General features: G+C 67.7%; 202 protein-coding genes and 3 pseudogenes. 115 read left to right on the top strand and 90 right to left on the bottom strand.

Annotated features, from left to right (window positions below):
• Positions 1-98 precede the first annotated feature (98 nt).
• The 5 genes from AC50X9_RS07915 to AC50X9_RS07895 form a co-directional block, all read right to left on the bottom strand.
• Positions 99-752 carry a dTMP kinase gene (locus AC50X9_RS07915; RefSeq protein WP_494892122.1) on the bottom strand — a complete coding sequence of 218 codons (654 nt, stop codon included), beginning with the start codon at positions 750-752 and terminating at the stop codon, positions 99-101.
• A 113-nt stretch (positions 753-865) separates the two neighbouring features.
• Positions 866-1,195, bottom strand: coding sequence for a GYD domain-containing protein (locus AC50X9_RS07910; protein WP_494892120.1), 330 nt, complete (start codon positions 1,193-1,195; stop codon positions 866-868).
• Between the two features lie 99 nt (positions 1,196-1,294).
• Complete coding sequence (locus tag AC50X9_RS07905) at positions 1,295-1,771, bottom strand: NUDIX hydrolase (protein WP_494892118.1); 477 nt, start codon at positions 1,769-1,771, stop codon at positions 1,295-1,297.
• Between the two features lie 44 nt (positions 1,772-1,815).
• Positions 1,816-2,403, bottom strand: a complete 588-nt coding sequence (locus AC50X9_RS07900; protein WP_494892116.1) for a hypothetical protein — start codon at positions 2,401-2,403, stop codon at positions 1,816-1,818.
• Between the two features lie 81 nt (positions 2,404-2,484).
• Entirely contained in the window at positions 2,485-2,874 is a 390-nt protein-coding gene (locus tag AC50X9_RS07895; protein ID WP_494892114.1) for a winged helix-turn-helix transcriptional regulator, read from the bottom strand.
• 99 nt (positions 2,875-2,973) lie between these two features.
• Between AC50X9_RS07895 and AC50X9_RS07890 the strand changes: the two genes are divergently transcribed.
• Positions 2,974-3,843: an SDR family oxidoreductase gene (locus AC50X9_RS07890; protein WP_494892112.1), complete on the top strand. Its 870-nt coding sequence runs from the start codon at positions 2,974-2,976 to the stop codon at positions 3,841-3,843.
• 98 nt (positions 3,844-3,941) lie between these two features.
• Here AC50X9_RS07890 and AC50X9_RS07885 read toward each other — a convergent pair whose 3' ends face one another.
• The 8 genes from AC50X9_RS07885 to AC50X9_RS07850 all read right to left on the bottom strand — a co-directional run bounded on the left by AC50X9_RS07885 (position 3,942) and on the right by AC50X9_RS07850 (position 13,222).
• On the bottom strand, positions 3,942-5,303 hold the full coding sequence (locus AC50X9_RS07885) for an MFS transporter (protein WP_494892110.1): 1,362 nt from the start codon (positions 5,301-5,303) through the stop codon (positions 3,942-3,944).
• 12 nt (positions 5,304-5,315) lie between these two features.
• Positions 5,316-6,029, bottom strand: a complete 714-nt coding sequence (locus AC50X9_RS07880; protein WP_494892108.1) for a FadR/GntR family transcriptional regulator — start codon at positions 6,027-6,029, stop codon at positions 5,316-5,318.
• A 9-nt stretch (positions 6,030-6,038) separates the two neighbouring features.
• On the bottom strand, positions 6,039-7,166 hold the full coding sequence (locus tag AC50X9_RS07875; RefSeq protein WP_494892106.1) for an L-talarate/galactarate dehydratase: 1,128 nt from the start codon (positions 7,164-7,166) through the stop codon (positions 6,039-6,041).
• Positions 7,167-7,263: 97 nt separating this feature from the next.
• Positions 7,264-8,184 (bottom strand): AEC family transporter, encoded by a 921-nt coding sequence (locus AC50X9_RS07870; protein WP_494892104.1) that lies wholly within the window; start codon positions 8,182-8,184, stop codon positions 7,264-7,266.
• A 137-nt stretch (positions 8,185-8,321) separates the two neighbouring features.
• Complete coding sequence (locus tag AC50X9_RS07865) at positions 8,322-9,650, bottom strand: enolase C-terminal domain-like protein (RefSeq protein ID WP_494892102.1); 1,329 nt, start codon at positions 9,648-9,650, stop codon at positions 8,322-8,324.
• Positions 9,647-11,281, bottom strand: a complete 1,635-nt coding sequence (locus tag AC50X9_RS07860; protein ID WP_494892100.1) for an aldehyde dehydrogenase (NADP(+)) — start codon at positions 11,279-11,281, stop codon at positions 9,647-9,649. The genes AC50X9_RS07865 and AC50X9_RS07860 overlap by 4 nt, the downstream gene beginning before the upstream one ends.
• Positions 11,282-11,291: 10 nt before the next feature.
• Positions 11,292-12,206 carry a 5-dehydro-4-deoxyglucarate dehydratase gene (kdgD, locus tag AC50X9_RS07855; protein ID WP_494892098.1) on the bottom strand — a complete coding sequence of 305 codons (915 nt, stop codon included), beginning with the start codon at positions 12,204-12,206 and terminating at the stop codon, positions 11,292-11,294.
• Positions 12,207-12,337: 131 nt separating this feature from the next.
• Complete coding sequence (locus AC50X9_RS07850) at positions 12,338-13,222, bottom strand: LysR family transcriptional regulator (protein ID WP_494892096.1); 885 nt, start codon at positions 13,220-13,222, stop codon at positions 12,338-12,340.
• Positions 13,223-13,363: 141 nt separating this feature from the next.
• Here AC50X9_RS07850 and AC50X9_RS07845 point away from each other — a divergent pair, with 141 nt between their 5' ends.
• The 4 genes from AC50X9_RS07845 to AC50X9_RS07830 are packed head-to-tail and all read left to right on the top strand — an operon-like array spanning position 13,364 to position 16,901.
• On the top strand, positions 13,364-14,365 hold the full coding sequence (locus AC50X9_RS07845) for a Bug family tripartite tricarboxylate transporter substrate binding protein (protein WP_494892094.1): 1,002 nt from the start codon (positions 13,364-13,366) through the stop codon (positions 14,363-14,365).
• 5 nt (positions 14,366-14,370) lie between these two features.
• The gene (locus AC50X9_RS07840; RefSeq protein WP_494892092.1) at positions 14,371-14,958 is read left to right on the top strand and encodes a tripartite tricarboxylate transporter TctB family protein; all 588 of its coding nucleotides are present in this window, start codon (positions 14,371-14,373) and stop codon (positions 14,956-14,958) included.
• A 9-nt stretch (positions 14,959-14,967) separates the two neighbouring features.
• The gene (locus AC50X9_RS07835; RefSeq protein ID WP_494892090.1) at positions 14,968-16,500 is read left to right on the top strand and encodes a tripartite tricarboxylate transporter permease; all 1,533 of its coding nucleotides are present in this window, start codon (positions 14,968-14,970) and stop codon (positions 16,498-16,500) included.
• On the top strand, positions 16,497-16,901 hold the full coding sequence (locus AC50X9_RS07830; RefSeq protein ID WP_494892088.1) for a universal stress protein: 405 nt from the start codon (positions 16,497-16,499) through the stop codon (positions 16,899-16,901). Before AC50X9_RS07835 ends, AC50X9_RS07830 begins: the two co-directional genes overlap by 4 nt.
• Positions 16,902-17,277: 376 nt before the next feature.
• Here the strand turns inward: AC50X9_RS07830 and AC50X9_RS07825 are convergent, their stop codons facing one another.
• Positions 17,278-17,769, bottom strand: a complete 492-nt coding sequence (locus tag AC50X9_RS07825; RefSeq protein ID WP_494892086.1) for a MarR family winged helix-turn-helix transcriptional regulator — start codon at positions 17,767-17,769, stop codon at positions 17,278-17,280.
• Between the two features lie 143 nt (positions 17,770-17,912).
• On the opposite strand from AC50X9_RS07825, the gene ribA reads away from it, so the two are divergent.
• Positions 17,913-19,826, top strand: a complete 1,914-nt coding sequence (ribA, locus tag AC50X9_RS07820; RefSeq protein WP_494892084.1) for a GTP cyclohydrolase II RibA — start codon at positions 17,913-17,915, stop codon at positions 19,824-19,826.
• A gap of 3 nt (positions 19,827-19,829) precedes the next feature.
• Here ribA and AC50X9_RS07815 read toward each other — a convergent pair whose 3' ends face one another.
• Positions 19,830-20,168: a YnfA family protein gene (locus tag AC50X9_RS07815; RefSeq protein WP_494892082.1), complete on the bottom strand. Its 339-nt coding sequence runs from the start codon at positions 20,166-20,168 to the stop codon at positions 19,830-19,832.
• A gap of 214 nt (positions 20,169-20,382) precedes the next feature.
• Here AC50X9_RS07815 and AC50X9_RS07810 point away from each other — a divergent pair, with 214 nt between their 5' ends.
• Positions 20,383-20,685 carry a DUF4193 domain-containing protein gene (locus tag AC50X9_RS07810; protein ID WP_494892080.1) on the top strand — a complete coding sequence of 101 codons (303 nt, stop codon included), beginning with the start codon at positions 20,383-20,385 and terminating at the stop codon, positions 20,683-20,685.
• An 87-nt stretch (positions 20,686-20,772) separates the two neighbouring features.
• Positions 20,773-21,774 (top strand): hypothetical protein, encoded by a 1,002-nt coding sequence (locus tag AC50X9_RS07805; RefSeq protein ID WP_494892078.1) that lies wholly within the window; start codon positions 20,773-20,775, stop codon positions 21,772-21,774.
• Positions 21,775-21,832: 58 nt separating this feature from the next.
• Here AC50X9_RS07805 and AC50X9_RS07800 read toward each other — a convergent pair whose 3' ends face one another.
• The 3 genes from AC50X9_RS07800 to AC50X9_RS07790 all read right to left on the bottom strand — a co-directional run bounded on the left by AC50X9_RS07800 (position 21,833) and on the right by AC50X9_RS07790 (position 24,210).
• Positions 21,833-22,168 (bottom strand): YegP family protein, encoded by a 336-nt coding sequence (locus AC50X9_RS07800; RefSeq protein WP_494892076.1) that lies wholly within the window; start codon positions 22,166-22,168, stop codon positions 21,833-21,835.
• A gap of 226 nt (positions 22,169-22,394) precedes the next feature.
• The gene (locus tag AC50X9_RS07795; RefSeq protein WP_494892074.1) at positions 22,395-23,375 is read right to left on the bottom strand and encodes a dienelactone hydrolase family protein; all 981 of its coding nucleotides are present in this window, start codon (positions 23,373-23,375) and stop codon (positions 22,395-22,397) included.
• A gap of 91 nt (positions 23,376-23,466) precedes the next feature.
• Positions 23,467-24,210, bottom strand: coding sequence for a TetR/AcrR family transcriptional regulator (locus AC50X9_RS07790; protein ID WP_494892072.1), 744 nt, complete (start codon positions 24,208-24,210; stop codon positions 23,467-23,469).
• 107 nt (positions 24,211-24,317) lie between these two features.
• Here AC50X9_RS07790 and AC50X9_RS07785 point away from each other — a divergent pair, with 107 nt between their 5' ends.
• The 5 genes from AC50X9_RS07785 to AC50X9_RS07765 all read left to right on the top strand — a co-directional run bounded on the left by AC50X9_RS07785 (position 24,318) and on the right by AC50X9_RS07765 (position 29,706).
• Positions 24,318-25,025 carry a DUF2306 domain-containing protein gene (locus AC50X9_RS07785; RefSeq protein ID WP_494892070.1) on the top strand — a complete coding sequence of 236 codons (708 nt, stop codon included), beginning with the start codon at positions 24,318-24,320 and terminating at the stop codon, positions 25,023-25,025.
• Between the two features lie 129 nt (positions 25,026-25,154).
• Entirely contained in the window at positions 25,155-26,168 is a 1,014-nt protein-coding gene (locus AC50X9_RS07780; RefSeq protein ID WP_494892068.1) for an isopenicillin N synthase family dioxygenase, read from the top strand.
• Between the two features lie 170 nt (positions 26,169-26,338).
• The gene (gene hrpB / locus AC50X9_RS07775) at positions 26,339-29,032 is read left to right on the top strand and encodes an ATP-dependent helicase HrpB (protein ID WP_494892066.1); all 2,694 of its coding nucleotides are present in this window, start codon (positions 26,339-26,341) and stop codon (positions 29,030-29,032) included.
• A 105-nt stretch (positions 29,033-29,137) separates the two neighbouring features.
• Positions 29,138-29,410 (top strand): hypothetical protein, encoded by a 273-nt coding sequence (locus AC50X9_RS07770; protein ID WP_494892064.1) that lies wholly within the window; start codon positions 29,138-29,140, stop codon positions 29,408-29,410.
• Complete coding sequence (locus tag AC50X9_RS07765) at positions 29,407-29,706, top strand: hypothetical protein (protein ID WP_494892062.1); 300 nt, start codon at positions 29,407-29,409, stop codon at positions 29,704-29,706. Before AC50X9_RS07770 ends, AC50X9_RS07765 begins: the two co-directional genes overlap by 4 nt.
• Before the next feature lie 46 nt (positions 29,707-29,752).
• Here AC50X9_RS07765 and AC50X9_RS07760 read toward each other — a convergent pair whose 3' ends face one another.
• Positions 29,753-31,075 carry a nicotinate phosphoribosyltransferase gene (locus AC50X9_RS07760; RefSeq protein ID WP_494892060.1) on the bottom strand — a complete coding sequence of 441 codons (1,323 nt, stop codon included), beginning with the start codon at positions 31,073-31,075 and terminating at the stop codon, positions 29,753-29,755.
• Between the two features lie 71 nt (positions 31,076-31,146).
• On the opposite strand from AC50X9_RS07760, the gene ligD reads away from it, so the two are divergent.
• The gene (gene ligD / locus AC50X9_RS07755) at positions 31,147-32,169 is read left to right on the top strand and encodes a non-homologous end-joining DNA ligase (protein WP_494892058.1); all 1,023 of its coding nucleotides are present in this window, start codon (positions 31,147-31,149) and stop codon (positions 32,167-32,169) included.
• A 7-nt stretch (positions 32,170-32,176) separates the two neighbouring features.
• Here ligD and AC50X9_RS07750 read toward each other — a convergent pair whose 3' ends face one another.
• Positions 32,177-33,097 (bottom strand): amidohydrolase family protein, encoded by a 921-nt coding sequence (locus tag AC50X9_RS07750; protein ID WP_494892056.1) that lies wholly within the window; start codon positions 33,095-33,097, stop codon positions 32,177-32,179.
• A gap of 70 nt (positions 33,098-33,167) precedes the next feature.
• Positions 33,168-33,440 carry a hypothetical protein gene (locus AC50X9_RS07745; RefSeq protein WP_494892054.1) on the bottom strand — a complete coding sequence of 91 codons (273 nt, stop codon included), beginning with the start codon at positions 33,438-33,440 and terminating at the stop codon, positions 33,168-33,170.
• Between the two features lie 186 nt (positions 33,441-33,626).
• On the opposite strand from AC50X9_RS07745, the gene AC50X9_RS07740 reads away from it, so the two are divergent.
• Positions 33,627-34,346 (top strand): TetR/AcrR family transcriptional regulator C-terminal domain-containing protein, encoded by a 720-nt coding sequence (locus AC50X9_RS07740; protein WP_494892049.1) that lies wholly within the window; start codon positions 33,627-33,629, stop codon positions 34,344-34,346.
• Between the two features lie 4 nt (positions 34,347-34,350).
• Positions 34,351-34,581 (top strand): zinc-ribbon domain-containing protein, encoded by a 231-nt coding sequence (locus tag AC50X9_RS07735; RefSeq protein WP_494892046.1) that lies wholly within the window; start codon positions 34,351-34,353, stop codon positions 34,579-34,581.
• 76 nt (positions 34,582-34,657) lie between these two features.
• Here the strand turns inward: AC50X9_RS07735 and AC50X9_RS07730 are convergent, their stop codons facing one another.
• The gene (locus AC50X9_RS07730) at positions 34,658-35,059 is read right to left on the bottom strand and encodes a hypothetical protein (RefSeq protein WP_494892044.1); all 402 of its coding nucleotides are present in this window, start codon (positions 35,057-35,059) and stop codon (positions 34,658-34,660) included.
• 149 nt (positions 35,060-35,208) lie between these two features.
• Between AC50X9_RS07730 and AC50X9_RS07725 the strand changes: the two genes are divergently transcribed.
• On the top strand, positions 35,209-36,492 hold the full coding sequence (locus tag AC50X9_RS07725; RefSeq protein ID WP_494892042.1) for a class I SAM-dependent methyltransferase: 1,284 nt from the start codon (positions 35,209-35,211) through the stop codon (positions 36,490-36,492).
• A 13-nt stretch (positions 36,493-36,505) separates the two neighbouring features.
• Here AC50X9_RS07725 and AC50X9_RS07720 read toward each other — a convergent pair whose 3' ends face one another.
• Complete coding sequence (locus AC50X9_RS07720; RefSeq protein ID WP_494892040.1) at positions 36,506-37,177, bottom strand: alpha/beta hydrolase family protein; 672 nt, start codon at positions 37,175-37,177, stop codon at positions 36,506-36,508.
• Positions 37,178-37,255: 78 nt separating this feature from the next.
• Between AC50X9_RS07720 and AC50X9_RS07715 the strand changes: the two genes are divergently transcribed.
• The 3 genes from AC50X9_RS07715 (at position 37,256) to AC50X9_RS07705 (ending at position 39,462) form a co-directional block, all read left to right on the top strand.
• On the top strand, positions 37,256-38,278 hold the full coding sequence (locus AC50X9_RS07715; RefSeq protein WP_494892038.1) for a pirin family protein: 1,023 nt from the start codon (positions 37,256-37,258) through the stop codon (positions 38,276-38,278).
• Positions 38,279-38,354: 76 nt separating this feature from the next.
• Complete coding sequence (locus AC50X9_RS07710; protein ID WP_494892036.1) at positions 38,355-38,699, top strand: GNAT family N-acetyltransferase; 345 nt, start codon at positions 38,355-38,357, stop codon at positions 38,697-38,699.
• A 97-nt stretch (positions 38,700-38,796) separates the two neighbouring features.
• Positions 38,797-39,462, top strand: a complete 666-nt coding sequence (locus AC50X9_RS07705) for a glycoside hydrolase family 15 protein (protein ID WP_494892034.1) — start codon at positions 38,797-38,799, stop codon at positions 39,460-39,462.
• Positions 39,463-39,544: 82 nt separating this feature from the next.
• Here the strand turns inward: AC50X9_RS07705 and AC50X9_RS07700 are convergent, their stop codons facing one another.
• Complete coding sequence (locus AC50X9_RS07700) at positions 39,545-39,847, bottom strand: DUF4193 domain-containing protein (protein WP_494892032.1); 303 nt, start codon at positions 39,845-39,847, stop codon at positions 39,545-39,547.
• A 248-nt stretch (positions 39,848-40,095) separates the two neighbouring features.
• Here AC50X9_RS07700 and AC50X9_RS07695 point away from each other — a divergent pair, with 248 nt between their 5' ends.
• Positions 40,096-40,374 (top strand): hypothetical protein, encoded by a 279-nt coding sequence (locus AC50X9_RS07695; RefSeq protein WP_494892030.1) that lies wholly within the window; start codon positions 40,096-40,098, stop codon positions 40,372-40,374.
• Positions 40,375-40,437: 63 nt separating this feature from the next.
• Here the strand turns inward: AC50X9_RS07695 and AC50X9_RS07690 are convergent, their stop codons facing one another.
• Positions 40,438-40,947: an HtaA domain-containing protein gene (locus tag AC50X9_RS07690; RefSeq protein ID WP_494892028.1), complete on the bottom strand. Its 510-nt coding sequence runs from the start codon at positions 40,945-40,947 to the stop codon at positions 40,438-40,440.
• Positions 40,948-41,129: 182 nt separating this feature from the next.
• Between AC50X9_RS07690 and AC50X9_RS07685 the strand changes: the two genes are divergently transcribed.
• Both AC50X9_RS07685 and AC50X9_RS07680 read left to right on the top strand, forming a co-directional pair.
• Positions 41,130-42,110, top strand: coding sequence for a S1C family serine protease (locus tag AC50X9_RS07685; protein ID WP_494892026.1), 981 nt, complete (start codon positions 41,130-41,132; stop codon positions 42,108-42,110).
• Positions 42,111-42,577: 467 nt separating this feature from the next.
• A complete protein-coding gene (locus tag AC50X9_RS07680) occupies positions 42,578-43,420 on the top strand; it encodes an AfsR/SARP family transcriptional regulator (protein WP_494892142.1) in 843 nt (280 codons plus the stop codon).
• Positions 43,421-43,468: 48 nt separating this feature from the next.
• Here AC50X9_RS07680 and AC50X9_RS07675 read toward each other — a convergent pair whose 3' ends face one another.
• From AC50X9_RS07675 to AC50X9_RS07665, 3 genes are all read right to left on the bottom strand, one after another.
• On the bottom strand, positions 43,469-44,767 hold the full coding sequence (locus AC50X9_RS07675) for a Y-family DNA polymerase (protein ID WP_494892024.1): 1,299 nt from the start codon (positions 44,765-44,767) through the stop codon (positions 43,469-43,471).
• A complete protein-coding gene (locus tag AC50X9_RS07670; protein ID WP_494892022.1) occupies positions 44,760-45,191 on the bottom strand; it encodes a LexA family protein in 432 nt (143 codons plus the stop codon). The genes AC50X9_RS07675 and AC50X9_RS07670 overlap by 8 nt, the downstream gene beginning before the upstream one ends.
• A 119-nt stretch (positions 45,192-45,310) precedes the next feature.
• Positions 45,311-45,607: a hypothetical protein gene (locus AC50X9_RS07665; RefSeq protein ID WP_494892020.1), complete on the bottom strand. Its 297-nt coding sequence runs from the start codon at positions 45,605-45,607 to the stop codon at positions 45,311-45,313.
• 437 nt (positions 45,608-46,044) lie between these two features.
• Here AC50X9_RS07665 and AC50X9_RS07660 point away from each other — a divergent pair, with 437 nt between their 5' ends.
• On the top strand, positions 46,045-46,455 hold the full coding sequence (locus tag AC50X9_RS07660) for a DUF2703 domain-containing protein (protein WP_494892018.1): 411 nt from the start codon (positions 46,045-46,047) through the stop codon (positions 46,453-46,455).
• A gap of 486 nt (positions 46,456-46,941) precedes the next feature.
• On the top strand, positions 46,942-47,142 hold the full coding sequence (locus AC50X9_RS07655) for a hypothetical protein (protein WP_494892016.1): 201 nt from the start codon (positions 46,942-46,944) through the stop codon (positions 47,140-47,142).
• A 293-nt stretch (positions 47,143-47,435) separates the two neighbouring features.
• Here AC50X9_RS07655 and AC50X9_RS07650 read toward each other — a convergent pair whose 3' ends face one another.
• Positions 47,436-47,630, bottom strand: a complete 195-nt coding sequence (locus AC50X9_RS07650) for a dihydrofolate reductase family protein (protein WP_494892140.1) — start codon at positions 47,628-47,630, stop codon at positions 47,436-47,438.
• Positions 47,582-47,944, bottom strand: coding sequence for a hypothetical protein (locus AC50X9_RS07645; protein ID WP_494892014.1), 363 nt, complete (start codon positions 47,942-47,944; stop codon positions 47,582-47,584). The genes AC50X9_RS07650 and AC50X9_RS07645 overlap by 49 nt, the downstream gene beginning before the upstream one ends.
• A gap of 188 nt (positions 47,945-48,132) precedes the next feature.
• Here AC50X9_RS07645 and AC50X9_RS07640 point away from each other — a divergent pair, with 188 nt between their 5' ends.
• A complete protein-coding gene (locus AC50X9_RS07640) occupies positions 48,133-48,414 on the top strand; it encodes a hypothetical protein (protein ID WP_494892010.1) in 282 nt (93 codons plus the stop codon).
• 14 nt (positions 48,415-48,428) lie between these two features.
• Here AC50X9_RS07640 and AC50X9_RS07635 read toward each other — a convergent pair whose 3' ends face one another.
• A complete protein-coding gene (locus AC50X9_RS07635; RefSeq protein ID WP_494892004.1) occupies positions 48,429-49,049 on the bottom strand; it encodes an L-threonylcarbamoyladenylate synthase in 621 nt (206 codons plus the stop codon).
• Positions 49,050-49,404: 355 nt separating this feature from the next.
• Here AC50X9_RS07635 and AC50X9_RS07630 point away from each other — a divergent pair, with 355 nt between their 5' ends.
• The 4 genes from AC50X9_RS07630 to AC50X9_RS07615 are packed head-to-tail and all read left to right on the top strand — an operon-like array spanning position 49,405 to position 53,292.
• Positions 49,405-50,064 (top strand): ABC transporter permease, encoded by a 660-nt coding sequence (locus AC50X9_RS07630; protein ID WP_494892002.1) that lies wholly within the window; start codon positions 49,405-49,407, stop codon positions 50,062-50,064.
• Positions 50,057-51,355, top strand: a complete 1,299-nt coding sequence (locus tag AC50X9_RS07625; RefSeq protein ID WP_494892000.1) for an ATP-binding cassette domain-containing protein — start codon at positions 50,057-50,059, stop codon at positions 51,353-51,355. The genes AC50X9_RS07630 and AC50X9_RS07625 overlap by 8 nt, the downstream gene beginning before the upstream one ends.
• Complete coding sequence (locus tag AC50X9_RS07620; RefSeq protein WP_494891997.1) at positions 51,352-52,242, top strand: ABC transporter permease; 891 nt, start codon at positions 51,352-51,354, stop codon at positions 52,240-52,242. Before AC50X9_RS07625 ends, AC50X9_RS07620 begins: the two co-directional genes overlap by 4 nt.
• On the top strand, positions 52,243-53,292 hold the full coding sequence (locus tag AC50X9_RS07615) for a glycine betaine ABC transporter substrate-binding protein (RefSeq protein ID WP_494891995.1): 1,050 nt from the start codon (positions 52,243-52,245) through the stop codon (positions 53,290-53,292).
• 6 nt (positions 53,293-53,298) lie between these two features.
• Here AC50X9_RS07615 and AC50X9_RS07610 read toward each other — a convergent pair whose 3' ends face one another.
• The 3 genes from AC50X9_RS07610 to AC50X9_RS07600 form a co-directional block, all read right to left on the bottom strand.
• Positions 53,299-53,997: a substrate-binding domain-containing protein gene (locus AC50X9_RS07610; protein WP_494891993.1), complete on the bottom strand. Its 699-nt coding sequence runs from the start codon at positions 53,995-53,997 to the stop codon at positions 53,299-53,301.
• 1,012 nt (positions 53,998-55,009) lie between these two features.
• The gene (locus AC50X9_RS07605) at positions 55,010-55,327 is read right to left on the bottom strand and encodes a PAAR domain-containing protein (RefSeq protein ID WP_494891991.1); all 318 of its coding nucleotides are present in this window, start codon (positions 55,325-55,327) and stop codon (positions 55,010-55,012) included.
• Positions 55,327-56,154, bottom strand: a complete 828-nt coding sequence (locus AC50X9_RS07600; protein WP_494891989.1) for a COG1470 family protein — start codon at positions 56,152-56,154, stop codon at positions 55,327-55,329. Before AC50X9_RS07600 ends, AC50X9_RS07605 begins: the two co-directional genes overlap by 1 nt.
• Before the next feature lie 250 nt (positions 56,155-56,404).
• On the opposite strand from AC50X9_RS07600, the gene AC50X9_RS07595 reads away from it, so the two are divergent.
• The 18 genes and pseudogenes from AC50X9_RS07595 (at position 56,405) to AC50X9_RS07510 (ending at position 77,649) form a co-directional block, all read left to right on the top strand.
• Positions 56,405-57,028 carry a LuxR C-terminal-related transcriptional regulator gene (locus tag AC50X9_RS07595; RefSeq protein ID WP_494891987.1) on the top strand — a complete coding sequence of 208 codons (624 nt, stop codon included), beginning with the start codon at positions 56,405-56,407 and terminating at the stop codon, positions 57,026-57,028.
• Positions 57,029-57,031: 3 nt separating this feature from the next.
• The gene (locus AC50X9_RS07590; RefSeq protein ID WP_494891985.1) at positions 57,032-57,688 is read left to right on the top strand and encodes a Pvc16 family protein; all 657 of its coding nucleotides are present in this window, start codon (positions 57,032-57,034) and stop codon (positions 57,686-57,688) included.
• 29 nt (positions 57,689-57,717) lie between these two features.
• The gene (locus AC50X9_RS07585) at positions 57,718-59,805 is read left to right on the top strand and encodes an ATP-binding protein (protein WP_494891983.1); all 2,088 of its coding nucleotides are present in this window, start codon (positions 57,718-57,720) and stop codon (positions 59,803-59,805) included.
• A 151-nt stretch (positions 59,806-59,956) separates the two neighbouring features.
• Positions 59,957-60,733 carry an eCIS core domain-containing protein gene (locus tag AC50X9_RS07580; RefSeq protein WP_494891982.1) on the top strand — a complete coding sequence of 259 codons (777 nt, stop codon included), beginning with the start codon at positions 59,957-59,959 and terminating at the stop codon, positions 60,731-60,733.
• A gap of 829 nt (positions 60,734-61,562) precedes the next feature.
• Positions 61,563-64,610 (top strand): phage tail protein, encoded by a 3,048-nt coding sequence (locus AC50X9_RS07575; protein ID WP_494891981.1) that lies wholly within the window; start codon positions 61,563-61,565, stop codon positions 64,608-64,610.
• 241 nt (positions 64,611-64,851) lie between these two features.
• Positions 64,852-66,408: a phage tail sheath family protein gene (locus AC50X9_RS07570; protein WP_494891980.1), complete on the top strand. Its 1,557-nt coding sequence runs from the start codon at positions 64,852-64,854 to the stop codon at positions 66,406-66,408.
• Between the two features lie 24 nt (positions 66,409-66,432).
• Positions 66,433-66,876, top strand: a complete 444-nt coding sequence (locus AC50X9_RS07565) for a phage tail protein (protein WP_494891979.1) — start codon at positions 66,433-66,435, stop codon at positions 66,874-66,876.
• Entirely contained in the window at positions 66,876-67,340 is a 465-nt protein-coding gene (locus AC50X9_RS07560) for a hypothetical protein (protein ID WP_494891977.1), read from the top strand. The genes AC50X9_RS07565 and AC50X9_RS07560 overlap by 1 nt, the downstream gene beginning before the upstream one ends.
• The gene (locus AC50X9_RS07555) at positions 67,337-67,495 is read left to right on the top strand and encodes a DUF6760 family protein (RefSeq protein WP_223986865.1); all 159 of its coding nucleotides are present in this window, start codon (positions 67,337-67,339) and stop codon (positions 67,493-67,495) included. Before AC50X9_RS07560 ends, AC50X9_RS07555 begins: the two co-directional genes overlap by 4 nt.
• A 1,920-nt stretch (positions 67,496-69,415) precedes the next feature.
• Positions 69,416-70,432, top strand: a complete 1,017-nt coding sequence (locus AC50X9_RS07550) for a hypothetical protein (RefSeq protein ID WP_494891972.1) — start codon at positions 69,416-69,418, stop codon at positions 70,430-70,432.
• A gap of 8 nt (positions 70,433-70,440) precedes the next feature.
• Positions 70,441-70,875, top strand: a complete 435-nt coding sequence (locus tag AC50X9_RS07545) for a phage tail protein (protein WP_494891970.1) — start codon at positions 70,441-70,443, stop codon at positions 70,873-70,875.
• 15 nt (positions 70,876-70,890) lie between these two features.
• Positions 70,891-71,754, top strand: coding sequence for a CIS tube protein (locus AC50X9_RS07540; RefSeq protein WP_494891968.1), 864 nt, complete (start codon positions 70,891-70,893; stop codon positions 71,752-71,754).
• Positions 71,741-73,561 (top strand): VgrG-related protein, encoded by a 1,821-nt coding sequence (locus AC50X9_RS07535; protein WP_494891966.1) that lies wholly within the window; start codon positions 71,741-71,743, stop codon positions 73,559-73,561. The genes AC50X9_RS07540 and AC50X9_RS07535 overlap by 14 nt, the downstream gene beginning before the upstream one ends.
• A gap of 45 nt (positions 73,562-73,606) precedes the next feature.
• Positions 73,607-74,020: a GPW/gp25 family protein gene (locus AC50X9_RS07530; RefSeq protein ID WP_494891964.1), complete on the top strand. Its 414-nt coding sequence runs from the start codon at positions 73,607-73,609 to the stop codon at positions 74,018-74,020.
• A complete protein-coding gene (locus AC50X9_RS07525; RefSeq protein WP_494891962.1) occupies positions 74,021-75,970 on the top strand; it encodes a putative baseplate assembly protein in 1,950 nt (649 codons plus the stop codon). It begins immediately after the preceding gene.
• A gap of 10 nt (positions 75,971-75,980) precedes the next feature.
• Complete coding sequence (locus AC50X9_RS07520) at positions 75,981-76,541, top strand: phage tail protein I (RefSeq protein WP_494891957.1); 561 nt, start codon at positions 75,981-75,983, stop codon at positions 76,539-76,541.
• A pseudogene (locus tag AC50X9_RS07515) lies at positions 76,483-76,980 on the top strand (hypothetical protein); the annotation flags it as partial. The gene AC50X9_RS07520 and the pseudogene AC50X9_RS07515, both read left to right, overlap by 59 nt.
• Before the next feature lie 153 nt (positions 76,981-77,133).
• The gene (locus AC50X9_RS07510; RefSeq protein WP_494892147.1) at positions 77,134-77,649 is read left to right on the top strand and encodes a hypothetical protein; all 516 of its coding nucleotides are present in this window, start codon (positions 77,134-77,136) and stop codon (positions 77,647-77,649) included.
• Here AC50X9_RS07510 and AC50X9_RS07505 read toward each other — a convergent pair.
• The 11 genes from AC50X9_RS07505 to AC50X9_RS07455 form a co-directional block, all read right to left on the bottom strand.
• On the bottom strand, positions 77,573-80,629 hold the full coding sequence (locus tag AC50X9_RS07505; protein ID WP_494891952.1) for an AfsR/SARP family transcriptional regulator: 3,057 nt from the start codon (positions 80,627-80,629) through the stop codon (positions 77,573-77,575). The genes AC50X9_RS07510 and AC50X9_RS07505 overlap by 77 nt on opposite strands.
• Before the next feature lie 488 nt (positions 80,630-81,117).
• Positions 81,118-81,420, bottom strand: coding sequence for a hypothetical protein (locus tag AC50X9_RS07500; protein ID WP_494891950.1), 303 nt, complete (start codon positions 81,418-81,420; stop codon positions 81,118-81,120).
• Positions 81,421-81,444: 24 nt separating this feature from the next.
• Positions 81,445-82,572 carry an XdhC family protein gene (locus AC50X9_RS07495; protein WP_494891948.1) on the bottom strand — a complete coding sequence of 376 codons (1,128 nt, stop codon included), beginning with the start codon at positions 82,570-82,572 and terminating at the stop codon, positions 81,445-81,447.
• Complete coding sequence (locus AC50X9_RS07490) at positions 82,565-83,434, bottom strand: SRPBCC family protein (RefSeq protein WP_494891946.1); 870 nt, start codon at positions 83,432-83,434, stop codon at positions 82,565-82,567. Before AC50X9_RS07490 ends, AC50X9_RS07495 begins: the two co-directional genes overlap by 8 nt.
• Positions 83,434-84,708: a vWA domain-containing protein gene (locus AC50X9_RS07485; RefSeq protein WP_494891944.1), complete on the bottom strand. Its 1,275-nt coding sequence runs from the start codon at positions 84,706-84,708 to the stop codon at positions 83,434-83,436. Before AC50X9_RS07485 ends, AC50X9_RS07490 begins: the two co-directional genes overlap by 1 nt.
• A gap of 5 nt (positions 84,709-84,713) precedes the next feature.
• Positions 84,714-85,637 carry an AAA family ATPase gene (locus AC50X9_RS07480; protein WP_494891942.1) on the bottom strand — a complete coding sequence of 308 codons (924 nt, stop codon included), beginning with the start codon at positions 85,635-85,637 and terminating at the stop codon, positions 84,714-84,716.
• Positions 85,634-86,377, bottom strand: coding sequence for a nucleotidyltransferase family protein (locus tag AC50X9_RS07475; RefSeq protein WP_494891940.1), 744 nt, complete (start codon positions 86,375-86,377; stop codon positions 85,634-85,636). Before AC50X9_RS07475 ends, AC50X9_RS07480 begins: the two co-directional genes overlap by 4 nt.
• Complete coding sequence (locus AC50X9_RS07470; protein ID WP_494891938.1) at positions 86,361-87,323, bottom strand: XdhC family protein; 963 nt, start codon at positions 87,321-87,323, stop codon at positions 86,361-86,363. The genes AC50X9_RS07475 and AC50X9_RS07470 overlap by 17 nt, the downstream gene beginning before the upstream one ends.
• Position 87,324: 1 nt before the next feature.
• Entirely contained in the window at positions 87,325-89,718 is a 2,394-nt protein-coding gene (locus tag AC50X9_RS07465; protein ID WP_494891936.1) for an aerobic carbon-monoxide dehydrogenase large subunit, read from the bottom strand.
• Positions 89,715-90,275 carry a (2Fe-2S)-binding protein gene (locus AC50X9_RS07460; RefSeq protein WP_024365569.1) on the bottom strand — a complete coding sequence of 187 codons (561 nt, stop codon included), beginning with the start codon at positions 90,273-90,275 and terminating at the stop codon, positions 89,715-89,717. Before AC50X9_RS07460 ends, AC50X9_RS07465 begins: the two co-directional genes overlap by 4 nt.
• Positions 90,276-90,280: 5 nt before the next feature.
• Positions 90,281-91,159: an FAD binding domain-containing protein gene (locus tag AC50X9_RS07455; RefSeq protein WP_494891934.1), complete on the bottom strand. Its 879-nt coding sequence runs from the start codon at positions 91,157-91,159 to the stop codon at positions 90,281-90,283.
• Positions 91,160-91,279: 120 nt separating this feature from the next.
• On the opposite strand from AC50X9_RS07455, the gene AC50X9_RS07450 reads away from it, so the two are divergent.
• Together AC50X9_RS07450 and AC50X9_RS07445 are read left to right on the top strand one after the other, a co-directional pair.
• Positions 91,280-92,269: a LysR family transcriptional regulator gene (locus AC50X9_RS07450; protein WP_494892138.1), complete on the top strand. Its 990-nt coding sequence runs from the start codon at positions 91,280-91,282 to the stop codon at positions 92,267-92,269.
• A gap of 107 nt (positions 92,270-92,376) precedes the next feature.
• Positions 92,377-92,694 (top strand): DUF6457 domain-containing protein, encoded by a 318-nt coding sequence (locus AC50X9_RS07445; protein WP_494891932.1) that lies wholly within the window; start codon positions 92,377-92,379, stop codon positions 92,692-92,694.
• Between the two features lie 243 nt (positions 92,695-92,937).
• On the opposite strand, the gene AC50X9_RS07440 is transcribed toward AC50X9_RS07445, so the two are convergent.
• Positions 92,938-95,289 (bottom strand): FdhF/YdeP family oxidoreductase, encoded by a 2,352-nt coding sequence (locus AC50X9_RS07440; RefSeq protein WP_494891930.1) that lies wholly within the window; start codon positions 95,287-95,289, stop codon positions 92,938-92,940.
• Positions 95,290-95,503: 214 nt separating this feature from the next.
• Here AC50X9_RS07440 and AC50X9_RS07435 point away from each other — a divergent pair, with 214 nt between their 5' ends.
• On the top strand, positions 95,504-96,328 hold the full coding sequence (locus AC50X9_RS07435) for a dienelactone hydrolase family protein (RefSeq protein WP_494891928.1): 825 nt from the start codon (positions 95,504-95,506) through the stop codon (positions 96,326-96,328).
• A complete protein-coding gene (locus AC50X9_RS07430) occupies positions 96,328-96,843 on the top strand; it encodes a TspO/MBR family protein (RefSeq protein ID WP_494891926.1) in 516 nt (171 codons plus the stop codon). Before AC50X9_RS07435 ends, AC50X9_RS07430 begins: the two co-directional genes overlap by 1 nt.
• A 9-nt stretch (positions 96,844-96,852) precedes the next feature.
• Here the strand turns inward: AC50X9_RS07430 and AC50X9_RS07425 are convergent, their stop codons facing one another.
• On the bottom strand, positions 96,853-98,658 hold the full coding sequence (locus AC50X9_RS07425; protein ID WP_494891924.1) for a long-chain-fatty-acid--CoA ligase: 1,806 nt from the start codon (positions 98,656-98,658) through the stop codon (positions 96,853-96,855).
• Positions 98,659-98,983: 325 nt separating this feature from the next.
• On the opposite strand from AC50X9_RS07425, the gene AC50X9_RS07420 reads away from it, so the two are divergent.
• Positions 98,984-100,366 carry an MBL fold metallo-hydrolase RNA specificity domain-containing protein gene (locus tag AC50X9_RS07420; protein WP_494891922.1) on the top strand — a complete coding sequence of 461 codons (1,383 nt, stop codon included), beginning with the start codon at positions 98,984-98,986 and terminating at the stop codon, positions 100,364-100,366.
• Positions 100,363-101,676 carry an erythromycin esterase family protein gene (locus AC50X9_RS07415; protein WP_494891920.1) on the top strand — a complete coding sequence of 438 codons (1,314 nt, stop codon included), beginning with the start codon at positions 100,363-100,365 and terminating at the stop codon, positions 101,674-101,676. Before AC50X9_RS07420 ends, AC50X9_RS07415 begins: the two co-directional genes overlap by 4 nt.
• 157 nt (positions 101,677-101,833) lie before the next feature.
• On the opposite strand, the gene AC50X9_RS07410 is transcribed toward AC50X9_RS07415, so the two are convergent.
• A complete protein-coding gene (locus tag AC50X9_RS07410; protein ID WP_494891918.1) occupies positions 101,834-102,730 on the bottom strand; it encodes a hypothetical protein in 897 nt (298 codons plus the stop codon).
• Between the two features lie 277 nt (positions 102,731-103,007).
• Between AC50X9_RS07410 and AC50X9_RS07405 the strand changes: the two genes are divergently transcribed.
• The gene (locus AC50X9_RS07405) at positions 103,008-103,877 is read left to right on the top strand and encodes a universal stress protein (RefSeq protein ID WP_494891916.1); all 870 of its coding nucleotides are present in this window, start codon (positions 103,008-103,010) and stop codon (positions 103,875-103,877) included.
• Positions 103,878-104,100: 223 nt separating this feature from the next.
• Positions 104,101-104,664 carry a hypothetical protein gene (locus AC50X9_RS07400; RefSeq protein ID WP_494891914.1) on the top strand — a complete coding sequence of 188 codons (564 nt, stop codon included), beginning with the start codon at positions 104,101-104,103 and terminating at the stop codon, positions 104,662-104,664.
• Positions 104,665-104,813: 149 nt separating this feature from the next.
• On the opposite strand, the gene AC50X9_RS07395 is transcribed toward AC50X9_RS07400, so the two are convergent.
• From AC50X9_RS07395 to AC50X9_RS07380, 4 genes are all read right to left on the bottom strand, one after another.
• Positions 104,814-105,566 carry a maleylpyruvate isomerase family mycothiol-dependent enzyme gene (locus AC50X9_RS07395; RefSeq protein ID WP_494891912.1) on the bottom strand — a complete coding sequence of 251 codons (753 nt, stop codon included), beginning with the start codon at positions 105,564-105,566 and terminating at the stop codon, positions 104,814-104,816.
• Positions 105,566-106,387: a fumarylacetoacetate hydrolase family protein gene (locus tag AC50X9_RS07390; RefSeq protein WP_494891909.1), complete on the bottom strand. Its 822-nt coding sequence runs from the start codon at positions 106,385-106,387 to the stop codon at positions 105,566-105,568. The genes AC50X9_RS07395 and AC50X9_RS07390 overlap by 1 nt, the downstream gene beginning before the upstream one ends.
• On the bottom strand, positions 106,384-107,517 hold the full coding sequence (locus AC50X9_RS07385) for a cupin domain-containing protein (protein ID WP_494891906.1): 1,134 nt from the start codon (positions 107,515-107,517) through the stop codon (positions 106,384-106,386). The genes AC50X9_RS07390 and AC50X9_RS07385 overlap by 4 nt, the downstream gene beginning before the upstream one ends.
• 117 nt (positions 107,518-107,634) lie before the next feature.
• The gene (locus AC50X9_RS07380; RefSeq protein WP_494891903.1) at positions 107,635-108,498 is read right to left on the bottom strand and encodes an IclR family transcriptional regulator; all 864 of its coding nucleotides are present in this window, start codon (positions 108,496-108,498) and stop codon (positions 107,635-107,637) included.
• 18 nt (positions 108,499-108,516) lie between these two features.
• Here AC50X9_RS07380 and AC50X9_RS07375 point away from each other — a divergent pair, with 18 nt between their 5' ends.
• The 5 genes from AC50X9_RS07375 to AC50X9_RS07355 all read left to right on the top strand — a co-directional run bounded on the left by AC50X9_RS07375 (position 108,517) and on the right by AC50X9_RS07355 (position 113,397).
• Positions 108,517-109,881, top strand: coding sequence for an MFS transporter (locus tag AC50X9_RS07375; RefSeq protein WP_494891901.1), 1,365 nt, complete (start codon positions 108,517-108,519; stop codon positions 109,879-109,881).
• Positions 109,874-111,124, top strand: a complete 1,251-nt coding sequence (locus AC50X9_RS07370) for an FAD-dependent oxidoreductase (RefSeq protein WP_494891899.1) — start codon at positions 109,874-109,876, stop codon at positions 111,122-111,124. Before AC50X9_RS07375 ends, AC50X9_RS07370 begins: the two co-directional genes overlap by 8 nt.
• Before the next feature lie 212 nt (positions 111,125-111,336).
• Positions 111,337-112,554, top strand: coding sequence for an inorganic phosphate transporter (locus AC50X9_RS07365; protein WP_494891897.1), 1,218 nt, complete (start codon positions 111,337-111,339; stop codon positions 112,552-112,554).
• Entirely contained in the window at positions 112,551-112,772 is a 222-nt protein-coding gene (locus AC50X9_RS07360) for a hypothetical protein (protein ID WP_494891895.1), read from the top strand. The genes AC50X9_RS07365 and AC50X9_RS07360 overlap by 4 nt, the downstream gene beginning before the upstream one ends.
• A gap of 67 nt (positions 112,773-112,839) precedes the next feature.
• Positions 112,840-113,397 carry a dihydrofolate reductase family protein gene (locus tag AC50X9_RS07355; protein ID WP_494891893.1) on the top strand — a complete coding sequence of 186 codons (558 nt, stop codon included), beginning with the start codon at positions 112,840-112,842 and terminating at the stop codon, positions 113,395-113,397.
• A gap of 13 nt (positions 113,398-113,410) precedes the next feature.
• On the opposite strand, the gene AC50X9_RS07350 is transcribed toward AC50X9_RS07355, so the two are convergent.
• Complete coding sequence (locus AC50X9_RS07350; RefSeq protein ID WP_494891891.1) at positions 113,411-113,875, bottom strand: hotdog fold thioesterase; 465 nt, start codon at positions 113,873-113,875, stop codon at positions 113,411-113,413.
• Positions 113,876-114,086: 211 nt separating this feature from the next.
• Here AC50X9_RS07350 and polA point away from each other — a divergent pair, with 211 nt between their 5' ends.
• The 4 genes from polA to AC50X9_RS07330 all read left to right on the top strand — a co-directional run bounded on the left by polA (position 114,087) and on the right by AC50X9_RS07330 (position 120,758).
• Positions 114,087-116,726, top strand: a complete 2,640-nt coding sequence (gene polA, locus AC50X9_RS07345; RefSeq protein WP_494892136.1) for a DNA polymerase I — start codon at positions 114,087-114,089, stop codon at positions 116,724-116,726.
• 48 nt (positions 116,727-116,774) lie between these two features.
• Positions 116,775-118,064 (top strand): GNAT family N-acetyltransferase, encoded by a 1,290-nt coding sequence (locus tag AC50X9_RS07340; RefSeq protein WP_494891889.1) that lies wholly within the window; start codon positions 116,775-116,777, stop codon positions 118,062-118,064.
• 199 nt (positions 118,065-118,263) lie between these two features.
• A complete protein-coding gene (gene rpsA, locus AC50X9_RS07335; RefSeq protein WP_494891887.1) occupies positions 118,264-119,745 on the top strand; it encodes a 30S ribosomal protein S1 in 1,482 nt (493 codons plus the stop codon).
• Positions 119,746-120,362: 617 nt separating this feature from the next.
• On the top strand, positions 120,363-120,758 hold the full coding sequence (locus AC50X9_RS07330) for a RidA family protein (RefSeq protein WP_494891885.1): 396 nt from the start codon (positions 120,363-120,365) through the stop codon (positions 120,756-120,758).
• 219 nt (positions 120,759-120,977) lie between these two features.
• Here AC50X9_RS07330 and AC50X9_RS07325 read toward each other — a convergent pair whose 3' ends face one another.
• Together AC50X9_RS07325 and AC50X9_RS07320 are read right to left on the bottom strand one after the other, a co-directional pair.
• A complete protein-coding gene (locus AC50X9_RS07325; protein ID WP_494891883.1) occupies positions 120,978-121,502 on the bottom strand; it encodes a GNAT family N-acetyltransferase in 525 nt (174 codons plus the stop codon).
• On the bottom strand, positions 121,486-122,187 hold the full coding sequence (locus tag AC50X9_RS07320; RefSeq protein WP_494891881.1) for an IMPACT family protein: 702 nt from the start codon (positions 122,185-122,187) through the stop codon (positions 121,486-121,488). The genes AC50X9_RS07325 and AC50X9_RS07320 overlap by 17 nt, the downstream gene beginning before the upstream one ends.
• A 22-nt stretch (positions 122,188-122,209) precedes the next feature.
• Between AC50X9_RS07320 and coaE the strand changes: the two genes are divergently transcribed.
• The 4 genes from coaE to AC50X9_RS07300 all read left to right on the top strand — a co-directional run bounded on the left by coaE (position 122,210) and on the right by AC50X9_RS07300 (position 127,923).
• Positions 122,210-123,556 carry a dephospho-CoA kinase gene (gene coaE / locus AC50X9_RS07315; RefSeq protein ID WP_494891879.1) on the top strand — a complete coding sequence of 449 codons (1,347 nt, stop codon included), beginning with the start codon at positions 122,210-122,212 and terminating at the stop codon, positions 123,554-123,556.
• A 40-nt stretch (positions 123,557-123,596) separates the two neighbouring features.
• Positions 123,597-125,678, top strand: coding sequence for an excinuclease ABC subunit UvrB (gene uvrB, locus AC50X9_RS07310; RefSeq protein WP_494891877.1), 2,082 nt, complete (start codon positions 123,597-123,599; stop codon positions 125,676-125,678).
• Positions 125,679-125,844: 166 nt separating this feature from the next.
• Positions 125,845-126,453: a TerC family protein gene (locus AC50X9_RS07305; protein WP_494891875.1), complete on the top strand. Its 609-nt coding sequence runs from the start codon at positions 125,845-125,847 to the stop codon at positions 126,451-126,453.
• A gap of 75 nt (positions 126,454-126,528) precedes the next feature.
• Complete coding sequence (locus AC50X9_RS07300) at positions 126,529-127,923, top strand: MFS transporter (RefSeq protein WP_494891873.1); 1,395 nt, start codon at positions 126,529-126,531, stop codon at positions 127,921-127,923.
• Between the two features lie 22 nt (positions 127,924-127,945).
• Here AC50X9_RS07300 and AC50X9_RS07295 read toward each other — a convergent pair whose 3' ends face one another.
• From AC50X9_RS07295 to AC50X9_RS07285, 3 genes are all read right to left on the bottom strand, one after another.
• Positions 127,946-129,307 carry an alpha/beta fold hydrolase gene (locus tag AC50X9_RS07295; RefSeq protein WP_494892134.1) on the bottom strand — a complete coding sequence of 454 codons (1,362 nt, stop codon included), beginning with the start codon at positions 129,305-129,307 and terminating at the stop codon, positions 127,946-127,948.
• 52 nt (positions 129,308-129,359) lie between these two features.
• Complete coding sequence (locus AC50X9_RS07290) at positions 129,360-129,860, bottom strand: GNAT family N-acetyltransferase (protein WP_494891871.1); 501 nt, start codon at positions 129,858-129,860, stop codon at positions 129,360-129,362.
• A 122-nt stretch (positions 129,861-129,982) separates the two neighbouring features.
• On the bottom strand, positions 129,983-132,529 hold the full coding sequence (locus AC50X9_RS07285; protein WP_494891869.1) for a DEAD/DEAH box helicase: 2,547 nt from the start codon (positions 132,527-132,529) through the stop codon (positions 129,983-129,985).
• 126 nt (positions 132,530-132,655) lie between these two features.
• On the opposite strand from AC50X9_RS07285, the gene AC50X9_RS07280 reads away from it, so the two are divergent.
• From AC50X9_RS07280 to AC50X9_RS07250, 7 genes are all read left to right on the top strand, one after another.
• Entirely contained in the window at positions 132,656-133,435 is a 780-nt protein-coding gene (locus tag AC50X9_RS07280; protein ID WP_494891867.1) for a trans-aconitate 2-methyltransferase, read from the top strand.
• A gap of 176 nt (positions 133,436-133,611) precedes the next feature.
• Positions 133,612-135,324 (top strand): ABC transporter ATP-binding protein, encoded by a 1,713-nt coding sequence (locus AC50X9_RS07275; RefSeq protein ID WP_494892132.1) that lies wholly within the window; start codon positions 133,612-133,614, stop codon positions 135,322-135,324.
• 257 nt (positions 135,325-135,581) lie between these two features.
• On the top strand, positions 135,582-137,339 hold the full coding sequence (locus tag AC50X9_RS07270) for an ABC transporter ATP-binding protein (RefSeq protein ID WP_494892130.1): 1,758 nt from the start codon (positions 135,582-135,584) through the stop codon (positions 137,337-137,339).
• Positions 137,336-137,728 (top strand): GntR family transcriptional regulator, encoded by a 393-nt coding sequence (locus AC50X9_RS07265; RefSeq protein ID WP_494891865.1) that lies wholly within the window; start codon positions 137,336-137,338, stop codon positions 137,726-137,728. The genes AC50X9_RS07270 and AC50X9_RS07265 overlap by 4 nt, the downstream gene beginning before the upstream one ends.
• A gap of 146 nt (positions 137,729-137,874) precedes the next feature.
• Positions 137,875-140,775: an excinuclease ABC subunit UvrA gene (uvrA, locus tag AC50X9_RS07260; RefSeq protein ID WP_494892128.1), complete on the top strand. Its 2,901-nt coding sequence runs from the start codon at positions 137,875-137,877 to the stop codon at positions 140,773-140,775.
• A gap of 120 nt (positions 140,776-140,895) precedes the next feature.
• Positions 140,896-141,684, top strand: coding sequence for an HAD hydrolase-like protein (locus AC50X9_RS07255; RefSeq protein WP_494891863.1), 789 nt, complete (start codon positions 140,896-140,898; stop codon positions 141,682-141,684).
• Entirely contained in the window at positions 141,671-142,339 is a 669-nt protein-coding gene (locus AC50X9_RS07250; RefSeq protein ID WP_494891861.1) for a lysophospholipid acyltransferase family protein, read from the top strand. Before AC50X9_RS07255 ends, AC50X9_RS07250 begins: the two co-directional genes overlap by 14 nt.
• Positions 142,340-142,484: 145 nt before the next feature.
• On the opposite strand, the pseudogene AC50X9_RS07245 reads toward AC50X9_RS07250, so the two are convergent.
• Positions 142,485-144,244: pseudogene (locus tag AC50X9_RS07245) on the bottom strand (HNH endonuclease signature motif containing protein).
• 201 nt (positions 144,245-144,445) lie between these two features.
• Here AC50X9_RS07245 and AC50X9_RS07240 point away from each other — a divergent pair.
• The 12 genes from AC50X9_RS07240 to AC50X9_RS07185 all read left to right on the top strand — a co-directional run bounded on the left by AC50X9_RS07240 (position 144,446) and on the right by AC50X9_RS07185 (position 155,108).
• Positions 144,446-144,637 carry a dihydrofolate reductase family protein gene (locus AC50X9_RS07240; RefSeq protein WP_494891859.1) on the top strand — a complete coding sequence of 64 codons (192 nt, stop codon included), beginning with the start codon at positions 144,446-144,448 and terminating at the stop codon, positions 144,635-144,637.
• The gene (locus AC50X9_RS07235) at positions 144,630-144,881 is read left to right on the top strand and encodes a dihydrofolate reductase family protein (RefSeq protein ID WP_494891857.1); all 252 of its coding nucleotides are present in this window, start codon (positions 144,630-144,632) and stop codon (positions 144,879-144,881) included. The genes AC50X9_RS07240 and AC50X9_RS07235 overlap by 8 nt, the downstream gene beginning before the upstream one ends.
• An 82-nt stretch (positions 144,882-144,963) precedes the next feature.
• Positions 144,964-146,997 (top strand): excinuclease ABC subunit UvrC, encoded by a 2,034-nt coding sequence (gene uvrC, locus AC50X9_RS07230; RefSeq protein WP_494891855.1) that lies wholly within the window; start codon positions 144,964-144,966, stop codon positions 146,995-146,997.
• Positions 146,998-147,122: 125 nt separating this feature from the next.
• The gene (gene rapZ, locus AC50X9_RS07225; protein WP_494891853.1) at positions 147,123-148,046 is read left to right on the top strand and encodes an RNase adapter RapZ; all 924 of its coding nucleotides are present in this window, start codon (positions 147,123-147,125) and stop codon (positions 148,044-148,046) included.
• Positions 148,046-149,065 carry a gluconeogenesis factor YvcK family protein gene (locus AC50X9_RS07220; RefSeq protein WP_494891851.1) on the top strand — a complete coding sequence of 340 codons (1,020 nt, stop codon included), beginning with the start codon at positions 148,046-148,048 and terminating at the stop codon, positions 149,063-149,065. Before rapZ ends, AC50X9_RS07220 begins: the two co-directional genes overlap by 1 nt.
• 10 nt (positions 149,066-149,075) lie before the next feature.
• A complete protein-coding gene (gene whiA, locus AC50X9_RS07215) occupies positions 149,076-150,056 on the top strand; it encodes a DNA-binding protein WhiA (protein WP_494891849.1) in 981 nt (326 codons plus the stop codon).
• A gap of 173 nt (positions 150,057-150,229) precedes the next feature.
• On the top strand, positions 150,230-150,853 hold the full coding sequence (locus tag AC50X9_RS07210; RefSeq protein ID WP_310056637.1) for a superoxide dismutase: 624 nt from the start codon (positions 150,230-150,232) through the stop codon (positions 150,851-150,853).
• Between the two features lie 290 nt (positions 150,854-151,143).
• A complete protein-coding gene (gene gap / locus AC50X9_RS07205; protein WP_494891846.1) occupies positions 151,144-152,154 on the top strand; it encodes a type I glyceraldehyde-3-phosphate dehydrogenase in 1,011 nt (336 codons plus the stop codon).
• A gap of 10 nt (positions 152,155-152,164) precedes the next feature.
• Positions 152,165-153,391, top strand: coding sequence for a phosphoglycerate kinase (locus AC50X9_RS07200; protein ID WP_494891844.1), 1,227 nt, complete (start codon positions 152,165-152,167; stop codon positions 153,389-153,391).
• Positions 153,392-153,473: 82 nt separating this feature from the next.
• Complete coding sequence (gene tpiA, locus AC50X9_RS07195; RefSeq protein ID WP_494891842.1) at positions 153,474-154,289, top strand: triose-phosphate isomerase; 816 nt, start codon at positions 153,474-153,476, stop codon at positions 154,287-154,289.
• 49 nt (positions 154,290-154,338) lie between these two features.
• Entirely contained in the window at positions 154,339-154,596 is a 258-nt protein-coding gene (gene secG / locus AC50X9_RS07190) for a preprotein translocase subunit SecG (RefSeq protein WP_494891840.1), read from the top strand.
• Between the two features lie 122 nt (positions 154,597-154,718).
• Entirely contained in the window at positions 154,719-155,108 is a 390-nt protein-coding gene (locus tag AC50X9_RS07185) for an RNA polymerase-binding protein RbpA (RefSeq protein WP_494891838.1), read from the top strand.
• 10 nt (positions 155,109-155,118) lie between these two features.
• Here AC50X9_RS07185 and pgl read toward each other — a convergent pair whose 3' ends face one another.
• The 6 genes from pgl to tkt all read right to left on the bottom strand — a co-directional run bounded on the left by pgl (position 155,119) and on the right by tkt (position 163,370).
• Positions 155,119-155,925 carry a 6-phosphogluconolactonase gene (pgl, locus tag AC50X9_RS07180; RefSeq protein WP_494891836.1) on the bottom strand — a complete coding sequence of 269 codons (807 nt, stop codon included), beginning with the start codon at positions 155,923-155,925 and terminating at the stop codon, positions 155,119-155,121.
• A complete protein-coding gene (locus AC50X9_RS07175; RefSeq protein ID WP_494891834.1) occupies positions 155,915-156,856 on the bottom strand; it encodes a glucose-6-phosphate dehydrogenase assembly protein OpcA in 942 nt (313 codons plus the stop codon). Before AC50X9_RS07175 ends, pgl begins: the two co-directional genes overlap by 11 nt.
• Positions 156,853-158,415 (bottom strand): glucose-6-phosphate dehydrogenase, encoded by a 1,563-nt coding sequence (zwf, locus tag AC50X9_RS07170; RefSeq protein WP_494891831.1) that lies wholly within the window; start codon positions 158,413-158,415, stop codon positions 156,853-156,855. Before zwf ends, AC50X9_RS07175 begins: the two co-directional genes overlap by 4 nt.
• A gap of 14 nt (positions 158,416-158,429) precedes the next feature.
• Positions 158,430-160,064 (bottom strand): phosphoglucose isomerase-related protein, encoded by a 1,635-nt coding sequence (locus AC50X9_RS07165; RefSeq protein WP_494891827.1) that lies wholly within the window; start codon positions 160,062-160,064, stop codon positions 158,430-158,432.
• Between the two features lie 5 nt (positions 160,065-160,069).
• Positions 160,070-161,188, bottom strand: coding sequence for a transaldolase (gene tal, locus AC50X9_RS07160; RefSeq protein ID WP_494891824.1), 1,119 nt, complete (start codon positions 161,186-161,188; stop codon positions 160,070-160,072).
• A gap of 64 nt (positions 161,189-161,252) precedes the next feature.
• Positions 161,253-163,370 (bottom strand): transketolase, encoded by a 2,118-nt coding sequence (gene tkt, locus AC50X9_RS07155; protein WP_494891822.1) that lies wholly within the window; start codon positions 163,368-163,370, stop codon positions 161,253-161,255.
• A gap of 542 nt (positions 163,371-163,912) precedes the next feature.
• Between tkt and AC50X9_RS07150 the strand changes: the two genes are divergently transcribed.
• Complete coding sequence (locus tag AC50X9_RS07150; RefSeq protein WP_494891820.1) at positions 163,913-164,863, top strand: heme o synthase; 951 nt, start codon at positions 163,913-163,915, stop codon at positions 164,861-164,863.
• Between the two features lie 147 nt (positions 164,864-165,010).
• Here AC50X9_RS07150 and AC50X9_RS07145 read toward each other — a convergent pair whose 3' ends face one another.
• The 3 genes from AC50X9_RS07145 to AC50X9_RS07135 are packed head-to-tail and all read right to left on the bottom strand — an operon-like array spanning position 165,011 to position 167,737.
• Complete coding sequence (locus AC50X9_RS07145) at positions 165,011-165,955, bottom strand: COX15/CtaA family protein (RefSeq protein WP_494891818.1); 945 nt, start codon at positions 165,953-165,955, stop codon at positions 165,011-165,013.
• Between the two features lie 7 nt (positions 165,956-165,962).
• A complete protein-coding gene (locus tag AC50X9_RS07140) occupies positions 165,963-166,772 on the bottom strand; it encodes an ABC transporter permease (RefSeq protein WP_494891816.1) in 810 nt (269 codons plus the stop codon).
• On the bottom strand, positions 166,769-167,737 hold the full coding sequence (locus tag AC50X9_RS07135) for an ABC transporter ATP-binding protein (protein ID WP_494891814.1): 969 nt from the start codon (positions 167,735-167,737) through the stop codon (positions 166,769-166,771). The genes AC50X9_RS07140 and AC50X9_RS07135 overlap by 4 nt, the downstream gene beginning before the upstream one ends.
• 105 nt (positions 167,738-167,842) lie before the next feature.
• Here AC50X9_RS07135 and AC50X9_RS07130 point away from each other — a divergent pair, with 105 nt between their 5' ends.
• The 6 genes from AC50X9_RS07130 to AC50X9_RS07105 all read left to right on the top strand — a co-directional run bounded on the left by AC50X9_RS07130 (position 167,843) and on the right by AC50X9_RS07105 (position 173,096).
• Positions 167,843-168,706: a helix-turn-helix transcriptional regulator gene (locus tag AC50X9_RS07130; protein ID WP_494891812.1), complete on the top strand. Its 864-nt coding sequence runs from the start codon at positions 167,843-167,845 to the stop codon at positions 168,704-168,706.
• Positions 168,706-170,169 carry a Fe-S cluster assembly protein SufB gene (gene sufB / locus AC50X9_RS07125; RefSeq protein WP_024365474.1) on the top strand — a complete coding sequence of 488 codons (1,464 nt, stop codon included), beginning with the start codon at positions 168,706-168,708 and terminating at the stop codon, positions 170,167-170,169. The genes AC50X9_RS07130 and sufB overlap by 1 nt, the downstream gene beginning before the upstream one ends.
• Positions 170,169-171,455: a Fe-S cluster assembly protein SufD gene (gene sufD / locus AC50X9_RS07120; RefSeq protein WP_494891809.1), complete on the top strand. Its 1,287-nt coding sequence runs from the start codon at positions 170,169-170,171 to the stop codon at positions 171,453-171,455. Before sufB ends, sufD begins: the two co-directional genes overlap by 1 nt.
• 45 nt (positions 171,456-171,500) lie before the next feature.
• Positions 171,501-171,860, top strand: a complete 360-nt coding sequence (locus tag AC50X9_RS07115; RefSeq protein WP_223917407.1) for a non-heme iron oxygenase ferredoxin subunit — start codon at positions 171,501-171,503, stop codon at positions 171,858-171,860.
• 92 nt (positions 171,861-171,952) lie between these two features.
• Complete coding sequence (gene sufC / locus AC50X9_RS07110) at positions 171,953-172,750, top strand: Fe-S cluster assembly ATPase SufC (RefSeq protein ID WP_160665959.1); 798 nt, start codon at positions 171,953-171,955, stop codon at positions 172,748-172,750.
• Positions 172,751-172,763: 13 nt separating this feature from the next.
• The gene (locus AC50X9_RS07105) at positions 172,764-173,096 is read left to right on the top strand and encodes a metal-sulfur cluster assembly factor (protein WP_056434018.1); all 333 of its coding nucleotides are present in this window, start codon (positions 172,764-172,766) and stop codon (positions 173,094-173,096) included.
• 192 nt (positions 173,097-173,288) lie between these two features.
• Here the strand turns inward: AC50X9_RS07105 and ypfJ are convergent, their stop codons facing one another.
• Positions 173,289-174,176 carry a KPN_02809 family neutral zinc metallopeptidase gene (ypfJ, locus tag AC50X9_RS07100; protein WP_494891803.1) on the bottom strand — a complete coding sequence of 296 codons (888 nt, stop codon included), beginning with the start codon at positions 174,174-174,176 and terminating at the stop codon, positions 173,289-173,291.
• A gap of 58 nt (positions 174,177-174,234) precedes the next feature.
• On the opposite strand from ypfJ, the gene AC50X9_RS07095 reads away from it, so the two are divergent.
• Both AC50X9_RS07095 and AC50X9_RS07090 read left to right on the top strand, forming a co-directional pair.
• Positions 174,235-175,674 (top strand): AMP-binding protein, encoded by a 1,440-nt coding sequence (locus tag AC50X9_RS07095; protein ID WP_494891801.1) that lies wholly within the window; start codon positions 174,235-174,237, stop codon positions 175,672-175,674.
• Positions 175,667-176,914, top strand: a complete 1,248-nt coding sequence (locus AC50X9_RS07090; protein WP_494891799.1) for a thiolase family protein — start codon at positions 175,667-175,669, stop codon at positions 176,912-176,914. Before AC50X9_RS07095 ends, AC50X9_RS07090 begins: the two co-directional genes overlap by 8 nt.
• 87 nt (positions 176,915-177,001) lie before the next feature.
• Here AC50X9_RS07090 and AC50X9_RS07085 read toward each other — a convergent pair whose 3' ends face one another.
• The 4 genes and pseudogenes from AC50X9_RS07085 to AC50X9_RS07070 all read right to left on the bottom strand — a co-directional run bounded on the left by AC50X9_RS07085 (position 177,002) and on the right by AC50X9_RS07070 (position 179,177).
• A complete protein-coding gene (locus tag AC50X9_RS07085) occupies positions 177,002-177,688 on the bottom strand; it encodes an energy-coupling factor transporter transmembrane component T family protein (protein ID WP_494891797.1) in 687 nt (228 codons plus the stop codon).
• Complete coding sequence (locus tag AC50X9_RS07080) at positions 177,685-178,041, bottom strand: AAA family ATPase (RefSeq protein ID WP_494892126.1); 357 nt, start codon at positions 178,039-178,041, stop codon at positions 177,685-177,687. Before AC50X9_RS07080 ends, AC50X9_RS07085 begins: the two co-directional genes overlap by 4 nt.
• Positions 178,042-178,383 (bottom strand): annotated as a pseudogene (locus AC50X9_RS07075) (ATP-binding cassette domain-containing protein); the annotation flags it as partial.
• A 98-nt stretch (positions 178,384-178,481) separates the two neighbouring features.
• Positions 178,482-179,177 (bottom strand): biotin transporter BioY, encoded by a 696-nt coding sequence (locus tag AC50X9_RS07070; protein ID WP_494891795.1) that lies wholly within the window; start codon positions 179,175-179,177, stop codon positions 178,482-178,484.
• 322 nt (positions 179,178-179,499) lie between these two features.
• Here AC50X9_RS07070 and AC50X9_RS07065 point away from each other — a divergent pair, with 322 nt between their 5' ends.
• The gene (locus AC50X9_RS07065; RefSeq protein ID WP_494891793.1) at positions 179,500-181,098 is read left to right on the top strand and encodes an ABC-F family ATP-binding cassette domain-containing protein; all 1,599 of its coding nucleotides are present in this window, start codon (positions 179,500-179,502) and stop codon (positions 181,096-181,098) included.
• Between the two features lie 195 nt (positions 181,099-181,293).
• Here the strand turns inward: AC50X9_RS07065 and AC50X9_RS07060 are convergent, their stop codons facing one another.
• From AC50X9_RS07060 to AC50X9_RS07040, 5 genes are all read right to left on the bottom strand, one after another.
• Entirely contained in the window at positions 181,294-181,839 is a 546-nt protein-coding gene (locus AC50X9_RS07060; RefSeq protein ID WP_494891791.1) for a DUF6448 family protein, read from the bottom strand.
• A 256-nt stretch (positions 181,840-182,095) separates the two neighbouring features.
• Positions 182,096-182,572, bottom strand: a complete 477-nt coding sequence (locus AC50X9_RS07055) for a YbaK/EbsC family protein (protein WP_494891789.1) — start codon at positions 182,570-182,572, stop codon at positions 182,096-182,098.
• 3 nt (positions 182,573-182,575) lie between these two features.
• Positions 182,576-183,460, bottom strand: a complete 885-nt coding sequence (locus tag AC50X9_RS07050; protein WP_494891787.1) for an SURF1 family cytochrome oxidase biogenesis protein — start codon at positions 183,458-183,460, stop codon at positions 182,576-182,578.
• Positions 183,461-183,709, bottom strand: a complete 249-nt coding sequence (locus AC50X9_RS07045) for a hypothetical protein (protein ID WP_494891785.1) — start codon at positions 183,707-183,709, stop codon at positions 183,461-183,463.
• Positions 183,706-184,200, bottom strand: a complete 495-nt coding sequence (locus AC50X9_RS07040; protein WP_494891783.1) for a DUF3099 domain-containing protein — start codon at positions 184,198-184,200, stop codon at positions 183,706-183,708. The genes AC50X9_RS07045 and AC50X9_RS07040 overlap by 4 nt, the downstream gene beginning before the upstream one ends.
• Positions 184,201-184,348: 148 nt before the next feature.
• Between AC50X9_RS07040 and fabG the strand changes: the two genes are divergently transcribed.
• A complete protein-coding gene (fabG, locus tag AC50X9_RS07035) occupies positions 184,349-185,074 on the top strand; it encodes a 3-oxoacyl-ACP reductase FabG (RefSeq protein WP_494891781.1) in 726 nt (241 codons plus the stop codon).
• A gap of 135 nt (positions 185,075-185,209) precedes the next feature.
• On the opposite strand, the gene AC50X9_RS07030 is transcribed toward fabG, so the two are convergent.
• Positions 185,210-185,473, bottom strand: coding sequence for a hypothetical protein (locus AC50X9_RS07030; protein ID WP_494891779.1), 264 nt, complete (start codon positions 185,471-185,473; stop codon positions 185,210-185,212).
• Between the two features lie 182 nt (positions 185,474-185,655).
• On the opposite strand from AC50X9_RS07030, the gene AC50X9_RS07025 reads away from it, so the two are divergent.
• Positions 185,656-186,075 (top strand): Hsp20/alpha crystallin family protein, encoded by a 420-nt coding sequence (locus tag AC50X9_RS07025; RefSeq protein ID WP_494891777.1) that lies wholly within the window; start codon positions 185,656-185,658, stop codon positions 186,073-186,075.
• Positions 186,076-186,177: 102 nt separating this feature from the next.
• Here AC50X9_RS07025 and AC50X9_RS07020 read toward each other — a convergent pair whose 3' ends face one another.
• Positions 186,178-186,543: a DUF5655 domain-containing protein gene (locus AC50X9_RS07020; protein ID WP_494891775.1), complete on the bottom strand. Its 366-nt coding sequence runs from the start codon at positions 186,541-186,543 to the stop codon at positions 186,178-186,180.
• 207 nt (positions 186,544-186,750) lie between these two features.
• Here AC50X9_RS07020 and AC50X9_RS07015 point away from each other — a divergent pair, with 207 nt between their 5' ends.
• The gene (locus AC50X9_RS07015) at positions 186,751-187,503 is read left to right on the top strand and encodes an SDR family oxidoreductase (protein WP_494891773.1); all 753 of its coding nucleotides are present in this window, start codon (positions 186,751-186,753) and stop codon (positions 187,501-187,503) included.
• Positions 187,504-187,624: 121 nt separating this feature from the next.
• Here AC50X9_RS07015 and serB read toward each other — a convergent pair whose 3' ends face one another.
• Positions 187,625-188,533 carry a phosphoserine phosphatase SerB gene (serB, locus tag AC50X9_RS07010; RefSeq protein ID WP_494891771.1) on the bottom strand — a complete coding sequence of 303 codons (909 nt, stop codon included), beginning with the start codon at positions 188,531-188,533 and terminating at the stop codon, positions 187,625-187,627.
• A gap of 144 nt (positions 188,534-188,677) precedes the next feature.
• Between serB and AC50X9_RS07005 the strand changes: the two genes are divergently transcribed.
• From AC50X9_RS07005 to lplAB, 5 genes are all read left to right on the top strand, one after another.
• Positions 188,678-189,463 carry an ABC transporter ATP-binding protein gene (locus tag AC50X9_RS07005; protein ID WP_494891769.1) on the top strand — a complete coding sequence of 262 codons (786 nt, stop codon included), beginning with the start codon at positions 188,678-188,680 and terminating at the stop codon, positions 189,461-189,463.
• A 15-nt stretch (positions 189,464-189,478) separates the two neighbouring features.
• Positions 189,479-190,264, top strand: coding sequence for a sulfite exporter TauE/SafE family protein (locus AC50X9_RS07000; protein ID WP_494891767.1), 786 nt, complete (start codon positions 189,479-189,481; stop codon positions 190,262-190,264).
• Between the two features lie 59 nt (positions 190,265-190,323).
• Positions 190,324-191,133, top strand: a complete 810-nt coding sequence (locus AC50X9_RS06995; RefSeq protein WP_494891765.1) for a TrmH family RNA methyltransferase — start codon at positions 190,324-190,326, stop codon at positions 191,131-191,133.
• Between the two features lie 149 nt (positions 191,134-191,282).
• Positions 191,283-191,540 (top strand): type B 50S ribosomal protein L31, encoded by a 258-nt coding sequence (locus AC50X9_RS06990; RefSeq protein WP_024365679.1) that lies wholly within the window; start codon positions 191,283-191,285, stop codon positions 191,538-191,540.
• Positions 191,541-191,663: 123 nt separating this feature from the next.
• Complete coding sequence (gene lplAB / locus AC50X9_RS06985) at positions 191,664-192,770, top strand: lipoate-protein ligase LplAB (protein WP_494891762.1); 1,107 nt, start codon at positions 191,664-191,666, stop codon at positions 192,768-192,770.
• Between the two features lie 57 nt (positions 192,771-192,827).
• Here the strand turns inward: lplAB and pepN are convergent, their stop codons facing one another.
• Positions 192,828-195,455 carry an aminopeptidase N gene (gene pepN, locus AC50X9_RS06980; protein WP_494891760.1) on the bottom strand — a complete coding sequence of 876 codons (2,628 nt, stop codon included), beginning with the start codon at positions 195,453-195,455 and terminating at the stop codon, positions 192,828-192,830.
• A gap of 4 nt (positions 195,456-195,459) precedes the next feature.
• Positions 195,460-196,491, bottom strand: a complete 1,032-nt coding sequence (locus tag AC50X9_RS06975) for a YeiH family protein (RefSeq protein ID WP_494891758.1) — start codon at positions 196,489-196,491, stop codon at positions 195,460-195,462.
• Between the two features lie 230 nt (positions 196,492-196,721).
• Here AC50X9_RS06975 and AC50X9_RS06970 point away from each other — a divergent pair, with 230 nt between their 5' ends.
• From AC50X9_RS06970 to AC50X9_RS06960, 3 genes are all read left to right on the top strand, one after another.
• Positions 196,722-198,278, top strand: coding sequence for a circularly permuted type 2 ATP-grasp protein (locus AC50X9_RS06970; protein ID WP_494891756.1), 1,557 nt, complete (start codon positions 196,722-196,724; stop codon positions 198,276-198,278).
• A 75-nt stretch (positions 198,279-198,353) separates the two neighbouring features.
• Positions 198,354-199,280 (top strand): alpha-E domain-containing protein, encoded by a 927-nt coding sequence (locus tag AC50X9_RS06965; protein WP_494891754.1) that lies wholly within the window; start codon positions 198,354-198,356, stop codon positions 199,278-199,280.
• Positions 199,277-200,128, top strand: a complete 852-nt coding sequence (locus AC50X9_RS06960) for a transglutaminase family protein (protein ID WP_494891752.1) — start codon at positions 199,277-199,279, stop codon at positions 200,126-200,128. Before AC50X9_RS06965 ends, AC50X9_RS06960 begins: the two co-directional genes overlap by 4 nt.
• Positions 200,129-200,288: 160 nt before the next feature.
• On the opposite strand, the gene AC50X9_RS06955 is transcribed toward AC50X9_RS06960, so the two are convergent.
• On the bottom strand, positions 200,289-200,789 hold the full coding sequence (locus AC50X9_RS06955) for a pyridoxamine 5'-phosphate oxidase family protein (protein ID WP_494891750.1): 501 nt from the start codon (positions 200,787-200,789) through the stop codon (positions 200,289-200,291).
• Positions 200,790-200,969: 180 nt separating this feature from the next.
• Here AC50X9_RS06955 and AC50X9_RS06950 point away from each other — a divergent pair, with 180 nt between their 5' ends.
• Positions 200,970-202,661: a GAF domain-containing sensor histidine kinase gene (locus tag AC50X9_RS06950; RefSeq protein ID WP_494891745.1), complete on the top strand. Its 1,692-nt coding sequence runs from the start codon at positions 200,970-200,972 to the stop codon at positions 202,659-202,661.
• Between the two features lie 138 nt (positions 202,662-202,799).
• Here AC50X9_RS06950 and AC50X9_RS06945 read toward each other — a convergent pair whose 3' ends face one another.
• Entirely contained in the window at positions 202,800-203,528 is a 729-nt protein-coding gene (locus tag AC50X9_RS06945; protein ID WP_494891741.1) for a response regulator, read from the bottom strand.
• A 393-nt stretch (positions 203,529-203,921) separates the two neighbouring features.
• Here AC50X9_RS06945 and AC50X9_RS06940 point away from each other — a divergent pair, with 393 nt between their 5' ends.
• Positions 203,922-204,377, top strand: a complete 456-nt coding sequence (locus AC50X9_RS06940; protein WP_494891739.1) for a universal stress protein — start codon at positions 203,922-203,924, stop codon at positions 204,375-204,377.
• A gap of 1 nt (position 204,378) precedes the next feature.
• On the opposite strand, the gene AC50X9_RS06935 is transcribed toward AC50X9_RS06940, so the two are convergent.
• From AC50X9_RS06935 to glgC, 3 genes are all read right to left on the bottom strand, one after another.
• Positions 204,379-204,849, bottom strand: a complete 471-nt coding sequence (locus tag AC50X9_RS06935; RefSeq protein ID WP_494891737.1) for a pyridoxamine 5'-phosphate oxidase family protein — start codon at positions 204,847-204,849, stop codon at positions 204,379-204,381.
• Between the two features lie 90 nt (positions 204,850-204,939).
• Positions 204,940-206,403 carry an SDR family NAD(P)-dependent oxidoreductase gene (locus tag AC50X9_RS06930; protein WP_494891735.1) on the bottom strand — a complete coding sequence of 488 codons (1,464 nt, stop codon included), beginning with the start codon at positions 206,401-206,403 and terminating at the stop codon, positions 204,940-204,942.
• Positions 206,404-206,475: 72 nt separating this feature from the next.
• Positions 206,476-207,891, bottom strand: coding sequence for a glucose-1-phosphate adenylyltransferase (gene glgC, locus AC50X9_RS06925; protein ID WP_494892124.1), 1,416 nt, complete (start codon positions 207,889-207,891; stop codon positions 206,476-206,478).
• Positions 207,892-207,987: 96 nt separating this feature from the next.
• Here glgC and glgA point away from each other — a divergent pair, with 96 nt between their 5' ends.
• A complete protein-coding gene (gene glgA / locus AC50X9_RS06920) occupies positions 207,988-209,193 on the top strand; it encodes a glycogen synthase (RefSeq protein ID WP_494891733.1) in 1,206 nt (401 codons plus the stop codon).
• A 96-nt stretch (positions 209,194-209,289) separates the two neighbouring features.
• Here the strand turns inward: glgA and AC50X9_RS06915 are convergent, their stop codons facing one another.
• Together AC50X9_RS06915 and AC50X9_RS06910 are read right to left on the bottom strand one after the other, a co-directional pair.
• Positions 209,290-211,458 (bottom strand): acyl-CoA dehydrogenase family protein, encoded by a 2,169-nt coding sequence (locus AC50X9_RS06915; RefSeq protein ID WP_494891731.1) that lies wholly within the window; start codon positions 211,456-211,458, stop codon positions 209,290-209,292.
• A complete protein-coding gene (locus tag AC50X9_RS06910; protein ID WP_494891729.1) occupies positions 211,455-212,282 on the bottom strand; it encodes a TetR/AcrR family transcriptional regulator in 828 nt (275 codons plus the stop codon). Before AC50X9_RS06910 ends, AC50X9_RS06915 begins: the two co-directional genes overlap by 4 nt.
• Before the next feature lie 61 nt (positions 212,283-212,343).
• On the opposite strand from AC50X9_RS06910, the gene AC50X9_RS06905 reads away from it, so the two are divergent.
• Genes AC50X9_RS06905 through AC50X9_RS06895 form a run of 3 tightly spaced genes read left to right on the top strand, consistent with a single transcriptional unit; the run spans position 212,344 to position 215,999 of the window.
• The gene (locus AC50X9_RS06905) at positions 212,344-213,738 is read left to right on the top strand and encodes an acetyl-CoA C-acetyltransferase (RefSeq protein ID WP_494891727.1); all 1,395 of its coding nucleotides are present in this window, start codon (positions 212,344-212,346) and stop codon (positions 213,736-213,738) included.
• A gap of 9 nt (positions 213,739-213,747) precedes the next feature.
• The gene (locus tag AC50X9_RS06900; RefSeq protein WP_494891725.1) at positions 213,748-215,088 is read left to right on the top strand and encodes a 3-oxoacyl-ACP reductase; all 1,341 of its coding nucleotides are present in this window, start codon (positions 213,748-213,750) and stop codon (positions 215,086-215,088) included.
• Positions 215,085-215,999 (top strand): MaoC/PaaZ C-terminal domain-containing protein, encoded by a 915-nt coding sequence (locus tag AC50X9_RS06895; protein ID WP_494891721.1) that lies wholly within the window; start codon positions 215,085-215,087, stop codon positions 215,997-215,999. The genes AC50X9_RS06900 and AC50X9_RS06895 overlap by 4 nt, the downstream gene beginning before the upstream one ends.
• The last annotated feature ends 99 nt before the right edge of the window (positions 216,000-216,098 follow it).

The raw sequence follows: 216,098 nt of genomic DNA, 5'->3' as shown, positions 1-216,098 counted from the left end.
CACGGACTACACCAAAGCCGGCGCTGCCGGGCCGACCCGGCGATAATGGCCCGGTCCCGGACGGGGCTGGGGGCCCCGCACCCCTCACTTCATATCGTCTAGGTATCCGATCCGGGGGCTGCCGGACCCGCCTCTCTCCGGACGGGTGCGCGGCTGGCGGGGGAGGACCCGCCGGCCGGCCTTCCGCCGGCAATCGAGATGGCGGCCTGCAGCCGGGAGAGTACCTCCGCGGCCGGCCCCCCGGCAGGGATGCTGGTGAACCGGCGGAATTCCGGAAGTGACTGATAGGCCTCGCGCAGGGATTCGAGGTCCTCGAGCCGCTCTCGGTCCGTGCCTCGAGCGACCACCCTCGCCTGGGCCTCCCGCGGGTCAATGTCCAGGTGGAGGACGAGGTCGGGCTGGGGGAGCGTGCGGATGAGCCAAGGAAGCCAACGTCCCCGGGGAAGTCCCTGCGCCTGGCGCAGCGCGAGCTGGCAATGGAGGTGCCGGTCCATAACGACCAGGCCGGGGAATCGCCGGGCGCGGCGGTGCGAATTCACCACGTTGAAAGTGCGGACCGCCGTTTCAATGAGGTCCGCCAGCCGCCGTGGCAGGTGCACGCCGAGTTTCGCCCCGATCAGGGACATCCTTCGGCGGCCTGCGTAGTTGCGGAGGAGCAGGGCGCTGTCCCCCGCGTGACGGGCGGCATCAACGATGGCCTCGGCCGCCGTCGTTTTTCCGGAGCCGTCAATGCCGGTCAGTACGATGAGCAAGCAGTCTCCTTCCGTGAGGTGGGTTGTGGTGGCAGGGCGCTACCTGCCCAACGAGTGAACGCGCCGGATGATCCCGGCCCGACTGATCCCTGCCCAACGGCGGGGTCGCGGGATCATCCAGCGCCGGGCGCCTGGTACCTGACCTGCCCGGCCATCCGGAGGGCTTCCATTGTCTCGTCGACAGTCAATAGCACGGTCGTTTCCAGCGAGCTCAGGGCACCGCCTCCGGTGATGGCCAGCGCCACAGCGGCCATGGATACGTTGTCGGGGGCCTCCCACAGGTTGTAGCCGTCATGGGTGCCGAAGGCGTACCAGAAGCCGTGGAGTTTTCCTCCGACCGATTCGATGTACGCCGTGGCTGCTTTCCTGCGGTCTTCGGGGTTGCTGATCATCCTGGCCCACGTCTCAGGGGTGTAGCTGAATTTCGAGAGATAGAGCGGCATCGTCCTTGCCTTTCATCCGCTGAGGGGAGTGCGATTCCCCCAGAGTGGCAGTCTGCGGCCGGGCCAGCAAGCGTAAGGCTGTAAGGGGGATAGTCCACATCATGGGACGTCGCTGCCCACGAGCCGGAGGAACGCGTCCAGGATCGGCAACTGGCCGCCGACCAGTCGGGAGCGCGCTGCCGGCACGGCTGTCCACTCGGCGTCGTCGATCTCCGGGTAGTGCCGGACGATACCCGACCCCTTCGGCCATTCCAGTGCAAAAGTGTTGCTCACAATGTGTTCGGGCGCAAAGTCCGACTCCGCGGCGAAGACCGTGATGATCTTGCCCGAGGGCTGCCGGAAGGCGCCAAGCGGGACGTAGTCCGCGGCCGGGGCCGGACTCCCCATTTCCTCCGCGAACTCCCGTTGCGCGGCGGCCAGCGGGTCCTCGTCCGCGAGGTATTCGCCCTTGGGAATCGACCAGGCGCGGGACTCTTTGCCCGCCCAGAACGGGCCCCCCATATGGGCTATCCACACCTCCACCTCCGGGCCGGGGCCGCGGCGGTAGAGCAGTATCCCAGCGCTTCGAATGGTCATGGGCCCCTCCACCTGCTTGTCCGGAAAACTGGGTTCCGTCGAATCTATTCCGCGCCGCCGGACGGAAAGAACTGGCGGTTCCTGATCCGCGATTCGCCGAATTCGACGTCCAGCGGTTCAATTGCCCACGGTCCGCGGTCCCTCGTCTTGGGGCGGCCGACGGCAATGTGGGGTGTCCATCGTGGATACCTGAAGCCGAGGGCGCGTGAGCTGAGGATGAAGTCATCAACGTTGTCAACCAGCAACTCGTCCAGCAGTTCATGCAGCCTTGTAACCAGGGACACCTGATAGTCCCGCACGTGCGGGGGTACGTCCACCTCCAGGCCGCTCACGCGCCCGCCGCCCAGCAGGACCAGACTCTCGGTCCTGGCGGAGAAGCCTCCCAGGACGGGCAGCCCCTCCAGCCAGGCAACCGTGGTGCGTGTGGCTGCTGCCGGGGTCGTGATGCCCTTGGTCCAGGCGGCGATGTCCTGGCTGAAGTCCTCCAGCACGCCGATGTGCAGCAGTGTCAGGTGAAGGCCCTGCTGACGGCGCAGCGCATCGACCTTCTTGCCCAAATTCTCGTAGTCAGAGGGTCCGGAACCAACAGCCAGTACCGGCACCTCAACCGTGATGCGCGCCGACGGTTGCATTCGGACCCCTCTCGCGGGTGCTGGCTGCTGACTCCCGCTGCCATTATCCTCCCCGCCGCGAGCGCGGGGCAGTGAGCCGGTCTACTCCGGGAACGGGCCCACGGGATTGACGATTTCGTCGGCATGTTCGGCGACCCAGGTCACGAGCGGAAGCAACACGGCGACAAGCTCGCAGCCACGTTCCGTGAGGCTGTAGTCGACCCTGGGCGGGATGACCGGCTGGGCGTCGCGGCGGAGGAAGCCGTCCTTTTCGAGTGTCTTGAGCGTCTGGGCGAGCATCTTCTCGCTGATGCCGTCAGCGCGGCGTCGCAGTTCGCTCCAGCGCTGCGGGCCGTTCGCCAGCGCCACCAGGATCAGCACGCCCCATTTGCTGGAGACGTGATCGAGAACGGTTCGGCTGGGACATCCGGCCGTGAAGATCTTTTCCTGCAGCAGAGTTGGGGAGCCGACGAGCGGTGCACTTACCTTCATGGTTGTACCTTACTTTAAAGTGCGTACTCTCTCCCGGGAAGTAATCCTGGCGTGGCGCAGTTGGCATGGATGTCAGCCTCCCCCAGAGACAGGAACACCATGACCATCGTCGTCACCGGCTCCACCGGACAGCTCGGCCGCCTCGTTGTTGAAGCGCTCCTCGAACACAATGTACCCGCCGCCCGGATTGTTGCCGCCGGCCGTGATCTGGCCAAGATCAGCGATCTCGGGGACCGGGGCGTCCAGCTCCGGCCGGTCGACTACAACGACCCGGAATCCCTGCGCCAGGCATTCGCCGGCGCCGAAAAAGTGCTGCTGATCTCCGGCAGCGAGGTCGGACAGCGACTTGAGCAGCATCGGAACGCCATCAAGGCCGCCAAAGACGCCAACGTCGGTCTGATCGCCTACACCAGCATCGCCAACGCGGGCAGCACGGATATGAAGTTGGCAGCCGAGCATGAGGCCACGGAAGCAGCCCTGAAAGACTCCGGCCTGCCCTTCGCGCTGCTGCGCAACGGCTGGTACCTCGAGAACTACACGGACCAGCTCAGCAGCTACGTCCAGCACGGCGCCGTGCTCGGGAGTGCCGGGGAAGGCCGCGTGAGCGCGGCCACCCGCGCCGACTACGCCCAGGCCGCGGCAGCTGTGCTGCTCCGGGATGACCAGGCCGGGAAGGTCTATGAGCTCGGCGGCGACGCGGCCTTCACCCTCAGCGAGCTGGCAGAGGAAGTCAGCGCCGCGGCCGAACAGCCGGTGACGTACCAGGACCTTCCGGTGGAAAGCTACACCGGCGTGCTGGTCGAAGTGGGGCTGCCGGAGCCCTACGCGGCCATCCTGGCGGACAGCGATCTTGGCATCGCGCGGGGTGAGCTGCTCGTGACCAGCGGCGACCTCAGCAAGCTGATCGGCCGGCCTGCCACGACCATGCGCGACGCTGTGCGGGCGGCCGCCGGCGTGAGCCGGCACTAGGCATCCAGCCTGGGAACGGGTACCCGAGACGCCGGCCGGCAGTGGCTGGCGTCCGGGGGTCAGCCCGAACCGCTCGGGCCAGCCCGGGGACTTGGGAGCTAGCGGGCACCCACTGCTCTGCGCGCAATTTCCCCGCCAGGGATTTCCCCGCCCCCGGTCGGGGTGCAGCCCTCGGCCCGGCGCTCTTTGAGGAAAAACACCAGCCCGGCAGCGGCCGTCGAGGCTGCAGCCAGGGCGAACAGCCCCGGCGTCACGCTTCCCGTCTGTTCCTTGATGAGCCCGAAGCCCAAGGGAGCCACAAAGCCGCCCAGATTTCCCAACGAGTTGATAATGGCGATGGCCGGCGCGAGGACCAGCGGGTGCAGACCCGACTGGGGGATGGTCCAGAACAAGGGTGAGGCGCTCTTGAAGCCCATGGCGGCGACGGAGAGGAAGACCAAGGCCAGGGCCGGGGACGCGACGGCGGCCGCAAGGGTCCCGCAGGCGGCGACCAGCAGGGCGAGCACGAGCAGCGGTCGCCTGGACCTCGCCCTGTCCTGCCATCGCGCCGCAAAATACATGGCAACGACCGCGCAGACCCATGGAATCGCGGAGAGGAATCCGACGCTGAGGTCCGTGGTTCCCGGGATCCGCCTGATGATGCTGGGGAGCCAGAAGGTGTTGGCGTAGACGGAAAGTTGAATGGCGAAGTAGATGCCGCACAGCAGCAGGATCTGCGGATCCAGCAGCATCCTCCAGCGGCTGAGTGGTCCATTCTCGACGGCGGCGTGAACGGCGTCCTCTGCCGCGATCGCAGCGCTCAGGGCGGACTTTTCGCCGGGGCTCAGCCACTTTGCATCCTCGACTTTGGCGTCCAGCAGGAAGAACACGACGGCCCCGACCACCACGGAAAGCAGGCCCTCGAAGCCGAACAGCCACTGCCAGCCCCGCAGGCCCAGCGAGTCGTGAAGGCTGAGCAGCAGTCCGGCGATGGGCCCTGAGACGGCGGCAGCGACGGAGGACCCGGCGATGAAGATCGCGGTGGCCTTGCCGCGCTGGGCCGCCGGAACCCAACGGGCGAAGTAGAAAATGACAGCGGGAAAGAACCCGGCCTCGGCTGCGCCCAGCAGGAACCGCAGGATGAAGAACCACGTCTCGTTCTGCACGAACGCCATCAGGAAGGAGACGACACCCCAGCTGACCATGATCCGGGACAGCCAGATCTTGGCACCGTGCTTCTCCATCAGAACGTTGCTGGGAAGCTCAAAGATCGCATAGGCGAGAAAGAACAGTCCGGCGCCAAGACCGTAGGCCGCGGCACCGATGCCCACGTCGGCTTCCAGCTGTGCCTGGGCGTAGCCGATGTTGGACCGGTTGAGCTGGTTGCACACGAGCATGACCAGCATGATGGGCAGGACCCGCCTGAAGAACTTCTTCGTGGCGGTTCCGACGTCCGTGACAGCGGTGTCTGTGACCTGCATCCGTCTGGGTCTTCAGCTGCCGGTCCGGCGACCCGCGGCGGGGGTGCGGAGCCGGCGTCGGGAGTTTGCCAGATGGCTGCGCATGGCCGCCGCCGACGACGATCCGTCGCCTTCCGAAATGGCGGCGTAGATGGACTCGTGCTCCAGCACCACCTGTTCGAAATGCTCCCGGACGTAATGTTCCCCGCCCGTCATCAGACGGGTCCGGGGCATTGCGATCATGGTCTGACCCAGCCGGGCCAGGCAGTCGGAATAGAACGGGTTGCCGGTAGCGGCCGCAATGGCCCGGTGGAACTCGTAGTCCGATTTCATGGCGTGCGCCGGGTGGGCCGCGCTGGCCGTGAATTCCTCCAGCGCCTTCCGGACCGCCTGCAGTTGACGTTCCGAGCGGTTCCGGGCGGCCAGCGCGGCCGCTTCGGATTCGACGCCGATGCGGAACTCCAGCAGCTTCACCTGGTCGGCCAGGCTGGCCACCGGCCGGTTGCCGGGGACCGGCGGTGCGTCCGCCGGGGGAGGGGTCAGCGCGAAACTGCCCCGCCCCCGTTCGGTTTCCACCAGTCCTTCGGCCTGCAACCGGGTAAGCGCGGACCGCACCACGGTCCGGCTCACGCCGAACTCGCCGATCAGGGTGTTTTCGCTGGGAAGCTTGCCGCCCGGCTGGATCACGCCGTCGACGATGCGCATGCGAAGATCGGCGGCGAGGTCCGCGGTCAGGTTCCGGCTCATGGGTCAAGGTTACTTGCCGAATTCCACCGACTCTGTCGTCCAGGCCCGCGCCCGGTCGCTGAGGGTGATACCCAGGCCGGGGCGGTCCGGAACGAGCATGCGGCCGTCCTTGGTTTCGAGGCGTTCGTTGAAGAGCGGATCCAGCCAGTCGAAGTGCTCCACCCAGGGCTCGCGCGGGTAGGCAGCAGCGAGGTGGAGATGGATTTCCATGGCAAAGTGCGGGGCGAGGCCCAGTCCGCGTTCGTCCGCGAGGGCGGCGAGGCGGAGGAACTGGGTGATGCCGCCGACGCGCGGGGCGTCGGGCTGGATGATGTCGCAGCCCCCGGCGTTGATGAGGCCCTTGTGTTCGGCGACCGAGGCCAGCATTTCGCCGGTGGCGATGGGGGTGTCCAGGATCCGCGCCAGGTGCGCGTGGCCTTCGAAGTCGTAGGCGTCGAGGGGCTCTTCGATCCAGATGAGGTTGAATTCCTCCAGTTGGCGGCCCATCCGCAAGGCCGTGGCGCGGTCCCACTGCTGGTTGGCGTCAACCATCAGCGGGACGTCCCAGCCGATGTGTTCGCGGATCCCGGCGACACGGCGGAGGTCCTCGGCCGTATCCGGCAGTCCCACCTTGATCTTGATGCCGCCGATTCCCTCGTCCAGGAGGACGGTGGCGCGGGCCTTGACCTCGTCGAGCGAGGCGTTCAGGAAGCCGCCAGAGGTGTTGTAGGTCTGAACGGAGTCCCGGTAGGAACCCAGGAACTTGGCCAGCGGCAGGCCGGCCCGCTTGGCTTTGAGGTCGTAGAGCGCGATGTCGATGGCCGCCAGCGCCTGGGTGGCAACACCCGAGCGGCCGACGGAGGCGCCCGCCCATAGAAGCTTGGTGTAGAGCTTGCCGATGTCGTTCGGGTCCTCCCCGATGATGCCCTCGGCAACTTCCCGGGCGTGGGCATACTGGGCCGGGCCTCCGGCGCGCTTTGAGTAGCTGAAGCCAATGCCGCTGTGGCCCTGCTCGGTGGTGATTTCGGCGAAGAGGAAGACGACTTCGGTCATCGGCTTCTGGCGCCCGGTGAACACTTTGGCGTCGCTGATGGGGACGGCGAGCGGCAGCCTGGCCGTGGAAAGTTTTACGTGGCGGATCAGATCGACGCTGGTCATGGATTCTCCCTGGAAGTGAGTGCCGGGCCGCAGCGCCCCGCACTTACTTAGGTTACAAGCTAACCACTTGTATAACAAGTAGTTTTCCCGGAGGAATTTAGCCCAGCAGCCACGCGACCGCGAGGAGCGCGCCGGAGCTGAGGATGGTGGTGCAGAGAATCACGTCGCGGGCCATCGTCACGCCCCGTCCGTAGGGGGACGCGAAGAGGAACACATTCTGGGCGGTGGGCAGCGCCGCCATGATGACGCTGGCGAGCAGATGCTGGCCCTCCAGGCCAAAGACGAAGCGGCCCAGCGCCCAGACGACGAGAGGCATCGCGGCCAGTTTCAGGGCGGTGGCGACGAGGGTTTCGGTGCGGCCGTCACCCTTCTGCAGCGGCGCCTTGCCGGCCAGGGAGAGTCCAAAAGCGATCAGGACCATGGGGACGGCCCCGCCGGCGAGCATGTCGATGGGTTTCTGCAGGAGCTCGGGAGCGTGCCAGCCGGTCAGGGCGACGGCGGCGCCCAGCCCGGAAGCGATGATCATGGGGTTCGCGAACGGCTGGAGCAGCAGTTTTTTCCAGGAGATCCTCGCGCCCCCGGCCAGTCCCAGGACGGTCAGGTAGAACGGGGCCATGACCAGGATCTGGACCAAGAGCACGGGGGCAACATGTTGTGCCGTGCCCACGGCGTAGAGCGACACCGGAATGCCGATGTTGTTGGCGTTGGCGTAGCTGCTGGCCATGGCTCCGACAGCGGTTTCGGCCACCGGCCGCCGGAAGAACAGGAAGCTGAGGAGGCAGTAGAGGAGCCCCACAGCCGCCGCGGAGAGCAGCGCCAGCGGGGCGTCGGTGCCGAGCGCGGCGCGGATGTCGCTGCCGGCCACAACGGTGAACAGCAAGGCCGGGTTGGTGACGTAGAACGCCGTGCGGGTGAGGGCCCCCTGGACCTCGGGCCCCAGGATCCGCAGCCGGGCGGCGCAATAGCCGACAGCGATGACAGCGGAGACGATCAGAATTCCGGAGACAACGCCGCCCAAGATTGGTCCTTCGAAAGTAGCTGTGGGCCGGTATCCGGCCCGGGTTCATGCAGGTGGTTGGGATCCGCACGGCCGGCGCCCGGTTGCGATGGGCTCCGGCCGTGCGGGTCCGGGGGTGGGGCTGATGGCCGGGCCGCCTAGCGGACCAGGCAGGGCCGCTTGGGGTCGAACGCCCAGCCGTCGATGTAGTACTGCATGCCGATGCTATCGTCGCGGGCGTCGAGCCCGTGTTCCAGGTACAGCTGGTGGGCCTTTTCCAGGGCATCCCGGTCCAGCTCGACCCCCAGACCCGGGGCGTCCGGGACCTGGATGGCGCCGTCCCGGATCTGCAGCGGTTCACGGGTCAGGCCCTGGCCGTCCTGCCAGATCCAGTGCGTGTCCAGGGCGGTGATTTCCCCCGGAGCAGCAGCTCCGGTGTGGGTGAACATGGCCAGGGAGATGTCGAAGTGGTTGTTCGAGTGCGAGCCCCAGGTCAGGCCGAAATCGTTGCACAGCTGGGCCACCCGGACGGAGCCGTGCATGGTCCAGAAGTGCGGATCCGCAAGCGGGATATCGACGGCGTTGCTGCGGATGGCGTGTGCCATTTCCCGCCAGTCCGTGGCGATCATGTTCGTGGCGGTCCTCAGCCCGGTGGCGCGGCGGAACTCCGCCATCACCTCCCGGCCCGAGAACCGGCCCTCGGCGCCACACGGATCCTCGGCGTAGGCCACCACGCCCTGCATCCGCTTGCCAAGCCGGATGGCTTCGTCGAGCAGCCAGCCGCCGTTGGGATCAAGGGTGACCCGCGCTTCCGGGAAGCGCTTCGCCAGGGCGGTCACGACGTCCACCTCGGCGTCGCCGGAGAGCACGCCGCCCTTGAGCTTGAAGTCGCTGAAACCGTAGCGCTCGTGGGCGGCCTCTGCCAGGGCCACGACGGCGTCCGGGGTCATGGCCTCCTGCCGGCGGAGCTCTTCCCACCGGTCCGCGGGCGCCGCCTCCACGAGGTACGGCAGATCCGTCCTGCTGCGGTCGCCGATGAAAAAGAGGTAGCCGAGCATGGGCACCGAGCTGCGCTGTTGACCGTCGCCCAGGAGTTCGGCGACCGGGACACCGAGGAACTGTCCGTGGAGGTCCAGCAGTGCCGATTCGACGGCGGTGACGGCGTGGACGGTGGTGCGCAGGTCGAAGGTCTGGAGACCCCGGCCGCCCGCGTCCCGGTCCGCGAACGTTGTCGAAATGTCACGGAGCAGCGAGCGGTAGCGTGCCACCGGAAGGCCCGTGAGCAGCTTGCCGGCCTCCTCGATGGTGGTGCGGATCTTTTCCCCGCCGGGCACTTCACCGAGGCCGGTCCGGCCGTCCGAATCGGTGATGATGACGACGTTGCGCGTGAAGAACGGGCCGTGCGCGCCGCTGAGGTTCATCAGCATGCTGTCGTGGCCCGCGACGGGGACGACTTCGACCCGGGCGATGGTGGGCTGAGTTGTCACGCGCTGACCTCTGCCTTCTCTGTTGCTGCGGGCTCTGCTGAGTGTACTGCTTCGGCGTTGACCACGACGCCGTTGATCCGGCGGTTCAGCCGCCACGGGTTGGCGTCCTGGAGCGGCGCGGGGAGAAGTTCCGGCGGGAGGTTCTGGTGCGCGACGGGGCGCAGGAAGCGGTCGATGGCCAGGCTGCCGACGGAGGTGGTCCGGGTGTCCGAAGTGGCCGGGAAGGGGCCGCCGTGGACCATGGCGTGCCCGACTTCAACGCCGGTGGGCCAGCCGTTGACAATGATCCGGCCGACCTTCCGCTCCAGTGCCGGCACCAGGGGGGCCGCCGCGGCGTAGTCCGCCTCGGTGAGCTGCAGCGAGGCGGTCAGCTGACCTTCGAGCCGGCTGGCGGCGTCGACGAGTTCCTTGGTGGTTGAATAGCGGATCACCAGGCTGGCGGCGCCGAAGATTTCCGCGTGCAGCACGTGGTTGGCCAGGAACTCTGCAACGCTGGTGCCGAAGATGGCAGGAGCCGGGGAGTTCTTTGACTCCCCTTCGACGCCTTGTCCGAGGACGCTGACGTTGTCCGCTGATCCCAGGGCCTCCGCCCCGGCCTGCCAGGATCCGGCGATTCCGGCGGTGAGCATGGTCTGCCCGACGCAGCCGGAGACGGCCCGGCCGACGGCGGCAGCTAATTTGTCGCCCGCCTCACCGGCCGGCGCGAACAAGAGCCCGGGGGACGTGCACAGCTGGCCGGAGCTGCCCGTAACAGCCGCAACGTACTGCGCAGCCAGCGCGTCGACGTCGCCGGTGAGTGCTCCGGGGAAGACGAACACCGGGTTGAGCGAGGACATCTCCGCATAGACGGGAATCGGCTCGGGGCGCCCGGCGGCGGTGCGCATCAGGGCGATGCCGGCGGACTGCGAGCCGGTGAATCCGACAGCCTTGATCGCGGGATCGGCGACGAGGGCCTGCCCGATGCTGCTGCCCGGGCCGTAGACCAGCGAGAAGACGCCGGGGTGCAGCCCGAAGTCCGTGACCGCCTTGGCGATGGCTTGCCCGACGAGTTCGCCGGTGCCGGGGTGGGCGTTATGGGCCTTGAAGACCACGGGGCAGCCGGCCGCGAGGGCGGAGGCGGTGTCTCCGCCTGCCGTCGAGAAGGCCAGCGGGAAGTTGCTGGCGCCGAAGACGGCAACCGGTCCAAGCGGGATCTGGCGCTGGCGGATATCGGCGCGCGGCTGCGGAGCGCGGTCCGGCAGCGCTGGGTCAATCCGGACGCCGCGGAAATCTCCCTGGCGGACGACGCCGGCAAAGAGGCGCAGCTGGCCGGAGGTGCGGGCACGCTCGCCCTGGAGGCGCGCGGCGGGCAGACCGGTCTCCTGGCCGGCCCGGGTGATGAGCTCGTCGCCGATGGCTTCGATGTTGTTGGCGATGGCCTCCAGGAAGCCGGCGTGGGTTTCCGGGTCAAGTGTGCTGAACGAGGCGAAGGCCTCGGCGGCCGCCGCGGTCGCCTCCGTGAGCTGCTGCGCGGTGAGCAGCGTGTAAGCCGGTTCGAGCATTTCGTTTGTGGCGGGATTGACGCCGTGGGTGGTCTGGCCGTTGCCGGCGAGCGGACGGCCGGCGATCAGGGAGTGTCCGGTGAGGGGCAAGGGGTTCCTCCTAGGAAACGGTTGCGATGAGCGCTTTGAGGTCGGCGAAGTCCTGCGGCGCGAGGTTCTGCAGCGGCGGGCGGACTCCACCGGCGGAACGCCCGATGGCGTCCAGGCCGCCCTTCACAATGGAGACGGAGTAACCCTTGACCCGGTCGCGGATGTCCAGGTAGGGGATCACGAAGTCGTTGAGCTTCTTGTTGACTGCAACGCGGTCTTCGTTGCGGACATCCTGGTAGAAATCCAGGGCGAACTGCGGGACGAAGTTGTACATCGCGCTGGAATAGGTGCTCATGCCCAGCTGGAGCAGCGGCAGCGCGAACGTTTCCGCGGTGGGCAGCCCGCCCAGGTAGAAGAGCCGTTCGCCGAGCTTGGCGTAGACACGGGCATCGTGTTCGAGGTCCCCGACCCCGTCTTTGAAGCCAATCAGGTTCTCGTGCCGGTCCGCCAGGGTGGCGACGGTGGTGTCTTTGTAGATGGCGTTGGCGCGGTTGTAGATGATGACGCCGAGTGAGGTCGACCTGCAGATGGCACTGACGTGTTCGGTCAGGCCGTCCTGGTCCGCCTCGGTCAGGTAGGGCGGGAGGAGGAGGATGCCTTCCGCCCCGGCGGTTTCGGCTGCCTGGGCATTTTCGATGGCCTGGGCGGTGGATCCACCGGCGGAGGCCAGGACGGGTACGCGCGCGCCCACCTCGTCAACGGCGGCGCGGACCACCCGCTCCGATTCTGCCGGTGTCAGGGAGAAGCCTTCGCCGGTGCCGCCGGCGGCGAACAGGCCCGCGACCGGGAAGCTCGCCTGCCAGGCAAGGTGCTTGCGGTAGTTCTCCTCGTCGAACTGCAGCTCCGCGTTGAACGACGTGACGGGGAAGGAGAGCAGGCCCTCCTTGAGGGCGTTGGCCAGTTCCTGGGGTGTGTATTTTGCCACGATATGGTCCTCCGGGTAGGCGCCGTGCTTGGCGCAAGTGGTGTGGTTCCCCTTCAGACTAGGCTCGGCTCTCATGCCTGTCTAAGTTCATTTTTGTATGTATTGATACCCTGCGTGCATCATGAAAGTGGTCACTCCATTTGGTACTCGAGCTCGGTCAGCAGGCGGCCCAGTGCAGGATTTTCCATTTTGCGGTTCCAGATGGCGTGGAGCTCCACAGGTTCCCCTTTGCTGCCCGTCAGGGGCAGGAATTCCACCCCGGCGATTCCCAGTGCCGTTGCGGAGTGAGGAACGAAAGCGACGCCGCGCTTGGCCGCCACCAGCGAAACCATTGTCAGGATCTGGCTGACGGTGTGGACCACATTGCCGTGCTGGATGGGGAACGTGCGAATGACGAGGTCGTAGAAGTACCGCGCCTGCAGGGGCGAGTGCATGATGATCGGCTCATCCTTGACTTCATCGTTGTCGATGTCCCGGCCCAGGAGCGCCAGCGGGTGGCCGGTCGGGACGGCGAGGACCAGGGACTCGCGGTAGAGCAGGTGGGAATCAAACACCTCGCTGTTAAATGGCGGCCGTGCCAGACCAAGGTCCAGTTCCCCGGTCTGCAGCGCCTGGATCTGTTCGCCGGAGACCAACTCCTGGAGGTCGATGTCGACGTCGGGCAGCCTGGTGGCAATCTCCTCCAGCAGGGGGCCCAGGATGCTGAGTCCGCTGGCCGCGGTGAAACCGATGCGCAGCAGGCCCGAGCGGCCCGAGGCGATGCGCCGTGCGGTCAGGGGGGCGCGCTCGGCGAGCGCCAGCAGGCGCCTGGCCTCGTCGAGGAAGGCCACGCCGGCATGGGTCAGCTGAACCTTGCGGTTGTCCCGTTCGAGGAGCTCGGCACCGACGCTGCGCTCCAGCTTCTGGATCTGGCGGCTCAGCGGAGGCTGGGTCATGTTGAGGCGTTCCGCCGCGCGGCCGAAGTGAAGTTCCTCCGCCACCGCGATGAATCCGGCCAGCTGGTCAAAAGTAAACATAATGCCTTCCGGGTATCACTTGATGCATATTTGGGCTTAGACAGGCATCATAGCCTCTCCCTACACTCGATTCAGCGAACCGGAGTGATGCGGTTCACATGCTTCCGGGGCCAGGGCCCCGACCACCAACGAGGAGTTCCAATGATGCACTTCCCTTCGCGCCGCACCGTACTCGGCGCGGCCTCCGCCGTCACGCTCCTGGCGCTGACCGCGTGTGGCAACGTCGCAGGCGGCACCACCGATTCCGCAACATATCCGAATGGACCCGTCAACTTCACCGTTGGCCAGGCTCCCGGCGGCAGCACCGACCTCATCGCCCGGGCGATCTCGGAAGGCGCCGCCAAGACCCTCGGCGCCCCGATGCCGGTGGTGAACAAGCCAGGCGCCAACGGCGCCCTGGCCAGCAAGGAAGTGGCGGGCAAGCCCGCCGACGGGCAGAACCTGGTTCTGCTCAACGCGTCCTTGATCACCATCACGCCGCTGGCCGTCACCGCGGACGAGGCCGTGAACATCGACGACTTCGATGTCATCGCCGGACTCTCCCAGGACGACTACGTGCTGGTTGCCAGCGAGAAGTCCGGGTTCAAGTCCATCAAGGATGTGACCGGGGCGGGGCGGAACATCACCTTCGGCACCACCGGAGTTGGCACCGGCAGCCAGCTGGCCCAGACGGTGCTTTTCAAGCAGGCCAACGTGACGGGCACCGACGTGCCCTTCGACAGCGGCAAACCGGCCTTGACAGCAGTACTGGGCAACCAGGTGGAACTCGCCACCATCCAGCTGGGTGAAGCGATGCCGCAGATCAAGGCCGGCAAAGTAGCCCCGCTCCTGGTCTTCTCCGAGGAGCGGAACTCCTTCCTTCCGGACACGCCCACCGCCAAGGAATCGGGCTATGACGTTCCCGTGGCCCAGTACCGGGCGGTCGCTGCCCCCAAGGGCACCCCGCAGAACGTGAAGGACAAGCTGCTTGCCGCCCTGCAGGAGACGTTCAAGTCTGACGCCTACAAGTCCTTCAATGAGCAGAACCTCCTGACCCCGAAGGAGATCTCCGGCGAGGAAGTCGTCACCCAGTGGAAGGACTACGCCGCGAAGTACAAGTCGCTGGTGGAGAAGTACAGCATCAGCCTCAACGGGACCAAGTGATTCCTGTGACAGCAACACCTCCAGTGTCCGCCGGAGGGGGCAGCCAGGCGGCTGCCCGCTCCGGCGGGGACGCCCCTGACCGTCCCAAGGACCTTCCGGAGGAGGATCTCACGCCCGAGCAACTGGCCGCCCAGTGGGAGGATGAGAAGCCGCCTGCAGCCGGCGCCCTGGCCAACACGGCCGCCTCTTTGGTGGTCCTCGGCGTCGGCGTCGGCGCGCTCCTCCTGTCGCTGGCGATGGGCCTGGGTACCCCGGCAGCACCGCAGCCCGGACTGTGGCCGTTCATGATCAGCTGCATCATGGTGGTCCTGGGACTCTTCCAGCTCGTTATCGGGCGCCACAACCGGGACGCGGAGAAATTCACCCGCATGTCCATGGCGCCCCTGACCGGTCTCGTCACCCTCGCCGCCATGGTGGCGCTGATGCCGGTCATCGGCTTTGAGTTGCCCGCCCTCGTTCTGTGCATCATCTGGATGCGGTTCCTCGGCGGCGAAACCTGGCGCTCCACGCTGCTGATCAGCGCCATCGTCGTGGCAGCGTTCTACGGCATCTTTGTCCTGGCGCTGAACACGTCCATACCCCACCTCTTCTAGGAGAACCCCGTGGATTTTCTAAATCCCGTGATCAACGGATTCGCCGTTGTCCTGGAGCCGACCAACCTCCTGTACTGCCTGATCGGCGTCGTCATCGGCATGTTGATCGGTGTGCTGCCCGGACTGGGGCCCGCGGCAACCATCGCCATCCTGCTCCCGCTTACGTACAACGTGGAACCCGTCACCGCCATCATCATGCTGGCCGGCATTTTCTACGGGGCACAGTACGGCGGCACCATCACCTCCGTGCTGCTGAAGCTGCCCGGCGAGGCATCGTCAGTGGTCACCGTCTTTGACGGCTACCAAATGGCCAAACAGGGCAAGGCCGGCACCGCCCTCGGCCTGGCCTCGATCGGATCCTTCATCGGCGGCACCGCTGCCATCATCGGCCTGACCTTCCTGGCGCCGGTCGTGGCCAGCTTCGCCCTCGACTTCGGCCCGGCCGAATATTCGGCACTGGCGCTGCTCGGGATCCTCCTGGTGGCAACCATCAGCAACGGATCCAAGACCAAGGCGCTCATCGCCGCGGCGCTGGGACTGCTGCTCGCCACAGTGGGCCGTGACATCTTCACCGGCGAAAGCCGCTTCACCTTCGGAAGCCTGGAGCTCGCTGACGGAATCGACTTCGTGCCGATCGCCATGGGTGTGTTCGGGCTCGGTGAGATCCTGTACAACCTCGAGGAACGCCACCGGGCCGCCAAGGCCCCCTCGAAGGTCACCAACGTCTGGCCCTCCCGTGCAGACCTCAAGCAGGCCTCGGGAGCGATCGGACGCGGCTCGGTCCTTGGCTTCTTCCTGGGCATCCTGCCTGGCGGCGGCGCAACGATTGCCTCGATGGCGTCCTATGCCATGGAGAAGAAGCGGGCCAAGCAGCCTGAACGGTTCGGAAAGGGCGCTCCCGAGGGTGTTGCCGGTCCCGAAACGGCCAACAACGCTGCCGCGACCTCCTCGTTCATCCCCTTGCTCACGCTGGGGATCCCCGCGAACGCCACCATGGCACTGATGTTCGGGGCCCTCCTGATCCAGGGCGTGACACCCGGCCCCCAGCTCGTCGAGGAGCACCCGGACCTGTTCTGGGGCGTGGTGAATTCCATGTATATCGGCAACATCCTGCTGCTGATCATGAGCCTGCCGCTGGTAGGCCTGTTCGTGAAGATCCTTCGGGTGCGGGCCGCCATTCTCGCCCCCGTCACTGCCCTCATCACCCTGCTGGGTGCCTACACCATCAACAACAGCATGTTCGACGTCACGCTCGTCGTCGTCTTCGGCATCATCGGCTACCTCATGAAGAAGTTTGGCTTCGAACCGGGACCACTGGTGCTGGCCTTTGTCCTCGGATCCCTGCTGGAAAGCTCCCTGCGGCGTTCGCTGCTTGTCTTTGGCGGGGACCCGATGGGATTCTTCAGCCGCCCGATTTCGGCGACGCTCCTCATCGTCTTCGTGCTGGTCGCCGTCCTCCCGGGCATCCGGACCGTAATGGCCAAGCGCAAGCCCTCCACCCCCGGAGTGCCCGCCCCTGAACAAATCAAGGAGAAGGTATGAGCATTATCGTCGGTTTCGTCCCCACACCCGCGGGGGAGGCCGCACTCACGGCCGGTATCGCGGAGGCCACCCTCCGGAACGAAGACCTCGTCATCGTCAATTCGGCCCGGGAAGGCGCGCTGGTGGACAAGGCCGTGGCCACCGCCGCACTCCTTGAGCAGGCCGCGAAGCGCGCCACGGACGCCGGCGTCACGGCGTCCGTGATGCAGCCCTCGTATCAGCACGACCTGGCGGACGAGTTTCTCGAGCTCGCGCGGGAGGTCAACGCCTCGCTGATTGTCATCGGCCTGCGCCACCGTACCCAGGTGGGGAAGTTCATCATGGGAAGCCATGCCCAGCGGATCCTGATCCAGGCGGACCGTCCGGTTTTGGCCGTCAAGGCAGACGGCGCCGGACGCTGAGACGGCCACAACCCGGACGGTGAAACAGGGCGGGTCCGAACCATTCGGTTCGGACCCGCCCTGTTTGTCGTAACGGCCAAAGGGGGACCGACGACGGCTGGGGAGAGATGCCCCGGTCTCAGAGGGCTCTCGCACGTCGCCGGCCCCGTCTCGCGCCGGACCTCACGGTTCCGGCAAGCAACAGCAGCCAATCGCACATCATGCGGTGTTCTTCTCATGCGGCGTTCTGCTCAGGCAGCGTTTCTTCTCAGGCAGCGTCCTTCGTGCTGCCATTAGTACTATTTAACACCCTGCGGTCAACTACGGGGAGTTAGGCCTGGGGATGGACCTGCAGTGAGTTCACGCGGGGCCACTGCCTCCCGGAAAGGGCCGCGTGCTAGTCCTTGTCGCGCAGGCAGCCGGCATCGGGATCGACGGCGCGCAGGACGCGCTGGCCGATGTCACCCAACTGGCGCGACTGGGTTCTGGTCAGGGGGTCGAAGACAAGCGCGCGGACGGCAGCGACATGACCAGGCGCCGTTTGCTCAACCTTCTCCCACCCGTCCTCCGTGAGGGTGACGAGGGTGGTGCGGCCGTCGGACGGATCGGGGGAGCGGCGCACCCAGCCGCGCTTTTCCAGCCGGCTGACAACCTGGGACAGCCGGGGAAGGCCAGATTCCGTGAAGCCTGCCAGCTCACTCATTCGGCGTGTGCGGCCGGGAGCTTCGGAGAGGCCAGCCAGCACCATGTACTCAAAGTGGCTGAGCCCGGCGTCGCGCTGGAGCTGGGCGTCGAGGGCTGACGGCAGCCGGACCATTACGCCGACAAGAGTTAACCAGGCCTGGCGCTCTTCGCTACTCAGCCACTGGGGTTCCGCCGCAGGTTCCATCGGGCCAGCGTAACACTTCAAGCATGAAGTTATTTCGGCGCCGCAATCACTTGCATCGTGAACTAACTGTCGATACGGTTAACTTCAATCTTCAAGTAAATTTCTGATTGGACCCACATGCTCGTGCCCCGTTTGGACCTCAGATGACCGTACTGTTCGAGTCATCAGCGCCGCCCCTGGCGGTAGCCCCGGCAACAGTCCGAAGCCAGGTCACCGTTCCGCTGCGCTTTCCGGACGGCTTCACCGCCACCACCCAGGTGCTGACGTTCCGGGGCCTGTCCGACGGCAAAGAACACCTGCTGCTCGCATTGGGCGAGTGGGAGCAGGCGCTGCTGCATCAGGGGCCCACGGGCCCGGCGCCTCTCGTCAGGCTGCACAGCGAATGCCTGACCGGTGACGTGTTCGGCAGCCAGCGCTGTGACTGCGGACCGCAGCTGCGCGAGGCGGTCGAGCAAATCGCAGACGCAGGCGGGTTCCTCCTCTACCTCCGACAGGAGGGCCGCGGCATCGGCCTCTACTCGAAGCTCGATGCCTATGCGCTTCAGGACGCCGGTCTGGACACCTACGAAGCGAACCTTGCCCTCGGCCACGGCGAGGACGAGCGTGAATATACCGCCGCCGCGCAGATGCTGGGCGCCCTCGGCGCCACCTCGGTACGCCTGCTCAGCAACAACCCGGACAAGGCGGCGCAGCTGAACGCCCTCGGCATCGATGTCACCGAGCAGCTCCCCACCGGGGTGCACTTGTCGGAGGCCAATCACCGCTACCTGACGGCGAAACGCGACCACACCGGCCACACGCTCGACCTGCCGGCCGACGTCGAACCCGGCCCGGACGCCGATGAAGGCAAGCACTCTGGCGGGACCGCCAGCGCGAGGAACGCTGCAGCCGACGGCGTTCTGCCCACCCATGACGAGCTGCTCAGCCGGATTGACGGGCTCGTTCCCCGGCTGAGGGAGCGGGCCGAGGAAACGGAGAATCTCCGCCGAATCCCCGACTCCACGATGGAGGACCTGAAGGACGCCGGCGTTTTCCAGCTGCTGTCCCCGAAGGCTGTCGGCGGGTTTGGTCTGGGCCTCGAAACGTATGCAGAGTCCGTCCGCCGGCTCGCGCGCGGCTGCGCCTCCACCGCCTGGACCGCCGGTCACCTGACCGAGCACGTCTGGATGCTGGCACGGTGGCCGCAGGACGTTCAGGACGAAGTCTTCGCGCACGGTCCTGCTCCGTTGGCCGCCGCGACCGGGGCACCGGTGGGGACCGCCGAGAAAGTCCCGGGAGGCTTTGTCATTTCCGGCCGGTGGAGCTTCGCCTCCGGCGTGATGCACTCCGGGTGGGTCCTGTTGGCGGCGCAGCACGGGGACACGCGCCTGCAGTGCCTCGTGCCGATTTCCGACGTCGAACTGATGGACGTGTGGCACACGGCAGGGCTGCGGGGCACGGGCAGTAATGACGTCCGAACAGAGCGGCTGTTCGTGCCGGCACACCGGACCCTGGACTGGGCGCTTCTGGGGGCGGCGGACAACCCGGGCAGCCGGATCCATCCGGACCCAATCATCCACACCCCCCTGGCCACGCTGTTGAACCTAGTGGCACCGGCCGCCGCGCTGGGCGCCGCCGAGCACGCCGTCGAACTGTTCCGCGCGGGGATGCTGGTGCGCAAGGTCAAAAACACCGTGGAGAACCGCCAGGCGGATTCGCCGCTCGCACAGGCCCGCTTCTCGCAGGCCTACGGGCTCGTGGTCACCGCACAGTTGCACTGGGACGAGGCGATCAGGGTTGTTTCCGCCGCCTATCAGCGTCAGCCCTCAGCACTGACGGAGGGGGAGCGTGCCCGGCACCGGCTCTCGCTCGCCCTCAGCGGGGAGGCAGCGGCCGAAGCAGTCCGTCTCGTGATGGCGGGATCAGGCGGCAGTGCCCACCGGCTTTCGCACCCGCTGCAGCGGATCCAACGCGACGTCAACGTCCTGCTCAATCACCCAACCCTGACGGTCGATCCGATCCTCGAGCAGGCGGGCCGCGGCCTGCTCGGCCTGGGGTTCACGATCCCCTCGTTCTAAGAACTACCCGGCGCTCCGGGGCGCAAACATGATCACGCACACACCCATCAGGCAGATGATTGACCCGGCGATGTCCCAGCGGTCGGGCCGGAATCCGTCGAAAATCATGCCCCAGGCGAGCGATCCGGCCACGAAGACGCCGCCGTAGGCTGCGAGGATGCGCCCGAAATGCGCATCCGGCTGTAAGGTTGCCACGAAGCCGTAGGCACCCAGGGCGACGACGCCCGCTCCGGCCCACCACCAGTCCTTGCCTTCGCGGACCGACTGCCAGACCAGCCAGGCGCCGCCGATTTCGGCCGCCGCGGCGAGGGCGAACAGCACGATCGATTTTGCGATAGTCACGGCCCCATCATCGCAGGGCTGGTGACCGGGCTGTCGCGGAGCGGCCGGGCCGTTGGATTCGCTGAAGCCAGGGGGAGCCGCCGAGCCCGCATCCCTGGAGGCGGCTCGTGTCCAGGTCTCCGCCCGGGTATCCTCTGGGGATGGGAATACCCCAGCGGTTCTATACGTTGAACACCTAGCCGAACCGCAAACCGAAGAAGAGAGAAACACCTCAGTGGCAACCGATTACGATGAAGTACGTTCCGACGTCAAGGAATCGCAGGACAGGTCCTTGGAAGCGTTGCAGTCCGCCAACGCCCCGGACGCCCGCAGCGTTGTGAGCGAGCTCGATGAAGCCGATTCGCTGGACGGTTCGATTACCCCGGGCGGAGAATTCGTTGCCGAGGAACTGGTCGTCCAGGTCATCCCGCAGGCGGAGGATGAATTCACCTGTTACTCCTGCTTCCTCGTCCGGCACCGCTCCCAGATCGCCCGCGAGAAGAATGGTCACGCTTACTGCGTTGACTGCGAAGGCTAAAACCTTCCCGGGACCGGCGGTGAAATCCGGCGCCGCCGGTCGAACAAAACTGTGTAAACAAAACACCGCGAGCACTACAATCGGCGCATGACTGTCCTGGATTGGCTGCTGGATTCTGACCCTTCGGTCCGCTGGCAGACGCTGCGCGATCTGGCCGGCGCCCCGGCCGACGTCGTGGCCGCCGAGCGCGCACGGGTGACCACCGAGGGGTGGGGTGCCCGGTTGTTGGCGTTGCGCGGGGAGGACGGCCAATGGGCCGGGGGAGCCTATTTCCCCGCCCAGGGCGACCATTCCGACGTCGAACCTCCCCAAGCGGCTGACGCTGCGGACGGCGAGCACGAGGCACCCGACGACGGCAGCCAGCCGTGGACCGCCACGACGTACGGCCTCCTGCAGCTGCGTGACTTCGGTGCCGACCCGGCAAGTGAGCAGCTGCGCGAGACTGTCGCCCTGGTGCGGGAGAACTGCCGTTGGGAAGAGGGCGGCCAGCCCTACTTCAACGGCGAAGTCGAGCCCTGCATTAACGGAATGGCGGTGGGCCTGGGAGCCTACTTCGCCCAGGATGTCGACAGCGTGGTCGCCCGGCTTGTCCGTGGCCAGCTCGACGACGGCGGGTGGAACTGCTGGGCCGACCATGGTGCCGTGGTCTCGTCGGCCGCCACCACGATCAACGTCCTCGAAGGGCTCCTGGCGCACGAGCAGGCAACCGGTGGCTCAGCGGAATCCACCGAGGCGCGCCGGCGCGGCGAGGAGTACCTGCTCGAACGCGGGCTGTTCCGCCGCAAAAGCACCGGCGACGTCATCGACCCGGTCTGGCTGGAGTTCAGCTATCCGCCCCGCTGGTACTACGACGTGCTCCGTGCCCTGGAGTACTTCCGTTCCGCCGGCGGGCCGCCGGACCCGCGCCTGGCCGAGGCTGTCGAGCTGCTTCGATCGAAGAAACAGCCCGACGGTACCTGGCTTTTGGAAAACACCCACCCCGGGCAGACCCATTTCGAACTTGAGGATGGCGACGGCAGGCCGAGCAGATGGAACACGCTGCGGGCGCTGCGTGTGCTGCGGTGGCATGACGGCGGAGTGAGCCCGTAGCCAACCATTCCGGGGTCGACCATTCCGGGGTCGACAGGACAGCCTTTCCCGGCCGGCGCTAGGTTGCGCCCAACCACCTGGGCGCCGTTGCCGCCCGGCGGATGGTCTTGGCGCGGGTGTGGAATCGGTCGGCCCGTTTATGCCAGTCGTGACGGGCCTGCGCGGCGATGCTGGAATGGGTTGATTCCAGCCGGCCGTGGTCCCTCCCGCTGCCGGGGCACACGTCATTAATCAGCCCCATGCCGGCGCACTCCCGCACCGCTTCGATGCCGGCGACGGCTGCGGACTTGTCCGTGAACGCGGCCGACACCGCCATTATGGTGCCGTCCGGTGCCTTCAGCCGGAATCGGAAATTCGACTGCCCGTCAACGAACAATTCAATACTTCCAGCCATTCTGGTAATCCTCCCCGTCTTCGGAGCCTGTCCCCTGACGTCGAAACCGCGGAGCAGGGCCGAACGCATCGCTGCGTTCCTGCCACGCTGCTCCGGTCGAACGATCGCGAAGGGGCTTTTCATCTGTGTTAACCAGTCTGTTGCACGCCCGCGGTGCCTACAAGGCGCGGCAGGTAAACCCTGGGTAAAAGCTGTGCAACAGCGCTCTGAGACGTTTCGGCGGGGATCAGACGTATTTGGCGAACCAGGCGAGCGTGTCATTCCAGGCCGCGGTGGCCTGCGCCTCAACGTACCGCTGTCCGGTGTCGTTGTGGAAGGCGTGGTCGACGCCGGGATAGACGGTGAGCTGGTGGCGGACATCCGTGGCAGCCAGGGCTTCCCGCAGGGCCGGCAATGCGCCCGTGATCCGCTGATCGAGTTCGGCATAGACGCCGAAGACCGCCGGCTTGATCGTGGGGATCTTTTCCAGATCGGGCGAGGGCCCGTAGAACGCTGCGGTTGCTTTCAGCCCCGGAAGCTCCGTAGCGCCCTGCCAGGTAATGCCTCCGCCGAAGCAAAACCCGGTCATGGCGATCCGGGCCTCGTCAACAAAGTCCTTTGACTGCAGGTGATCGAAGGCAGCGGCGAAATCCGATACGTGGCGTGCGGTGCCGGCAGCCGTCAAGGCGCCGGGGACGGCGTCGCGGTCCATGGCGGCCGTGCCCCCTTCCCGGCTGAGCAGGTCCAACGCCAGGGCGGCGTAGCCGGCCTTGGCGAAGCGGCGCGCCACGTCCTCGATGTGTGGGGTCAGCCCGCGGTTTTCGTGGCAGATCAGTACGGCCGGTCCGGGCGCTCCCGACTCGGGCCGGGCCAGGTAGGCGCTGATGTCGGTCCCCTCCGCCGGGAACCACACCGTCTCGGTCTTGAGGCCCGGCGCGCCCTCGGGGACGGAGAGCGGGCTTTTGGCCTCCGGCACCGGGCCGGCGGAAGCGGTGCCGGATGCCGAGCCCGACGGCGACGAGGGGCTGGGCGTCGGCATCGGGTCGGTGCTGCGCGGGACTTCTTCCGGTGTGCACCCGACCAGCAGCATCGCGGCCGACGCTGCGGCCATGCTGCCGGTAATAAACGCCACCCGCCGCGTGAACGTGCGCTGGCTCATGGCACCGGCGCGGTAATCGTCGAAGAATTCCTCGATCAGGTACTTCTCAAACTTGCCAAGCGTGGTCATGAAGGCCTCCTGGAGTGTGCGCACATCCTCCTCCGAAGTCCGCTGACAGGCAAGGGCGATCCTGACGCAGCCTGCCGGTGACGGGTGGCGGCTACCGGCTGTCCTGCCTCTTCTGCGCCGACGACCAGCCCTGTTCGTGCAGCCGCTCGAAACCGTCCAGAAGCAGATCGAGGGCAAACTCGAACTCGAACTGGTCATCGCAGCCGTGCCCGACGACCGACCCTTCATCGTGGGGCGTCGACGTGGCGACTGCCAGGATGTTCGGATAACGCGCCGCCATCTGCTCGACCATGGCGGACTCGGCGTCCGGCGACACCGTCGCGCCGGACCCGGCCGCAGGCGTCGCCGTCGGGCCAGCCGGGTCATCGAACAGCTCCTGGGTGAAACCCCACAGGCGGCCTCCGAGGGCGTGCATGACGTGGTGCGTGAGATCGGCTGTAAAGCCCCCGGCCAGGAACATGCCGATGAACGACTCCATGTAGTCAAGGACAGCGGGCGTCTTATTGGTCCTGGACTCAATAGCGCGCCGGGCCCACGGGTGCCGCTGCAGCGCCCGTCTCGCCGAGAGTACCCGCAACCGTACGGCGCTCTTCCAGTCGGTGTCGGGGGCGGGGGGATCGACCTCGCCGATGAGGCTGGCGACCATTCCGTCGAGCAGCTCCTCCTTGTTGGCGACGTGCTTGTAAAGAGCCATTGGCACCACGCCTAGTTCCTCGGCGAGCCTGCGCATGCTCACCGAGTCCAAGCCCGCGTCATCGGCGAGTGACACGGCGGCCATGAGCAGCCGGTCCCGGTTCAGGGGCGTACGGCGTGCGTTCTCCAGCTGCTGAGTCATCCGGACCACCTTTCCGTGGCTGTTGCCTCTTGACAAGTGTACACCGTACACCTAGCTTGGGAAGCGAACGGTGTACGCCGTACACTACCTGACTCGAGGACCAGGCCATGACAACAACACCCGCCAGCACGAGGCGGTCCACCGGAGGCTCCGCGCCGCAGTGGCCAGTACCCGTCGCCCTCATCCTGCTCAGCCTCATCCCGGTGGTCGCCGGCGCGTCCCGGATGGCGGAGATGACCGGCGGCGCAGCCATTACGCCGCAGAATGCCCGGTTTTTTGCCTCGCCGGTGCCCGTAGTGATCCACATTCTCAGTGTCACCATCTACAGCCTGCTCGGCGCGTTCCAATTCGTGCCCGCGCTGCGGGGCCGGCGGGCCTGGCACCGCGTCGCCGGTGGGATCCTCATTCCGGCAGGCCTGCTCTCCGCTCTCTCCGGCCTCTGGATGTCGGCGTTCTACCCGCTGCCCGACGGCACCACTGATGTCCCAATCCGGCTGTTCTTCGGCTCCGCAATGTTGGTCAGCATCATCCTCGGGCTTCTCGCGATCCGGCGCCGCGATTTCGTCGGCCACAGCGCGTGGATGACGCGCGGCTACGCCATCGGGGTCGCGGCGGGAACCCAGGCGCTGGTGATCCTTCCCTGGATGCTGGTGGTGGGAACGCCTGACGAGCTGACCCGGACACTGCTGATGGCGGCGGCCTGGATCATCAACCTGGCAGTGGCCGAAATCGTGATCCAGCGGCGCGCCCGGCTGTCCGCGCGTGAGCCTCGTTCGGCCGGCGCAGTCCGGATTGCCGCCCGGGTGTCCCGGTGACCTTGCCCGGGCTGAGTCCGTTCAAGGTCTTAAATCGACATCTAAATGCCCCCTCCGGGATCTCCGGTCCGTAACATTGAAGCCACTACAGTTCCCAGCTTGCCAAGTTCATCGAAAAGGACTATTAAGTTGCCACTCGAATCATTGCCCGTCCTGGATTTCTCCCGTTTGAGCGCGGGCCCGGAGGAGGCCGCTCGGTTTCGTGACGATCTACGCGACGCGATGCACGAGGTCGGCTTCCTCTACCTGGCCGGACATGGCATCCCGCAGGAGCTTATGGACTCGATGCTCGACGTGTCCCGCCGCTTCTTCGAACTGCCCGAGGCGCAGAAACTCGCCGTCGAAAACGTCCACAGCCCCCAGTTTCGGGGTTACACCCGGGTCGGCGGCGAGCTTACGGACGGAGCGGTCGACTGGCGCGAGCAGATCGATATCGGCGTCGAGCGCGAAGCCGTGGAACCGGGGCCGGGCGTCGCAGACTACTGGCGTCTGGAAGGTCCCAACCTGTGGCCGGACGCCCTCCCCGAGATGAGGGACATCGTCCTGGAGTGGAACGAGCGGCTGAGCGCGATCTCGCTGAGCCTCCTGCGTGCCCTGGCAGTGTCCCTCGGCGCGCCCGAAGACACCTTCGACGAGGCCTTCGCGGAACGGGCCTTTCCCCTGCTCAAGGTTGTCCGGTACCCGGGGGAGTCCGACCCGGAGCCCAAGCAGGGTGTGGGTTCCCACCGCGACGGCGGGGTCCTGACGCTGCTGCTCGTGGAGCCCGGAAAGGGCGGACTCCAGGTCGAGTACCAGGGGCAATGGATCGACGCCCCCCAGGTGCCGGGAACATTCGTCGTCAATATCGGCGAGATGCTCGAGCTGGCCACCAACGGCTACCTCAAGGCGACCCTGCACCGCGTGATCTCGCCGTTGCGCGGCACTGACCGGGTTTCCCTTCCATTCTTCTTCAATCCTGCGCTCGACGCGACGATGCCGCAGCTCGCTGTGAGCCCGGAATTTCAGTCCAAGGCGCGGGGCCTGTCGGTTGATCCGACCAACAGCCCGATTCTTGAAACTTACGGCGACAACGCTCTGCGCTACCGGCTTCGGGCACACCCGAACGTCGTCGCCGCCCACCACTCCGATCTGCAGAACGGCTGACGGCTGGTCCGCGTCCCGCTGCGCAGGTAGTCCCATGACGCGGCAACGCGGGGTCGCTTCCGGCCCATCCCAGGGGATTTATCGGCGCTAAGTGACCCCGCGTTGGGTGGGTGGGGGAGAGCCGGCGGCACGGTCACCGGGCGGCCGGGCCTTGTGGGCACAATGGAGGTGTGACTTCTCCGGCGTTTTTGCTGACCGCTCTCCCCGCGCCCTTCGACCTGGGGGCCATCGGGTCCGGTCTGGCGTTCGCGCAGTCGCTCGACCAGCTGGCCGATGCGCTGCGGTCCGGAGGGCCCAGTGCCACCGCCGTGGTGCAGGCGCCGCCGGGCACGGGCAAAACAACCCTCGTCCCGCCCCTGCTGGCCAACCTCGCGCTGGCTAACCTGGCGCTGGCTAACTCCGCTGCGGCTGCCGCCGGGCAGCAGACCCGGGCGGTGCCGCCGCGCATCATGGTGACCCAGCCGCGCCGCGTGGCCGCGCGATCGGCGGCCCGCCGCCTTGCCGCCCTGGACGGCAGCCGACTGGGGGACCGCGTGGGCTACACGGTCCGCGGCGAACGCCAGACCGGCCCGGGCACCCTGATCGAATTTGTCACGCCCGGCATCCTTCTGAACCGCTTGCTCGCGGATCCGGGACTGGAAACCGCGAGCGCCGTCATCCTCGACGAAGTGCACGAGCGCGGCCTCGACACGGACCTGTTGCTCGGCATGCTCACCGAAGTCCGCCAGCTGCGCAGCGACCTCTCACTCGTGGCCATGTCCGCCACGCTCGACGCGCCGCGGTTCGCCGCCCTCATTGGGGGCGGTGCCGCGGGGGATACGGACGGCGGCGGGCCGGCTCCCGTCGTCGACTGTCCGTCCGCGCTGTATGCCCTCACTGTGGACTGGGTGCCGGCCGCGGTGCCCCGGCTCGATGAACGGGGAGTGACACGCGCCTTTCTGGACCACGTGGCGGACACCGCGGCCACTTCGCATGCCGAAGCAGCCGCGTCCGGCCAGGACGTTGACGCGCTGGTGTTCGTTCCGGGTGCCCGGGAAGTGGCGTATGTCGCAGGCCGGCTGCGCGGCCGGACCCGCGCCGAAGTCCTGGAGCTGCACGGCCAGATTGGGCCATTGGAGCAAGACCGCGCCGTTTCCGGGCGGGAACCCGGCGGAAGCCCGCGGATCATCGTATCGACGTCGCTCGCCGAGTCCTCCCTAACCGTTCCCGGCGTCCGGCTGGTTATCGACTCTGGGCTCTCCCGCGAGCCCCGGCGTGATGCCAGCCGGGGAATGTCCGGACTGGTGAACGTGTCCTGCTCCCGTGCTTCGGCCGAACAGCGCGCCGGGCGGGCGGCCCGCCAGGGTCCCGGGCGGGTGGTCCGCTGCTTCGACCAGAGGACCTACGGCGCCGCGCCGGCCCACCAGACGCCGGAGATCGCGGTGGCCGACCTCACCGGGGCAGCGCTGGTTCTTGCCTGCTGGGGATCGCCCGGCGGCCGGGGACTGGCGCTGCCTGACGCGCCGCCGGTGGCCGCGATGGACGAGGCTGTTGAGGTGCTCCGCGAGCTGGGCGCGGTGGCGCCGGACGGTCTGGCCACGGATCTCGGCAAGACGCTGGCCAGGGTGCCCGCCGATCCCCGGCTGGCCCGCGCCCTGCTGGACGGGGCCGCCGCCATGGGCAGCCGAACCGCCGCGGAGGCCGTTGCGTTGGTCGCCGGGGACCAGCGTGCTCCCGGCGCTGATCTTCCGCGTCTCCTGGCCGCCCTGCGGGCGGGCAAGGATCCGGCGTCCCGGCGCTGGACGGAGGACGTCCGCCGGATGGATTCCATTGCACGCCAGGAGAGGTCCAGCGGCGCACCACTTCCCAAATCTGCTGCGGTACACGCCGCGGCGGCGCTCGGCTTCGTCGTCGCCCTCGCCTTCCCGGACCGGGTCGCGCGCCGCGTCTCCGGTGACGGGCCGGAGCGCTACCTGCTCAGCTCCGGGACGAGGGCGGGTCTTCCGGCCGGAAGCTCCCTGTCCGGACACGAATGGCTCGCCGTCGCGGAGGTCTCCCGGGCCCAGGGGCGCGACGCAGCCGGCACCGGCGCCGTCATCCGGTCCGCCGCCCCGCTGACGGCGGAAACCGCCGAAGCCGCCGCCCGGCACCTCCTCGGCGAAACCGTGGAGGCCCGGTTCAGCCAGGGCCGGGTCACCGCCCGGAAGGAACGCCGGCTGGGCGCGATCGTGCTGTCCTCCACACCGGTACGTCCCTCCGCCGCGGAGGGCCGGGCGGCGGTGGCCCGCGCGGTGGAGAAGGAAGGGCTCAGCACCCTCGGATGGTCTGCGGCGGCGGACGCTTTGCGCCGCCGCCTCGCCCTGGTGCACCGGGAACTCGGGGCCCCCTGGCCGGACGTGTCCGAGCCGGCCTTGCTGGCCCGACTCGACGAATGGCTGGCTCCGGAGCTAGAGGCGCTGGCCCGCGGCGCCGGCACGGCCGGAATTGACCTGGCCGATCCGCTGCGGCGACTGCTGCCGTGGCCCGACGCCGCCCGGCTCGGGGAGCTGGTCCCGGAACGGCTCCACGTGCCGAGCGGTTCCTGGGTGAAAATCGACTACCCCGCGGTAGGCGACGACGGCGGCCGTCCGGTCGTGGCGGTCAAGCTGCAGGAGTGCTTCGGCTGGGACCAGACACCGCGGCTGGTGGGCGGCCGGGTGCCGGTGCTGTTCCACCTGCTCTCGCCGGCCCGGCGGCCTCTGGCGGTCACGGACGACCTCGCCTCGTTCTGGTCCGGGCCCTACGCGCAGGTCCGAGCCGAGATGCGGGGACGCTACCCCAGGCATCCCTGGCCGGAGGATCCGTGGACGGCGCCTGCGACCGCGCGTACCAAGAACAGGAGCTGATTGGCCGGCGGCTGTTACGTCATTGTGACGCAGCCCACAGCGGGTTGGGTATCCTAGAAGCGGTCAGGCAGTCGGCCGCTCATGCTTCACAGGGGATTTTTTACAATGACCAGCAACCTCGACATCACCGTCGCTGTCGACCTCAGTTCGGAGTCTGCCCTCGTTTCACCGGAAGGCCAACTCACCGTTCGCAACGTTCCAGGCCTGATCTCCGTCGCCCACCGGGCGGGCAACGTCGGGTACGGGCTCAACGTCGTCGTGGACCTGCGGAAGCTGACCGCCGCAGATCCCAAAGCCGTCGCTATGATCCGCGACTCGGGATGGCAAGGGAGCCATCTGATCGGAGCCGGCAAAGCCGGCCGGGGGCTTGCGGCATGAGGCCGGAACTCGCCGGCGGGTACGGTTCGATCGCCCACGCCCACGGCGCAGGATTGATGTTCGATACTTTCCGCCGCTGGCCCCGGGTGCCATCGGCCCAGTTGGTGCGGCTCCGGTCGGCGCTGCTGCAGTGCGTCGAGGTGGCCTCCCCGGACAACGGCAGGGATCTCTCCGAGTCTGCGGGGAAACTGTTGCGGCTTGTCACCGATGAGCTGGAGCGCCGCAACAGCATGGCGGGCCCGGCCATGGTGCCCCCGGCAGGGTTCCGGCGCGCCCGGCGGCGGCCTCACGCATAGGCTAAACCCCACGCCTGGGGCTGGACCTCGCCCGTGGGGCTGGACCTCACGCGTAGATGGTCGGAATGGCGGGTTCGCCGCGCTGGAGCCGGTTGACGACGTCGGGCAGTTCGGCCATGGTCTCGGCGTGCCGGCGCCGGCCGCGGGTCACGGCCTCGGGCCCGGTCCATCCCGGCAGGAGCTCTCCGCCGCTTATAAATTGCTGCAGCAGTGGCCTGCCGTGCGGTTCCCCCGAGGGCGGGTGTCCAACGCCCAGGACTTCGTGGGTGGCTGTGCCCGAGGCGTCCAGCCTGCGCACTGCGTGCTTCCGGCCCCCGATGTTGATCTTGTTCTTGGAGCTCTTGGCCACCGCGGTGAACTCCCCGGCGTCAGTGGTTCGGCTGACCAGTTTGTAGACCATCCCGGCGGTGGGGGCGCCCGAACCGGTGACCAGCGCGGTACCGATGCCATACGCGTCCGCCGGCGCCGCCCGGAGGGCAGCCACGGAGTATTCGTCGAGATCGGAGGTGACGACGATCTTCGTATGGACGTTCCCCAGACTGTCGAGCAGCTCGCGGACCCAATGGGCTTGTGCGACCAGATCACCTGAGTCCAGCCGTACCGCCCCGAGTTTGTCCCCGGCGAGCTCGACGGCGGTACGGACAGCCGCTTCGACGTCGTAGGTGTCCACCAGCAGAGTGGTCCCGGCGCCCAGCGAGTCCAGCTGCGCCCGGAAGGCCTCCCGTTCGGTGTCGTGCAGCAGTGTGAAGGAATGCGCCGCTGTGCCGACCGTCCGGAGCCCGAAGCGCCGGCCCGCGGCCAGGTTCGACGTCGCTGCGAAGCCCGCGATGACGGCGGCGCGGGCCGCGGCGGCGGCGGCTTCCTCGTGGGCCCGGCGCGAACCCATCTCGAGGCACGGCCGTCCTCCTGCCGCGCTGACCATCCGGGAGGCTGCCGAGGCAATGGCGCTGTCATGGTTGAGGACGGACAGCACATAGGTCTCCAGAATGCAGGCCTCGGCAAAGCTGGATTCGACGATGAGGACGGGGGAGTAGGGGAAGTACGCCTCGCCCTCGGGATAACCCCAGATGTCGCCGGTGAACCGGAAGTCCGCGAGGCGGGCCAGGGTGCCGCCGTTGACGACGCCGGTGCGGTCCAGGAACTCCAGCTCCGACGGTCCGAAACGGAAACCGGCGACGCCCTCGAGCAGCCGGCCGGTTCCGGCAACGATCCCGTACCGCCGGCCTTCCGGCAGTCCGCGGGCGAACGCCTCGAAGACGGTCCTCCGTTCAGCAGCACCGGAGTGCAGCGCAGCCTGCAGCATAGTCAGTTCGTAGTGGTCGGTGTAGAGGGACGTGAGGGGGCCGTCCCACGCTGGAGAGGTGTCCATGATTCACCCTATTCCTCACTGCGTTGCGGCGGGCTCTTCAGTTGCCCCGTATCGCGGGGTACGTTGTCCCAATGGCCAAGGAAGAAGCAAACGTCACCGTCAGCGGGCCCAACGGAAACCGGGAAGTGAGGATTTCAAGCCCAAGCCGGGTCCTGTGGCCGGAGCTCGGGCTGACCAAGCTGGACCTGGCCCGCTACATGATCGACGTCGGCGACTGTTTCCTGGCAGCCAACGGAAACCGTCCTGTCACGCTCCAGCGGTTCCCGGACAACATCGAGGGCGAGCACTTCTTTTCGAAGAATCCGCCCAGGGGCGCTCCGGACTTTGTGGGCTCGGTGATGGTGGTCTATCCCAGCGGACGCTCGCATCCCCAGCTTGTCTTCGACGAGATTGCCGCCGCGGTTTGGGCGGTCCAGATGAACGCGGTGGTGTTCCACCCGTGGGCCTCGCGGGCCGGCAATCCGGACAATCCCGATCAGCTGCGGGTCGACCTGGACCCGCAGCCGGGCACCGGAATTGAGGACGCTATTCCCGCCGCGCAGGAACTGCGCGCGGTGCTGTCGGAGGCCGGGCTGGAGGCCTTCATCAAGACGTCAGGCAACCGGGGCCTGCATGTGTTCGCCCCGATTGAACCCAGCCATGAATTCCTCGAAGTACGGCATGCTGTGATCGCCGCTGCCCGCGAACTCGAACGGCGGATGCCACATGCCGTCACTACCGCGTGGTGGAAAGAGGAACGGGGTGCGCGGATCTTTGTCGATTTCAACCAGGCGAACCGGGACCGCACCATCGCGGGGGCCTACAGTCCGCGCGCGTTGCCCGGTGCGACAGTTTCCTGTCCGATCGGCTGGGACGAGCTGGAGCACGTCAGCACGAAGGACTTCACCATCGCCACGGTGCCGGAACGGCTCAAGGCCACCGGGGACCCGTGGGCGGACATGCATACCAAGCCCGGCACCATCGACGTTCTGCTTGGCTGGTGGGGGCGTGACCTGGCAGCAGGGCTGGGTGAGTTGCCGTTCCCGCCGGATTACCCGAAGATGCCGGGCGAGCCCATGCGGGTGCAGCCCAGCCGGGCCAGGAACAAGGACTAGGCGGGGATCAGACGCCCAGCAGGCGCTCGCCGTTGAACCAGCAGACCGCGCGCAACCAGTCGTCGTCGAGGCCGGGCTCCCGGTCGCGGAGGCGTTCCAGTGACTCCAGCTGGTGGGCATAAGCGTACGGAATGTTCGGGAAGTCACTGCCGAGCACGATCCGCTCCGGCATCGCGGCCAGCCGCGGCAGCAACTCCGGCGGGAACGGCGCGGCCGCCTCGAAGAATTCCGTGAAGACCATGGTGGTGTCCAGATGGAGGCGGGGGTATTTCTCGGCCAGGTCGAGGAACTCGCCATACTCGGGCGCCCCCAGATGGGCGACGACGGCGGTCAGCTGGGGATGGCGGCGCATCACACCTTCAAGCTTGTCCGGACCGGTGAAGCCGGGCCGCGGCACCGGGCCGCTGCCGACATGGACCACGACCGGAACTCCGGACTCGGCAAGCAGCCCCCAGACCGGGTCGAGTACCGGCTCGCGCAGGTCGAATCCGCCCACCTGCGCATGGATCTTGAAGACCCGCGCGCCGCGGTCCAAGGCCGACCGCACCTGGTCCAGGACACCGTCCTCGGGATAGAACGTGGCGCTCGGGACGCAGTCAGGTTCTGCCGCGGCCAGCTCAAGCGCGAAATCGGTGAGGTCCGCCGCCATGCCGGGCCGGTGCGCGTAGGTCAGCGCGGTGAAATGCCGCAAACCCAGCTGGCGCAGCCGGGCGAGCCTGCTGGCCTCATCCGTCCGGTAGGTGATGGGCCAGGGACGGCCAATCAGGGGGCCGGCCTCGTCGAAGTGGGCCCACACGCGCCGCAGCATCCGCTCCGGCAGGAAATGCGTGTGGATATCGATCAGCCCCGCGAGTCCGAGGCTTGCCCACCACTGGGGTACGTCAGTGTCCTGCATCGTTTCCACTGGCTCTTCCGTCAGGTTGCTCACGCCCACAGTGTGTCACGCCGGGCAGTCTGCCCCGGGGTGACACACTGCGGGGAGAGGTGGCCCCGCTGCCTCAATTCAGGGCAGGATACGTGGCCAGGATGTAGTCGGTGGCGGCAGGTCCGGCCATTCGGAGCCTGCTGCGGCCGGGGGTTATGCGGTGTTCCTTCAGGGCGGCCCAAAAGCCGGATACCGGGTGCGGTGCGGCGTCGTGGAGCAGGCACCAACTTATGTAAAGACCGTAGAGCTGGTCTTTCTGCAGGACGGATCCGTCGTCGGGTCCTGCGATGGTGGCCTCGGCGAGGAAGCTGTTGATGTGGGCATGGGCAATCGCTGAAGCGGCCATGGTTGGCTCTCTTCCGTGCTGTGCAGTGGATGCTGCCGTGTGGCTACAGCAGCGGGCACTTCAGCACCGTGCACGGGGCACCGAAGGGGTGTCTACATTGTAGATATTAGGCGTAGACTACAAACATGGCAAGTGGTGCCGCGATCGCGGCGCCTGGCCTCCAGGTTTGAGGAAGTGGCAGAAACCATGGCAACCCCGCAGCAACCCGCAGTCGAAGAAGAAGCGGTTAGTGTGACCCGGAAGAACCGCCTCAGCCGCGAGATCGTGTTGGAAGCGGCCTTGAAACTCGTTGATGACGAGGGGCTCGAAGCGCTGACCATGCGCAGGCTGGGGCAGGCACTTCACCGGGATCCGATGGGGCTGTACCGCTACGCGGCCAACCGGGCCGCCCTTCTGGACGGCGTCACGGAGCTCGTCCTTAACGAGCTGGCCATCTTCGGCGACGACCCGGACTGGCAGGGGCAGCTGCGGCGCATCGCCCACGACCTCCGGCTGCTCGCGCTTCGCCATCCCAACGTAGTTCCGTTGCTGGTGACCCGGCCGCTCTCCACCCCGCTGGGTCTCCGCCCGCTGGGCACCCTCCGGCCGCTGGAACAAATCCTCGGCCTGCTGATCGACGCCGGCTTCAGCGCCTCCGATGCCCTGCACGTGTACCGGGCCTACTACGGATTCCTCTACGGCCACATCCTCAACGAACTTCAGGAATTCATCGTGGACCCGGATGAGAATGAGGCGCTGCTTCGTCTTGGCCTGCACCGTCTTCCGCCGAAGGAATTCCCGCGGCTGCGCGCCCTGGCTCCCGCGCTCGTCGACTACGACGGGGCCCAGGAGCTGGATCAGGGGATCACCATCCTGTTGTCCGGGCTCACAGCCCACCTTTCCGCGCCGCTGATCCCGAAAGGCTGAAGACGTGTTCATTCTCTTCGGACTTAAGACCGCGCAACGTCCGTTGCCCGGGCGTCAGGCCACCTGCCAGCGTTGTGGGCAGTTCGCCCACCACGCGCTGGAGGAACGCGCCACCCGGTTGACGCTTTTCTTTGTCCCGGTCTTCACCACCGCTCGGTCATACCGCATCACGTGCTCAAACTGCGGGGCGGTCAACACCCTGACGCGCCGGCAGAAAAACTCCCTCGCCGCCTAGCGTCAATGCAGCGTGACGATAACGCCGCCTGCGCCGGCGCGGGCTTAGGGGCCGGTCCCGGGGATTCGCTGCCGGCTCAGCGACGACGGAGGACGCGGAGCGCCCCACGGACCGAGTATCCGACGGCGCACACGAGCGGAACCAGCCCGGCGAGGACGGCGATGCTGTTGGGCCGGAACGCGACCTGCCCGTTGCGTCCCCGGCAGTACACGCCGAGCGGGAGCACGAAGCCGCCTCCGCCGCCGCCTGCCGCGCTGTCCAGGCGGCCATCCCCGGCGGCGTTTCCGGCGTCCGGGTTACCGCCGCCGCCGTTACCGCCGCCGCTCCCGTCGACCGCATTCCCGCCGCCGCCAAAGCCGAAGGACACCAGGGCCACCGGAATCAGCTCCTCACCGTCCACCGTGACGCCCGGCCCATAGGCCCGGGACACGCCAACGTTCTTGAAAGTCTCCGCGAGAGACGTCAGAGCTTCAGTCATGGCAACGACCCTAAGCGCACTGCGCTGGGAAGCACCAGAGGCGTTGGCCCCGGACCCGCAAAGCCGGCAGGGCCATCTGGCCCCTGTTCGGCTCCGGCGCCCCGGAATAGATTGGGAGGGACTAGTGCACCCGACGAAAGGCCGACAACATGACGGAAAAGACTGGGGCGGCACCCCGGCTGGCTCGAGTACTCGCCATTGTCCTTGGCACGGAGGAAATACCGCTGCGGCTGAAGGCCTGGGACGGTTCGGAGGCAGGACCGGCGGGCGCGCCCGTCATCGAATTCCGGTCGCGGCGGGCCCTGCGCCGGATGCTGTGGTCACCCGGCCAGCTCGGTCTCAGCCGGGCCTACGTTTCCGGGGACATTGATGCGCCGGGAAACGTCTTCGCAAGCTTCTCCGCCCTGAGTTCGGCCGGCAAGTTTGCCGAGCCGGGACCGTTCCGGCCGCCCACTGCCCGGGAACTCGGGACCATCCTCAAGAACGCCGCCCTGCTCGGCGCCCTGGGACCCAACCCGGCACCGCCGCCGGAGGAGGCAAGAATCGTCCGCGCCGGCCGGCGGCACACGCGCAAGCGTGACGCAGCGGCTATCTCCCACCACTACGACGCCGGGAACGACTTCTACGCCCTCGTCCTCGGTCCGTCCATGGTCTACTCCTGCGCCGTCTGGGAGGACGAAGGCACCGGCCTGGACGCCGCGCAGGACGCCAAGATTGACCTGGTCTGCCGGAAGCTGGGGCTGCAACCGGGCATGCGGGTCCTGGATGTCGGATGCGGCTGGGGGAGCTTCGCGCTGCGGGCGGCGCAAAACTACGGGGTCGACGTCGTCGGCGTGACTCTTTCCGGGGAACAGGCGGCCCTGGCGGGGAAACGGGTGGCGGACGCCGGCCTCACGGACCGTGTGACCATCCGCGTCCAGGACTACCGCGACGTAGTCGACGGGCCGTACGACGCTATCAGTTCCATCGGTATGTCAGAGCATGTGGGCCGCGAGCAGATGTCCGCGTATGTCGCTAAGCTGCACGGGCTGCTCCGGCCCGGCGGGCGGCTGCTCAACCATGCCATTTCCTGGAACGCTGGGCCCACCGCGCCGGATCCGGATTCCTTCATCCCACGCTACGTGTTCCCGGACGGTGAGATGCTCGGCCTCGCGGAGACCGTCGGAGCGCTCGAGTCCGGCGGGCTGGAAGTGCTCGACGTGGAGGCCCTGCGCCGGCACTACGCCCTGACCCTGCGGGCCTGGGTGCGAAACCTCGAGGACCGCTGGAACGAGGCCGTTCTCCTGGCCGGCGAAGGGCGTGCCCGGGTCTGGCGGCTCTACATGGCGGCCAGCGCCCTGGGCTTCGAGTCCGGACTAACCGGCGTCAACCAGATCCTGGTGCAGCGGCCCGGCGGCACCGAACCGCCGCTGCGCCGGACCGGCTGGGTCTGAGGCGCCGGACACTTCAGCTGGCCCCGTGGGACGCGATGAAGGCGGCCGCCAGCCCGGCCAGTGAGGCCCCGAGCTCCTCCGGGCTACGTTTGGTCCCCTTGACCTCGAAGGTGTGTCCGCCGCCCTCGCGCCACTCCAGAGTGGCTGACGGACCGATCCGGGCGACGACGGCCTCCAGCAGTTCCGGCGTGGCAAAGGGGTCGCGCGTGCCCTGCAGAAAAAGCATCGGCAGCGTCAGCCCGTACAGGTGCTCATCCCGGACCTTGTCCGGCTTGCCGGGGGGATGGAGCGGGTAGCCCAGATAGACGAGTCCGGCCGCCGGCATGCCCGCGGCAACCGCCATCGAGGCCATCCGTCCGCCGAAGGACTTTCCGCCCGCCCAGACAGGTTCGCCACCGGAGCGGGCAGCGGCCTCAGCCATGGCCGCGCGCCAGGCGGCAATGGCTGCCGGCGGCCTGTCGGGGAACTTCCGGCCGGCCTCCCGATAGGGGAAGTTGAAGCGGAGCGTGGAAATCCCCAACTCATTGAGGGCGCGGCTGAATCCGGCCAGGAACGGGTGGTCCATCCCGGCTCCGGCCCCGTGGGCGACGACAAGCGTGGCGGCCGGATCCTCGGGGCGGGTGTAAAGGCCGGAAACGGACAATTCGCCCACGCTGATCGTGACGGGCAACTCGGGGGCGGTCATGAGTCCATCATGACCCCTTCGTGACCTGAACAGCTTCAGCTGCTGCGGAACCCATGGTTCGATGGCTAGGCTGTCGTTATGAGCAATACCGAGGTGGCCCCGCAGGAGATCCTGTGCGAAACGGACGACGGTTGCGTTGGCGTGGAAATCCTCGTGCCCCGGCAGGTCCCGCTGGGCGGGCCGCGGGCCATGGACGTGAGACGGACCCTGCCGCAGCGCCAGCGGAGCCTTATCGGCGCCTGGTGCTTCCTGGACCACTACGGTCCCGCCCGGGTCGGCGAGTCCGGGGGCATGCACGTCCCGCGGCACCCGCACACGGGTCTGCAGACGGTCAGTTGGCTCTTTACCGGCGAGATTGAGCACCGCGACTCGGCCGGCTTCCACGCCGCGGTGCGGCCCGGCGAGGTCAACCTGATGACCGCCGGGCGGGGCATCAGCCACTCGGAATTTTCCACCCCCGGGACCGACGTCCTGCACGGGGCGCAGTTGTGGGTCGCGCTGCCGGACAGAGCCCGACAGATGGAGCCCACGTTTGAGCACTACCGCCCGGAGCCGCTGTCCGGACCCGGCTGGTTCATGCGGGTCTTCCTCGGATCACTGGCAGGTGCCACCTCGCCAGTCACCACCCACTCGCCGCTGCTCGGCGCCGAGATCCTGCTCGACGCAGGAACCACCTTGAACCTGGACACGGATCCGTCCTTCGAACACGGCGTACTGGTTGACACCGGAACGGTCAGCCTGGATGGGCACCCGGTAGCCAAGGACCACCTCGCCTACCTGCCGGTAGGACATACGTCCCTCACCCTGACGGCCGGTGTGCAGCCCGCGCGCGTGCTGCTCATCGGTGGCGAACCCCTGGGCGAGCAGATCGTGATGTGGTGGAACTTCGTGGGACGCAGCCACGAGGAAATCGTCACCTACCGTGCGCAGTGGCAGGCGGAGATCGGCGTCGAGAACGCCCCCGTTTCGGCCGGGACCAGGGCCGGAACTGCTGCCGCGACGGGAACCGCGGGCCCGCGGTTCGGGACTTTCCCGGCCGGGGAACCTGCACCGCTGCCGGCGCCCGCACTGCCCAACGCCCGGCTCCGGCCCCGGGACTGATTTTGGCCGGAGCCGGCCAACGCGGCCATGCCCACCGCCCGTCCACCGGCATGCCCCGACGAGAGGCGAGAAGCACTTGAGCACGATCACCATCCGAAACAACCCGGACCGGCAGCGCTTCCAGGTGCTCGACGGCGACACCGCCGTCGGCCAGGCGGCCTACGTGGACGATGCGGACGGCCACCGGATTTTCTACCACACGGTCATCGACGAGGAATACGGCGGCCAGGGCCTCGCGGGACGGCTGGCGGCGCAGGCACTCGACGAGACGGTCGCCGCCGGGCTGACGATTGTGCCGGTGTGCCCCTACATCAAGAACTACCTCGGCAAGCACACCCAGCACGAGGCCAGCGTTCAAAAGCCCACGCCCGCGCTCCTGGCATTTCTCAACGATGCGCTGGCGCAGCGGACCCGCCGCTGAGCCGGTGGTACCCCCCGGCGAATCTGTGCTTTCCGCGGCCGGACAGGTGCAGAATGAAGAAAAGAAGCCATAGAGGAGATTGAAGGAGTATGCAGCAGTGTTTCCCGCCGCGCATCTGCGCGCCATAGATCGCCGGGAAGATTACCTGCCAATTGAGGATCATGGCCTGATCGGCGACGGTCAACCTGCGCGCTCGTGGGCCGCGACGGCGGGATCTCCTGGCTCTGCATCCCGGACTTCGACACCCGCCCTTCCTCGCCGGAATCCTCGACGCGGAAAACGGGGGAGTCTTTGCAATCGCTCCGGTCTCCGTCCACGCATCCGCCCAGCGGTACATGGAGGATTCCTGTGTTCTGGTCACCACCCCTGCCTCGGACCGCGGCATCCTCCAGATCACGGACTGCCTGACCCTGCGCTCCGGGGCGGACCGATTTCAGAAGGCCTCGACGCCGGAAACGGGCTGCTCTTCCGGTACCGCCCGGAGGTGTCCCCGGACGGGTTGCCTGGCACCGAGGGCGCTTTCCTGCTGTGTAGCTTCTGGCTGGTGGACAACCTGGCCGGACAGGGAAGGAACGATGAGGCCTATGCGCTGTACGAGGCCCTCTGCGGCCGCGCGAACCCCCTTGGGCTGCTGCCGGAACAAATCCATCCGGCCACGGGCGAGTTCCTGGGGAATTTTCCGCAGGCCTTCAGCCACGTCGGTGTCCTCGCCAGCGGACTGCGCTTGCTCAAAGCCGGACGCCGGGCCGCCAGTCGAAGCTGAAGGGCGGTTCAAGCCTGAAGGCCCGGCTCCAGCGTTGGCGGGAGCCGGGCCTTCGACGGCCGAACGTGAAGCGGTGCGGCTGTTAGTTCATGCAGTCAGCGCAGTACGAGTGGCCGGCCTTCTCGCGGGCGAGCTGCGAGCGGTGCCGGACAAGGAAGCACGAGTAGCAGGTGAACTCGTCTTCCTTCTGCGGAATGACGGTGACCGTCAGTTCTTCGCCGGAGAGGTCGGCGCCCGGCAGTTCGACGCCTTCTGAGGTGTCCGCCTCGTCGAGCTCACGGGTTACGCTGCGGGCGTCCGGCGCGTTCGCGGAGCGCAGGGCCTCCAGCGAGGCGTTGCGTGATTCCGCAACGTCGGATCGGACTTCGTCATAGTCGGTTGCCACCTGGTTAATTCTCGATTCCGTTGTTCTGGGTTTCCCGGAATTGAACCGTACAGCATCCGTCCGTTAATTTACTGGGTGTAGGGCACGCGAGCGGAGTGACAATCACGACACCGACACGGAAGGCGCCAGTTCCCGGCGCCGTCCCCGGACCTGTATCTGTTCGATGATCTTCGTCCGGATTTCACGTGCCGTTCATGACGCGGTCCTAGGCTGGTGCTTCAGGCACCGTCCGCCCGAAGGGATCCAAGATGGCCGATATCGCTGTAGTACTCGGAAGGCTCACGCCGGACGAATTTGATGGCCTCCGGGCGCTCGGCCCGGCAGGACATCTGCCCAGGCAGCTGACCGACGCCCTCGACCGCGCTGCGGGCGGTCCGGGTGCCGGACGCGGCTACTACGTTCCCACCGGCAGTGTCAGCGCCACCGGTGGACCCCACTTTGTGTTGCGCAGTGACGTCTCCGGCTGGCTTTTTGGGTCTGCTTCCCAGGTGCCGCAGGCACACGGGGACGTACACGGGGACGTCTAGGCATCCGGATCGGAATCCGTCGGCGTTTCGAAGCCGGCGGGCCGCCGGAGCAGGCCCTGATTGTTACGCCGGGAAGGCGACCCGGATCGCGATCGGATCCATCGGCTGCCCGGCGGCATACTGGCCATCGAAGAGTTCGGACCCTTCCGGGGAAATGACCACGTCGACGTGGTCCCAGACCAGGGACCCGTCGGCGTTGCGGGGCTTCGTCGGGCTGAGGAACCCGACGGCGGTACGGTCCTGCCTGCCGCCGTCGCCCGTGCTGATCGAGAGCACTCCGCTTCCGCTCGTGAACGTGATCCAGGGGTCCAGCAGCCGGACCAACAGCATGCCGTGGTGGCCGGCGAGCCGGACGTCCCCTCGGAATCGCAGAACTCCGGTGCCGCGCGCGACGTCGTAGTTGGACGCGTCGGGGCGGAAACAGAACAAGGATGGTTCGGCCACTGTAGCGCCGCCGGTCGCTGACACTGAACCGTCCGGCAGGCTGGTGATGTAGTCGATAAAGCTGCGCTTGATGCCCCAGCTCAGGCCCAGCGGAGGCAGCGGATCGGGTGAAGCGGACGCTGGGTTCACGTAGGTTCTCCTGTGGCTGAAAGGCGGGTCTCCTCCGAGCCTAGCGGCGGATTGCCTGCCGGTTGAACTCACACCCTAAAGACGTGACATCCGGCGTAGTTCTCTGAGGGCGTAGGGCGCCCCGGGCTACGCCTAAGGGGCCGGTGGTTGACTTAGATAAGTACCAGTTCAGGAGGTGCGCTGTGGCCACTGCAATCAGCCGGGTCCCGGACCCCGAGGCTTCCGAGGGCCCCCTCGATTCCTATTCCGCAACGGTGATCCGCGTTGCCGCGGCCGTGACACCGCACGTGGCCGCGCTCGAGGTGACCGGCACCGGCCGGAACGGCCGATTCCGCACGGGCGCCGGTTCCGCCGTCCTGTTCACTTCGGACGGGTACCTGCTCACCAACGCCCATGTGGTCGGCGCAGCCCGGAGCGGCAGTGCAGTGTATGCCGACGGGACCCGGACGGCCGTGGAAGTTATCGGCTCGGACCCGCTTTCGGATCTGGCGGTTGTACGCGGCAAGGCCCCGACGGCGACGCCGGCGGAACTTGGTGATGCGGAGTCGCTCAGGGTTGGTCAGTTGGTGATTGCGGTCGGGAACCCCCTGGGGCTCTCAGGCTCCGTGACCGCCGGCGTGGTCAGCGGACTGGGCCGTTCCATTCCCGTCTGGTCCGGAAGAAACCGCCGCATCATCGAGGACGTTATCCAGACAGACGCGGCGCTGAACCCGGGCAGCTCCGGTGGCGCACTTGCGGACGCACGGGGCAGGATCGTTGGCATCAACACCGCGGTTGCGGGCGCAGGACTCGGCCTGGCGGTTCCCGTCAACGCCACGTCCCGGCGGATCATCGCCGCACTGCTCAAGGACGGCCGCGTCCGGCGGGCCTATCTGGGGCTGGTCAACACCCCCATCCAGCTGCAGCCCAGCTCCGTGGTCCGGACCGGACACCGCGAAGGGCTCCTGGTGGTGGAGGTACTCGGCGACTCGCCCGCCGAGCGGTCCGGACTTCGGGCCGGCGACGTGCTTCTGCGGGTGGGCGAAAAGGCCGTGTCCAATGCCGAGAGTCTCCAAAAGCTGCTGTTTGCCGAGGCAATTGGCGTTCCGTTGGAGTTGGCGGTGCTGCGTGACGGAACCGAGATCCGGGTGCTCACTGTTCCTGAAGAGATGAATGAACGGTGACGGCGGCGCTGCCGTCAAAATCGTGGCGGGGACGCTGCAGTGACCTGTGCATTCGTCCGCACGGTGTGACGCGGAATTCCAGCCTAGAGGAAAGGCATTACTCGATGCCGTGCGTCCGCCTTGGGTAGGTGCTACCTGAGCCGCGGGGCAGGTACGCACTTTACTTCCGGGCAATACTTGTTGGCGCTTCCGGACGTACCCGACTTTCCGCTCGGTAAAGGAGCGGGTAGCTCCATTGCTTGTTGCCTCCTGTTTTGCGTGTCACGGTTTCCTTAGAAAGTCGGTTGGAAGTGGGTCTCAGTACGTTTCCCTATTCTTTCCGGCTCTCCGAAAAGCAGTTTAGGTATTCGGTGGGGAAATCGGAGATCAACGTGGAAAATTTGGGTGGCCCTGCGTCGGGAATTTCGGTCCGGCTGTTCGGAACGTTCGAGGTCCGACGGAATGGCGAAGTGCTTACGGCGGCGGACATGGGCGGCCGCAAGCCTCGGCACATTCTGGAAATTCTCTTGCTGAACCTGGGAACCCCCGTGTCCAAAACGCGCCTCGTGGAGATCCTTTGGGGACCCCATGCCAGCGACGGCGCCATCGCCACGCTGGAGAGCTACGTCAGCGGCATTCGAAGGGCGATCCAGCCCGGCAACACCAAACAGGGTCCGCTGCGCACCGCGAACAGCGGCTACGTCATGGACCCGCAACTCGTGGACCTGGACCTCTCAGCCTTCCGCCGGCTGGTCCGTACCGCCCGGCAGTCCCCGCCGGCCGAGGCGCATCGCCTTTCCCTGCAGGCTTTGGAGCTGGCGGCTGAGCCTCTGCTGGGCTTTGAGCTCGTGGCCGATTGGGCAGAGGAAGTGCGGGCTCAGCATGCTGCCGAGAAAGTCGCCGCCCAAATTCTGGCGGCCGAAACCGCGGCCTTTCTCGACAAGCCCGAGTTGGCGATATCGCTGGCGCGGACCGCCGTCCAGACCGAGCCGCTGAACGAACGAGCGTGGACGATTCTGGTCGCCGGCTACGAGCAGGCCAGCCTTCCGGTCGAGGGGCTGGCCGCGTATGAGCGATGCCGCCGTTTGTTCGACCGCGATCTGGGCTGCGCCCCGGGTCCGGCCCTGCAGGCCGCCCACCTCAGGCTGCTCCGGCAGCGCGCCGAGGGCAATACCGAGCTCTCGGAGGTCCTGGCGGCGCTGCTTTACCTTGGCGAACGGCTGCATGGCCCCAAATGCACGGAGCTGGCCGCGGAGGAGTCCCGGCGCCTGCAGGAGAACGCCGGCCGGGTCCTCGACTCGTTCCTGCAGCAGGCGCTGGCCGCTGTCTGACGCCGGGAAGGACCACCACCTGCTCTGCGCGGGCCTGCCCCTCGGCAGTCATGCCGCTTTTACGACCGGGAGCTCGGCCCAGTGCGTTGTGTAGCGGGGGGAGAGCATGTCGCGCTTCATGCTCCAGTCCGGCCCGCCCCGGATCCCAGCATGGCCCAGACCGATCGAACCCCGGCCGTACCTCCGGCTGACATCCTCCAGCAGCGAGCCGATGCCCCGTTCCTCGTGCGGATTCTCGAAGATCGCCAATGGTGCCTGGTTGCCGGTCGGGCGCAGGTCGGTGACCATGATCCCGGCGCGGACGTACTTGACGCCGTCGTCGATCCGGGGGAGCAGGGCGTACGCCGCCCTCGCCAGCAGGACCGGGTCAGCGGTAGGCATCGGCAACGTAACGCACACCGACGGATATGAGCTGGCCTGCGGGTTGAAGTACGACGTGGCAGCGAACGCCGTCAGCACCTTCGCCTGCAGCCCGTGCCTGGCCAGGCGGGCACTGGCCTGCTGGGCGTAGACGCCGAGCACCTGGCGAAGCCCTGCGCCGCTGGTGATCGGGGTGGCGAAGGAGCGGCTGAAGATCAGCTGGTCGCGGCCTATCCGTTCCTCTTCGAGGGGTATGCACGGGGTTCCCTGGAGTTCCAGGACGGTCCGCATCAGCACCACCGAGAAGCGGTCCCTGATCCTGACCGGGTCGGCCCGCGCGAGGTCCAGGATGGAATGAATTCCCTGCCCGTTCAGCCGCTTGGTCAGCCGCGCCGCGACACCCCAGAGTTCAACCACGGACAGTCCGGCCATGAGCTTCTCCCGCTGGCTGGCCGGAACGGCATCCCAGTGGCAGACGCCGTCGAACGAGGGATTGTGTTTCGCCCACTTGTTGGCCAGTTTCGCCAGCGTCTTGGTCTCTGCGATGCCAACGCAGACGGGGACGCCGACGTTCCGCTTCACGGCCGTCTTCATGGTGTGGCCCAGTTGCCGCAGCTCCGCCGGGGTGCCGCTGACCCCGAGGAAGGCTTCGTCGATGCTGTAGACCTCCAGCCACGCCGAGTAGCGGCCGAGGAGTTCCATCACCCGGGCGCTGATGTCCCCATACAGCTCGTAGTTGCTGGAGCGGGCGACGAGCCCCCATTCCTTCGCCCGGGGTGCGAGCTTGAACCAGGGCTCGCCGAGAGCGATTCCGAGTGCCCTTGCCTCGGGGGAGCGGGTGACCGCGCAGCCGTCGTTGTTGGAGAGCACCACCAGCGGACGGCCTTCCAGGGAGGGGTCGAAGGCGCGTTCGGCGTTGGCGTAGAAGCAGTTCACGTCAACGAGGGCGACGGTGCCCCGGTGAGACAGGGCCTTGGACCTAGACATGGTGCAGGCAGCGGGTCGCGACGCCCCAGATGACCAGATCCGACAGGGCGGGGACCCTGATGTCCGGGTAGCGGGGATTGTCAGCCTGCAGCACAACGCCCGATGCCGTCAGGCGCAGCCGCTTGACCGTGAGTTCGCCGTCCAGGACTGCCACCACCACGGAGCCGTCGCGGGGCTCGAGGGCCCGGTTGACGATCAGCTCGTCGCCGTCGCTGATCCCGGCGCCCTCCATGGAGTCGCCGGACACCCTGACGACATAGGTGCTCGTGATGTCCTTGATGAGGTGTTCGTTGAGGTCGATGCGCCCGTCAAAGTAGTCCTGGGCCGGGGAGGGGTAGCCTGCGGCGACCGGCACCGGCGAGATCAGAACCGACAGCAGAGAAGTGCCCGCGTCTATCACGCGGGGCCCGATGATTACGCCCACCACACACCTTTATTCGAATATATGTTCGACAGATTCAGTGTAGCTCCGGGCACTGACAACCGGTACTCTCCAGCAGGTTGCACCCAGGACGCGCGCGGTGTCTCAGTTTCAACAGACGCCTAGAGCACGGCACCGTTTCCGTGGAGGACTGGCTTCTGCAGGTACCAATTTGACTGCGGGAACCACATCAATACCGCCCCGGCCATGATGGGAATGTACGCCCCGAGGGGCGACAGTGCCGGAGATGAGATGACGGAAACTGTGAAGCAGGCGGCCACTACTGTTAGGGCAGCCCGGGCTATCCGCGAGCGGTACAGCATCAGGATCGGCACGCCCATGACGATTACCGTGTAGGTGGCCAGGACGGCCAGTGTGCCGGTCCCGAACCAGCCGGAGTCTCTGATCTCAGCCGACATGAAGAGGGATGGGATCAGAGAGCCCAGCCCCGTCCACGCGCCGGGAGGAGCCAGCACAGCACACTGATAGTGATCGCGAGGGGCACGTCCCGGCCACCCAGCCGCAACTGCTTCATCGCCCGGCACCGCCACTCCAACACGTCCCCATGCCGTCCATCCAACCACGATCTGGGGTCCGTCGACCTCGACGGCTGGGATAAGGCGTTTGGGGCTTTGACCGACCGAGAAGTGCCGTTCCAAGCGCGCAGCCAGAAGGGCGGCCCCACGACCCTGTCACTTTCGGAGAGAGCTGTTTGTTCAAAAGCTACTCCGCAAGTTACCGATACCCGAAAATCCGAGGAGCCGGCAACCGACGGGCTCTTCGTGGGCACCCGAGGCCGCCATGAGACACCCTCTGGGCATTTGTCCGGGTGTCGGTCAACTGTGACAATTGGGTCATGAAATCGCTTCCCATCCACTGGCAGCGGCTCGTGGACTCGGAGGGTCAGAGGTGCGCGCGCTGCGCGGCCACCCAGCGCGAGGTCGAGCATGCGGTAGCGAAGCTCAAGGAAGTGCTCGTTCCGCTGAACACATCACCGCAGCTCGAGGTCGCGGAGGTTGAAAAGGCGACGTTTCAAGCGAGCCCGCCGGAGTCCAACCGCATCTGGATCGCCGGCAGGCCAATGGAGGACTGGCTCGGCGCGACGGTGGGAAGCAGCCCCTGTTGTGCCGTGTGCGGTGATGCCGACTGCCGTACCGTCGAGGTCCGCGGTACGACGTTCGAGGCGATTCCCGAGGAGCTGATCCTTCAGGCGGCACTTGTTGCGGCATCGGAGCTGCTCGGTGCGACGGCGGATCCGTCGGCCTGACCAGTTGCGAACGGTCCAAGCGTCAAAGGCCCTGACGCCTTCGCTGTCACCGGCGGTCCCCTCTGCCTGTTCTCAAACGGGTCTGGAACGCGGCCCCCGGCCTGCTGCTTGGCCACGGAAGTGCTGATGGGCGCAGAAACGGGACTGCATCATCAGGCGGCCTCATAAGGGGTGCGGAAGAGGGTGACTCCCCACCCCGGGTTGTGCAACACGATTCCACTCTCCCGCCGCGCGATCTGAAGCGGAGCCTGAAGGTACCGTTCCATCCGCGCCTGTTCCTGGTCCCACGGGAAGTTGCACGTGCCCAGAACCCTTTCCAGCGTCCCCGGATCCGGCGTGATCGTTTCGCCGACAATGCTGACCCTGACAGCGTATGACGCACACGGGATCCGCACTGTCATCAAGGGGCGGCCGCCAACGATGCCGAATCTAATGGCGTAGTCGCCGGAGCTCAATCCCGGACCACGGGGCACAGAGGCCGGCAGCATGGACCCTGATGTGAAGTACTGGCACTCCAGCATCCCGTTGGCCGCAGCGTCCTTTGCGCGCTGCGTCAAGCACTCATCTGAACCCTGGCCGACGGGGGCTGGCGGAACCGGGGGCACCGGCGCGAGCGTCATGCCAGGCGACAGCCCGGCACTCGTCGACGGTGCGGCCGAGGCGGCGGGCGGCATGGTCACCGCTTGATTGGTGGCAGACGTACTAAGTGGCGGAGCCGTCCCGCAGGCCGCGGTTACTGCGACGACGAGGCAGGATAAGGACAGCAATTTCGGCGTCGTGCGTCTTCGATAACGAGCGGGTCCCCCGGGCGCGGACATGATCCGAACACTAGGCGTGCCGGGCGCGTCATTGCAACAAATCGCCGCAGCTAAGAGAGCGAGGCCTATCCGTCCAATTCCCCGGACGTCAATTTCCCCAGCCACTGGGGCAACGCCTCAGGCTCGGTGAGACCCCACCAAACTTGGCCCGCAGGCCCTCTTTCAGCGGATCACCTGGTAGCGCACGTGGGTGACGAGGCGGGTACCACTTACTTCCGTCGGTTCAAGTTTGAGGTCCGCGACGCTGTCCAGCAGCCGCTCGCCCGCTCCCAGGAGGATAGGCGCAGTGTGGAGCCGCAGCTCGTCGATCAGCCCCGCCGAGAGATACTGGCGGACCGTCTGCGCTCCGCCGGCAATGGCGACGTCCTTGCTGCCCGCGGCCTTCCGTGCCTGGGCGCGCTGATTCGATCCCGTCGGTCACGAAATTGAACGTGGTGCCGCCATTCCTCATCCCACGGGCCGGGCCCGGGGCCGGCGAACATGTTCCGTCCCATGATGTAGGCGCCGGCCGCGAGGATGCCTTCGAGCGCGGCCGCGTTGGACTCGGGTTCTTCGAACATCCATCGGCCCGGGAGCTCTCCGCCCTTGCCCAGGGGGTCCGCTTGGGTTTGGTTCGGACCGGCGGCGAATCCGTCGAGGGAGATGGTCAGGTCGCACGTGACTCGGCTCATGCGCCCATCGTGCCACCACTCGCCGGTCCGCGTCCGGCTTAACAAGTGTCTCCCAGACGGCCGACACTCGCGGCAGTGAAGTTAGCTTCATCACGTAGTGCGTTTTCGTCAAATACCCGGCCGCGTCGGGCCGCATAATTGACATGACTCCGGCGGACTTTCCCCACCGCCAGGCATGAGGAGGGTCCATGAAAACCTGGAATTTTGTGAAAAGCACTATCAAGAACGAGTACTTTCCGGCTGCGGCGGTGTTGGCCGGCGTGATCCTGTTCTGGGGCCTCGGATTCTTCGGCGGGCTGTCCCTCTTGAGCAACCACCAGTCGCTGCTCACTACTCTGACCTGGTTGCTTTTCGTCTACGCCGCCGCCGTGCTCACGCCGCTGGCGGGACTGCTTGCCGTGGTGGATCTCTCGCGCCGCTGGTTGCGGAACCGGGCGTCGAACGACCTCCGGCCAGCCGAGACCGCCTAGCGTCCCGGACGGGCCTATTCGAACCGGGAAGGGTCGCCCATGCCGCGGCGGACAACTTCCGCCACGCCGCTGGAGTAGTCGATCACTGTGGTCGGCTCCGCGCCGCAGTCGCCGGAGTCGATCACAGCGTCCACCACGTGCTCGAGCCGTTCCTTGATTTCCCAGCCCTGGGTCAGCGGTTCCTCCTCATCCGGCAGCAACAGAGTGCTGGAGAGCAGCGGCTCGCCCAGTTCGGCCAGCAACGCCTGGACCACCGCGTTGTCCGGAATGCGCACACCCACGGTCTTCTTCTTCGGGTGCAGCAGCCGCTTCGGGACTTCCTTGGTCGCCGGCAGGATAAACGTGTAACTGCCCGGCGTGACTGCCTTGATGCTGCGGAACACATCGTTATCAATCTGCACAAACTGGCCCAACTGGGCGAAGTCCTTGCAGACCAGGGTGAAGTGGTGCTTGGAATCCAGCTGGCGGATGGTCCGGATCCGGTCCAGCGCCTCCTTGTTCCCCAGTTGCGCACCCAGTGCGTAGCAGGAATCCGTGGGGTAGGCGATCAACCCGCCGGAACGGAGGATTTCCACCGCCTGGCTGATCGAGCGCGCCTGGGGGTTTTCGGGGTGAACATCGAAATATCTCGCCATGGCAAGAGCTTACGCCCGACGGCGGTGCGGGCCCCCAAGGGCCCGACGATGCCACCCGAATGGCGCCAATTCGGCAGGCTTTGTGGTTCCCCGGAAGGCTGAGGAGCTAAAATGGCTATGGCCCTCGTCCGCGGCAGCCCGGCGACGGGTTCCATTGATTTTCCTCCGGGGCCCCTTGGCGGCAGCGACGCCACGATATTTGAAACGGTATCCGTCATTACGGCCGGCGCCAGTACGGCACGGGAAATAGTGGATTCCCGAGCGCACATTAGAGCGTCCACGAGGCATTTCGCCGATAAACGGCCGGCGCATATTGCAGGTCTGTTACCGTCCACCCGGAATTGACCTGCAAACAATGAAAGAGAGCTTATTTGTGGTGGATTTCATTTCCGGCCGGCTCAACCAGATCCTGTTCGCCGGCTGGCAGCACTTCAGTCTCGTTGCTCAGTGTTTGGTACTAGCTACCGTCCTTGCTGTGGCCCTCGCTGTTCTGGTGTACCGGAATAAGAAGATGGTTTCGGTCGCGAACTCGGTCTCCGCGGTTGGACTGACCATCCCGTCCTTCGCGCTGATCGGGTTGCTGGTCGCTCCCTTCGGATTCGGTGTCATTCCGGCTGTCATTGTGGTGGCCTTTTATGCCACGCTCCCTATCCTCCGCAACGCCGTCGTCGCCCTGTCCGGCATCAGCCCGGCCGTCGTCGAGGCCGCCCGGGGGATCGGCATGAGCCGCCTCCGCACGCTGCTGCGTGTGGAACTCCCGATGGCCTGGCCGATCATCCTCGCCGGTGTGCGCGTGTCCGCCCAGATGGTGATGGGAGTGGCAGCCATCACCGCCTATGCCCTGGGCCCAGGCCTGGGCGGCTTCATCTTCTCCGGACTCTCCCGGCTGGGTGGCGCCAATTCGTTCGAATCGGTGGTGACCGGCGTCGTCGGCGTCGTCATTCTTGCCGTCATCCTTGATCTCCTTCTCGTCGGCCTCGGCCGGCTGACAACCCCGCGAGGTATCCGTGTCTGAATCTGCCCCCACATCCACTCCCGAACAGCTGCGGCACGCCGAAGGAATCACCGGGGCCAGCATCCTGCTCGACAAGGTCACCAAGCGCTACCCCGGCCAGGCCAAGCCCGCTGTGGACGGCCTGACCCTGGAAATTCCGGCGGGAAAAATGGTGATGTTCGTTGGCCCGTCGGGCTGCGGCAAAACCACGACGCTGAAAATGATCAACCGGCTCATCGAGCCCACCGAGGGAAGGATCGTTCTCAACGGTGAGGACGTCACAAAGAAGGACGGCGACCAGCTCCGCCGGAAAATCGGCTACGTCATCCAGGCCGGCGGCCTTTTCCCGCACATGAGCGTGGCGGCAAACATCGGCATCGTCCCGAAGATGCTGGGGTGGGACAAGGAACGCATCGCCGCCCGCGTCGATGAGTTGCTCGAGCTCGTTTCGCTGGACCCGGGTGTCTACCGGAACCGGTTCCCGAAAGAGCTGTCCGGCGGTCAGCAGCAACGCGTCGGAGTGGCCCGCGCGCTCGCGGCCGACCCGCCCGTGCTCCTCATGGACGAACCGTTTGGCGCGGTGGATCCGATCACCCGGCAGCGGCTGCAGGACGAATTGCTGCAGATCCAGGCCGACCTGCAGAAAACGATTGTCTGCGTGACGCACGACTTCGACGAGGCGGTCAAACTGGGTGACTGGATTGCAATCTTTGACGAGGGCGCCCGGCTGGTCCAGTACGACACACCGGAGCGGATCCTCGGGGACCCGGCCAACGAATTCGTCGAGAACTTCATCGGCTCGGGCGCGGGGCTCAAACAGCTGACGTTGACCCGGGTCGGCGATGCACCGCTCGCCGAGGCGATCACGGCCCGGCCCGGTGAGGCCGCGGCCGACGTCCTGGAGCGCATCCAAACCGCCGGCCACGGACACGCCGTCGTCGTGGATGCCCGCCAGCGGCCGCTTCAGTGGCTGTCGCGCCGCCAGCTGAGCCGCCTGCAAACGATTAGCCCGGCACTCGATCCGAAGCTGCCCGTGGTGGGCAGCCGGGCGACGCTCAACGACGCGCTGGACACCATGTTGGTTTCCAGCGCCGGTGCCGCCCTCGTGACCGGCCGGCGGGACGCCTTCGAGGGCGTGATCGACGTCCAGACCGTGATGGCGGCCATCACCAAGGCCCATGAGGCGGCGGCCCTGGATTCGCTGGATGCCCCGGTGGGAACCAACACCGGCACCATCCCCACAGCCGCGGCCCCTATAGCCGCGGAATCCTCCGATGCGTCGGCCGCCAGCGAAGGACGGCCCGGACAATGAGGCACGCCGGGCAGGGCCCCCAGACCGCAGGCGGTCACGGCCACGCACCGGACGCGCAGGTGGTTCCGGACGCTAAGCCGCTGGTCCCTGACGGGCTCGATACTGAGGCGCTCGACGCCGAGTCGGCGGTGGGGGCCGACGCCGTTATCGACGCCGGCACCGGCCAGCGCTCCTGGCGCGCCCTGTTCTATCAGCTGTTGGGCATCATCGCTGTGCTCCTTGGCCTGGTTGCATGGTTGCTCCTGGCGGATCTGTCGCCTGCGGAACTGACGACCCTGGCGCCCGCAGCCCTGTTGGGCCACACGCTGGAACATCTGCAGCTGACGCTGTTGGCGGCCGTGATCGTGCTGGCTGTGGCCGTCCCGCTCGGAATCGCGCTGACCCGAAAGAGCCTGCGCTTCCTGAGCGGTCCGGTGCTGGTCCTCGCGAACGTCGGCCAGGCTGCGCCCTCCATCGGGCTGGTTGTCCTGCTGGCATTCTGGCTGGGGTTCGGCTTCTGGGCCGCCGTCATTGCACTCGTCCTGTACGGGCTCCTGCCGGTGCTGCGGAACACTATGGTGGGTCTCCAGCACGTGGACCAGCGGCTCGTGGAAGCCGGCCGCGGCATGGGCATGACGGCCGCCGCGGTCCTGTTCAGGGTGGAACTGCCGATGGCTGTCCCCATCATGCTCGCAGGGATCCGCACGGCGTTGGTGCTGCTGGTGGGGACCGCGGCGCTCGCAACTTTCATCAACGGTGGCGGCCTGGGGATTCTGATCACCACCGGGGTCCAGCTCAATTTGCCGGCGGTCCTGGTTGTCGGATCCTTGCTGGTTGCCCTGCTGGCGCTGTTTATCGACTGGGTTGGACGGGTCGTTGAACACGTGGCCCGGCCGAAGGGACTGTAGATGCACACTCTTGAATCGAACGAACTAACCGGAGCCACGCGGACAAAAAGGCGGGGAACCCTGCGGCCGCGCGCGCGGTACGGTGCACTTGCCACGGCACTGGCGGCGGTGTCCCTGCTGACCGGCTGCGGGCTGGCGCCGGCCGCGTCGTATGTCCCCGAGGCAGGGCCGGGCACCATCCAGCCCATTGCGGGTGCGGCCGGCGCGGAGGTGACCGTCACCGGACGGAACAACACCGAGGGGCTGATCCTGGGCAAAATGGCGGTACTCGCCGCCAAAGCCGCCGGGTTTACCGTCTCGGACCTGACAAACGTCCCCGGCAGCCAGCCCACCCGCTCGCTCATGCTCGCCGGGAAAGCGGACATCATCTGGGAATACACGGGCACCGCATGGCTGTCGTTCATGGGGCATCCGTCCGGCATCCCGGAGCAGGACGCACAGTGGCAGGCGGTGCATGACGAGGACCTGGCCAACGGCCTGACCTGGGGCGCCAAGGCTCCGCTGAACAACACCTACGCGCTCGCCGTGACGAATGAAACCGCCGCGCAATACGGGCTCAGCACCCTGTCAGACATCGCCAAACTGCCGGTTGACCAGCGGACGTTCTGCGTCGAGCCGGAGTTCAACTCCCGGCCCGACGGCTTCGGACCGATGCTTGCGCACTACGGCCTGGACCGGGGCTCCGATTCCGGCGTGCCGGAGCGCAACATCGGCCTGTACGATGTCGGCGCCGTCTACAGTGCCACGGACAACGGTGTGTGTACCCTCGGCGAGGTTTTCGCCACGGACGGCCGGATTGACGCGCTGGGCCTGACAGTGCTCACCGACGACAAGAAGTTCTTCCCCGCCTATAACGTCGCGCCGGTGTTCTATTCCAAGACCTTGGCTGCGCACCCGGAGCTGGAAGGGATCTTCGCGCAGATTTCGCCGCTGCTGGACGACACCACCATGCGGGGCCTCAACCTGAAGGTCGACGTCGACGGCCAGGAGCCGGCGGATGTCGCCTTCGACTGGATGAAGGAGCAGGGGTTCCTCACCGGAGCGCCCTAGTCAGGATCAGATAGTCTCCAGCCCGGCAGCGGTGTAGGCCTCCTGGGCTGCGGGGGCGCGAAGGAAGGCAAGCAGCGCCGCGGCGTCGGAACTGTTCCCGGCGGAGACGGCGATCGCGGCGGAGAATTCCGTGTAGTGCTGGACAGCAGCCGGGAACGGCCCGGCGATGGTCGCCTCCGGCACGTACTTGAGTTCGCTCAGCTGCTGGACTGCGAGGTCCGCGCGCCCGTCGAGCAGGGCCAGCGCGGTGAAGCCGGTGTCCACGACCGTGGCCCGTTCGTTGACCTGCTCGGCGATGCCCAGCTCCGGCAATATCGCGGCAAGGTACACGCCGCTGGGTCCGTTCCGGGAGTACGCCACGGAGCGGGCCCCGGTCAGGGCACTGACCAATGCCTCAACCGTTGAAAGATCCGGCACCGGAACTCCGGGGGCCACCGCCACGCCAATGCCGGCCTTCGCGACGGGTACCAGCAACGCGGCGTCGAGGATGTCCGCGGCGGCGAGCTGCTGCAGCGCGGCGGTGATGCCGATGACGACGCCGGGGCGGGCGCCGGCCTCGACCTCCTGGACGAGGGCACTGGTCGTGGCATAGTGCGCGTCGACGGCGATCCCGGTGGCCCGGGTGAACGCGGGGAGGAGAGTCTCCTGGACGGCGCCCCGCAAAGCGACGGCGCAGAACACGGACAGGGCGGGGCGGTCGGTCATGGTTTCGGTTCAGCTTTCTGCGGGTGCGGGTGACGTCGGGGCGCGTGCTGGCACCGGGGTCTGCCGGCCCCAGTACGGCTCCATCTTCCGCCATGCGGCGCAATTTCGCCCAGTCGAAGTCCCGCTCCGTAACGTCCGGTCCCTGCGGGATGACGACGGCGATTTGGGGTCAAAATTTTGCGGCCGATAAGTCTGCCCGAAAGTGTGCCCCAGGGAGCCCTGCATCAGGCGGGGGCGGCGCTCAGGCTGGAGGCGTAGTGGGCCAGCGCCCTTCGGGCAGGGATCTCAGCTGGCGAGCCGTTTATGAGCGGAGCGGGACGCAACATGGGTACTCGTCATCGATACGCTGCCTACATCGGGGTCCTCCTCCTGCTTCTTCTTGGCATTGTGGGCTGTGGACCACCGACAGGGCCGCTTTCTGCCGGTGCGCCGTCGCTCCCGACATCAACCCCCACCGGCACCGAGACCAGCGGCTCGCCCAGCCCGTCGCCGACGGATTCGAGTGGGTCGCCCAGTCCGTCGCCGACGGATTCGAGTGGGTCGCCCACTCCGTCACCGACCGGTTCGAGTGGGTCGGCCAGTCCGTCACCGACTGACTCCACTGGGTCGCCCACACCGACTCCCACTGATACTGAGCCGACTCCGCCGTCGTGCACCCCGCCAAGCGCTGTAGCCGGCACGACGCCTCCGGCGTGTGTGACGTGCCAGCCGGGGACGAATGGGACGCAGGGATCGTGTGTGACGTGCCCGCCGGCGACGAATGGGACGCAGGGATCGTGTGTGACGTGCCCGCCGGCGACGAATGGGACGCAGGGACCGTGTGTGACGTGCCAGCCGGTGGGACCTGGCGGGACCCCGGCCACGTGCGTGACGGGCACTGAACTCGAGCCGATGGCATGCCCCGCCCCCACCATCACGCCGACACTGGGAGCGAGGCCGGCACAGACTCCAGAATCGACCCAGTCTCCGACAGCGTCGAAATGTCCGTCCTAGTCCGGGCGCTCCGCCGTGGTCATCCGCCGATGATGACGGTGGGGCACCCTGGACCCGGAGCGATGGGGGTCCCGTGCAGGCTCAGGTCGCCCACCCGGGCTGCGGGAAAGCCGCCAATCATCACGGTCAGGCTTCCGCTGGCGATTCCATTGGGCGCAGGGGAGACACAGACGATGCCACCGGGAATTGCATTGGCGACGGCGGCAGGCATCCCTCCGATGAGAACTGTCACCACGGCCGCAGCCGGCGTCACAGGTCCGCCGCCGTGGGGTTTGGGACCGTCGAACAAAGGGCACAGGGCCGTGTCGCCTGCGCGGAGAGCAGGGCCGGTAGGCATCAGGATGCCGACAACCGCAAGGGTGCCGCGAACGTCTCGCCGGCCGATGCGCCGCCAGGATTGTGCACGCCGGTGGACCTGGTTTCCCCTGGCGGATGGAGGAGCACAAACCAAAGGGAAACCAGGACTAAAACGAACAGCACAAGGCCCAGTACGGCTTTGACGATCCATCGCGGCAGGGCGGGCTCCTGTACGTGGGTCCCATCCAGTACCACCGGCGGTCCGTCCGCCGGCCGGGCGGCCACAGAGAATGAGTGCATGGCAGGCATCCCGCGCCAGATCGTACTGCGCGGACGCACCCGAACACTCGCAAACTCGACGGTTCCGGCCGCAATCGTCAGCGTCGGGTCACGCATGGCGAACTGCAGCAGATCGCCTGGATCGGAGCCGGTGAGGGAGACGGTAAGGGGTACATTTCCGAAATTGTCCACGGCGACCCGGTGCCGGGCGCCGAAGCACCCCCGGGTTTGCCGGGGCAGCAGCTCAGCTGTCGTTTCGTGGAACGGCAGAAGCTGGAATACGCCCTCCGGCGCGACCGCGTCTTCCGGATGCTCGGTCGGCAGCACCTGCACCGCGAAGGGGAAGTCGCCGGCCGGGACGGCGGAGGACCGCGGCGGCCTGAACTCCACGGCCGCAGTGGTGGTCTGGCCAGGATAGAGCGACACACGTCCTGGCACCACTTCAGTCCAGGCGCCGCCCGGGCCCACTACCTGGAGCCTGTACTCCTCGACGATCTCGCCGTCGTTGCGAAGGTGGAGCGGCACCGTGGTCTCGGCGCCGGCCTCAAGGCTGACCAGGGGCGTATCCAACGTGGCGGTGGTGCTCATGGTCCTCCTCGCGAAGCTGGGCGGCGTCGGCACATGCGGCCCTGCCGGTTCTCTGAGACTATGGCGGGCGCCCGTGGCCACAGCCCTCCTGCCGGGTGGACTTGCGGGCATTGTTGCTGCCCGTTGAGCCTGTGTTGACTGCACGAAGAGCACTCTCCGCTATGTTCGACGCATCGGGACAACACGGCCAGGCAGGCAGACCCGTGCAGCCGCCCAGAGCAGCCCGTCCCGGAACCAAGATGGGAGAGTCATGGAACCAATAACTGTCAGGGTTCACGCACGCGACCCGATCTCCGAGGCCGGAGTCGCCAGCGAGTTGCGGGCGCGCCCTGAAGTGCGTGTGGTCAGGGTAAACGATGCCGAGCCGGCACGGGTCGTCGTCGTCGTGACGGACTCGGTGGACGACGACGCACTGACGCTGCTCCGGGTGGTGCAGCGGCGCGGTGTGTCCCGCTCCGTTCTCGTATCGGGCCACCTCGACGACGGCGACCTGGTCAAGGCAGTCGAAACGGGGGTGGTTGGACTGGTCCGTCGCAGCGAAGCGACACCTGATCGACTGATAACCGTCATTATGGCCGCCGCGACCGGGGAAGGCAGCGTGCCGCCGGACCTGCTCGGCCGTCTCCTGGACCAGGTCGGCAAACTCCAGCGCCACGTCCTGGGTCCCCGGGGCATCATGTTCACCGGCCTGGCCCCCCGGGAAGTGGAAGTCCTGCGGCTCCTGGCTGACGGATTGGATACTTCCGAGATTGCCCACAAGCTCGCCTACTCGGAGCGCACCGTGAAAAACGTCGTCCACGATGTCACGACACGCCTGCAGCTTCGCAACCGCTCCCACGCCGTCGCCTATGCGCTGCGCGAGGGGCTGATCTAAGCCGTGATCGCCCAGATTGACGATGCCTTGCGCACCTTGGTCAGGAGCGAAGCCCTGGGCGACTCTGAAGTGGACGTGGTGTTTGACGCGCCCACCAAGGACTGGGCCGCCCGGCGCAATGCCCCGACGGTCAACCTGTACCTCTACGACATCCGTGAGGACCTCCGTCGTCGGGAACGCGGCTTCTCCGAACAGCGCGGGGATGACGGGTACGTCCGGTCCAGGCGGCCCGCACCACGCCATTTCAAGCTGTCCTACCTGGTGACGGCCTGGACACAGCGCCCGGAAGACGAGCACCGGCTGCTGGATCAGCTGCTGCGCTGCTTCCTCAAACATGACGCACTTCCGGATGAACTGGTGGTCGGCCAGCTCGCCGAGACCGGCCTGGTGGTGCCTGTGACGGTGGGGCTTCCCCCGCCCGAGGACCGCGCCTTCGCCGACGTGTGGTCCGCCCTGGGCGGCGAGCTCAAGCCGTCGCTGGACATCGTGGTCATCGCCCCGGTGGAAACCGGGATTGTCTTCGCGGCCGGGCCGCCGGCATTGCAGGGCACGCATCTTGACATGGCGGACCTCACGGGCGGCGCCGCCGATGTGGACCGCCACCAGCACGCCGCTCCATCGTCCCCGGTCCGCGGACCGCACCGCCGCCCGGCACGGTAACAGTTCGATGGCAGGGAGATGACCGGTACATGACACCGAATCCCAGCCTCGCCCACGTCCTCGCCCGCGTCGGAGTGGTGGAGGAGCGTATCCGCCTGCTCGTTGCGGCCCGCCGCGCCGAAGACCCGCAGCCCGACGACCCTTTCCGGGGGCTGTACCTCAGCGACGAGGCCGTCGACCGGCTGCTCGCGGAGGCTCGACCGCCCTTCGATCCCGGCGGGGGCGAAATGCAACCGGGCGGCGCCTCACCCCGGCAGCTGCACTGCGAACAGCTTGCGGACGAAGCCGAACGGGCAGGGCACCGGCTGCGGCTCCGGGAGCTCGGCGCCACCTTCGGACTCTCGTCCCTGGACATTGACCTGCTGCTGGTCGCGCTCGCCGCCGACCTGGATCCGCGCTTCGAACAGCTCTTCGGCTACCTGAATGACGACGTCACCAGACGCCGGCCATCGGCCACCGTCGCCTTGGCGCTGTGCGGAACGCCGCTGTCAGCGGCGGAGGGCAGGGCGCGGCTGCTGACCGGGCCGCTCGTCACGGGCGGCCTGCTGGTGCTCGAGGACCCGGACCGGCCGCTGCCTGGACGGGCACTTCGCCTGCCGGACCGCGTCGTCGGGCATCTGCTGGGCGATGACACACCGGAACCTGGTCTCGCGGCGGTCCTGGCTGGCCCGCCGGCAGTGCGGTGGGGTGATCCGGGACCGCTTGCGGGCGCGCTGGAAGCGGGGATCCGGCTGGCCTATCTGCGGGAGCCCGCAACAGGGTCCGGCCGGGTGCTGGCTGCCGAGTCCCTGCGCTCTGCTGGCTATGGAGTGGTGCTCCTTGACCTGGGCCGGTTGGCCGCTGAGCGTGAGCCGTTCCCGCTGGCGGAGGCCGCGGTGCGGGAAGCGAGGCTCCGGGGCGCCGGGCTCGTGGCCGGCCCGATTGCCGCGGTAGCCGACCAGCCCGCCGTGATGGAGAGGCTACATGCCGAACCGCAGCCGCTGCTGCTTATCGGGGATGCGGCGTGGGACCCGGGGTGGACCACCCGGCCACCGCTGCTGGTGGAGGTTCCCGCCAGCACAACGGCCGAACGATCAGAACTCTGGCGGACGGCCCTTGGTCCGCTCACCGGCCTCGACGTGGAGGCGGCCACGTCGGCGTTCCGGCTGCGCCCGGAGCAGGTGGCCCGCGCCGCAGGCTCTGCGCAGATTCAGGCCACCTTGACCGCGGACGGCCGGCTCACCGCCGCGCATCTTAGTGCGGGTGCGCGCGCCGAGAACGGGTCGGCCCTTGACCGCCTGGCCCGCCGCGTGGAGCCCGCGGTGGGCTGGGATGACCTCGTCCTGCCCGATGCGGTGCTGATGGCGCTTCAGGAGGTGGCGCTGCGGGCCAAACACCGGGAGCGGGTCCTCGGCGACTGGGCGATGCGGCCGGGGGCCGGCCGCGGGCACGGTGTCGCGGCGCTCTTCGCGGGGGATTCGGGCACGGGCAAGACGATGTCCGCGGAAGTGGTGGCACGGGCCCTGGGACTGGATCTGTATGTCGTTGACCTGGCCACCGTCGTCGACAAATACGTGGGGGAGACCGAGAAGAACCTGGAACGGATCTTCACCGCGGCGGCGGGCGTCAACGGGGTCCTGCTCTTCGACGAGGCCGACGCCGTGTTCGGGCGCCGGTCCGAGGTCAAGGACGCCCACGACCGCTACGCCAACATCGAGAGCGCCTACCTGCTGCAGCGGATGGAGACCTTCGACGGCCTGGCCATCCTGGCAACGAACCTGCGGGCCAACATCGACGAGGCGTTCACCCGGCGGCTGGACGTCGTCGTGGATTTCCCGCTGCCTGATGCCACGCACCGGGCGGTGCTCTGGGACCGGTGCCTCGGACAGACGCTGGAACGCACGCCGGACATCGACCTCGCCTTCCTGGGCCGGGCCTTCGAGCTGGCCGGCGGAGCCATCCGTTCCGCCGCGGTCACCGCCGCGTATCTGGCAGCGGACGACGGCGGGACGGTCACCATGAAGCACCTCGTCACGGCCGTGCAGCGCGAGTACCGCAAGCTGGGCCGGCTGACGCTGGAGAGCGAGTTCGGCCCGTACTGGGGAATGCTTGCAGCGTCGCGCCGTCCAAGCGGGTGAGTTGCGCCCGAGCCCCGTCTGACCCGCGGCCTGACCCACGGACCTTGCCCCTGTGGGCGGGAGCAGTTGCCCGTTCGTACGCCGTGGCGGCGCTTGCGAGCCGTCATCGCCGGGCGCATCGTCGGTGTAGGTCTGATGAAAGGGGTGCGCCATGCACGGCCACGAGCACGACCAGTCCGACGTCGACGGCCTGAGGACCAGACCGGCGCGGGCGGAAACCGCAGACCCTGCGGTGCTCTACCGGGCGGCGGCCGCCGGCCGGACCGACGTCGTCGGATCCCACGGAATGCTCGCGCTGCAGCGCGCCGTCGGCAACAGCGGTGTGCGCGGTCTCGCGGACGAGGAACGCTCACCCGTGCTCGACGTCGTTTCCTCCGGAGGCGGGCAGCCCCTGGAGGAGCCGGTGCGCGCCGACATGGAGGGACGCCTGGGCCACAGCTTCTCCGATGTCCGCGTGCATACCGGGGACGCGGCGCACAGTTCCGCGGCTTCAGTGAACGCCCACGCCTATACCGTCGGCTCGAACATCGTGTTCCAGCGGGACAAATACGACCCCGGATCGGACGGCGGCCGGACCATGCTCGCCCACGAACTCACCCATGTGGTCCAGCAGCGGAGCGGCCCGGTGGACGGGACCGCCACGGGAACAGGTGTGCGGGTCAGTGATCCTTCCGACCGTTTCGAGCGTGAGGCGGCCGCAACTGCAGAACGGGCCATGTCCGCGCCCGCCGCGCCGGCAACGGCACAGCGGTTCCAGACGGGGACCGCCGTCGTCCAACGCGATGCTGACGAGGAGACAGCCCAAGGAACTTTCGCGGCGGGCGGGTCCGTCCAGCGCGAAGAGGAAGAAGAGGAAACCGCGCAAGGGACGTTCGTTGAGGGCCCGGCCGTGCAGCGTGACGAGGCGGAAGAGGAAGAGCCGGGCTGAACCCCGGCGGGAGCGGTCCATGGCGACGACTTTCCAGGGCGGACCGGGGAAGGTTCCGGCGGAACGCGCCGGTCCGGTTGTGGCGCGCCACGCGGGTCCTGCCAGGCGTGAGGTAACCGACGTCCTCGTCGAGGGCAGGCGACGGGGCTCACCGCGGGCGGGTGTAGATCCCCGTGCCATGCTGGCCTTGCAGCGGCAGGCCGGTAACGCCGCCGTGGGCGCGCTGATGGCGGCGAAGCTGAAATCCCCGGGGGACCGGGCGGGCGCCGACATCGACGCGGCCCTGAAGGAGATCCGCAAGAACGAACCCGCAATTGGCACTGTGGAGAAAGGTCTCAAGGCGGCCCAAACGGCTGGCGTCACGGTCGAACTCGAGGGACCGAAACCGCCGGCAGCAGCGCTCGCGGTGACGAGGACGGGCTTCGGCCCCGGTTCCGTGGCCGCTAAGAAACCGGTGCCGCCTCCCAAGCCCGTCCCTGCCGTCAGCCCGCTCGGGAAAGCTGGGGCCGTCAAAGCGGGCGGACCAGGCAAGGGGGCCGCAGGTGCAAAGGCGCCCGTCCCGGCTAGCGCCGGGGGAGCGGCCGCCGCGGCCGTCATGGCCCCTGCGGTGCTGCCCGCCGACAAGCTTCTGCAGCCCCCGGTGGCTCCCGTTCCGGTGCGGCCCGAGGAGGATCCGGCCTTTGCCCAGGTTACTGGCACCATCAAAGGCGTCGCCCGGTCCCGCAAGGCCCACCCGCCGGCCGCGGCTAAGGCCGGGGAAGCCCAGGGTGCAGCGCTCCCGCCCACGGACGACGTCGCAGGTCAGGCCAAGGCCGCCAAGGTCGACGCGATGGACGCGCAGCAGCCCGGCACCTTCGACAAGCAGGCCTTCATCGCTGCAGTCAAGGCAGCGATGGAGGCGAAGTCGCCAAAGACCCTTGAAGAAGCGGACGAATACAAGAAGTCCGGGAAAGCCGGCGAGGCGAAGGGGGAGGTCAAGGGGCTGGTCACCCAGGGAAAGGCCGGCCAGGCCAAGGACATCGAGGCGGCTACCGCGGCTCCGCCGGACCCGGCCAAGGCGGTTCCGAAGCCTGTCACGCCGATGGCCCAGGAGCAGCCGGGGCAGGTCCCGCCCGTCCCCGCAGCCGGGGCGGCGCCGAAGCCGGCGCCGGCCGAACAGGTCAACCTTGCCGCCGGCCCGCACCAGGCCAACCAGGAAATGGCCGACGCCGAGGTCAGTGACCAGCAGTTGGCCCAGTCGAACGAGCCCGAGTTCCAGCAGGGTCTCGCGGACAAGAAGGCCGTTACGGAACATGCCCAGACCGCACCTGCGGAGTACCGACAGCAGGAACAGCAGGTCCTCCAGCAGGGCAAGACGGAGGCTGGCGCCCAGACAGCCGCCGGTGTTTCGGGGATGCAGAGCGCCAAGGCGACGGCGCTGGCCAACCTGGTCGCGGACAAGGGCAAAACCAAGTCCAAGGACGAGACCAGACGGGCCGAGGTCACGGCCAAAGTCCAGGCCATCTTCGCCGCGACCGAGACTGACGTGAAAAAGACCCTTGACGGGATTGACCCCAAGGTCGACGCCGCCTTCGAGAAGGGCGAGGCCAGGGCCCGTTCCGCTTTTGAGGCCTTCGTTGAGGCCAGAATGTCCGCGTTCAAGAAGGACCGGTACGGCGGTTGGCTCGGAGGCTACCGGTGGCTCCGGGACAAGATCCGCGGAATGCCCTCGAAGGTCAACGAATTCTACGAGGCCGGCCGCGAGCTGTACCTCAAAGAGATGAACGTCGTCATCTCCAACGTGGCGGACATCGTCGGGACAGATCTGACTGCGGCCAAACAGCGGATTGCGAAAGGCCGCTCCGAGATCTCTACCTACGTCGCGGGTCTCCCGGCCTCTTTGCAGAAGGTCGGGTCCGAGGCGACGAAGGAGATCGGCGACAAGTTCGAGGCGCTCGAGAGCGACGTCAACGCCAAGCAGGAGTCGGTGGTCGACGCCCTCGCGACCAAGTATGTCGAGGCGCGCAAGGGGCTCGACGAGCGGATCGAAGCCCTTCAGGCGGAGAACAAGGGATTTGTTGACAAAGCGATCGGTGCGATTAGGGCGATTGTCAACACCATCCGGGAACTAGCTGCGATGCTGAAGAATGTCCTCTCCCGCGCGGCGGGCGTCGTCGGGGACATCATCAAGAACCCCGTCGCCTTCCTGGGCAATCTGATAGAGGGACTGAAGGGCGGCATCCTCAAGTTCAAGAGCGAGATTCTGGTGCATCTCCGCAAGGGCCTGATGGGCTGGCTGTTCGGCGCCCTGGCCGAGGGCGGCGTCGAATTGCCTGCCAGCTTCGACCCCAAGGGCATCATCCAATTGCTGGCGTCGCTTTTCGGGCTTACGCGGGCCAACATCATGAACCGGGTCGCAAAGCACGTTGGCCCGAAGGCGATGGACGCCGTGTTGAAGGGCGTCGAGGTTTTCCAGGTCCTGGCCAACCAAGGACTGCCAGGTGTGTGGGAGATGCTGATGACGCACCTCGGCAGCATCAAGCAGAAGATCTTCGACCAGGTGCAGGACTTCGTGGTCAACAACGTCATTACCGCCGGCATCACCTGGCTGATCGGATTGCTCAACCCGGCGGCGGCATTCGTCAAAGCGTGCAAGCTCATCTACGACATCGTGATGTTCTTAGTGAACAACGCGGCACGGATAGCGAAGTTTGTGGACACCATCATCGATTCCGTCGCCGACATCGTGCGCGGCAACGTCAGCAGCGTGGTGAACAAGATCAACGACGTCCTGGGCCAGATGGTGCCGATCCTCATCGGCTTCCTCGCCAGCGTGGCCGGTCTGGGCAACATCGGCAAGCAGATCCGGAATATCGTCGAGACGTTGCAGAAGCCCTTCACTCGGGCCGTCGACTTCGTGATCAAGACCGGCCTCAAGTTGGCGGGCCCGATCATCCGGGGGATCAAGGGTTTTGCGGGGAAGGTGAAGGGAAAGATAGCTGAGGGGAAGGCATATGTGAAGGGCAAGGCTGAGGCCGGGAAGCAATGGCTCAGGAGTAACTGGCAAGGTTTGCGGAGTCCATTTTCCTTTGGTGAGGAGCGGCACACGTTTATCGCAACGCCAGGGGACAACCCTCGTCTTCTCATCGCGTCCGAGGAGAAGGCAGCCGTTGCCGCAATGACAGTGGAAGTGCAGCGCGCATCCAAGGCCAACAACCCCGAACGATTGACTGCGGCGAAGTTCCTCCTCGATGGATGTGTGGATATTGAGCAGAAGCTCAAGTTGGCAGCGCGAACGAATGACGCGAATGCTGTGGCGATGGCCCAATCGAACTTCGGTCGCGTGCTGGCTGCACTGCAGGCCTATGGCGCGAAGTATCATCGCGGCGGACTGGTGCCGACGGCTGATCTAAAGGAAGGCTCGATCCGTCCTTACGACCTTCAGCCTCGGGGTGGGATTGGAAAATTCGTGCATGAACATGTAATCCCCAGGGCGCTTTTTGCCGCATGGTTGGGAATTAATCGCCTATCTCCGGCGGTGTCGCTCCTGTACGAGAAAATGATGACGGTGACATGGAGGTACTCGGCCGCAAAGAAGAAGGATGTCGACGACTATCAGAAGAGCCGGGCGATGAGGGCGAAGCGAGACGAGTTCCTCGCCAGGCCGGAAGTTGCAGCGGAGCTGAAGAAGTCGGCTAGATGGAAGCCGGGGGATCCGCTGCCCCATCCCGCTGGCGTTTTCGGGCCGCTTGAGGACCTCAAATCGGATCGCGTGTCGCTGTGTGTCGCCATCGCGCAATCCGAAGGTTCAACTGTAGACCGACCGTTGTTCGAAGCCGCCGCCTCAGCTCAGCTGCGCAACCTCGAGGATATTGCCCGATCCGTGAAGCATGATTAATCGGAAAGAGTGATCAGGGTCTTTCTTTGTATTAGTCATGCCGACGTGTCCTCCAGGAACGATGGTTTCATCGACTTAGTGCAGTCCGCCCTACGGCGGAGTCAAGCGCACACCCTCAGGAGCCATCCGCCCTGCCCCTTCGTGCACCCCATCCTTCCCGTCGGCGCATCCAGATAGCCGTGACGCCCGCTCCTCCCCGCGGGACCCTTGAACCACGTTTTGGGTTCAACGAGGAGACGAAATGCCAAGCTATCTTTCCCCAGGTGTGTACGTAAACGAGGTCGAAGCGGGCACTCGTCCAATCGAGGGAGTCGGCACAGCAGTTGCTGCGTTCGTCGGGCTGGCCTCGAAGGGCCCGGACAACGAGCCAACCCTGGTGTCCAACTGGACCCAGTTCGCCGAAACCTTCGGAGACTTCGTCCCAGGCTCGTATCTTGCCCACGCCGTCTACGGCTATTTCCTCAACGGCGGAGGGAACTGCTACGTGGTGCGCATCGGCGCCGACGGAGCCCGGGAGGACAAGCCCAAGCAGCAGCCGAAAGCAGTGACGGCGTCCCCGATGGCCGAACTCGGCGGATACCGTGTGACCGCCAAATCCAGCGCGGCCAACCCGAAGCCCGTCACCGTGGAAATTGCCGACCCGGGTGGTGAGAATCCGTCTGAGGACCAGTTCAAGATCGTCATCACGGTGGAGGGCAAACCGCCGGAGGTCTGGGACAACGTCACCACCAAGCGCGGCACCAACAATGTAGCCACCAAGGTCAGCGCCGAATCGAAGATCGTCACCATTGAGGAAGTCGCCACCGGCGGAGCGCTCGTGAGGCCTGACAAAGGCACCATTCAGCTCGTCGCCCCGGAGCCGGAGCCCGAACCGCCAACAACTGACAAGCTCAACGTGGACGACTACGTCGGCGATGCCGCCGACCGCACGGGTTTCAGCGGCCTGGAAGCAGTCGATGAGGTGACCATGGTGGCCGTGCCGGATCTCATGGCCGCCTACGAACAAGGCGCCATCGATCTGGAAACCGTCAAGGCCGTCCAGCTCGCCGTCATCGCTCATTGCGAGCTGATGGGGGACCGGATCGCGATCATCGATCCGCCGCCCGACCTTAACGCCCAGCAGGTCAAGAACTGGCGCATGGACGGCGGCGGTTACGACTCGAAATTTGCGGCACTCTACTGGCCGTGGGTGAAGGCCTTCGACCCCAGCACAGGAACGAACCGGTTCATCCCGCCGTCGGGCCACATGGCCGGTGTCTGGGCCCGGAACGATGACACCCGGGGCGTCCACAAGGCGCCCGCCAACGAGGTGATCCGCGGCGTCACCAGCTTGCAAACCCAGATCACCAAGACGGAACAGGAACTGCTGAACCCCATCGGCATTAACTGCATCCGCACCTTCCCGGGCCGCGGCATCCGTGTCTGGGGTGCCCGAACCATGTCCAGCGACGCCGAATGGCGGTACCTGAACGTCCGGCGCCTCTTCAACTACCTGGAGGAGTCCATTCTCCAGGGCACCCAGTGGGCGGTCTTCGAGCCGAACGACCCCGCATTGTGGGCCCGAATCCGCCGCACCATCAGTGCCTTTCTGACCAACGAATGGCGGAAGGGTGCCCTCTTCGGGCTCACGCCCGAGCAGGCCTTCTTCGTCCAGTGCGACGAGGAGACCAACCCGGCCGAGGGCATCGACGCTGGCCAGGTGGTCTGCAAAGTGGGAGTGGCCCCGGTCAAGCCGGCCGAGTTCGTCATTTTCCAGCTGTCCCAGTTCTCCGGCGGCACCAGCCTCGTGAGCGAGTAATCCCAGTTCAAAAGGAGCAAGACCATGGCCCTCGGCGATTTTGACAACTCACCGGCGAACGCATTCACGGTCACGATTGACGGCATTGAAGTGCCGAGGGTGATCGAAGTGAGCGGCCTCAAGACCGAGGTCGACAAGATCGAACTGAAGCAGCAGACGAAGGACGGCAAATACGTCGTCCGGCAGCTCATCGGGCGGCCGAAGGCGGGGGAGCTGACGGTCACCAGGGGGCTGACCGAAAGCAAAACCGTGACGGACTGGCTCAAGAAAGTCATGGAGGGCGACGTCGCCGGGGCACGCAAGACTGCCGCCGTCTCACTCCTCGATTACAAAGGGGACACGCTGAAGACCTACAACTTCGTCAACTGCTGGGTGAAAAGCGTCGAACTGAACTCCCTGAAGGCTGGCGCCACTGAGCAGGCCACGGAGAAGTTCGTCATCTGCTACGACGAATCCACTATCTCGTGATGCAGCGGACCCATGGCGGGGTGGTGACGCCGGACCCGGAGGTGGATGCCCCCGGGGCCCCGGTCAGCCGGGGGCAGGCGAACGGGCGACAGCCCCTCCGTACTGAGTTCAGCTTCGAGCTTCCCCGCGGCTACGTGGACCAGGACGGGACCGTCCACAAATCCGGCGTCATGCGGCTGGCAACGGCGCGGGACGAACTGCTGCCGCTCTATGACGCCCGCGTCCAGGAAAATGCGGCCTACACGACCGTGGTCCTGCTCGGCCGGGTGATCACCTCGCTCGGCACGCTGGGGGCGGTCACCTCTGCCGTGGTGGAAAACATGTTCGCCTCCGACGTCGCTTTCCTTCAGGACTTCTATCGCCGGATCAATGCCGAGGGCCACACCCGGATCGCGGTTACGTGCCCGGAGTGCTCCCACCGCTTCACCGCCGACCTCGCCGGTGGCCGCCTGGGGGAATCATGACGTACGCGCCGGACCGGATCTATGAGGAGGTGTCGTACGTGGCCTATCACTTCCATTGGCCGCTTGATGACATCCTTGACCTGGAACACGGGCAACGGCTTCGCTATGTCCGGGAGATCGCGGCAATCAACACGCGCCTATCCCAGGAGCGGTGAACCATGCGGTGGCCTTGGCAGCGGGGGACGGACGAGCACCCGCCCGGGCCTATCACGGTGGCTGACGGGCCTCCAGTTGCGCCAGCCGGCTGGGCGTTCCTGCCACCGCTGCAGCGCAGCGTCGGCAGTATGCAGCTGACGTCGGACCCGGACAATTTTACCGGTTCCCTCGCCTCATGGGGCGACCCGTCCTTCACCGGCCCCATGGCCCACCTGGTCAGTACAGAGGCGCCAGCGGGTGTCGTCGACATCGACGGCGGCGGCCCCGTTCCGGTTGACGGCGGCTATGCTGCGCCATCCGTGGAGATGACGCTGCTGCCACCTCCTGCGCCACGCATTCGTCCGTCACCGGGCAGGGTCGGCGGCGCGCCCGCAACGGCGCAACGTGTCCAGTCCGACGGCGGCGCCCTCGGCGGGGTGACCCCTGATGAAGGCTCGCTGCTCGCAGCGGCGCCGGACGCCTTGCCGGTGCTGCATGTCGATACCGCGCCGTTGCAGTCACCCGGTTCAGCCCCGGGGCCTTCGGTTGCCGAGCCGGTCTCTTCCGTGGAATCTCCAGGGTCGGCCCAGCCCAGGTCCACCGACGGCAGTACCTCCGACGGACGAGCCACGTATGTTCCGCTGCCGTCGACACCAGCGGTGCAGCGGACGTCGGCCGCGGCGGCGCCATCGCCGTCCTTCCGGCAAGCTCCTCACCCGCCAAAGCTGGGTCTCGGAATGCCGCTGTCCTTTTCGGAACCGCCCGAAACAGCGGTGCCCAACCCCGGGACGGCTTTGGAAACGTTGTCCTGGACGACGCCCGCTACTCTTCCTGCAACGCCTCCCGGCGCGTTCCCGCTGCCGGTCCAGCGGACACCGGTTTCACAATTTTCCGTGCCGGCTGCGGATCCACCGGCGGCCGATGCAAGCGTTCGTGACACCGCCGATCGTGACGCTGTCGATGGTGACGCCGTCGGGCGCGATGCCGCCGCCCCGATCCTGCCGGGCGATGGAGCAGGAACGGTCGACGGACCTGCGACCACGTCCGGCGGGCCTCCGGATCCGCCGAGCCGCGGTTCCGCGCTGGCGCCGGACCCCGGGATTGACGAGCCACTTCCTGGCTCAGACGCCATGACCACGGAAGCGGCTCCATCCCCGCTGTCGGAGGATGCCCCGCATTCGGGTGAGGCAGCTGCGCCGTTGCTTTCGGCTGTCCTGTCGACCGGAACACTCGACGCACGGGACGGTCACGCCGGTGGGGATCTTCCTGTGTCTCGCGCGTTTGAAAGTCCGGACAGCAGGCCGGTCGTCTCGCGGTCCGGGCCAGCGGTCGAGCCACAGTCCGCAGGCGCGGATGTTGGTGTTGGTGACGATTTGGGCCGCTACACCGGTCACGCCCACAGCCCCGTGGCCGATGTCGCGCAGACGTATGCCGTGGACGCTTCCGCCGCCGAGCCTGAGGCGGCGATGTCCGGAAGGGAGCTTCCCCAGCGCGCCGCAGCCAGCCGGCTTCCCCTCGTACCTGGCGCTGCCGCCGGACGTCAGGCCGTGACAGTAGGCACTCACGCAGTTCAGCGCACTCCCGCAGTCGATGTCCCGGCGGAAAGCGCACCGCGCGCCGAGGAAATGCTCCCCTCGGCCATGGCGATTGCCCCGGCTCACGGTCCAGGCGCCCGGATGGCCTCCGACGGCCCGCGAGTCAGCGGCCAACCCGGGACCGGGAAACCGACAAGTGATTCGTCATCCGCTCGGCCTGAGGCCCTCGGGATTCAGCGGACCGCCGTGGCGGCAGCTGAGTTGCGGTCCCGGGCAATCCCCACGCCAACCGGACCGGTCGTCCTGCGGATTGCCCGCTCTGCCGCAGGCGCGGCTCCGGATAGCTTGCAGCGGCTGACTGAAATACCAGTGGCGGCCCCCGCGCCGCGCGCCCAGACTCCGGCTGTGGCGACGCGCACGGCCGCGATGCCACGACAATCACCGGCGGACACTTCAGGGCTCGATGAGCGCCGACTGGACCTCCCCGCCGAGCCAACAGCCTTCGCACCGCCCACGGGAGTCGCACCGACCGTCCTCAGGCTCCCCGAAACCGGAACCACTGTAACCACTGGAGCCGACGGTGGCTTTGGCTTCGACACTGACGTAGGCGCCCCGACTGCGTCCGGCCCCGCGGCCGAAGCTGCCTCCAGCGCGGAGCCGGACGCCTCGCCCGGGCTGAGCACCGCCGTCGGGCAGGTCATACAGCGGACAATTTCGGTGGAAAGACATCCGGCAGGGCACAGCGGCCCCGCGGCCGCGGCGGAAACCGGGTTTGCGATCGAGACAACGGCTCCGGCCCAGACCCTCAACGGCCCGCCCACACCGGTGTCACGCACTGCAGGTCCGCGACCGGCTTTCGTGCAGCGCTTGGTCACCTCCACGGACCCGGCTCCGGGGTCCTCGGGTTTGAGCCCGGAGCGTGCGACGGCAGGTAACTTTGCGGACAGATCGTTCACGGCAGTCCAGCCGCACCCAGGAGCCCAAGCGGCCTCCGGCGACGGATACGGATCCGGCTCGTCCCGAACCATCCTCCTGAGCCTCGCCTCGCCGCCTCAGCAGTGGGCCGAGGGCGATGGTGCCGTCCAGCGGGAGACCGGTTCCCCGGGGATTGATGCTCCCGCGGTTGCGCCGGCGCCGGCACCGGCACCGGCGACCAGCGGGCCGGAGGAGTCCGACGGTGCGGTCGCGGTCCAAGGCAGCACAGCCGTGGCTTCTCCCGCCCCGGCGGGAGCGGTGGCGCACGGAACGTCGGCTTCGGGAGGCGCGAGCTCTGGGACAGCGGCATCTGGCGTCCCGGCCGGGGCGACCCCGGAACAACTCGAGGAACTCGCCAAGCGGCTTGCCGGGCCGCTGATCCGCCGGATCAAGGCCGAGATGCTGCTCGACCGCGAGCGACGCGGTCTGCGGACAGACACGAACTGAGGAAGATCATGCTTGAAGACGTGGATACGGCAGTCAGCGTCCGCTACACCGTGGCCCTGGACAATCTGGATCTCGGAACGTTCACCACCTGCGAAGGACTGGGCTGTGAAGTGGTGATCGAGTCCCGCGAGGAAGGCGGCAACAACGCCTTCATCTGGCAACTGCCCACGCGGCTCAAATATCCCAACATCACCCTGAGCCGGCCGCTCGGACGGGACACCGAGAAGATCGCCAAGTGGTTCGCGGACATGGCCTCCGGCTACACCCGCTGTACCGGCATCATCGAGGCGATGACCGGCAGCGGCCGGAAAATCGCCGGCTGGGAACTGTACGACGTCGTCCCGGTGCGGTGGAAGGGTCCGTCCCTGAACCCGGACCAGCCCAAGGTCATTATGGAAACGCTGGAGATCGCGCACCACGGCTTCGTTTCAAAGACCCGCTGACCGGAGGAGCCCGACATGACCACAAGTGCAGTGGCGGCCAAACCGTCGAGTACCACCGGGACTGCAGCCCCCGCGGCGGCTGCCGCCAGCGCCGCCAGTGCCGCCGGACCTGCGGGCGCCGGTGGCGAGGCGGCGCTGAAGCTCTCCCACGCCTACCTGGAGCTGTTCGAACCGTCCAAGGACGGCTCGCTGGACAAGGCCGGACCCTCGCTGGGCAGGATTGAATTTCAGTTCAACCCCAAGGAGCTGACGCTGGGTAAGGCGGCGTCCTGGAGCCGACAGACCGCCAAGGGCAACAAGAAGGCGGGACCGCCGCAGTACAACGGGCCGATGCCGTCCAAACTCTCGCTGGAGATGTTCTTTGACGCCTCCGCGAAGCAGGATGACGCCGTGGTCAAGCGGGTGGAGAAGCTGTTTTCCTGCTGTACTCCCACCCCGGCATCCCTGAAGCAGAACAAGGGGTCGCCGCCGTGGGTGCTGTTCCGGTGGGGGAAGCTGACCGGGTCGCTCTCCTACATAGCCAGCGTGCAGGTCAAATACACCCTCTTCACTGCTGCGGGGGTTCCGGTGCGCGCCACGTGCACCGTGGCGCTTGAGGAAATCGCGGGCGATCCGCCGAAGCAGAACCCGACGTCGGGTGGCCTGGTGCCGCGGCGCGTGCATGTCCTGATCGAGGGTGAGACCCTTGCCGGGATTGCCTACAGCGAGTATGGAAACGCTTCCCTGTGGCGGGCGGTTGCGGCCGCCAACCGCATTGATGACCCGATGCGGCTGCGGCCCGGAACTTCCGTGCTGCTGCCCGCGGTGAACGAGCTGCCGTCAGATTCCCTGCAGGGTGCCCCGGCCGAGCAGCGGGAGGTGTTCCGTGGCGCATGGTGAAGAATTCAGCAACATGCTGCTGGTGGAGGTCGCCGGGCAGCCGCTACCGCCGGACATAGCCGCGCGGCTGGTGTCAGGCTACGTCGACGACAGCAGCAATGTTCCGGACCTGTTCCTGCTCCGCTTCAGCGATGAGTACTCCACCGTGTTGGACAAGGCGGGGATCAGCATCGGGGTGCCAGTCAAGCTGCTCGTCCAACAGAGCGGCCCGGGCGGTCCCGCCCCGCTGTTGTCCGGCGAAGTCACTGCCCTGGAAACGGAAATGGACCACGACGGTCTCTTCACCATCGTCCGGGGCCTGGACCATTCCCACCGGCTCTTCCGGGGCCGCCGTGTTGAAGCCTATTTGCAGTGCACCGCCGCGGACATCGTACGGCAGGTCGCCCGGCGCGCCGGAATCCAGGCAGGCACGATCGACGCCAAGGGCCCGGTACTGCAGCACGTGGCGCAGGACGGCATCAGCGACTGGGACTTCCTGCGCAGACTGGCCATCGAGGCCGGGGTGGTGCTTTCCGTGTCCGGCGGCGCGCTGCACTTCACCGCGTCGACGGACGCAGCGACGGCTCCGCCGGAGGCCGGCGGGGCGAGGAACGAGCCGCTTGTGCTCCAGCGGGGAGTGAACCTCGTGACCCTGCGGGGAACCGTCACCTCCACGGACCAGGTCCCCGACGTCGAGGTCAGAGGATGGGACGTCGCGGCGAAGCGGGCGATTGTCGCCGTCGCCCCGGCCACGACCCGCAGCGCCAAGCTGCCGGACGTGACCCCGGTCGCCCTCGCCAGGAAGTTCGACAGCCCCCGGTACATCGCACCGGCCACGGCCTTCGACCAGGCGGCGCAATGCGACGCCACCGCAGCGGCTCTCGCCTCCCGCCTGAGCGGGGCGTTCGCTGAACTGGAAGGTGTCGCCCGTGGAAACCCCAAGTTGCGGGCCGGTGCTGCCGTCACCCTGAAGGGTGCCGGTAAGCCCTTCGACGGAAGCTACACGCTGAGTTCCTCCAGGCACGACTTCAGCCCAGACACCGGCTACCTCACCACGTTCGCCGTCAGCCACGAGTCCGAGCGTTCGCTCTACGGCGTCGCGGCCGGGGCGAACAGCAAGACCGCCGTGCCCGGCGTAGTCAACGCTGTGGTGACCGCCGCGAAGGATCCGGAGAACCAGGGCAGGGTCAAAGTGAAGTTCCCAGTCCTCTCCGACACCTACGAAAGCTGGTGGGCGCGCACGGTCCAGGCCGGCGCCGGCGCCTCGCGCGGCGCCGTCGTGCTCCCCGAGGTCGGCGACGAGGTCCTGGTCGCCTTCGGCCACGGCAGCTTCCAGCAGCCGTTCGTCCTGGGCGGGCTGTTCAACGGCAAGGACAAGCCTGACAAACCCTGGTCGGATCACGTCGGTTCCACAGACGGTGCCGTGCAACGGCGCGCATTTGTCTCCCGCACCGGGATGCTCGTGGAGTTCCTGGAGTCACCCGACGGCGAACAACTCACCGTGAGCACCAGCGGCGGCAAACAGAAGGTCTCCCTCGTACAGAAACCGGACGCGGGGATCGAAATCCTGTCCGAGGGGCCGGTGAACATCACGGCCAGGAAGGATGTTTCGGTGACGACGTCCACGGGAAAAGTCGTCATCAAGGGCAAAAACGTGACGGTGGAGGCGACCTCTGGCCTTGACCTGAAGGGAGCCACGGTGAAGATCACAGGCAGCGGCGCGGCCGAACTCAAGGCGCCGAGCGTCAAGGTGGCTGGCGACGCGACCGCCGAGCTGTCCGGCGGCGCCACAACCACGGTCAAGGGCGGCCTGGTCCGCATCAACTGAGCCCCAGCGCAGCGGAACGTCCGCTGGGGGAGAGGAGGCAGCAAGGTGGGACAGGAATTCATTGGTGCTGGTTGGGCCTTTCCGCTGCGCACTGACCGGACTGGCAGCATTGCCCTCGTCCATGACCAGCGCGAGATCGAGGAGAGCATCCACCTCATCCTGGCGACTTCTCCGGGCGAGCGGCCAATGCGCCCGGAATTCGGCTGCGCGGTCCATGACTATGTTTTCGCACCTGCGGACGCGGCAACGGCAGGCGACATCGCCTACGCGGTCCGGGTGGCCCTGGACCGCTGGGAACCCAGGATCGACGTCGAAAACGTGTTGGTTCACTTTGACGGGGCCGACGACGGCGTGCTGCTGATCGATGTGCAGTACACAGTCCGGGGAACCAACGACCCCCGAAACCTTGTCTTTCCCTTCTACGTCATTCCGCGCGCCGGCGAGGAGGCTGCTTACTAAATGCTCCCATCACCCAACCTCGATGACCGCCGGTTCCAGGACCTCGTCGACGACGCCAAACGCATGGTCGCACAGTATTGCCCGGAGTGGACCGACCACAATGTCTCCGATCCCGGGGTCACCCTGATCGAATCCTTCGCGTTCATGGTTGACCAGCTCTTCTACCGGCTCAACCGCGTACCCGACCGTCTATACATCGCGTTCCTCGAACTGCTCGGCGTCACGCTGCATCCGCCGACGGCCGCTTCCGCGGAGCTACTGATGTGGTTGTCAGCCCCACAGCCTGACGCGGTCGTCATTCCGCAGGGAACCGAGGTGTCGACCCGACGCACCGAAGACGATGAAGCGGTGGTCTTCACCACAACGAGGGAGCTGACAGTGCCGGCCCGGCGGCTGGGCCACGTGATGACACAGGGACGCGGGGGAGCTCCGGAGCCGCATTCCGAAGCGCTGCACGGAGACGGGGACTTCGCCTGCTTCGGGACGCCACCGCTGCCGGGGGACGTGCTGCTGCTCGGCCTGAACGATCAGGCGCCCTCCTGTGCGGTTGCCCTGCGGTTCGAGTGCGAGGTCCGGGGCGTAGGCGTCAACCCCCGCAACCCGCCGCTGGTTTGGGAGGCCTGGGATGGCGCCGGCTGGGCCTCCTGCGACCTGGACGACGACGGGACCGGGGGGCTCAACAGGCCCGGCGACGCGATCATCCACGTCCCCAACACGCATACGGCCTCACTGGTGGGGGGAGTCCGGGCGGGCTGGCTGCGGTGCCGCGTGGTGGACCCGAGGGACGGCTACCCGGCCTACAGCGCTTCCCCGACCGTGCGGTCCATCCACGCTTTCACGATCGGCGGTTCTGTTCCCGGCGTCCATGCCGAGACGATTGCCGATGAGGTCATCGGGATGTCCGAAGGTGTCCCGGGTCAGTCCTTCGAATTGGGCCGACACCCGGTAGTCCCCGGCGGCGAACCGTTCGTGGTGGAGATCGCCGCCGGCTCCGGCTGGGATGCCTGGACCGAAGTGGACTCCTTCGCAGGATGCGGTCCTGAGGACCGGGTCGTCGCAATCGACCGCGCGGCCGGGGTCGTCCACTTCCCACCTGCTGTGCGCGAGCCCGACGGCTCCTTGCGCCATTACGGCGCCGTCCCGCCTGCCGGCAGCCCCATCAGGGTTCCGCAATACCGCACGGGCGGGGGACCCGCGGGTAACGTTGCCGCCCGGGCATTGTCGGTGCTGCGCTCCAGCATTCCCTTTGTGAACAGCGTCGAGAACCGCCGTGCCGCCCACGGCGGGGTCGCTCCGGAAACCATCGAACAGGCCAAGCTCCGGGGGCCACTGGCTCTGCGGACGCGTGACCGGGCCATCACCGCCGAGGACTACGAACAACTGGCCAGGCGCGCCGCCCCGGACATTGCCAGGGTCCGGTGCATCCCGGCGAACGGTCCAGAGGAGGCTGGCGGCGTCAGGGTGCTGGTGGTTCCGGCGGCCGTACCGGACAAAGACCAGCGGCTGACCTTCGAGGATTTGGTGCCGGACGAGGAAACGCTCTCGGTGGTCGCATCGTATCTCGACGCACGCCGTCCGGTGGGCACCAGGGTGGTCGTAGAACCGCCCTTCTACCGGGGCGTGACCGTCGTCGCCCAACTTACGCCGCGGCCCAGGGTGTCGCGCGAGACGCTGAAGCGCAACGCGCTCCGGGCGCTCTATGAGTATTTCGATCCCATCCGGGGCGGTCCGGACGGCGACGGATGGCCGTTCGGCCGTCCCGTTCAGGCGGGCGAAGTCCATGCTGTGCTCCAACGGCTGGTGGGAACCGAAATTGTCGACGAAGTGCTGGTGTTCGCTGCCGACCCCGTCACAGGGCGGCGTGGTGAGCCGCAGCAACGCGTTGAACTGGAACGCAATGCGTTGGTGTTCTCTTTTGACCACCGTGTTCGGGTGACCGAGGGGGTTTGAGATGCGTGGCATGGTGGAGGGTCTCCCCAGCGCGGTGCCGCTGGCCGCCGGGCTGCCGGCCGTTTTGCAGGAAGACAGCTTCCTCCAGCGGTTCCTGCTCGCCTTCGACGATGCCCTCGCCCCGGTCTTCACGACCTTGGACGGTCTCGACTCCTATCTCAATCCCCGGCTGGCCCCCGAAGATTTCCTGGACTGGCTGGCCGACTGGGTGGGCGTGCGCCTGGACGAGTCGTGGTCCACGGCACGGCGCCGTGAGGTAGTGGCGCACGCGGTAGCGATCCACCGGCGCCGCGGCACCGTCCCTGGCGTTGCCGACGCGGTCCGGCTCGCTGTCGGAGGTGTGTTGGACGTCGAGGTTGAGGACAGCGGCGGGGCCGTATGGTCTTCGACGCCGGGCGCTGATTTGCCGGGCCGGCCCACCGCAATGCTGCACATCAGAGTGTTCGCTGCCGCCCGGGAGGATGTAAACGTCCGGCGGCTGGAAGGCATTGTCAATGCGGTGAAACCGGCGCATGTTCCCCATACTCTGGAGATTGTGCCCGGAGTCGCCCCTTACGCTGACGACTCCTGAGGAGCCCGCGGTGCTGATCTGTGGAGACTGCAGCGCCCGCAACAATGACGGCGAGCGATTCTGCAACAATTGCGGAGCCTACCTTGTCTGGCAGCGGGTGCCCGACGCGGCGGACGACAAACGCCCGCTGCTGACAGACCCGGGCCCGAACCGAAGTCCAGACGTGACAACAGCGCAGCTTCCGATAGTTTCCGGCCCCCCGGATCCGCGGCCCGCTGTGAATATCCCGGAGAACATCGGCATGACTGCAACGAGGGACGCGACAGACCGTGGCGCCGGATTGGAGGAGCGCCAGCCCGAAAAGGCGGGAGTCCGCGTTCCCTCCAAGACCACACCACTGGCACTGGACGACGAACCTACGGAGTATCCGGGCGGCGTCATCTGCCGTCGATGCGGGGCAGGCAACAAACGGGAAGTGACCTTCTGCCGGCAGTGCGGAGCCAGTCTGAGGGAAGCTGTGGCTGCACCGCCCGTGCCGCCGTGGTGGCGACAGATTCTGAGCCGTACGAAGGCTCCCGCGCTGCCGGCAGGGAGCCGGCCAGGCCGGCGGAAACATCGGCGATTCCCTGCTCGGACCGCGTCGGTCCTGACGGTGTTGGGACTGTTTGGCGGCGCTGCCTTCGTTGGCCGGGACGTGATTGCGGCGGCCGTGCTGCGCGGCATGGACGAAATCTGGGAGAAATCGGTTGCTGTCCAGAAGACTGATGCGTCGGACTTCGAACCGGGACGCGGTCCGGAACGGGCCTTCGACGGCTCGGTGCGGTCGTGGGCGTCGGCGGGCGCGGCCCAGCCAGGCGTCGACTATCTTCAGGCCGGATTCAGTACGCCGTTGCGCCTCACCTACGTGGTCATCACCCCGGTAGCGCGCGATGGGGATCAAAACCCGGACAAGGAACGGAGACCGGTCAAGGTCGAAATCGTGGCCGCTCGGGGCGATGGAGACCCATCCACCCTCACCGTTGAACTGAGCGACAGCGGGTTCGGTGCCCAGAGCTTCTACTTTGGAGCGGACCAGATCTCCACCGTGAAGCTTAGGATCCTGGAATCGGCGGGTCCGGTGGGAGCGCGCGTGTCCGTCGCGGACGTCCAGTTCGCCGGCCGGCGCTGACTTCTGTCTCCAGCAGTAGCGATGCGGTGGGCACGCCCAGTGAGTTCAGAATGAGGTCGTAGCGCCGCTGTGCCCGTTCCGCTGCGGCCGGATCCCCGAGGCGCCGGAACGTCTCTACCAGGGTCCGCCATGATTCGTCCCGCCACGGATCAATTTCTACGCTCCGGGTGGCGGCCGCGGCGGCGTCGGCAGGGTTGCCCAAATGGAGTTCCAGGCCCGCCAACGACGCCGCAGCTTCGGCGGCCCGCAGGCGGTACCGTTCGCGGGCGGCACTTACCCACTCCGCCGGGCCATCCTCCGGGAGCACCTCACCGGTGTACAGCTGGACGGCACGGCGGAGCTCTTCGGCGGCGGCGTCGTTGTTCCCCGCCGACCGGGCCAGAGAGGCATCATGGATGGCCCGGTCAAAATCCGCGAGGTCGAACACCGATCCCTGTCCAAGCACCAAAATATAGGCCTCGCCCTGCCGCACCAGAAGCTGCTTGCCCTCGGCCTGTCCGTCCGGCTGGAGGGCTCTCCGCAAGCTGGAAACGCTCACCTGCAGGGCGTGCAGGGCCGAGGCAGTATCCAAATCTGCCCAGAGGATGCCCGCAAGCCGCTCGCGGTGCACCGGGCGGCCAGCGTTGAGTGAAAGTATCCGGAGCACGGTCCTTGCCTGGGGCCGTACCCGGGACAGGTTAACGCCTGCGCCATCAGCCAGAAGCTCAAATCCGCCGAAACAGCGTATCTGCAGGGCGGGCAGCGCCGTGCAGTCCGCTGCAGCAGCGGCAGGAAGGCCGAGATTGCGTTCCGCGGGTTCCGCAAGTCGGGTCACGGACCCGGGACCGGGGAGGGCGTCCCGGACCACGGGCGGGGGTTCCGGGAACATCCACGTCCACGGGCGGCACACCAAACCGGCAGACGTGCCAGTCTCGTGCGCCACCTGCATCAGTTCGTTGTAGTGCTCGGGACGCTGCATCGCCATGGCCGCGAGGGCAACCGCCAAGGCGCCGGGAACACCAGCCGCCCGGGCGAACGCCTCGGCGGCCCGCGACTCCTCGGGGGCTCCCGGCAGGTCCATTGTGGCACTGACGAGGGCCTGCGCCGACTGTGCCCAGGCCTCCAGCGCACCGGCGTCGAGTCTTCGGAAGCGCGCCGCCAACGCATCGAACGCCCGGGAATCCGGGCGTCCCGCCCGCCACCGTATCAGGGCGGCGGAGGCGGCAATCAATGCCGCACCCCACTCGTCGCCCCGCTGCTCGCAGCTGTCAACGATCGTCCGGACGGTGTCCTGGCAGCTGGCAGAGCCCGGGAGGCCCGCCTGAAGGCCCTGCGCCACGCGGGCCAGCCAGGTGAAACCGCGGCGTTCGGCCTGCCTCTGCACTGCGTCCAGTTCGGCGGCAGGACCGCCAGGGTCCACATCAGCGGTTTCCGGTCCAAAAACGGCCAGCGCGAGCTGGGCCGCGAGGGCGGCCGCCGGTCCGTCGTCGAGCAGCCCGGCACACCGCCGCAGCGGTGGGAGGGAAGAGCACTGATCGCCGGCCAGCAGCCAGGCCAGTCCCTGGGCCAGAAAGTCCTGGGGCCGGCGGGGTTCGCCCATCGATCGGGCGACGCCGCCTGGATTCCCGCGCGTCGCCTCCCGCAAGGCGCGCCACGGACCGGGGCCCGTGGCGGGCGCGCCACCGGCCCACAATGCGGCCGTCTCCTGCAGGTCCCGGGCCAGGGCAAGCCACCCTGGACCGCCGGTCAGCGCGGGAACCTGCGCGGCGGTTCGGTAGGCGGCCGCCACGCAGCCGTCATCGATAAGCTGCCGCGTCCTGACGGCCGCAAGCGCGGCATCATCCTGCACGGCCGGGACCGAAACCAGGGCTGCCCATTCGCAAATGCCAGGCTGCACAGCAGCGCCTCCCGCCCTTTGCAGCAGACTGCGCACTTCGGTCCAGTCCTGGCCCTCTGCCAGCACCCGAAGCGCCGCGCCGAAGGCTCCCTCCTGTTCCAGGATCACTGCCGTGCGCTCACGCGTACCCGGCGGCAAGCCGTGCTCCGGGTCATCGAGCGCCGCAAGGAAGTACTGCCGCAGCACCTCAGGGGTCCGCACGGTAGCTCCGCCGTCGTCGCTCGAAACGACTCCGAGCTGTTCAAGGCGCTGCAGCAGTTGGCGGCTGTCACGACGTTCAAGGAGCGCATCGCAGCGGGACGGCGTCAGCACGTCGAACAGGCAATTCCGGCGCAGCAGCAGCTCCATGTCCTCAGACACCCCGGCCAGGAAATGCTGGGTCAGGTAATCCGTGACATACGGAGAAGCCGCGCCGAGGGACTCAGCCGCGCGCCTCCGCTCCACCTGCGAACGGTTCTTGGTTGCCAGATGGAAGAGGTGCAGGGCCGCGGCCCAGCCATCGGTCCTTCGCGCCAGGTTCAGGGTCCCCGCCGCACTCAGGGGCTGTTTGTAGATGCTCCGAAAAAGTTGGTCGACTTCATTGGCGCGAAAGCGCAAATCGTCACCGGAGACTGTCACGGCAGCGGGGAGCTCGGACCTGGCCAAGTTGAACGGCGGCGGGCGGCGGCTGCCCACGAGGAAATGAACCTGCGGTGAGTTCAGTGCCAGCAGCCGTTCGAGTTCTAACTCCGCGCAAGTATGCGCCAGCGTATGCAGGTCATCCACGACGAAAACCAGTGGTCTTTCAAGCCGCCCGGCCAGGAGCTCCAGTTCAGCGAAGGACCGCGGGGATTCCTCGTCCGCAGCCATGCCCAGTGCGGCGGCGAAGCGGGTGAGCATCCGGCCCGGCTTCGCATCGCGCGGACTCGACCGGTACCACGCCACCGTGGAGGAGCGATGCGCTGCCCACTGCGCCAGGAGGGTCGTTTTGCCCGTTCCGGGCGGAGCAATCACGAGTCCAAGCCGTGCGTTTGAGGTGCCCCCAACGCACGGAATCAGGCGGGGGCGCAGAAGGCCCGTGAATTCCGGGCCCTTCAGGCAATTCCCATGCTGCGTGGCTGCCATACCGTCCTGCTTCCCGCGGAAGGATTGCGTCCCAGCGTGGCTTACAGTGTAGGACCCATGCGTCCAGCGAATCGAGTATCCGGGGGCTTTTACACCGCGAGTGCCGCGAACATGACTGCCATCGTTGCCGCGCCCACGAGTTCCAGAAATGCCTTGCCGGTCCCACTGTCGCCGACGTTGCGGACGCTACCGGCACGGACCTGCCGGAGCAGGAGGACCGCCCACAGGGCCCCAGCCGCCGCGAAAAAATCCGCGAGAACAGCGGCCGGCAGGCTGCTCCACTACGGCACAGAGACGGGCACGGCGACCGGCAGCGAATCCGGGGAGCAGCCCCGCCGCGGCCGCGCCGTGGTGCCCCGCGCTGCCGGGAGTCCCCGCGGCTGCCGGGGATAGCATCGCACCGCGGGTTCCCCGGACGTCCATGGCCGCCAGCATGTAGGCCATCGCGGCCATCGTCAGCGCGCTGTACAGCAGACTGCCGACGGCGGCTACGCCCGGAAGGCGGCCCGCGAAGGCCCAGGCCCCGGACCCGCCAGCGTCGCGGGACGCCAGGAGACGGCGCGGAGGACGAACCACCAACCGGCCAGGATGAAGAAAAGCATCTGGGGGACAGCAGCCCAGCGGAGTCCAGGGATGAGCATCAGCACCATGGCCGTCATCATCGCTGCATGGAGGACAGAACCGACCCGGGTGGCCGGCGTCGATCCGCGGACGGCGTGGATCACCGCGTACAGGGAAGCGGCCAGCAGCAGTGCTGTCAGCCCCCCGCGCAGGACCTCGCTCTCGATCAACGTCGCCCGATCAATGCTGCCCGGTCAATGCTGCTCGTCGTGGTGGATGCGCTCGCCGAGCTGCCGGAGTGGTTCCCCGCTTCCCTTCCACTGCTTGGCGATGAACTCCGCGGCGATGGACACCGCCGTCTCCTCGGGGGTCCGGGCGCCAAGGTCAAGGCCTACCGGGCTGTGCAGCCGTGCCAGGGCCTCCTCGCTGAGGCCCGCCTCGCGCAGCTTGGCGAGCCGGTCCGCGTGGGTCCGGCGCGAACCCATGGCCCCGATGAAGGCGATCGGCGGGGCGCGCAGGGCAACGTCCAGCAACGGAATGTCGAACTTCGGATCGTGTGTGAGGACGCACAGAACGGTGCGTTCATCGACGAGACCCTTTTCCAGCTGTTCGGCGAGGTAGCGGTGCGGCCAGGCGTTGACCACCTCCGCCGCGTCGGGGAAGCGTGCGGGGGTCGCGAAGACAGCCCGGGCGTCGCACACCGTGACGCGGTACCCCAGGAAGGTTCCCAGCCGGGCGAGCGCTGAGGCGAAGTCGATCGCGCCGAAGACCAGCATCCGCGGCGGCGGGGCGTAGCTCGCGAAGAAGACCCGCATGCCCGTATCCAGCCGCTCGCCGTCGGGTCCGTAGCTCAGGATCCCGGAGCGGCCGGCGGCGAGCAGCCCCTGGGTGTCATCGCCCACGGCCTGGTTGGCCCGCCCGGACCCGAGATTCCCCTCAAAGCCGTCCGGCCGCACCACCAGGTGCTTACCGAGCCAGCCGGCGTCCGGGTGTTCGATGACCGTGGCGACTCCGACGCGCCGCTCACCGGCGATGTCCTGCCGGACGGCGTCGAGTTCGGCGAATGTCTGCCGGGAGACGGGCTCAACGAAGATGTCGATGATCCCGCCGCAGGTCAGGCCGACGGCGAACGCGTCGTCGTCGCTGATTCCATAGCGCACCAGGACGGGAGTGCCGTCCTCCATGACCTGCGTGGCCAGCTCGTACACGGCACCCTCGACGCAGCCGCCGGAGACCGAGCCGACGGCTTCCCCCTCGGCGGTGACGAGCATCGACGCGCCCGGAAGCCGCGGGGCCGACTTGAAGGTGCTCACGACAGTGGCCAGGCCGGCGGTGTCGCCTATCTGCCAGCCCGGCACCATCGCTGCCAGGACATCACGCACGGTTGATCTTCAGCCGTCCGATCGCCCGGATCATCCGGAACGCGGAGAGCCGGCCCGCCCAGTACGAGACACAGGCCACGACGGCCACGAGCGCCAGGACCTTCGCGGGGCTGGAGAGTTGCTCGGCCGCGATCCCTTTGGCGAGGCTGAGGGCGTCCAGGCTGCCGGCCGGGGCGGCGACGGACGCAGCGGCAGCCGGCAGGGCAGCGGACTTGCCCGAGGCGGACGCGGGCGTGGCTGCCGCGGGCACGGCGGCCGGCGGCAGGCCGGGAAGTTCCGACGACGGGGCCGGGGCCGTGGCTGCGGCGACCTTCGCCGCGGCGGACGCCGCCTCCGCTTCCGCGTCGAGCACCGCCATCGGCACAGGCCCTGGCTGCGGGGCCCCGCCCGTCGCCGCGGGGCCGGTTGCGCCCGGCGCGGTGATCATGGCCTGCAGGTTGCTGGCGAACAGGGCCATCATCTGTTCGGTGACGCTGCCGATCACGCCCTTGCCCATCGCGGCGGCCTTGCCGGACAGGGAAAGGTCCGCTTGGACGGTGCCGCGGGTGGTGCCGCCGGCCTCTTCGGTCAGCTGCAGGGTCACCGTGGCCTCGGCGGTTCCCTGGCCGCGGGTTTCCTGGGCCTTGCCGCCCAGCACGGCGCGGTGCTCGGCGGCGTTGCGCTCCACAACGTTCAGCAGGCCCTTGTACTGCATGTTCACCGGGCCCAGTTTTACCGTCATGCCGACCTGGTAGGCGTCGTCGGAGAGTTTGTTCAGGATTTTGGCGCCGGGGACGCAGCCAGCCACGCGCTCGAAGTCCATGATGGTCTCCCAAACCGTGTCGATCGGTGCGACGACCGAGAAAGTACTGTTGATCTGCATTAGCTGTTCCCTCTTCCCTTGATCGGTGGCCGGCCCTCGCCGCGGATTGCGGCTGCCACCTCTGCCAAAGCCGTGTAGCTGTGTCCGCTGACGAAATCATCGCAGTACGGCAGGGCCGCCGCCATGCCCCCCACCAGCGGTTGGTAATCCGGGGCGCTCTTGCGCGGGTTCACCCAGATGATCCGGTGCGCCAGGCGGCGCAGCCGCGCCATTTGGGCCGCGACCTGGGCGGGGTCCTCCTGGGCCCAGCCGTCCGAGAAGATCACCACCACTGCTCCCCGGGCCAGGCCCCGGCGGCCGTGCTCGTCGACGAAGTGCCGGATGCTCCCGGCGATCCTGGTGCCGCCGGCCCAGTCCGGGGCGGCCACGGCGGCACGGGCGAGGGCCTCGTCCGGGTCGCGGAGCGCCAGCTGCCGGGTCAGCCGCGTCAGGCGGGTCGAAAAGACGAAGGCTTCGGCGCCGGCGGTCGCCACCGCCCCCTGCAGCAGCGAAACGAAGATCCGGGCATACGGCTCCATCGAACCGGAGACATCGCACAGCATCACGAGCTTGCGGCGCTGCCGGCGGCGGCGCGCGTACAACAGCCGGGTGGTGTCGGTGCCCGAGCGCCGGGCCGCGCGGACCGTGGCCCGGACGTCCAGCCGGGCGCTGCTGTGGGCTGATTTGCGGGTGCGGCGGCTCAGGCGGTGTGGGGTGGCGAGCAGCAGCCGGGACGCCAGCCGCCTGATCTCCAGGACTTCCTCCTCGGAGAGCTTGGCGAAGGACATCTCATGCAGCCGTTCCTCGGCCGAGGCCATGGCGAGCACGGCCTCCCGCTCCGGTGTGGTGCGGTCCCCGCTGTCCCGTCCCGCGGTGGCCACCGCAGGCGCAGGCGCCGTCGGCGGTGCTGGCGGCGTGCGTCCCGGGGCGCGGTCCTCGGCCGGAGATGGCCGGGTGCGCGGCTCCTCGGGGCCCCCGGGCGGGGAAGCCGACGGGGCCGCTGTCCTGCCCTGGCGGGCGGCGGGGTCGAAGCCGCCCCGGAACACCGCGGCGAAAACGGCGTCGAAAACCGGCAGCTGCTCGCGGGTGGAGACCAGCACCACCCGGCACGCCCAGTACAGCGTGTTGACGTCGCTGGGCGGAACCAGACGGAGGGCCTCGGCCAGCCGGACCGCCCGGTCCGGCGAGCAGGACAGCCCGGCCCGGCGCAGTGCGGTGACGAACGCCGCCGCGAGGCTGGCCGCCTCCACCCTGGGCGGTCCGGCGTCCATGACCGGCCGGGTCGTGGCCGTCAACGGGTTCACCCGCCCGTGCCCGCGACGAGCCAGCCGGCCCCGCGTGCCCCGACCAGTTCCAGGTCGTCGCGGTTCTTCACGATCGAGCCCAGCGTCTGTTCCGCCGTGGCGGCGTCGATCCGGTCGATGCCGAGGACGGCAAGCGCGGAGACCCAGTCGATGGCCTCGGAGATCCCTGGCGGTTTGGCGAGGTCCAGGGTGCGCAGCTTCGTGATCACCGCGGCGGCCTGCAGTGCCAGATCGCCGCTGCTGGCCGGCACCCGGCGGCGCACGATCTCCGCGATCCGCTCCGGGCCGGGGTAGTCGATCCAGTGGTAGAGGCAACGCCGGGTCAGGGCGTCGTGCAGGTCCCGGGTCCGGTTGGAGGTCAGGATGACGATCGGCGGGTGGGTGGCACGGATGGTGCCCAGCTCCGGGATGGTGACCGCGGCCTCGGCGAGCAGCTCGAAGGTAAAGGCCTCGAATTCGGCGTCGGCGCGGTCGATCTCGTCCAGCAGGAGGACGGCGGGGCGCGGGCCGGGGTGTTCGATCGCCTGCAGCAGCGGCCGGCGCAGCAGGTAGTCCGGGCCGAAGAAGTCCGTTTCGGTGACGGTGGCGTCCCGGACCTCCGCCAGCCGGATCCCGAGCAGCTGCCGCTGGTGGTTCCATTCATAGAGGGCCTCACCGGCGTCGATTCCCTCGTAGCACTGCAGCCGGTACAGCGGTGTGTCCAGCAGCTCGGCCAGGGCCTTCGCCGCCTCAGTCTTGCCTACCCCCGCTTCGCCCTCCAGCAGGATGGGCTGCGGCAGCCGGACGGCCAGAAACAGGGCCGTGGCCAGCCCGACGTCGGCCAGGTAGTCGTTGCTGTCCAGCGCCGAGACCAGCGAGGCGACATCGGGAATCCGCCGCTGGACATCTTCCTCCGCCCCGGAGCGCGCCGCCTGGCTCACAACGCGGCCTCCAGACCGGCCAGGACCCGGCGGTAGTCCTCTTCGGTGTCGACGTCGGACGGCACAGAGCCCGGAACGCGGAGTTCAACGACGTCGTCCGCGCGCTGCTCCAGCAGCTTCCAGACCGCTTTGTCGCCGTGCAGGGCAGCCAGCTCCGGAAGCAGCCGCCGGGTGAACGCCAGAGGGTGGCCGACGCCGTTGTCGTAGCGGCAGACGGCGATGCCGGGGACGGGCCGGCCGCTGCCGGCCCCGCTTGTCCCGTCGGTCCCGCGTGGCCCGCTTGTCCCGCGTGGCCCACTTGTCCCGGCGGTCCCGGCGGTGAACAGGAGTTCCAGCAGGGCCCGCACAGTGCCGCCCCGGACGCCCGGCTGGTCGCCGAGCAGCAGGACTATCGCGTCCGTGTCCGGGTGGAGCGTGGCGATGCCGGCGGCGATCGAGGAGGAGCAGCCCGCGCCGAAGTCCGGGTTGAGCACGACTTCGCAGCCGCTGGTGTCGACCCCGCGCTGCACTTCCGTGGCGGAACCGCCCAGGGCCAGGACGGTCTGGTCGAAGCCGCAGTCGCGGGCGGCGGCCAGCACGGCGTCGAGGAGGACGCCGCGGCCGTAGGGGAGCAGCTGCTTGGGCCGGCCCAGGCGCCGGGATGCTCCGGCCGCCAGGATCAGCCCCGCGGTGCGGTGCAGCGTGATGCGTTGCCTGACGGTCCCGTGTTTCGCGGCTGGGCGTTCAGAGGGTGAGGGCATAGTGCTCCGGATCTTTGCGGTAGGCCGCGCGGCAGCCGGGCGAACAGAAGTTCACGGTGACCCCGTTGTGCTCGAACTGCAGCGTGGAGGCCGCGGCGGCGACAGTCATGCCGCAGACCGGGTCGATTGCGGTCGCCGGAACTCCCGCCCCTTGTCCCGCCGGCGCTGCCGCCGGCATGGCGCCCGGCATTGTCGCTGGCGTTGTCTTAAAGACCGCGTGCCGGGACGTCGCCCGCTCCTGGATGAGCTGCGCCAGGATCGAGAGCGCGATCTCGCCGGGGGTGCGGGCGCCCAGCCGCAGGCCGGCCGGGGTGAAGACGCGGGCGCGCTGCGCCGGGTCGACGTCGAGGGAGTCCAGCACCGCGGCGCCCCGCGTCCCGCTGGCCACGAGCGCGACGTACGGCACGCCGGCGCGCAGGGCCGCCTCAAGCGCGACCTCCTCCGCTTTGCCGTGCGAAGCCACGATCAGCGCCGCGTCGTCGGCCCGCGGTGCCGCCGATTCCCCGTCGGTAAGTTCCACCGCGAGGCCGACGCCGGCACCGAGGGTCTCCAGCGCCTGGGCCACGGGCGTGGTGCCGACCACCAGGACCCGCGGCGCCGGGATGTGCGGCTGCAGGAAGATCTCGATGGCCCCGCCGCTCAGGCACGGGTTGGAGACCTCGACCGCGCCGTCCCCGGCGCTGCGGGACGGCTCGCCGGGGACCACCCGCAGCAGCAGGGGCTCCTGCGACGCCAGGACCTGCAGGCTGTACTCCCGCACCGAGGACTCGACGCAGTTTCCGCCCACAAAGCCCTGGATCTCACCGCTGGGCAGCACCAGCGCGGTGTCGCCGGCATGGGCACTGGTGGGATGCTGGGCGCGGACCACCGTGGCGTGCACAAAGGGCTCACGGCGGGAGGCGAGGTCGTTCGCCCGGGCCGTGAGGGAGTCTCCGGTCGGCGTCATTCTAGATCGGCGGCCTTGCCCGGCCCTGCATGGCGGCCCAGACCCGGGCCGGGGTGCAGGGCATGTCCATGTGAACCACGCCGTACGGTGCCAGCGCGTCTACCACGGCGTTCACGATCGCCGGGGGCGAGCCGACGGTGGCGGACTCGCCGATGCCTTTCGCGCCGATGGGGTGGTGCGGGGACGGGGTGACGGTGAAGCCGGTTTCCCAGTCCGGCACTTCCATCGCGGTCGGAATCAGGTAGTCCATAAAGGACCCGCCCAGGCAGTTGCCGTCGGCGTCGAACTCGATGATTTCCATCAGGGCCATCCCGACGCCGTCGGTCAGACCGCCGTGGACCTGCCCCTCGATGATCATCGGGTTGATCCGGGTTCCGCAGTCGTCCACCGCGATGAAGCGGCGGACTTTGACGTGCCCGGTGCCCGGGTCGATGTCGACCACGCAGATGTACGCGCCGAAGGGGAAGGTCAGGTTCGGCGGGTCATAGGTGACCTCGGCGTCGAGGTTCCCGTCGACCCCCTCGGGCAGCGTCAGGGTGCCGTGGGCCGCCATGGCGATTTCGGAGATGGTCTTCCCGGCGCTGGGATCGCCCTTGACGAACCAGCGGCCCTTCTCCCACTCAAGGTCCTCGGGCCGCGTCTCCAGCATGGCCGCGGCGATCAGCTTCGCCTTCTCCCGCACCTTGCGGGCGACGAGTGCGACGGCGCCGCCGCTGACCGGCGTCGAGCGGCTCCCGTACGTGCCGAGGCCGAACGGTGTCTGGTCGGTGTCGCCGTGCACGACGTCGATATCCTCCGGCGGGATGCCGAGTTCCTCGGCCACGATCTGCGCGAAGGTGGTCTCGTGGCCCTGGCCCTGGCTTTGCACTGAGAGCCGGACGACGGCCTTGCCGGTGGGGTGGACCCGCAGTTCGGCGCCGTCGGCCATCCCGAGGCCGATGATGTCGAAGTGCTTGCGCGGGCCGGCGCCGACGGTTTCGGTGAAGAAGGAGATGCCGATCCCCATGAGTTCGCCGCGGGCGCGCTTCTCCTGCTGCTCGCGGCGAAGCTCGTCATAGCCGGCCAGCTGCATGGACAGCCGCATCGCGGGCTCGTAGTTGCCGGAGTCGTACACCCAGCCGGTCTTGTTGGCGTACGGGAACTGTTCGGGTTTGATGAAGTTCTTCAGCCGCAGTTCCGCCGGGTCCATCTCCAGCTTGCGGGCCAGTATGTCGACCATCCGCTCCACCAGGTAGACGGCCTCGGTGACGCGGAAGGAGCAGGCGTAGGCGACGCCGCCGGGTGCCTTGTTCGTGTAGACGCCCGTGACGGAGCAGTAGGCGGCCTTGATGTCGTAGCTTCCGGTGAAGATCGAGAAGAAGCCGGCGGGGTACTTGGTGGGCTGGGCGGTGGCGTTGAAGGCGCCGTGGTCCGCGAGGACGCTGGTGCGTACCGCGAGGATTTTGCCGTCCTTGGTGGCCGCGATCTCGCCCTGCATGATGTAGTCGCGGGCGAAGGAGGTGGACATCAGGTTCTCCGAGCGGTCCTCCACCCATTTCACCGGCTTGCCGGTGACGATGGACCCGACCACCGCGAGGATGTAGCCCGGGTAGATGCCCACCTTGTTGCCGAAGCCGCCGCCGATGTCCGGGGACACCACACGGATCTTGTGCTCCGGGATCCCGGCGACGATCGCGAACAGGGTGCGGTGCGCGTGCGGCGCCTGGGTCGTTTCGTAGAGGGTCAGTTTGCCGTCGACGGCGTCGAAGTCGGCGATCGCCCCGCACGTCTCCATTGGCGCGGGGTGCACGCGCGGGTAGACCATCTCCTGGGAGACGACAACGTCGGCGCTCGCGAAGACGGCCTCGGTTTCGGCCTTGTCGCCCATTTCCCAGTCGAAAATGCGGTTGTCCGTCCGGCCCTCGATCTCGTCGCGGATCACGGGGGCGTCGGCGTCGAGGGCCTTCCGGGCGTCAATGACCGGGGGCAGGACGTCGTATTCGACGTCGATCAGCTCCAGCGCGTCGCGGGCGGCGTAGCGGTCCTCGGCCACGACGAAGGCGACCTCCTGGCCCTGGAAGCGGACCTTGTCCGTCACGAGGACCGCCTGGACGTCCGCGGAGAGGGTGGGGGCCCACGCGAGCTTGAGGCCGAGCAGGTCCTTGCCGGTGATGACGGCGAGGACCTTTGGGTGGGCCAGGGCATTGGTGGTGTCGATGGACACCAACCGGGCGTGTGCCACCGGGGCGCGCAGGATGGCACCGTGCAGCATGCCGGGCAGGACGATGTCGTCGAGGTAGTTGCCCTTGCCCCGCACGAAGCGCGGGTCCTCCTTGCGCTGGATCCGGCCGTAGCCGATCGGGCGGTCCGAGTCTCCTGCCGCCGGATTGCCGGGCCGTTCGTGGATAACGGTCATGCCTTCACCTCTGCGTCTTGTGTCTGGGCTGCGATGTCCTCAACCACGGTGTCCGTACCGTCGATGACCTCGTCGACCGTGGCATCACCGTCGCCGCCCGCCGGGTGGGCTGCCGCCCACTGCACCGACCGGACGATCGTGGCGTAGCCGGTGCACCGGCAGATCTGGCCCGAAATGGCCTGCCGGATCTCGGTAGTGTCCGGGTGCGGGTTCTTGTCGAGCAGGGCACGGGCGGTCAGCATCATGCCGGGGGTGCAGAAACCGCACTGCAGCCCGTGCTCCTCCATAAAGCCCTGCTGGACGGGGTCGAGGGTGGCGCCGGTGGCCAGCCCCTCGACCGTGCGGATGTCGTGGCCTGCGGCCATCGCCGCGAGGACCGTGCAGGACTTCACCGGCTGGCCGTCCATCAGGACCACGCAGGTCCCGCAGTTCGTCGTGTCACAGCCCCAGTGGGTGCCCGTCAGGCCAAGGACTTCGCGGATGTAGTGGACCAGGAGCACACGGGGCTCAATGTCGGACGTGACTTCGTTGCCGTTGACGGTCATGCTGATCTGCATCCGCTTCAGCCTTCCTGTGTCTGGGCGGCGCGGGCACACGCTTGCCGGAGCACCCGCCGGGTGAGTTCGTCGGCGAGGTGCCGTTTGTAGTCAATCGGGCCGCGCTGGTCGGCCACCGGGTCGCAGGCTTCCGCGGCGAGCCGGCCGGCCTCCACGAACAGTTCCTCCCGGGGCTGCTGGCCGCGGAGCAGTTCGGTTACCCCGGCGACGGTATGGTCGAGGCCGAGGGCGGTGAGCCCGACGGCGGCGTCGGCGATGGTGCCGTCCGCCGCGAGCGTCACGGACGCGCCGGCGGCGCCGACTGCCCAGTCGCCGACCCGGCGTTCGACCTTCTCGTAGGCGCTGCCTGACCGGGGGCGGATCGGGAAGCGGAGCTCGCACAGCAGTTCGTCCTGGCCGACCGCCGTCTCATAGGGCCCGCGGTGGAAGTCAGCCATGGCCAGGATGCGCTCGCCGGCCGGTCCGCGGATCACGGCTTCGGCACCCAGCACGTCGCAGACCGTGGACAGGTCCTCGGCCGGGTCGGCCTGGCAGAGCGATCCGCCGATAGTTCCCCGGTTGCGCACGACCGGGTCGGCGATCACGGATTCCGCGTCCCGGACGATGGGGAAGAGCGCCGCGATCTCGTCCCACTCCAGGAGCGTTGTGTGGCGCGTCAGGGCGCCGATGCGCAGTTTGTCGCCGTCACGAAGAATGAAGTCGAGTTCGTAGAGGTCGTTGATGTCGATCAGCCATTCGGGCCGGGAAAGCCGGAGCTTCATCATCGGCAGGAGGCTGTGGCCCCCGGCGACGACCCGCGACTCCGGACCGTGGCGGGAAAGGAGTTCCAGGGCGTTGTCCACTGACGTGGCCCGCACATAGTCGAAAGGAGCCGGAATCTGCATAGTCCCTACCTCACTCCAGGGCGCTGGCAACGTCGCGCAGCACCGGTTTGAGGCAAGTCTTGCCCCGCGTGATACGGAGTGTCAATATCGTCATAAGCGAAAGGTTATGACGCCGTGGCGATGACATTGAGCCAGCTCCGCACGTTCGCCCTGGTCGCCCGCCTGGGCTCGCTGCACGCTGCCGCGGAGACCCTCGGCGTCAGCGAACCGGCGGTTTCCGCTGCCCTTGCGGCGCTCCGGCAGGACCTTGGCGACCCGCTCTTCGTGCGCGCTGCCGGCGGCATCGCCCTGACCCCGGGGGGCCGGGCCCTGGCCGAACATGCCCAGGACATCGTCGGCCTGGCGGACCAGGCCCGCTGGGAAGTCGCCAACGCCAAGAACGACGCCGGACGGCTGAAGATTGTGGCCACCGCGCCCTTCGCCGAACACGCGGCCGGCCGGCTGCTGGACCTTTTCACCAGACGGGTCCCCGGCGCTTCAGTGGATGTGGTGGTGGAGTCCGCGGAGGACCTTGCCTCGCTCCTGCAGGAACGCGCGTACGACATCGCCCTGGGTGCCCGGCCGGTGCTGCCGGTCGCCCCCGTGGGGACTGCTGGGACCCATCCGGGACTGGACTGCGTATCGTTCCTGCGCTACCAGCGCGCCCTGGTCGCGGCGTCGGGGCATCCGCTGGCCCGGTTGCCAGGACCCGTGTCCGTGGCCCGGCTGCTGGACCGGCCGTGGTTTGCCGGACCGGCGGGGATCCAGGAAAGCTCGGAGGAGGGCCGCTGGCTGGCATCGACGGGGGTGGTGCCGGAGATCATCCGGCTCAGCAGCGAGACGGAAGCGCTGGCGGCGGTGCGGGCGGGGGAGGGCATCATGCTGGCGCTCGGCCATATCGTCCGGGCCGAACTGCAGAGCGGGGTCCTGGTCCGGCTGCCCGTCGTCGGGACACCGGTCACCGGCCTGTGGTGGGCGAGCACCCTGGACAACCACCGGACCACCACGATGGCGCGGACGCTGCAGCGCTTCGCCGGCACTGCGGATGCGACCGCCGCGATGGTCGCCCCCGGCGGCCCCCGGGGCCTGGAACGCCGCGGGTCGAAGTTCCACGTCGCGCTGTGGAGCTGAAGAATCCCCGGGAGGGTTTGCCTGTGTCGCGTTGCGAAACGTGGGTGTCGGTGCTACCCCTTGTGGGAAGACGATCGACAGACGCACCGCTACGAAGAGGAGTAACAATGACTTTGCCCCGGGACGAAGACAGCTCACTGCGGCACTGGAGTGCCCGCCTGATCCAGGCGCTGCAGATCCTTGACCTGGAAGTGGACCACGAGAAGATCGTCCAGGTCGCGGACGAGTCGCTCAAGGCCGTCGGGCCGCACGCTGATGCCATCAGCGCCTTCATCGTCGGCTACGCCGCGGGAACCGCGTCGACCGACGGGCGAAAGAGCACGCAGGAGGCCGTCCACGCCGCGTCCAACAAAGTCATCGAGCTCTGTGAGCACGGCGAGTCCGGCGGCCCCGACGAAAAAGGCTGGGCCAAGCGGGCCCAATAGCCGCAGCAGCCACCCCGCACCGCGGGTGCGGCGTCCGACCCCCGCGGGACATGCCCTCCCTGTGTGACCGCGGATGGACATGTGGGCATTATGTCCAGTGGCCGCGGCGGGGACTGGGCATGTCCTCCGGAGTGCGAAACACCTCCCCGCGGGACATGCCCTGCCTTTGTGGCCGCGGATGGACATGTGGGCATTATGTCCAGTGGCTGCGGCCGGGGTGGGGCATGTCCCGTGGGGTAGGCCCTACCGCGGCTGGGCCGCGCCGGGCGCCAGGGTCGTCGAGCCGTCCGGGGACTGGTCCTCGCTGGGCTCAAGCCTCACGATGACTGCTTTGGATACCGGCGTGTTGCTGCCTTCGGCCGTGTGATTCAACGGCACCAGCACGTTGGCTTCCGGGTAGTAGGCGGCCGCACAGCCGCGCGCGGTGGGGTAGGAAACCACCCGGAACTTGCGGACCATGCGCTCCACGCCGTCCTTGTACTCGCCCCGGATATCCACGAACATGCCGTCGGCCAGGCCCAGTTCCGTGATGTCCTCCGGGTGCACGAAGACCACATTGCGGCCCTTCTTGATGCCCCGGTACCGGTCGTTGTGGCCGTAGATGGTGGTGTTGAACTGATCATGGGAGCGCATGCTCTGCAGGATCAGCGTGCCCTCCGGCTTCTCCACATGCTCCAGGTCGTTGACGGTCAGCACAGCCTTTCCCGTCGGTGTCGGGAACGTGCGCGAATCCCGCGGCCCGTTCGCCAGGATGAAGCCGCCTTCGTGCCGGATCCGCTCGTTGTAGTCCTCGCAGCCGCCGACGACCCGCGAGATGTGGTCCCTGATCAGGTCGTAGTTCTTTTCGAAACCATCCCAATCGGCTCTGACCTTGTCGCCGACCAGCGCTTTGCCGAGCCTGCTGACAATCGCCGGCTCGGAGAGCAGGTTGTGCGAGACCGGTTCCACACTGCCCCAGGAGGGGTGCACGGCGCAGACTGTGTCCTCCACCGAGACGAACTGCGGTCCCGACTCCTGGATGTCGATTTCCGTCCGCCCCATGGTGGGCAGGATCAGGGCTTCGGCACCTGTCACGGTGTGGGACCGGTTGAGTTTCGTGGAAATCTGCACCGAAAGTTCGGTGTTACCCATCGCCGCTTCGGTGGCGTTGGTGTCCGAAATGGCGCCGACGAAGTTCCCGCCGAGCGCCACGAAAGCCTTGATCCCGCCGTCGCGCATTTTGTTGATGGTTTCGACGGCGTCGACGCCGTGGTCGCGGGGCGGTTCGAAGCCGAACTCCTCGCCGAGGGCATCCATAAAGGACTGCGGCATCTGCTCCCAGATGCCCATCGTGCGGTCGCCCTGGACGTTGCTGTGGCCTCGGATGGGGGAGGCGCCGGCGCCGGGCTTGCCCATGTTGCCGCGCAGCAGGAGCAGGTTGATGATCTCCTTGATCGTGGCCACGCCCTTCTTCTGCTGCGTGATGCCCATGGCCCAGGTGATGATGACCTTGTCGGCCTTCAGGTAACGGGCCGCAAGCTCGTCGATTTCCTGGGTGCGCAGTCCGGTCGCCTCCAGCACCGCCTGCTCGTCCAGCAGGGCCAGGTGCTCCCTGAGCTCTTCGAGCCCTTCACAGTGCTCGGCGAGGAAGGCGTGGTCCAGGACCGTGCCGGGGTTCTTCGCCTCGGCGTCGAGCACGCGCTTGGAGACCGCCTGCAGGAGGGCCATGTCACCGCCGATGCGGATATGCAGGAACTGGTCCGCGATCTCGGTGCCGCGGCCGATGATGCCCTTGACCTTTTGCGGGTTCTTGTACCGGCGCAGACCGGCCTCCGGGAGCGGATTGACGGCGACAATTTCGCCGCCGTTTTCCTTGCAGGCTTCCAGCTCGGTGAGCATGCGCGGGTGGTTGGTGCCCGGATTCTGCCCCATGATGATGATCAGGTCAGCTTTGGCGTAGTCGTCAAAGCTGACGGTGGCCTTGCCGATTCCGATGGTCTGGCCCATCGCCCAGCCCGAGGATTCGTGGCACATGTTGGAGCAGTCCGGCAGGTTGTTGGTGCCGTAGCCACGGACCATCAGCTGGTAGAGGAATGCGGCCTCGTTCGAGGTGCGCCCGCTGGTGTAGAAAGCGGCCTCGTCGGGCGAGTCGAGGCTTTTGAGTTTGTCCGCGATGATCCGGATCGCCTCGGGCCAGCTCACCGGCTTGTAGTGGTCCTCGCCGGCCGGCTTGTGGACGGGGTCCGTGAGCCGGCCCTGCATCCCCAGCCAGTATTCGGAGCGGGTCCGCAGTTCGCTGACGGAATGCTCCGCCCAGAACCCGCGGTCGATGACCACCGGCGTCGCCTCCCAGGTGACGGCCTTTGCACCGTTTTCACAGAATTCGAAAGTCTTGCGGTGGTTCGGGTCCGGCCAGGCACAGCTGGGGCAGTCGAAGCCGTGCTTCTGGTTCATCGCCAGGACGGTCTTGCGTGTACGTTTCACGCCCATGTGTTCGATCGCGGGTGTCATCGAGTGCAGCACGCCGGGGATGCCGGCGGCCCAGTCCTTTGGACCGTCCCCGACCTCGAGGTCCTTTTCGTCGTATTCCTCGACCTTGGGATTCTTGCGGGTCACGTGAACTTCCCTTCTGCAACCACCGCCTGTTCAGGCTGGTGCTTCTCTACTATCAAGCACACTACCTTTTGGCCTGTATCAGGCCTATCAGTTGGTCCGGAGCGCCGCAAGGGATCTGCCGTCGACGGCAGCGCCCCAGGTCCGTAGCATGTGCGGTAGACGGGGCGGCTGCAGCGCATCAGACAGTGCCGTCCCGGAACCGAAGGGGCCCTGCATGCCGGAGCAACAGGAAACGCTGGAGGGCTTCACCGAGTCGACGTTCAGCCACGGGGGCATCCAGCACCAGGTTTTCCGGGCAGGAGCGGGCCCGGCCGTGGTCCTGATCCACGAGATCCCCGGCATCCACCCCGGGGTGCTGGGCCTCGCCCGGCGCCTGATCGCGCGGGGCTACACCGTCTACCTTCCTTCCATGTTCGGGCGGCCCGGCGGAAAAGCAGGCGAGGGAATCGTGAAGTCCATCGCGAAGGTCTGCATCTCCCGTGAATTCGCTGTGCTGGCGAACCGGAGCAGCCCGGCGACGGGTTGGCTGCGCGCCCTTGCTGCCCAGGCACACCAGGAGTGCGGCGGTCCCGGCGTCGGGGCAATCGGGATGTGCATGACGGGCAGCTTCGCCCTCGCCATGGCCCTGGAACCCGCCGTCCTGGCCCCGGTCATGAGCCAGCCAGCGCTCCCGGCGGGCCTAACCGCGCGGCGGCGGGCCGCCGTCGGGCTGAACGACGAAGAGCTGGCACGGATGAAGGACCGGACCAGCCATGGGCTCCGGATCCTGGGGCTGCGGTTCAGCAATGACCGGGGGTGTCCGGCGGAGCGCTTCGCCACCCTGCGGCGCGAATTCGGTGCGGGCTTCGAAGGCATTGAGGTCGATTCTTCGCCCGGCAACCCGTTTGGGATTGCCCAGTCAGCGCACTGCGTCCTGACCGTGGACCTGGTGGACACTCCCGGCCACCCGACGAAGGCCGCGCTGGACCGGACCATCGAGTTCATTGGCGAGCGCCTGCGCCCGGGGCCCGCATCCACGACAAAGACCGAGGAGACGTGATGAAACTGATGACAGTGGTGTGGACGGCGGCTGCGCCCGGCGCGACGGCGGCGGCCGGCGGAGTGGCGACGGATCCGGACAGCGGCTGGTACCGGCGGCTGCGCAAACCGGACTGGCAGCCGCCCGCCATCGCGTTTCCGGTAGTCTGGACAGCGCTTTACGCGGACCTCGCCGTGAGTTCGGCCGTGGCACTGGACAGCAACGATGTACCCGACATCCCCGGCGGCAAAACCGCACAGCGGCAGATCCGCGCCTACCGGGGTGCCCTGGCCGCGAACCTCGTCCTCAATGCCGGGTGGAGTTGGCTCTTCTGGCGTAGCCGCCGGCCATGGCTGGCTGCGGCGGAGTGCGCCGTGCTGACGGCGAGCAGCGCCGACCTGGTGCGGCGGACGTACAAACTCAACCGCGGCGCCGGCATGTCGCTGGCCCCTTACGCGCTGTGGTGCGGTTTCGCCACTGTCCTGTCGACGGCGATCGCGGGGCTCAACCCCACGGCAGCAGGCCGGCAGCGGTAGTCCGCGGGTTCAGCGCCCGGCCACGAGGGTATCCCGGATCTCGCGGCGGAGGACCTTGCCGATGAGCGAGCGGGGAAGGGAATCGAGCACCACCACCCGGCGCGGCACCTTGTAGGCGGTCAGCTGCTTCCGGGCAAAAACCAGGAGCGCGTCAGGATCGATGGTGGTGCCCGGGATCGGCACCACGGCGGCGACGACGTCCTCGCCGCCTCCCGGGCGGGGCAGCCCGACGACCGAGACTTCCGAGACTCCAGGGAAGGTGGCGATGACGTCCTCCACCTCACTGGGCGAGACGTTGAAGCCTCCCGTGATGATCAGTTCCTTGACCCGGTCCCGGACGGTCACGAAGTAGTCGTCGTCCACCGAGACGATGTCGCCGGTGCGGAACCAGCCGCCGTCGAGCAGGGCGTCCTCGGTCTCCTCCGGCCGGTTCCAGTAGCCGGCGAACACCTGCGGGCCGCGGATCAGGAGTTCCCCCTCCTCGCCCGGGGCGCGGTCCAGCGCGACGTTCCGGGGGTCCACCACCCGGATGTCGGTCAGCGGGAACGGGACCCCCACGGTGCCCGGCTTCCGGCTGGGGCCGAAGGGGTTGCCCACCGCGATCGGGGAGGTTTCGGTCAGCCCGTAGCCCTCGATCAGGTAGCCGCCGGTCGCTTTCTCCCAGGTCTCCACGGTCGACGTCGGCAGGTTCATGGCGCCCGAGATCGAGAAGCGGATGCTTTCCAGCCCGACGCCGCGTTCCGCCGCCGCGGCGGCGATCCGGTCATAAATCGGCGGCACGGCCGGCAGGAACGTCGCGGGGGACTTCTTCAGCGCCTTCAGCACGAGGTCGACGTCGAACTTGGGAAACAGGACCAGCTTCGCGCCGATGCTCAAAGCGAACGTCATGCAAAGGGTCAGTCCATAGGCATGGAACATCGGCAGCACCGCGTACACAGTTTCCCGGCCGTCCTTGAGCCCGGGTACCCAGGCCCGGCCCTGCGCGGCATTGGCCTGCAGATTGGCGTGGCTGAGCATGGCCGCCTTGGGCAGCCCGGTGGTGCCGGAGGTGTACTGGAGGACGGCGAGGTCCTGGGCCGCCGGGCGCGGATGTTTCTTCCTGAGCTCGCCGGCGTCGAGGAGTTTCCGCCACGGCAGTACGGGCCGCGCGGCCGGCGCCGGCCGGCCCTTCGGCTGGTCCTTGGCCACGGCAAGCGCGGCGCGGGCTTTGCGGGCCGCCGGAACCGGAAGCCGCAGCGCGAGCCGCTGCAGCAGCGGCATCGCGGGAATGAGCTCCACCGAGACGATGCTGCGGAGCCCGACGTCGGGCGGCAGCTGGCGGACCCGCTCCACCGCCTTGTCCCAGACAATCGCGACGGCGGCGCCGTGGTCCTCGAACTGGTGCCGCAGTTCCCGGTCCGTGTAGAGCGGATTGTGCTCGACCACGACCGCGCCGAGGCGCAGCACGGCGTGGAAGGCAACGATGTGCTGCGGGCAGTTCGGCATCACCAGGGCAACCCGGTCGCCGGCCTTGACGCCCAGTTTTTCCAGGCCGGCGGCGGCCCGGCGGATCAGGGTGCCGAGCTCGCGGTAACTCGTCCGGGCACCGAAGAACTCCAGGGCGGTCTTCGATCCGTAGCGCCGCACGGAGGCGTCCATGAGGTCCACGAGGGAACCCTTGGGAAGCACCAGGTCCGCCGGAACACCAGGCCCGTAGGACTTCGTCCACGGGCGGTCACGCCAGGGCTGCCCTGGCAGCTGATCGGCTGTGCCGTTTGGTGCAGCGCCATTGGACTCGGCGCCATTGGACTCGGCGCGCCTGGATTTCTTCGTCATGTTCAGTCCTTGCCCCTGGGAGCCCGCGCCCCTGGGAGGGACGTGCCGGTTGTTAGCGGGCAAAAGAGCCTGCCCGGAAAAGCCTACCGGTGCGTAGCCTGGTGCTGGTGCGGGCAAGGCGGGGCGCACGACCGGGACTTCCGCCGGATGCCCGATGTCTGCCCCGTTGCCGGCCGCGGGCGGCCGCGCGCCGCCGCTGCGCCTTGGTGACCTTTGGCCCTACGGGCGGGTGGGGCGCGGGCGGAAGCTGGGGGTACATCGCCTGCGCGGGCCCGCCGTGCCCTTCGTGCCGGTGCGGGTCATTCCATGCGGGAACGGGAGCACCATGAAGCACCAGCAGCCCACCCTCCGTTTCCTCGGAGCCACCGACACAGTCACCGGCTCCCGATACCTGCTCGAGTCCGGCGGTACCCGGGTTCTGGTGGACTGCGGCCTCTTCCAGGGCTACAAACGCAGCCGCGAGCGGAACCGGGCGCCTTTCCCGGTCCCGCCGGCCTCGATCGACGCCGTGGTCCTGAGCCACGCGCACCTGGACCATACGGGTTACGTCCCTGCGCTGGTGCGGGACGGATTCACCGGGCCGGTCATCGCCACTGACGGCACCACGGACCTGTGCAAGCTGCTGCTGCCCGACAGCGGTTACCTGCAGGAGGAGGAAGCCCGCTACGCCATGCACCGGGGATCGTCCCGGCACAGTCCGGCGCTGCCGGTCTATACCGCGGCCGACGCGGTCAAATCCCTCAACAGTTTCAAGGTCCACGATTTTGACGATCCGGTGGACCTTGGCGGCGGAATGGAAATGACGTTCCTGCCGGCCGGCCACATCCTGGGTGCCGCCCAGGTCCACGTACGGATCGGCTCGCAGTCGGTGCACTTCACCGGGGACCTGGGCCGGACGGACGACCCGCTGATGAATCCGCCCCGCCCCCTGGGCGAGGCCGGCGTGCTGGTTACGGAGTCGACCTACGGGAACCGGAAGCACCCCACCGAGGATCCCGAAAAGCAGCTGGGGGACATCATCAACCGGGTCGCGAAACGTGGCGGTGTTGTGCTGTTCGCCGCGTTCGCCGTCGGCCGCGCCGAGACGCTGATGCTGTACCTGTCCCGCCTCCGCGCCAAGCACCAGATCCCGGACATCCCGGTGTACCTCAACAGCCCGATGGCGATTGACGCCTCCGGGATGTACCAGCGGCACCCCGAGGAGCACCGGCTCAAGGAGCAGGAATACCTGAACATGTACAAAGTTGCGCAGCTCACCCGCTCGGTCGATGAGTCCAAGCTGCTGAATCTCCGCGGCGGCCCGATGATCATCATCTCCGCCAGCGGAATGCTCACCGGAGGAAGGATCCTGCACCATCTGGCCGCCTACGGGCCCGACCCGAAGAACGCGGTGATTCTCAGCGGCTACCAGGCCGGCGGGACCCGCGGCGCCAGCCTGGCAGCCGGCGAACGCGAGCTCCGCGTCTACGGTGAAGACGTCAAGATCCGTGCCGAGGTGATCCAGATGGAAAGCCTCTCGGCCCATGCAGACTCCGACGGAATCATCTCGTGGATGAAGGCTGCGGCGAGCGAACCCCGGATGACGTACATCACCCACGGCGAACCGGACGCCTCGGATGCGCTGCGACTCAGGATCAAGCGCGAGCTTGGCTGGCGTGCCCGGGTCCCCGAACACCTTGAACAGATCTCCATCGAGGAGCCCCGATGACTTCCGGCCTCGCCAAATCGGCTGTCCTGGCGGAGATCCACTCGCTGGCCCGGCCGCTGAAGACGGACCGGGACCTCAACGGACTGGTCCGGCGTGCGGCGGACTGCCGCTTCGTCGCGATCGGCGAAGCCAGCCACGGCACGCACGAGTTCTACACCTGGCGCGACACCCTCAGCAGGCGTCTGATCGAGGAGGAAGGCTACAACTGGATCGGGGTGGAGGGCGACTGGCCCGACTGCTGGCGGATCAACCGCTGGGTGCGGGGCGAGGCCGGGCAGGACCAGGGCGTCCACGCCCTGCTCGGCGGCTTTGAACGCTGGCCCACCTGGATGTGGGCGAACGAGGAAGTCGCTGCGTTTCTGGACTGGCTCCGCGGTTGGAATCTTGGACGGCCGATGAGCCGGCGGGTCGGCTTCTACGGGCTGGACGTGTACTCGCTGTGGGATTCGCTCCGCGAGATCATCGGCTGGCTCGGGGACAACGTTCCGGACGCCGTCCCCTCGGCCATGCGCGCCTGGCAGTGCTTCCAGCCCCACCAGGAGGACCCGCACAAGTACGGCTGGAGCACGCGGCTGGTGCCGCAGTCCTGCGAAGCGGACGTCGTCGCGCTCCTCACCGAGGTCAGGAACCGGGCATCCAGCCCGGGAGAGCAGGGCGAGGGAGCATTCGACGCCGTGCAGAACGCCGAGGTTGCCGCGAACGCGGAGCATTACTACCGCATCATGGTCCGCGGCGACCGGCAGTCGTGGAACGTCCGGGACCACCATATGGCTGACACGATCGACCGGCTCAGCAAGCACTTGGGACCCGACTCCAAAGGCCTCATCTGGGAGCACAATACGCACGTGGGCGACGCCCGCGCGACTGACATGGCCCAGGACGGACTCGTCAACGTGGGCCAGCTGCTGCGCGAACGTCACGCCGCGGACGGTGTGATGCTGGTCGGCCTGGCCTCCCACCGGGGCGAGGTGATCGCCGCGGACGCCTGGGGCCGCCCGGAGCACATCATGCCGGTGCCGCCGGCCCGCCCGGGAAGCCACGAAGACTTCCTGCACGAGGCCTTGGGCGTGCCGTCGGTGCTGGACTTCGGCGAGGACAGGTCCGGTCCGTGGCTGTCCACCTGGCTGGGCCACCGTGCGATCGGTGTGGTCTACCATCCGGAGCGAGAGCTCGGGAACTACGTTCCTACCCGGATCGGCGAGCGCTACGACGCGCTGATCTGGTTCGAGCGCACCGCAGCCCTGCGTCCCCTGCACCACGAGGGCCCGCCCCGGGAACGGGAGTTCGAGACCGAACCGACCGGCTTCTAATCCGCTGCCGCCGGGCCGCCGAAGCATCACGACGGCGGCAGGGACATACCAGAGCAGCGGCACCAGCCGCAGTGCTGTGGCCCCGTCCGACGGAAGCGCCCGGCGGCGGGCGCCTGCTGCGTGCGGGGTTTCTGCATGACGGCTCCTGGCCGGCGGGTTAGCGGCTGCTGTTCAGCCGCACGGCCCCGGCGGCGCCGGCGGCCTGGGTCGGTGCGGCGACCGGCGGCACCGGACCGCGGGCGAGGATCCGCACGGCGCTGAGGGTCACGAATTCGTTCGGGCCGGTCCGGCCCCAGTCAGTGACATCCGTCTGGCCCTTCGCCCCCGGTGGATTCCACCAGGCGCCCTCGACCGGCCAGCGTCCGTCCGGCAGCATCTTGCCGCGCAGCAGCGCGCTGGCCTCGGCGGCGCGGGCGTCCCCGAGCAGACCCATCCGGGACAGCAACAGCAGGGCCGGAAGGATGCCATAGTGCCAGAACTCCGGGTACCGGAGCTTGACCCAGCGCGGGTCGATGGGGCGCCCGGTGGAGGAGGATTTGAAGAGCCGGTGCGCGAGCAACAGCTCCGCCGCCCGCTCCGCGGCGGCCCGGGCGGCAGGATCGCCGCTGGCCTTCCAGTATGCGTGGAGCCCCTTGGCGGCGGGCAGCGTTTCGTGGAAGGAGGAGCGGCGGCCGCTCGCGTCGGCGTCGCAGTTCCAACCGCCGTCAGGCCATTGCCAGCGGACCAGATCGTGGGCCAGCTGCGCCACCCGGGGATCCGTGGCCATGCCCAGCAGGCTGCAGACGTACAGGGCGTTGCCTTCCTGCGAGGCGCAGCGGCGGGTGAGCCCGCCGATGGTGCGGATCTGGCTGCGGTGCTGATCCCCGTGCAGCCACTCCAGCACTGTGCCGGCGGCGTCCGGCAACGAAGGGGCGTCCGCTGCCGTGACGCCGAGGTCGACGAGGGAGACCAGCCGCCAGTGCGCGCCCGCCCATTTCCGGTAGGGGTGCACGCCGAATCCGCCGTCGGGCTGCTGCCCGGCCAACAGCGAGGACACGATCCTGCCATGGTTCACGGGGCCTTCAGACCAAGGGGCGCCAAGTAATTCCACCCGCGCCGCACGGCGCACGGCAGGTTCTTCCGATGCCGCCAACCACGCAATGGCGGGCAGCAACGCGTCCTGCTCCATGGCTCGACGGTACGCACCGCGGACCTGGGGGAGTGAGGGGCTTAAGGCCCTAACCCGCGGTAGGCCCGGCGCGCACACTGAAGTGCCGGCGCACTTTCAGTACTGCCGCCCGGTTCACGCGATGCAGAAATAGACCGCGCCACGGAAAAGAGCAGGATTCAGAATGAACAAGCCAATCGTCGTCGGTATTAACGGATCGGCCGGAAGCGAGGCCGCCTTGGCTTGGGCGATTGAGCGGGCGGCGCGGGACAAGCTTCCGGTGACCGCCATCCACGCCGTGGACGATCGCTGGATGTCCCCGGATTTCCAGTACCACGAGGTCATCAGGCAGTCGGGCATGGAGCTCCTCCAGAAGGCGCAGGACCGAGCCCGGGAGCTGGCCCCCGACGTGAAGGTGGATGTCCAGCTTCGGCACGGCAGTGCCGGATCGGTGCTGCGCGAAGTGTCTAAGGAAGCCTCCATGGTGATTGTTGGCGGCCATGACAAGCACTGGTTGGACGGCGGTCCCCTGACGGACCGGGCCCTGCAGATCGTGTCCGCTTCGGAAGTCCCCGCGGCGGTCGTGCCCCTGAAAGGCGGCGCCGCGGACCGCGGGGTCGTGGTGGGTGTGGACGGCTCGGAAGAGTCCCTGCAGGCCGTGAATTTTGCCGCGGCGGAGGCAGACCGGGGCGGCGACGAGTTGACCGTAGTCCTCGCGTTCCGCAGGCCGGCCCGCTGGGTCGAAAACAAGTTGCCGAAAAGCGGACTCGCCGAATCGATCCTCGAGGAGGACCGGATTGTCCTGGCGGAATCCGTTGCCGGACTGGCCGATAAGTACCCGGACCTCGTCGTCCATCAGCGGCTGGAGACCGACGCCGAGCCCGCCAAAGCCCTGGTCGACGCCGCCAAGGAGGCCCGGCTCCTCGTGATCGGCAGCCACGGCCGGGGTGGCTTCTCCCGGATGGTGCTGGGTTCCACGGCCCACGCCGTGCTGCTCAATGTGCCGTGCCCGACGGTCGTGACCAGGCTGCACAAGGTCAAGCACGAGGCCTGACGCCGGAGCAGCGAACCGCCAAAGGGAGTGCCCCCGCCTTGAGGGCATTCCCTTTTGGCGGGACCCTTGAGCCCGCCCGGGAACGGATGGGAGGATGATGCCGTGGAGCCGTTCTTCGATTTCGTCGGGCACTTCTGGTGGCTCATCTTTCCGCTGAGCGGGCTGTTTCGGGGGCCGGGCCCGCTCCTGGTCCAGGGCCAGCGAACGCCGGCACCGGCGGCGGGTGGAGCTCTACCAGCTCCGCAACCGGGCAGCGGAGGTGGAGCAGGCCAGCCGGTCCCAAGTCCGGAAGCTGATGGAGGGCCACGACGCCGTCAACCGGCGGTGGCTCGAGTATGAACTTGACGTGGGGAAACTCATCGACTTTCCGGTCATGACCGATGTTCGCGAACCGCTTACTGTGGCGTTCCTGCGGGCGAAGCGGCAGGCCGACGGTTTGCGTCCGGGAGCCCCGGGGGACATCACGACGTCGGCGCGGCTGGCAGAATACCGTGAAGCCGTGAACAGCTTCGAACTGGCGTTCGATGTCGCCGAACGGGAAGCCCGGCGGATCAGGGACAGCAACTTCACCGGGCCGGAACGGGAACGCCTCGCGACGGCCCGGAAGCTGCTGCGGATCGCCTCGGACGCCGCCGCAACACCGGCGGAGCGGCAGACGGCGTACAAGCGCGCCCGGCGCGAACTGGACGGACTGATCGTGCTGCCGGACGCGACGCTTGCCGCGCTGGAGGAGAAGATCGCCGGGAGGCTCGACGCCGGGAGGACAACCGACCGCCGACCCGGCTGACAGTTCCGGCGGACAATGGCGGCAGTGTGAGCGCCCAGACCAAGCGCCAGCGCCCCGACACAAGGAAAGCCCCCTCGGTCGAGGGGGCTTTCCGCGTCAATGCAGGTTCCGCGCAGGTTCCGTATCAAAAAACCGCCAGGAGCTGCGGATCAGATCCACTTCGGGGCGGCCGGAACCGCCGTCGGTGACACTGCGGAGCCGGCGGCGGTTACGCCGCCGTGGCCGCGGCCGGCAGCCCATTCGACGACGGAGGCCAGCGGGCCGGAGACGACTGTTGCTGACCCGGCCGTGGTGTCCCCAAAGGTCAGGTCGCGGTCCGTCACCTTGACCACGAGGTCCGCATCGGTGCCACGGGTCTTCCAGGCGCCGGTGATGTCCTTGAGCAGCCGTTCCAGCACGGGTACCGGGATGTCCTGGAAGCGGGCGCCGTTGTCGAGATCGACGGCGTGCATCCAGACTTCGCGGGTGCGCATCCAGACGGTTTCGCTGGCGGGGACTTCGCGGCCCTGGATGGTCCGTACTTTGTGGTGCCAGGCATCTTCGGGCAGGTCGCGCCATTCCACGTTGAGGTGCACCGCGGAGTGGTCGAACAGATGCCGCAGCGCGATCGGGCTCAGCGTCGCCCCAAAGTTGATCTCGTGGTCCCGGACATCCGTGGACGCGTACATCGGGGTTTCCACCCCGGTGGCCGCCCATTCCACCAGCCGGGCAATCGCCCGGGCGTTGTAGCCGATGTGGGCCGTGATGTGGCGGCGGGTCCAGCCCGGCAGCAGTGTGTCGCCGTCGAGCTCAGCGTCGCTGAGTTCGTTGAGCTTGCGGGCGAAGAACGCCGTGCCCCGGCGTGCCTGCAGCAGTGCCGCAAGCAGCTCCGGGTCGGTCGTCTGGTCGTGGCGGGCGACCATCAGGCTTCCTTGACTACGCGGTTCTTCAGTTCTCCGAGGCCCTCGATGGTGGTGACCAGGATCTGGCCTTCCTGCAGGTAGCGCTTCGGGTCCTGGGCGTGGCCGACGCCGCCGGGGGTGCCGGTGGCGATCACATCACCGGGGTTCAGCGTGATGATGGTGGAGATGTAGGAAACCAGGAATTCCGGTGTGAAGACAACGTCGTTCGTCGGGGTCTGCTGCTGGATCTCGCCGTCGACCGCGGTGGTCATCAGGCCGCCGCTGAACTCGTCCTTGGTGACCAGGGCGGGGCCGAACGGGGTGGACTTCTCCCAGGTCTTGCCCTGCAGCCACTGGATGGTGCGGAACTGGTAGTCGCGCATGGACACGTCGTTCAGGACGGCGTAGCCGGCGATGTGGTCTGCGGCGTCGGCTTCGCTGATCCGGCGGCCCTTCTTGCCGATCACGACGGCGAGTTCGGATTCCCAGTCGACGGTGGACGATTCCTGCGGCAGGGCCAGGTCGTCGTTCGGGCCGATCAGGGATTCCTGGTACTTGGCGAACAGGGTCGGGAACTCGGGGACTTCCCGGCCCATTTCCTTGATGTGGTTGCGGTAGTTGTGGCCCACGCAGATGATCTTGCCGGGGGAGGGGACCACGGCGTCGAGGTCCGCGCCCTCCACCGGGTGCTGGGCGCCGTTGGCGGCCTTTGCGGTGGCCTCCCAGTCCGCGGAGCGCAGCAGCTCTCCGACGTCGGCGAAGCCGTCGATTTCGGTCAGGGTGTCGCCGTCCTGGCGGACAGCCTTGGTGCCGGCCTGGGTGCGGAGGGTGAGGAGTCTCATTTGTTGTTGCGTCCTTCGATGTAGGTGCGGTTGAAGTTCAGCCGTTCGAAAATGGGGGCGTCGCTGAAGTGGAAGAGGTCGAACTCGGTCTCCGCCTGCAGCGACCAGGCTGCCCAGGACGGGACGACGAACAGGTCGCCCTTCTCGAGGTTCCTGGTTTCGCCGTTGAGGACCACGGAGCCGCGGCCTTCGAAGACCTGCCACACGCTGGAGCCCACCTCATGGACGGTCTCGGTGGAGGCGCCGGCGCGGAGCCGGTGGAATTCGGCCCGGATGGTCGGCATGACGTCGCCGCCGGTGGTGGGGTTGGTGTAGCGGACCGCGGCGTGGCCCTGGGACACGGTGGCCGGGTGGCCCTCGTCCTCGAGCAGCAGCTGTTCGCGCAGGGCACGGTCGGTGTACTCCCAGCGGTAGGCGGCGATGGGGGAGCTGGTGGTGTCGTCCAGGCCGGAGAGCGGGCGCAGGCCCGGGTGGGCCCAGAGCCGCTCGGAGCGGGAGATGTCCGGGGTGGCCTCGTCCGTGACGCGCTCGGTGCCGAACTCGAAGAAGCCGGCGTCGGCGTAGTGCACGAACGGGATGTCCAGGCCGTCGATCCAGGCCATCGGCTCATCGGTGTCGTTGTGGTGGCCGTGGAAGTTCCAGCCCGGAGTCAGCAGGAAGTCGCCGCGGGACATCCGGACCGGGTCCCCGTTCACGACCGTCCAGACGCCTTCGCCCTCGACGACGAAGCGGAACGCGTTCTGCGAGTGGCGGTGCTCCGGCGCGGTCTCGCGGGCGCCGAGGTACTGGATGGCTGCCCACAGTGTCGGAGTGGCGTAGGGGGTGTTGCCCAGGCCGGGGTTGGCCAGGGCAATCGCGCGGCGTTCGCCGCCGCGGCCCACGGGGACCAGGTCACCGGCGCGGGCGGCCAGCGGGTACAGGTCGCTCCAGCGCCAGACGTGGGGCACCGCCTTGGGGGTCGGGACCATCGGCATCAGATCCGCGATTTCGGTCCAGAGCGGGATCAGGTTTTCGCGGTCAAAATCGCGGTACAGCTCTTTGAGCTGGGCAGCCTCTTCGGGCGTCGGCTCCGGGGCAGTTTGCCCTGCGGCAACTGACTCATGAGTCGTGTTCTCGGCGCTGATGGACACGTGGGCCTCCTCGGTAGTGCAGAACAGATCTTATGCGTAGGTTGACTCTACGGAGGCGGCCCTGTGATCCCCAACATATTCTGCTGGTCAGAATTGTTTGTCCGGGCCGCGGCGGACTCAGTCCGGCTGGGCCGGATTGGCCGCGATATCGACCTCCAGCTGACGACAGCTTTCCCGCAGCCGGGGGACAAGCCCGGCGTCGAAGACCCTGCGGAAGCGGGTCGCCGGGGCGGCCACGCTGAGCGCACCAACGACCTCCCCGCGCCAGTTATGCAGGGCGATCCCGAGGGCGCTGACACCATCCTCCGTGCCCTCGAAATTGGCAGCGAAGCCGTTGACGCGGATGGACTCCAACTCCCGCACGAACGCCGGGTATTCCGCGGCCGGGATGCTGTCGCCGCCGATCTCGTCGCTGTCGCTGCGGAACAGCTGATCGATCATCGGAGGGTCGAGTTCGGCCAGCATGGCCTTGCCCCCTGAGGTCTTGTTGGCGGGCATCACCGTCCCCTGCCGGTCACCTACCCGCAACACGTTGTTCCCTTCCACGGTGGCCAGGAATCGGACTTTCGTTCCCACCCGGACCATGAGATTGACCGTTTCATTGAGCTGGGCGGAGAGCAGCTCCATGTGCGGCTGGGCAAGGGAGCGGAGCAGCCTGGACCAGCTCAGCCCGGCCGGTCCCACGCCCATTGCCGGGCCAGGCAGGTAACGGCGGGTTTCATCCTGCACCGCGAAACCCCGGTAGACCAGCATGGCCAGCAGGCGGTGGGCGGTGGACGGGGCCACACCCAGCTCCGCGGCGGCGTCCTTGAGCCGCAGCGCGCCAACGTCGCGCAACAGCTGAAGGAGCTGCAGGGCATTGTCGACCGCCTCGACGGAATAGCTCGGCCGTTTCTGGACGGGCTTCCGGGTTGATTTGGAGGCGGGCGTGGCGGCGGACTCGTTCTGCACATCAGAATTATATTGTGGTTCACCTGCCATGGAGGCGACGGTAGTGGGATGAATCACACATCTTCCGCTGCAACGCCGCAACGGTCCTCGCCGGGGGCTCCTGCCCCCACTAGTGCTGGAGGCCCGGTAACCGGGTTCTCCAAAGGGTCGGCCGCCGCTGTTCTGGTCTGCTGGCTCCTGGTTGTATTCGATGGATACGACCTCATTGTCTACGGGACGGTCCAGTCCTCGCTGATCTCCGAAACCGGGTGGGGCCTGACAAAGGCCACCGCCGGAACGATCGGCTCAATGGCCTTCGTCGGCATGATGATCGGGGCCATCTTCGCCGGCCGGATGGCCGACTCGTGGGGGCGCCGCCGCACCATCATCGGCTGCGCCGTCATCTTCTCCATCTTCACCATCCTCTGCGCCTTTGCCCCCAACGCCCCCGTCTTTGGAGCCCTCCGGCTCCTCGCCGGCATCGGCCTCGGCGGCCTGGTGCCTTCGGCCAACGCCCTTGTTGCCGAACTGGTCCCGGCCAAATGGCGGTCCGTCGTCGCCACCCTGATGATGTCCGGTGTCCCGATCGGCGGATCCATCGCCGCCCTGGTCGGCATCCAGCTGATCCCGGCCTTCGGCTGGGAGTCGATGTTCCTCGTCGCCGCGCTGGCCCTGGTGATCGTGGTGCCGCTGGGACTGAAGTACCTGCCGGAGACCCTGACCCCGGTCAGCGTCGCAGCCAAGGCAGCAGACAAGGCGGCCCGCAAGACGGCCGGCAAGGGCAACTCGATCAGGGAGCCGTCCGGCTTCTCCTCACTGCTCCGCGCCCCCTACCTGGGGATCAGTGTGCTGTTCGCCGTGGCCACGATCGCAACGCTGTTCGCCTGGTACGGACTGGGCACGTGGCTGCCGAACCTGATGCAGCTGGCGGGCTACAACCTCGGTTCCGCTTTGACCTTCGCCCTGGCCCTGAACCTGGGCGCGGTCGCCGGCTCGGTCATTACCGCCTGGGCCGGGACGCGGTTCGGTCCGATCCCGACGGCGATCGCCGCCGCCGCCGTCGCGGCCGGAGCGCTTGTGGTCCTGGTGACCGGACCGTCCGTCACCGTCGTCTACCTCATGCTGGTCCTCGCCGGCGTCGGAACCCATGGCACGCAGTGCCTCATCATCGCGGCCGTGGCGAGCCACTATCCCGGACACCTGCGCGGCACCGCGCTGGGCTGGGCGCTCGGGACGGGCCGCATCGGCGCCGTCGCCGCACCCCAGGTGGGTGGCCTCCTGCTGGCCGCCGGGCTGGGCGTCAATTCCAATTTCCTGGCCTTCGCCGGTGCAGCCGCCATTGCAGCGGTCCTGCTGGCCGCCGTCGGCTTCAACCTCAAATCCAAATCGTCACTCTCACCCTCAACCTCACCTACAGGAGCAAGCAATGTCTGAGCACGCCACGTCCACCGATGTCCTCGTCATCGGAGGGGGAATGGCCGGACTGGCCGGAGCACTCGCGCTGCGTGAAAACGGCGCCAACGTCACCCTCGTGGAGCGCGCTCCCGAGTTCGGTGAGGTCGGCGCAGGACTGCAGATGGCCCCCAACGCCTCCCGCGTCCTGCAGCGCTGGGGCCTGCTGGAAAAGGCACTGGAGATCGGTGTCCAGCCCAAGCACCTGGTCTTCCGCGACGCCCTCACCGGCGAGGAGCTCACCCGCCAGACACTCGGCGGGGAGTTCGAGGAGCGCTACGGCGCGCCGTACGTCGTGATCCACCGCAGCGACCTGCACCGGGTCCTCCTCGAAGGCTGTGAGGCCGCCGGCGTCAAGCTCGTCAACGACGTTATGGTCGAAAGTGTTGAAACCGTAAACGGCCGCGGCGTGGCCCACACCGCAGCAGGAGTGGACTACGAAGCCGACGTCGTGATCGGAGCCGACGGGCTCAAGTCCACGCTGCGTCCGCTCGTGGCCACCGACGAGCCGGTCCCCTCGGCCTACGTCGCCTACCGCGGCACCGTGCCGATCACCGAGAACACCCCCAAGGCCGACCTCGAGGACGTCATCGTCTACCTCGGCCCGGACTGCCACCTCGTGCAGTACCCGCTGCGGAAGGGCGAGCTGCTGAACACCGTGGCCGTCTTCAAGTCCCCCTCCTTCGAACGCGGCGAAGAGCAGTACGGCGGCATCGACGAGCTCGAGGCGGCCTACAAGGACTGCGTCCCGGCCGTTCAGGAAGCGCTGAAGAACCTCGCCACCGGCATCCGCTGGCCGATGTACGACCGCGACCCGATCGAAAACTGGGTTGCCGGCCGGATGGTGCTGATGGGCGACGCCGCGCACCCGATGCTCCAGTACCTCGCCCAGGGCGCCTGCCAGGCCCTCGAGGATGCCGCCGTACTGCAGGACGTCAGCAACGGAACCGTCTTCACCGCGGACGGCGTCCACCCCGAGGCCTGGGACGGTGCGATCCGGGAATTCAACAACCTCCGTGCAGGCCGGACCGCCCGCGTCCAGCGCACCGCGCGTGTCTGGGGCGAATCCTGGCACGTCTCCGGGCTGGCCCGGACGCTGCGCAACCTGCTCTTCAAGAGCCGGAAGGACAATGACTTCCAGTACAACGACTGGATCTACGGCCAGACCGGCGAGGGCGTCCCCGCCCCGGAGCGCTCGGCCGGCCGGGCCAAGCTTCCGGCCTAACAACCCCGCATCACGCCGAACGCCGGACACCCTACGGGTGTCCGGCGTTCGCCGTCTCCGGCGTTGTTTTGCCCTGCTCCCTTTGACCCGTACGCTTTAACGCGTCAGGCTACTTTGCTGAACGCCGCACGTCCTCCCGGTGAAGCCTGGGTGAATCTTGCGGCACAGGGTATCGAAACTGCTGACCGTCGACTCTGCAGATTGGGCAACAGGTGGAAATCACCATCATGGTGGCGCTAGTAATATCGCTAGCGCTTTTTTTTGACTTCACCAACGGATTTCATGACACCGCCAACGCGATGGCCACCCCGATCGCCACCGGCGCGATCAAACCGAAAACGGCAGTCGCCCTGGCGGCAGTGCTGAACCTGGTGGGTGCTTTTCTGTCCACGGAAGTGGCCAAGACGGTCTCCGGCGGCATCATCAAGGAGGGATCGGACGGCATCCAGATCACCCCGGAGATCATCTTCGCGGGGCTGATGGGCGCCATCCTCTGGAACATGATCACCTGGCTCAAGGGCCTGCCCTCGAGTTCCTCGCATGCGCTCTTCGGCGGCCTGATTGGCGCGGCCATCGCGGGCATCGGAATCCACTCGATAAATTTTGAGAGCCTGATGCAGAAGGTGGTTCTTCCCGCGATCTTCGCCCCGCTCATCGCCGGCGGCGTGGCCTTCCTCTGCACCAAGCTGGCCTACGCGCTCACCTCCCGCCACGACCCGGAGTCCGGCACCAAGCTCACGCAGAAGCGCGGCGGATTCCGCACCGGCCAGATCTTCACGTCCAGCCTCGTGGCCCTGGCGCACGGCACCAACGACGCTCAGAAGACCATGGGGATCATCACGCTCGTGCTAATCGCCGCCGGTACCCAGAGTCCCGGGTCCGGACCGCAGTTCTGGGTCATCGCCGCCTGCGCCTTTGCGATCGCGATCGGCACCTACTCCGGTGGCTGGCGGATCATCCGCACCATGGGTTCGGGGCTCACCGACGTCAAGCCGGCCCAAGGCTTCGCGGCCGAAAGCAGCACGGCCTCGGCCATCCTCGCCTCCTCGCATCTGGGCTTCGCGCTGTCCACCACCCAGGTAGCCTCCGGCTCCGTGATCGGTTCGGGCATGGGCCGCCGCGGCACCACTGTCCGGTGGGGAACCGCCGGCAAGATCGCGGTCGGCTGGCTGCTCACCCTCCCGGCCGCCGGAATCGTGGGGGCGCTCACCGCCCTGCTGGTCAAGACCGGCGTCGCGGGCGTAGTCATCGCCGCCGTGGCCGGCACGGCCGCCGTGGTCTACATGTTCCTGCACTCGAAAAAGTCGGCCGTCGGCCACCACAACGCCGTCGAGGTCGAGGAAGCCGGCCAGGCTGTGCGGTTCCGCAAGAAGAAGAAAGCGATTGCCGTCAGTCGCTCCCAGGACGAGCCGAAGGACGGACTGTCATGAAATGGCTGGAACTGGTTCAAGTGGCGGGCGCAACGCTCGTCGCGGCAGTGACCGTGGTGGTCCTGTACTCCCTCGGCGTCCGGCTCACCGCCATCGCCGGTGACGTCAGCGAAAGAAAGCCGGCCTGGGTCCGGCCGCTCGCCGTCGTGTGCTTCTGCCTGTGCGGCCTCGCCGTGCTGTTCGGGCTGTATCTGATCATTCCCTACTTCAGCAAGTAACCGGCACCGGAGTTGCCGTCCACCCCGAAGGATGGGAACGCCGGCGAGTTCTGGCTAGGCTGGGCACATGCCTCGTTTCCAGTATTTTGTCGCGTCCTCGCTGGACGGATTCATTGCCACCGCCGATGACCAGCTGGACTGGCTGCTTCAGTTCGACGGTTTCGACGGCGGCAAGGAAAGCTACGACGCCTTCATGGCCGATGTCGGCTGCATCGTGATGGGCGGCGAAACCTACGCCTGGCTGCGGGAACACGAACCGGACACCTGGCCGTATCCCGACACGCCCAGCTGGGTGTTCACCCACCACGAGCATTCGGCCCCCAAGGGCGCGGACGTGACCTTTGTTCGCGGCCCCGTCGCCGAATTCATCGAGGACCTCAGGGGCAGCGCGGGAGGCAGGAACGTCTGGATCGTCGGCGGCGGGGTCCTCGCTGCCCAGTTCGCGGACGCAGGTGCGCTCGACGAGATCATCATCTCGATCATTCCCGTCGTGCTCGGCAGCGGCAAAGCGGTGCTTCCGCTGTCGGGCCCGACGGCGCCACTGGAGCTGATTGCCTCGCACACCCTGGGGCGGGGCATCGTGGAGCTAAGGTACCGGTTCGGACGGGACGCGGCGCAGCCCTGACCCGGCGAAGTGCTTAAGTGCTGATGTCGCGGATCAGGTTGGTGATGCGGGCGGAGGAAAGCCGCCGGCCCTGCTCGTCGGTCATCACAACCTCGTGGGTGGTGAGCGTCCGTCCGAGGTGGATGGCCGTGCACGTTCCGGTCACGGTGCCCGATGCGATGGCCCGGTGGTGCGTCGCGCTGACATCGATTCCCATCGCCTGACGGTTCGGGCCGGCGTGCATCCCCGCGGCAAAGGAACCGAGGGTTTCGGCGAGCACCACATGCGCGCCGCCGTGCAGAATTCCCGCCACCTGGGTGTTGCCTTCCACCGGCATGGTGCCCACCGTTCGCTCGGGGCTCATTTCCAGGAACCTGATCCCCATCTTCACCACCAGGGCGCCTACACCGTATTGCCCCAGCCAGTCGTGCATTTCCTCGGGAACCCCGGCAGCAGCCAGTTCGGCCGCGTAAGGGCCCGGCGTGAAATTGTCTTTCATGGGAACTAGGCTGGCACCTGTGAGCGAAACTACCAAACCGGCCCCTTCCCCTTCTGCAGCAGACATCTTCCCGTCCACTGAGACCGAATCAGTGGTTGCAGCCAAGCCCGTCCGGAAAGCCGGCCGGGCCGCGGCGTCGGTTTCCGCCACTGAAGCACCGGTGGTTCCGATCACGGACCAGCCGCGGCTCCTGGTGCTGGACGGGCACTCCATGGCCTTCCGGGCGTTCTTCGCCCTGCCCGCGGACAAGTTCTCCACCGCCACGGGGCAGCACACCAACGCGATCCACGGGTTTACCTCCATGCTCATTAACCTGATCAAGGAGCAGAAGCCCACCCACGTTGCGGTAGCCTTCGACGTCTCGGACGAAACCACACACCGCAAGGCCGAGTACAGCGAGTACAAGGGCGGACGCAACGAGACCCCGCGGGAGATGAGCGGCCAGATTGACCTGATCGACAAGGTCATGGGCGCCTGGGGCATCAAGACCATCAAGATGCCCGGCTATGAGGCGGATGACATCCTGGCAACCCTCGCCGCCATGGGTGAAAAGGCCGGCTACGAGGTGCTGCTCGTCTCGGGCGACCGTGACGCTTTCCAGCTGATCACGGACAACGTGTTTGTGCTGTACCCCCGGAAGGGCGTCAGCGACATTCCCCGGATGGATGCCGAAGCCATCCAGGAGAAGTACTTTGTCAGCCCCGCAGAGTATTCGGACCTCGCCGCCCTGGTGGGGGAGACCGCGGACAACCTCCCGGGCGTTCCCGGCGTCGGCCCCAAAACGGCCGCCAAATGGATCAACCTGTACGGCGGTCTCGAGGGGGTCCTGGCGAACCTCGACGCGATCGGCGGCAAAGTGGGCGACTCCCTCCGCGACAACGTGGAGGACGTCAAACGCAACCGGCGGCTGAACCGGCTCCACACCGACCTGGACCTGCCGGTCACCCTGGACGAGCTCGCGGATCCGCGGCCGGACCAGGCCGCCCTCGAGGAGCTGTTCGACGCCCTCGAATTCAAGACCATCCGCGCCCGGCTCTTCGCCCTCTACGGCAGCGAGGTGACAGAAGCGGAACGGGAAAGCCTCGAAACTCCGGACTTCGTGGTCCCCGCGGACGCGGCCGAACTGGCCAGGTTCCTGGAGTCGGGTGCAGGCCAGCGTTCAGCCATCGCCGTCGACCTCGTGCCCGGGCGGATCAGTGAGGATGCCGCCGCCGTGGCCATCGTCCATGACGGGGCTGCCGCCTACATCGACCTCGCCGGCCAGGACGCCGCGGCCGAGAACGTCCTGGCCGAGTGGCTCAGGAACGCCGACGCGCCCAAGATCATGCATGGTTACAAGGCGGCCCTCAAAGCCTTCACCAACCGGGGCCTGGGCCTCGAAGGCGTCGTCGACGACACCTCAATTTCCGGGTACCTCATCCAGCCTGACCGCCGCAGCTATGAACTCGCCGAACTGGCCCAGCACCACCTCAACATCAGCGTCTCCTCCGGGGCCGCCAAGGAAGGCCAGTTGGAGCTGGCGTTCGACGGCGACGACGCCGCCGCTGCCGGCGCGCTCGTCCACGAGGCCGCCGTCGTCCGGGCCCTGAGCCGCTACTTCGAAACGGAACTGCAGGAACGCCGAGCCCAGGACCTGCTGACCACCCTCGAGCTGCCCGTCAGCCGGGTCCTTGCCGACATGGAACTCGCGGGAATCGCCATCGACATGGCGCGCATGGATGAGCAGCTGGCGGATCTTGCCAAGGTGATCGACAACGCCCAGGAGCTGGCCTTCGCCGCGATCGGCCACGACGTCAACCTGGGCTCGCCGAAGCAGCTGCAGACGGTGCTGTTCGAGGAACTGGGGCTGCCCAAGACCAAGAAGATCAAGTCCGGCTACACCACCGACGCCGCGTCGCTCAAGAACCTGCTGGAAAAGACCGGGCACGAATTCCTGGTCCAGCTGATGGCGCACCGCGAGTCCTCGAAGCTGCGGCAGATGCTGGAGTCGCTGAAGAAATCCGTCACCGACGACGGCCGGATCCACACGACCTACGCCCAGAACGTGGCCGCCACGGGCCGGATTTCCTCCAACAACCCCAACCTGCAGAACATCCCCATCCGCAGCGAGGAAGGCCGCCGCGTCCGGAGCATCTTCGTCGTCAGCGACGGCTACGACTGCCTGCTCTCGGCGGACTACTCGCAGATCGAAATGCGGATCATGGCGCACCTCTCCGGCGACCAGGGACTGATCCAGGCCTACAAGGACGGCGAAGACCTGCACCGGTTCGTGGGCTCGAACATCTTCCATGTGCCCACCGACCAGGTGACCAGTGCGATGCGGTCCAAGGTCAAGGCGATGTCGTACGGCCTGGCCTACGGTCTGACCTCATTCGGGCTTTCCAAGCAGCTCGAAATTTCGGTCGACGAGGCGCGGACCCTGATGAAGGAATACTTCGACAGGTTCGGCGCCGTCCGCGACTACCTCCGCGGCGTGGTGGACCAGGCCAGGATCGACGGCTACACCGCCACGATCGAGGGGCGGCGCCGTTACCTGCCGGACCTGACCAGCACCGACCGCCAGCTGCGCGAGAACGCGGAGCGCATTGCACTGAACTCACCGATCCAGGGATCGGCGGCTGACATCATCAAACGGGCCATGCTGGGCGTCGCCGGCGCGCTTGCCGAACAGGGCCTGAAATCGCGCATGCTGCTGCAGGTCCATGATGAACTGGTCCTCGAAGTGGCTCACGGCGAGCGGGAGGCCGTCGAGAAGCTGGTAACGGAACAGATGGGCTCGGCGGCGAAGCTGACCGTCCCGCTCGATGTGCAGATCGGCATCGGCTCCAGCTGGTATGAGGCCGGGCACTGACGTCTGCTTCGTTCGGGCATTTGGCACGATTCCTAGGGGGACAACGACGTGGCAGAGAAGTATGAGATCCGGCGGTTCCGCGCGGCCGAAAAATCCGCACCGGACTACGCGCTGGGGGAAGCCTGGCTGCGCGGCGTCGGCGTCGGGTTCTACGACGAGCGGCACAAGGAGGAGTTCGTCGACAAGGTCATGGCCATGTACCGGGTGGACAACCGTGAGATGACGGGGGTCTACCAGGCCGGCGCGGTGGCCGACCGCTCCCTGGCGGCCGAGATCCCGGTTGCGACTTTTGCGACCCTGCGGAAGCACCTCAACACCGGCTACGGGCGGCAGCTCGAAGCCCAGCTGATCACCGCCGTGACCGTCCGCGGAACGCACCGCCGGCAGGGGATCCTGCGCCGGATGATGACCGAGGACCTCGCCGCGTCCAAAGCCGATGGCCTCGCCATCGCTGCGCTGACAGCCTCGGAGGCTTCCATTTACGGCCGGTTCGGCTTCGGCGTCGCAACGTTCGAACGCAGCATCAAGGTGGACACCGGGCCGCGGTTCCGGCTGCGGCACATCCCTTCCGGCTCGGTGGAAATCGCCGACCGGAAAGTCCTGCTGGATCTGGCTCCGCGGGTGTTCGAACGCGTCCACCGGGCCACCCCGGGCTCGATCGAGCGGCAGGACGCCTACCGGCAGCGCAGCTCGGGAACCCTCGGCCAGGACGGAGCGGAGGATGAATCGATCCGGTGCGCCCTGCACTACGACGCCGCCGGGGCCGTGGACGGCTATGTCGCCTACAAGTTCTCCGGCTGGGACACCAAACCCCACACCATGGAAGTCGTTGACCTGGTGGCGGCCACCGATTCCGGCTACCTGGAGCTGTGGCAGTTCCTGGGCAGCCTTGACATGATCCAGCGGGTGAGCTGGGCCGAAGCGCCCGTGGACGATCCGCTGACGTGGGCCCTGGAGGACCCGCGCTGCATCGAGTCCTCGGAGCACCGCGACATGCTGTGGCTCCGAATTCTGGACACTGCCGCGGCGCTGGGCGCCAGGCGGTACTCATCGGACGGCCGCCTCGTCCTCCGCGTCACCGACACGTTGGGCCTCACCGACGGCACATTCACCCTCACCGTCACCGGCGGCGTGGCACGGGCGGCGGCCGCTCCGGACGGCACCGTCCCGGAGCTTTCGCTCGATATCGCGGAACTCGGATCCATCTATCTCGGCGCGGTCTGCCCGGTCACGCTGGCGGCCGCCGGAAGGATTACCGAGCACGCACCGGGGGCGGCGCTGAACGCGAAACTCATGTTCGCCGTCGAGCGCGCACCGCACTGCCTGACGCACTTCTAGGGGAGTCCAGACTGACCCGTTGCGCTTTGACCCGCGTTCCCGTATACGACTAGACTAAACGGGCGTGTACTACGTGCGCGCATCTTCAATCCACAAATCAGGATGACCCGGCGATGTGCCGTGTTCTGTGCCCGCGTCGCCGACGCGGGCGCAGCGGTTCGCCTGACCGACTTACTATCCACAACGGAGCCCCTACTACATGACCATCACCTCCACCGAGAAGCCCGGTACCCCCGTAGTCGCGATTAACGACATCGGTACCGCTGAGGACTTCCTCGCAGCAGTCGACGCCACCATCAAGTACTTCAACGACGGAGACCTCGTCGAAGGTACCGTCGTCAAGGTCGACCGCGACGAAGTTCTGCTCGACATCGGTTACAAAACCGAAGGTGTCATTCCCTCCCGCGAGCTGTCCATCAAGCACGACGTTGATCCCGGAGACGTTGTCTCCGTTGGCGATCTCGTCGAAGCCCTGGTGCTCACCAAGGAAGACAAAGAAGGCCGCCTGATCCTCTCCAAGAAGCGCGCTCAGTACGAGCGTGCCTGGGGCGACATCGAGAAGGTCAAGGAAGAGGACGGTGTCGTCACCGGTACCGTCATCGAGGTTGTCAAGGGTGGTCTTATCCTCGACATCGGTCTGCGCGGCTTCCTGCCCGCATCCCTCGTCGAGATGCGCCGTGTGCGCGACCTTGCTCCGTACATCGGTCAGAAGATCGAAGCCAAAATCATCGAGCTGGACAAGAACCGCAACAACGTTGTGCTGTCCCGCCGTGCCTGGCTCGAGCAGACCCAGTCCGAGGTCCGCTCCACGTTCCTCAACAAGCTGGAAAAGGGCCAGGTCCGTCCCGGCGTCGTTTCCTCCATCGTCAACTTCGGTGCCTTCGTGGACCTGGGCGGCGTAGACGGCCTCGTTCACGTTTCCGAGCTGTCCTGGAAGCACATCGACCACCCGTCCGAGGTTGTCGAAGTTGGCCAGGAAGTCACCGTCGAGGTTCTCGAGGTCGACCTGGACCGCGAGCGCGTGTCCCTGTCGCTCAAGGCTACGCAGGAAGATCCGTGGCAGACCTTCGCCCGCACCCACGCCCTCGGGCAGGTTGTACCGGGTAAGGTCACCAAGCTGGTTCCGTTCGGCGCGTTCGTTCGCGTTGAAGACGGCATCGAAGGCCTGGTCCACATCTCCGAGCTCGCCGTGCGCCACGTTGAGCTGGCCGAGCAGGTTGTCTCCGTTGGTGACGAGCTGTTCGTCAAGGTCATCGACATCGACCTCGAGCGCCGCCGCATCTCGCTGTCCCTCAAGCAGGCCAACGAGGGCGTCGACGCAGAGTCCACCGAATTCGACCCGGCTCTCTACGGCATGGCCGCTGAGTACGACGAAGAGGGCAACTACAAGTACCCGGAGGGCTTCGACCCGGAGTCCAACGAGTGGCTTGAAGGCTACGAGACGCAGCGCGCCGCCTGGGAGCAGCAGTACGCTGACGCCCAGACCCGCTGGGAAGCCCACAAGAAGCAGGTTGTCCAGCACGCTGCCGACGACGCTGCAGCTGCAACGTCCGGCGAGAGCGATTCCGGCACGACCAGCTACTCCTCCGAGCCGGCTGCAGCCGAGTCCAACACCGGTGGCGGCACGCTCGCTTCCGACGAGGCTCTTGCAGCACTGCGCGAGAAGCTGACCGGCAACTAATTGCCCCTTGCACTCAGGGAGCCTGCTCCCTGAGGTCTGGCAGTTGGTAGCTTGAAGTAGCACCGTGAAGGTGGCCGTCCCTACGGGGCGGCCACCTTTGGTTTAAGCCCTTGAGCCCCGGTCACCGGCGCGCCGCGGGGGACATGCTGCAGCGTCCGGGTCCGGTCCGCCCGGCCGAGCCCGTGGGACATGTCCAGCCCTGAGCGCGGCCACTGGACATATGGACACTATGTCCAGTCCCGGGCGCGACGGCGGGGCACCACATTGGGAGATTCCCCAGTGGTGCACGGCGCGTGCGGAAGACATGTCCCGTCCTGGCCCGGGAGTGGTCGGGGCCGCGGCCCATGGTCAGGGAGGCCTGTCCAGTTCTGAGTTGCTCACGCGGCGTGATGCAGGCTGGGATCTCCCTGCCGTCCGGGCCTACTCGTGGGCAGGGGCCGAGCGTACTATAAGCGCACGGGCCCCTTGAGTGCCTTTGCCCTGATTGCTGAACGGCGCCGTCGATGCCCCATGGCGAGGCGACTCGTAGCATTGCCATGGCTTGCGGCGCGCTCCGGGTTGAGACCTCAGTGGGCACCCGTATTAGGCGCCGCGCGACCAACTTGAGAGGGATTCCGATGTCAAGCCGAAAATTGATTAACCCGCCGGAACTTCATGCCGCACCCGGGTTCACACATGTAGTAGTCGCCCCGGGAGCCGGGCTGGCCTTCCTTTCGGGCCAGGTGGCGCTCGACCCCGGTTTTGCCCTCATCGGCGGGGATAACCTCGGCGAACAAACCAAGGCTGCCATGGGCAATATCAAGACCGCCCTCGACGCCATCGGGGCATCCTGGGAGGATGTCTACCGGCGGACGATTTACACTCTCCGACCAACTGAGTATCAGGTGATCACTGCCGCCATAGAGGAAGTCCAGGGATCGACGGACCACCCAGCTCAGACGATTGTCGGCGTTACAGGACTGGCCGTCGAAGGTCTCCTGATCGAAATCGAAGTGACCGTCGTCCTGCCGTAATGCTCCCTTCGCACCAATTCACTGCCCGTCGGATCATGTCCGGCCCCGACAGGAATCACGGTCGAACATGTCCGATACTGACCTGTGATTAGGGGGACATGTCCAGCGCTGGACGGTCCCCTGCGGGGGACATATCCAGTCCTGGACCCGGGGAGTGGGCACCTAGGGACTATGTCCCGTGGCCGCAAGGAACGCGGGGCATGTCCCTTGGGGGAGCCGTCAGCGCAGCGCGATCCGTGCCTTGACCGGAACCGTGGCGTCGCCGGTGGCTTCGCCCTCCTCGAGCTTGGCCCCGGCCGCGCGCAGCAGGACCAGCGCCGCGGCATTCCCCGCTGTCGTGTCGGCCTCCAGCACCGCCGCGCCGGACGCGGCGGCCCGCTCGATCACAAGACGAAGGGCTTCCCGCGCGATCCCGTGGCCGCGGAAGCTGCGGCCCAGCCAGATTCCGGTTTCCAGCGTTTCCGCCCCGGTGCGTTTGAGCCGGATGGATCCCGCCAGTTCGCCGTCGGAGCTGATCGCCCAGCTTTTCTGCTGGGCCGGACCATCGAGGCCGGCGGCAGCGTGGTGGTATCCGCGGAACCAGCAGATCCGTTCCGAATTCCAGCCGGCGGCGCTGCCCAGGGGCGGCGTCACCTCGTCCGCGTCGGCGTCCCGGACGGCCACGGTCAGGAGCTGGTCCAGCACCGCGTCGGAGACCTCGACGAGTCGCACAGCGGCAGGGGAATGCTCAGGCGAGCGGGACATCGATCCACTCCGTTCCCTCAGGCAGCAGCTGGGCGGCTCCAGCTGACAGCGCGGCGAGCCGTTCAGCCGCCTGCAACAGGGCCGCAGGGTCATCCGGCAGGGCCAGCCGCAGCACGGTCGACTGCGCTTCGTAGCTGGTTCCAGCCATCACATATCCCGCGCCGCGCAGCTCGTTTTCCAGCCGCCCGGCCGCCGTGTGCGGGACCGTCACCGTGCAGATCCGCAGCCGGCGGCGGCGCACCAGCGGGGCCCGGTCCAGCGCGGCGGACACGGACTCGGAGTACGCCCGGACCAGGCCGCCGGCGCCGAGCAGGATCCCGCCGAAGTAGCGGACCACCACCGCTATGACATCGCTCAGATCCGTTTGGCCGGGCGCGGTTTCGCGTTTCAGCAGCGCGTCGAGCATCGGCAGACCTGCCGTCCCGGAGGGCTCGCCGTCGTCGTTGGAACGCTGCACGTCGCGGTCCGGGCCGAGCACGAACGCGGAGCAGTGGTGCCGCGCGTCGTGGAATTCCCGGCGCAGCCCGGCCACGACCGACCGGGCGCTCTCTTCATCCACGGTGCGGTGCAGCACGGTGATAAAGCGGGAGCGTTTGACCTCGATCTCATGGCGGAATTGCGGACCGGCCGCCAGCGTGGTGTAAACGGCTGCCCTGCTCTCCGGGAAAACCGCGTCATCAGCCACCGGATCAGTTTAGTCTGGTGGGGTGCTGAAAATCGGGTTGACGGGCGGCATCGCCTCAGGGAAGTCAGTGGCGGCCGCGCGCCTGCGTGAGCTCGGTGCGGTGGTGATCGACGCCGATGCCCTGGCCCGCGAGGTCGTGGCACCTGGCACGCCGGGTCTGGCCCGGGTCGTCGACGCGTTCAGCAAAGCCATCCTGACTCCCGACGGCGGCCTGGACCGGCCCAGGCTCGGTGCCGTCGTCTTCGGCAACCCGGAACGCCTCGCCGTGCTTAACGGCATCATTCATCCGCTCGTGCGGGAACGCGCCGCCGCACTGGCTGCCGGCGCCCCGAAAGGCGCCGTGGTGGTGCAGGACATCCCGCTGCTGGTCGAGACCGGGCAAGGCGCCAATTTCCATCTGGTCGTGGTGGTGGACGCCCCCGACGACGTCCGGGTGCAGCGCATGGTGCAGCACCGGCAGATGACGGCCGCGGACGCCCGGGCCCGGATGGCGGCCCAGGCCAGCAGGGAGGACAGGCTGGCGGCGGCCGACGCCGTCCTGGACAATTCCGGTGCCAAGGAGGAACTGCGCGACGCCGTGGACCGGCTTTGGAAGTTCCGGCTGGCACCGTTCGCCGAAAACCTGGCCCGGCACCGGATCGCACCGCGCACCGGCGGGCCGGTACTCACGCCCGCCAACCCGGACTGGCCCGCGCAGGCGGACCGGCTCATCGCCCGTCTGCGGGCCGCCGCCGGGCCGGAGATCCTGACCCTGGACCACGTCGGTTCCACGGCGGTGCCCGGATTCGCCGCCAAGGACATCCTGGACCTCCAGCTCGGCGTCGAGAACATGGCAGCAGCGGACCGGATCGCGGCGCTGCTGGCCGACGCGGGCTTCCCCGGCTGGCCCGGCGTTGTCTCGGACAACCCCAAGCCTTCCCGCCCGGCCCCGGCGGACTGGCCGAAGCGGCTGCACGGCAATGCGGACCCCGGCCGGGCGGTCAACCTCCATGTCCGCGCGGTGGGATCCCCGGGCTGGCGTTTTGCGCTGTGTTTCCGGGACTGGCTGCGGGACGACGAGGCCGCCCGTGCCGACTACCTTGCCGAGAAGCGGCGCGTGGCCAAACTGCATGGTGTGGACAAGTCCACCGCCGGCTACGCGGCCGACAAGGAGGCCTGGTTCGCCGACTACGCCGGTCCGCGGATGGAGGCGTGGGCGCAGCGCACGGTCTGGCAGCCGCCGTCGTACACCGCGCCGGCGGCTGAGGCCGCACGCGGAGCGGCCGCACCAGAGGCAGGACCGGACGCAGTGCCGGAACCAGCGCCGGCACCAGCGCCCGGGGCGGGAGCAGGACCCGCCAGCCACGGGAGCGGTACTGCCCAAAGCTGAATCAGGGCACTGCGGCCGGCCCCGGCGGTAGATTAAGTACATGAGTCTTGCGCAGCAGATCAACCGTGTCGTGGCGCCCTTCGAGGTCATCAGCGAGTTCCAGCCGGCGGGTGACCAACCGGCTGCGATCGCGGAACTGACGGAGCGGATCAAGAACGGCGAGAAGGACGTGGTGCTGCTCGGCGCCACCGGTACCGGCAAAAGCGCGACGACGGCGTGGCTGATCGAGCAGGTCCAGCGGCCCACCCTCGTGATGGTGCAGAACAAGACCCTCGCCGCGCAGCTCGTCAATGAATTCCGCGAACTGCTCCCCAACAACGCCGTCGAGTACTTCGTCTCGTACTACGACTACTACCAGCCGGAAGCCTACGTGGCGCAGACGGACACCTTCATCGAGAAGGACTCCTCCGTCAACGAGGAAGTCGAACGGCTCCGGCACTCCGCGACCAACGCGCTGCTGACCCGCCGTGACGTGATCGTGGTCGCCACCGTGTCCTGCATCTACGGCCTGGGCACACCGGAGGAATACATCGCCGGCATGGTGACGCTCCGCAAGGGCGCCGAAATGAACCGCGACGACCTGCTCCGGAAATTTGTCTCCATGCAGTACGCCCGCAACGACATGGACTTTCACCGCGGCACGTTCCGGGTCCGCGGCGACACCGTCGAAATCATTCCGATGTATGAGGAGCTTGCGATCCGGGTCGAGTTCTTCGGCGACGAGATCGAGAACATCTACACGCTGCACCCGCTCACCGGGGAGATCATCCGGGATGAGACCGAAATGTACGTCTTCCCGGCCTCGCACTACGTGGCCGGTCCGGAGCGCATGGGCCGGGCCATCAAGCGGATCGAAGACGAACTGGCCGAGCGGCTCCAGGTCCTGGAGAGCCAGAACAAGCTCGTGGAAGCCCAACGGCTCCGGATGCGCACCACCTACGACCTGGAAATGATGCAGCAGATGGGCTTCTGCAACGGCATCGAGAACTACTCCTCTCACATCGACGGCCGGGCCCGCGGGACTGCGCCGCACTGCCTGATCGACTACTTCCCCGACGACTTCCTCCTCGTGATCGACGAGTCCCACGTCACCGTGCCGCAGATCGGCGCCATGTACGAGGGCGACATGTCCCGCAAACGGAACCTCGTGGACCACGGATTCCGGCTGCCCTCCGCGATGGACAACCGGCCGCTGAAGTGGGACGAGTTCCAGGACCGCGTGGGCCAGACGGTGTACCTGTCCGCCACACCGGGCAAGTACGAACTCGGCAAGGCCGACGGTTATGTCCAGCAGATCATCCGGCCCACCGGCCTGATCGACCCCGAGATTGTCGTCAAGCCCACCAAGGGCCAGATCGATGACCTGCTGGGCGAAATCAGGACCCGCACCGCGAAGAACGAACGCATCCTGGTCACCACCCTGACGAAACGCATGGCCGAGGACCTCACCGACTACCTGCTGGGCCACGGCGTCAAGGTCGAATACCTGCACTCGGACGTGGACACGCTCCGCCGGGTGGAACTGCTCCGCGAGCTGCGGATGGGCGTCTTCGACGTGCTTGTCGGCATCAACCTGCTCCGGGAAGGCCTGGACCTGCCCGAGGTCTCGCTGGTGAGCATCCTGGATGCGGACAAGGAAGGGTTCCTGCGCTCGTCCACCTCGCTGATCCAGACGATCGGCCGTGCAGCCCGCAACGTCTCCGGCCAGGTCCACATGTATGCGGACCGGGTCACCGATTCGATGGCCCACGCCATCGACGAGACAAACCGCCGCCGTGCCATCCAGGTGGCGTACAACACCGAAAAGGGCATCGACCCGCAGCCGCTGCGGAAGAAGATCGCCGACATCACGGACCAGATCGCCAAGGAGGACGCCGACACCCGCGAGCTTCTCGCCAGCGCAGGAAAGGCGCGCGGCAAGGGCAAGGGCGCGTCGAAGGTGCGAGCGGACGGCCTGGCCGCCGCGCCGGCCGAGGACCTCGTGGGTTTGATCGAGCAACTCACCGAACAAATGCATTCCGCCGCCGGCGAACTGGCGTTCGAGCTGGCGGCCCGGCTCCGGGATGAGGTGGGCGAGCTGAAGAAGGAACTGCGGCAGATGCAGGCTGCCGGGCACGCCTAGGGAGTAATACTGGCCTGACGCAGGGGAGTATCCCAAGCGCTACGATCGTCAACACGTATGGCACAGCTGCCATGCCGGGCGTAGCGGGCTGACAGGCCGTACTGAGAGTACGCCGGCCGTCGGAGAGACTTGCACCGCACAGTCGCACCCTGCGAAAGGTACCTTCGTGCCTGAACGTCCCGTCTGGTTCGAGATCGGCTTTTTCGTCGTTCTCGGCATCATTCTCGCCATCGACCTGCTGCTGGTCGTCAAACGTCCGCACGAGCCCTCCATGAAGGAAGCGGGCCTTTGGGTCGCTTTCTACATCGCCCTTTCCCTTATCTTCGCGGGAGCGATGTTCACCTTCACCGGCCCGAAGTACGGCGGGCAGTTCGCGGTGGACTCCATCCCCGCGATCTTCGGCCTCACCCAGAGCGCCTTCATCGTTTTCACCGCCAACATCTTCGCCCTGATGGGCCTGCGGCAGCTGTACTTCCTGCTCGGCGGCCTGATGACCCGCCTGATCTACCTCAAGCACGCCCTCTCGGTGATCCTCGCCTTCATCGGCGTCAAGCTGGTGCTGCACGCCATGCACGTCAACGAACTGCCCTTCATCAACGGCGGCCGGCACCTCGAATGGGCCCCCGAGATCCCGACCTTCGTTTCCTTTGGCGTGATCATCGGCACCATCACCGTCGCCGTCATCGCCAGCCTGGTCAGTTCGAGAGCCACCCAGGCCAAGCTGGACGCCCGGCTGGAAGAGGACGCCCGCAAGAGCCTCAGCAACGTGGAGTAGCTGCCCGGTCCGGCTAAGCCCCCGGTCTGGCCAACTCTCGATTCGGCTAAGCCCCGGTTCGACTAAGCTCGGAGCGTGAAAATCTTCCACGCTCCGGCGCTAAACGGTACGGCGCTGGACCCGCAACGGGTCCAGCGCCGTACCGTTTTGGTGTTGAGTGCAGGCCAGCTCCTCAGCGGTGTGGGCAGCGGTGCCAGCCTTTCCGTCGGTTCCCTGCTGGCGGTCCAGCTCTCCGGTTCCAGTGCGTGGGCCGGTTCGGTCGCAACGATCATGACCCTTGGCGCCGCGGCGGCGGCCCTGCCCCTGGCCGGACTGGCCGGCCGGCGTGGCCGGCGGGCGTCCCTCGTCACGGGTTTGCTCGCTGCCATGGCCGGGGCGCTGCTGGTGATCGTCTCCACGGTCACGGGCAGCTTCCCGGTGCTGCTGCTGGCCGCGGCCCTGCTGGGACTCGGGACAGCCGCCAACCTGCAGGCCCGTTTCGCCGCCGTCGACCTCGCCGATCCCGCACACCGCGGCCGTTCCCTGGCGATCGTGGTGTGGGCCGTGACCATCGGCGCCGTCGCCGGTCCCAACCTGATCCTTCCCGGTGCCCTCGTGGGGGAGGCCCTCGGCCTGCCGGCGCTGGCCGGTCCCTTTGTGTTCTCCGCGGCGGGGCTGACGCTGGCGGCGCTGCTGCTGTTCGCCGGCCTGCGGCCCGATCCGCTGCTGCTGGCCGCCCGGCTCCGTTCCGACGGGCAGCCGGCCGCCGCCAGTGCCACGGCCACCGCCAGTGGCACTGCGGCCGGTGCCAAGGACGTCCGACGGCGGCACGGGCTGCGGCACGGCCTGCGGGCCGTCCGGGCCTCGCCCCGGGCCGGGCTGGCCCTCCTCGCGGTCATCGCGGCGCACGGCTGCATGGCCGCGGTGATGTCGATGACGCCGCTGCACCTGCAACTGCTCACCGAGGGGCCCCTGACCGACATGCCGGCCGGCCACGCCCACGCCGCCGGCACCGACGTGCTGGTCCTGATCGGATTCACCATCTCGCTTCACATCGCCGGGATGTACGCGCTCTCGCCGGTGATGGGCTGGCTGACGGACAAGGCGGGACGGCTCCCGGTCATCCTGCTGGGCCACGGCCTGATCCTGCTCTCAGTCCTCGTGGCGGGCCTCGGCCAGGCCGAGCCGGTCCTGGTGACGGTCGGCCTCGTGCTGCTCGGGCTCGGCTGGTCCGCGGCGACCATCGCCGGGTCCACCCTGCTCGCCGAGAGCGTCGGCGCCGACGACCGCGTCCTCGTCCAGGGCGTCTCGGACACCATGATGGGGGTTGCGGGGGCGGTCGGGGCCGGGTTTTCCGGTCTGCTGATGAGCGGCGTCGGCTATCAGGGCCTCAATCTGGCCGCCGCGTCCGTCGCGGCGGTGGTGTTGGCCGTGGCCTTCCGCGCCAGGCGGGCCGGCGGCGTCCGCGACGTCAGCGGGAATCTCAGCTAGCTACGGATCGGACCGCGGACGCTCAGTCCCGGACGGGGCGGGTCAGGCCCAGCAGCCGCGCGAAGATGCCCTCGCCGTCGTCCGCGATGCCGTCATGGTGGAAGTCCGCGGACTCCCAGACCTGCAGGCCGCGGACGGCGGCGGCGGTCTCGAGCGAGAGATCGCGGTCGACGTAGATGTCCTCGCTGTACACGGCGGCGGCCACCGGGACGGTGTTGAGCGCGAGCCGTGCGGGATCGTACAGCGCGGCCCAGTCGTCCTTTTCGGCGAGGAGCCGGGCAACGGTCCGCAGCGGCCGGAGGGCGGGGTCCTGCTCGAAGTACCAGGGGTAGACCATTTCGCCGGTCAGCAGCGGCTCGGGGGCGTCCGGGGAGAACTCCGGGAAGTCCTGCAGCACCCGCCAGGCGGCCCAGTCCGTGGCCTCGCCCTGGCCGTAGATGGACTCGTGCATCAGCGCGTACAACGGGTTCGCGGAGCGGGACACAAGCCCGCGGACCTGGTCCAGGAAGGCATCTGACAGGCGGTCGCCGCCGGGGGTGGCGACGAAGGCGTCCTCGAGCAGATGGTGCAGGGTATCCACCCTGGTGTTGCCGCCCAGGAAGGAACCCACCATCTGGAAGCGTTCAACGGTGAGCCGTTCGCCGTCGGGCAGGAATTCCTCAGTGTTCCGAAGGTGCCGGGCGATCCGGGAAACCGTTCCACGGTCCTCCGGATACCAGCCGAAGTACTCGGCATTGCGGGCCGCCACTCGCCGGAAAGTGGACTGGTAGACCCGGTCCGCGGACCCCGAAAGCGGCCCGAGGCCGCCCGTGATCAGGGCCTCCCGCAGGCCCTCGGGGGCGAACGAGAGGTAGCTGAGGGCACAGAAGCCTCCATAGCTCTGGCCATAGATCGTCCACGGCCCGGACCCCAGGGCGAGCCGGATCGCCTCCGCGTCGGCGACAATCGAATCCGCGCGGAAGTGCGTCAGGTAGTCCGCCTGCTCGGCGTCGCTCCCGCGCAGCGGCAGCGACTTGCGGTCGACCGGGGACGACAGGCCGGTACCGCGCTGGTCGAGCATGAGGATGCGGAAGTCCTTGGCGGCGGCCTTGCTCCAGCCGCCAAGCCCGGTGAGGCGGTTGCCGCGTCCGCCCGGGCCACCCTGCAGGTAGAGCAGCCACGGCAAATCGGCGGCTTCTTCCTCGCTGTGGTCCGTGGAGACATACTCACGGGCAAAGACGGTGATGGTCTCGCCCGCCGGGCCGCCGGCGCCGGAGTGGTCCAGCGGCACCTCGAAGTAATGTTCCGCGGTGCGCATCCCGCGGAATTCGTGCCGTGCCCTGGTCGTGTGCGGGACAGCCGGTGGGGTGGCCACCAGCAGATCCGCAGCGCCGGACCGGGTCATGGGCAGCTCTGCTCCGGTCCGGTCAGCGACGCGCCGGCCAGCGAAGGGCCGGTCAGCCACGGGCCTGGGCCGTGCGGGCATTACCAAAGGCCTCCAGCGCCCCGCCGGTCAGCCGGAACGTGGACCATTCCTCCATCGGGGTGGCGCCGAGTCTCTTGTAGAAATTGATGGACGGTTCATTCCAGTCCAGCACGCTCCATTCGACCCGGGCATAGCCGCGCTCGACGGCGGTCGCGGCGAGATGCTGCAGGAGCGCCTTGCCGTGGCCTTCGCCGCGGGCCTCGGGGCGCACGTAAAGGTCCTCGAGGTAGATTCCGTGGACGCCTTCCCAGGTGGAGTAGTTCAGGAACCAAAGGGCGAAACCCCGGACCTCGCCGGCCTCGTTCTCGGCCATCGCGGCGAATACCCTCGGGTTCTCGCCGAACAGGACCTCCCCGAGCATCCCGGGGGTGTTCCGGACAGCGTCCGGCTCCTTCTCATAGACGGCAAGATCATGGATCATCTGCAGGATTGCGGGGACGTCGTTCGCCGTGGCGGGCCGGATTACACTCATTGTCCAAGTTTACTCGGGCGGGCCCGCGGTCGCCGGATCGGCGCCGGACCCTGTGCCCGGCCCGGTGGCGGGCCCCGGTGCCGGATCGGCGCCGGACCGGGCGCCCAGGTGCCCTGACCCGCCTAGAGCCGGTTCACATCCGTCACCCGGACGACCGCTGTGCCGGTCTCATCCGATGCCGAGAGGTCCACCTCCGCGGAGATGCCCCAGTCGTGGTTGCCGGCCGGGTCCTCGAAAATCTGCCGGACCTTCCACAGCCCCGGCTCCTCGGTGATGATCAGCAGTCCCGGTCCGCGCGCGTCCGGGCCGGTGCCGATGTCATCGTGCTCGTCGAAGTAGTCATCCAGCACGTCCTCCCAGCGCTCGGCGTCCCAGCCGGAGCCGGAATCGAGCTCGCCGAGGGCGGTGGCGGCCTCGTCCGCGAAGAGCTCCACCCGCCGGAACATCTCGTTCCGGACCATCACCCGGAACGCACGGACATTGGAAGTCAGCGAGGGCGGCGGGGGCGGCGGCGCGTCATGCGGCGTCGGCGCCTTGCCGGAGGTGAGCTCCTCCCACTCATCGAGCAGGCTGGAGTCGACCTGGCGGACCAGCTCGCCGAGCCACGCGATGAGGTCCTCGAGGTCCTCGCGGAGGGCGTCCTGCGGGACGGTCTGCCGCAGCGCCTTGAAGCCGTCGGCCAGGTAGCGCAGCACGATGCCCTCGGACCGGGCCAACCCGTAGAACTGGACAAACTCACCGAAGTTCATCGCGCGTTCGTACATGTCCCGGACAACCGACTTGGGCGCGAGCTCAAAATCGCCGATCCACGGTGCGGCCCGGCGGTAGACGTCGAAGGCCTCGCCGAGGAGCTCCGCGAGCGGCTGCGGGTACGTGACCTCCTCCAGCATGGCCATGCGCTGGTCGTAGTCGATGCCGTCGGCCTTCATCGCCGCGATCGCCTCCCCGCGCGCCTTCTTCTGCTGCGCGGAAAGGATCTGCCGGGGCTTTTCCAGCGTCGACTCGATCACGGACACCACGTCCAGGGCATACGACGGCGACTCCGGATCCAACAGCTCCAGCGCCGCGAGGGCGAACGGGGAGAGCGGCTGGTTCAAGGCGAAGTTGGCCTGCAGGTGGACCGTCAGGCGGACGGAACGGCCGTCCGTGCCCTGCTCCTCAGGGGAGATCCGCTCCACGACGCCGGCGGCCAGCAGCTCCCGGTAAATGCCCAGGGCCTTTTTCATCAGCTGCAGCTGGGAGGAACGCGGCTCGTGGTTTTCGGTCAGCAGCCGGCGGGCGGCCTTGAACGGATCGCCCGGCCGTTCCATCAGGTTCATCAGCATCGCGTGGGTGACGCTGAAGCTGGACGTCAGCGGGTCCGGGACGGACTCCACGAGGCGCTTGTAGGTCGGTTCGCCCCACGACACAAAGCCTTCGGGCGGCTTTTTCTTGACCACCTGGCGGAGCTTCTTCTGGTCGTCGCCGAACTTGACCGTGGCCTTGGCCATCGCCTTGACGTTTTCCGTGACGTGTTCCGGGGCCTGCACGACGACGGTCCCGGCCGTGTCGTAGCCCGCTCGGCCGGCGCGCCCGGCGATCTGGTGGAATTCGCGGGAATTCAGCAGCCGGGTGCGGACGCCGTCGTACTTGCTCAGCGCCGTGAGCAGCACGGTGCGGATCGGGACGTTGATGCCCACGCCGAGTGTGTCGGTGCCGCAGATGACCTTGAGCAGCCCTGCCTGGGCGAGCTGTTCAACCAGCCGGCGGTACTTGGGCAGCATGCCGGCGTGGTGGACGCCGATGCCGTGCCGGACCAGCCGGTTGAGGGTCTTGCCGAAGCCGGCGGCGAACCGGAAACCGGCGATCAGCTCGGCGATCTTGTCCTTCTCCTCGCGGGTGCAGACATTGACGCTCATCAGGTTCTGGGCCCGGTCGATCGCCTCCACCTGGCTGAAGTGGACCACGTAGACGGGGACCTGCTTCGTGGCAAGGAGTTCCTCGAGCGTCTCGTGCACGGGAGTCTGGTGGTAGTAGTAGTGCAGCGGGATCGGACGTTCCGCGGAACTGACCGTCGTCGTCGGCCGGCCGGTCAACTCTGTGATGCCGGCTTCGAAGCGGCTGACGTCACCGAGCGTTGCGGACATCAGCAGGAACTGCGCCTGGGGGAGTTCCAGCAGCGGGACCTGCCAGGCCCAGCCGCGTTGCGGGTCGGAGTAGAAGTGGAACTCGTCCATAACCACGGCGCCGAGCTCGGCGGCAGCGCCTTCGCGGAGCGCGATGTTGGCCAGGATTTCCGCGGTGCAGCAGATGATCGGGGCGTCCTGGTTGACGCCGGAGTCGCCGGTGATCATGCCGACGTTCTCGGCTCCGAAGATCTCACAGAGGGCAAAGAACTTCTCCGAGACAAGGGCCTTGATCGGTGCCGTGTAGTAGCTCCGCTGCCCGCGGGCCATGGCCTGGTAATGCAGCCCGATCGCCACGAGCGATTTCCCGGACCCGGTGGGGGTCGCAAGGATCACGTTGGCGCCTGAGGCGAGCTCCATGATCGCCTCGTCCTGGGCGGTGTACAAAGCCAGCCCGCGGGACTCCGTCCACTCGACGAAGCGGGTGTAGAGCTCGTCCGGGTCGAGGCCGGCGCGGCCTGGGAATCGGGCGGCCGGGGCGGGGAGCTGATCAACGAGTTTCATTGCTCACCAGCTTAGTGGCCGACGCCGGGCCGCCCGCGCGTCAGGGGCGCCGTGCCTCCTGCCCCGCCGCCCGGTCCGGGATAGGCTTCGTATCTCGCATCGTTTGCCGGCGACCGGAGGACAGCAGTGAAATGGGATCCCGCCAAGTACGTGCAGTTCGGGGACTACCGGGACAGGCCGTACTTTGACCTGACGGCCCGGGTCCATGCGGACGCTCCCCGGCACGTCGTCGACCTCGGCTGCGGCCCCGGGAACCTGACGGCCACCCTCGCGGAACGCTGGCCGACGGCGGAAGTCACGGGCCTGGACTCCTCGGCGGAGATGCTGGCCCGGTCCGCCGCCCACACGGAGCAGCTGCCGAATCTGTCCTTCGGCCGGGCGGACATCACCGACTGGATGCCCTCGGCGGAGACCGACGTGGTGGTCACCAACGCAGCCCTGCAGTGGGTACCCGGCCACCGCGGCCTGCTGGCCGCCTGGCTCGCCGCGCTCAAGCCCGGAGCCTGGTTCGCGCTGCAGGTGCCCGGCAACTTCAAATCGCCCTCGCACACGCTGATGCGCGCCCTGGCGGAATCGGACGCGTGGGCGGACCGGCTCGCCGGTGTGCTGCGCCACGACGACGTCGTAGGGGAGCCGGGTGATTACCTGAACATCATGCTCGACGCCGGCTGTGATGCGGACGCGTGGGAGACCACCTATTCCCAGCTTCTCCCCGGCCGGAACCCGGTGCTGGAGTGGGTCCGCGGCGCGGGACTCCGGCCAGTGCTCGCCGCCCTGTCCGCCGAGGATGCCCGCACCTTTGAAGCCCAATACGCGGCGGGGCTCACCGAGGCCTACCCGGCCGGCCCGCACGGAACGGTGTTTCCGTTCCGCCGGATCTTCGCTGTGGCGCGCAAACGGGATTGACCCGCGGCCCTTCCTGCAGGACCCCAGCCGGCACCCGCGACCGGGCGGAAGGCACATGACACCGAAGCACCCTGTGATCGTGCTTACAATGACGAAGCAGCGTGGGGGCGGCTGTCTTTGACGAATCTGGATCTGCGCCCTGGTCCAGCGATGGAGGTTTGGTGCTAATTGGCCTGATGGGCCGGCTGCTGGCCGCCCACAAAGGGACCGTACTTGCCATCATTGTCCTGCAGCTCGTGCAGACCACGGCCAACCTCCTCCTCCCCACCCTGAACGCGGCCATCATCGATGACGGGATCGTCAACGGCAATGTCCCGGAGATCCTGCGGCTTGGCGCCTGGATGGTAGCGATCGCCTTCGTGCAGGTCGCGGCGGCCGCCGCGGCCGGTTATCTGGGCGCGATCGTCGCCATGGAGCTTGGCCGGCAGCTGCGCGAGGAGCTGTTTGCCAAGGTCCAGTCCCTGTCCTCGCAGGAAGTCGGCGCGTTCGGCGCGGCCAGCCTGGTCACCAGGGCCACCAACGACGTGGCCCAGATCCAGAACCTCGCGGTCCTCGTCTTCACAATGCTGTTCGCCGCGCCGGCCATCTTCATCGGCGGCATCGTGCTGGCCCTCAACCAGGATGTCGCCTTGTCCGGGCTTGTGGTCGCTGTCATTCCAGTGCTTGCCGTCATCATGTTCCTGATCGTCCGCCGCCTCGTTCCGCTCTACCGGCAGGGCCAGGAACACATCGACCGGATCAGCCGGGTGCTACGGGAACAGATCATCGGCGCCAATGTTATTCGTGGTTTTGTCCGCCAGGGCCATGAAATCCGCCGCTTCGACGGGGCCAACAAGGACCTCACGGAGAACAACCTGCATTCCGCGCTGCTGGTCGCCGGCATGATGCCGCTGATCATGCTCGTCGTTAATCTCTCGTCAGTCGCCGTGGTCTGGTTGGGCGGGCACCGGATCCAGTCCGGGGAGATGCGGCTCGGCGCGTTGACGGCGTTCATCGCCTACATCCTGCAGATCCTGGTCGCGATCATGATGGCGATGTACGTCTTTATGACCGCGCCGCGTGCGGCTGCCTGCGCGGACCGGGTCCAGGCCGTCCTCGACACGGCACCGGCGATCACGGACGGGCCGGGCGGGGCCGCTCCGGAGGGCAACGCCGTGGAGTTCCGCGACGTCTCCTTCGCCTACCCCGGCGCCGAGGCTCCGGTCCTGGACGGCATCAGCTTCACGGCCGTACCCGGGACGGTGACCGCGGTCATCGGTGCCACCGGCAGCGGCAAGTCCACGCTACTGAACCTGCTGCCACGGTTCCTGGCGGCCACCGGCGGTGACATCAGCATCGGCGGCTGCGACGTGCGCAGCCTGCCGCTGGACACCCTGCGGAGCCTGATCGCCGTCGTGCCCCAGCACTCCTATCTGTTCTCCGGGACCCTCGCCGAGAACCTGAGGATGGCTGCCCCGGCGGCGACGGACGAGGACCTCTGGCGGGTACTGGGAGCCGCGCAGGCCGAAACGTTTGTCCGAAACCTTCCCCAGGGGTTGGAAGCGCCGGTGAGCCAGGGCGGCACGAACTTTTCCGGCGGCCAGCGGCAGCGCCTGTGCATCGCGCGGGCCCTGCTCCGCGAAGCGCCCGTCTACCTCTTCGACGACAGTTTCTCGGCGCTGGACTACGGCACCGACTACCGGCTCCGGGAGGCGATCGGGCCGCTGCTGGCCGCGGCCACCATCCTGATCGTCGCCGAACGAGTAGCCACCATCGTCGACGCCGGGCTGATCCTCGTCCTCGAGGACGGCCGGGTCGTGTCGCAGGGCACCCATCACCAACTGATGGCGTCGTCGCCGAGCTACCGGGAAATCGCCGCCTCCCAGCTCGTGCTGGAGGAAACCCTGTGACCCCCGAACCGTCCCTGGGAGCCGAAACGGGCACCCCCACAACCCGGGATGCCACCACCGGCGACGTCACCACCGGTGCCCCCACCGGTCCCCCCACGACCGGCGACGCCAGGGACCAGTCCCTTGTGGACACACCCGCGGGCGGCCGCAGCGACACTCTCCCCACGGCAACTCCGCAGGAGACCGCTGCGCCCGACCGGTTCCGGTGGCGGACCGCCGGACGGCTGCTCGGGCTGCTGCGGCCATCGAGATGGCGGATGGCCGGCGTCATCGCCGCCACGTGCGCCTTCGTGATTCTCAACGTGGCGGCACCCAAAGTGCTGGGTGACGCCACCGACGTCGTGGTTGCGGGCGTCGTCGGGGGAGCCTTCCAGGTAGAAGAACTGGCTGCGCTGCTGTCCGGCGTTTCCGTCCTGTATCTGGGGGCGTCCGTCTTCAGCTGGGTCCAGGGCGCACTGACGGCCGTCGCCGTGCAGCGACTCAGCTACGGTCTCCGCGCCTCGGTGGAGGAGAAACTGCACGTCCTGCCGTCCAGCCATTTTGACGAACAGCACCGCGGGGACGTGCTGAGCCGCGCCACCAACGACGTCGACAACATCGCCCAGGCCCTCAACCAGCTGCTTAACCAGCTGATCATGTCACTGCTGATGCTCTCAGGGGCGCTGGCCATGATGCTGTGGCTTTCCCCGGTCCTGGCCCTGATCGCGCTGGTCTCCGTCCCGTTGTCCACCCTCATTACGGTCCTGGTCGCCCGGAAATCCCAGACCCACTTCACGGAGCAGTGGGCGGACACCGGCGGGCTGCATGCTCAGCTGGAGGAGTTCTTCACCGGCCACGAAGTCCTGAAAGCCTTCGGCCGGCAGGAGGCTGCCGCTGCCAGCTTCAAGGAGCGCAACGACAAGCTGAGCCGGGCCAGTGCCCGTGCACAGTACGTGTCCGGCGCGGTGCAGCCCCTCATGGTGTTTGTGTCCAACCTCAACTACGTGGCCGTCGCCGTCGTCGGCGCGCTGCAGGTTCTCGCCGGCGCCATGACCATCGGCGGCCTGCAGGCGTTCATCCAGTTCAGCCGGCTCTTCAGCCAGCCGATGGGCCAGATCGGCGGGATGCTTACGCTTGTGCAGTCCTGCCTCGTGTCGGCCGGGCGGGTGTTTGAGCTCCTGGACGCAACGGAGATCCCGGCGGAACCTGCCCTCCTTTCGGCGCCGAAGTCCGCGCCGGACGGCGGCACCGAGGCCTCGTCGCCCGGCGCCGCCGGCCGGGTCACCTTCGAGCAGGTGAGCTTCGGCTACCGCCCCGGCTCACCCGTGGTCCAGGACCTGTCCTTTGCCGTGGAACCGGGGCAGACCGTGGCCATCGTGGGGCAGACCGGCGCGGGCAAGACCACCATGGTGAACCTCCTGATGCGCTTCTACGAACCGGATTCCGGCCGCATCACCGTGGACGGCCCCGATATCGCGGCGCTGACACGGGATGAACTGCGGGCCAACTTCGCCGCGGTGCTGCAGGACGCCTGGCTATTCACCGGAAGCATCCGGGAAAACATCGAGTACGGCCGCCCCGGCGCAGCCGACGCCGAGATCGCGTCCGCTGCGCAGGCCAGCCACGTGGACCAGTTCGTCCGGGCCCTGCCCGGCGGCTACGGCACGATGCTCGGCAACGACGGCGATTCGCTGAGCCGCGGGCAGCGCCAGCTCATCTCCATCGCCAGGGCCCAACTGGCCGGACGCAACATCCTAGTCCTCGACGAGGCCACCAGCTCGGTGGACAGCCGCACCGAAGTGCAGATCCGGCAGGCCATGCAGCGGCTGCGGCAGGGACGCACAAGCTTCGTCATAGCCCACCGCTTGTCCACCGTCCGGGACGCTGATCTAATTCTGGTCATGGACCAAGGACGAATCGTTGAACAGGGGACCCACCCACAGCTGATCGCGGAGGGCGGCCTCTACCGGAAACTGTACGAGGCCCAGTTCGCCCGCCGCGAACAAACCAAGCGTGCCCAGGAGCCCGAACAGTGACCCCGACCGAAACCTCAACGAAGCCGTTCCCCGGCGCCTGGCGCCCAAATCCGGCCAGCTCCGTTCCGCTGTACGACCAGCTCCGCCTCAACATCATCGAGCGCGCTGACAACGGAACCCTGACGCCCGGGACCAAGCTCCCTGCCGTCCGGAGCCTGGCCGGTGAGCTGGGCGTCGCACCCCACACGGTGGCCCGCGCCTACAAGGAACTGGAGGCGGCCGGCGTCGTGGTGACCCGCGGCCGTAACGGCACCGTAGTGTGTGCCCGCGACGAGGCCTGGAGCTCGCTGACCGTCGCTGCCGCCGAGTTTGCCGCGGCGGCGAAGGCCCGGGGTGCCAGCTTCGCCGAGGCCGTGCAGCTGCTCGCCGCCGCCTACGACCGCGAGTGAAGAATGGCTAACACATCGGGCGGCCGTCCCGGGCCCGGGACACAGCCGGGAATAGAAATTCGAAGAAGTTTTCGATTAGCATTGGTAGCGTGCCTAAAGCCGTAGCTGAAGATCCAGCCCTCGATTCCCCGTCCGAAGTCATTCCGATGGGCTCCGCAAAACCGGGGCGCCGGAACGACTCCCGCCCCGCGCCGAAGCGTCCGGACATGTCCCGGCTCGTTGTCAAGGGCGCCCGCGAACACAACCTGCGCAACGTGGACCTGGACCTGCCCCGCGACTCCATGATCGTCTTCACCGGCCTCTCCGGCTCGGGCAAGTCCTCGCTGGCATTCGACACGATCTTCGCCGAAGGCCAGCGCCGCTACGTCGAGTCGCTCTCCGCGTACGCCCGGCAGTTCCTGGGCCAGGTGGACAAACCCGACGTCGACTTCATCGAGGGGCTCTCGCCCGCGGTCTCCATTGACCAGAAGTCCACCAGCAAGAACCCGCGCTCCACGGTGGGCACCATCACCGAGATTTACGACTACATGCGCCTGCTCTGGGCCCGTGTCGGCCGCCCACACTGCCCCATCTGCGGGGAACCCGTCGCGAAGCAGACCCCGCAGCAGATCGTCGACCAACTGCTCGAACTGCCCGAGGGCACCCGCTTCCAGGTCCTGGCCCCCGTGGTCCGTGGCCGCAAGGGCGAATTCGTCGAGCTGTTCAAGGAACTCACCGCCAAGGGCTATTCGCGGGCGCGGGTCGATGACAAGCTGATCCAACTGAGCGATCCGCCCAAGCTGGGAAAGCAGTTCAAACACACCATCGAAGTGGTCGTGGACCGGCTCGTGGTCAAGGAAGGCATCAGCCAGCGGCTCACCGACTCGGTGGAAACCGCCCTCGGCCTGGCCGAAGGCAGGATTCTCGCCGAATTCGTCGACCTCGACGCCGACGACCCGGAACGGGTCAGGGCGTTCTCCGAACACCTCGCCTGCCCCAACGAGCACCCGCTCGCGATCGACGAGATTGAACCGCGCTCCTTCTCCTTCAACAACCCCTTCGGCGCCTGCTCCGCGTGCAGCGGCATCGGCACGAAGCTGGAGGTCGATGAGGAACTCATCATCCCGAACGGGGAACTGTCCCTCTCGGAAGGCGCAATCGCGCCCTGGTCCCTTGGCACAGCGACCACGGAGTACTGGAACCGGCTGCTCGACGGTCTTGCCAAGGAACTCGGTTTCTCGATGACGACCCCGTGGGACAAGCTGTCCAAGGACACCCGCCAGACCGTACTGCACGGCAAAGACCACAAAGTCGTGGTGCAGTACCGCAACCGCTTCGGCCGGGAACGTAAATACAGCACCGGCTTCGAGGGTGTCATCCAGTACGTCCACCGCAAGCACCTGGAAACGGACTCGGACAGCGCACGGGACCGCTACGAGGAGTACATGCGCCAGATCCCGTGCCCGGCCTGCAACGGCGCCCGCCTGAACCCGGCGTCGCTCTCGGTCCTGATCAACGATAAGTCGATCGCCGAGGTCGCCGCCATGCCGATGCGGGACTGCGCCAACTTCCTCGACAACCTCGTGCTCACCGGCCGCGAAGCCCAGATCGCCCACCAGGTCCTCATCGAGATCCAGGCCCGACTGACCTTCCTGCTCGACGTCGGCCTGGAGTACCTGAACCTGGAGCGTCCTTCCGGCACCCTGTCCGGCGGCGAAGCCCAGCGCATCCGGCTGGCCACCCAGATCGGCTCCGGCCTTGTGGGGGTGCTGTACGTGCTGGACGAGCCCTCCATCGGGCTGCACCAGCGCGACAACCGCCGCCTGATCGAAACCCTCACCCGGCTGCGGGATCTCGGCAACACCCTGATCGTCGTGGAACACGACGAGGACACGATCCAGGAAGCCGACTGGGTGGTCGATATCGGACCGGGCGCCGGCGAACACGGCGGCATGGTGGTGCACTCCGGTTCCTACCAGGACCTGCTCAAGAACACCGAGTCGCTCACCGGCGACTACCTCTCCGGCCGGAAACGGATCGAGATCCCCAAGAAGCGCCGCAAGTACGACAAGAAGCGCGAGCTCAAGGTCGTTGGGGCCAAGGAGAACAACCTCCTGAACGTGGATGCCACGTTCCCACTGGGCCTGTTCACCGCGGTGACCGGCGTCAGCGGCTCCGGCAAGTCCACCCTGGTCAATGAGATCCTCTACAAGGTGCTGGCCAACAAGCTCAACGGCGCCAAGCAAGTGGCCGGGCGGCACAAATCCATCCAGGGCCTTGAGCACCTCGACAAAGTGGTGCACGTCGACCAGAGCCCCATCGGCCGCACCCCGCGGTCCAACCCCGCCACCTATACCGGTGTCTTTGACAACATCCGCAAGCTCTTCGCCGAGACCACCGAGGCCAAGGTCCGCGGCTACCTGCCGGGCCGGTTCTCCTTCAACGTCAAGGGCGGCCGCTGCGAGGCCTGCTCCGGTGACGGCACCCTGAAGATCGAAATGAACTTCCTGCCGGATGTCTACGTGCCCTGCGAGGTGTGCCACGGGGCCCGGTACAACCGGGAAACCCTCGAAGTCCACTACAAGGGCAAGACGATCGCCGATGTGCTGAACATGCCGATCGAGGAAGGCGCCGAGTTCTTCGCCGCCTTCTCTCCGATAGCGCGGCACCTCAGGACCCTCGTCGACGTCGGACTCGGCTATGTCAGGCTCGGCCAGCCCGCCACCACACTTTCCGGCGGCGAGGCGCAGCGCGTGAAGCTGGCCGCGGAGCTGCAGAAACGCTCCAACGGGCGCAGCATCTACGTGCTGGACGAGCCCACCACAGGCCTGCACTTCGAGGACATCCGGAAGCTGCTGCTGGTGCTGCAGGGCCTCGTGGACAAGGGCAACACAGTCATCACGATCGAGCACAACCTCGACGTCATCAAGAGCGCGGACTGGATCGTGGACCTGGGGCCCGACGGCGGGTCCGGCGGCGGCCGCATCGTCGCCGCGGGAACGCCGGAGCAGGTAGCCAAGTCCACGGACAGCCACACGGCCGCCTTCCTGGCCGAGATCTTCGCCTGACGCCCACGGGCAACGGGGCGTCGCCGAAGCAATGCGACGCCCCGGTCCGGGGCCCGGTCCTATATTCCCCGCAGGGTATGCGAGTTTCTGGCATCCGTTCACTCGTGAGAAACTAAGCCGGTGACCCAAACAACAGTGCCCGTGATCTTTGACCTGGACGGCACTCTTGTCGATCCGGCCGGGGGAATCTCGGACGGAATCGCGGCGGCCCTCACGGAGCTCGGACTCGGTGTTCCCGGGAAGTCCCGGATGGATGCCATGATCGGCCCGAAACTCAGCCACTCCCTCACCGAGATCGCGGGGGTCCCCGCCGACAAACTCGACGACGCCATCCGGATCTACCGCGCCCACTACCTCGCCACCGGCATTGGCCAAAGCCGGCTCTATCCGGGAATCCGGGCCCTGCTGGAATCCTTCGTCGAATCCGGCCGGCCCATCGCCGTCGCCACGCAGAAGCCCGAAGGCCTCGCCCGGAAGGTCCTCGAGCATCACGGCATCGCCGAGCTCTTCCACACCATCCGCGGCTCGGCGGCGGACGAGGGGGCCGCCGCCGGTGTTCCGTCGGGCAAGGCGGCAATTGTCGCCGCAGCCCTCGCTGACCTGGCCCCGCACCTCGGCCTGGACACCCAGCAGGCCGTAATGGTGGGAGACCGCGCACAGGATGTGGCCGGAGCGGCTGCCAACGGTATGGACTGCATCGGCGTAGGCTGGGGCTTCGCTCCGGACGGTGAACTGGACGCCGCGGGCGCCGTGGAGATCGTGTACACCAGCGCGGCCCTGCACGAGACCATTGCCCGGCGGGATACGGGGCCGGATGCCGACCGGGCGTCTCTAGTGCCATCCACCGCAGCGACCCCTGACGCGTTGACCGAAGCCCAAGAAGAGGTGCACCCCGATGGCAATGTTTGAGGCAATCCGCTGGACCACGCGGGGCCTGGTGACCTCGACCTGCCGGCCCACGGTCATCGGACTTGAGAACGTGCCCAAGGAGGGCCCGTTCATTGTGGCTCCCAACCACTTGTCGTTTCTGGACAGTGTGATCGTCCAGGCACTCATGCCCCGGCCCGTGGCTTTCTTCGCCAAAGCGGAGTACTTCACCACCGGTGGCTTCAAGGGCAAGGCGATGAAGTCCTTTTTTGAAGCGGTCGGTTCCATCCCGGTGGAACGCGGCGAGCAGGCCGCCAGCGTCCAGGCGCTCAAGACACTGCTGGAAATCCTCGATTCCGGCAAAGGCGTCGGCATCTATCCGGAGGGGACCCGCTCCCGCGACGGTATCCTCTACCGCGGCCGCACCGGCGTGGGATGGCTCGCCCTAACCACCGGCGCCCCCGTTATTCCGGTCGGACTGATCGGCACGGAGCACCTGCAGCCGGCGGACAGCAAGTCGGTCAAACCACAACACTTCACCATGAAGGTCGGCGAACCGCTGTACTTCGACAAGACCGGGCCGGACCACTCCCTACCGGCCCGTCGCCAGGCCACCGACCGCATCATGGATGCCATAGCAGCCCTCAGCGGCCAGGAACGCTCGACCAGCTATAACCAGAGCAAGGCCGTCGACTAGGCACGTCGCCTGAGTCCGCAAGCGAGATGGCATACCACCCTTGCGGCCGTGGCGTTGCGGTTCGCGAACCACTTGGGAGGAAACCCCACGCCCGGGTGCCGCCACCTTCCTGGGATTGCTTCGCTTGAACGCCTGCACGCCGCGGTCAGGCGTGGTGGGCGAGGAAGTGTTCCAGGATGGATTCTGTGAGTGGCTCGTAGGAGATCAGGTGTTCGGTGTCTGCGGCACGGAATGAGTATCCGGCCGTGACGGGGTGCCAGTCCGGGAAGGGGTCCGCGGGCAGTTCCTGTTCCTGTTCTGGATCCGGGCCGGGGTCCGGGGGCAGGCCGCGGTCCAGATCAAGGTCTCTGTCCGGGTCGTCTCTGTCCTGGCCCGGGATCGTGGCTGCGCCCATATCGACGTCGATGCCAGGGGCCAGGTCTTGGTCCACGATGGCGTCCATGTCCGCGGCTGCATCTACCCCGGGGTCCGGGTAGGTGTCCAGGAATCCGGGTGGCCAGTGGGGTGGTTCCCAGTCCTGTTGTTCGCTGGGGTAGTACCTCCCGGACGGGGAGGTCCAGCCGGGCGGGGCGTCTTGCTGGCTCCGGCCGGTGTCCAGGCTGAACTGTGTTTCAGCCCGTGATGCTTGCGGCACGGCCCTCCGAGGTTGGTGATCCCGGTGGTCCCTCCGTCGGCCCAGGCCAGGAGGTGGTCCGCGTCGTTGTCCAGGGAATGGTTGTGACAGCCCGGGAACGGGCACCGGCCATCGCGAAGCCGCAGCCACTGGCGCAGCGCGGGGGGCAGGCGGTAGCTGCTCCGGCCGATTTCCAGCGGCGCCCCGTCCCGCGGGTCCACCAGGACCCGGTAGAACGAGCCGGCGCCGTCGGCGATCAGGCGGCGGGCCATCGAGGGCGGGATCGGCCCGTACCCGTCCAGCATCGCCGGTTCCTCAGTGGCGCCCAGCAGGGAGAACACGGGCACGGTGATCAGGACCTGCGCCCGCGGCGACGGCACACCCCCGCCCGCACCCGCCCCCTCAGCGCCCGCGGCACCATCAGCGCCGGCGGTGAGGAGCCAGGCCGCGGCGATGTCGGCGCGCAACTGGGTCATAGTGCGTGCCTCGGCCGGGCCCTGCAGGGCGCGGGCCGCGGCGGTGGTCCGCTCCCAGATCCCCGCGGCGGTATCGGCCGGAAGGTACGCGGAGAACCACGCCATCCCGTCAGTGTCCGGACGGAACTCGACCCGCCGGTCCGCCGCGCACTTGGCGTGGCGTTTTTCGATGCTCTCCCGGTGGTGGCGTTCACGCCAGGTCCGGGCCTTGGCCCGGAGCCGGCCCGGGACGAGCTCCCCGGCCGGGCACCCCCGGGCCGGGTCCGGCGCGGCCGGGTCCAGGAAGTGCCCCTCCAGCGCCGCCGCCCCCACCGGGTCCAAATTCGTGGTTTCGTCCACGATGACCCTCGCGTGCGCCCAGGAAATCGTCCCCGCCGTCAGCGCCGCGAGGGTCAGCGGCAACGTCGTCGTCAGTGCCACGCAATCGCCCAGGAACCCGTCCGCGGCCCGTTCACTCACGGTCAGAACACACGCGACCTCCGCCGTCAGCGCCATCTCCTGGCGAGTCGCGTCATGCGGGGACACCGCCGGCGGCGCCATAGCGTCGGCGGCCCGCAGATAGGCCGCGGCCAGCTTCACCTTCCATGCAGCGGCCCGCGCATCCCACCGCGCCATGTCGGCCAGGCCATCCAGGCAATCATCTGCCAGATCCCGCAACGGATCATCCCACAACGGATCAGCATCCCGGCGGAGACTGGCGCCCGACGGACCCGTGTGGACAGAACCGGCCCCGGTCACGGAATCCAGCGCCGCAGTCAACGCCGCGACAGCCGCCAGGGCCTCCCTGCCCTCCGTCATCCAGTCCGTGCTTTCCATAAACCAAGATTATTGGGAGGCACCGACAAGAAAGGGGACTAGGGAGTTGCCTCGGATACAGGATCCGCTGAAATTGTGACCGTCCCAAGAGAGCGGCGGATGCACTGGGGCTGCCAACTGAATCATGTCCGATCCGGCGGTGCTTCACTGGAAGGTACGACGGCGGCCGCGCCGCCTTTCGCCGCCACGGGAGGTACTCGATTGCGCAAGATCATTCTCATGATGTCGGTCTCCTTGGACGGATTCTTCGAAACGGCCGACCGGGACATCAGCTGGCACCTGGTGGACGAGGAACTCCTCCACCACTTGAACGGGCAGTTCCGGGCGATGGGAGCCTTTATGTTAGGGCGCGTCACCCATGAGCCGATGGCCGATTCACGACGTCGTGCCTGAACAAATCGGGGAACTGAAGGCGCAGCCCGGGGGCGACATCGCCCTTAGCGGCGCAAACTTGGCATCCACTTTCATGCGGCACGGCCTGATCGACGAATTTCGAATTCTCGTCCATCCCGTCGTTCTGGGGCAGGGCCGGCCGCTCTTCGAGGCCCCTGATGTCCGGATGGAACTCAGGCTCGAGGGGACGCGGACGTTCGGCAACGGCGTGGTATTGCTTCACTACTCGAACGACCGCGCCTGAAAATACAGCCCAGCCCGCGCCCGGCCCGCCCCACCAGCCCCCGCCGTCCCGGGCACCGCTGCAGGCTCAGTAGACTTGAACTGTGGCAGATCCAGCGAGTTACCGACCCCAGACGGGTGAGATTCCGACCAATCCGGGCGTGTACCGCTTCCGCGACCCGCACGGCCGGGTCATCTACGTCGGCAAGGCCAAGAACCTCCGTGCACGGCTGAACTCGTACTTCGCCAACCCGGCCGGGCTGCTCCCCAAAACCTATGCGATGGTCCACACGGCCAGCAGCGTGGAGTGGACCGTCGTCGGGAGCGAACTCGAGTCGCTGCAGCTCGAATACACCTGGATCAAGGAATTCAAACCCCGGTTCAATGTGATGTTCCGGGATGACAAAAGCTACCCGTACCTGGCTGTGTCGATGGGGGAGAAGTACCCGCGTGTCCAGGTCCTGCGCGGCGAGCGGCGCAAGGGCACCCGCTACTTCGGCCCCTACACCGCCGGTGCGATCCGGGACACCATGGACACCCTGCTGCGCGTTTTCCCGGTCCGGAGCTGCAGCGCCGGCGTCCTGAAGCGGGCCGAAGCCAGTGGCCGGCCGTGCCTGCTCGGCTACATCGACAAGTGCGCGGCGCCCTGCGTCGGCCGCATCTCCGCCGAGGACCACCGCGCCCTGGCCGAGGACTTCTGCGCCTTCATGGGCGGCGAGGCCAAGCCGTTTGTCACCCGGCTGGAAAAAGACATGGCCGCCGCCGTGGCGGAACTGGATTATGAACGGGCGGCGCGGATCCGTGACGACATCGTCGCGCTCAAAAAGGTCTTTGAACGCAACGCCGTCGTCTTGGCCGAAGGCACCGACGCCGACGTCTTCGCCCTGCACGAGGACGAGCTCGAGGCCGCCGTGCAGGTCTTCCACGTCCGCGGCGGCCGGATCCGCGGCCAGCGCGGCTGGGTCGTCGAAAAGGTCGAGGACTCCACCACCCCGGACCTTGTCGAGCACCTGCTCCAGCAGGTCTACGGCGAGGAGGCCGGCCTGCAGGGCAGGCTGCCCCGCGAGGTCCTCGTCCCGACCGAACCCAGCAACGCCGCGGAGCTGGCGCTCTGGCTCGGCGGGCTGCGCGGCGCCAGGGTGGATATCCGCGTGCCGCAGCGCGGCGACAAGGCCGCGCTGCTGTCCACCGTCCGGGAAAACGCCGAGCATGCCCTCAAGCTGCACAAATCCCGGCGCGCCGGCGACCTGACCCTGCGGTCCCAGGCATTGCAGGAACTGCAGGAGGCGCTGGAGCTGCCCATCGCGCTGATGCGGATCGAATGCTTCGACATCTCGCACGTCCAGGGCACCAACGTCGTCGGTTCCATGGTGGTGGTCGAGGACGGCCTGCCGAAGAAGTCCGAGTACCGGAAGTTCTCCGTCACCGGCGCCGCCGCCACGGATGACACCGCGGCCATGCACGACGTGCTGACCCGGCGTTTCCGGAACTACCTCCAGGAGCAGTCCGTGCTGGCGGACGCCGCCCGGCAGCCCGGGCATCAGGCCCTGCTCAACGCCGTGTCCGACGCCGCCGTCGCGCCGTCCGCTTCCCCGGTTGCCGTCGCTGATACCACCACCCCGGCGCCGCGGACCAAGTTCGCTTACCCGCCCAACCTCGTCGTCGTCGACGGCGGCAAGCCGCAGGTCAACGCGGCCGCCCGCGCCCTGGCCGAACTTGGCATCGACGATGTCTACGTCGTCGGGCTCGCCAAGCGGCTCGAGGAGGTCTGGCTGCCGGGCAGCGACTTCCCGGTGATCCTGCCCCGCGCCTCGGCCGGGCTGTACCTGCTGCAGCGCGTCCGCGACGAGGCGCACCGCTTCGCGATCTCCTTCCACCGGCAGAAGCGCGGGAAGGCGATGACCGTCTCAGCGCTCGACGGCGTGCCCGGCCTCGGCGAATCCAAGCGCAAGGCCCTGATCGCCCAGTTCGGCTCGGTCAAGAGCATCAGGACGGCCAGCGTCGAGGAACTCACCGATGCCAAGGGCATCGGCCCGTCCCTGGCCGCTGCGATCATCCGGCACTTCACCGACGACGGGGATGGGGCCACAACCGCGCCCGCGATCAACATGACCACCGGCGAAATCCTGGAGACTTAGCTAGCACCGGCAATCTTAGCTAGGGTAAGGACTTGGGAAACGGCACGCGCGGCGATTGAGCCGCACCACGGGCCCCTACCCGTCAGCGGTAGGGAACAACAGCACAGCAGAACGGGGCTTCACTGATGGCAGAGTCGACGGCAGAATCCGGGACGGAGGCGGACGGCATGACGCCGGTCAAACCCGTCGAGGCCGAACTGCTCGTGGTGACGGGCATGTCGGGAGCCGGCCGGAGCACCGCCGCGGACGCCTTGGAGGATCACGGCTGGTACGTGGTGGAAAACCTCCCCCCGCAGATGCTCGGCACCCTCGCTGAAATCGTGTCGCACGCCCCGGGTTCCATCTCCAAGCTCGCCGTCGTGATGGACGTCCGCAGCAAGGAGCTGTTCGCGGACATCCGCGCTTCCCTGCGCAACCTCGAAGCCAGCGGCGTCGGGTTCCGGGTCCTGTTCCTCGACGCCACCGACGACGTCCTGGTCCGGCGTTTCGAGCAGGGCCGGCGCCCCCACCCGCTGCAGGCCGGCGGCAGGATCCTCGACGGCATCGCCGCGGAACGCGAACTGCTGCAGGAACTCCGCACCTCCGCGGACATAGTCCTGGACACCTCCACGCTGAACGTCCACGGCCTCGCCACCGCGATCACCGAGCTGTTCAGCGAGACCGGCCCCGTCGCGCTCCGTCTCAACGTGATGAGCTTCGGCTTCAAATACGGCCTCCCGGTCGACGCCAACTTCGTCGCCGACGCCCGCTTCATCCCCAACCCGCACTGGGTCCCGGCGCTCCGCCCGCACACCGGGCTGGACCAGGACGTCAGCGACTATGTGCTGGAGGCGCAGGGCGTCAGCAACTTCGTGGAACGCTACGTGCTGGCCCTCGAACCGGTCCTGGACGGCTACCGGCGCGAGAACAAGCACTACGCCACCATCGCTGTCGGCTGCACCGGCGGCAAGCACCGCTCGGTCGCCGTCGCCGTCGAACTGTCCCGCCGGCTCGCGCAGTACCCGCGCGTCACCGTGACCACCACGCACCGGGATTTGGGCCGCGAGTAATGGCGCTGCTCACCGGACCGCTGCCGCTCGTCCCTCCGGACAGCGCGGCCTTCGCCAGCCAGCAGGACAAGGGCCCGTCCGTCGTCGCGCTCGGCGGCGGCCACGGCCTCGCCGCCTCGCTGTCGGCGCTGCGCCTGCTCACGTCCGAACTGACGGCCATCGTCACCGTCGCGGACGACGGCGGCTCCTCCGGGCGGCTGCGCGAGGAGTACGGCGTCCTGCCGCCCGGCGACCTCCGGATGGCGCTCTCCGCGCTCTGCGACGACACCGACTGGGGCCGCACCTGGCGCGATGTGATGCAGCACCGCTTCGCACCCGGCAAGGGCCGCGGCGGCTCCCTGGACGAGCACGCCATGGGCAACCTACTGATCGTGACGCTCTGGGAACTCCTGGGCGACACCGTGGCCGGCCTCAAATGGGCCGGCGCGCTGCTGGGTGCCCGCGGGGAGGTCCTGCCGATGTCCAGCGTTCCGCTGACCATCGAGGGCCAGGTCCGGGTTACCGCCCCGGACGGAAGCACGGCACTGCAGACCCTGACCGGACAGGCAAAATGCGCCGTCGCCGGCTCGCTGGAAAAGGTCCGGCTGCTGCCGGCGGACGCGCCCGCCTGCACAGAGGCGCTCACCGCGATCGAACTGGCCGACTGGGTCATTCTTGGCCCCGGCTCCTGGTACACCTCCGTGCTGCCGCACCTGCTGCTGCCGGAAATGCGTGAGGCGCTCTGCAACACGGCCGCCCGCCGCTGCCTCACCATGAACCTCGCGACGGACACCAAGGAAACCCTCGGCATGTCCGCCGCGGACCACCTGCGGGTGCTGCGCGAGTACGCGCCGGACTTCACCATCGACGTCGTCCTGGCCGATCCGGCCGCCGTGACCGACCGCGCCGACTTCGAACAGGCGGCCGGGATGCTGGGCGCCGAGGTGGTGTTGGGTAAAGTGGGGGCGTCGAGCCGCCGGCCGATCCACGACCCGCTGCGTCTGGCAACGGCGTACCACGACATTTTCGGGAACAGGTAGGAAAAGTGCCATGGCACTGACAGCATCAGTCAAGGAAGAACTTTCCCGGCTGGACATCAAGAAGTCCTCGGTCCGCAAGGCTGAGGTGTCCTCCATGCTCCGCTTCGCCGGGGGACTCCACATCATCTCCGGCCGGATCGTGATCGAGGCCGAAGTCGACCTCGCCTCGACCGCGCGGCGGCTGCGTGCCGCCATCGCCGAGGTCTACGGGCACCAAAGCGAAATCATCGTTGTGTCCGGCGGCGGCCTGCGCCGCGGCAGCCGCTACGTCGTCCGGGTGGTGCGCGACGGCGAAGCCCTCGCCCGCCAGACCGGCCTGCTGGACGCCCGCGGACGCCCGGTCCGCGGCCTGCCCTCGGTGGTGGTTAACGGTTCCGCCGCCGACGCCGAGGCTGTCTGGCGCGGCGCCTTCCTGGTCCACGGATCCCTCACCGAGCCCGGCCGGTCCTCCGCCATGGAGGTCACCTGCCCCGGGCCCGAGTCCGCCCTCGCCCTGGTCGGCGCCGCCCGCAGGCTCGGCATCCAGGCGAAGGCCCGCGAGGTCAGGGGAGTGGACCGTGTCGTCATCCGCGACGGCGACACGATCGCTGCGCTGCTGACCCGGATGGGCGCCCATGATGCGCTGATGGTCTGGGAGGAGCGGCGGATGCGCAAGGAAGTCCGCGCCACCGCCAACCGGCTCGCCAACTTCGACGACGCCAACCTGCGGCGTTCGGCGCAGGCCGCCGTCGCCGCCGGCGCCCGGGTGGACCGGGCCCTGGAGATCCTCGGCGACGACGTCCCGGACCACCTGAAGTACGCAGGCGAGCTGCGGGTCGCCCACAAACAGGCCAGCCTGGACGAACTCGGCCGCCTGGCGGACCCCGTGATGACCAAGGACGCCATCGCCGGCCGGATCCGCCGCCTGCTGGCCATGGCGGACAAACGCGCCCAGGACCTGGGCATCCCCGGCACGGAAGCCAATGTGACGCCGGAAATGCTGGACGAGTAGCCTCTGCCGGGAAACAACAGCAGAATCGGATCGGGGCCGGCGGGAATACCTCAGGGGGACCGGAGGCTATGCCCACTGGATCCCGATCCAGAGACTTCCGGGTGCCAACACATCCGGATGCACAATCCGAGATTTACCAACCGGACAACCAGTCCACGACATTGGAGGATTTTGTGACCGAATACGTACTGCCCGAACTGGACTATGACTACGCCGCCCTGGAGCCCCACATCTCCGCGCGGATCATGGAGCTGCACCACAGCAAGCACCACGCCACCTACGTGGCCGGCGCCAACAACGCCCTCGCCCAGCTGGCCGAGGCACGCGAAAAGGGCGACTTCGCCAACATCAACCGCCTGTCCAAGGACCTTGCGTTCCACACCGGCGGGCACATCAACCACTCCGTGTTCTGGAAGAACCTCTCCCCGGACGGCGGCGACAAGCCCGAAGGTGAGCTCGCGGCCGCCATCGACGACGCGTTCGGGTCCTTCGACGCGTTCCGCGCGCAGTTCACCGCCGCGGCCCTTGGCCTGCAGGGCTCCGGCTGGGGCTTCCTGGCCTACGAGCCGATCGGCGGCAACCTGGTCATCGAGCAGCTCTACGACCAGCAGGGCAACGTCGCGCTCGGCACCACCCCGTTGCTGATGCTGGACATGTGGGAGCACGCCTTCTACCTGGACTATGTCAACGTCAAGGCCGACTACGTCAAGGCTTTCTGGAACATCGTGAACTGGGCCGACGTCGCCAAGCGCTTTGACGCCGCCCGCAAGAACGCCACCGGCCTCATCACGCTCTAACACCGTTGCGCGGCCGCGGCGGCCCGGGAAGGCTGCAGTTCACGCGCCTGTAACAAAGCTCACAATTATGGCCGTTCGGCTCAAATCGTGGACGGTCTGCCCCTGCACTTGCGGGGGCAGACCAAGTTAAACGTAAGATAGGTCACGGAAGGCGGTTAGCCTTCAGCAATGTGGCTGGTCGCCCTCCGATCTGGTAATCATCTCTGCCCAATGGCGTGCGGGATCTGTTAGTTGGCTTGAGCGCCTTCTCAACTAATCGTGCTTGATAGAGCACCAAGGAGACTGAAAACGTGACCACCCGTATTGGTATCAACGGCTTCGGCCGTATTGGCCGCAATTACTTCCGCGCCGCACTTGCCCAGGGGGCAGACCTCGAGATCGTCGCCGTCAACGACCTCACCAGCCCGGAAGCCCTGGCCCACCTCTTTAAGTACGACTCCGTGGGCGGGCGCCTGCAGGAGAGCATTGAGGTCAAGGACGGCAACATCGTCGTCGACGGCAATATCGTCAAGGTCCTGGCCGAGCGCGATCCGGCCAAGCTGCCCTGGGGCGAGCTCGGCGTCGACATCGTGATCGAATCCACCGGTTTCTTCACCAAGGCCGCCGACGCGCAGAAGCACATCGACGCCGGCGCCAAGAAGGTCCTGATCTCCGCGCCGGCCTCGGGCGAGGACATCACGATCGTGATGGGCGTCAACGACAAGCTCTACGACCCGGCCGCGCACCACATCATCTCCAACGCCTCCTGCACCACCAACTGCCTCGGCCCGCTGGCCAAGGTAGTCAACGACGCCTTCGGCATCGAGCGCGGCCTGATGACCACGATCCACGCCTACACCGCCGACCAGAACCTGCAGGACGGCCCGCACAAGGACCTCCGCCGCGCCCGCGCCGCCGCCATCAACATGGTCCCCACCTCCACCGGTGCGGCCAAGGCAATCGGCCTGGTGCTTCCGGAACTCAAGGGCAAGCTCGACGGCTACGCCATCCGTGTCCCGGTTCCCACCGGCTCCGCGACGGACCTGACCGTCGTCGTCTCCCGGGAGACGACGGTTGCGGAAGTGAACGCAGCCCTGAAGGCTGCCTCCGAGTCGGACGAGCTCAGGGGCCTGCTGACCTACACCGACGAACCGATCGTTTCTTCGGACATCGTTGGCGATCCGGCGTCCTCCATCTTCGACTCCGGCCTGACCAAGGTGATCGGCAACCAGGTCAAGGTTGTTTCCTGGTATGACAACGAATGGGGCTACTCGAACCGCCTCGTGGACCTCACGGAGCTCGTCGCAGCCAAGCTGGGCTAGGGTAAGACTCATGACATTCCACACCCTCGACGAACTGATCGCTGATGGTGTCCGCGGGCGGTACGTTCTGGTCAGAAGTGACCTGAACGTGCCGCTCGACGGCTCTTCAGTCACTGACGACGGCCGCATCAAGGCCTCCCTGCCAGTGCTGGCGAAGCTCACGGACGCCGGTGCCCGCGTGCTGGTCACAGCACACCTTGGCCGCCCCAAGGGCGCCCCGGCCGACAAGTATTCGCTCAAGCCCGCCGCGGCGCGGCTGGCCGAACTCGCCCCGTTCAAGGTCTCCCTCGCGGACGACACCGTCGGGGACACCGCCAAGGCGTCCGCCGCCGCGCTGCAGGACGGCGAAGCCCTCATCCTTGAGAACGTGCGCTTCGACGCCCGCGAGACCTCGAAGAACGACGCCGAACGCGGCGCCTTCGCGGACGAGCTGGTGGCCCTCACCGGGTCCAACGGCGCCTTCGTGGACGATGCCTTCGGCGCCGTGCACCGCAAGCATGCCAGTGTGTACGACGTCGCCACCCGGCTGCCGTCGTACCAGGGCGACCTGGTGCGCACCGAGGTCGAGGTGCTGCGCAAGCTCACCGCCGACACGCAGCGTCCCTACGTTGTGGTGCTGGGCGGTTCCAAGGTCTCGGACAAGCTCGCAGTGATCGATAACCTCATCGGCAAGGCCGACACCATCCTGGTCGGCGGTGGCATGTTGTTCACCTTCCTCGCTGCCGCAGGCCACAAGGTGGCCGGCAGCCTGCTGGAACAGGACCAGATCCCGGTCGTGCAGGAGTACCTCACGCGCGCCGCGGATGCCGGCACCGAATTCGTGGTGCCCACCGACGTTGTGGTGGCCAGCAGGTTCGCCGCCGACGCCGACCATGAAACGGTGCGGGCCGAGGCCATTGAAGAGAGCAGCTTCGGCGCCCAGGGCATCGGGCTGGACATCGGACCGGAATCGGCGTCAGCTTTCGCGGAACGAATCCAGGGCGCCAAAACGGTGTTCTGGAACGGCCCCATGGGGGTGTTCGAGTTCCCGGCGTTCGCCGCCGGCACCCGGGCCATCGCCCAGGCGCTGACCGAGACGGACGCGTTCACGGTGGTCGGCGGCGGCGACTCCGCCGCAGCGGTCCGCACCCTCGGCTTCGCCGACGGCCAGTTCGGGCACATTTCCACCGGCGGCGGCGCCAGCCTCGAGTACCTTGAAGGCAAGGAACTCCCCGGCCTGAGCGTCCTGGACCGCTAGACCCGCCAGCCGGCAGGGTGCCCTCTCCCAGGACGGGGCACCCTGCCGGCTGTTCCCCTGCTATGAACAATCTGGAGACCACGTGACCACGTCAACGAACGGCAAATTCGACCGCACGCCCTTCATCGCGGGCAACTGGAAGATGAACATGGACCATGTCCAGGGCATCACGCTGTTGCAGAAGCTCGCCTGGACCCTGTCCGACGCCAAGCATGACTACAGCCGGGTGGAGGTCGCCGTGTTCCCTCCGTTCACCGATCTCCGCGGAGTCCAGACCCTGGTCCAGGGCGATGAACTCAAGGTCGTCTATGGCGGCCAGGATCTGTCCCCGTTCGACTCCGGCGCGTACACCGGCGACATTTCCGGGCAGTTCCTCGGCAAGCTCGGCTGCGCCTACGTCCTGGTGGGCCACAGCGAACGCCGCACGATCCACCACGAGACCGACGAGGTCCTGAACGCCAAGACCAAGGCCGCTTTCCGGCACGGCATCACACCGGTGCTGTGCGTCGGCGAAGGCCTGGAAATCCGGCAGGCCGGGACGCACGTCGAGCACACGCTCACGCAGCTCCGCGCCGGCGTCGAGGGCCTCAGCCCGGAGCAGGCCGGCCAGCTTGTCGTCGCCTACGAGCCGGTCTGGGCCATCGGAACCGGTGAAGTTGCCGGTCCTGAAGACGCCCAGGAAATGTGCGCCGCCCTCCGCGCCGAGCTCGGGACGCTGTTCGGCGCGGACGTCGCCGGCATAACGCGACTCCTCTACGGCGGCTCGGTCAAGGCCAACAACGCCGCCTCGATCCTGAAGGAACGCGACGTGGACGGACTGCTGGTTGGTGGTGCCAGCCTGGACGCCGCCGAGTTTGCTAATATTGTGAGGTTCGAGAGTCACCTGCTGACGGACTAGTCCGGACAGAGTCGTGGCCCCCGCAATCCAAATCTTCTGAAAGGCCGTCGTGGACGTTCTTCATGTCATTCTGCAGGTCCTCCTGGGTATCACCAGCCTCCTGCTGACCTTGCTCATCCTGCTCCACAAGGGTCGCGGTGGCGGTCTGTCCGACATGTTCGGCGGTGGCATGAGCTCCGGGCTGAGTTCCTCCGGCGTGGCCGAGCGGAACCTGAACCGCTTCACCATCATCCTCGGCGTCACCTGGGGCGTCGTTATCATCGGCCTGGGCCTGATCATGCGCTTCAGCGGCGGCGGAGACTCCTAGGACGCACTCCAAAAAAACTTCATAAAGGGGGTCCTTGTGGCCCTGCCCGCATCGGGAACTCCCGAACTACACTGTGGCTGGTTGCATGCCAATCCGTCCACCTCAGTAGCCAGGAGTTCCCGATGCTGCATTCCGCCTCCGGATTCCGGGGTATCCGCGTAGGAGCCACCGAAGGGGCCACGCCGCGCCACGAACCGCTCGACGGCGCCGCTGTCCGCACCCCACGCATCCGCGTCAGCTACCGCTGCGCCAAGGGCCACGACACCCCGCTGGTCTTCGCCCAGCTTCCCGACGACCAGATCCCCGGCGTCTGGGACTGCCGCCGCTGCGGTGGAACAGCCACCCGGGACGAGGCGCAGTTCGCGCTCGACGAAGTCCCGGTCGAGGGCTATAAAAGCCACCTGGAATACGTTAAAGAGCGGCGCTCCAGCCAGGACGCCGAAGACGTACTGGCCGGAGCGCTCGAGAGGCTGCGCGCCAGCCGGGCCCTCCCGGAGGATCAGCCCGGGTGATAGCCCGGCGCTAGCCCTTGCGGACGAGCTGTGCCGGTACCCGGGCCGCCGCGTTTTCGGCAATCAGCCACAGCGTCTCATTCCGGCCCCGCGGACCGGCCGCCGGGACCTGCACCGGGTTGGCGCCCGCGAGGGCCAGCCCCACGGCACCGGCTTTGTCCTCGCCGGCCACGACCATCCAGATCTCCGACGCCGAGTTGATCGCCGGCAGTGTCAGTGAAACCCGCTCCGGCGGCGGCTTGGGCGAGTTGCGGACCCCCACCACGGAGAGTTCCTTTTCCCGGATGCCGGCCTGTTCCGGGAAAAGCGACGCGACGTGCGCGTCCGGTCCCACCCCGAGCAGGACAATATCGAGGCGAGGGAGCGCGGCCGGGCGTTCCGGCCGGTCATCGGACATGTCCGCCGCGTGCTCCGCGGCGGCCGCCTCACCAAGGCGGCGGGCGTAATCCGCGGCCGCCTCCTCCGGTGAACCGAACTCCCCGGTGGCACCGGGGACGTGGATCCGGGCCGGGTCCACGTTGATGTGCGCCAGCAGTGCCTCGTGCGCCTGCACGGCGTTGCGCTCCGGGTGATCGGCCGCGACGAAGCGTTCGTCGCCCCACCAGAAGTTGACCTTGGACCAGTCGACGGCGGGACACGCCGGCGACTCCGCCACCGCCTTGAGCGAGCCAATGCCCATCGACCCCCCGGTGAGCACCACCGTCGCCTCGCCGTATTTGTCCTGGATGTCCACCAGTTTGGTGATCAGGCGGGCCGCGATGGCGGCCATCAGGACGGTCGAGTCGGGATGGATGCTTACTCTGGGGTCAGCGCTCACTGGGACGGACACTCCTTAGATTGGTACGGGGCAGTCCCATAGTAATCACTTCACCGAAGACTTCGTCCGGGTCGAGGCGGCGGAGTTCTTCGGCGAGGCAGTCTTTCAGGCTCCGGCGCGGCAGTGAGATCCGCTGGACCGGCTGCCCGGGCTGGCTCAGTTCTGCCACGGTAAGGCCCGGCCGGAACAGCTGTACGTCGCCGCCGGTGCGGGACAGCCGCACCCGCCGGATCCCGGTGCCGGCGGGATCCGCGACGATCGTGACGGGTGCGTCGAGGGCCAGGGTGAGCCAGGCCGCCAGCAGGATCGTCGACGGCGAGTCGGACGCGCCTTCGACGGCGACGGCCGTCACCGGTCCGCCGTCGACCTGGTCCAGGGCCGCGGCGAGCTGGATCCGCCAGTTTGTCAGCCGGGTCCAGGCCAGGTCTGTGTCGCCGGCCTTGTAGGTGCGGCGGATGTTGTCCAGCGCGCGCTGCGGGTCGCTTTCGTTCGCCGAATCCGTGATCCGGCGGTGCGCGATCCGGCCGATCGACGTCTCGCAGGCATTCTTCGGGGCGCCGTGCGGCCACCAGGCCACAATCGGAGCGTCCGGCAGCAGCAGGGCGGCGACGAGCGATTCGCTTTCCTCGGCGAGTTCACCGTAGCCGCGGAGCAGGATGACCTCGGATGCGCCGGCGTCGCCGCCGACCCGGATCTGCGCGTCGAGCCGGGTCGGCGCCGACGCGCCGGCGTCGGCGAGGACGATGATCCGGCAGGGGTGCTCCCGGCTGGCCTCGTTGGCGGCCTCGATCGCTTCCTCTTCCAGCCCGGACTTGGTGACCACCACGAGGGTCAGCACCCGGCCCAGGGCAATCACACCGCCCTGCTCGCGCAGCGCCATGATCTTCTTGGAAATCTTGGAGGTGGTGGTGTCGGGCAGGTCTACGATCATGGCCTTCTCCAGGTTCGTCCGTCACGGGCCAGGAGCTCGCCGGCGGAGGCCGGTCCCCAGCTTCCGGGGACGTAAGGTTCGGGCTGTTCGTCCAGGGACGCCCAATACTCCTCGAACGGGTCGAGGATCTTCCAGGACAGCTCCACTTCCGCGTGCCGGGGGAACAGCGGCGGCTCGCCGAGGAGCACATCGAGGATGAGCCGTTCGTAGGCTTCCGGGCTGGACTCCGTGAAGGAGTGGCCGTAGCCGAAGTCCATCGTGACGTCGCGGACTTCCATCTGCGTGCCGGGGACCTTGGAACCGAAGCGGATGGTGGCGCCCTCGTCGGGCTGGACCCGGATCACGACGGCGTTCTGGCCGAAGTCGTCCTCGCCGTGATCGGTGAAGAGCAGGTTGGGGGCGCGTTTGAGCACGACGGCGATCTCGGTGACCCGGCGGCCCAGCCGTTTGCCGGCGCGCAGGTAGAACGGCACCCCGGACCAGCGACGGGTGTTGATGTCCACTCGGATCGCGGCGAAGGTTTCCGTTTTGGAGTCAGCCGGGATGCCTTCTTCCTCCAGGTAGCCGACCACTTTTTCGCCGCCCTGCCAGCCGCCGGTGAACTGCCCGCGGGCAGAGTGCGTGGAGAGATCCTCGGGGAGCCGGACGGCGGCCAGGACTTTTTCCTTCTCGGCGCGGAGGTCATCGGCGTTGAACGAGATCGGCTCCTCCATCGCGGTCAGCGCCAGCAGTTGCAGCAGGTGGTTCTGGATGACGTCGCGGGCCGCGCCCACACCGTCGTAGTAGCCCGCCCGGCCACCGGTACCGATGTCCTCGGCCATGGTGATCTGGACGTGGTCCACGTAGTTCGCGTTCCAGAGCGGCTCGAAGAGCTGGTTGGCGAAGCGCAGCGCCAGGATGTTCTGCACCGTCTCCTTGCCCAGGTAGTGGTCGATCCGGAAGACCGCGTCCTGCGGGAAGACCGACTCGACGATGTCGTTGAGCTGCCGCGCCGACTCGAGGTTGTGGCCGAACGGCTTCTCGATCACCACGCGACGCCACTTGTCACCCTCTGCCTGCGCCAGCCCGTGCTTGGAGAGCTGCCGGCAGACCAGTTCGAACGCGTTCGGCGGGATCGAGAGGTAGAACGCATGGTTCCCGCGGGTTCCGCGCTGCTCATCGAGTTCGTCGATGGTTTCGGACAGCCGCTTGAAGGCGTCATCGTCGTCGAACTCGCCCTGCACGAAGCGGATGCCCTCCGAGAGCTGCTTCCACACCGTCTCGTCGAACGGGGTGCGGGCGTAGGCCTTCACCGCCGCCTTCACCTCGGCGGCGAAGTCCTCGTTCTCCCAGTTCCGCCGCGCGAAGCCCACCAGGGCAAAACTTGGCGGCAGCAGTCCACGGTTGGCCAGGTCGTACACGGCCGGCATGAGCTTCTTCCGGGCGAGGTCCCCCGTGACCCCGAACAGGACCAGTGACGACGGTCCCGCGATGCGGTTCAGGCGGCGGTCCCGCGGGTCCCGGAGCGGGTTGCGCCCCGGGCCCGCGGACTTGCGTCCGCCGTTGTGTTTTTCTGGCATGTGGTTCGGGTGCCTTAGCTGTCGGTGGAGGAAACTGCCTGGCCGGCCAGCGTGGACACGAGGTCCTGGAGCTGGCGGACGCCGGCTGCACGGTCCGTGAGGTGCAGCCGGAGGACCGGGCGTCCGTGGTCGGAGAGTACCTGCGCGTCGCCGGCGGCCTGGGCCGAGATCAGCTCCCCGAAGGTGAAGGGACGGTCCGGGATGGCCAGGTCGGTGGCGGCCGCGGCCGTCACCTGCAGGAAGACGCCGATCGCGGGGCCACCCTTGTGGAACTGCCCGGTGGAATGCAGGAAACGCGGACCCCAGCCAAAGGTCACGGGACGGCCGCTGACCGCTGCCAGCTGGTCCCGGACACCCTCGAGGGACGCGTAGGCGAGCCGGTCGAAGTAGGCCTGGACGCTGAGGTAGTTGTCCGGACCGAGCTCGCCAAGCAGGGCGCTGACGGCCTCGGCCGCGGTGCCGGCGCTGCCGAGCCATTCCCCGCCGCGGACCTCGATCACACCGTCGGTGAAGTTGGCCGGCGTCGGTTCCGGCTGCGCGTCGAGCAGTCCGCGGGCGGCCACCTTGGCGGCTTCGACGTCGGGCTGGTCGTAGGGGTTGATGCCGAGCAGGCGTCCGGCGACCGCGGTGGCGAACTCCCAGGTCATCATCTGGGTGGGCAGGCCGCCGGCGATCGCGACCTCGTTCGCGCCCAGGTCGACGTCGGCATCCGCCGCGACGAGGCGGACCACCAGGACGTCGGGGGCGCCGAGGGCAGCCTCCGGGGAGGAAGGCCCGGCGACGACCGGCAGCACGCCGGTGCCGAGCTTGCCGGTGGATTCAGCGATGAGCTGCTCGGCCCAGTCCGCGAAGCCGACGATCCCCGAGCCGTCCTCGGCGATGACGATCTTGTTGCGCAGCGGGTTCGTGCCGCCTAGCGCGGAGCCAAGGGCGAGGCCGATGTTTTCCTCGCCGTCCTCGTTGAGCACCTCGGCGGCTTCCTCCGCTTCATCCAGGAACGCCTGGATGTCCACGCCGGCCAGGCCGCAGGGCACCATCCCGAACGCGGTGAGCGCCGAGTAGCGCCCGCCGACGGTGGGGTCCGCGTTGAACACGGCACGGTAGCCGGCCTCGCGGGAGGACTTGTCCAGCGGGGACCCCGGATCGGTGACGATGATGATCCGGCTCTTCGCGTCGAGTCCGGCCTCGGTGAAGGCGTGCTCGAAGATCCGGCGCTGGGAATCGGTCTCCAGGGTGGAGCCGGACTTGGAAGACACCACAATCGCGGTTTCCGCCAGCCGGTCAGCGAGGGTCGCGGCGACCTGTTCCGGGTCGGTGCTGTCCAGCACGGTCAGCTCGACGCCGGCCGTGCCGGCGATGACCTCGGGGGCCAGTGAGGAGCCGCCCATGCCGCACAGGACGATCCGGCTGACGCCCTCGGCGCGCAGGGCGTCCCGGAGCGCCAGGATGTCCGCGACGAGGGCCTGGGAGACGGTGGCCGCCTCGACCCAGCCGAGCCGGACGGACGCCTCGGCCTCGGCGTCGGGACCCCACAGGGTGGCGTCCTTCGCGAAGAGCCGGGTGGCGACTTTGTCTTCCAGCAGGGCCGGAAGGTGCTGTTCGTGGGCCAGGCGGGCGGCGCCCGTGGCGTCGTAACTGAGAGTGGTCATGGGGACTATGCGTCCTTCCGTGCAGCGGCGAGGGCTGCCTCGACGTCGGCGAGGAGTTCCTTCCAGCTGGCCACGAACTTGTCGAGGCCTTCGGATTCAAGGACCGCGACGACCTCGTTGTAGGAGATCCCGAGGGCGTCGAGGGCGTTCAGCGTGGCGTTGGCGTCGTCATAGCCGCGGCCGATCGTGTTGCCCGTGACGGTGCCGTGGTCGAAGGTGGCGTCGAGGGTCTTTTCCGGCATGGTGTTCACGACGCCGGGGGCGACGAGTTCCGTGACGTAGAGGGTGTCCGGGTAGGCCGGGTCCTTGACGCCGGTGGAGGCCCACAGCGGACGCTGGGGGAGGGCGCCGGCGTCGGCGAGAAGGGCCCAGCGTTCGGTGGCGAAGAGCTCCTCGTAGACCTGGTAGGCGAGGCGGGCGTTCGCCAGGCCGGCCTTGCCCTTGAGGGCGCGTGCCTCGTCGGTGCCGATCGCGTCGAGCCGCTTGTCGATTTCGGAGTCCACGCGGGAGACGAAGAAGGACGCCACGGAGTGGATCGTGGAGAGGTCGTGGCCGTTTTCCTTGGCCTGCTCCAGGCCGGACTGGAAGGCGTTGATGACGGCGCGGTAGCGCTCGAGCGAGAAGATCAACGTGACGTTGACGCTGATGCCGGCGGCCAGGGTGGCGGTGATCGCTTCCAGGCCCTCGAGGGTGGCGGGGATCTTGATCAGGACGTTGTCCTTGTTGACCTGGGCGTGGAGTTCCTTGGCCTCTTTGATCGTGTGCTCGGTATCCCAGGCCAGGCGGGGGTCGACTTCGATTGAGACCCGTCCGTCGACTCCCTTGGTGGCTGCTGCCACCGGGGCGAAGAGGTCGCAGGCATCGGCGACGTCGGTCGTGGTGATCGCGAAGACGGTCTCCTCGACGCTGGCGCCGGCGGCGGCCTTTGCGGCGATGATGCCGTCGTAGTCGTGGCCGGTGGTGATGGCCGCGTGGAAGATGGACGGGTTGGTGGTGACGCCGACAACGTTTTTCTCTTCGATCAGCTTGCGCAGCGTGCCGGTGGCGAGGCGGCCGCGGGAGAGGTCATCGAGCCAGATGGAGACGCCGGCGTCGGAGAGCTGCTGTGTGGGGGTGGTGTTCATGTGGAACTCCTGAAGTCTGGGGCCGCCGCCTGGGTGGGGCGGCGGCCCGGGAAGCGGGGGTGGGTCAGGCCTGGAGGCCAGCGAGGGAATCCTTGGCCGCGGCGGCGACGGCCTCCGCGGTGATACCGAATTCCTGGAACAGGCGCTTGTAGTCCGCGGAGGCACCGAAGTGCTCGAGGCTGATGGAGCGGCCGGCGTCGCCGACGAATTCCCTCCAGCCCAGCGCGAGACCGGCTTCGACGGATACGCGTGCCTTGACGGCGGCCGGGAGCACCGCTTCGCGGTACGCGGCGTCCTGCTTGTTGAACCATTCCACGCACGGCATGGACACGACCCGGGTGGGGATGCCGTCGGCCTGGAGCGCTTCGCGGGCCTGGACGGCCAGCTGGACCTCGGAGCCGGTGCCGATCAGGATGACCTGGGCGGTGGCGGTCCGGCCGTCCTGGGAGGCTTCAGCCAGCACGTAGCCGCCCTTTGCGACTCCGGCGGTGGAACCGAAGGTGTCCGCCTCGGCGTCGGACGTTCCGCGGGCGTAGGTCGGGATGTTCTGCCGGGTCAGCACAATGCCGGCCGGGTTGGCGTGGTTTTCGAGCATGACCTTCCAGGCCGCCGCGACCTCGTTCGCATCTCCCGGGCGGACAACGTCCAGGCCCGGGATGGCACGGAGCGAGGCGAGCTGCTCCACCGGCTGGTGCGTGGGGCCGTCTTCGCCGAGTCCGATCGAGTCGTGCGTCCAGACGTAGAGCGACGGGACACCCATCAGGGCGCCGAGCCGGATCGCCGGGCGCTGGTAGTCGCTGAAGATCAGGAAGGTGCCGGAGAACGCGCGGGTGCGGCCGTGCAGGCTGATGCCATTGACGATCGACGCGGCGGCGTGCTCGCGGATGCCGAAGTGCAGCACCCGGCCGTAGGGGTTGCCCTTCCAGGCGCCGGTGGACCGGGACGCTGGGATGAACGACGGCGAACCCTCGATCGTGGTGTTGTTGGATTCGGCAAGGTCGGCCGAGCCGCCCCAAAGTTCGGGCATGACCGGGCCGATCGCGTTCAGGACCTTGCCCGAGGCCGCGCGGGTGGAGACGTCCTTGCCGGCTTCGAAGACCGGGAGGGCGGCGTCGAGCTCGGCCGGGAGCTTCCGGGCCTCGATGCGCTCCAGCAGGGCGGCGCCCTCGGGGTTGCCGGACTGCCAGGCCTCGAAGTTGTCCTGCCAGGCGGCGCGGGCCGCGGCACCGCGGTCCACCGCGTCGCGGGCGTGGGCCAGGACATCGTCGTCGACCTGGAAGGAACGCTCCGGATCGAAGCCGAGGACCTTCTTCAGGGCCGCGACTTCCTCGGCGCCCAGTGCGGAGCCGTGGATCTTGCCGGTGTTCTGCTTCTTCGGGGCCGGGTAGCCGATGATGGTGCGCAGCGAGATGATGGAGGGCTTGCCCGTTTCGGCCTTGGCGGCCAGCAGGGCGGCGTGCAGTTCGGCCACGTCCTCCTTGTATTCCCCGGTCCGCAGCCAGTCAACGCGCTGCGTGTGCCAGCCGTAGGCTTCGTAGCGGGCCAGCACGTCCTCGGTGAACGCGACGTCGGTGTCGTCCTCGATCGAGATGTGGTTTTCGTCGTAGATCACCACGAGGTTTCCGAGCTCCTGGTGCCCGGCGAGCGAGGAGGCTTCAGAGGTGACGCCTTCCTGAAGGTCGCCGTCGGAGGCGATGACCCAGATGGTGTGGTCAAACGGGCTGGTGCCGGCGGCGGCGTCGGCGTCGAACAGTCCGCGCATGCGGCGCTGGGAGTAGGCGAACCCTACCGCGGAGGCCAGGCCCTGGCCGAGCGGTCCGGTCGTGATTTCCACGCCGGCGGTGTGCTTGTATTCCGGGTGGCCCGGCGTCAGCGAACCCCAGGTGCGCAGGGCCTCAAGGTCCTTCAGTTCCAGGCCGTAGCCGGAGAGGAACAGCTGGATGTACAGCGTCAGGGAGGTATGGCCGGGGGAGAGGACGAAGCGGTCGCGTCCCAGCCAGTCGGGGTTCTTCGGGTCGTGCCGCATCAGCTTCTGGAAGAGAAGGTACGCGGCAGGAGCCAGGCTCATCGCGGTGCCCGGGTGGCCGTTACCGACCTTCTCGACGGCGTCGGCGGCCAGGACACGGATGGTGTCCACGGCGCGCTGGTCCAAATTGGTCCAGGACAGTTCTTGCTCTTCCAAATGTGGCACGAAAACCGGGCCCCTCTCTGTGCTGACGGCGGGTGGAAGGATCGGTCCCGTCCGGGGCACAGTTCGGTGCCCGCTGCGGTACGTACCAGCCGTTCACCATCGAAACGTTGATCTATCATTCAGTCGCGTGTGCGTAGGCACACCCTCAGTTGCTGCCGACAGCTGACTGCCGGCAGCTCATAGCAGGGCGTCCGACGGCCGTTTCGGCCGCCTCCGTACGCGCTGATCTGCAGACAGCTTAGCCCCATTCCACCTGCCGGGTGCTGTACATCTCACAAAATGGACGGGATTTTGCGCTTATATGAATCACCGGCGCCCGCAGCGGCCGTGAGCCCGCGTTAACCTGCGCCAATCATGGCTGCCCGACGGCGGCATCCGCCGGACCGGTCCGGGAGCGCCTTCACGGTATGATGGTTGGTGGCTACCAACGGAGCGGGACGCGCTTTTGCGCTGCGCGCGGACCCCTCCGATATGCAACCCGCGTTGCGGAACCGGCCGGACTGAACAGCCAGACAGAACAGAGTGACTGCCCCGTGAGCACAACAGATACGCCGCTGAACGCTTCCCCCCTCCGCGGAAGCGTCGGCTTCACCCGTAAAGCCAAGGCCTATCTGGCGCTCACGAAACCCCGCGTCATCGAACTCCTGCTGGTCAGCACCCTGCCGACCATGATCTTCGCGGAGCGCGGCTTCCCGTCGATCGGCCTGATTCTGGCAACCCTGGTGGGCGGCGCCTTCGCCGCCGGCAGCGCGGGCGCCTTCAACTGCTACTTCGACCGCGACATCGACAAGCTGATGCACCGTACCGAGAACCGGCCGCTGGTGACGGGCGAGGTGACACCGCGGGAGGCGCTGGTCTTCTCCTGGCTCCTCGGCGCGGCCGCGATCGCAATCCTCTGGTTCGGGGCCAACCCGCTCGCGGCCTGGCTGGGGGTCGGTGCCATCGTCTTCTATGTGGTCATCTACACCCTGATCCTGAAGCGCCGCACCGCGCAGAACATCGTCTGGGGCGGGGCGGCAGGCTGCTTCCCGGTGCTGATTGCCTGGGCCGCCGTCACCAACTCGGTCGAGTGGCCCGCCATTGTGCTCTTTATGGTCATCTTCCTGTGGACCCCGCCACACTACTGGCCGCTGTCCATGCGCTACGGCGAGGACTACCGCAACGCCAACGTGCCCATGCTCGGCGCGATCGCCGGGGCCAAGGTTGTCTCGGTCCAGGTGGTCCTCTACGCCTGGGCCATGGTGGCCTGCTCGCTGCTGCTGGTTCCGAGCGGCGGCGCGGGCTGGGTCTACACCGCCACCGCCGTGCTGGCCGGTGCCTGGTTCCTCTACGAGTCGCACGCGCTGTTCAACCGGGCGCAGGCCGGCGATGTATCCAACAAGGGCGCCATGAAGGTCTTCCACGGCTCGATCAGCTACCTCACCCTGCTCTTCATCGCCCTCGCCGTCGACCCGTTCATCGGGTCGCCGATCATGGCCGGCTGAGCACTCCCGCCCGGACCACCGCCCCACCTCGGCACCCCAACGCGGACACCAACGCAAACACCAACGCGGGGTCACTTACCGCCCATTCCGGCCTCCGGATGGGCGGTAAGTGACCCCGCGTTGTTAGTGGCGCGTTGTCTTGTGGGGTTATTTGACCGGGCTGCTCCGGGCCAGATCGGCGGCGTTGGTGGCCGCGCCCATCAGCAGGGCAGACCCGAGCATGTGCGCGCCAACCAGGAGTGCCGGGATGCCGTTGTAGTACTGCGTGAAGCCGATGACGGCCTGCAGCACCGTGACGCCCAGGAGCAGGAAGACAGCGGTGCGGAACGGGCCGGAAATCCCGCCGCGCACCACGAGGTACACCGCGAACAGCGCCCCGGCAGTCACCAGGTAGGCCGGCACCGCGTGGATGTGCGAAAACAGGTCCCAGTCCAGGTTGTTGCGCGGGGCATCGGCGTCGCCGGCGTGCGGACCGGCACCCGTGACCACAACGCCCAGGCACACGGCCAGGGCGGAGAACAGCCAGACGGCGCCCATCAGCGGGCGCGCGACGCCCGGCAGCGCGGCCGGTTCCGCCCCCCGGTGCTGCCCCGTCCGGCCGTAGGCACGGTTGACCAGCAGGGTGGCCACGACCACCAGGGCCATCGAAACCAGGAAGTGCAGCCCGACCACCCAGGGGTTCAGCTGGGTCAGCACGGTGATGCCGCCGATCACCGCCTGCGCCGGGATGCTCGCGAGCAGGCCGAGGGCCAGCAGGAAGAGGTCGCGGCGTTCCCTGCGGAGGTTCCACAGGTACACCAGCATGGCCACGGCGATGGCGGCCAGCGCAAAGGTCAGCAGGCGGTTGCCGAATTCAATGATGCCGTGGATCCCCATTTCAGGGGTGTTCACCAGTGAGGAGTCCGTGCAGCGCGGCCAGGTCGGGCAGCCGAGGCCCGAGGCGGTGAGGCGGACCGCGCCGCCGGTGACGATCAGGACGGTCTGGCCGATCAGGGACAGCACCGCCAGCCGCTGCACCGTCTTGTTGACGGTGTCGGGCAGCCAGGCGATGTTCCGGGAAGCGGTCCGGGGAGGGCGGGAGGCCGTGCTCACAGTTTTCTCAATTCCATTTGAACCAACGGGATGCTGCGCCGCCGGCGATCGCCGTCCAGAACAGCAGGACAAGGACAGGGGCGGGGCCGACGCTGCCGGACAGGAAGGCGTCCCGCAGGGCCTGCCCCAGCGCGCCGGAGGGGAGGAAGTGCACGACCGCCTGCAGCAGGGCCGGCAGCCGTTCGGCCGGGATCACGATCCCGCCGAGGGCGCCCAGCAGGATCCAGAGCAGGTTGGTGATCGCCAGGGTCGCCTCCGGCCGGACGGTGCCGGCGACGAGCAGGCCCAGCGCGGTGAAGGACGCGGCACCGAGGACCAGCAGGACCATTCCCGGGACCCAGCCCAGCGGATCCGGCCGCCAGCCCAGCGGCAGCGCCACGGCCGTGACCACCAGCACCTGCAGGGCCAGCACCGCCAGTACCGCCAGGATCTTCCCGGCGATCAGGCCGGTGCGGCCCAGGGGGGTGGTAGAGAGGAAACGCAGGACACCGTAGCGGCGGTCGAACCCGGTGGAGATGCCCTGCCCGGTGAACGCGGTGGACATGGCACACAGCGCCAGGATGCCCGGCACCGCAACATCGATCCGGCTGGCACCGAACCCGTCCAGCAGGGGCGTGACGGTCAGGCCCACCATGGCCAGCAGCGGCAGCACAATCATCAGGATCAGCTGTTCCCCGTTGCGGAGCATGGTGATGGTCTCGTACTTGCCCTGCAGCACAATGCGCCGCAGCAGCGGTGCCGGCGCGCTCCCGAGCGGGCGCGCCGGCACCGAGGGGCCGGGCGGAGCGCTGCCCGGCGCGGCATGATGGCGGGTCATCGGATCTCCCTTCCGGAGATGTCGAGGAAGACATCCTCGAGGCTGCGCGCCTCAAGGCTCAGCGAGCGGGGCATCAGTCCGCGGGCGGCCCACCACGCGGTAATCGCGGCGAGGTCCGCAGCGGTCAGTGCGCCGGTGGCGGCGTAGCTGCCGGCACGCGGTTCGGTGACGTTGACGCCGTCGGGCAGTACGCCGCTGAAGTCCAGTCCGGGGTCGGTCTCGAACAGCAGGGTGCGGATGTGCTGCTGGCCGGCGTCGGCCGGCAGAGGGTGCTGCAGGAGCTCCGCGACGGTTCCCTCGGCGACATTGCGGCCGGCGTCAATGATGTAGACGTAATCGGCGAGGCGCTGGGCGTCGTCCATCAGGTGGGTGGTCAGGATGATCCCCATCCCGCGGTTCCGGAGCTCGGAGATCAGTTCGAACACCAGCTGGCGCGACTGCGGGTCCAGGCCGGCGCTGGGCTCGTCCAGGAACAGCACCTCCGGGTTGCCCACCAGCGCCGCGGCGAGCGCGAGCCGCTGCTTCTGCCCGCCGGAGAGCCGCCGCACCGAGGTGCGGCTGAAGCTGTCGATGCCGAGGCGTTCAATGAGTTCCCCGACCGGCCACGGGTCCTCGTACATGCCGGATATATGCTTGAGCAGCGGGATCGGGCGGGCCGACGGCGGCAGCCCGCCGTCCTGCAGCATCACCCCGACGCGGGCACGCAGTCCGGCGCCTGCGGTATCCGGGTCCTCGCCGAGCAGGCTGATGCTGCCGTGGGTGCGTTTCTGCAGACCCTGGGCGCATTCGATGGTGGTAGTTTTGCCTGCGCCGTTTGCTCCCAGCAGGGCCGTGACCTGGCCGGGTTCGGCGACGAGGGAAAGGCCGCTGACCACCCGGAGCATCTTGCCGTCGAGGGTGGGCAGTGGACCAACATCCTTGACTAGCCCGCTGATGGACAGGACGGGGGATTCGGGTGATCGCACCACAGCATTCTACGGGATGTAGTACGTCCTGTTCCGGCCCGCCGGCCGCCGGAGGGTAGCCATGCCTTACTGGAACCCGGGACTAAATTACGACATGATTGTGTTGTGTATTCCATGAGCCCCCTATCTTCTGTTGCGCCCGCACGGAACGGCCGTTCGCGAGCGGCGTCACCCGTTGCGTCCGAGGCAGCGGGAAACGTGGCCGCCCGGGCCTTTCCGGCGGTCGACGCCGAAGAGCGCACCCGCGACCGCGTGCTGAATGCGGTTCTGGAGCACGGTCCGATCAGCGCCGCTGAACTGGGCGACCTGCTCGGGTTCACGCCGGCAGCTGTCCGGCGCCATCTGGACCACCTCTCACACCGCGGCGTGATCGAGGTCAAGCGGGCAGCCCGGGCCGGCGCCGGGGCCGGGCGTCCCGCCCGCCGGTATGTCCTGACCTCGCAGGGCCAGTCGACGCTCGGCAACGACTATCTGGACATCGCCAGCCTGGCGCTGCAGCGCCTCGGCGAACTGGCCGGGCCCGACGCCGTCCGGCAGTTCGCCGTCGAGCGCTTCGGTGAGATGGAACGGCGCTACGAGCCCGAGATCGACGCCGCCGGACCGGACATCACCGCCCGGGCCCAGGCCCTGTCCGAGGCGCTGAGCCGCGACGGGTTCGTGGCCTCCACGACGTCCATCGACGCCCGGGCGCCGCTGCCAGCGGCGCTGTCCAGCGTCCAGCTGTGCCAGGGGCACTGCCCCATCCAGCAACTGGCCGCGCAGTTCCCGGTGTTCTGCGACGTGGAGACCGACGTGTTCTCCCGGCTCGTCGGCGTCGACGTCCGCCGGCTCTCCACGCTGGCACGAGGCGGGCACGTCTGCACCACCCACATACCTACAGGCCGTCCGGCGGCCAGGGGGCCTCACAGCCCCGCAACCACCCCGGGCAGCCTGGACGAAGTATCCAACCATCTGCAAGAAAGGCCGTGATGACGGACCAACTATCAGAGAAGAAGGTTGCTGAATCCACTGTGATTTCGGAGATTCTGGAAAAGAATCCCGAGCTCCACGGAATCGGAACCTATGAGTACGGCTGGTCCGACAAGAACGACGTTGGCGCCAACGCCCGCCGCGGCATCAACGAGGACGTCGTCCGCGACATTTCGGCCAAGAAGAACGAGCCGGAGTGGATGCTTGACCTGCGCCTCAAGGGCCTGAAGTACTTCGACCGCAAGCCGATGCCGACCTGGGGCGCAGACCTCTCCGGCATCGACTTCGACAACATCAAGTACTTCGTGCGGTCCACGGAGAAGCAGGCCAACACCTGGGAAGACCTCCCCGAGGACATCCGGAACACCTACGAGAAGCTGGGCATCCCGGAAGCCGAGCGCAGCCGCCTCGTCTCCGGCGTCGCCGCCCAGTACGAGTCGGAGGTTGTCTACCACCAGATCCGCGAGGACCTGGAACAGCAGGGCGTGATCTTCCTGGACACGGACACCGCCCTGCGGGAGCACCCGGAGATCTTCCAGGAGTACTTCGGCACCATCATCCCGGTGGGCGACAACAAGTTCGCTTCGCTGAACACGTCCGTCTGGTCCGGCGGTTCCTTCGTGTACGTGCCCAAGGGCGTCCACGTCGACATTCCGCTGCAGGCCTACTTCCGCATCAACACGGAAAACATGGGCCAGTTCGAGCGCACGCTGATCATCGCGGACGAGGACTCCTACGTCCACTACATCGAAGGCTGCACCGCGCCGATCTACACCTCGGACTCGCTGCACTCCGCCGTGGTGGAAATCATCGTGAAGAAGGGCGCCCGCGTCCGCTACACGACCATCCAGAACTGGTCCACGAACGTGTACAACCTGGTCACCAAGCGCGCCATCTGCGAAGAGGGCGCCACGATGGAGTGGATCGACGGCAACATCGGTTCCAAGGTCACCATGAAGTACCCGGCCGTCTACCTCGTCGGCGAGGGCGCCAAGGGCGAGACCCTCTCCATCGCGTTTGCGGGCGAAGGCCAGCACCAGGACACCGGCTCCAAGATGGTCCATATCGCGCCGAACACCAAGAGCTCGATCGTATCCAAGTCCGTGGCCCGCGGCGGCGGCCGCGCTGCCTACCGCGGCCTGGTCCAGGTCCGTGAAGGCGCCAAGCACTCCGCCAACACGGTCCGCTGCGACGCCCTGCTGGTGGACACCATCAGCCGCTCGGACACCTACCCGTACATCGACATCCGCGAGGATGACGTCACGATGGGGCACGAGGCCACGGTCTCGCGCGTCAGCGAAGAGCAGCTGTTCTACCTGATGTCCCGCGGCATGCGCGAAGACGAGGCCATGGCGATGATCGTCCGCGGCTTCATCGAGCCGATTGCCCGTGAGCTGCCGATGGAATACGCCCTCGAGCTGAACCGACTGATTGAACTGCAGATGGAAGGATCGGTCGGTTAATGACTGACATCACTACTGAAAAGGCCCGCATCGGCGCGCCCTCAGCACAGCCGTTCATCAACGGCTTCACCGAGGAAGGCGAAAGCCTTTCACCGCTGAACGCCGCTGCGTCCAAGTCCCCGCTGGCCGGCGATGCCGTGAAGCGGCACTCGCACGGCGGCGGCGTCGGCGTTCCGGACAGCTCACGCGCCGGTCGCCTGACGTCCTACCACCTGGCGGACTTCAAGCCGCTGACCGGGATGGAGGAGGACTGGCGGTTCACCCCGCTCAAGCGCCTCCGCGGGCTGCACACCGAGGTCCTCAACGGGACCGCGCCGTCCGTGAGCGTCACCGCCCCGGACAGCGTCACCGTCGAGACCGTCGGCCGCGACGACCGCCGGATCGGTTCGGCCGCCATCCCCGAGGACCGCGTCTCCGCGAACGCCTGGGAGAACTTCACCGAGGCCACCGTCATCACGGTCCCGGCCGAGGTCCAGGTCGACGGCGAGGTCAGCGTCGTGCTGACCGGCCAGGGCACCGGGGCGTCAGCGCAGCACATCGTCATCGTGGCGGAAAAGTTCTCCAGGTCCGTTGTGGTCCTGGACCACCAGGGCACCGCCGTCGTATCGGAAAACATCGAAATCCTCGTGCAGGACGGCGCCCAGTTGACCGTCATCTCGCTTCAGGAATGGAACGACGACGCCGTGCACGCCTCCTCCCAGCAGGCGAAGCTCGGCCGCGACGCCAAGTTCAAGCACATCGTCGTCAGCCTCGGCGGCGACCTCGTGCGCGTCACGCCCTCGGCACGCTTCACCGCCCCGGGCGCCGAAGTGGAACTCTTCGGCCTCTACTTCGCCGACGCCGGCCAGCACCTCGAGCAGCGACTCTTCGTGGACCACGCCGTCGCTAACTGCAAGTCCAACGTCCTGTACAAGGGCGCCCTGCAGGGCCGCAACGCGCACACCGTCTGGGTCGGCGACGTGCTGATCCGCAAGGAAGCCGAGGGCACCGACACCTACGAGGCCAACCGCAACCTGGTCCTCACCGACGGCGCCCGCGCGGACTCCGTGCCGAACCTGGAGATCGAGACCGGCCTGATCGCCGGCGCCGGCCACGCCAGCGCCACCGGCCGCTTCGACGACGAGCACCTGTTCTACCTGATGGCCCGCGGCATTCCGGAAGAGGTGGCCCGCCGTCTGGTGGTCCGCGGATTCCTGAACGAGATCATCCAGCAGATCAGGGTTCCAGCCATCGAAGAGCGCCTCACGGCCGCCGTCGAGCGCGAACTCGCGGCAACGAACCACTAGTGCGCAGCACTAGGGAACACAGCACTGGAGAACACGGAACCATCAATGACTGAACAGCCAAAGGGCGAGCTGGTCTGCAACGCCAGCGAGATCCAACTCAAGCAGGCGCTGCGGATCCTGATCGACGACTACCCGGTAGCGATCGTGAAGGACTCGATGGGCGAAATCCACGCCATCGGCGACACCTGCTCACACGCGGACATTTCCCTCTCCGAAGGGGAGGTCGAAGGCTGCAAGATTGAGTGCTGGGGCCACGGTTCCCAGTTCGATCTGCGCAGCGGCGAACCGCTGCAGTTGCCGGCCTATGATCCTGTTCCCGTCTTTGCAGTGACCGTCCTGGATGACGAGGTCTACGTGGACTTCACCAACGTCCTGAACGGCGCCGAGGCTCCGAACTTCAGCTGACCGCCCGGGCACCACGGCAGCCTGTAAACGAAAACTTATCGACCAGAAACAGCACAGTGCCGGAGGGCACGGTGCAGAGGAGAACACGACACATGTCTACTCTTGAGATCAAGGACCTGCACGTCAGCATTGACACCGAGCAGGGCACCAAGGAAATCCTGAAGGGCGTCAGCCTGACCATCCGGACCGGCGAGACCCACGCCATCATGGGGCCGAACGGTTCCGGCAAGTCCACCCTGGCGTCCACCATCGCCGGGCACCCGCGCTACAACGTCACGTCCGGCACCATCACCCTGGACGGCGAGGACGTCCTCGCGATGACCGTCGACGAGCGCGCCCGTGCCGGCCTGTTCCTCGCCATGCAGTACCCGGTGGAGGTTCCCGGCGTCAGCATGACGAACTTCCTGCGGACCGCCAAGACGGCCATCGACGGCGAGGCGCCCAAGCTGCGCACGTGGACCAAGGACGTCAAGGCCGCGATGGCGCAGCTGCGCATCGACGCCGACTTCACCCAGCGCAACGTCAACGAGGGCTTCTCCGGCGGCGAGAAGAAGCGCGTCGAGATCCTCCAGCTGGAGCTCTTCAAGCCAAAGTTCGCCATCCTGGACGAGACCGACTCCGGCCTGGACGTCGACGCGCTCAAGGTCGTCTCCGAGGGCGTCAACCGTGCCCACGCCGAAGGCAACATGGGCACCCTGCTCATCACGCACTACACCCGGATCCTGCGCTACATCAAGCCGGAATTCGTGCACGTTTTCGTTGATGGCCAGGTTGTTGAAGAGGGCGGCCCGGAGCTCGCCGACCGCCTCGAAGAAGAAGGCTACGACCGCTACGCCACCGGCGCCGGGGCAGCCACCATCGCCGCGGCCTCCGCCGCTGCCCAGGCCTAGTTAGGACGTCGCCATGACCGAACTCAATGTGGCCCGCACGGGTCTCGAGGATGTCGAAGAGGCACTCAAGGATGTGATCGACCCGGAACTGGGCGTGAACATCGTTGACCTGGGCCTGTTGTACGGACTGAAGTACTCCGACGACGACGGCGCCCTGCTGATCGACATGACGCTCACCACGGCCGCCTGCCCGCTCACCGATGTGATCGAGGAGCAGGTCGGCAAGGCCCTTGACGGGGTCGTCGACGAATGGCGGCTCAACTGGGTGTGGATGCCGCCGTGGGGTCCGGAACGGATCACCGAAGACGGCCGCGACCAGATGCGCGCCCTCGGCTTCAACATCTGATCCGCACCGCCTCCCCGCGGTAGGACGGCGCGGTACCGGCGCGGTAATAAAATCCTGCGCCAAAAAGTTCCTGCGGCAATTCGACGGCGGGCCCACCTTCCAAAGGTGGGCCCGCCGTCGTCGTTCCATCGATTGCTCCGCAACCGCCCTATAGCCGGCCCATAACGGCAGTTATGGAGCAGCGGAAGGGTGCTACGGGGTGGCGACGCCGAACGTGTCGCACTTGTTGATGTCCCCGGTTGTGTAGCCCTGGTAGAACCACTTCTGCCGCTGCTCACTGGAACCGTGCGTCCAGGACTCGGGCGAGACCCGGCCGGTCGCCGCCTTCTGGATCCGGTCATCGCCCACGGCCGAGGCGGCGGAGAGGGCATCCTGCAGGTCCTTCTCGGTGAGCGGATCCAGGAACGGCAGCCCGGTCTTGGGATCCTCCTGGGTGGTGGCGTAGCGGACCCACAACCCGGCGTAGCAGTCCGCCTGCAGCTCCACCCGGACGGCCCCGGATTCCGGCCCCTGCGGATCCTGCTGGGCCTGGTCGAGGTTCCCGAGCACGTTCTGGATGTGGTGGCCGAACTCGTGGGCCACCACGTACTCCTGCGCCAGCGGTCCGCCGGAAGAGCCGAAGCGGTCCACGAGCTCCTGGAAGAAGCCCGGGTCAAAGTACGCGGTGGTGTCGGCGGGGCAGTAGAACGGCCCCACTTCCGACGTCGCCGCGCCGCAGCCGGTGTTGGTGCCGCCCGTGAAGATCACGGTTTCGGGCTGCGGATACTGCCTGTCGTACTGGGCGAGGTAGGCGGGCCAGAACGCGTTGAGGCTGTTCACCGTGCCCACGATCCTGCAGTCCAGCCGGGCGTCCGCGTCGGCGCCGCTGGTGCAGGCCGGGGCGGTGCCCTGGCCCTGCGCCCCGGGATCCTGCGTGGTGCCGCCCAGGCCTTCCAGCAGGCTCGGGTTGATGCCGAACAGGGCTGCGATCAGCAGGATGATGCCGCCGCCGATCCCGCCGCCGACCTTGGCGCCGCGGCCCATGCCGCGGCGGTCCTGAACCTGGGATGGGTCCAGCTGGACATTGTCATTGAAACTCATGCAGTCACAATATCGCTTACCAGCGCCGGCGCCGCCCCCTGCCGGTAAAGTTGATCTGATGCCTTTCCTTGACAGACTCCAGCGCTGGGCCGCTGACCGCCCCGACGCGACCGCCGTCGTCGTGGCAGGGCAACGCCTGAGCTGGGAGGAACTGCGGGACACCGCCGCCGGCCTGGTCGCCGGCGCGCCCCCCGTGACCTTGCTCGCCGGGGAGAATTCGCTGCACTTCGCCGCCGCCTTCGCCGCCGCCGTCGCCGGGGAGCGGCAATGCGCCGTGCTGGACCCGACGTGGCCGGAGGAGCTGCAGGAACGCATCCGTGCCCGGATCCGTGACACGGTTCCGGCTGCGGCTGCGGCTGCGGCTGCGGCCACGGGCTCCGTCGCGGCCGGCGGGTCCGGTCCGGAACTCGTCGACGGGCCGCCCGGTTCCCCGTTCCTGGTCGGCCTGACCTCCGGTACCACTGCCGTCCCCAAAGCGTTCACCCGCTCGCGCCGGTCCTGGCGGCAGTCCTTCGATGCCTCAGTCGAATTCTTTGGCCTGCAAGCTGACGACAGGACGCTGGCGCCCGGGCCTCTCGCGGCCAGCCTGAACCTCTACGCCCTGGCCGAATGCTTGTACGCGGGTTCGGAATTCCACACCCTGGTCCGGTTCGACGTCGGCGACGCCCACTCCGCGGTCAGCCATGACGGCATCACCCGGCTGATTCTCGTCCCCACGGCGCTCCGGCTCCTCAGCGAACGGGGATTAAGCGGCGGCGTCGACGCCTCGGGCATCCGCAGCATCATCTGCGCCGGCTCAAAACTGGACTCCCGGACCCTGGAAGCTGCCCGCCGCTGGGCACCCAACGCGACCATCTACGAGTACTACGGTGCCTCCGAGCTCAGCTTCGTCTCCGGCGCCGGGCTCCCGCCAGGGAAGCCGCCGGAAGGGCGCGGAACCGGGATCGGGAAGCCCTTCCCCGGCGTCGAGATCCGCATCCTCGACAACGACGGGGTCCGGCTGCCGGACGGGACCGACGGCAACATCTGCGTGCGCAGCGGCATGGTCAGCGACGGCTACCTCTGGGGCGACGACGGCCAGGCCCTGCAAAGCTTCGACGGCTGGCACACCGTGGGGGACCAGGGCTACCTCGACCACGGCACCCTGCACATGCTCGGCCGCCGCTCGGACATGATCATCACCGCGGGCACCAACGTCTACCCGCATGAGATCGAACTGGCACTGGCCTCCGTGCCCGGCGTGGCCGCGGCCGTCGCCGCCGGCCTCAAGGACGACCTCCGCGGCCAGAAAGTCGTTGCCGGGATCGTTCCCTCGCACGGCGGCGTGACCGCCACGCAGCTGAAGGCAGGCATCGAGGAAGTGCTGGCCCGCAACAAAAGGCCGCTGGAATACTTCACGCTGGCCGCGCTGCCCCTGACGGACCGCGGCAAGCTCAGCCGGGAACTCCTACTCGACTGGATCACCAGCAGTGATCCCCGGAGCCGGCGCCTTGGCTGAGCCGGAACCGCAGCGACTCCCCGACGACCGGCAGCCCGTGATCATCGCAGCCCGCCGGACACCGATCTGCCGCGCCAACGGGGCGCTGAAGTCCCTGTCCGCGCACGAACTCCTGGCGCCCGTGCTCCGCGCGCTGCTGGGACCGCTTGGCGCACCGCTCAGCGGCGCCGGCGTGCCCCTCAACGGCGCCGGCCTGCCCCCGGCGGCCGTGACCGACGTGGTGATCGGCAACGCCGTCGGCGGCGGCGGGAATGTGGCCCGGCTCGCCGCCCTCGAAGCCGGACTGCCGGTCAGCGTCCCCGGCCTCACCGTGGACCGTCAGTGCGGTTCCGGACTGGACGCGATTGTGCTGGCCTCCCGCCTCGTGGCAGCCGGCGGCGGGGGCCTGTATCTGGCCGGCGGGGTGGAGAGCATCAGCACGGCCCCGCTGCGCGCCCGCCCGAACGCCGCCGGTGCACCGGAATTCTACGCCCGGGCGCAGTTCGCCCCGCTGGGCCTGGGGGATCCGGACATGGGGTCCGCCGCCGAAAACGTGGCCGCCCGCTTCGGGATCAGCCGGGAGCGGCAGGACGAACTGGCGCTGCGCAGCCACCGGCGCGCGCTGGCGTCCGCGGCCGCGGGGATCTTCAACACCGAGATCGTTCCGCTCGCCGGGGTGTCCGGGCCGGACGGTGTCGGTACCGTCAGTGCTGACGACGGGCCCCGCCGGGGCCTCACCCCTGCTGTGCTCGCACGTTTCCCGCCGGCGTTCGCCGCGGGGGGCACGGTGACGGCGGGGAATTCCTGCTTCGACGCGGACGGTGCCGCCGCCGTTGTGATCACGTCGATGGAGCGCGCACGTGAGCTGGGCGCCGGCGACGGCGTGCTGGTGCGGGGCACGGACACGGCCGGAGTGGACCCGCAGCTGCTCGGCATCGGGGCGGCAATCGCGGCGGAACGCCTGCTGGAACGGTGTGGCGTCACTCCTGCCGGGCTTGGGCGGGTGGAGTTCAACGAGGCCTTCGCATCCCAGACCCTCGCCTGCCTGGACCGGCTCGGCATCCCCGCGGACCGCGCCAACCTCGACGGCGGCGCCCTCGCCCTGGGGCATGCCTACGGGGCCTCCGGCGCGGTACTCGTCACCCGGCTGCTGGCCCAGGCCCGCCGCAGCCCGGTCGAGGGGCAGCTGGCGCTTGCCCTGATCAGCATCGCCGGCGGAATGGGAACCGCAGCGCTGCTGGAGTACCGGAGTTTGTCCTAGTCCCTGGCCACCGGCCCTGCCACCGGGGACATGTCCAGTCCTAGGCGCACCCGGTGGACATGGTGGGCTTATGTCCCGTGCTCCGTGTCAGGGGAGGGCATGTCCCGCGGGGCCGGCGGGCCCGGCGGGGTCTGAAGGATGGGCATGCTCCCCGGTCTCGGCCTCGCCCAGACCGCGGGCGGCGAGGGCGTCGCCGGTTTGCCGGGCGAAGGCCACCGTGGTGATGAAGACCGGGAGGATCAGGGCCCGGGGGTTGCGCTCGAGGCCGCGGGCCCGGGCGGAATCCCGGACGTCGCTGTAGGCGCCCGCGATAAACGGAATACTGCGCAGCATGATGGCGATCGTTAGGGCGAAGCGCTCCGGATCGGCTCCGAAGCGCCGGAACGGCCGCGCCAGGGACGCCACCCCGTCCAGCAGCCGCTGCACCGGGGTGGTGGCGGTGAGGATCGACGCCGCCACAATACAGACCAGCACATTGAGCACAATCCGGGCCGCGGTGGGTCCGCCGAGCTGCCACCACTGGAACAGCCCGATCATCGCGAGGACCGGCAGCACCGGCCGGACCGCCCTGATCAGCCGGCGGACACCGGCTCCGCTGAGCAGGAACAGGACGCACAATACCGCCAGGACGGCGGCCGCCACGGCCCAGTCCACAATAAGGAACGACGCCATGCCGCAGCCAACGACCAGCAGGAACTTCAGCCAGAGCGGCGCGCGGTGCAGTACGGAGCTGCCCGGGACATAGTTGGCCAGCAGGAAGCCGTGGCCGCTCACGGCCGCCCCGGCTGCGGCTGTCCAAGATACGTACGCGAGCCGGAAGGCGAGAAACGGGCGCCGGAAGGCGGGACTCCCTCCCCGGCAGGAGGGATCCCCGCACCGCACAGCGCCCGGTAGTGGGCGACGGCGGTAGCCGGGCCGCCGTCGAACACCACGGCGCCGGCGTCGACCACGAGGACCCGGTCCATATCCAGGGCCAGCTCGAGGTCGTGGGTGGAGAGGATGACCTGCTGGCTGAGCCCGGCAAGGGTCCGGCGGAGCAGTTCCCGGTTCCGCAGATCCAGCAGCGTGGACGGCTCGTCCAGGACGAGCACTTCGGGGTCCACGGCGAGGACTGCTGCGAGGGCCAGCAGCTGGCGTTCCCCGCCGGAAAGCTCGTAGATGCTTTGGTCCGCCAGCGGCAGCAGCCCGAAGCGGTCCAGCGTAGCCTCCGCCTGCCGGCGGCGTTCCCCGGCGTTCCGGACCGAGCGCCGGAGCGACAGTTCGACGTCCTCCCGTCCGGTCGGCATCACCAGCTGGGACAGCGGATCCGTGAAGACGAAGCCGACCCGCCGGCGGACCTCCCGGACTGCCCGGACCGTGTCCCATTCGTCCACCGTGACGGTCCCGCTGCTTGGCGCCACGAGTCCGTTGAGGAGCCGCAGCAGCGTGGACTTGCCGGAGCCGTTGGCGCCGATGACGCCGATCCGCTGCTCGGTCAGCCGCAGGGTCGGCACCTCAAGCAGGGTTTTGGGTGCCGGGCGGCCGTCGACCGCCACGCGCACCGCAACCCGGTCCAGCACGATGGAGCTCACGGCCGGTGATCCACCTTGGCGTCGGAAAGCTGCCGGGCGGTGGCAGCGGGGACCGTACCGCCGGTCCGGACCCGGCGGAACAGCAGATCCGGGAACGCCTTGTGGAGCGCCAGGGCAATGGTCACCGCGAGGATGTTCTTGATCACATCTCCGGGGTAGAAGACGAGGTCTGCGGAGAAGGCCTTCGAAAAGTCGAGCTTCGCGTTAACCATCATGCCGAGGATGCCGAGGCTGTGAACAAAGATGATGCTGCTCACCATCGCGGCCGCGAAAAGCAGGACAGCGCGCAGCCTGCCGGGACGCCCAGCAGTGCGGCGGAGCACGACGACGGCCAGCCAGCCCGCCGCAGTCGCGGCGAAAACAAAGCCGATGATGTAGCCCGCCGAGGGGCCGGCCAGGACACCCAGCCCGCTGCGTCCGCCACTGAAGATCGGCAGCCCGGCGAGTCCTAGAAGAACGTAAAGCCCGACGGCGGCGAACGCCCTGCCGGGGCCCAGGGCAAGGCCGGTGAGCATCACGGCGAGGGTCTGGAGGGTGATGGGGACACCCAGCCCGCCCACCGGAATGGCGGCGATCAGGGCCGAGCCGGCCACCAGCGCGGCGAAGACCGCGATCAGTCCCAAGTCGGTGGCGTTCCAGCGGTTCCGCGGGCGGGAGGTGATGTCGGCAACGCTGCCGTCGGTCTGCGTCATGGGTAGTTCCTATCGCGAGTGAGTCGAATCTGCATCTGTTTTTGACTTTACGAGCCTGTCGGCGGGGGTTTTTTGTAGGTGCTCTACTAACCGGAGGCCCGCCAACTGGAGGGCAGCTCCAAAGGCGCCCGGCGACGCCCGGCAGCGGGACCACGCCACCGCCGTCGCCCGCCATTTGCCGCAAATGGCGGGCCTGCTGTCAACGGACGGGAGCGGGGCCGGTAGACTTGTAAAGGCCGTGCTCTCGGCCGCACTGCCCCGGCCCCCTGCAGATTCCAACGTTGTGCCGCGGCGTTCCCTGTTGTGAAAGGCCTTAGCTGCATTGATTACCGTCCAGGATCTCGAACTGCGCGCCGGCGCCCGCCTCCTTATGGACCAGGTGAGCTTCCGGATCGACAAGGGAGACAAGATCGGCCTTGTGGGCCGTAACGGTGCAGGCAAGACCACGCTGACCCGGGTGCTCGCGGGCGAAGGCCAGCCCGCCGGGGGCAAGGTCATCCGCAGCGGCGAGATCGGCTACCTGCCGCAGGATCCCCGGACCCCGGACATGGAACAGCTGGCCCGCGACCGCATCCTCTCCGCCCGCGGCCTGGACATCGCCGTCAACAAGCTCAAGCAGACCCATGAGGACATGGCCAGCGAGGACGCCGAGGTCCAGCGCAAGGCGATGAACCGCTATGATCGGCTGGAATCCGAGTTCCTGGCCGCCGGCGGCTACGCGGCCGAGGCCGAGGCCGCCGCGATCTGCTCCAACCTGGCCCTCCCGGACCGTCTGCTGAACCAGCCGCTCAAGACCCTGTCCGGCGGCCAGCGCCGTCGTGTGGAACTCGCCCGGATCCTGTACTCGGACGCCGAGACGATGCTCCTCGATGAGCCCACCAACCACCTCGACGCGGATTCCATCACCTGGCTCCGCGAGTTCCTGAGGAACCACCAGGGCGGCCTCATCGTGATCAGCCACGACACGGAGCTGCTCGAAGCCACCGTCAACAAGGTGTTCCTGCTGGATCCCAACCGCGCCAAGGTCGACTTCTACAACATGGACTGGAAGCGCTACCTGCAGCAGCGTGAAACCGACGAGCGGGCCCGCAAGCGGGAGCGCGCCAACGCGGAGAAGAAAGCCCAAGTTCTCTTCGACCAGGCCAACAAGATGCGCGCCAAGGCCACCAAGGCCGTCGCCGCGCAGAACATGGCCAAGCGTGCCGAGCGTCTGCTGGGCGGCCTGGAAGCCGTCCGCGCGACCGACCGCGTGGCAGCCCTGCGCTTCCCGGATCCGTCGCCCTGCGGCAAGACCCCGCTCACGGCCGACGGCCTCAGCAAGTCCTTTGGTTCACTGGAGATCTTCACCGACGTGGACCTTGCCATCGACCGCGGCTCCAAAGTGGTCATCCTGGGCCTCAACGGCGCCGGCAAGACGACCCTCCTGCGCATGCTGGCCGGCGTCGACAAGCCTGACACCGGCGAAGTCGTGGCGGGCCACGGCCTGAAGGTGGGCTACTACGCCCAGGAGCACGAGACACTCGACGTGGAACGCACCGTGCTGCAGAACATGCGCTCCTCCGCCCCGGACATGAACGACGCCGAGGTCCGGAACATTCTGGGCTCGTTCCTGTTCTCCGGCGACGACGTCGACAAGCCCGCCGGTGTGCTCTCCGGCGGCGAGAAGACCCGGCTGGCGCTGGCCACCATCGTGGCGTCGAGTGCGAACGTGCTGCTGCTCGACGAGCCCACCAACAACCTCGACCCGGCAAGCCGCGCCGAAATCCTCGGTGCCCTGAGCAACTACACCGGCGCTGTCGTCCTGGTGAGCCACGATGAGGGCGCCGTCGCGGCCCTCAACCCCGAGCGCGTTGTGCTGCTGCCGGACGGCATTGAGGACCACTGGAACGAAGACTACCTGGACCTCATTACGCTGGCGTAGTGCGCAGGGCTGGCTTCCTCCGGGTGGCCGGCTTCGCGCCGCGGCGAGCTTGCTTTGTGGGCAAGTCACCTTTCCGCCCTGGCGGGTGACGGTCAGTTCAGAATGTCTGTTCTCCGCTTTGCGCCGGTTCGCGGAGCGCCGGGCGGCGAGGTCATGCCGAATCCTGGCCGAAGCAGATTCCCATGGTGCGCTGACCTACCCGGGATGCTCGTGCCCGGATTCCTTCCGGTCACCGTGCACCGCGGCGCCAAGTGACCGGAATACGTGGTCACTGTAGACCTCGAAGCCGAGCATTGCCTCGACATACTGCCGGGCATCCCCGATGGAGCGGTCCTTGGTGGCTTTCAGCGTGTTGACCAGCTCGAGCCGCCGCTCAAGCTCGCTGCGCAGCACTGCGGTCAGGAAAGTCCCGACCTCCTCTGGTGAACCGGTCTCGACGGCACGTTCGGCAAGCGGGATGACTGGTCCAACTGAGAGCCCGGCAGGTTTCAGACCCGTGTACGGCGCGCCTTCGCCGGCGCGGTGAATGCGGACAACAGTTTCGAAGAAGAGGCGGTCCGCCACCTCGCGAGCCCCCGGGCCCAGGCCCCGAACAGGCATTACCGTGTCAAATATGGCGCGGACCTCGGCCTCGCCGCCGCGGTCGACGTCGGGCAGGACGAGGTCGACGTCGGCGGCCTCGAGCGCCTGTCGCGCAGCAGTGACTACGGGACCATCCAACGAGTCGCAGTGCGGGGGCATGGCCTGTCCAGTCTATGGCTCACCATTTTTGGCGGTACCGAGGAGCGGTCGTCCCCGTGCGCTTCTCACTCTGAACCGGCGCCGCTACGCGAAAGTAGGGCCGAAGGTCCTGACGCGTTCGGCGGCCACCATTGGGACCTCGGCGGGACCTTAGTGGAGACAACCGGAGTGTCCATTTCGGCTCAACCCTCGTCGTCGGCCTCAGCTTTATCGGCCATTCGAACGGTGAAAAACCGCCCTTCTGAACTAGCCGAACTCAGCGGACGGGCATTTCTTCCGCGGCGGTGATCCTGCGGAGCTCTTCGTAGCTGATGGAGAACATTGAGTGGTGGTCGCCTGCCCCGGCCCAGAGGACTTCATGTTCCTGCAGTGACTCGTCCAGCAGTGTCCTGATTTTCTCCGGATGCGCGACCGGGGCCACGCCGCCGACTTCCTGTCCGGTGTGTTCCAGCACGAACATTGCGGTGGCGCGGCGGATTTGTCCGCTGCCCAGCTGGGCCGCGACCCTCCGCACATCGACCCTCGCGGCTCCGCTGGCAAGGATCAGCAGCGGGGCGCCGCCGACGTCGAACACCAGGCTGTTGGTGATGGCCGCGACGTCGCAGCCCAACTCCGCTGCCGCCGCGGCCGCCGTCGGGACTTTCGCGTCGAACACCGTTACGGTGTCCTCGGCGCCGAGCGCGGACAGCGCTTGTTTCACCCGGAGCACGGGCTCTGGGATCAGCCGGGCCACTTCTCAGAACCCCTGGGCATCCAGAATGGCGTCTTCCTCGTCCTCTGCTGTCGCGTTCTTCCGCTTGCGGGGGACCGGGCGGCGGCGTGCCACCGGTCCGCTGGAGTGCATAGCAGGACTGTCGGCAGCTGCGGCCTGGCTTTCGGCGTCCTCAGCGTCAATGGCAGCGTTCCTGGCCTGCTGACGTGCGGCGTACCCGAAACCGATGAACATCAGCACCCCGAAGGCGAACCACTGCAGCGAGTAGGACAGGTGCGTGCCCTCCTGGGTGGACGGCTTGGGGAACGGGAAAGGCATGTCAGACACCGAGGGGCTCTCGGACGCCAGCTGCCCGTAAGCGCCAGCCAGCAGGGGATAGCCCAGCTGGCGGGAATACGCCGCGAGGTCGATCGAGGCCAGCTGGCCGTCGGGGGCACCGCGCTGGAGTTCCGGCTCGGCCGGCTTGAGGCGGGCGACGACGGACACGGCGCCCTGCGGGGGAGCGGGAACCGCGTCGGGCCGGCCGGGGTTTTTGTTGCCGATCGGCAGCCAGCCACGGTCAATCACGACCGTCTCGCCGGTTTCGACCTTGAACGGGACAACGACCTCGTAGCCTGGCTGGCCGTTAAGCGGGCGGTTGCGGACGATCCGCTGCCCGGCGACGTCGTAGCTGCCCTTCAGTTCCACCTGGGTCCACTCGTTCTCCGCGTCCAGTGAGCGGAACTGGTCCTTGACCTCGGCAAAGGGGACGGGTGCGGCGGAATAGTTCGAGGTGACGCGGTTAATCTCGGCGAGGGTCTCGGCGCGGCGGTCCATCTGCCAGCGGCCCAGCCCGACGCACGCGGCGGCAAAAATCGCGGCCAGCAACAGATACCCCAGCCACTTGCTGGAGAAAAGAAAACGGTACATTCAGCTTGCCTTGCTTGTCGGGTCCAGTGCCACGGTGTCTTTCCAGAGCCCGCGGGTCTGCAGGTAGTCCTCGAGCCAGGTCCGGTGCTCCCCGCAGGCCAGCCAGATCTTGCGCCGTTCCGGGGTGTGGATCTTGGGGTTGTTCCAGAGCAGTTGCCATTCGGCGCCGCTCCGGCACGCCTTGCGGGAGCAGACGGCCTCCGCCGGTCCGGCTTCGCCGCTGTTCCCGGCGAGGTCAAAGAGATTCACGATGCCGCCCGTCCATGGTCGTCGTCGATAGTGGGGTGTCCGCCGGGGGCGCCGCGGCCGTCGTCCGGGGAGTCCTCGTCATCGACGATTTCGCCCTGCAGCAGCGTCAACGACGGGTCGTCGGTCACCGGGCCAGCAGGTTCAGCCGCCGCGCCGGTGCCCGGCGCATCCAGTTGCGCCAGCGGTGCGTAATCCAGGAGGGAGGCGGAATGGACCTCCGCCTTGTCGCCACCGTTCGCGATGATGACGGCGAACCAGGGCAGGAACACGGCACCGACGACCGGGAGGATCTTGAGCCAGCCGTCGACCACAAAGATGAGGATCAGGCAGACCATGCGGATGCCCATCGCCACGGCGTACTTGATCATCCGCTGGCGCATCTCCTCGGAGTGTGCGGCAGCGGCGTCCGTAATGCTGTGAATCTCGGAATCACCGGACGGTACACCCGGGTTCCCGGGCACAGGTACACCGGGTCGGTTTTTGAGTGTCAAGGCTGTCAGATCACGCTCCCAAGGCTTAAAGCAATTCTCTCACCAACGGCAGAGCCGCCCAAACGGGGCGGCACCGGGCGCTAAGATCGGAGGCAGGAAAATCCCGCCCTAGCGCGGCGCCCTCCCGCCGCAGAATTCCGGAGTCCCCATGTCTGAAACAGCAACCGCCGGCCGCAGTGTCCTGATCACCGGTGGAAACCGTGGAATCGGCCTCGCCATCGCCGAAGCCTTCCTCGCCAACGGCGACAAGGTGGCGGTGACTTACCGCAGCGAATCAGCGCTTCCCGAGGGCATCCTCGGCGTCATGGCCGACGTCACGGACGAAGCCTCCGTCGACGCCGCATTCGCTGAAGTGGAAGCGGCCCACGGTGCTGTCGAGGTGCTGGTGGCGAACGCCGGCATCACCAAGGACACGCTCCTGATGCGCATGAGCGAGGACGATTTTACGTCGGTCATCGACACCAACCTCACCGGCGCGTTCCGCGTGATCAAGCGTGCGTCCATGGGCATGATCCGGGCCCGCAAGGGCCGCGTGGTCCTGATTTCCTCCGTCTCCGGCCTCTATGGGGCGCCCGGCCAGATCAATTACTCGGCGTCCAAGGCCGGGCTCGTTGGCATCGCCCGCTCGTTGACCCGCGAGCTGGGCGCCCGCGGCATCACCGCGAACGTGGTCGCCCCCGGCTTCATCAACACGGACATGACCGCCGAACTGCCCGAGGCAACCCAGAAGGACTATCTGTCCAGGGTTCCCGCCGCCCGCTTCGCCGAAGCCTCCGAGGTCGCCAACGTGGTCCGCTGGATCGCCAGCGACGAGGCAGCATACATTTCCGGTGCCGTCATCCCCGTCGACGGCGGCCTCGGCATGGGCCACTGAGGCGGCTCCGAGGCGGCACCGGCCGCGACGGCAGCCCTGCCGGGCAGTCTTTGCCTGCCCCGGGTGTCCGGAAGCAGGTCTGTTTCAGGCGCTGCTGTCGGGGGCACGCTTGGCCGGGGCGGGAGATGCTGGTTGTTATTGGCCTGCCGCCGCCCGGACTTTGGGTGCCCGCAGTTTGTCCTCGGTCAGCCGAGCCTTCAGCGTTGCGATCTGGGCCTCGCACCGCACTATGACGGCAAGGCCGTGCAGGCTGTCGAGCCTCAGAGCCCGCCGCCCGTCCGCGTCCCGCGGCGGGTCAGCCCCGGCCCTGGCGCTGGTGAAGGCAAGCAGCGCCACAACGGACGCCCCGACGGCCGCCAGGGCCTCCTTACTCCCCGCACTCCATGTTGTCGTATCCATGCACCAAGGTTCCCAAGGGCCACCGACAAAATAGCGAAACCGGCTGTTGGCCCTACAACACCGTGATCCCAGCCCCGCCACGATAGGACTTTCAGCCCTGAGCACGGGGCGCTGCCGGGTGTGTAATGGGGCTGCAGCCCCTGACCACACCATGGCAGGGGCATGGAATCAGGAGGACAATCGTGGCTGAACTTAACAAGTGGGTCCCGTCGGACGTGCTGGAGCCGATCAAGCGTTTCCTCGACGGTGACCTGGCAATGACGCCGTCCATCAAAGTCGAGCAGTTTGTGGACGGCAGCACCCTGGTGGTGCGCGCAGAGGTTCCGGGGATTGATCCCGATAAGGACGTTGACGTCTCCGTCAGCGAAGGCATGCTGCACATCAAGGCGGAGCGGGAGGAGAAATCCGAACACAAGACCAAGGACGGATACCGCTCGGAGTTCCGCTATGGCTCCTTCTCCCGCAGTATTGCGCTGCCCCGCGGCGCCCGGGAAGAGGACATCACCGCAACCTACAAGGACGGCGTCCTTGAAGTACGGGCCCCTGCTCCCGTCTCGACGCCGGACGCGGCGGCCAAGAAGATCAGGATCGACCACCCGTAGCACCAGGGACATAGGCTGCCCGCTGGACGGCGGCCCGGTCGGTGGGGCGGGCGGACACCATCGTTCCGCCCGCCCCGACCTGTGACTGAATATCTGTCAGTCTCAGCCAGCAGCCGCGCGGGCCTCACGCAGCCAGCCCGCGACCTCCGCATCCAGCTCCGCTTCACTGTTCAGCTCCAGGTGGTGCATCCACACCCCGGGCGACGGATTCACTACCTCCTTGAACCGGGCAGAGTCGACCCGCCATGGCAGCGCGATCGACAGCACGGCGGGCACCTCCGACGAAATGTACCGGCCGGGCCACCAGAGGTACGCGAAGCCACGATGCTCCCGGAAAGCGACCTGGCTCCTCGTTGCCCGGATGTCGGGCGGGGTCGGCGCCGCCAGCATCCGCTCCACCGCGCGGTACAGTTCCAGGCCGCGGGGGGAGCCACTGAAGACCTGCTCAGGCGTCGATTCCTCGCTCACGCCGCGCGGCACGGAAACCCCTGAAGTGCGGCCCCCCGGCTCCTGGTGTGCGGTCGTTCCATGCGGGCGAGCCTACGCCCGCGGGCCGGGCCCTCACTAGCCTGCCGCGGCTTCTTTGTGGAACTCAAACAACGGAAAACACCTGCGCCGCTGGCATGATGGACTGCAGACCCACCGTTTTTGGATGTTTGGAACAAAGGAGCTCGTATGGGACTGCTGGAGAACAAGACCGCAATAGTGACCGGTTCATCGAGGGGCATCGGTGCTGACGTCGCCAAGTTCCTCGCCGCCGAGGGCGCCGCCGTCGTCGTCAACTATCGCCAGAAGGCGCCGCGCGCCAACAAGGTCGTCGCGGAGATCGAGGCGGCCGGTGGCCGCGCCGCTGCCGTCGGCGCCGACCTCACCACCCAGGAAGGCGTCCAGGCCCTGGCCAGCGCCGCGATGGAGAACTTCGGCTCGCTCGATATCCTGGTCCTGAACGCCTCCGGCGGGATGGAAACGGGGATGGCGGAGGACTATGCCCTCAAGCTCAACCGCGACGCCCAGCTGAACATGCTCAACGCTGCCGTGCCGCTGATGCCCGAGGGCAGCCGCGTGGTCTTCATCACGAGCCACCAGGCCCACTTCATCAACACCGTTCCCACCATGGCCAACTACGAGCCGGTGGCACGCAGCAAGCGCGCCGGTGAGGACGCACTCCGCGAACTCGTTCCGGACCTGGCCGAAAAGGGCATCTCGCTGGTCGTCGTCTCCGGCGACATGATCGAGGGCACCGTCACGGCCACCCTGCTGGACCGCTCCAACCCCGGCGCCATCGAGGCCCGCCGCGCCGAGGCCGGAAAGCTGTACTCGGTCAAGGAGTTCGCCGCGGAGATCGCCAAGATGGTCACGGCCGATGTTCCCAGCGGCCACACCGAATACGTCGGCGGCGCCGACTACTTCGACAAGGGCAACAACTAAACACCTCCGTCCTTCGGGCAGAAACGGCCTGATAAGGCAATGCAGGCTGAAACACAGCAGGCATAACTACTGAAGGCCGGGGCGGCGTCCGCCCCGGCCTTCAGTGTGATCCGATCAGGCCTCAGACGCCGGCGATGTGCCGGACGGCGTCGAGGTACGGGAGGTTCACCGCGGCATCCGCGGCCGCGCGGACAGCCGGCTTCGCGTTGAACGCGACGCCGATCCCCGCTGCACCGAGCATGTCCAGGTCGTTGGCGCCGTCGCCCACGGCAATTGTGTGCTCCATCGGGATGCCTTCCCTGGCGGCCCATTCGCGCAGGTATTTCTCCTTCGCCGCACGGTCGATGACCTCGCCGATCACCTTTCCCGTCAGCGCGCCGTCGATGATTTCGAGTTCGTTGGCGACCCAGTAGTGAAGCCCCAGGCCTTCCGCGATCGGCCGGAGGATCTGGTTAAAGCCGCCGGAGACCACCGCCACGACATGCCCGGCAGCCCGGAAAGCGGCCACCAGCGCCGCCGCCCCGAGGCTCAGGGTGACCTCGGCGCGGACGGAATCAACGACGTCGGCCGGCAGCCCGGCGAGCACCGCCACCCGCGCGTGCAGGCTCTGGGCGAAATCCAGCTCGCCGCGCATGGCGGCCTCAGTCACGGCCGCGACTTCATCACGCTTGCCGGCATGGGCGGCCAGGAGCTCAATGACTTCCTGCTGGATCAGGGTCGAATCCACGTCCATGATGAGGAATTTCCGCCGCGCATTGCGCAGCGAATCGGGGACAATCGCCGTGTCCACGCCGGCCGGGCCGTGATCAGCCGCCGTCCGGCGCAGTTCGGCCAGTGCCGCCAACCCGTGGACCGGGCCGGGGCCAAGGTCCAGGCTGCCGTCCACCGTGTAGACCTCGAAACGCGCGTCGCCCGTGCGGGTTTCGGCGTCCAGTGCCATGCCGGCTCCGGCGAGCAGCGACCGGAGCTGCTGCACCTCCGGCAGGGTCAGTTTCCGGGCATAGCTCACTGCGGTCACGTTCAGGCTCATGGCTGCAATCCTAGCGATCCCGCGGAGCAGGGCCCGAATTCGTTGCGCGCCGGTGACGCCGCGGCATCCGGTCGGCACGCGCCCGGCCCGGGCCCCGCGTTCCGGTTATCAGTCGTCCGCTGTTTTGTCCTAGTGTCTACTCCTATGAGTGATGTTCTTGAAATGGCCGCCGTCAGCGTTGTACGTGGGGCAAAAACGCTCCTTAACAAGGTCGACTGGCAGGTCAGGGAAGGCGAGCGTTGGGTGATCCTTGGCCCCAACGGTGCCGGCAAGACGACACTGCTGCAGATCGCCGCCGCACGGATCCACCCCACGTCCGGGATGGCGGGCATCCTCGAGGAGATCCTCGGCGCCGTCGACGTCTTTGAACTCCGGCCGCGGATCGGCCTGTCTTCGGCCGCCCTGGCCAACCAGATCCCGGAACACGAGAAGGTCCTCAACGTCGTCGTCACGGCCGCGTACGGTGTCACCGGACGCTGGCGCGAGGGCTATGAGAAGGACGACGAACGCCGCGCCTTCGCCCTGCTGAACGAGTGGGGCATGGGCCCGCTGCTCAACCGGCCCTTCGCCTCGCTGTCCGAGGGGGAGCGCAAGCGCGTCCAGATCGCCCGGGCCCTGATGACGGATCCCGAACTGCTGCTCCTCGACGAACCCGCCGCCGGGCTTGACCTGGCCGGCCGTGAGGACCTCGTTTTCCGGCTCAGTGAACTGGCCCGCGACGAGGCCGCTCCGGCCACCGTGCTGGTCACCCACCACCTCGAAGAGGTGCCGCCGGGCTTCACCCACGCCATGCTGCTGCGCGACGGCGCTGTCGTCGCCCAGGGCCCGATCGAGGGTGTCCTCACGTCCGGGAACCTGACCGAGACCTTCGGGCTGCCGCTGGACGTCAGCGTCAGCGCCGGCCGGTACACGGCCACCGCGCGCCGCTGAGCCCGCTGACCGCGCGTGGAGTTCCTCAATAGCGTCTTCATTTTCTTCGCCGGGCTCTGGGCCGGCACAATCAACAGCGTGGTCGGGTCCGGGACCCTGGTGACCTTTCCGGTGCTGATCGCCCTCGGCTACGCGCCGGTCACCGCCTCCATCAGCAACGCGATGGGCTTGGTCGCCGGGAACGCCGCGGGCGCCTGGGGCTACCGCAAGGAGCTGGCGGGACGCGGCAAGCAGCTGCTCAAACTGCTGCCCGCCTCGCTGCTGGGCGGCATCACAGGGGCCTACCTGCTGCTGCACCTGCCCGAGAAGGTATTCCACTACGCCGCCCCCGCCCTGATCGTCCTCGCGCTGCTGATGGTGGTCTTCCAGCCCCGGCTGCAGCAGTGGGTCCGGGACCGGGAACAGAATCCCGAGCATGCCATCCGCGACCGCGGGCACGGGGTCGTCCTCGTGGTCCTGGTCTACCTGGCCGGTGTGTACGGCGGATACTTTGTCGCAGCCCAGGGCATTCTGCTGGTCGGGATCCTGGGGATCTTCATGACCGGAACCATCCAGAACGCCAATGCCATGAAGAACATCCTGGTCCTCGGCGTGAACGTCGTCGCCGCAGCCTCCTACCTGCTCTTCGCCTTCGGCCGGATCGAATGGGCGGTCGTGGGACTGATCGCGGTGAGCTCGCTGATCGGCGGCGTCGTCGGCTCCAAGGTCGGCCGGCGGTTGTCGCCGGTGGTCCTGCGCGGTGTCATCTTCGTCCTGGGTCTGGTCGCCCTGGGGTTTATGATCTCCAACCTGTTCAAGTGACCCGTTTCCTTGACCGCTGACCTGCCCCGCTGACCCACCCCGCTGAAAATGGCCTACCCGTGACCTTCCACCACCTTGACTCCGCCGACGACCCCCGGGTCTCGGACTACACCCGGCTGACCGACGTGCACCTGCGCAAGCTCCGGGAACCCGCCGAGGGCATGTACATCGCCGAGTCCTCCCGGGTGCTCCGCCGGGCCCTCGCGGCGGGACACCGGCCACGCTCCTTCTTCCTCGCCGAGAAATGGCTGGAGGACCTCGCCGACGTCTTCGCCCAGTTCCCTGACGTCCCCGCCTACATCGGTTCCGCCGCACTCCTCGAGGACATCACCGGTTTCCACCTGCACCGCGGCGCCATGGCAGCCATGCAGCGGCCGGACCCGGTGCCGCTGCCCGAGCTGCTTGCCGGGGCCCGCCGGGTCGCCGTGCTTGAGGACATCGTGGACCACACCAACGTCGGTGCGATCTTCCGCTCCGCCGCGGCGCTGGGGATCGACGCCGTCCTGGTCTCGCCGCGCTGCGGCGATCCGCTGTACCGCCGCAGCGTCCGCGTCAGTATGGGAACGGTGTTCCAGGTTCCCTGGGCCCGGCTCGAGGACTGGCCCTCGGACCTGCAGCTGCTCCGCGCGCAGGGCTTCACCCTGGCGGCCCTGGAGCTCACCGACGACGCCGTGGACCTGGACGAGCTGTCCACCCGGCAGCCGGAGAAACTCGCGCTGGTGCTCGGTACCGAGGGCGCCGGGATGAGCGCCGGCACGCTCGCCGCCGTCGACCTCGCCGTGAAGATCCCGATGCGCGCCGGCGTTGATTCGCTCAACGTCGCGGCGGCGTCCGCCGTCGCCTTCTGGGAGTTGCGCCCCAGGAATTAGACTGCCGCACTGAACCGCGCCGCTGGTCAGGCGGCGGCGGCGCCGACTTTCCGCTATGATTGATAGCTGGCCGTCCGGTACATTCCGCTGGCCATCCCATTCATACCTGGCAACTGGCAAAATCCAGTTGTGCGAACAAAGGTCCAATTATGAAGTCTGATACTCACCCGAAGTACGAAGCTGTTGTTTTCAACGACCTGGCTTCCGGCGTCAAGTTCCTGACCAAGTCCACCGTGTCTTCCAAGAAGACCATCGAGTGGGAAGACGGAAACACCTACCCGGTCATCGACGTCGAAATCTCCTCCGAGTCCCACCCGTTCTACACGGGCAAGCAGCGCATCATGGACTCTGCAGGCCGCGTCGAGCGCTTCAACGCTCGCTTCAAGGGCTTCGGCGGCAAGAAGTAGCTTTCTTCCTCCAAGGTCTTGTGGAAAGCCCGCACCGGTGACGGTGCGGGCTTTTTTGCGTCCTGCGCGGAACCGACCCGAACTGCCACTCCGGCGCAATCACCGCGTGGCAGGATTAGGGCCATGACATCCCTTCACCCGATCCCCGGTCCCGGCAGCGCTGACGACGGCGGTGCCCGGCACCATGGGGAGTACAAGGTTCCCGGCGGAAAGCTCGTTGTCGCCGATTTCGACGTCGTCGACGGCGTGCTGGTGAACGTCTCGGTGAGCGGGGACTTCTTCCTGGAGCCGGACGAGGCGCTGCCGGAGATCAACCGGGCCCTCACCGGGCTCCCGTCGGAGGCCAACGCGGCGGACATGTCCGCCGCGGTGTCAGCGGCCCTGCCTGCCGACGCCGTCCTGTTCGGCTTTTCCGCGGACGCCGTGGCGGTCACCGTCCGGCGCGGCCTCGCGAAGGCCACCGGCTGGGCGGACCACCACTGGAACATCATTGCGCCGTCGGTGCTGCCGACCCACGTCAACGTCGCCCTGGATGAGGTCCTGACCGAGGAGGTCGGTGCGGGGCGCCGCAACCCGACCCTGCGGTTCTGGGACTGGGAGGAACCGTCCGTGGTGATCGGCAGCTTCCAGTCGGTCCGCAACGAACTGGATCCCGCCGGCGTCGAACGGCACGGCATCAGCGTGGTCCGCCGGATCAGCGGCGGCGGAGCGATGTTCATGGAGGCCGGGAACTGCATCACCTACTCGCTGTACCTGCCGCAGACCCTGGTGGACGGCATCAGCTTCGCCGACTCCTACGGCTTCCTGGACGCCTGGGTGATGGCAGCCCTCGAGAAGATCGGGATCAGCGCGTTTTACGTGCCGCTCAACGACATCGCGACGGAGCAGGGCAAGATCGGCGGTGCCGCGCAGAAGCGGCTCGCGAACGGCGGCATGCTGCACCACGTGACCATGAGCTACGACATCGACGCGGACAAGATGGTTCAGGTGCTGCGGATCGGCAAGGAGAAGCTCTCCGACAAGGGCACCCGGAGCGCCAAGAAGCGGGTGGATCCGCTCCGGCGGCAGACCGGCCTGGCCCGGACGGAGATCGTCGCGGCCATGATGGAGGTCTTCACCGAACGCTACGCGGCGACGCCGTCGGACCTGACCGAGGCTGAGCTCGCCGCCGCGCAGCACCGGGTCGAGGCCAAGTTCGGCACCCCGGAGTGGCTGCACCGCGTCCCCTAAGGCCCTCAGCCCCGTCGGTTGCTCCGTAGGCGCCCTTTTGCGCCGCGAAAAGGGCGGTTACGGAGCAGCCGATGGCGGGGTCGCGGGCAGCGCCTGGGCCCTCAGGGCGCGGAGCAGGTGGCTGCGCTGTTCGATGATGATGCGGCGCAGCGCCCGCGGTGCTCCCGGGTGCCCGGCCAGCCAGTCATCCGTGCGGACGATCACGGCGTGCGCCTCGGGGTCGCCGGCGTCCAGGTCCTGTCCCGCCGGGTAGAGGCCCCGGACGATCCGGCTGGCGATTTCGATGCTGCGCCCGGCCCAGACGTCCTCCAGGCAGTCGAAATAGGGGTCGATGAATCCACCCAGCAGCGGTGCCGGGCCCGTGCTGAAACCGGCGATCGTGGCGCTCAGCAGTTCGTTGGAGAGCGAGGCCCCGTGCACCGCCTCCTGCCAGGCTGCCTCCTTGACGGCCACATCGGGGCGGGCAGCGAGGGCGGTGGCATGCCCGGATTTACCGGCTGCAGTGTTGTCCCGGGCCAGTTCCCCGTCGAGCTGCCCGGCGGTGGCCCGCCCGTGGGCGGCCAGTGCGTGCCAGAGGTTCCACCGGAGCTCTGCATCCACGGACAGGCCCGCAAGGACCGTGCTGCCGTCCAGGATGCCGCGGAGCAGATCCAGCTGGCTGCCGTCGAAGCGGCTGGTCGCGGCAACCGTGCGCGCCCACGCCAGCTGCTGGTCGGAGCCCGGGGCGGCCCGATGCAGTTCGTCCGCGGCGAGGGACAGGAAGCCGCGGCGGACCGCGTCCCGGCCGGCCGCGGGCACGTAGCGTTCGATCGCCGTGGACGCGTTGCCCAGGACGTTGAGCAGCACACCAATTCCGGTTTCCGCGGCCGCGAAGCGCTGCACGGCATCCACATAGAGGGCCGCCGGGGTCACGGCGTCACGCGCCGAGTCCCAGAGGGCGGTCCAGCACAGGGCCCGGGCCATCGGATCGCTGAGCGCGCCCAGGGAGGTCCGCACGGTGGCCTCGGAGCGCGCGTCCAGCCGCACCTTGGCGTAGCTCAGGTCATCGTCGTTGACCAGCATCAGCTCCGGCCGCGGCTTCCCGGCCAGGGCCGCGACCTCGGTGCGGGCGCCGCTGATGTCGGTTTCGACGCTGTCGGTGCGGACCAGGGCGCCGTCGCTGTCCCGTCCGTACAGGCCGATCCGCAGCCGGTGCGGCCGCGGCTCCTGCCGGCCGGTCGCTGGATCCTCGGCGTCCTGGATCACGGTGACGGCGCCGAGCACGCCGTCGTTCTCCTCGATCTCGCTGGTCAGGGTGGAGATGCCGGAGGTCTGCAGCCATTGCCGGGCCCACTCCGCGAGGTCCCGGCCGGACGCGGCGCTGAGCGCTGCCAGCAGGTCAGCGAGCGTGGTGTTGCCGTAGGCGTGGTCCTTGAAGTAACGGCGTGAGCCGGCAACGAAGGCCTCGAAGCCCACGTAGGCGACGAGCTGCTTGAGCACCGAGGCGCCCTTTGCGTAGGTGATGCCGTCGAAATTCTGCTTGGCCGCCTCCAGATCGGGAATGTCGGCGACGATCGGGTGCGTCGTCGGCAGCTGGTCCTGCACATAGGCCCAGGCCTTGCGGTTGTTGGCGAAGTTCACCCAGGCTGTGGCCCAGTCTGTGGTGCGGTCCACGCCGAGGGTCCCCATGTAGTCCGCGAAGGATTCCTTGAGCCACAGGTCGTCCCACCACTGCATCGTGACGAGGTCGCCGAACCACATGTGGGCCATCTCGTGCAGCAGGGTGTTGGCGCGGGCCTGGTACTGCGAGTCGGCTGCCCGGGAGGTGAAGACATACTTCTCGGTGAAGGTCACCAGGCCCGGGTTTTCCATGGCGCCGAGGTTGTACTCGGGCACAAAGGCCTGCTCGTACTTTCCCCACGGGTACGGGAAGTCGAAGAGTTCGTTGAAGAAGTCCAGGCCGTTCCGGGTGAGCTCAAACAGTGCCTCGGGGTCGAAGGACGGCGCTATCGAGGCCCGGCAGTAAACGGCCAGCGGCACCTCGAGGCGGGTGCCGTCGTCGAGCGTCCCGCTCCAGGAGTCCTCGGCTTTGAAGTACGGGCCGGCCAGTACCGTCGTGATGTAGGTGGACATTGCCCTGGTGGGCGCGAAGTCCCACCGGCTGGTGGCCGGGTCGCTCGCGTGGGGCGTGCGCCCGGTCCCGATGCCGTTGGAGGACACCTGCCAGGCTGAGGGAGCCGTGACGTGGAAGGTGAATTCGGCCTTGAGGTCGGGCTGTTCGAAGTTGGCGAAGACCCGGCGGGCGTCGGCGGGCTCGTACTGCGTGTAGAGATAGCACTGGCCGTCCGCCGGGTCGACGAAGCGGTGCAGGCCTTCCCCGGAGGTGCTGTACAGCGCGGTTCCGGTGACCGAGACCTGGTTTTCCGCCTGGAGCTGGTCGAGCCGGATCCGGGAACCGTCCACGACCTCGGCGACGTCCAGTGCCTTGCCGTTGAGGACCACGCTGTGGACCTCGCTGCTGATGAAATCCAGGAATGTCGAGGCCCCGGGCTCACTGGCGGAGAAGCTGATGGTGCTGCGGCTCGGGTAGCCGGCGACCTCCGGATCCGCCGCCTGCCGGACGTCCAGCGAGACATCGTAGCTGTGGGTGGTGATCAGGGCTGAGCGGGTTGCGGCTTCATCACGGCGCAGGTTCTGGTTCGACACCCCGCTATCTAATCATGAGGAAAGCGGCGCCCAGCCCCAGCGCGGCGATCAGCAGCCAGGACGCCAGGGCGGCCAGCAGGGCCCGCGCTCCGGTGTGCAGCAGCTGCCCGACCCGGACCGCAGAGCCGAGGCCGAAAAGCGCCATCCCCAGCAGGAGGTCCTGGAGCACCGCCGCGGCGTCGAGGACGCCGGGGGAGAGCCAGCCCGTCGTGCGCAGGGCTGCCAGCGCAACGAAGCCGAGCACAAACAGCGGCACATGCGGCGGCCGCTTCAGCCCGGCACCGGTGACGGTGGTGCTGCGGTGGTGCAGCCCGGCGGCGGCGACCAGCGGCGCCAGCAGGATCACCCGGGTGAGTTTCACGACGACGGCGACCGCCAGCGCCGACGCCCCCGCGGTCTGCGCGGTGGCCACCACCTGTCCGACGTCGTGCACGGTGGCGCCCGCCCAGGCGCCAAATACTTCGGGTCCGAGTCCCAGCGGTTCGATGAGCAGGGGCAGCACGCCGATGGCCAGGGTTCCGCAGAGGGTCACAAGCGCCACCGGGAGCACGGTGTCGTGCTGCCGGATCCGGCGCGCCGCGGCCATCGCCCCGATTGCCGAGGCCCCGCAGATGGAAAAGCCGGTGGCAATCAGCAGCGCTACCGGCGGCGGCAGCCGGAACAGTCGGCTGATGCCGTAGGTTCCGGCGAAGGCGGCCAGAACCACGCCCGTGATCAGCAGCAGCGCCGCCCAGCCGAGACCGAGCACATCGATAAGACTGACCTTCAGGCCCAGCACCACAATCCCCGCGCGCATCAGGTGCTTGCCGGCGAAATCCAGCCCCGCCCGGCCCGGTCCGGCGGTCCAGTCCGCCAGCCCCGGGACGTTCGCGGCGAGCAGGCCTGCTGCGACCGCCAGGGTCATGGCCGGGAGCACGGGAACCAGGGAATGGACCGCGAGGGCGAGCACGACGGCGGCGGCTGCCGCCAGCAGGCCCGGCACCAGGTCCGGCAGCGGCCGGGCCCGGCGCAGCGGGTCGGGAGTATGGAAGGGCACGCATCTACCTTGCCGCACCAGTCCGGGAAAGCCGTCACCGCCGCGGCGGCCGCGCCGGTGCGGCCCCCGCCGCTCACCCCCGACGCTCCGCCCCCGACTGCGCCCGGCCGGGGCCCCCGATGCCTCACCCGGCCCGCCGCCCGACGAATTTGTTGCCGCCAGCCCGCCGGTGCCGCGCGCCTGCGGGTTTGGAAATGATCTGGCAACAAAAACGTGATTGTCTAGTGACCATGTCTGACCTATTCCAGGATTATTCCGTGGCCGCCGAGCGCACCGGCGCCTACGACGAGATGTTTACCCCCGGGCAACAGGCCCGGCAGTCTTACGGGCAGGTCGCCGATGCGCTGCGTGAGCTCTCGCTTGCTGATGTCACGGCCCGCGCCGATTCGATGGCCCGGACCTTCCTGGACCGCGGCGTCACTTTCGACTTTGCGGGGGAGGAACGGCCCTTCCCGCTCGACATCGTGCCCCGGGTCATCCCGGCCGACGAGTGGACCGTGCTGGAAAAGGGCGTGGCGCAGCGCGTCCGGGCCCTCGAGGCGTTCCTGAACGATGTCTACGACAAGATGGCCGTGGTCACCGACGGCGTCATCCCGCGCCAGCTCGTCACCACCAGCGCCCACTTCCACCGCCAGGTGCACGGCTTCGAGCCGGCCGGCGGCGTCCGCGTCCACATCTCCGGCATCGACGTCGTCCGCGACGCCGCCGGGACCTTCCGGGTCCTGGAGGACAACGTCCGGGTCCCCTCCGGCGTCAGCTATGTCCTGGAAAACCGCCGCGCGATGGCCAAGGGCCTGCCCGAAGCCTTCGGCCAGCAGCTCATCCGGCCGGTCGAGGAGTACCCCCGGCGGCTGCTGTCCGCCCTGCGGAAGACGGCACCGTCCGGCGTTGACGACCCCACCGTGGTCGTTCTCACCCCCGGCGTCTTTAACAGCGCCTACTTCGAGCACACCCTGCTCGCCGGCCTGATGGGCGTTGAACTCGTCGAGGGCCGGGACCTCATCTGCCGCGGCAACCGCGTCTACATGCGCACCACCGCCGGCGAACAGCGCGTGGACGTGATCTACAAACGCATCGACGACGAGTTCCTGGATCCGCTCCAGTTCCGGGCCGACTCCATGCTCGGCTGCCCGGGTCTGGTCAACGCCGCCCGCGCCGGCGGCGTGACCATCGCGAACGCCGTGGGCAACGGCGTCGCCGATGACAAGCTGGTCTACAGCTACGTCCCGGACCTGATCCGCTACTACCTCAATGAGGAACCCGTAATCGCCAACGTGGACACCTTCCGGCTGGAGGAAAAGGAAGCCCGGGAAGAGGTCCTGGACCGCCTGGCCGAACTTGTGGTCAAGCCCGTGGACGGTTCCGGCGGCAAGGGACTGGTGATCGGCCCCGATGCCTCCACCGACGAACTCGAAGCCCTGCGCAAGCGCGTCATCGCGGACCCCCGCGGCTGGATCGCACAGCCTGTGCTGCAGCTGTCCACGGTCCCCACGCTCAGCGGGGACAAATTCGGCCCCCGGCACGTGGACCTGCGCCCCTTCGCGGTCAACGACGGCGACGAGGTCTGGGTCCTGCCCGGCGGCCTGACCCGGGTGGCACTCAAGGAAGGCTCCCTGATCGTGAACTCCAGCCAGGGCGGCGGTTCCAAGGACACGTGGGTCCTGGCGGACTCCCCGGAGGTGCCGGTGGAGACCCTGCCGCGCCCGGCCATCACAGTCCGCGAACGGGTCTCGGTCTGGCCCGTCGAGAGCAACTGGCGCGACAGCCAGAAGGAGCAGCAGCAATGACCCGCGGCACGACATCGTCCCTGCTTCCGCTGACCTGCCCTTTTCAGATTTCCGATGCCCTGGAGGTAACCGCGAATGCTTAGCCGGATCGCCGAGTCACTGTTTTGGATCGGCCGCTACGTGGAACGGGCCGACGGCACCGCCCGGATCCTCGACGTCCACCTTGAGCGGCTCAACCACCTGCCGATGGAGGAACAGCGCGCCGTCGCGCAGGAACTCCTCGCCGTGATGGGCGCCCGGGCGCAGAGCGAAGACTTCGGCCTGCCCGAACTGCTCAACGCCCTCGCCTACGACAAGCACAGCGCCACCTCCATCGCCGGGTCGCTCGGCGCGGCCCGGGAGAACGCCCGCCGCGCCCGCGAAACGGTGTCCTCCGGACTCTGGGAAAGCCTTAACACCACGTATTACGGGCTGAACCAGCACCGCAAGGACGTCGTCGGCACCTACCGTTTCTGCAACTGGGTGCTGGAACGCACCGCCATGGTCAGCGGACTGGCCGACACCACTGTCAGCCATGACGACAGCTGGCTCTTCCTGGTCCTCGGCCGCTCGCTGGAACGCGCCGACATGACCGCGCGGATGCTCTCCACCCGGGACGTGCTCTCCGCCGGCATGTCCTGGGTGAACATGCTCCGCTGCGCCGGCGCCTATGAATCGTTCCTGCGGACCCGCCGGGCGGCCTTCGGCGACCAGCACGCCGCCGAGTTCCTCCTGCTGGACCGGTTGTTCCCCCGGTCCATCGTGTATGCGCTGCGTGACGCCGACGAGTGCCTCGCCAAGCTGGACCCCTCGGCCCAGCGCGTCGGCTTCATCAACGACGCCCGCCGGATCGTGGGCCAGGCCCGCACCTTCCTCGAGTTCCATCGCACCGACGACCTGATGTCTGAGCTGCCGGAACACATGGAACGCGTGCAGAAAGCCGTCTCGCAGGCCTCGGACGCCATTTCCCGTAAGTACTTCAATCAGGCCGACGAGCTGGCCTGGGTGGGAGAAGTTTCATGACCCGGCTGAGTATCGTCCACAAGACGGCGTACAAGTACAACAAACGGGTGACGCTGTCCTACAACGAGGCCCGCATGACGCCGCTGACGGATCCCCAGCAGGTGGTGCTGGAGTCCTCGCTGAAGGTCTCGCCGTCCCAGGCGGCGCTGAGCAGCTACCGCGACTACTGGGGCACCCGCGTCACCGGCTTCGACATGCAGATGCCGCACGAACACCTCGAGGTCCTGTCCACGACCACCGTGGAGGTGCACCGGTCGGAGCGGATCCCGGCGGAGGCGGACATCGTCGGCTGGGACGTGCTGGACGCCCCGGAGATCCTTAACAAGTTCAGCGACTGGATTCCGCAGTCGCAGCTCACCGGGCCCGGCACCGAGGTGCTCGGAATCGTTCCGGGGGTAGTGGAGGGCCGCAACCCGCACGAGGCCGCGCTGGCAGTCTTCGAATGGATGCGCGGGGAGATGACCTACATGACCGGCTCCACCGGTGTCACCACCAACGCGGAGCAGGCCTGGAACCAGCGCCAGGGCGTCTGCCAGGACCTGGCGCACCTCGCCATCGGTGCGCTCCGCAGCCGCGGCATCCCGGCCCGCTATGTCTCCGGGTACCTGCACCCGCGGTCGACGGCGGCCCTCGGCGAGACGGTCGCCGGGCAGTCACACGCCTGGCTGGAATGGTGGGACGGCGAATGGCGCAGCTGGGATCCCACCAACCACAAGCCGGCCGGGGATTTCCACGTCACCGTGGCGAGGGGCCGCGACTACCGGGACGTGCCCCCGCTGAAGGGCATCCTGTCCGGCGGAGGCGGCTCCGGGCTCTGCGTAACCGTGGAGATCACCCGCCTGGCCTGATTCCAGGCGGGGCCTGATTCCCGGCGCGGGCTGATTCCCGTCTGACCGCATTTACCGCCTGGGCCGATCCCGCCGCGGGCCCGGCGATGCGCCAAGACTCCACAGCTGCTCTCAGGACTCAGAGCAGCACGGTCTGATAGCGCACCGGGGCCGGCAGTGGCTATTCGAGTCCGGAGCGGGTCGCGTCGTCCAGCGGTGTCCACCAGGTCAGCGGCGGAACCACCTTGAACCGGCGCCCGGTAACGGTGTCCGGAGTGATCCTGACGAAGTGCTCCTTTTTGCCCGCCTGCCAGGGAAACAGCAGGAGTCCCACGGTGTCCAGGACCTCCTGCTGGTTCTGCACGGGCGCGGCCTGGCCCTTGACCACCACACTCCATGCGATGCCGCTGTCCGCGTCGACGCCGTCGGCCTCCACCGCCACCGGGGTATCGCCCGTGGCGGCCTGGAGTTTGGTGCCATCAGCCGTGCGGAACACCAGGGAGCCGTGGTCCACCTTGTAGTTGATCGGGAAGATGTCGGGGTGGTCGTCGACCCAGACCGCCAGCCGGCCCACGCTGACGCTGCGTAACAGCCGCCAGCATTCGTGGTGGTCAAGGTTCTCGACGTCATGGGGCCGCTGGTCTTTGCGCTGGGATGCGCCCTGGTTTGGATCAGTACTCATGCGCGAGAGCCTACGCCAAGCCGGCCGCGGCGGGGTAGGGGAGAAGGTCACAATCCCGGGACCAGCAGTCCCGGTTCTGGGGCCTTTGCGGCTGCGACGGGGTATTCTGGCATCACGATCGTCAGTGCCGACGATTGTTTGTGTTCGTTGTAGTGAATGGGGGCCATCAGCATGCATTCCATGCAGGAACGTCCGGACCAGACTGCCGACGGACCCCAGCCCAAGATTGACAGTGTGCTCAAGGGGTTTGTCTCCAGGGCCGAGGAACTGCTCCAGTCCCAGGAACGGATGGCCGGGCTGCTGGAAGCCGTCGTCGCCGTCGCCGAGGACCTCAGCCTCGACGCGGTACTGGAACGCGTGGTGCAATCCGCCTGCCGGCTGCTGCATGCCCGCTATGGTGCCCTGGGCGTTATCGGGGACGACCGCGCGCTCAGCCACTTCATTACGGTCGGCATCGATGAACCACTAGCCCACCGCATCGGGCCGCTGCCAACCGGCCACGGCGTCCTGGGCTTGCTGATTACCGAACCGCGCCCACTGAGGCTCCATGACCTGCGCAGACATCCGGAAGCCTACGGTTTCCCGGCGAACCATCCGCCGATGAAGTCCTTCCTCGGCGTCCCCGTGCGCGTCCGGGACGTGGTCTTCGGCAACCTGTACCTGACGGAGAAGGAAGACGGCAGCGACTTCACGGCCGAGGACGAGGGGCTGGCCGTCGCGCTGGCGGCCGCCGCGGGGGTTGCGATTGAAAATGCCCGGCTCTACGACGATGCCAGGCGCCGCGCGCGCTGGCTGGAAGCCTGCATGGACGTGTCCGGGCTGATGCTCAGCAGCGACCGCGACTACACCGCCAGCGGGCTGGATCCCATCGCCAGCCGGGCGTTGCAGGAGTCAGGATCCCACCTGGCGCTGCTGGTGGCCCCGGCGGGGGGCGGTCACGGCCACATCGTCACCGGCGTCGCGGGTCAACGCAGTCCGCAGTTCAGCGGACGCTCGCTGATGCTGGATTCACCGTTGCTGGAGGGTGTCCTCGACGGCGGGGAACCTTTGGTGCTCGCCGACGCGTCCGCCCTGCTCGGGGAGATCGACGGCGGGATCAGCGGGCCGCTGCTGGCGGTGGCACTGAGTACCCAGGGCGCGCATCACGGGCTCCTGCTGCTGGTCCGGGACCCGGAGTCGCTGCCCTACGCCCGGACGGATATCGAGATGGGGGCGGTGTTTGGTTCCCATGTGGCCCTCGCGCTGGAACTTGCCCGGGTCCACCGGCTTCGCGAGGAGCTGCTGGTCTTCACCGACCGGGACAGGATCGCCCGGGACCTTCACGACCTGGTGATCCAGCGGCTGTTCGCGGCCGGGCTGAGCGTCCAGAGCCTGACCCGCTTCACCAAGGATGAGCTGGCCACCGAGCGGATCCGCAACATCACCGGCGAGCTGGACGAGGCGATCCGCAGCCTGCGGGACACGATCTACTCGCTCAAGAGCAGCAGTGGCGACACGGAACTGTTGAGCGGCCGGATCCGGCGGGTGACCCGCAGTTCCGCGAAGTCCATGCCGTTCACGCCGCGCCTGACCATCACGGGGCCGGTGGACGCGGTCACTCCGGACAAGGCCGACAATGTCGTCGCCGTGGTTTCCGAGGGCCTCAGCAACGCCATCAGGCATTCCGGCGCGGATACCATCTCGGTCTCAGTGGGCGTCGTGAAGGGCAAGGTGACGGTGGTTATCACAGACAACGGTGCCGGCTTCGCCGAACCGGAGAAGCGCCGCGGCCTGGCCAACCTGGAGGACCGCGCCCGGATGCTGGACGGGGAATGCACCATCATCAGCGCGCCGGACGAAGGCACCAGCCTTGAGTGGTCGGTGCCCCTTTAGCCCGGCGCCCCTTTTAGTCCGGGCGCCCCTTTAGCTGCCGCTTCAGCCGGTGCCCTTTTGCCGGGTGCCCCAGCCGGGTGCCACTTTGCCCTGCGCCGATGCAGTACCGCGCGCGGGGCGGCGCGGGACGGCAGCGGGCTAGCGGACCTTGTGCGTGTGGTTTCCGTCGGCGTGGCCTCCGGCCGGTACCGGGGACGTCGGGCCGGCGATGAACACGGCGGCCTGGGTCCGGCGCTCGAAGCCGAGCTTGGCGAGCAGTGAGGAGACGTAGTTTTTGACCGTCTTCTCGGCGAGGAACATTTCCGCGGCAATCTGCCGGTTGGTGAGCCCACCGCCGACCAGCTCCAGTACCCGGCGCTCCTGCGGGGTGAGTGACGACGTCCGGGGGTCCACCTCCTCGGCCTCCACCAGGCTGTCAACGATGCCGGCGGCGACGCCCTCCGCGAACAGCGACTCACCGGCGGCGGCCCGGCGAAGTGCCCCGATCAGGTCGGTGCCTCCGATTTCCTTCAGGACATAGCCGCTCGCGCCCGCCAGTACGGCGCCGCGCAGGGCCTGTTCGTCGTCGAAACTCGTCAGGATGATGCAATTCAGCGAGGGGTCCACGGAGCGTACATCGCGGCATACCTCAATTCCCGTGCCGTCCGGGAGCCGGGCATCGAGGACACACACATCAGGGTGCAGAGCGGGGATGCGGCGGGTTGCTTCCACGGCGGAACCCGAACTTCCCACCACGAGGAAGCCCTCGCCCTCCAGGAGCTCCTGCAGCCCGCGCCTGACGAGTTCGTGGTCATCCAGGATGAAGACGCGGATGACGGCTTGCGCCCCGTCTGGTGCCGTGGGACCTGCGTCTGCCCAAGCAATCATAATTCTCCTGTCCGGCGGCTTGCGCTGCCCTGTCTGGTGCGGTGCCCCGGTTGCTCCCCGCAGCTCAAAGGAGTGTGTAAGCGGGTCGTTCCTTGTGACTCCATTGTCGTCTATTACCGCCGTCGCCGCTGACTCCCTGCTCTCGGTTGTCCGGTCCCGTTGTCCTGTCCCGTTGTCCTGTCGGGTTGCCCGGTCTCCGTTGTCCGGTCCCGGAGGCGGTAGCGTTCCCGACGACTGCAATGTTCCTCCCGGCCACCGCGCCCCGGCAAGGGTCCTTGGTCCCATCGGGCCGGGCCCACAGCATCAGTCCCCATGACTTTTGGCCCTAGCCGTGCCAGGTACCGGGCGGCATTGTAGGCTGGACTCGCGAGCCGTACGACGAAGGGATCTGCCATGACCGAAGCCAGGGACATACGCACCATTGTGGTTGGAGTTGACGGTTCTGAGGCGTCAGTGGAGGCGCTGCGCCAGGCACAGACCCTTGCCGTGCCGCTCTCGGCCACGCTGGTGGCGCTGGCCAGCTGGGACGTTCCTCCGGTCTACGACGGCTACGTCGCCATGGGCATCGATGATTTTGACGTACGTGCGAAGGAGATCCTGCAGGAGACGGTGCAGAAAGCGTTCGGGGCCGAAACCCCGGCCAACGTCGAGTCACGCCTCGTGCAGGGGCACCCGCGGCATACGCTGATCGAGGCCAGCCGGGACGCCGACATGGTGGTCGTCGGACGCCGCGGGCACGGGGGATTCGGCGGAATGCTGATCGGGTCCGTGAGTTCGGCCCTGGTGGCCCACGCCCACTGCCCCGTACTGGTTGTCCACTCCCCGGCCAAGGCCAGGGCCGCCAAGTAGCCTATTCGAACGACGCCCGGCGGGGATCGGAGAGCCGGGTGTTCCACAGGTCCGGGTTGTTGACCTTGAACCTCCGCCCGGTCAGTGCCTTGGGCGAGAGCCTCAGGTAGTAGTCCTTGTCGCCGGGCTGCCACGGTTCGAGGAGCAGGGCGTCGACGGCGTCCTTCTCCTGCTGGTTCTCAATGACCTGCGCCTCGCCGCGGGCAACCACACTCCAGGCCTGCCCTTCGTGGGCGTCATAACCGTCGATTTCGAAGGCGACAGGTTTGGCCGTCATCGCGGCCCACAGTTTGGTGCCGCCGGCGGTGCGGAAGACAATCGAGCGGCGCTCCAGCGCGAAGTTCACCGGAAAAATCTCCGGGTGCCCGTCGACGATCAGGGCGATCCGGCCAACGACCTCGGTAGAGAGCAGCACCCAGCACTGGTCAAGGGACAGTTCGAAATCGGGCGCAGGGGTCGTCTCTGTATTCATGTGGACCCACGTTACGTACTGTCCCGGCTCCTCATTAGGGCCATAAGGCCCGTAGCCTGCACCGGCAGCCGATGGTAAGGGGTTGAACCGCTACCAGGGGCTCGGCTTGTAGTCCTTCAGGAAGACGCCGAACTGGTCCTCGCCTGACTCGCCCATCACGATGGGGTCGTAGACGCGGGCCGCCCCGTCGACGAGGTCCAGGGGGGCGTGGAACCCTTCCTCCATCAGACGAACCTTGGTGTGGTGCGGGCGCTCATCCGTGATCCAGCCGGTGTCCACGGCGGTCATCAGGATTCCGTCGGCGTCCAGCAACTCCTGGGCGCTGGTCCTGGTCATCATGTTCAGCGCCGCTTTGGCCATATTGGTGTGCGGGTGACCCGGGCCCTTGTAGGCACGGGAGAACTGGCCTTCCATGGCGCTGACGTTCACGATGTACTTCCGCCGCGCGGTGGACCGCTTCATCGCCCCGCGGAGCCGGCTGACCAGCAGGAACGGCGCCGTCACGTTGCACAGCTGGACTTCGAGCATCTCGAGGGGATCCACTTCGTCCACCACCTGGGTCCAGCTGTTGATGCCGGCCAGGTCCGGGACGAGGCCGCCGGCGTCGATCGCAGTGCCGGCAGCGATACGCTCCAGCGACGCGGAGCCGGTGGACAGCGCCAGCGAGGTGATCGCGTCCCCGGCCAGCACCGGGTGCTCCAGGACGGTGCCCGCCAGGGCCAGCGGGTGCTTGTCGTGGGCATGGCCGAAGGTCACGAGTTCCGGGCCGCCGTTGGCAGCCTGAAGGGCGGCGGGGAGGGGCTCGTCCTCTGCGTCGACCAGCGGCTTGTACGCGTTGCCGGAGCGGCGCACGGTCTGGGCCGCGTTGTTGATGATGATGTCCAGCGGGCCCGCGGCGTCCAGTGTGTCGGTCAGCGCCATCACCTGGGACGGATCGCGCAGGTCAATGCCGACGATCCGCAGCCGGTGCAGCCACTCGCTGCTGTCCTCCATGGCGCCGAAGCGCCGCGCCGCGTCCTTGGGGAAGCGGGTGGTGATGGTGGTGTGGGCGCCATCGCGGAGCAGCCGCAGCGCAATGTACATGCCGATCTTGGCCCGGCCGCCGGTCAGCAGCGCCCGGCGCCCGGTCAGGTCCGTCCGGGCGTCCCGCTTGCTGTGGCTGAAGACGGCGCATTCCGGACACAGCTGATGGTAAAAGGCATCCACCTGGGTGTAGTGCTGTTTGCAGATATAGCAGGGCCTGGACTTGATCAGGTGCCCGGCGATGCTCCCGGTCGTGGAGGGGGCGAGTTTGTTGCCGCGGGTTTCGTCGTCGATCCGGTCCGGAGCCGCCGTCGCCGTCTGGGAAATGACGGCGCGGTCCGCGTCAGCGATCAGATCACGTTTGCTGACCCGCCGGTGCCGTTTGACCGCCTTGAACATCTTGCCGGTGGCGCGGCGCACCAGCACGTAGTCCGGGTGCTCCTCGTCGTAGGCGTGGATGCTGTTCAGGACCTTCAGGCAGGCCTGGATTTCCTCGGGGGTCAGGTCGGACGGAGAATCGGGGGAGCTCATTGCCCCAATTTTACAGCCTGCGGGGAGCCCGGACCGACGCCGGTGCCGGGCTCCCGCTGCGGTGAATCCGGATCAGGGGGCTTCGGCTGACCGCGGAGCCGCGACGCCGACGGCGGCGGCCTGGACTTCCGCCACCTTGTCCACGGATTCCCGCAGCGCGGGCCAGTTTTCCGTGGCTGCCTTGACCGCATCCGGCACCAGGATCAGGTTGGCCGCCGACAGCGCGCGCTCGTCCTCGCCGGGCTCCGGGACGAACTGTCCCTTCGACAGGACGGTGATGCCGGAGTCGGTGACCTTGTAGCCGCGGGCGCGGTCCAGTTCGTGGTCGAGTCCGATTGCGGCGCCGGCCGGGACTTTGACGTTCTTGTCGATGATGGCGCGCTTGACGACGGCACCGGCACCAATGTTGACCTTGTCCATCAGCACCGAATCGAGGACCCGGCTGGAGGTGCCGACGTAGACGTCGTTGGACAGCACAGAGCCTTCCACGATGCCGCCGGAAATCACAGTACCGCTGGCGACGATCGAATCCAGGGCTGTGCCGACAGTGTTTTTCTCGCCGCGGACGAACTTGGCCGGCGGGGAGATGCTCTGCCGGGTGTAGATCGGCCATTCGGAGTTGTAGAGATTGAACACCGGGACCGGCGAAATAAGGTCCATGTGCGCGTCGTAGAACGAATCGATGGTGCCGACGTCGCGCCAGTACGTGCGGTCGCGGTCGGTGGAGCCGGGGATCTCGTTCAGGGTGAAGTCGTAGACGCCCGCTTCGCCCTTGTCGACGAAGTAGGGGATGATGTCCCCGCCCATGTCGTGCTTGGTGTCCAACCGCTCGGCGTCGACGTGCAGGGCCTCGACGAGCGCGTCGGCGTCGAAGACGTAGTTGCCCATGGACGCGAGGAACTGGGAGGGGTCGGCGGCCAGCCCCGGCGTGGAGGACGGCTTCTCCACGAAGGCCGCGATCTTCTCCGGGTTGTTTTGGTCCACTTCGATGACCCCGAACTGGTCCGCCATGTGCAACGGCTGGCGGACGGCCGCAACGGTCGCCTTGGCGCCGCTGGCGACGTGCTGGTCAACCATCTGGGCGAAGTCCATCCGGTAGACGTGATCGGCGCCGACGACGACGACGATGTCCGGGTTGGCGTCGTGGATCAGGTTCAGGGACTGGTAGATGGCGTTGGCGCTGCCGAGGAACCAGCTCTTGCCGACGCGCTGCTGCGCGGGGACGGAGGCGATGTAATTGCCCAGCTGCGTGGACATCCGCCAGGTCTCGGAAATATGGCGGTCCAGGCTGTGGGATTTGTACTGCGTCAGGACAACTATCTGCAAATAGCGTGAATTGACCAGGTTGGACAATGCAAAGTCAATAAGCCGGTAACTTCCAGCGAACGGGACGCCGGGTTTGGCCCGGTCCGCCGTCAATGGCATGAGCCGGTTTCCCTCGCCACCTGCGAGGACAATGGCCAAAACTTTCTTAGTCGGCATGGTGATCGCTCCTGAACGCCTTTGTACTTCCCCAAAACAGTCCGGCACGCCCGAACGTCTTCACACTAGATCAGTTCCACCGTAACGACTACCTTGGGGTTTGTGCGTATAGACATTGTGACCAAAGAATTCCCGCCCGAAATCTATGGCGGCGCCGGGGTCCACGTGGCCGAGCTCAGCAGGGTGCTGGCCCACCACGTGGATCTGCAGGTGCGTGCCTTTGGCGCGCCCCGTGAGCCGAAGTACCACGGGGCGACGGTGACGTCCTACGCGGTGCCCGAGGACCTCGGCGGGGCGAACGCCGCGGTGCAGACCCTGGGAGTTGATCTGCGGATCGTCCCCGACATCGCCGGCGCGGACCTGGTGCATTCGCACACCTGGTACGCCAACATGGCGGGGCACATCGCGTCGTTGCTGCACGGGATTCCCCATGTGCTCAGCGCCCACAGCCTGGAACCGCTCCGCCCCTGGAAAGCCGAGCAGCTCGGCGGCGGCTACGCCCTGTCCTCCTGGGTGGAAAAAACCGCCTACGAAGCCGCGGCCGCCATCATCGCCGTGTCCGAGGGGATGCGCCAGGACATCCTCCGCAGCTACCCCGAGGTGGACCCGGCCAAGGTCAAGGTGGTGCACAACGGCATCGACGTGAGCCTCTGGAACCGGGACGAGGACGACGACGTCGTCCGGGCCCTGGGGATTGACCCGGCGCGGCCGAGCGTGGTCTTCGTGGGACGCAACACCCGCCAGAAGGGTGTGCCCTACCTGCTCCGCGCGGCCGCCAAGCTGCCGGCCGAGGTCCAGCTGGTGCTGTGCCTCGGTGCCGCCGACACCCCGGAACTGGCAGCGGAAACCGCCCGACTGATCGAGCAGCTGCAGACCCAGCGCAGCGGTGTGATTCTGGTGGAGCGGATGCTGCCGCGCAACGAACTCATCCAGGTCCTCAGCCACGCGACAGCGTTCGCCTGCCCGTCGATCTACGAGCCGCTCGGCATCGTCAACCTGGAGGCAATGGCCTGCGGCGCCGCCGTCGTGGCGAGTGCCACCGGCGGGATCCCGGAGGTTGTCCAGCATGGCGAGACCGGTCTGCTGGTGGACATCGAGCAGGTCACGGACGGGACCGGCACCCCGCTGGATCCGGAGAAGTTCGTCACCGAATTCGCCGCCGCCCTGACCGAGGTCGTGTCCGATCCGGCCCGGGCCCGCGCGATGGGCCAGGCCGGCCGCCGCCGGGCCGAGGAACATTTCTCCTGGGAATCCATCACGGAAACCACCCTTGAGGTGTACCGCTCGGTCCTTCCCCAGGGTTCCTGACCCCCGGCGAGAGGACTAAAGAGCAGCCGTCGTTGTCTTCCGGCGGGGTCAGGCGCCGCCCCGGCTCAGGGGCGGCGGCGTCGTCTTCCGGCCGGGTCAGGCGCCACGCTTCTTGATTCCCTGTGACTTAGTCCCGTGGACCTGGCGGGCCAGCAGGATCTTCTCGTCCACCGGAGCGTCGCCGCTGGCACGCTGCGCGCGGGAGTGCGCGCGGGCCTCGTCCTGGCGGACCTTCTCGGCACCGGTGGCAATCTCGGCGCGCAGGTGCTCGGGGCCGAAGCCGAACGCGTCGACCAGGTCCAGGGCATGCGGGCGGATCTTTACGAGCAACCGGTTGATGTAGTCGCCCACTGTGCGGGCACGCTGCATCGAAAGCCGGCCGTTCATCAGGTACCAGGACAGGTTCTCCTCGATCAGGGAGAGCCCGAAGAGGTCGCGGAGCCAGGTCAGGACCTTCCGGGTGCCCGGGTCCGTGACCTTGTTCAGGGCCTCGGTGAACGCCTCCCACTGCAGCAGTTCAGCGTGTGCCTGGGCCGCTTCGATGAGCTCGTTCTGGTGGCTGTTGAACAACGCCGCCCCCTGCTGTTGCGGCAACTTCCCGGCGCCCTTCAGGGCCGAGCCGACCTCGGCGACCATGGTCTGCACCCGGTCGGTCAGCAGCGCCCGCTGGCTCGCTTCGTCCTTGATCGCGATGGCAGCCTTCTGCACTGAACCGGTGTCCGCCATGAACTGCGCGACGCCGCGTAGGCCGGTCCGGTGGAGGGCGGCGCCGGTGGCCTGGCCGACCACGTAGCGGGCGAGAACGCCGAAGTTCACGTTCCGGAATTCCTTGGCGTAGTCGGCCAGCAGCCGCTTGGCAACCAACTGCAGCAGGACGGTGTTGTCACCTTCGAAGGTGGCATAGACATCCAGGTCGGCGCGCAGCGAGGCAAAGCGGTTCTCGATCAGGAAGCCGGCGCCGCCGCAGGCCTCGCGGCACTCCTGCAGGGTGTCGAGCGCGTGCCAGGTGCTGAGCGGCTTGAGCGCCGCCGCGAGGGTTTCCAGGTCCTGGCGGTCCTCGTCGGTGTCCGCGCGGCCGGAGAAGACGTCGTCGAACTTCTGCAGCAGCTGCTCGCTCGCGAACCCGGCGGCGTAGGTCCGGGCCAGCCGGGTGAACAGCCGGCGCTGGTGTCGCTGGTAGTCCAGCAGCACTTCCTCGTCGGTCTGCGAGGAGGCGTTGAACTGGCGGCGTTCGGTGGCGTACTGGATGGCTGTTTTCAGCGCCAGCTTGGACGCCGTGACCGCCGCGCCGTCGAGCGAGACGCGGCCCTGCACCAGGGTGCCGAGCATGGTGAAGAAGCGGCGGCCCGGGCTGGCGATGGGGGAGCTGTAGCTGCCGTCGGCGTCGACGTTGCCGTACCGGTTCAGCAGGTTGGTGCGGGGGATCCGCACATGCGTGAAGTGCAGGCGGCCGTTGTCGATGCCGTTCAGGCCGCCCTTGACACCGTCGTCCTCGCCGCCGATGCCCGGCAGGAATTCCTTCGTGTCGGGATCGCGGAGGTCCAGGTAGAAGGCATGGACACCGTGGTTCACATTCTTTGTCACGAGCTGGGCGAAAACGACGGCGGCAAGGCCGTCGACGGCGGCGTTTCCGATGTAGTCCTTCCACGCGGCCCGGAACGGCGTGTGGAGTTCGAATTCCTCGGTGGCGGGGTCATACGTGGCGGTCGTGGCGATGCTGGCGACGTCGGAGCCGTGCCCTGTCTCCGTCATGGCAAAGCAGCCCGGGATGTCCAGATTCATGATGCCGGGCAGCCACTTCTGGTGGTGCTCCTCGGTGCCCAGATGGCTGACGGCGGAGCCGAACAGGCCCCACTGGACGCCGGCCTTGATCTGCAGGGACGGGTCGGCGATGACGAGCTCCTGGAAGCCGGCCACGTTGCCGCCGTGCTCGTCGCTGCCGCCGACGGACGCCGGGAAGGCGCGGTGCACGGCGCCGTTCTCCACCAGGATCTTCAGCTGGCCGAAGGCACGCTGGCGGTGTTCGGTGTGGGTCAGACCCTCGGTCTTGTGCAGTTCCGGCCGGCCGGCCAGGGCCCGTGCGGTGCGGCGGGTGTCGGCCCACTTTCCGAGCAGCAGCTCGCCCAGCGCCTCGACGTCGACGGCGGGGGCCGCGGCCCGCGCCCCGGGTGTGGCCGCCTGGCGTTGCTCAAGAGGTGCGGGGGCCGGCTTTGAGGCAGGGGTGTTCCTGGCGGCGCCAGCACGGCGGTCGGCTAGTTCGGTCATGTCGTTTCCTTCGTTGGTTCTGACAAGGAGGTTGGTTCTGACGTTGGTTCTGACAAGGACTGTGGTGAAGTCGGGGCGGGCTGTTGCGCCAGGGCGGGCTGTTGCGCCAGGGCGGGCGCCGCGCGGAGCTCCGGAGCGATGCCGAGGCACAGCCAGTCGGTAATCTGGCGTGCCATCGCCTCCTGGTCCGGCTTGGACGGGGAGGCCGGGCTGGCGAGCCATTGTTCGCCGGCGTTCCGGACCAGGCCGATGGCAGCGTTCGGCCAGTATCCGATCACGGCCTCGCGCCCGGCGGAGTCGCCAAGGTGGTTTCGCATCGGCCGGGCGATCATGTCGCTGATCGACGCAAAGAAGTGGCCGAGCGCACCCGCGGTGGCGATGGTTCCGTTCGCGGCCTCTGCCTCACCCGGGGTGTAGCGGGTCACGAAGGTGTACACGTTGGGACTGGTTTCAGCCATTTGCAGGTAGGCCGAAACCATCGCGAACAGTCCCTCACGGGGTGTCTGGGCGCTCTGCGCGGCTTCCTGGATGCGCCGCTGCATCTGGCTCAGCACCACTTCGCCCACGGCCTGCTGCAGTCCGGCCTTGTCCCCGAAATACCGGTAGAACACCGATTTCGAGGTACCCGCCGCCGCCGCGATGTCCTCCATCGAAGCGTCGCTGCCGAGCGCATGCACCGCCTTGCGGGCTGACTTGATCAGTTCCCGGCGGCGTTCCTCCCGGTGCGACTGCCAGCGCGAGGTGCGGCCGTCCACACTGCCGGCGCCGTCGGCAGCGGGGCCCGACGCGTTTCCGCCGGGAAGGCCAGTCTGGGGGATGTTCACGATACCCAGCGTATCAGGTACGCTGGGTATCGGTAACCGCTTTGATCAAAGGAGACAGCCCATGTCCGTCCACGGACAGTCCGCACCCGGACCAAAGGAAACGACCCCCGCTGCGGCTGCGCCAGCAGAAGACGCAGCCGCCACAGAATCCGGGGCGCCCCGACTCCGCAAGGCGGTCATTGTCGGCGGCAACCGCATCCCGTTTGCCCGGACCGGGGGCGCCTACACGAAGTCCTCCAACCAGGACATGCTGACCGCGGCGCTGGACGGCCTGATCGCCCGGTTCGGCCTGCAGGACGAGCGGATCGGGGAAGTGGCCGCCGGCGCCGTACTCAAGCATTCCCGTGACTTCAACCTGACCCGCGAAGCCGTGCTCGGCTCCGCGCTGTCAGCGGAAACCCCTGCTTACGACCTGCAGCAGGCGTGCGCCACGGGGTTGGAAACCGTCCTCGGTTTGGCCAACAAGATCAAGCTGGGACAGATCGAGTCGGCCATCGCCGGCGGCGTCGACTCCGCCTCGGACGCCCCGATCGCCGTGAGCGAAGGACTGCGCCAGGCGCTCCTTGACTTGAACCGTGCCAAGACGCTTCCGCAACGCCTGCAGGTCCTGAGCCGCCTCCGGCCCAAGGACCTCGCACCGGACGCCCCGAACACCGGCGAGCCGCGCACCGGCCTGTCCATGGGCGAGCACCAGGCGCTCACCACATCACAGTGGAAAATCACCCGGGAGGCGCAGGATGAACTCGCCTTCAACAGCCACCACAACCTGGCTGCCGCCTACGACGCCGGCTTCTTCGACGACCTGCTCACTCCGTACCGCGGACTCAGCCGGGACTCCAACCTGCGCGCCGACACCAGCCTTGAGAAGCTGGCCACGCTCAAACCCGTCTTCGGCAAGAACCTGGGCGCCGCGGCGACCATGACGGCCGGCAACTCCACACCGTTGACCGACGGCGCCTCCACCGTGCTGCTCGGCTCCGAGGAGTGGGCCGATGCCCACGACCTGCCCAAGCTGGCCACCGTCGTCGACGGCGAGGCGGCGGCCGTCGATTTCGTCCACGGCAAGGACGGCCTCCTGATGGCGCCGGCTTTCGCCGTGCCGCGGCTGTTGGCCCGCAACGGGCTCAGCCTCGACGACATCGACTTCTTCGAAATCCATGAGGCCTTCGCCGGTACCGTGCTGAGCACCCTGGCCGCGTGGGAGGACGAGGAGTTCGGCCGCAGCCGGCTGGGCCTGGAGGGGGCCTTCGGCAGCATCGACCGGTCCAAGCTCAACGTCAACGGGTCCTCCCTGGCGGCCGGCCACCCCTTCGCGGCCACCGGCGGACGGATCGTCGCCTCGCTCGCGAAGATGCTGCACGCCAAGGGCCGCGTGGACGGCCGCCCGGCGCGCGGCCTGATCTCCATCTGCGCCGCCGGCGGACAGGGTGTCGTCGCTATTCTTGAAGCACACTAGGGGGACCCGATGACGGACAAGTACACCCAACTGGTCAGCAAGGGCCTCGGCAAGGACATCGCCAGGAAACTCGGGCTGCCCCAGCCGGTGGTGCTGCGGCGCCACCAGCCGGGCCAGCCGCTGATCACCGGCCCGGTCCTGGTCCAGGGCACGGGCAACGGCGCTGATGAGCTGGCCTCGGCCCTGCTGGGCTGGCAGCTCGATGTGCGCCGCCATGCGGTGCCCCGGGAAAAGCTGGGCGCCATCATCCTCGTGCTGGACGAACTGGAGCGCCCGGAGGACCTGGCGAAGCCGGTCCTCACCGCCGCAGCCTCACTCCGTGACCTGGCGCCCAACGCCCGCGTCATCACGGTCTCCCGCTCCGCCGCTGACGCCGCGGACCCGGCAGCAGCGGCCGCCCGCCAGGGTGTCGACGGACTGCTCCGCTCGCTGGCCAAGGAGCTCCGCGCCGGCGCCACCGGAAACGGCGTCCTGCTCGCCGGCAGCGCAGCTACCACCAGCCCCAGCACGCTCGGGGCCCTCGGGTTTTTCCTGTCCGGCCGCTCGGCGTTTGTCGACGGGCAGTTCCTGACCGTCAGTTCCGCCGACGGGCAACTGCCGGCCGACACCGGAAAGCCACTGGCGGGCAAGGTCGCGGTCGTGACCGGAGCCGCCCGCGGCATCGGCGCCGCGATCGCCCGCACGCTCTACCGTGACGGCGCTACGCTCGTCGTCGTCGACATCCCCGCGGCCGGGGACCACCTCGCCGCCGTGGCCAACGAGGTGCACGGCACCGCGCTGCAGCTGGATATCAGCCGCGAGGACGCCGGGCAGCGGATCATCGAGCACGCCGTGGAACGTCATGGTCGCCTGGACGTCGTGATCCACAACGCCGGCATCACCCGGGACAAGCTGCTCGCCAACATGGACGAAGGCCGCTGGAACTCGGTGCTTGCGGTCAACATCGCGGCGCAGCTTCGAATCAACGAGGCGCTGCTGGCCTCCGAGCACTTCCGGAACTCGCCGCGGATCGTGTCCGTGGCCTCCACCAGCGGCATTGCCGGCAACCGCGGCCAGACCAACTATGCCGCCTCAAAGGGCGGTGTGATGGGCATGGTCCGGGCCACGGCACCGCTGATCGGCGCGCGCGGCGGCTCGATCAACGCCGTCGCCCCGGGCTTCATCGAGACGGAGATGACCGCGAAAATCCCGTTTGCCACCCGGGAGATCGCCCGCCGGCTGAACTCCCTGCAGCAGGGCGGACAGCCCGGTGACGTTGCCGAGGCCATCGCGTTCCTGGCCAGCGACGCGGCCGGCGGTATCTCGGGCGAAGTCCTGCGGGTCTGCGGGCAGAACCTGGTCGGAGCATGACCGCTTCGCAGCCCCTCATCCTGGGCGAACTGCCGTCGCTGTCGAAGCTGTACCTCAACGCGGCAGCCACCGCGGCCAGGCGCAGGGTATTTCTGGGCACGAATGCCGGCGCCGGGCTCCCGGCAGCACGGCACGAGGTCCGCGACGTGAAGGCGCCGGTGGAGAACCTCACGGCGTACCAGCACCTGATCGGCGAGACCGCGAGCGATGTCCTGCCGGCCGGTTTTATCCACGCGCTGGCGTTCCCGCTGGCCATGAGTGTGATGACCCGGGACGATTTCCCGCTGCCGCTGCTGGGCATGATCCACCTCAAAAACCGGGTGGTGCAGTCCGCGCCCATCCGTTTCACCGAGGCGCTGGACGTCCGGGCCTGGGCGGAGAACCTGCGCGGGCACCGGTCCGGCAGCCAGCTGGACCTCGTCACAGAGGTGCGCGGCGCGGGGGAGGACGAGGTCCGCTGGCGCGGTGTCTCCAGCTATCTGGCGAAGGGCGTGTTCCTGCCGGGAATCGACAAGCCCACGGCTGCCGTGGCTCCGGCGGGATTTTCGGTGCCGGACCCGACCGCATTGTGGCAGCTGGGCGTGGACACGGGACGCGCCTACGCTGCCGTGTCCGGCGACTTCAACCCGATCCACCTGAGTGTTCTCTCGGCAAAGGCCCTGGGGCTTCGCCGGTCGATCGCGCACGGCATGTATCTGGCGTCGAGGGCACTGGCGGACGTGGGTGCCGCCAAGGGCGACGCGTTCCGCTGGGAAGTGTCCTTCGAGGCGCCGGTTTTCCTGCCGGCCCGGGTGGCACTGGATATCAGCACCGTGCAGGCGGCTGACGGGGCGTGGCAGCGCTCCGACTATGTCGCTTGGAACTCCCGTTCCGGGCGCAAGCACTTCAGCGGCACGGTCGCCGCGCTCTAGACGATATGAAGTGAGGGGTGCGGGGCCCCCAGCCCCGTCCGGGACCGGGCCATTATCGCCGGGTCGGCCCGGCAGCGCCGGCTTTGGTGTAGTCCGTGC

It is taken from the genome of Pseudarthrobacter sp. HLT1-3, assembly GCF_059383535.1.
This window is presented reverse-complemented; position numbering and strand designations above follow the sequence as displayed.

Bases quoted from the DNA above. Each gene is read 5' to 3' on its own strand.
- AC50X9_RS07475 (WP_494891940.1), bottom strand. From the start codon at position 86,377: ATGCCCTCACCCTCTGAACGCCCAGCCGCGAAACACGGGACCGTCAGG.
- AC50X9_RS07325 (WP_494891883.1), bottom strand. From the start codon at position 121,502: ATGTCCCGCTCGCCTGAGCATTCCCCTGCCGCTGTGCGACTCGTCGAG.
- serB (WP_494891771.1), bottom strand. From the start codon at position 188,533: ATGAGCCTGAACGTGACCGCAGTGAGCTATGCCCGGAAACTGACCCTG.
- AC50X9_RS07615 (WP_494891995.1), top strand. From the start codon at position 52,243: ATGCACACTCTTGAATCGAACGAACTAACCGGAGCCACGCGGACAAAA.
- uvrA (WP_494892128.1), top strand. From the start codon at position 137,875: ATGGGCTCCGCAAAACCGGGGCGCCGGAACGACTCCCGCCCCGCGCCG.
- AC50X9_RS07695 (WP_494892030.1), top strand. From the start codon at position 40,096: ATGGCCGATATCGCTGTAGTACTCGGAAGGCTCACGCCGGACGAATTT.
- AC50X9_RS07095 (WP_494891801.1), top strand. From the start codon at position 174,235: ATGCCTTTCCTTGACAGACTCCAGCGCTGGGCCGCTGACCGCCCCGAC.
- polA (WP_494892136.1), top strand. From the start codon at position 114,087: ATGGCCTTCCGGGCGTTCTTCGCCCTGCCCGCGGACAAGTTCTCCACC.
- AC50X9_RS07050 (WP_494891787.1), bottom strand. From the start codon at position 183,460: ATGTACCGTTTTCTTTTCTCCAGCAAGTGGCTGGGGTATCTGTTGCTG.
- AC50X9_RS07830 (WP_494892088.1), top strand. From the start codon at position 16,497: ATGAGCATTATCGTCGGTTTCGTCCCCACACCCGCGGGGGAGGCCGCA.
- ribA (WP_494892084.1), top strand. From the start codon at position 17,913: ATGACCGTACTGTTCGAGTCATCAGCGCCGCCCCTGGCGGTAGCCCCG.
- AC50X9_RS07290 (WP_494891871.1), bottom strand. From the start codon at position 129,860: ATGAGTGTAATCCGGCCCGCCACGGCGAACGACGTCCCCGCAATCCTG.
- AC50X9_RS07555 (WP_223986865.1), top strand. From the start codon at position 67,337: ATGACGTACGCGCCGGACCGGATCTATGAGGAGGTGTCGTACGTGGCC.
- AC50X9_RS07610 (WP_494891993.1), bottom strand. From the start codon at position 53,997: ATGACCGACCGCCCCGCCCTGTCCGTGTTCTGCGCCGTCGCTTTGCGG.
- AC50X9_RS07450 (WP_494892138.1), top strand. From the start codon at position 91,280: ATGACATTGAGCCAGCTCCGCACGTTCGCCCTGGTCGCCCGCCTGGGC.
- AC50X9_RS07330 (WP_494891885.1), top strand. From the start codon at position 120,363: ATGTCAAGCCGAAAATTGATTAACCCGCCGGAACTTCATGCCGCACCC.
- ypfJ (WP_494891803.1), bottom strand. From the start codon at position 174,176: ATGAGTTTCAATGACAATGTCCAGCTGGACCCATCCCAGGTTCAGGAC.
- AC50X9_RS07030 (WP_494891779.1), bottom strand. From the start codon at position 185,473: ATGGATACGACAACATGGAGTGCGGGGAGTAAGGAGGCCCTGGCGGCC.
- sufC (WP_160665959.1), top strand. From the start codon at position 171,953: ATGTCTACTCTTGAGATCAAGGACCTGCACGTCAGCATTGACACCGAG.
- AC50X9_RS07770 (WP_494892064.1), top strand. From the start codon at position 29,138: ATGACCAGCAACCTCGACATCACCGTCGCTGTCGACCTCAGTTCGGAG.
- AC50X9_RS07605 (WP_494891991.1), bottom strand. From the start codon at position 55,327: ATGCCTACCGGCCCTGCTCTCCGCGCAGGCGACACGGCCCTGTGCCCT.
- AC50X9_RS07395 (WP_494891912.1), bottom strand. From the start codon at position 105,566: ATGGTCGCCCGCCACGACCAGACGACCGACCCGGAGCTGCTTGCGGCA.
- AC50X9_RS06965 (WP_494891754.1), top strand. From the start codon at position 198,354: ATGCTTAGCCGGATCGCCGAGTCACTGTTTTGGATCGGCCGCTACGTG.
- AC50X9_RS07565 (WP_494891979.1), top strand. From the start codon at position 66,433: ATGGCCCTCGGCGATTTTGACAACTCACCGGCGAACGCATTCACGGTC.
- AC50X9_RS07545 (WP_494891970.1), top strand. From the start codon at position 70,441: ATGCTTGAAGACGTGGATACGGCAGTCAGCGTCCGCTACACCGTGGCC.
- AC50X9_RS07575 (WP_494891981.1), top strand. From the start codon at position 61,563: ATGGACGCGCAGCAGCCCGGCACCTTCGACAAGCAGGCCTTCATCGCT.
- AC50X9_RS07665 (WP_494892020.1), bottom strand. From the start codon at position 45,607: ATGTCGGCTGAGATCAGAGACTCCGGCTGGTTCGGGACCGGCACACTG.
- AC50X9_RS06945 (WP_494891741.1), bottom strand. From the start codon at position 203,528: ATGATTGCTTGGGCAGACGCAGGTCCCACGGCACCAGACGGGGCGCAA.
- AC50X9_RS07570 (WP_494891980.1), top strand. From the start codon at position 64,852: ATGCCAAGCTATCTTTCCCCAGGTGTGTACGTAAACGAGGTCGAAGCG.
- AC50X9_RS07560 (WP_494891977.1), top strand. From the start codon at position 66,876: ATGCAGCGGACCCATGGCGGGGTGGTGACGCCGGACCCGGAGGTGGAT.
- AC50X9_RS07600 (WP_494891989.1), bottom strand. From the start codon at position 56,154: ATGAGCACCACCGCCACGTTGGATACGCCCCTGGTCAGCCTTGAGGCC.
- tal (WP_494891824.1), bottom strand. From the start codon at position 161,188: ATGAACACCACCCCCACACAGCAGCTCTCCGACGCCGGCGTCTCCATC.
- AC50X9_RS07875 (WP_494892106.1), bottom strand. From the start codon at position 7,166: ATGACCAGCGTCGATCTGATCCGCCACGTAAAACTTTCCACGGCCAGG.
- AC50X9_RS07720 (WP_494892040.1), bottom strand. From the start codon at position 37,177: ATGACCGCCCCCGAGTTGCCCGTCACGATCAGCGTGGGCGAATTGTCC.
- AC50X9_RS07760 (WP_494892060.1), bottom strand. From the start codon at position 31,075: ATGGACACCTCTCCAGCGTGGGACGGCCCCCTCACGTCCCTCTACACC.
- AC50X9_RS07715 (WP_494892038.1), top strand. From the start codon at position 37,256: ATGAGCAATACCGAGGTGGCCCCGCAGGAGATCCTGTGCGAAACGGAC.
- sufB (WP_024365474.1), top strand. From the start codon at position 168,706: ATGACGGACCAACTATCAGAGAAGAAGGTTGCTGAATCCACTGTGATT.
- AC50X9_RS07295 (WP_494892134.1), bottom strand. From the start codon at position 129,307: ATGACCCGGTCCGGCGCTGCGGATCTGCTGGTGGCCACCCCACCGGCT.
- AC50X9_RS07350 (WP_494891891.1), bottom strand. From the start codon at position 113,875: ATGAAAGACAATTTCACGCCGGGCCCTTACGCGGCCGAACTGGCTGCT.
- AC50X9_RS07635 (WP_494892004.1), bottom strand. From the start codon at position 49,049: ATGGCGAGATATTTCGATGTTCACCCCGAAAACCCCCAGGCGCGCTCG.
- AC50X9_RS07105 (WP_056434018.1), top strand. From the start codon at position 172,764: ATGACCGAACTCAATGTGGCCCGCACGGGTCTCGAGGATGTCGAAGAG.
- AC50X9_RS07540 (WP_494891968.1), top strand. From the start codon at position 70,891: ATGACCACAAGTGCAGTGGCGGCCAAACCGTCGAGTACCACCGGGACT.
- AC50X9_RS07580 (WP_494891982.1), top strand. From the start codon at position 59,957: ATGCACGGCCACGAGCACGACCAGTCCGACGTCGACGGCCTGAGGACC.
- AC50X9_RS07140 (WP_494891816.1), bottom strand. From the start codon at position 166,772: ATGACCCGCCATCATGCCGCGCCGGGCAGCGCTCCGCCCGGCCCCTCG.
- rapZ (WP_494891853.1), top strand. From the start codon at position 147,123: ATGGCAGAGTCGACGGCAGAATCCGGGACGGAGGCGGACGGCATGACG.
- AC50X9_RS07380 (WP_494891903.1), bottom strand. From the start codon at position 108,498: ATGGCAGGTGAACCACAATATAATTCTGATGTGCAGAACGAGTCCGCC.
- rpsA (WP_494891887.1), top strand. From the start codon at position 118,264: ATGACCATCACCTCCACCGAGAAGCCCGGTACCCCCGTAGTCGCGATT.
- ligD (WP_494892058.1), top strand. From the start codon at position 31,147: ATGGCCAAGGAAGAAGCAAACGTCACCGTCAGCGGGCCCAACGGAAAC.
- AC50X9_RS07640 (WP_494892010.1), top strand. From the start codon at position 48,133: ATGAAAACCTGGAATTTTGTGAAAAGCACTATCAAGAACGAGTACTTT.
- AC50X9_RS07795 (WP_494892074.1), bottom strand. From the start codon at position 23,375: ATGACCACGCTTGGCAAGTTTGAGAAGTACCTGATCGAGGAATTCTTC.
- AC50X9_RS07470 (WP_494891938.1), bottom strand. From the start codon at position 87,323: ATGACGCCGACCGGAGACTCCCTCACGGCCCGGGCGAACGACCTCGCC.
- AC50X9_RS07390 (WP_494891909.1), bottom strand. From the start codon at position 106,387: ATGAGACTCCTCACCCTCCGCACCCAGGCCGGCACCAAGGCTGTCCGC.
- AC50X9_RS07785 (WP_494892070.1), top strand. From the start codon at position 24,318: ATGACAACAACACCCGCCAGCACGAGGCGGTCCACCGGAGGCTCCGCG.
- AC50X9_RS07490 (WP_494891946.1), bottom strand. From the start codon at position 83,434: ATGCAGATCAACAGTACTTTCTCGGTCGTCGCACCGATCGACACGGTT.
- AC50X9_RS06940 (WP_494891739.1), top strand. From the start codon at position 203,922: ATGACCGAAGCCAGGGACATACGCACCATTGTGGTTGGAGTTGACGGT.
- AC50X9_RS07445 (WP_494891932.1), top strand. From the start codon at position 92,377: ATGACTTTGCCCCGGGACGAAGACAGCTCACTGCGGCACTGGAGTGCC.
- AC50X9_RS07845 (WP_494892094.1), top strand. From the start codon at position 13,364: ATGATGCACTTCCCTTCGCGCCGCACCGTACTCGGCGCGGCCTCCGCC.
- AC50X9_RS07660 (WP_494892018.1), top strand. From the start codon at position 46,045: ATGAAATCGCTTCCCATCCACTGGCAGCGGCTCGTGGACTCGGAGGGT.
- AC50X9_RS07520 (WP_494891957.1), top strand. From the start codon at position 75,981: ATGGTGGAGGGTCTCCCCAGCGCGGTGCCGCTGGCCGCCGGGCTGCCG.
- AC50X9_RS07070 (WP_494891795.1), bottom strand. From the start codon at position 179,177: ATGACGCAGACCGACGGCAGCGTTGCCGACATCACCTCCCGCCCGCGG.
- AC50X9_RS06900 (WP_494891725.1), top strand. From the start codon at position 213,748: ATGACGGACAAGTACACCCAACTGGTCAGCAAGGGCCTCGGCAAGGAC.
- AC50X9_RS07765 (WP_494892062.1), top strand. From the start codon at position 29,407: ATGAGGCCGGAACTCGCCGGCGGGTACGGTTCGATCGCCCACGCCCAC.
- AC50X9_RS06930 (WP_494891735.1), bottom strand. From the start codon at position 206,403: ATGAGCTCCCCCGATTCTCCGTCCGACCTGACCCCCGAGGAAATCCAG.
- AC50X9_RS07790 (WP_494892072.1), bottom strand. From the start codon at position 24,210: ATGACTCAGCAGCTGGAGAACGCACGCCGTACGCCCCTGAACCGGGAC.
- AC50X9_RS07585 (WP_494891983.1), top strand. From the start codon at position 57,718: ATGACACCGAATCCCAGCCTCGCCCACGTCCTCGCCCGCGTCGGAGTG.
- AC50X9_RS07015 (WP_494891773.1), top strand. From the start codon at position 186,751: ATGGGACTGCTGGAGAACAAGACCGCAATAGTGACCGGTTCATCGAGG.
- AC50X9_RS07900 (WP_494892116.1), bottom strand. From the start codon at position 2,403: ATGCAACCGTCGGCGCGCATCACGGTTGAGGTGCCGGTACTGGCTGTT.
- AC50X9_RS07895 (WP_494892114.1), bottom strand. From the start codon at position 2,874: ATGAAGGTAAGTGCACCGCTCGTCGGCTCCCCAACTCTGCTGCAGGAA.
- AC50X9_RS07060 (WP_494891791.1), bottom strand. From the start codon at position 181,839: ATGCCCCCGCACTGCGACTCGTTGGATGGTCCCGTAGTCACTGCTGCG.
- AC50X9_RS06990 (WP_024365679.1), top strand. From the start codon at position 191,283: ATGAAGTCTGATACTCACCCGAAGTACGAAGCTGTTGTTTTCAACGAC.
- AC50X9_RS07630 (WP_494892002.1), top strand. From the start codon at position 49,405: ATGAAAGAGAGCTTATTTGTGGTGGATTTCATTTCCGGCCGGCTCAAC.
- AC50X9_RS07360 (WP_494891895.1), top strand. From the start codon at position 112,551: ATGAAATGGCTGGAACTGGTTCAAGTGGCGGGCGCAACGCTCGTCGCG.
- AC50X9_RS07275 (WP_494892132.1), top strand. From the start codon at position 133,612: ATGGGCCGGCTGCTGGCCGCCCACAAAGGGACCGTACTTGCCATCATT.
- AC50X9_RS07175 (WP_494891834.1), bottom strand. From the start codon at position 156,856: ATGATCGTAGACCTGCCCGACACCACCACCTCCAAGATTTCCAAGAAG.
- whiA (WP_494891849.1), top strand. From the start codon at position 149,076: ATGGCACTGACAGCATCAGTCAAGGAAGAACTTTCCCGGCTGGACATC.
- AC50X9_RS06915 (WP_494891731.1), bottom strand. From the start codon at position 211,458: ATGACCGAACTAGCCGACCGCCGTGCTGGCGCCGCCAGGAACACCCCT.
- AC50X9_RS07645 (WP_494892014.1), bottom strand. From the start codon at position 47,944: ATGAGCCGAGTCACGTGCGACCTGACCATCTCCCTCGACGGATTCGCC.
- AC50X9_RS07800 (WP_494892076.1), bottom strand. From the start codon at position 22,168: ATGGCTGGAAGTATTGAATTGTTCGTTGACGGGCAGTCGAATTTCCGA.
- AC50X9_RS07675 (WP_494892024.1), bottom strand. From the start codon at position 44,767: ATGTCTAGGTCCAAGGCCCTGTCTCACCGGGGCACCGTCGCCCTCGTT.
- AC50X9_RS07825 (WP_494892086.1), bottom strand. From the start codon at position 17,769: ATGGAACCTGCGGCGGAACCCCAGTGGCTGAGTAGCGAAGAGCGCCAG.
- AC50X9_RS07185 (WP_494891838.1), top strand. From the start codon at position 154,719: ATGCTGCATTCCGCCTCCGGATTCCGGGGTATCCGCGTAGGAGCCACC.
- AC50X9_RS06905 (WP_494891727.1), top strand. From the start codon at position 212,344: ATGTCCGTCCACGGACAGTCCGCACCCGGACCAAAGGAAACGACCCCC.
- AC50X9_RS07595 (WP_494891987.1), top strand. From the start codon at position 56,405: ATGGAACCAATAACTGTCAGGGTTCACGCACGCGACCCGATCTCCGAG.
- AC50X9_RS06970 (WP_494891756.1), top strand. From the start codon at position 196,722: ATGTCTGACCTATTCCAGGATTATTCCGTGGCCGCCGAGCGCACCGGC.
- AC50X9_RS07425 (WP_494891924.1), bottom strand. From the start codon at position 98,658: ATGACGAAGAAATCCAGGCGCGCCGAGTCCAATGGCGCCGAGTCCAAT.
- AC50X9_RS06895 (WP_494891721.1), top strand. From the start codon at position 215,085: ATGACCGCTTCGCAGCCCCTCATCCTGGGCGAACTGCCGTCGCTGTCG.
- AC50X9_RS07885 (WP_494892110.1), bottom strand. From the start codon at position 5,303: ATGCAGGTCACAGACACCGCTGTCACGGACGTCGGAACCGCCACGAAG.
- AC50X9_RS06935 (WP_494891737.1), bottom strand. From the start codon at position 204,849: ATGAATACAGAGACGACCCCTGCGCCCGATTTCGAACTGTCCCTTGAC.
- AC50X9_RS07220 (WP_494891851.1), top strand. From the start codon at position 148,046: ATGGCGCTGCTCACCGGACCGCTGCCGCTCGTCCCTCCGGACAGCGCG.
- AC50X9_RS07740 (WP_494892049.1), top strand. From the start codon at position 33,627: ATGGCAACCCCGCAGCAACCCGCAGTCGAAGAAGAAGCGGTTAGTGTG.
- AC50X9_RS07910 (WP_494892120.1), bottom strand. From the start codon at position 1,195: ATGCCGCTCTATCTCTCGAAATTCAGCTACACCCCTGAGACGTGGGCC.
- AC50X9_RS07725 (WP_494892042.1), top strand. From the start codon at position 35,209: ATGACGGAAAAGACTGGGGCGGCACCCCGGCTGGCTCGAGTACTCGCC.
- AC50X9_RS06955 (WP_494891750.1), bottom strand. From the start codon at position 200,789: ATGAGTACTGATCCAAACCAGGGCGCATCCCAGCGCAAAGACCAGCGG.
- AC50X9_RS07905 (WP_494892118.1), bottom strand. From the start codon at position 1,771: ATGACCATTCGAAGCGCTGGGATACTGCTCTACCGCCGCGGCCCCGGC.
- AC50X9_RS07115 (WP_223917407.1), top strand. From the start codon at position 171,501: ATGACTGAACAGCCAAAGGGCGAGCTGGTCTGCAACGCCAGCGAGATC.
- sufD (WP_494891809.1), top strand. From the start codon at position 170,169: ATGACTGACATCACTACTGAAAAGGCCCGCATCGGCGCGCCCTCAGCA.
- uvrB (WP_494891877.1), top strand. From the start codon at position 123,597: ATGAGTCTTGCGCAGCAGATCAACCGTGTCGTGGCGCCCTTCGAGGTC.
- AC50X9_RS07745 (WP_494892054.1), bottom strand. From the start codon at position 33,440: ATGGCCGCTTCAGCGATTGCCCATGCCCACATCAACAGCTTCCTCGCC.
- AC50X9_RS07200 (WP_494891844.1), top strand. From the start codon at position 152,165: ATGACATTCCACACCCTCGACGAACTGATCGCTGATGGTGTCCGCGGG.
- AC50X9_RS07730 (WP_494892044.1), bottom strand. From the start codon at position 35,059: ATGACTGAAGCTCTGACGTCTCTCGCGGAGACTTTCAAGAACGTTGGC.
- AC50X9_RS06960 (WP_494891752.1), top strand. From the start codon at position 199,277: ATGACCCGGCTGAGTATCGTCCACAAGACGGCGTACAAGTACAACAAA.
- AC50X9_RS07850 (WP_494892096.1), bottom strand. From the start codon at position 13,222: ATGTTTACTTTTGACCAGCTGGCCGGATTCATCGCGGTGGCGGAGGAA.
- zwf (WP_494891831.1), bottom strand. From the start codon at position 158,415: ATGCCAGAAAAACACAACGGCGGACGCAAGTCCGCGGGCCCGGGGCGC.
- AC50X9_RS07375 (WP_494891901.1), top strand. From the start codon at position 108,517: ATGAATCACACATCTTCCGCTGCAACGCCGCAACGGTCCTCGCCGGGG.
- AC50X9_RS07890 (WP_494892112.1), top strand. From the start codon at position 2,974: ATGACCATCGTCGTCACCGGCTCCACCGGACAGCTCGGCCGCCTCGTT.
- AC50X9_RS07435 (WP_494891928.1), top strand. From the start codon at position 95,504: ATGCCGGAGCAACAGGAAACGCTGGAGGGCTTCACCGAGTCGACGTTC.
- AC50X9_RS07460 (WP_024365569.1), bottom strand. From the start codon at position 90,275: ATGCAGATCAGCATGACCGTCAACGGCAACGAAGTCACGTCCGACATT.
- AC50X9_RS07505 (WP_494891952.1), bottom strand. From the start codon at position 80,629: ATGGCAGCCACGCAGCATGGGAATTGCCTGAAGGGCCCGGAATTCACG.
- AC50X9_RS07285 (WP_494891869.1), bottom strand. From the start codon at position 132,529: ATGAAACTCGTTGATCAGCTCCCCGCCCCGGCCGCCCGATTCCCAGGC.
- AC50X9_RS07415 (WP_494891920.1), top strand. From the start codon at position 100,363: ATGACTTCCGGCCTCGCCAAATCGGCTGTCCTGGCGGAGATCCACTCG.
- AC50X9_RS07805 (WP_494892078.1), top strand. From the start codon at position 20,773: ATGACTGTCCTGGATTGGCTGCTGGATTCTGACCCTTCGGTCCGCTGG.
- lplAB (WP_494891762.1), top strand. From the start codon at position 191,664: ATGACATCCCTTCACCCGATCCCCGGTCCCGGCAGCGCTGACGACGGC.
- AC50X9_RS07525 (WP_494891962.1), top strand. From the start codon at position 74,021: ATGCTCCCATCACCCAACCTCGATGACCGCCGGTTCCAGGACCTCGTC.
- AC50X9_RS07880 (WP_494892108.1), bottom strand. From the start codon at position 6,029: ATGAGCCGGAACCTGACCGCGGACCTCGCCGCCGATCTTCGCATGCGC.
- AC50X9_RS07370 (WP_494891899.1), top strand. From the start codon at position 109,874: ATGTCTGAGCACGCCACGTCCACCGATGTCCTCGTCATCGGAGGGGGA.
- AC50X9_RS07250 (WP_494891861.1), top strand. From the start codon at position 141,671: ATGGCAATGTTTGAGGCAATCCGCTGGACCACGCGGGGCCTGGTGACC.
- AC50X9_RS07165 (WP_494891827.1), bottom strand. From the start codon at position 160,064: ATGACCACTCTCAGTTACGACGCCACGGGCGCCGCCCGCCTGGCCCAC.
- AC50X9_RS07270 (WP_494892130.1), top strand. From the start codon at position 135,582: ATGGCCGGCGTCATCGCCGCCACGTGCGCCTTCGTGATTCTCAACGTG.
- fabG (WP_494891781.1), top strand. From the start codon at position 184,349: ATGTCTGAAACAGCAACCGCCGGCCGCAGTGTCCTGATCACCGGTGGA.
- AC50X9_RS07680 (WP_494892142.1), top strand. From the start codon at position 42,578: ATGGGCGGCCGCAAGCCTCGGCACATTCTGGAAATTCTCTTGCTGAAC.
- AC50X9_RS07420 (WP_494891922.1), top strand. From the start codon at position 98,984: ATGAAGCACCAGCAGCCCACCCTCCGTTTCCTCGGAGCCACCGACACA.
- AC50X9_RS07465 (WP_494891936.1), bottom strand. From the start codon at position 89,718: ATGACCGTTATCCACGAACGGCCCGGCAATCCGGCGGCAGGAGACTCG.
- AC50X9_RS07005 (WP_494891769.1), top strand. From the start codon at position 188,678: ATGAGTGATGTTCTTGAAATGGCCGCCGTCAGCGTTGTACGTGGGGCA.
- AC50X9_RS07405 (WP_494891916.1), top strand. From the start codon at position 103,008: ATGAACAAGCCAATCGTCGTCGGTATTAACGGATCGGCCGGAAGCGAG.
- AC50X9_RS07620 (WP_494891997.1), top strand. From the start codon at position 51,352: ATGAGGCACGCCGGGCAGGGCCCCCAGACCGCAGGCGGTCACGGCCAC.
- AC50X9_RS07455 (WP_494891934.1), bottom strand. From the start codon at position 91,159: ATGCAGATTCCGGCTCCTTTCGACTATGTGCGGGCCACGTCAGTGGAC.
- AC50X9_RS07655 (WP_494892016.1), top strand. From the start codon at position 46,942: ATGGACCCTGATGTGAAGTACTGGCACTCCAGCATCCCGTTGGCCGCA.
- AC50X9_RS07355 (WP_494891893.1), top strand. From the start codon at position 112,840: ATGCCTCGTTTCCAGTATTTTGTCGCGTCCTCGCTGGACGGATTCATT.
- AC50X9_RS07430 (WP_494891926.1), top strand. From the start codon at position 96,328: ATGAAACTGATGACAGTGGTGTGGACGGCGGCTGCGCCCGGCGCGACG.
- AC50X9_RS06950 (WP_494891745.1), top strand. From the start codon at position 200,970: ATGCAGGAACGTCCGGACCAGACTGCCGACGGACCCCAGCCCAAGATT.